This window comes from Isoptericola sp. NPDC056618, from assembly GCF_042792715.1.
GTDB classification, from domain to species: domain Bacteria; phylum Actinomycetota; class Actinomycetes; order Actinomycetales; family Cellulomonadaceae; genus Isoptericola; species Isoptericola nanjingensis.
In genome coordinates this window covers 112,387-290,661 of record NZ_JBHTVZ010000001.1, presented here as the reverse complement: position 1 = coordinate 290,661, position 178,275 = coordinate 112,387, and the positions used below count along the sequence as shown (strand labels likewise).

The 178,275-nt window shown below is 74.4% G+C and carries 179 protein-coding genes and 1 pseudogene; 102 read left to right on the top strand and 78 right to left on the bottom strand.

Annotated elements, in window-relative coordinates; all coding sequences use genetic code 11:
- Positions 1 to 145: 145 nt before the first annotated feature.
- The 3 genes from ACFQ8T_RS01380 to ACFQ8T_RS01370 are packed head-to-tail and all read left to right on the top strand — an operon-like array spanning position 146 to position 3,402.
- Positions 146 to 1,060 carry a carbohydrate ABC transporter permease gene (locus tag ACFQ8T_RS01380; protein WP_430544779.1) on the top strand — a complete coding sequence of 305 codons (915 nt, stop codon included), beginning with the start codon at positions 146 to 148 and terminating at the stop codon, positions 1,058 to 1,060.
- 12 nt (positions 1,061 to 1,072) lie between these two features.
- Positions 1,073 to 2,035, top strand: a complete 963-nt coding sequence (locus ACFQ8T_RS01375) for a carbohydrate ABC transporter permease (protein ID WP_430544778.1) — start codon at positions 1,073 to 1,075, stop codon at positions 2,033 to 2,035.
- An 11-nt stretch (positions 2,036 to 2,046) separates the two neighbouring features.
- Positions 2,047 to 3,402, top strand: a complete 1,356-nt coding sequence (locus ACFQ8T_RS01370; RefSeq protein WP_430544777.1) for an ABC transporter substrate-binding protein — start codon at positions 2,047 to 2,049, stop codon at positions 3,400 to 3,402.
- Here the strand turns inward: ACFQ8T_RS01370 and ACFQ8T_RS01365 are convergent.
- The gene (locus ACFQ8T_RS01365) at positions 3,383 to 3,808 is read right to left on the bottom strand and encodes a hypothetical protein (protein WP_430544776.1); all 426 of its coding nucleotides are present in this window, start codon (positions 3,806 to 3,808) and stop codon (positions 3,383 to 3,385) included. The genes ACFQ8T_RS01370 and ACFQ8T_RS01365 overlap by 20 nt on opposite strands.
- A 41-nt stretch (positions 3,809 to 3,849) precedes the next feature.
- Between ACFQ8T_RS01365 and ACFQ8T_RS01360 the strand changes: the two genes are divergently transcribed.
- From ACFQ8T_RS01360 to ACFQ8T_RS01350, 3 genes are read left to right on the top strand one after another with little or no spacing between them, the layout of a single operon-like run.
- Positions 3,850 to 4,842: a DUF5937 family protein gene (locus ACFQ8T_RS01360; RefSeq protein WP_430544775.1), complete on the top strand. Its 993-nt coding sequence runs from the start codon at positions 3,850 to 3,852 to the stop codon at positions 4,840 to 4,842.
- 42 nt (positions 4,843 to 4,884) lie between these two features.
- Entirely contained in the window at positions 4,885 to 6,102 is a 1,218-nt protein-coding gene (locus ACFQ8T_RS01355) for an MFS transporter (protein ID WP_430544774.1), read from the top strand.
- 59 nt (positions 6,103 to 6,161) lie between these two features.
- On the top strand, positions 6,162 to 6,503 hold the full coding sequence (locus ACFQ8T_RS01350; RefSeq protein ID WP_430544773.1) for a DUF5808 domain-containing protein: 342 nt from the start codon (positions 6,162 to 6,164) through the stop codon (positions 6,501 to 6,503).
- Between the two features lie 86 nt (positions 6,504 to 6,589).
- Here ACFQ8T_RS01350 and ACFQ8T_RS01345 read toward each other — a convergent pair whose 3' ends face one another.
- The 4 genes from ACFQ8T_RS01345 to ACFQ8T_RS01330 form a co-directional block, all read right to left on the bottom strand.
- A complete protein-coding gene (locus ACFQ8T_RS01345) occupies positions 6,590 to 7,270 on the bottom strand; it encodes a DUF6226 family protein (RefSeq protein WP_430544772.1) in 681 nt (226 codons plus the stop codon).
- On the bottom strand, positions 7,267 to 8,046 hold the full coding sequence (locus ACFQ8T_RS01340; protein ID WP_430544771.1) for a thioesterase family protein: 780 nt from the start codon (positions 8,044 to 8,046) through the stop codon (positions 7,267 to 7,269). The genes ACFQ8T_RS01345 and ACFQ8T_RS01340 overlap by 4 nt, the downstream gene beginning before the upstream one ends.
- A gap of 62 nt (positions 8,047 to 8,108) precedes the next feature.
- Positions 8,109 to 8,807: a hypothetical protein gene (locus ACFQ8T_RS01335; protein ID WP_430544770.1), complete on the bottom strand. Its 699-nt coding sequence runs from the start codon at positions 8,805 to 8,807 to the stop codon at positions 8,109 to 8,111.
- Positions 8,808 to 8,860: 53 nt separating this feature from the next.
- Entirely contained in the window at positions 8,861 to 9,748 is an 888-nt protein-coding gene (locus tag ACFQ8T_RS01330; RefSeq protein ID WP_430544769.1) for a helix-turn-helix domain-containing protein, read from the bottom strand.
- Between the two features lie 112 nt (positions 9,749 to 9,860).
- Between ACFQ8T_RS01330 and ACFQ8T_RS01325 the strand changes: the two genes are divergently transcribed.
- Together ACFQ8T_RS01325 and ACFQ8T_RS01320 are read left to right on the top strand one after the other, a co-directional pair.
- Complete coding sequence (locus ACFQ8T_RS01325; RefSeq protein WP_430544768.1) at positions 9,861 to 11,078, top strand: multidrug effflux MFS transporter; 1,218 nt, start codon at positions 9,861 to 9,863, stop codon at positions 11,076 to 11,078.
- 34 nt (positions 11,079 to 11,112) lie between these two features.
- Positions 11,113 to 12,132, top strand: a complete 1,020-nt coding sequence (locus ACFQ8T_RS01320) for a zinc-dependent alcohol dehydrogenase family protein (protein WP_430544767.1) — start codon at positions 11,113 to 11,115, stop codon at positions 12,130 to 12,132.
- A gap of 3 nt (positions 12,133 to 12,135) precedes the next feature.
- Here ACFQ8T_RS01320 and ACFQ8T_RS01315 read toward each other — a convergent pair whose 3' ends face one another.
- The 5 genes from ACFQ8T_RS01315 to ACFQ8T_RS01295 all read right to left on the bottom strand — a co-directional run bounded on the left by ACFQ8T_RS01315 (position 12,136) and on the right by ACFQ8T_RS01295 (position 15,409).
- Positions 12,136 to 12,777 carry a LysE family translocator gene (locus tag ACFQ8T_RS01315; RefSeq protein WP_430544766.1) on the bottom strand — a complete coding sequence of 214 codons (642 nt, stop codon included), beginning with the start codon at positions 12,775 to 12,777 and terminating at the stop codon, positions 12,136 to 12,138.
- A 9-nt stretch (positions 12,778 to 12,786) separates the two neighbouring features.
- The gene (locus ACFQ8T_RS01310) at positions 12,787 to 13,956 is read right to left on the bottom strand and encodes an FAD-dependent oxidoreductase (RefSeq protein ID WP_430544765.1); all 1,170 of its coding nucleotides are present in this window, start codon (positions 13,954 to 13,956) and stop codon (positions 12,787 to 12,789) included.
- Positions 13,946 to 14,182, bottom strand: a complete 237-nt coding sequence (locus tag ACFQ8T_RS01305) for a helix-turn-helix domain-containing protein (RefSeq protein WP_429762894.1) — start codon at positions 14,180 to 14,182, stop codon at positions 13,946 to 13,948. The genes ACFQ8T_RS01310 and ACFQ8T_RS01305 overlap by 11 nt, the downstream gene beginning before the upstream one ends.
- Complete coding sequence (locus ACFQ8T_RS01300; protein ID WP_430544764.1) at positions 14,182 to 14,661, bottom strand: DUF2975 domain-containing protein; 480 nt, start codon at positions 14,659 to 14,661, stop codon at positions 14,182 to 14,184. Before ACFQ8T_RS01300 ends, ACFQ8T_RS01305 begins: the two co-directional genes overlap by 1 nt.
- 82 nt (positions 14,662 to 14,743) lie before the next feature.
- The gene (locus ACFQ8T_RS01295) at positions 14,744 to 15,409 is read right to left on the bottom strand and encodes a hypothetical protein (RefSeq protein WP_430544763.1); all 666 of its coding nucleotides are present in this window, start codon (positions 15,407 to 15,409) and stop codon (positions 14,744 to 14,746) included.
- A gap of 57 nt (positions 15,410 to 15,466) precedes the next feature.
- Between ACFQ8T_RS01295 and ACFQ8T_RS01290 the strand changes: the two genes are divergently transcribed.
- Positions 15,467 to 16,714 carry a low temperature requirement protein A gene (locus ACFQ8T_RS01290; protein WP_430544762.1) on the top strand — a complete coding sequence of 416 codons (1,248 nt, stop codon included), beginning with the start codon at positions 15,467 to 15,469 and terminating at the stop codon, positions 16,712 to 16,714.
- Here the strand turns inward: ACFQ8T_RS01290 and ACFQ8T_RS01285 are convergent.
- The gene (locus tag ACFQ8T_RS01285) at positions 16,638 to 17,486 is read right to left on the bottom strand and encodes an alpha/beta hydrolase (RefSeq protein WP_430544761.1); all 849 of its coding nucleotides are present in this window, start codon (positions 17,484 to 17,486) and stop codon (positions 16,638 to 16,640) included. The two genes, ACFQ8T_RS01290 and ACFQ8T_RS01285, sit on opposite strands and share 77 nt — an antisense overlap.
- A 93-nt stretch (positions 17,487 to 17,579) precedes the next feature.
- Here ACFQ8T_RS01285 and ACFQ8T_RS01280 point away from each other — a divergent pair, with 93 nt between their 5' ends.
- Both ACFQ8T_RS01280 and ACFQ8T_RS01275 read left to right on the top strand, forming a co-directional pair.
- A complete protein-coding gene (locus tag ACFQ8T_RS01280) occupies positions 17,580 to 18,191 on the top strand; it encodes a sugar O-acetyltransferase (protein ID WP_430544760.1) in 612 nt (203 codons plus the stop codon).
- A 49-nt stretch (positions 18,192 to 18,240) separates the two neighbouring features.
- Positions 18,241 to 19,458 (top strand): MFS transporter, encoded by a 1,218-nt coding sequence (locus ACFQ8T_RS01275; RefSeq protein WP_430544759.1) that lies wholly within the window; start codon positions 18,241 to 18,243, stop codon positions 19,456 to 19,458.
- Here the strand turns inward: ACFQ8T_RS01275 and ACFQ8T_RS01270 are convergent.
- A complete protein-coding gene (locus ACFQ8T_RS01270) occupies positions 19,412 to 19,843 on the bottom strand; it encodes a VOC family protein (RefSeq protein WP_430544758.1) in 432 nt (143 codons plus the stop codon). The genes ACFQ8T_RS01275 and ACFQ8T_RS01270 overlap by 47 nt on opposite strands.
- Positions 19,844 to 19,912: 69 nt before the next feature.
- Here ACFQ8T_RS01270 and ACFQ8T_RS01265 point away from each other — a divergent pair, with 69 nt between their 5' ends.
- A complete protein-coding gene (locus tag ACFQ8T_RS01265; RefSeq protein WP_430544757.1) occupies positions 19,913 to 20,968 on the top strand; it encodes a YdcF family protein in 1,056 nt (351 codons plus the stop codon).
- A gap of 40 nt (positions 20,969 to 21,008) precedes the next feature.
- Here ACFQ8T_RS01265 and ACFQ8T_RS01260 read toward each other — a convergent pair whose 3' ends face one another.
- Positions 21,009 to 21,791, bottom strand: coding sequence for a helix-turn-helix domain-containing protein (locus ACFQ8T_RS01260; protein ID WP_430544756.1), 783 nt, complete (start codon positions 21,789 to 21,791; stop codon positions 21,009 to 21,011).
- A gap of 115 nt (positions 21,792 to 21,906) precedes the next feature.
- Between ACFQ8T_RS01260 and ACFQ8T_RS01255 the strand changes: the two genes are divergently transcribed.
- Positions 21,907 to 22,260: a nuclear transport factor 2 family protein gene (locus tag ACFQ8T_RS01255; protein ID WP_430544755.1), complete on the top strand. Its 354-nt coding sequence runs from the start codon at positions 21,907 to 21,909 to the stop codon at positions 22,258 to 22,260.
- A gap of 104 nt (positions 22,261 to 22,364) precedes the next feature.
- Here the strand turns inward: ACFQ8T_RS01255 and ACFQ8T_RS01250 are convergent, their stop codons facing one another.
- Positions 22,365 to 23,855 carry an MFS transporter gene (locus ACFQ8T_RS01250; protein WP_430544754.1) on the bottom strand — a complete coding sequence of 497 codons (1,491 nt, stop codon included), beginning with the start codon at positions 23,853 to 23,855 and terminating at the stop codon, positions 22,365 to 22,367.
- Positions 23,856 to 23,941: 86 nt separating this feature from the next.
- Here ACFQ8T_RS01250 and ACFQ8T_RS01245 point away from each other — a divergent pair, with 86 nt between their 5' ends.
- From ACFQ8T_RS01245 to glmS, 3 genes are all read left to right on the top strand, one after another.
- Positions 23,942 to 24,418, top strand: coding sequence for a MarR family winged helix-turn-helix transcriptional regulator (locus ACFQ8T_RS01245; protein WP_430544753.1), 477 nt, complete (start codon positions 23,942 to 23,944; stop codon positions 24,416 to 24,418).
- Positions 24,419 to 24,509: 91 nt separating this feature from the next.
- Positions 24,510 to 24,770 (top strand): hypothetical protein, encoded by a 261-nt coding sequence (locus ACFQ8T_RS01240; protein ID WP_430544752.1) that lies wholly within the window; start codon positions 24,510 to 24,512, stop codon positions 24,768 to 24,770.
- Between the two features lie 43 nt (positions 24,771 to 24,813).
- Positions 24,814 to 26,652, top strand: coding sequence for a glutamine--fructose-6-phosphate transaminase (isomerizing) (gene glmS / locus ACFQ8T_RS01235; protein WP_430544751.1), 1,839 nt, complete (start codon positions 24,814 to 24,816; stop codon positions 26,650 to 26,652).
- Positions 26,653 to 26,692: 40 nt separating this feature from the next.
- On the opposite strand, the gene ACFQ8T_RS01230 is transcribed toward glmS, so the two are convergent.
- The 4 genes from ACFQ8T_RS01230 to ACFQ8T_RS01215 form a co-directional block, all read right to left on the bottom strand.
- The gene (locus ACFQ8T_RS01230) at positions 26,693 to 27,109 is read right to left on the bottom strand and encodes a VOC family protein (protein WP_429762910.1); all 417 of its coding nucleotides are present in this window, start codon (positions 27,107 to 27,109) and stop codon (positions 26,693 to 26,695) included.
- A 155-nt stretch (positions 27,110 to 27,264) separates the two neighbouring features.
- Positions 27,265 to 27,858 carry a hypothetical protein gene (locus tag ACFQ8T_RS01225; RefSeq protein ID WP_430544750.1) on the bottom strand — a complete coding sequence of 198 codons (594 nt, stop codon included), beginning with the start codon at positions 27,856 to 27,858 and terminating at the stop codon, positions 27,265 to 27,267.
- A gap of 124 nt (positions 27,859 to 27,982) precedes the next feature.
- Complete coding sequence (locus ACFQ8T_RS01220; RefSeq protein WP_430544749.1) at positions 27,983 to 28,756, bottom strand: alpha/beta fold hydrolase; 774 nt, start codon at positions 28,754 to 28,756, stop codon at positions 27,983 to 27,985.
- A 2-nt stretch (positions 28,757 to 28,758) separates the two neighbouring features.
- Positions 28,759 to 30,006, bottom strand: a complete 1,248-nt coding sequence (locus ACFQ8T_RS01215) for an MFS transporter (protein WP_430544748.1) — start codon at positions 30,004 to 30,006, stop codon at positions 28,759 to 28,761.
- A 98-nt stretch (positions 30,007 to 30,104) separates the two neighbouring features.
- On the opposite strand from ACFQ8T_RS01215, the gene ACFQ8T_RS01210 reads away from it, so the two are divergent.
- Together ACFQ8T_RS01210 and ACFQ8T_RS01205 are read left to right on the top strand one after the other, a co-directional pair.
- Positions 30,105 to 30,980: a LysR substrate-binding domain-containing protein gene (locus tag ACFQ8T_RS01210; RefSeq protein ID WP_430544747.1), complete on the top strand. Its 876-nt coding sequence runs from the start codon at positions 30,105 to 30,107 to the stop codon at positions 30,978 to 30,980.
- A gap of 86 nt (positions 30,981 to 31,066) precedes the next feature.
- A complete protein-coding gene (locus tag ACFQ8T_RS01205; RefSeq protein ID WP_430544746.1) occupies positions 31,067 to 32,332 on the top strand; it encodes an MFS transporter in 1,266 nt (421 codons plus the stop codon).
- Here the strand turns inward: ACFQ8T_RS01205 and ACFQ8T_RS01200 are convergent.
- Entirely contained in the window at positions 32,301 to 32,681 is a 381-nt protein-coding gene (locus tag ACFQ8T_RS01200) for an ArsR/SmtB family transcription factor (RefSeq protein WP_430544745.1), read from the bottom strand. The two genes, ACFQ8T_RS01205 and ACFQ8T_RS01200, sit on opposite strands and share 32 nt — an antisense overlap.
- An 84-nt stretch (positions 32,682 to 32,765) precedes the next feature.
- On the opposite strand from ACFQ8T_RS01200, the gene ACFQ8T_RS01195 reads away from it, so the two are divergent.
- Positions 32,766 to 34,181 (top strand): FAD-dependent oxidoreductase, encoded by a 1,416-nt coding sequence (locus tag ACFQ8T_RS01195; RefSeq protein WP_430544744.1) that lies wholly within the window; start codon positions 32,766 to 32,768, stop codon positions 34,179 to 34,181.
- An 86-nt stretch (positions 34,182 to 34,267) separates the two neighbouring features.
- On the opposite strand, the gene ACFQ8T_RS01190 is transcribed toward ACFQ8T_RS01195, so the two are convergent.
- From ACFQ8T_RS01190 to ACFQ8T_RS01175, 4 genes are read right to left on the bottom strand one after another with little or no spacing between them, the layout of a single operon-like run.
- Positions 34,268 to 34,702, bottom strand: a complete 435-nt coding sequence (locus ACFQ8T_RS01190; RefSeq protein ID WP_430544743.1) for an arsenate reductase ArsC — start codon at positions 34,700 to 34,702, stop codon at positions 34,268 to 34,270.
- A 54-nt stretch (positions 34,703 to 34,756) separates the two neighbouring features.
- Positions 34,757 to 35,590, bottom strand: a complete 834-nt coding sequence (locus ACFQ8T_RS01185) for a hypothetical protein (protein ID WP_430544742.1) — start codon at positions 35,588 to 35,590, stop codon at positions 34,757 to 34,759.
- A 19-nt stretch (positions 35,591 to 35,609) separates the two neighbouring features.
- Positions 35,610 to 36,119, bottom strand: coding sequence for a nucleoside deaminase (locus tag ACFQ8T_RS01180; protein ID WP_430544741.1), 510 nt, complete (start codon positions 36,117 to 36,119; stop codon positions 35,610 to 35,612).
- Positions 36,120 to 36,127: 8 nt separating this feature from the next.
- Entirely contained in the window at positions 36,128 to 36,736 is a 609-nt protein-coding gene (locus ACFQ8T_RS01175) for a TetR/AcrR family transcriptional regulator (RefSeq protein ID WP_430544740.1), read from the bottom strand.
- A gap of 80 nt (positions 36,737 to 36,816) precedes the next feature.
- Between ACFQ8T_RS01175 and ACFQ8T_RS01170 the strand changes: the two genes are divergently transcribed.
- A complete protein-coding gene (locus ACFQ8T_RS01170; protein WP_430544739.1) occupies positions 36,817 to 37,335 on the top strand; it encodes a GNAT family N-acetyltransferase in 519 nt (172 codons plus the stop codon).
- 6 nt (positions 37,336 to 37,341) lie between these two features.
- Here ACFQ8T_RS01170 and nhaA read toward each other — a convergent pair whose 3' ends face one another.
- On the bottom strand, positions 37,342 to 39,165 hold the full coding sequence (gene nhaA, locus ACFQ8T_RS01165) for a Na+/H+ antiporter NhaA (protein ID WP_430544738.1): 1,824 nt from the start codon (positions 39,163 to 39,165) through the stop codon (positions 37,342 to 37,344).
- A gap of 109 nt (positions 39,166 to 39,274) precedes the next feature.
- On the bottom strand, positions 39,275 to 40,426 hold the full coding sequence (locus ACFQ8T_RS01160; RefSeq protein ID WP_430544737.1) for a CobW family GTP-binding protein: 1,152 nt from the start codon (positions 40,424 to 40,426) through the stop codon (positions 39,275 to 39,277).
- A gap of 100 nt (positions 40,427 to 40,526) precedes the next feature.
- On the opposite strand from ACFQ8T_RS01160, the gene rpmB reads away from it, so the two are divergent.
- The 11 genes from rpmB to ACFQ8T_RS01105 all read left to right on the top strand — a co-directional run bounded on the left by rpmB (position 40,527) and on the right by ACFQ8T_RS01105 (position 47,657).
- Positions 40,527 to 40,763, top strand: coding sequence for a 50S ribosomal protein L28 (rpmB, locus tag ACFQ8T_RS01155; protein ID WP_430544736.1), 237 nt, complete (start codon positions 40,527 to 40,529; stop codon positions 40,761 to 40,763).
- Complete coding sequence (rpmG, locus tag ACFQ8T_RS01150; protein ID WP_079573907.1) at positions 40,763 to 40,930, top strand: 50S ribosomal protein L33; 168 nt, start codon at positions 40,763 to 40,765, stop codon at positions 40,928 to 40,930. The genes rpmB and rpmG overlap by 1 nt, the downstream gene beginning before the upstream one ends.
- Complete coding sequence (gene rpsN, locus ACFQ8T_RS01145; protein WP_430544735.1) at positions 40,930 to 41,235, top strand: 30S ribosomal protein S14; 306 nt, start codon at positions 40,930 to 40,932, stop codon at positions 41,233 to 41,235. Before rpmG ends, rpsN begins: the two co-directional genes overlap by 1 nt.
- A 14-nt stretch (positions 41,236 to 41,249) precedes the next feature.
- Positions 41,250 to 41,528: a type B 50S ribosomal protein L31 gene (locus tag ACFQ8T_RS01140; protein WP_430544734.1), complete on the top strand. Its 279-nt coding sequence runs from the start codon at positions 41,250 to 41,252 to the stop codon at positions 41,526 to 41,528.
- Positions 41,525 to 41,647, top strand: coding sequence for a type B 50S ribosomal protein L36 (ykgO, locus tag ACFQ8T_RS01135; RefSeq protein ID WP_079573901.1), 123 nt, complete (start codon positions 41,525 to 41,527; stop codon positions 41,645 to 41,647). The genes ACFQ8T_RS01140 and ykgO overlap by 4 nt, the downstream gene beginning before the upstream one ends.
- 42 nt (positions 41,648 to 41,689) lie before the next feature.
- The gene (gene rpmF / locus ACFQ8T_RS01130; protein WP_430544733.1) at positions 41,690 to 41,857 is read left to right on the top strand and encodes a 50S ribosomal protein L32; all 168 of its coding nucleotides are present in this window, start codon (positions 41,690 to 41,692) and stop codon (positions 41,855 to 41,857) included.
- Between the two features lie 127 nt (positions 41,858 to 41,984).
- Positions 41,985 to 43,316: a glycoside hydrolase family 125 protein gene (locus tag ACFQ8T_RS01125; RefSeq protein ID WP_430544732.1), complete on the top strand. Its 1,332-nt coding sequence runs from the start codon at positions 41,985 to 41,987 to the stop codon at positions 43,314 to 43,316.
- A 160-nt stretch (positions 43,317 to 43,476) separates the two neighbouring features.
- A complete protein-coding gene (locus ACFQ8T_RS01120; RefSeq protein ID WP_429762927.1) occupies positions 43,477 to 44,304 on the top strand; it encodes a carbohydrate ABC transporter permease in 828 nt (275 codons plus the stop codon).
- Positions 44,301 to 45,260 carry a carbohydrate ABC transporter permease gene (locus tag ACFQ8T_RS01115; RefSeq protein WP_430544731.1) on the top strand — a complete coding sequence of 320 codons (960 nt, stop codon included), beginning with the start codon at positions 44,301 to 44,303 and terminating at the stop codon, positions 45,258 to 45,260. The genes ACFQ8T_RS01120 and ACFQ8T_RS01115 overlap by 4 nt, the downstream gene beginning before the upstream one ends.
- Entirely contained in the window at positions 45,244 to 46,509 is a 1,266-nt protein-coding gene (locus ACFQ8T_RS01110) for an ABC transporter substrate-binding protein (RefSeq protein WP_429762929.1), read from the top strand. Before ACFQ8T_RS01115 ends, ACFQ8T_RS01110 begins: the two co-directional genes overlap by 17 nt.
- On the top strand, positions 46,506 to 47,657 hold the full coding sequence (locus ACFQ8T_RS01105) for a glycoside hydrolase family 76 protein (protein WP_430544730.1): 1,152 nt from the start codon (positions 46,506 to 46,508) through the stop codon (positions 47,655 to 47,657). The genes ACFQ8T_RS01110 and ACFQ8T_RS01105 overlap by 4 nt, the downstream gene beginning before the upstream one ends.
- A 32-nt stretch (positions 47,658 to 47,689) precedes the next feature.
- On the opposite strand, the gene ACFQ8T_RS01100 is transcribed toward ACFQ8T_RS01105, so the two are convergent.
- Positions 47,690 to 48,799 (bottom strand): GntR family transcriptional regulator, encoded by a 1,110-nt coding sequence (locus tag ACFQ8T_RS01100; protein ID WP_430544729.1) that lies wholly within the window; start codon positions 48,797 to 48,799, stop codon positions 47,690 to 47,692.
- Between the two features lie 133 nt (positions 48,800 to 48,932).
- Between ACFQ8T_RS01100 and ACFQ8T_RS01095 the strand changes: the two genes are divergently transcribed.
- From ACFQ8T_RS01095 to ACFQ8T_RS01085, 3 genes are read left to right on the top strand one after another with little or no spacing between them, the layout of a single operon-like run.
- Positions 48,933 to 51,554 carry a family 78 glycoside hydrolase catalytic domain gene (locus ACFQ8T_RS01095; protein WP_430544728.1) on the top strand — a complete coding sequence of 874 codons (2,622 nt, stop codon included), beginning with the start codon at positions 48,933 to 48,935 and terminating at the stop codon, positions 51,552 to 51,554.
- 34 nt (positions 51,555 to 51,588) lie between these two features.
- A complete protein-coding gene (locus tag ACFQ8T_RS01090) occupies positions 51,589 to 51,900 on the top strand; it encodes a DUF1330 domain-containing protein (protein WP_430544727.1) in 312 nt (103 codons plus the stop codon).
- Positions 51,897 to 53,207: an alpha-hydroxy-acid oxidizing protein gene (locus ACFQ8T_RS01085; protein ID WP_430544726.1), complete on the top strand. Its 1,311-nt coding sequence runs from the start codon at positions 51,897 to 51,899 to the stop codon at positions 53,205 to 53,207. The genes ACFQ8T_RS01090 and ACFQ8T_RS01085 overlap by 4 nt, the downstream gene beginning before the upstream one ends.
- Before the next feature lie 18 nt (positions 53,208 to 53,225).
- On the opposite strand, the gene ACFQ8T_RS01080 is transcribed toward ACFQ8T_RS01085, so the two are convergent.
- Complete coding sequence (locus tag ACFQ8T_RS01080; protein ID WP_430544725.1) at positions 53,226 to 53,492, bottom strand: hypothetical protein; 267 nt, start codon at positions 53,490 to 53,492, stop codon at positions 53,226 to 53,228.
- A gap of 115 nt (positions 53,493 to 53,607) precedes the next feature.
- Between ACFQ8T_RS01080 and ACFQ8T_RS01075 the strand changes: the two genes are divergently transcribed.
- Entirely contained in the window at positions 53,608 to 53,805 is a 198-nt protein-coding gene (locus tag ACFQ8T_RS01075) for a hypothetical protein (protein WP_430544724.1), read from the top strand.
- A 16-nt stretch (positions 53,806 to 53,821) separates the two neighbouring features.
- Here the strand turns inward: ACFQ8T_RS01075 and ACFQ8T_RS01070 are convergent, their stop codons facing one another.
- The 3 genes from ACFQ8T_RS01070 to ACFQ8T_RS01060 all read right to left on the bottom strand — a co-directional run bounded on the left by ACFQ8T_RS01070 (position 53,822) and on the right by ACFQ8T_RS01060 (position 55,107).
- Positions 53,822 to 54,262 carry a carboxymuconolactone decarboxylase family protein gene (locus tag ACFQ8T_RS01070; protein ID WP_430544723.1) on the bottom strand — a complete coding sequence of 147 codons (441 nt, stop codon included), beginning with the start codon at positions 54,260 to 54,262 and terminating at the stop codon, positions 53,822 to 53,824.
- The gene (locus ACFQ8T_RS01065) at positions 54,259 to 54,723 is read right to left on the bottom strand and encodes a MerR family transcriptional regulator (protein WP_430544722.1); all 465 of its coding nucleotides are present in this window, start codon (positions 54,721 to 54,723) and stop codon (positions 54,259 to 54,261) included. The genes ACFQ8T_RS01070 and ACFQ8T_RS01065 overlap by 4 nt, the downstream gene beginning before the upstream one ends.
- Before the next feature lie 96 nt (positions 54,724 to 54,819).
- The gene (locus ACFQ8T_RS01060; protein WP_430544721.1) at positions 54,820 to 55,107 is read right to left on the bottom strand and encodes a UBP-type zinc finger domain-containing protein; all 288 of its coding nucleotides are present in this window, start codon (positions 55,105 to 55,107) and stop codon (positions 54,820 to 54,822) included.
- Between the two features lie 99 nt (positions 55,108 to 55,206).
- Here ACFQ8T_RS01060 and ACFQ8T_RS01055 point away from each other — a divergent pair, with 99 nt between their 5' ends.
- Complete coding sequence (locus ACFQ8T_RS01055; protein ID WP_430544720.1) at positions 55,207 to 55,962, top strand: response regulator transcription factor; 756 nt, start codon at positions 55,207 to 55,209, stop codon at positions 55,960 to 55,962.
- Here ACFQ8T_RS01055 and ACFQ8T_RS01050 read toward each other — a convergent pair.
- Positions 55,938 to 56,315, bottom strand: coding sequence for a hypothetical protein (locus ACFQ8T_RS01050; protein ID WP_430544719.1), 378 nt, complete (start codon positions 56,313 to 56,315; stop codon positions 55,938 to 55,940). The genes ACFQ8T_RS01055 and ACFQ8T_RS01050 overlap by 25 nt on opposite strands.
- A gap of 251 nt (positions 56,316 to 56,566) precedes the next feature.
- Between ACFQ8T_RS01050 and ACFQ8T_RS01045 the strand changes: the two genes are divergently transcribed.
- The 9 genes from ACFQ8T_RS01045 to ACFQ8T_RS01005 all read left to right on the top strand — a co-directional run bounded on the left by ACFQ8T_RS01045 (position 56,567) and on the right by ACFQ8T_RS01005 (position 67,873).
- Positions 56,567 to 58,279 (top strand): FAD-dependent oxidoreductase, encoded by a 1,713-nt coding sequence (locus tag ACFQ8T_RS01045; RefSeq protein ID WP_430544718.1) that lies wholly within the window; start codon positions 56,567 to 56,569, stop codon positions 58,277 to 58,279.
- Entirely contained in the window at positions 58,276 to 58,752 is a 477-nt protein-coding gene (locus ACFQ8T_RS01040; protein ID WP_430544717.1) for a nitroreductase family deazaflavin-dependent oxidoreductase, read from the top strand. Before ACFQ8T_RS01045 ends, ACFQ8T_RS01040 begins: the two co-directional genes overlap by 4 nt.
- A 42-nt stretch (positions 58,753 to 58,794) precedes the next feature.
- Positions 58,795 to 61,521, top strand: coding sequence for a cation-translocating P-type ATPase (locus ACFQ8T_RS01035; RefSeq protein ID WP_430544716.1), 2,727 nt, complete (start codon positions 58,795 to 58,797; stop codon positions 61,519 to 61,521).
- On the top strand, positions 61,518 to 62,030 hold the full coding sequence (locus ACFQ8T_RS01030) for a hypothetical protein (RefSeq protein ID WP_430544715.1): 513 nt from the start codon (positions 61,518 to 61,520) through the stop codon (positions 62,028 to 62,030). The genes ACFQ8T_RS01035 and ACFQ8T_RS01030 overlap by 4 nt, the downstream gene beginning before the upstream one ends.
- 6 nt (positions 62,031 to 62,036) lie before the next feature.
- A complete protein-coding gene (locus ACFQ8T_RS01025) occupies positions 62,037 to 63,611 on the top strand; it encodes a proton-conducting transporter membrane subunit (RefSeq protein ID WP_430544714.1) in 1,575 nt (524 codons plus the stop codon).
- 25 nt (positions 63,612 to 63,636) lie between these two features.
- Positions 63,637 to 65,088, top strand: coding sequence for a basic amino acid/polyamine antiporter (locus ACFQ8T_RS01020; RefSeq protein WP_430544713.1), 1,452 nt, complete (start codon positions 63,637 to 63,639; stop codon positions 65,086 to 65,088).
- A gap of 46 nt (positions 65,089 to 65,134) precedes the next feature.
- Positions 65,135 to 66,400 (top strand): arginine deiminase, encoded by a 1,266-nt coding sequence (locus ACFQ8T_RS01015; RefSeq protein WP_430544712.1) that lies wholly within the window; start codon positions 65,135 to 65,137, stop codon positions 66,398 to 66,400.
- 16 nt (positions 66,401 to 66,416) lie between these two features.
- The gene (locus ACFQ8T_RS01010) at positions 66,417 to 67,331 is read left to right on the top strand and encodes a cation transporter (protein ID WP_430544711.1); all 915 of its coding nucleotides are present in this window, start codon (positions 66,417 to 66,419) and stop codon (positions 67,329 to 67,331) included.
- Between the two features lie 77 nt (positions 67,332 to 67,408).
- A complete protein-coding gene (locus ACFQ8T_RS01005) occupies positions 67,409 to 67,873 on the top strand; it encodes a DUF2255 family protein (protein WP_430544710.1) in 465 nt (154 codons plus the stop codon).
- Here ACFQ8T_RS01005 and ACFQ8T_RS01000 read toward each other — a convergent pair.
- Both ACFQ8T_RS01000 and ACFQ8T_RS00995 read right to left on the bottom strand, forming a co-directional pair.
- Positions 67,870 to 68,559 carry an ABC transporter ATP-binding protein gene (locus ACFQ8T_RS01000; protein WP_430544709.1) on the bottom strand — a complete coding sequence of 230 codons (690 nt, stop codon included), beginning with the start codon at positions 68,557 to 68,559 and terminating at the stop codon, positions 67,870 to 67,872. The genes ACFQ8T_RS01005 and ACFQ8T_RS01000 overlap by 4 nt on opposite strands.
- 40 nt (positions 68,560 to 68,599) lie before the next feature.
- Complete coding sequence (locus tag ACFQ8T_RS00995) at positions 68,600 to 69,694, bottom strand: FtsX-like permease family protein (protein ID WP_430544708.1); 1,095 nt, start codon at positions 69,692 to 69,694, stop codon at positions 68,600 to 68,602.
- A 162-nt stretch (positions 69,695 to 69,856) separates the two neighbouring features.
- Here ACFQ8T_RS00995 and ACFQ8T_RS00990 point away from each other — a divergent pair, with 162 nt between their 5' ends.
- From ACFQ8T_RS00990 to ACFQ8T_RS00975, 4 genes are all read left to right on the top strand, one after another.
- The gene (locus ACFQ8T_RS00990) at positions 69,857 to 71,059 is read left to right on the top strand and encodes a sensor histidine kinase (protein WP_430544707.1); all 1,203 of its coding nucleotides are present in this window, start codon (positions 69,857 to 69,859) and stop codon (positions 71,057 to 71,059) included.
- Positions 71,056 to 71,691 (top strand): LuxR C-terminal-related transcriptional regulator, encoded by a 636-nt coding sequence (locus ACFQ8T_RS00985; protein WP_430544706.1) that lies wholly within the window; start codon positions 71,056 to 71,058, stop codon positions 71,689 to 71,691. Before ACFQ8T_RS00990 ends, ACFQ8T_RS00985 begins: the two co-directional genes overlap by 4 nt.
- A gap of 92 nt (positions 71,692 to 71,783) precedes the next feature.
- Positions 71,784 to 72,824, top strand: a complete 1,041-nt coding sequence (locus ACFQ8T_RS00980; protein WP_430544705.1) for a S66 peptidase family protein — start codon at positions 71,784 to 71,786, stop codon at positions 72,822 to 72,824.
- The gene (locus tag ACFQ8T_RS00975) at positions 72,821 to 73,477 is read left to right on the top strand and encodes a hypothetical protein (RefSeq protein ID WP_430544704.1); all 657 of its coding nucleotides are present in this window, start codon (positions 72,821 to 72,823) and stop codon (positions 73,475 to 73,477) included. The genes ACFQ8T_RS00980 and ACFQ8T_RS00975 overlap by 4 nt, the downstream gene beginning before the upstream one ends.
- Positions 73,478 to 73,489: 12 nt before the next feature.
- Here the strand turns inward: ACFQ8T_RS00975 and ACFQ8T_RS00970 are convergent, their stop codons facing one another.
- Positions 73,490 to 74,131 carry a TetR/AcrR family transcriptional regulator gene (locus ACFQ8T_RS00970; RefSeq protein ID WP_430544703.1) on the bottom strand — a complete coding sequence of 214 codons (642 nt, stop codon included), beginning with the start codon at positions 74,129 to 74,131 and terminating at the stop codon, positions 73,490 to 73,492.
- A gap of 114 nt (positions 74,132 to 74,245) precedes the next feature.
- Here ACFQ8T_RS00970 and ACFQ8T_RS00965 point away from each other — a divergent pair, with 114 nt between their 5' ends.
- The gene (locus tag ACFQ8T_RS00965; RefSeq protein ID WP_430544702.1) at positions 74,246 to 74,716 is read left to right on the top strand and encodes a hypothetical protein; all 471 of its coding nucleotides are present in this window, start codon (positions 74,246 to 74,248) and stop codon (positions 74,714 to 74,716) included.
- On the opposite strand, the gene ACFQ8T_RS00960 is transcribed toward ACFQ8T_RS00965, so the two are convergent.
- On the bottom strand, positions 74,694 to 75,476 hold the full coding sequence (locus tag ACFQ8T_RS00960; protein WP_430544701.1) for an isocitrate lyase/phosphoenolpyruvate mutase family protein: 783 nt from the start codon (positions 75,474 to 75,476) through the stop codon (positions 74,694 to 74,696). The two genes, ACFQ8T_RS00965 and ACFQ8T_RS00960, sit on opposite strands and share 23 nt — an antisense overlap.
- Positions 75,477 to 75,630: 154 nt before the next feature.
- Between ACFQ8T_RS00960 and ACFQ8T_RS00955 the strand changes: the two genes are divergently transcribed.
- From ACFQ8T_RS00955 to ACFQ8T_RS00935, 5 genes are all read left to right on the top strand, one after another.
- Positions 75,631 to 76,449 carry a hypothetical protein gene (locus ACFQ8T_RS00955; RefSeq protein ID WP_430544700.1) on the top strand — a complete coding sequence of 273 codons (819 nt, stop codon included), beginning with the start codon at positions 75,631 to 75,633 and terminating at the stop codon, positions 76,447 to 76,449.
- A complete protein-coding gene (locus ACFQ8T_RS00950; protein WP_430544699.1) occupies positions 76,446 to 77,369 on the top strand; it encodes a hypothetical protein in 924 nt (307 codons plus the stop codon). The genes ACFQ8T_RS00955 and ACFQ8T_RS00950 overlap by 4 nt, the downstream gene beginning before the upstream one ends.
- 92 nt (positions 77,370 to 77,461) lie before the next feature.
- Complete coding sequence (locus tag ACFQ8T_RS00945; RefSeq protein ID WP_430544698.1) at positions 77,462 to 77,824, top strand: YidH family protein; 363 nt, start codon at positions 77,462 to 77,464, stop codon at positions 77,822 to 77,824.
- 15 nt (positions 77,825 to 77,839) lie between these two features.
- Positions 77,840 to 78,193 (top strand): hypothetical protein, encoded by a 354-nt coding sequence (locus ACFQ8T_RS00940; protein ID WP_430544697.1) that lies wholly within the window; start codon positions 77,840 to 77,842, stop codon positions 78,191 to 78,193.
- 37 nt (positions 78,194 to 78,230) lie between these two features.
- Complete coding sequence (locus ACFQ8T_RS00935) at positions 78,231 to 78,854, top strand: Pr6Pr family membrane protein (RefSeq protein ID WP_430544696.1); 624 nt, start codon at positions 78,231 to 78,233, stop codon at positions 78,852 to 78,854.
- Here the strand turns inward: ACFQ8T_RS00935 and ACFQ8T_RS00930 are convergent.
- The 3 genes from ACFQ8T_RS00930 to ACFQ8T_RS00920 all read right to left on the bottom strand — a co-directional run bounded on the left by ACFQ8T_RS00930 (position 78,844) and on the right by ACFQ8T_RS00920 (position 83,013).
- On the bottom strand, positions 78,844 to 80,736 hold the full coding sequence (locus tag ACFQ8T_RS00930; RefSeq protein WP_430544695.1) for an alkyl/aryl-sulfatase: 1,893 nt from the start codon (positions 80,734 to 80,736) through the stop codon (positions 78,844 to 78,846). The genes ACFQ8T_RS00935 and ACFQ8T_RS00930 overlap by 11 nt on opposite strands.
- Positions 80,737 to 80,780: 44 nt before the next feature.
- Entirely contained in the window at positions 80,781 to 82,499 is a 1,719-nt protein-coding gene (locus tag ACFQ8T_RS00925; protein WP_430544694.1) for a SulP family inorganic anion transporter, read from the bottom strand.
- A gap of 85 nt (positions 82,500 to 82,584) precedes the next feature.
- On the bottom strand, positions 82,585 to 83,013 hold the full coding sequence (locus ACFQ8T_RS00920; RefSeq protein ID WP_430544693.1) for a hypothetical protein: 429 nt from the start codon (positions 83,011 to 83,013) through the stop codon (positions 82,585 to 82,587).
- A 291-nt stretch (positions 83,014 to 83,304) separates the two neighbouring features.
- Here ACFQ8T_RS00920 and ACFQ8T_RS00915 point away from each other — a divergent pair, with 291 nt between their 5' ends.
- Positions 83,305 to 91,869: a DUF5979 domain-containing protein gene (locus ACFQ8T_RS00915; RefSeq protein ID WP_430544692.1), complete on the top strand. Its 8,565-nt coding sequence runs from the start codon at positions 83,305 to 83,307 to the stop codon at positions 91,867 to 91,869.
- A 131-nt stretch (positions 91,870 to 92,000) separates the two neighbouring features.
- On the top strand, positions 92,001 to 92,276 hold the full coding sequence (locus ACFQ8T_RS00910) for a GlsB/YeaQ/YmgE family stress response membrane protein (protein WP_430544691.1): 276 nt from the start codon (positions 92,001 to 92,003) through the stop codon (positions 92,274 to 92,276).
- A 15-nt stretch (positions 92,277 to 92,291) separates the two neighbouring features.
- Here the strand turns inward: ACFQ8T_RS00910 and ACFQ8T_RS00905 are convergent, their stop codons facing one another.
- The 3 genes from ACFQ8T_RS00905 to ACFQ8T_RS00895 form a co-directional block, all read right to left on the bottom strand.
- A complete protein-coding gene (locus tag ACFQ8T_RS00905) occupies positions 92,292 to 93,383 on the bottom strand; it encodes an AI-2E family transporter (protein ID WP_430544690.1) in 1,092 nt (363 codons plus the stop codon).
- 338 nt (positions 93,384 to 93,721) lie between these two features.
- Positions 93,722 to 94,141 carry a transferase gene (locus tag ACFQ8T_RS00900; RefSeq protein WP_429762977.1) on the bottom strand — a complete coding sequence of 140 codons (420 nt, stop codon included), beginning with the start codon at positions 94,139 to 94,141 and terminating at the stop codon, positions 93,722 to 93,724.
- Between the two features lie 93 nt (positions 94,142 to 94,234).
- Positions 94,235 to 96,340: a bifunctional lysylphosphatidylglycerol flippase/synthetase MprF gene (locus ACFQ8T_RS00895; RefSeq protein WP_430544689.1), complete on the bottom strand. Its 2,106-nt coding sequence runs from the start codon at positions 96,338 to 96,340 to the stop codon at positions 94,235 to 94,237.
- A gap of 151 nt (positions 96,341 to 96,491) precedes the next feature.
- On the opposite strand from ACFQ8T_RS00895, the gene ACFQ8T_RS00890 reads away from it, so the two are divergent.
- From ACFQ8T_RS00890 to ACFQ8T_RS00880, 3 genes are all read left to right on the top strand, one after another.
- Entirely contained in the window at positions 96,492 to 97,211 is a 720-nt protein-coding gene (locus tag ACFQ8T_RS00890) for a GH25 family lysozyme (RefSeq protein WP_430544688.1), read from the top strand.
- A gap of 18 nt (positions 97,212 to 97,229) precedes the next feature.
- Positions 97,230 to 98,375, top strand: a complete 1,146-nt coding sequence (locus tag ACFQ8T_RS00885; protein ID WP_430544687.1) for a VanZ family protein — start codon at positions 97,230 to 97,232, stop codon at positions 98,373 to 98,375.
- A gap of 84 nt (positions 98,376 to 98,459) precedes the next feature.
- Positions 98,460 to 99,944: a mannitol dehydrogenase family protein gene (locus ACFQ8T_RS00880; RefSeq protein ID WP_430544686.1), complete on the top strand. Its 1,485-nt coding sequence runs from the start codon at positions 98,460 to 98,462 to the stop codon at positions 99,942 to 99,944.
- A 15-nt stretch (positions 99,945 to 99,959) separates the two neighbouring features.
- Here the strand turns inward: ACFQ8T_RS00880 and ACFQ8T_RS00875 are convergent, their stop codons facing one another.
- Entirely contained in the window at positions 99,960 to 101,015 is a 1,056-nt protein-coding gene (locus ACFQ8T_RS00875; RefSeq protein WP_430544685.1) for a YihY/virulence factor BrkB family protein, read from the bottom strand.
- Positions 101,016 to 101,095: 80 nt separating this feature from the next.
- Entirely contained in the window at positions 101,096 to 102,043 is a 948-nt protein-coding gene (locus ACFQ8T_RS00870; protein WP_430544684.1) for a sugar-binding transcriptional regulator, read from the bottom strand.
- Between the two features lie 171 nt (positions 102,044 to 102,214).
- Here ACFQ8T_RS00870 and ACFQ8T_RS00865 point away from each other — a divergent pair, with 171 nt between their 5' ends.
- The 4 genes from ACFQ8T_RS00865 (at position 102,215) to ACFQ8T_RS00850 (ending at position 107,666) form a co-directional block, all read left to right on the top strand.
- Positions 102,215 to 103,582, top strand: coding sequence for an ABC transporter substrate-binding protein (locus tag ACFQ8T_RS00865; protein ID WP_430544683.1), 1,368 nt, complete (start codon positions 102,215 to 102,217; stop codon positions 103,580 to 103,582).
- Positions 103,579 to 104,532 (top strand): carbohydrate ABC transporter permease, encoded by a 954-nt coding sequence (locus tag ACFQ8T_RS00860; protein WP_430544682.1) that lies wholly within the window; start codon positions 103,579 to 103,581, stop codon positions 104,530 to 104,532. Before ACFQ8T_RS00865 ends, ACFQ8T_RS00860 begins: the two co-directional genes overlap by 4 nt.
- A 2-nt stretch (positions 104,533 to 104,534) precedes the next feature.
- Positions 104,535 to 105,410 carry a carbohydrate ABC transporter permease gene (locus tag ACFQ8T_RS00855; RefSeq protein ID WP_430544681.1) on the top strand — a complete coding sequence of 292 codons (876 nt, stop codon included), beginning with the start codon at positions 104,535 to 104,537 and terminating at the stop codon, positions 105,408 to 105,410.
- 102 nt (positions 105,411 to 105,512) lie between these two features.
- Complete coding sequence (locus tag ACFQ8T_RS00850; RefSeq protein ID WP_430544680.1) at positions 105,513 to 107,666, top strand: catalase; 2,154 nt, start codon at positions 105,513 to 105,515, stop codon at positions 107,664 to 107,666.
- 6 nt (positions 107,667 to 107,672) lie between these two features.
- Here the strand turns inward: ACFQ8T_RS00850 and ACFQ8T_RS00845 are convergent, their stop codons facing one another.
- The gene (locus ACFQ8T_RS00845; protein ID WP_430544679.1) at positions 107,673 to 108,407 is read right to left on the bottom strand and encodes a MarR family transcriptional regulator; all 735 of its coding nucleotides are present in this window, start codon (positions 108,405 to 108,407) and stop codon (positions 107,673 to 107,675) included.
- A gap of 231 nt (positions 108,408 to 108,638) precedes the next feature.
- Here ACFQ8T_RS00845 and ACFQ8T_RS00840 point away from each other — a divergent pair, with 231 nt between their 5' ends.
- Positions 108,639 to 109,304 carry a DUF4097 family beta strand repeat-containing protein gene (locus ACFQ8T_RS00840; protein WP_430544678.1) on the top strand — a complete coding sequence of 222 codons (666 nt, stop codon included), beginning with the start codon at positions 108,639 to 108,641 and terminating at the stop codon, positions 109,302 to 109,304.
- Positions 109,305 to 109,373: 69 nt separating this feature from the next.
- Positions 109,374 to 109,868, top strand: coding sequence for a pyridoxamine 5'-phosphate oxidase family protein (locus ACFQ8T_RS00835; RefSeq protein WP_430544677.1), 495 nt, complete (start codon positions 109,374 to 109,376; stop codon positions 109,866 to 109,868).
- Positions 109,869 to 109,875: 7 nt separating this feature from the next.
- On the opposite strand, the gene ACFQ8T_RS00830 is transcribed toward ACFQ8T_RS00835, so the two are convergent.
- Positions 109,876 to 110,970 (bottom strand): RDD family protein, encoded by a 1,095-nt coding sequence (locus ACFQ8T_RS00830; RefSeq protein ID WP_430544676.1) that lies wholly within the window; start codon positions 110,968 to 110,970, stop codon positions 109,876 to 109,878.
- 59 nt (positions 110,971 to 111,029) lie between these two features.
- Complete coding sequence (locus tag ACFQ8T_RS00825; protein ID WP_430544675.1) at positions 111,030 to 112,217, bottom strand: PEP/pyruvate-binding domain-containing protein; 1,188 nt, start codon at positions 112,215 to 112,217, stop codon at positions 111,030 to 111,032.
- A 123-nt stretch (positions 112,218 to 112,340) separates the two neighbouring features.
- On the opposite strand from ACFQ8T_RS00825, the gene ACFQ8T_RS00820 reads away from it, so the two are divergent.
- Positions 112,341 to 112,760: a DNA-binding protein gene (locus tag ACFQ8T_RS00820; RefSeq protein WP_430544674.1), complete on the top strand. Its 420-nt coding sequence runs from the start codon at positions 112,341 to 112,343 to the stop codon at positions 112,758 to 112,760.
- Complete coding sequence (locus ACFQ8T_RS00815) at positions 112,757 to 113,410, top strand: transcriptional regulator (RefSeq protein WP_430544673.1); 654 nt, start codon at positions 112,757 to 112,759, stop codon at positions 113,408 to 113,410. The genes ACFQ8T_RS00820 and ACFQ8T_RS00815 overlap by 4 nt, the downstream gene beginning before the upstream one ends.
- A gap of 21 nt (positions 113,411 to 113,431) precedes the next feature.
- Here ACFQ8T_RS00815 and ACFQ8T_RS00810 read toward each other — a convergent pair whose 3' ends face one another.
- On the bottom strand, positions 113,432 to 113,752 hold the full coding sequence (locus ACFQ8T_RS00810; RefSeq protein ID WP_430544672.1) for a hypothetical protein: 321 nt from the start codon (positions 113,750 to 113,752) through the stop codon (positions 113,432 to 113,434).
- 123 nt (positions 113,753 to 113,875) lie between these two features.
- The gene (locus ACFQ8T_RS00805; RefSeq protein WP_430544671.1) at positions 113,876 to 114,322 is read right to left on the bottom strand and encodes a MarR family winged helix-turn-helix transcriptional regulator; all 447 of its coding nucleotides are present in this window, start codon (positions 114,320 to 114,322) and stop codon (positions 113,876 to 113,878) included.
- A gap of 160 nt (positions 114,323 to 114,482) precedes the next feature.
- Here ACFQ8T_RS00805 and ACFQ8T_RS00800 point away from each other — a divergent pair, with 160 nt between their 5' ends.
- The 3 genes from ACFQ8T_RS00800 to ACFQ8T_RS00790 all read left to right on the top strand — a co-directional run bounded on the left by ACFQ8T_RS00800 (position 114,483) and on the right by ACFQ8T_RS00790 (position 117,464).
- Positions 114,483 to 115,682, top strand: coding sequence for an MFS transporter (locus tag ACFQ8T_RS00800; RefSeq protein WP_430544670.1), 1,200 nt, complete (start codon positions 114,483 to 114,485; stop codon positions 115,680 to 115,682).
- Between the two features lie 44 nt (positions 115,683 to 115,726).
- On the top strand, positions 115,727 to 116,557 hold the full coding sequence (locus ACFQ8T_RS00795; protein WP_430544669.1) for an aldo/keto reductase: 831 nt from the start codon (positions 115,727 to 115,729) through the stop codon (positions 116,555 to 116,557).
- 151 nt (positions 116,558 to 116,708) lie between these two features.
- On the top strand, positions 116,709 to 117,464 hold the full coding sequence (locus ACFQ8T_RS00790) for an SDR family NAD(P)-dependent oxidoreductase (RefSeq protein ID WP_430544668.1): 756 nt from the start codon (positions 116,709 to 116,711) through the stop codon (positions 117,462 to 117,464).
- Between the two features lie 18 nt (positions 117,465 to 117,482).
- Here ACFQ8T_RS00790 and ACFQ8T_RS00785 read toward each other — a convergent pair whose 3' ends face one another.
- Both ACFQ8T_RS00785 and ACFQ8T_RS00780 read right to left on the bottom strand, forming a co-directional pair.
- Entirely contained in the window at positions 117,483 to 117,872 is a 390-nt protein-coding gene (locus ACFQ8T_RS00785; RefSeq protein WP_430544667.1) for a DMT family transporter, read from the bottom strand.
- Complete coding sequence (locus ACFQ8T_RS00780; RefSeq protein WP_430545082.1) at positions 117,869 to 118,189, bottom strand: DMT family transporter; 321 nt, start codon at positions 118,187 to 118,189, stop codon at positions 117,869 to 117,871. The genes ACFQ8T_RS00785 and ACFQ8T_RS00780 overlap by 4 nt, the downstream gene beginning before the upstream one ends.
- Positions 118,190 to 118,302: 113 nt before the next feature.
- Between ACFQ8T_RS00780 and ACFQ8T_RS00775 the strand changes: the two genes are divergently transcribed.
- Positions 118,303 to 118,869 (top strand): TetR/AcrR family transcriptional regulator, encoded by a 567-nt coding sequence (locus ACFQ8T_RS00775; protein WP_430544666.1) that lies wholly within the window; start codon positions 118,303 to 118,305, stop codon positions 118,867 to 118,869.
- A 12-nt stretch (positions 118,870 to 118,881) separates the two neighbouring features.
- Here the strand turns inward: ACFQ8T_RS00775 and ACFQ8T_RS00770 are convergent, their stop codons facing one another.
- The 4 genes from ACFQ8T_RS00770 to ACFQ8T_RS00755 all read right to left on the bottom strand — a co-directional run bounded on the left by ACFQ8T_RS00770 (position 118,882) and on the right by ACFQ8T_RS00755 (position 122,475).
- Positions 118,882 to 119,478: a TetR/AcrR family transcriptional regulator gene (locus ACFQ8T_RS00770; RefSeq protein ID WP_430544665.1), complete on the bottom strand. Its 597-nt coding sequence runs from the start codon at positions 119,476 to 119,478 to the stop codon at positions 118,882 to 118,884.
- A gap of 51 nt (positions 119,479 to 119,529) precedes the next feature.
- Positions 119,530 to 120,252 carry an ABC transporter ATP-binding protein gene (locus ACFQ8T_RS00765; protein WP_430544664.1) on the bottom strand — a complete coding sequence of 241 codons (723 nt, stop codon included), beginning with the start codon at positions 120,250 to 120,252 and terminating at the stop codon, positions 119,530 to 119,532.
- Complete coding sequence (locus tag ACFQ8T_RS00760) at positions 120,249 to 121,427, bottom strand: ABC transporter permease (protein ID WP_430544663.1); 1,179 nt, start codon at positions 121,425 to 121,427, stop codon at positions 120,249 to 120,251. The genes ACFQ8T_RS00765 and ACFQ8T_RS00760 overlap by 4 nt, the downstream gene beginning before the upstream one ends.
- Before the next feature lie 67 nt (positions 121,428 to 121,494).
- The gene (locus ACFQ8T_RS00755; RefSeq protein ID WP_430544662.1) at positions 121,495 to 122,475 is read right to left on the bottom strand and encodes a DUF5937 family protein; all 981 of its coding nucleotides are present in this window, start codon (positions 122,473 to 122,475) and stop codon (positions 121,495 to 121,497) included.
- A gap of 87 nt (positions 122,476 to 122,562) precedes the next feature.
- Here ACFQ8T_RS00755 and ACFQ8T_RS00750 point away from each other — a divergent pair, with 87 nt between their 5' ends.
- The 5 genes from ACFQ8T_RS00750 to ACFQ8T_RS00730 all read left to right on the top strand — a co-directional run bounded on the left by ACFQ8T_RS00750 (position 122,563) and on the right by ACFQ8T_RS00730 (position 128,171).
- Positions 122,563 to 123,849 (top strand): MFS transporter, encoded by a 1,287-nt coding sequence (locus tag ACFQ8T_RS00750; RefSeq protein ID WP_430544661.1) that lies wholly within the window; start codon positions 122,563 to 122,565, stop codon positions 123,847 to 123,849.
- A 129-nt stretch (positions 123,850 to 123,978) separates the two neighbouring features.
- Positions 123,979 to 124,950 (top strand): CorA family divalent cation transporter, encoded by a 972-nt coding sequence (locus ACFQ8T_RS00745; RefSeq protein ID WP_430544660.1) that lies wholly within the window; start codon positions 123,979 to 123,981, stop codon positions 124,948 to 124,950.
- A 60-nt stretch (positions 124,951 to 125,010) separates the two neighbouring features.
- Positions 125,011 to 125,760 (top strand): response regulator transcription factor, encoded by a 750-nt coding sequence (locus ACFQ8T_RS00740; protein WP_430544659.1) that lies wholly within the window; start codon positions 125,011 to 125,013, stop codon positions 125,758 to 125,760.
- A gap of 6 nt (positions 125,761 to 125,766) precedes the next feature.
- Positions 125,767 to 127,173 carry an ATP-binding protein gene (locus ACFQ8T_RS00735; RefSeq protein ID WP_430544658.1) on the top strand — a complete coding sequence of 469 codons (1,407 nt, stop codon included), beginning with the start codon at positions 125,767 to 125,769 and terminating at the stop codon, positions 127,171 to 127,173.
- Positions 127,170 to 128,171, top strand: coding sequence for a TAXI family TRAP transporter solute-binding subunit (locus ACFQ8T_RS00730; RefSeq protein WP_430544657.1), 1,002 nt, complete (start codon positions 127,170 to 127,172; stop codon positions 128,169 to 128,171). The genes ACFQ8T_RS00735 and ACFQ8T_RS00730 overlap by 4 nt, the downstream gene beginning before the upstream one ends.
- Positions 128,172 to 128,189: 18 nt before the next feature.
- Here the strand turns inward: ACFQ8T_RS00730 and galE are convergent, their stop codons facing one another.
- From galE to ACFQ8T_RS00715, 3 genes are all read right to left on the bottom strand, one after another.
- Complete coding sequence (gene galE / locus ACFQ8T_RS00725; protein ID WP_430544656.1) at positions 128,190 to 129,293, bottom strand: UDP-glucose 4-epimerase GalE; 1,104 nt, start codon at positions 129,291 to 129,293, stop codon at positions 128,190 to 128,192.
- 118 nt (positions 129,294 to 129,411) lie between these two features.
- The gene (locus tag ACFQ8T_RS00720; RefSeq protein ID WP_430544655.1) at positions 129,412 to 131,643 is read right to left on the bottom strand and encodes a HelD family protein; all 2,232 of its coding nucleotides are present in this window, start codon (positions 131,641 to 131,643) and stop codon (positions 129,412 to 129,414) included.
- Positions 131,644 to 131,735: 92 nt separating this feature from the next.
- On the bottom strand, positions 131,736 to 132,731 hold the full coding sequence (locus tag ACFQ8T_RS00715) for an arabinan endo-1,5-alpha-L-arabinosidase (protein WP_430544654.1): 996 nt from the start codon (positions 132,729 to 132,731) through the stop codon (positions 131,736 to 131,738).
- Between the two features lie 338 nt (positions 132,732 to 133,069).
- Here ACFQ8T_RS00715 and ACFQ8T_RS00710 point away from each other — a divergent pair, with 338 nt between their 5' ends.
- Entirely contained in the window at positions 133,070 to 135,178 is a 2,109-nt protein-coding gene (locus ACFQ8T_RS00710) for a heavy metal translocating P-type ATPase (RefSeq protein ID WP_430545081.1), read from the top strand.
- Between the two features lie 79 nt (positions 135,179 to 135,257).
- Here ACFQ8T_RS00710 and ACFQ8T_RS00705 read toward each other — a convergent pair whose 3' ends face one another.
- The 4 genes from ACFQ8T_RS00705 to ACFQ8T_RS00690 all read right to left on the bottom strand — a co-directional run bounded on the left by ACFQ8T_RS00705 (position 135,258) and on the right by ACFQ8T_RS00690 (position 141,220).
- Positions 135,258 to 137,876 (bottom strand): polysaccharide lyase family protein, encoded by a 2,619-nt coding sequence (locus ACFQ8T_RS00705; protein WP_430544653.1) that lies wholly within the window; start codon positions 137,874 to 137,876, stop codon positions 135,258 to 135,260.
- A gap of 67 nt (positions 137,877 to 137,943) precedes the next feature.
- Positions 137,944 to 138,354 (bottom strand): RidA family protein, encoded by a 411-nt coding sequence (locus ACFQ8T_RS00700; protein WP_430544652.1) that lies wholly within the window; start codon positions 138,352 to 138,354, stop codon positions 137,944 to 137,946.
- Positions 138,351 to 139,628 (bottom strand): MFS transporter, encoded by a 1,278-nt coding sequence (locus ACFQ8T_RS00695; RefSeq protein WP_430544651.1) that lies wholly within the window; start codon positions 139,626 to 139,628, stop codon positions 138,351 to 138,353. The genes ACFQ8T_RS00700 and ACFQ8T_RS00695 overlap by 4 nt, the downstream gene beginning before the upstream one ends.
- A 56-nt stretch (positions 139,629 to 139,684) precedes the next feature.
- Positions 139,685 to 141,220, bottom strand: coding sequence for an alpha-N-arabinofuranosidase (locus ACFQ8T_RS00690; protein ID WP_430545080.1), 1,536 nt, complete (start codon positions 141,218 to 141,220; stop codon positions 139,685 to 139,687).
- A gap of 84 nt (positions 141,221 to 141,304) precedes the next feature.
- Here ACFQ8T_RS00690 and ACFQ8T_RS00685 point away from each other — a divergent pair, with 84 nt between their 5' ends.
- On the top strand, positions 141,305 to 142,276 hold the full coding sequence (locus tag ACFQ8T_RS00685; protein ID WP_430544650.1) for an alpha/beta hydrolase: 972 nt from the start codon (positions 141,305 to 141,307) through the stop codon (positions 142,274 to 142,276).
- An 85-nt stretch (positions 142,277 to 142,361) separates the two neighbouring features.
- Positions 142,362 to 142,655: pseudogene (locus ACFQ8T_RS00680) on the top strand (DUF2127 domain-containing protein); the annotation flags it as partial.
- Here the strand turns inward: ACFQ8T_RS00680 and ACFQ8T_RS00675 are convergent.
- From ACFQ8T_RS00675 to ACFQ8T_RS00650, 6 genes are all read right to left on the bottom strand, one after another.
- Positions 142,636 to 142,926 carry a DUF1905 domain-containing protein gene (locus ACFQ8T_RS00675; RefSeq protein ID WP_430544649.1) on the bottom strand — a complete coding sequence of 97 codons (291 nt, stop codon included), beginning with the start codon at positions 142,924 to 142,926 and terminating at the stop codon, positions 142,636 to 142,638. The pseudogene ACFQ8T_RS00680 and the gene ACFQ8T_RS00675 overlap by 20 nt on opposite strands.
- Before the next feature lie 37 nt (positions 142,927 to 142,963).
- Complete coding sequence (locus tag ACFQ8T_RS00670; protein WP_430544648.1) at positions 142,964 to 144,580, bottom strand: alpha-amylase family glycosyl hydrolase; 1,617 nt, start codon at positions 144,578 to 144,580, stop codon at positions 142,964 to 142,966.
- 66 nt (positions 144,581 to 144,646) lie between these two features.
- Positions 144,647 to 145,396 (bottom strand): VIT family protein, encoded by a 750-nt coding sequence (locus ACFQ8T_RS00665; RefSeq protein ID WP_430544647.1) that lies wholly within the window; start codon positions 145,394 to 145,396, stop codon positions 144,647 to 144,649.
- A gap of 78 nt (positions 145,397 to 145,474) precedes the next feature.
- On the bottom strand, positions 145,475 to 146,392 hold the full coding sequence (locus ACFQ8T_RS00660) for a cation diffusion facilitator family transporter (protein WP_430544646.1): 918 nt from the start codon (positions 146,390 to 146,392) through the stop codon (positions 145,475 to 145,477).
- Positions 146,389 to 146,763: an ArsR/SmtB family transcription factor gene (locus ACFQ8T_RS00655; protein ID WP_430544645.1), complete on the bottom strand. Its 375-nt coding sequence runs from the start codon at positions 146,761 to 146,763 to the stop codon at positions 146,389 to 146,391. The genes ACFQ8T_RS00660 and ACFQ8T_RS00655 overlap by 4 nt, the downstream gene beginning before the upstream one ends.
- A gap of 61 nt (positions 146,764 to 146,824) precedes the next feature.
- The gene (locus ACFQ8T_RS00650) at positions 146,825 to 147,781 is read right to left on the bottom strand and encodes an oxidoreductase (RefSeq protein WP_430544644.1); all 957 of its coding nucleotides are present in this window, start codon (positions 147,779 to 147,781) and stop codon (positions 146,825 to 146,827) included.
- A gap of 96 nt (positions 147,782 to 147,877) precedes the next feature.
- On the opposite strand from ACFQ8T_RS00650, the gene ACFQ8T_RS00645 reads away from it, so the two are divergent.
- Positions 147,878 to 148,531 (top strand): DNA-binding response regulator, encoded by a 654-nt coding sequence (locus tag ACFQ8T_RS00645; protein WP_430544643.1) that lies wholly within the window; start codon positions 147,878 to 147,880, stop codon positions 148,529 to 148,531.
- A gap of 7 nt (positions 148,532 to 148,538) precedes the next feature.
- Here ACFQ8T_RS00645 and ACFQ8T_RS00640 read toward each other — a convergent pair whose 3' ends face one another.
- The 3 genes from ACFQ8T_RS00640 to ACFQ8T_RS00630 form a co-directional block, all read right to left on the bottom strand.
- Positions 148,539 to 149,120, bottom strand: coding sequence for a dihydrofolate reductase family protein (locus ACFQ8T_RS00640; protein ID WP_430544642.1), 582 nt, complete (start codon positions 149,118 to 149,120; stop codon positions 148,539 to 148,541).
- 62 nt (positions 149,121 to 149,182) lie between these two features.
- Complete coding sequence (locus ACFQ8T_RS00635; RefSeq protein ID WP_430544641.1) at positions 149,183 to 149,839, bottom strand: response regulator; 657 nt, start codon at positions 149,837 to 149,839, stop codon at positions 149,183 to 149,185.
- Between the two features lie 125 nt (positions 149,840 to 149,964).
- Positions 149,965 to 151,167: a sensor histidine kinase gene (locus ACFQ8T_RS00630; protein ID WP_430544640.1), complete on the bottom strand. Its 1,203-nt coding sequence runs from the start codon at positions 151,165 to 151,167 to the stop codon at positions 149,965 to 149,967.
- A 139-nt stretch (positions 151,168 to 151,306) separates the two neighbouring features.
- On the opposite strand from ACFQ8T_RS00630, the gene ACFQ8T_RS00625 reads away from it, so the two are divergent.
- The 15 genes from ACFQ8T_RS00625 (at position 151,307) to ACFQ8T_RS00555 (ending at position 163,148) form a co-directional block, all read left to right on the top strand.
- Entirely contained in the window at positions 151,307 to 151,747 is a 441-nt protein-coding gene (locus tag ACFQ8T_RS00625) for a hypothetical protein (RefSeq protein ID WP_430544639.1), read from the top strand.
- A complete protein-coding gene (locus ACFQ8T_RS00620) occupies positions 151,744 to 153,363 on the top strand; it encodes a multicopper oxidase family protein (protein ID WP_430544638.1) in 1,620 nt (539 codons plus the stop codon). Before ACFQ8T_RS00625 ends, ACFQ8T_RS00620 begins: the two co-directional genes overlap by 4 nt.
- Before the next feature lie 51 nt (positions 153,364 to 153,414).
- On the top strand, positions 153,415 to 153,987 hold the full coding sequence (locus ACFQ8T_RS00615) for a GNAT family N-acetyltransferase (RefSeq protein ID WP_430544637.1): 573 nt from the start codon (positions 153,415 to 153,417) through the stop codon (positions 153,985 to 153,987).
- 52 nt (positions 153,988 to 154,039) lie between these two features.
- Positions 154,040 to 154,486 carry a helix-turn-helix transcriptional regulator gene (locus ACFQ8T_RS00610; RefSeq protein WP_430544636.1) on the top strand — a complete coding sequence of 149 codons (447 nt, stop codon included), beginning with the start codon at positions 154,040 to 154,042 and terminating at the stop codon, positions 154,484 to 154,486.
- Between the two features lie 14 nt (positions 154,487 to 154,500).
- Complete coding sequence (locus ACFQ8T_RS00605) at positions 154,501 to 154,911, top strand: VOC family protein (protein ID WP_079574396.1); 411 nt, start codon at positions 154,501 to 154,503, stop codon at positions 154,909 to 154,911.
- 5 nt (positions 154,912 to 154,916) lie between these two features.
- Positions 154,917 to 155,381 carry a nitroreductase/quinone reductase family protein gene (locus ACFQ8T_RS00600; RefSeq protein ID WP_430544635.1) on the top strand — a complete coding sequence of 155 codons (465 nt, stop codon included), beginning with the start codon at positions 154,917 to 154,919 and terminating at the stop codon, positions 155,379 to 155,381.
- A 73-nt stretch (positions 155,382 to 155,454) separates the two neighbouring features.
- A complete protein-coding gene (locus ACFQ8T_RS00595) occupies positions 155,455 to 155,889 on the top strand; it encodes a YdeI/OmpD-associated family protein (protein ID WP_430544634.1) in 435 nt (144 codons plus the stop codon).
- A 27-nt stretch (positions 155,890 to 155,916) separates the two neighbouring features.
- Positions 155,917 to 156,495 carry an MOSC domain-containing protein gene (locus ACFQ8T_RS00590; protein WP_430544633.1) on the top strand — a complete coding sequence of 193 codons (579 nt, stop codon included), beginning with the start codon at positions 155,917 to 155,919 and terminating at the stop codon, positions 156,493 to 156,495.
- 52 nt (positions 156,496 to 156,547) lie between these two features.
- The gene (locus tag ACFQ8T_RS00585) at positions 156,548 to 158,950 is read left to right on the top strand and encodes an ATP-binding cassette domain-containing protein (RefSeq protein WP_430544632.1); all 2,403 of its coding nucleotides are present in this window, start codon (positions 156,548 to 156,550) and stop codon (positions 158,948 to 158,950) included.
- 22 nt (positions 158,951 to 158,972) lie between these two features.
- Positions 158,973 to 159,752, top strand: coding sequence for an SDR family NAD(P)-dependent oxidoreductase (locus ACFQ8T_RS00580; protein ID WP_430544631.1), 780 nt, complete (start codon positions 158,973 to 158,975; stop codon positions 159,750 to 159,752).
- Between the two features lie 52 nt (positions 159,753 to 159,804).
- Complete coding sequence (locus tag ACFQ8T_RS00575; RefSeq protein WP_430544630.1) at positions 159,805 to 160,089, top strand: DUF6412 domain-containing protein; 285 nt, start codon at positions 159,805 to 159,807, stop codon at positions 160,087 to 160,089.
- A 129-nt stretch (positions 160,090 to 160,218) separates the two neighbouring features.
- On the top strand, positions 160,219 to 161,001 hold the full coding sequence (locus ACFQ8T_RS00570) for a YidC/Oxa1 family membrane protein insertase (protein WP_430544629.1): 783 nt from the start codon (positions 160,219 to 160,221) through the stop codon (positions 160,999 to 161,001).
- A gap of 4 nt (positions 161,002 to 161,005) precedes the next feature.
- Positions 161,006 to 161,686, top strand: coding sequence for a helix-turn-helix domain-containing protein (locus ACFQ8T_RS00565; RefSeq protein WP_430544628.1), 681 nt, complete (start codon positions 161,006 to 161,008; stop codon positions 161,684 to 161,686).
- Positions 161,687 to 161,749: 63 nt separating this feature from the next.
- Positions 161,750 to 162,277: a VOC family protein gene (locus ACFQ8T_RS00560; RefSeq protein WP_430544627.1), complete on the top strand. Its 528-nt coding sequence runs from the start codon at positions 161,750 to 161,752 to the stop codon at positions 162,275 to 162,277.
- A 79-nt stretch (positions 162,278 to 162,356) separates the two neighbouring features.
- Complete coding sequence (locus ACFQ8T_RS00555) at positions 162,357 to 163,148, top strand: SDR family oxidoreductase (RefSeq protein ID WP_430544626.1); 792 nt, start codon at positions 162,357 to 162,359, stop codon at positions 163,146 to 163,148.
- 12 nt (positions 163,149 to 163,160) lie between these two features.
- On the opposite strand, the gene ACFQ8T_RS00550 is transcribed toward ACFQ8T_RS00555, so the two are convergent.
- Both ACFQ8T_RS00550 and ACFQ8T_RS00545 read right to left on the bottom strand, forming a co-directional pair.
- Positions 163,161 to 163,760 carry a GNAT family N-acetyltransferase gene (locus tag ACFQ8T_RS00550; protein WP_430544625.1) on the bottom strand — a complete coding sequence of 200 codons (600 nt, stop codon included), beginning with the start codon at positions 163,758 to 163,760 and terminating at the stop codon, positions 163,161 to 163,163.
- 64 nt (positions 163,761 to 163,824) lie between these two features.
- Positions 163,825 to 164,376 (bottom strand): GNAT family N-acetyltransferase, encoded by a 552-nt coding sequence (locus ACFQ8T_RS00545; protein ID WP_430544624.1) that lies wholly within the window; start codon positions 164,374 to 164,376, stop codon positions 163,825 to 163,827.
- 94 nt (positions 164,377 to 164,470) lie between these two features.
- On the opposite strand from ACFQ8T_RS00545, the gene ACFQ8T_RS00540 reads away from it, so the two are divergent.
- Entirely contained in the window at positions 164,471 to 165,619 is a 1,149-nt protein-coding gene (locus tag ACFQ8T_RS00540; protein WP_430544623.1) for a GNAT family N-acetyltransferase, read from the top strand.
- A gap of 64 nt (positions 165,620 to 165,683) precedes the next feature.
- On the opposite strand, the gene ACFQ8T_RS00535 is transcribed toward ACFQ8T_RS00540, so the two are convergent.
- From ACFQ8T_RS00535 to ACFQ8T_RS00525, 3 genes are all read right to left on the bottom strand, one after another.
- Positions 165,684 to 166,346, bottom strand: a complete 663-nt coding sequence (locus tag ACFQ8T_RS00535; RefSeq protein WP_430544622.1) for an MBL fold metallo-hydrolase — start codon at positions 166,344 to 166,346, stop codon at positions 165,684 to 165,686.
- A 19-nt stretch (positions 166,347 to 166,365) separates the two neighbouring features.
- On the bottom strand, positions 166,366 to 167,286 hold the full coding sequence (locus tag ACFQ8T_RS00530; protein ID WP_430544621.1) for an alpha/beta fold hydrolase: 921 nt from the start codon (positions 167,284 to 167,286) through the stop codon (positions 166,366 to 166,368).
- Between the two features lie 171 nt (positions 167,287 to 167,457).
- Positions 167,458 to 168,309 (bottom strand): endonuclease/exonuclease/phosphatase family protein, encoded by an 852-nt coding sequence (locus ACFQ8T_RS00525; RefSeq protein ID WP_430544620.1) that lies wholly within the window; start codon positions 168,307 to 168,309, stop codon positions 167,458 to 167,460.
- 49 nt (positions 168,310 to 168,358) lie between these two features.
- On the opposite strand from ACFQ8T_RS00525, the gene ACFQ8T_RS00520 reads away from it, so the two are divergent.
- The 3 genes from ACFQ8T_RS00520 to ACFQ8T_RS00510 all read left to right on the top strand — a co-directional run bounded on the left by ACFQ8T_RS00520 (position 168,359) and on the right by ACFQ8T_RS00510 (position 171,940).
- Entirely contained in the window at positions 168,359 to 168,937 is a 579-nt protein-coding gene (locus ACFQ8T_RS00520) for a hemerythrin domain-containing protein (protein WP_430544619.1), read from the top strand.
- A 188-nt stretch (positions 168,938 to 169,125) separates the two neighbouring features.
- On the top strand, positions 169,126 to 169,533 hold the full coding sequence (locus ACFQ8T_RS00515) for a DUF3817 domain-containing protein (protein ID WP_430544618.1): 408 nt from the start codon (positions 169,126 to 169,128) through the stop codon (positions 169,531 to 169,533).
- Positions 169,534 to 169,612: 79 nt separating this feature from the next.
- Positions 169,613 to 171,940: a 5'-nucleotidase C-terminal domain-containing protein gene (locus ACFQ8T_RS00510; protein WP_430544617.1), complete on the top strand. Its 2,328-nt coding sequence runs from the start codon at positions 169,613 to 169,615 to the stop codon at positions 171,938 to 171,940.
- Between the two features lie 88 nt (positions 171,941 to 172,028).
- On the opposite strand, the gene ACFQ8T_RS00505 is transcribed toward ACFQ8T_RS00510, so the two are convergent.
- From ACFQ8T_RS00505 to ACFQ8T_RS00495, 3 genes are all read right to left on the bottom strand, one after another.
- Positions 172,029 to 174,335, bottom strand: a complete 2,307-nt coding sequence (locus ACFQ8T_RS00505; protein WP_430544616.1) for a hypothetical protein — start codon at positions 174,333 to 174,335, stop codon at positions 172,029 to 172,031.
- Between the two features lie 149 nt (positions 174,336 to 174,484).
- Positions 174,485 to 175,429 (bottom strand): hypothetical protein, encoded by a 945-nt coding sequence (locus tag ACFQ8T_RS00500; RefSeq protein ID WP_430544615.1) that lies wholly within the window; start codon positions 175,427 to 175,429, stop codon positions 174,485 to 174,487.
- Between the two features lies 1 nt (position 175,430).
- The gene (locus ACFQ8T_RS00495; RefSeq protein ID WP_430544614.1) at positions 175,431 to 175,889 is read right to left on the bottom strand and encodes an Lrp/AsnC family transcriptional regulator; all 459 of its coding nucleotides are present in this window, start codon (positions 175,887 to 175,889) and stop codon (positions 175,431 to 175,433) included.
- A 114-nt stretch (positions 175,890 to 176,003) separates the two neighbouring features.
- Between ACFQ8T_RS00495 and ddaH the strand changes: the two genes are divergently transcribed.
- The gene (ddaH, locus tag ACFQ8T_RS00490) at positions 176,004 to 176,921 is read left to right on the top strand and encodes a dimethylargininase (RefSeq protein ID WP_430544613.1); all 918 of its coding nucleotides are present in this window, start codon (positions 176,004 to 176,006) and stop codon (positions 176,919 to 176,921) included.
- Positions 176,918 to 178,132 (top strand): ornithine cyclodeaminase, encoded by a 1,215-nt coding sequence (locus ACFQ8T_RS00485; protein WP_430544612.1) that lies wholly within the window; start codon positions 176,918 to 176,920, stop codon positions 178,130 to 178,132. The genes ddaH and ACFQ8T_RS00485 overlap by 4 nt, the downstream gene beginning before the upstream one ends.
- Positions 178,133 to 178,275: the final 143 nt, after the last annotated feature.

Below are 178,275 nucleotides of genomic sequence, written 5' to 3'. Positions count from 1 at the left end.
GGCGCGCGCCTGCCTACCCGGTTATGGGGGGGCGGCCGCGCCCACCCCTGCCCACCCCCCGCGGGGCGGGGCTGTTGCACCCCCCCGGGGCCGCACCGCACCGCACTGTCCGAGCACTGCTTGCAACGACGCAAGGAGGAACCTGATGGCTGCACCGTCCGCGCCACCCCCACCGACCGTCCGACGGTCGGGCCGCCGGGACGACACCCGGCTCGCCCTGCTCTTCATCCTGCCCGCCAGCATCGGCCTGCTGGCCTTCTACTTCTGGCCGCTGGTCCGCGGCATCTGGCTGAGCTTCACGTCGTGGGACCTGCTCAGCCCGGCCGAGTTCGTGGGCCTCGACAACTACCGCGAGATGGTCGCGGACCCGGTGTTCTGGAACGCCGTCCGCGTGACGCTGCTCTACGTGGTCATCAACATCGGGCTGCAGACGGTCGTGGCCCTGGTGATCGCCGTGCTGATGCAGCGGCTCAGCCGCTCCACGCTGCTGCGCTCGCTGGTGCTCGCCCCGTACCTCGTGTCCAACGTGGTCGCCGCCCTCGTGTTCCTGTGGATCCTCGACTTCCAGCTGGGGATCGGGAACCAGCTGCTGGAGTGGGTCGGCCTGGAGCGGATCGGGTTCTTCACCTCCGAGGCCTGGGCCATCCCCACCATCGCGGTGGTGAACGTCTGGCGGCACATGGGCTACACGGCGCTGCTGATCTTCGCGGGCCTGCAGGCCATCCCGCCCACCACGTACGAGGCGGCGCGGGTCGACGGCGCGTCGGAGGTGCGCACATTCTTCGGCATCACGCTGCCGCTGCTGCGTCCCATCCTCGGGCTCGTGCTGATCATCTCGGTGATCGGCTCGTTCCAGGTGTTCGACACCGTCGCCGTCACCACGAACGGCGGCCCGGTGGACGCCAGCCGCGTGCTGCAGCTCTACATCTACGACAAGGCGTTCGGGCAGTTCGACTTCGGCTACGCCTCCGCGCTGAGCGTGGCGATGCTGCTGATCCTGGTGGTCGTCACCTTCTTCCAGTACCGCATGACGCGGGCCGGCCAGACGGACCTGAACTAGGAGGCGGCGACCATGATCGAGACCACGACGGCACCTGCCGCACCCCCGACCGTCTCCGCGTCCGACGCGGACCGCCCCGCGCCGCCGCGTCGTCGCCGGCGGCGGCTCAGCCCCGGCCGCGTCCTGGCCTGGGCGGTGATGATCCTCGTCCTGCTCGTCACGCTGTTCCCCTTCTACTGGATGCTGCGCACCGCGCTGTCGAGCAACGGGGCCCTGTACGCCAACTCGACGTCCTTGCTCCCGGTGGACTTCAGCTGGGGCGGGTTCGAGCGCGTCTTCGGGCTGCAGTCCACCGAGGAGGCCATCGCCCAGGGCGGCTCCGGAGCCTCCATCGACTTCTGGCTCTACCTGCGCAACTCCGTGGTGGTGGCGACGGTCGTCACCGCCTGCCAGGTGTTCTTCTCCGCGATGGCCGCGTACGCGTTCTCGCGGCTGCGCTGGCGGTGGCGCAACGCCGTGTTCGGCGTCTTCCTGCTGTCGCTGATGGTGCCGGTGATCTTCACGCTGCTGCCGAACTTCGTGCTGGTCCGGGAGCTGGGGCTGATCGACACGCTGCTCGGCATCATGCTGCCCGGGCTGTTCATGACGCCGTTCGCGATCTTCTTCCTGCGGCAGTTCTTCATGAACGTCTCCACCGAGGTGGAGGAGGCCGCGCTGATCGACGGCGCCAGCAAGGTCCGGGTGTTCTTCGCGATCATCATCCCGATGTCCGTGGGGCCGATCGCGACGATCTCGATCCTCACGTACATCGGGTCGTGGAACGACTACTTCTGGCCGTTGATGGTCTCGTACACCGACGACTCGCGGGTGCTCACCGTGGCGCTGGGGAACTTCAACGCCCAGACGCCGCAGACGGGGCCGGACTGGGCGGGGCTGATGGCCGCGACCCTGGTGGCCGCGCTGCCGATGATCCTGCTGTTCGTCGTCTTCGCGAGGCGGATCGTCAACTCCATCGGCTTCAGCGGGATCAAGTGAGGAGGCGGACCATGCACCACGTACGTCGTACGACAGCGACCCTCGCCGCGGCCGTGGCCGCCGGCACCCTCGCCCTGGCGGGCTGCGCCGGGCCGGGCACCGCGGCGGCGGACGACTCCGTCGTCCTGGACTACTGGCTCTGGGACGCGAACCAGCTGCCCGCCTACCAGCGCTGCGCCGACGAGTTCGAGCGGCAGAACCCGGACCTCCAGGTGCGGGTCAGCCAGTACGGCTGGGGCGACTACTGGCGCAAGCTCACGGCCGGGTTCGTCGCGGGCGCCGGGCCGGACGTGTTCACCGACCACCTCACCCAGTACCCCGGCTTCGCGCAGCGGGGCCTGCTGCTGGACCTGAACGACCTCGACGCGACGGCCGACGTCGACTACGGCGGGTTCCAGGAGGGCCTGGCGGACCTGTGGGTGGGCCAGGAGGGCAGCCAGTACGGCATGCCCAAGGACTTCGACACCGTCGCGCTGTTCTACGACACGAGCGTGGTCACCGACGCCGGCCTGACCCCCGAGGACCTCGCGGACCTGGACTGGAACCCGGACGACGGCGGCAGCTTCGAGGAGGTGATCGCGCACCTCACCGTGGACGAGAACGGCGTCCGCGGCGACGAGGAGGGCTTCGACCCCGAGAACGTGGCCGTCTACGGCCTGGCCTCGAACGGCTCGGGCGGCATGTCCGGGCAGACGACGTGGTCCTGGCTGGCGGGCACGACCGGCTGGACGTTCACCGACAAGGACGTGTGGGGCACGGAGTACCACTTCGACGACCCGCGGGTGCAGGACACCTTGGACTGGCTCTTCGGCCTCGTCGACAAGGGCTACATGGCCCCGTACGAGGAGGTCGGCACCGAGCCGAACCCGCAGCAGGCCCTCGGCTCGGGCCGCGCGGCGCTCTCGGCGAACGGTTCCTGGATGCTCGGCACCTACGCCAACCTGGAGGGCGTGGACCTGGGGATCGCTCCCCCGCCCAGCGGACCCGTCGGGCACCCGGTGTCGATGTACAACGGCCTCGCGGACTCGATCAGCGCGCAGTCCCCGGACCCTGAGGAGGCGGCCCGGTGGGTCGAGTTCCTCGGGTCGGACGACTGCCAGCGCATCGTGGGCGAGGCCGGCGTGGTCTTCCCGGCGCGTCCGGCGGGCACGGAGGCGGCGGTCGAGGCCTTCCGCGACCGGGGCCTGGACGCCTCCGTCTTCACGGACATGGTGGAGAAGAAGCAGACCCTCTTCTTCCCCGTGACCGAGGAGTTCGGCGCGATCGACGCCCTCATGACGCCGATGATGGACGAGATCTACATCGGCGACCGGGACGCCTCCACGCTCACGGAGGTGAACGACCGGATCAACGGGCTGCTGAGATGAGGCCGCCCGGGTGGTACGACGTCGTCGCGGCAGGGTCGTGGGGCACGACGACGACCTGCTCCGCGTCCTCGTAGATCACGCGCCCGGGGTCGGCGGCGTCGACGCGGACGCAGTCGACCCCGTGCGCGTGCAGGATCGCCAGGTACGGCGGGACCCGCTCGAGGAGGTGATGGGCCGTCTCCTTGAACCACGCCGTCGCGCGCGGGTTGACGTCGACGTCGTAGACCGACGGGTCGACGTCGGTGGGGTTCGTGTAGGCCGCGTCGTACCAGTCGTTGCCGGAGCGCCAGACGGCGTGCTCCTCCGGGGTGAGGAGGCCGCCACGGCCCAGCGCGTTCGTGAGACCGAACACGCCCGTGTGGACGCCGCGCCTGCCGGGGGCCGGAGACTGGAACCTGATGACCACCGGGCCATCCCACCACGGTGCACCGACGCTACGGTGTGGCCGTGGACAGCCGCCCGCGCAGGAACGTCGTGGAGTTCCGCCTCGCGCCCGACGACGTCTCGGCGATCCGGTTCGGCGTCTCGCCCGGCCACGAGCTGGCGCACGCGGTGCGCGTGCTGGCCCAGCCGGCGTACCACCCGCTGCAGTGGGGGTGGCTCCGCGCGACGCGGGGCCGCGCCCCGGCGCGCCCCCTCGCGCTGCTGACCCTGCTGGTCGGCGCCGACGGGTACCTGCCTGACTTCCTCACCTCCACGCCCGGCTGGGACCTCGGTCCCGACGAGGAGCTCGAACGCCTGCGCGAGGCCGACCTCGACCCGCTGCGGGTCGACCTGCTCAAGCGCGTCGACCGCACCGACGGCGCGGAGCGGCGGCTGCTGCAGGCCCTCGCCGACGACCCGGCGCACGCCCGCGGCCTCGCCGTCGACGCCTGGCGGCAGGTGTGGGACGCCGTGCTCGCGCCGTCGTGGCCGCAGCTCGAGCGGATCCTGCGCGCGGACATCGGCGCCCGCTCCCGGCGTGTCACGACGCACGGTCTGGGCACGATGGTCGAGACCCTGCACGAGGCCGTGACCTGGGCGCCCGACGCCGTCCGCGTGCGGTTGCGGCTCCACGGCGAGGTGCTCGACTGCGCGGGCAGCGGCCTGGTGCTGGTGCCGTCGGTGATGGCGCCGCGCTGCTCGGTGGTCACCGAGCCGCCCGCGCAGCCGACCCTCTTCTACCCGGCGCTCGGGATCTCCGAGCGGTGGTCCGACGACGCCCCCGACACGTCCGGGGCGCTCGCGGACCTGCTCGGGGCGGGCCGGGCGGGCGTCCTGCTCGCGCTGCGCGGCCCGCTGTCCACGAGCGAGGTCGCCGCCGCGGGCGGGCTCGCCGTGTCGACGGCGTCGCACCACCTGGGGCTGCTGCGCGCCGCGCGGCTGGTCGACTCGCGCCGCGACGGCCCGCGCGTCCTGCACGAGCGCACGCCGCTGGGGGAGGCGCTGGTCGGGGGCTGATCGCCCGGCGGCGGGGCGTGGACCGCGCGATAGGTTCGCCCGATGCGTCGTCCTGCCCCTCAGCCCTCGTCGTCCGTCGCGCGCGTGCCGGGGTTCCGGCCGCTGCTGGCGATGTCGGCGCTGGGCTTCTCGGGGTACGCGCTGCTGCTGCCGGCGGCGCCGCTGTGGGCGGTGCACGGCGGCGCGAGCGAGGGCGGCGCCGGGCTCGTCAACGCGGTGCTCATGCTCGCCACCGTGCTCACGCAGACCACGGTGCCGTGGCTGCTGCGCCGGGTGGGCTGGCGGCTCACGATGACGGCGGGCGTGGTGCTGCTCGGCGCGCCGTCGTTGCTGTTCATGGCCACGGACCAGCTCGGGTGGTTGCTCGGGCTCTCGGCGGTGCGCGGCACGGGGTTCGCCGTGCTGACCGTGTGCGGGTCGAGCGCCGTGGCCGCCCTGGTGGACGGGCCGCGGCACGGCCGCGCGATCGGGCTGTACGGGCTGTCGATCGCCTTCCCGCAGCTGGTGCTGGTCCCCAGCGCCGCGTGGATCGCCGAGACGCTCGACTTCCGCGTGGTCTTCGCGCTCGGCGCGCTGCCCGTGCTCGCGGTGCCGTTCGCCGTCCTGCTCGGCCGGTGCCTCGACGCCGTCGACGACCGTGCCGCCGAGGCGGACGCCGACGCCGTGCGCGCCGGCGAGCCCGTCGACGACGGCGGACCCGGGCGCGGTCGCGTCCTGCTCGCGCTGGTCATGCCGTCGCTCGTGCTGCTCGCGGTGACGACGCCCGGCGGCGCGCTGCTGACGTTCGCACCGCAGTTCGCCGGGGGAGCGGGCGCGGCGGTGGCGGGGCTGCTCGGCTTCACGGCCGCGACGGCGCTGTCCCGCTGGGGCGTGGGCGGCCTCGCCGACCGGTTCGGCCCGCGGGTCTTCCTCGCGCCGCTGCTCGCGTTCTGCGCCGCCGGGCTGGCGGTGTGCGCGGGGGCGATCGCCCACGGCGGCCCCCGGCCGGTGCTCCTCGTGCTGGGGATGACCATGGTCGGCGTCTCCTACGGCAGCCTGCAGAACCTCACCCTGGTCGCCGCGTTCGCGGCCGTGCCCGCGCGGCAGCACAGCACCGCCAGCGCCGTGTGGAACATCGGGTTCGACGCCGGCACCGGGCTCGGCTCGCTCGTCGTCGGGTTCATCGCCGCGGGGACGTCGTTCTCCGTGGGGCTGCTCACCACCGCGGTGGTGTGCGTCGTGGCCGCCGTCGCCGTGGTGCTCACCCGACCCTCGCGCTGACGACGGCCACCTGGTGCACGATGGGTGAGGACACCGACACCCGACGAGCGGAGGCCGAGATGGGCACGAAGCAGGAGATCCAGCACAAGGCGGGCCGCGGCCGGAAGCGGGGGCCGGGGCTGTTCCAGCTGATCATGGTCGGTCTGGTCGTCGCGGCCGTCACCAAGGAGCTCCAGAAGGACAAGGAGGACCGCACCTGGCACGGCACGGTCGCCGGGTTCGTCCCCTACGAGTTCCGCGTCCCGACCGTCGAGCGCCTCCGCGAGCGCGTCTGGGACCCGGAGGGCGCGCACCTGCTGAGCCCGCACGTCTTCGGCGTGGGCTGGACGGTCAACGTCGGGCGCATCGTCGAGCTCGTGCGCCGCAGGGTCGACGGCGCCCGCGAGGACAGCCCGGCCTGACGCCCGCGGTCACCAGTCGCCGACGTCGTCCCACGACGCGCCGTACCGCCCGCCCGGTGGACGCGCTGCCGTGACGCGTCGGCCCGTCAGGCCGGGGCGTCCAGCCACGACCGGCCGACGAGCGCGGTGGACGATCGGGGGAGACGAGGGGCGCCGCCGTCGGCGAGCGAGCGGCACGCTCGCATCACGGTGCTGAAGTCCGACGGCGCTCTCGTGTCCCCCTCCATGCTGCCGCCGTCGGGGTACCAGGTGGCCTTCCAGCCCTTGCCCACCAGCAGGACGAACGGGCCGGCGACGATGCTGAGGACGCCGTCGTCGATCGTCTCCAGGAGGCCCGCCGACCCGACGTCGCAGGCGTCGCAGCCGCAGTCGGGGACGCCGTGGTCGATCCGGTGGTCGGGGTCCTGGACAGCGAGGTGGAGGAAGTCCGGTGCCTCCCCGTGCTCCGTGGAGCCGGCGTCCTGCTCCAGCAGCACGAGCGGCAGCGTGCCCGGCACGGGGGAGACGATGCGCACGCCGCGCGCGAACTCGTGCCGCTCCGTGGTGACGGGGCCGAGGCGCTCGACGACGACGCCCGGCAGCGCGCCGAGCACCTCGGTCCACGCGTGGGCGCGACCGTGCACCACCCGGTACTTGTGCAGGTCGGAGACCCGCGAGTACTCCTCGTCGCGCGGCTCCACGCCCTCGACCCGGGGCGGCGCCCAGGACGGCAGGCCGAGGCGGTCGTAGGCGTCCGCCACCCGGGCCCGCAGGACGTCGGGGCTCACGACGCGTCGAAGGCGCGGACCACGAGCCCCTGCGCGAGCGCGCCGAACGCGCCGCGCTCGTCGTGCAGCACGCTGGACGTGAGGCCGGCGCCGGTCGCGCCGAAGACGACGCTCGTGTCGAGGCCCAGCCACCCGCCCTCGGGCGCGCGGTGCAGGTGCGCCGAGAGGTCGAGGTTGGGGAAGGCGACGCGGCGGGGGTCGGCACGCACCGTCATCCCGTTCGCGAGGTCGAACAGCCCGACGGTGCGGGCGAGCGCGCTCACGTCCTCGTCCTCGACGAGCGCGTGCCCGGTGCGTACCCAGACGTGCCCGCGACCCGGCCCGGCCAGGCCGCGCCGCACCTCGATCGAGTCGACGAACCCGCCCGGCCAGTCCGCCGCCGGGTCCCACGCGGGGGTGGCGTCGGGCCCGGGCAGCGGCGCGGGTTCGCCGCCCGCGAGCGCCGTCGTGTCGCCCACGGCGGCGAGCCACGCGCGCAGGGTCACCACGGTGCGACCGGCGCAGGCCACCGACGCCTCGACCAGCTCGACGCCGCGACCGGGCCGCAGCACGCGCACGTCGGCGGTCATCTCCTCCAGGCGGTACGGCCCCCAGATGTCGAACGTCAGCCGGGTGGCGGCCAGGTCGTCGCGACCCCGCTTCTCCCGGTCCATCTCCACCAGGTGGGTGAGCAGCCCGAGCGTGGGAGCCACGTGCTGCTCGTCGGTCTTCCAGGCGCCGCCGACGTGCTCGGTCGGCTGAAACGTCGTCGCGCCGGTGCGGCGGAAGTAGGCCATGGGTGTCCGTCCTTCGTGGGGAGTGCCGGCCATCCTGCCAGGCCGCCGCGACAGGGTCCGCCTCAGCGCGCGGGCGCCGTCCCCACGAGCAGCAGGGGACGGCTGGGCAGCGGCTCCAGGCCGAAGCGCCGGTAGACCGCGGCGTGCCGGGTCGTGGCGGCGACGGTCCCCACGGTCTCGTGCGGAGCGACGACCTCGCCGACGTGGCGGGTGATGAGCGCGAGCGCGCCGACGCGCCCACGCGACGCGACGGAGTCGACCGTCCAGTCCGCCGCGCGGAACCGCGCGACGTCGGCGCGACGCTGCTCCCGCGACGCCGTCCTCAGGGCGGTGCGCTGGGCGCGGGCCACGGCGGTCCAGGTGCGGGCCGCGGCGAACGCGAGGAGCAGGACTGCCGCGGCGAACCAGCCGAGGATCACCACGGCGACGCCGACGGATGCGACGGTCGGCGCGAACGACGCCTGGCCCGCGGCCGTGCCGAGCACGGCGCCGACGACGATCGCGACCCCCACCCCGCGGGCGAACATCCCGACCGACGGCCACGCGTTCCGGCGCGTCAGGCGAACGACGACCCTGCCGTCGTGGTGCACGAACCCGTCGAGGACCACGACGATCGTCACCCACAGCGGCCACGTGACCATGGCCCCGACCCTGCGGGCCCGGCCGGGAGCGTTCGTCCAGGCCAGCGTCCATGCGACGGGGGCCAGCGCACGCCCCCGCACGGGTTCCATCGCCGGCGCCCAGACGGCGTTCATCCGCATGGCGGGACGGTATCCCGCGCCGTCGCCGTCCCCACCGCCGGGGCCGGGTGAACTCAGCCCGCCCGGCCCGCCGCCACGCCCCGGGCGTCCTCGCCGGCGCCCCACGACGCCAGCAGCCGCAGCCGCTCGGCGGAAGGCGACCCGGGCTCCGCGGTGTACACGAGCAGCACGTGGCCGGGCTCGGCGGTGATGGCGAGCTCCTCGAACGCGAGGGTCATCTCGCCGACCACGGGGTGGCGGAAGCGCTTGGTGCCGGTGCCGTGGATGCGGACGTCGTGCGCGGCCCAGAGCGTGCGGAAGGTCTCGCTGCGGGTCGACAGCTCGCCCACCAGGTCCTGGAAGGCCTTGTCGTGGGGGTTCCGGCCGGCCTCCGCGCGCATCACGCCCACGCACATCTGCGCGAACAGGTCCCAGTCAGGGTAGAAGTCGCGGGCCGCCGGGTCGAGGAACTGGAAGCGCGCGAGGTTGGGCGTGCGACCGCCGTCGCCGATGACGGGGGCGTAGAACGCGCGGCCCAGGGCGTTGGTCGCGAGCAGGTTCTGCCGCGGGTCGCGGACGAACGCGACGCCGTCGGTGATCGCCTCCAGCGCCCACTGCAGGCTCGGGCGAGGGTCCGCCGGCCGGGTGGCACGGCCGCGCGAGCGCCCCGACGTCGGGATGCCGTCGGCCGCCCGCGCGAGGTCGAGGAGGTGCGCCCGCTCGGCGTCGTCCAGGTTCAGGGCCCGCGACACGGCGTCGAGCACCGACGCGCTCGCACCCGCGATCGCGCCGCGCTCGAGCTTCGCGTAGTACTCGACGCTCACCCCGGCCAGCATCGCCACCTCGCTGCGCCGCAGGCCGGGCACCCGGCGGTTCGAGCCCCCGGGCAGCCCGGCCTCGTCGGGGGTGACCTTGGCGCGGCGCGACATGAGGAACTCGCGCACCTCGGCTCGGTTGTCCATGCCGCCAGGCTAGGCACGGCCGCCGCGCCGCGGCGGCCGTGAAGGGTGTACTGCCGGTACACGGTTCGTCAGGGACTCCCGCCGGGCGGGCGGGGGACGGACGCTGGGCGCCATGCCCGCTCCCGCCCTGCTGCTCCTCTTCACGGTCTTCGGCCCGATCTCGATGGACCTGTACCTCCCCGCGCTGCCCGCGCTCACCGCGGACCTCGGGGCGGCGACGTCGGTCGCCCAGCTCACGGTGACCGCCTGCCTCGTGGGCCTCGCCCTCGGGCAGCTGGTCGCGGGCCCGCTGTCCGACCGGTACGGGCGGCGCGGCGTCCTGCTGGTCGGCGTCGTCGCGTACGTCGTGACGTCGGCGCTGTGCGCGGTCAGCCCCACCGTGGAGCTGCTGGTCGGCGCCCGCCTCGTGCAGGGCCTCGCGGGCGGCGTGGGCATCGTCATCGCGCAGGCCGCGGGCCGCGACGTCTACGACGGCGGCGCCCTGATCCGCTTCTACGGCCGCCTCACCGTGGTCGGCGGGCTCGCGGCGATCGTCGGACCGCTGCTCGGCGGGCAGCTGAGCAGGGTCACCGACTGGCGCGGGCTCTTCGTCTTCCTCGCGGCCGCGGGCGCGGCCATCCTCGTCGCGGCGCTCGTCGCCTTCCCGGAGACGCTGCTCGCCGAGCAGCGCACCGCCGGCGGCTTCGCCCAGACGGGCCGCGACTTCCGCGTGCTGCTGTCCGACCGGGTCTTCGTCGGCGCGATCCTGCACCAGGGCTTCGTGTACGCGGCGCTGTTCGCGTACCTGTCCGGCGCGACGTTCGTGCTGCAGGGCCTCTACGGCCTGTCGCCGCAGGGGTACGCGCTCGCGTTCGGCCTCAACTCCGCCGGCTTCATGGCCTGCGGGTTCCTCGCGGGCCGGGCGGCCGAGCGCTGGAGCGTGCCCGGCACCCTCGCCGTCGGCACCGGCCTCGCGGGCCTCGGCGCGCTCGGGCTGCTGGTGTCGGGCCTGACGACGACGCCGCTGTGGGTCGTCGTCGTGTCGCTGCTGGCCCTCGCGAGCGGCGTGGCCACGACCTCCCCGCCCGCGACGACGCTCGCCCTCGCCGGCTACCCGCGGCTCGCGGGCACGGCGTCGTCCCTGCTCGGCATGGTCCGCTTCGGCTTCGGCGGCGTGGCCGCCCCGCTGGTCGGGCTCGCCGGCGCCGCGACGATCCTGCCCCTGGGGCTGGTCACCGTCGCGGCCGTCGCGCTCGCCGCCGTCGCCTTCCGCGTGCTCGCCGCGCGCAGCCGCGCCGGCCGGCCCACCGTCCTCCGTGTCGACCTCGACGCGGACCCCGTCCACTCCTGAACCACCCGAGACACCGAGAGAACGGAGCACCACCATGCGTGGAGTCGTCCTGCACGCCCCCGGCAACGTGCGCGTCATCGAGCGCGAGGACCCCCGGATCATCCAGCCCACCGACGCGATCATCCGCGTCACCGCCACCTGCATCTGCGGGTCCGACCTCTGGCCCTACCGCGGCGTCGAGGACGTCCACGACGCCGTCATGGGCCACGAGTACGTCGGCGTCGTCGAGGAGATCGGCGCCGACGTCCGGACCGTCAAGGTCGGCGACTTCGTCGTCGGCTCCTTCTGGGCGTCGGACAACACCTGCGAGATCTGCGAGTCCGGCTACCAGGCCTACTGCGTGCACCGTGTGCTCATGGGCACCCTCGGCACCCAGTCGGAGCGGGCGCGCATCCCCCTGGCGGACGGCACGCTCGTCGCGACGCCCGGCATGCCCGACGACGACCTCGTGCCGTCGCTGCTCGCCGCCTCCGACGTCCTGGGCACCGGCTGGTTCGCGGCCGTGGCCGCCGAGGCCGGCCCCGGCAAGACGGTCGCCGTCGTGGGCGACGGCGCGGTCGGGCTGCTCGGCGTCCTCGCCGCGAAGCAGCTCGGCGCCGAGCGCGTCATCGCGATGTCCCGGCACGCCGACCGCCAGGCGCTGGCCCGCCGGTTCGGCGCCACCGACATCGTCGAGGAGCGCGGGGACGCGGGCGTGGCCCGCATCAAGGAGCTGACCGGCGGGTTCGGCGCGCACTCCGTGATCGAGGCCGTCGGCACGCAGGAGTCGATGATGCAGGCCGTGCACTCGACCCGCCCGGGCGGCCACATGGGCTTCGTGGGCGTCTCCCACGACGTCGCCCTGCCCGGCGACGACATGTTCATGGCCGGCATCCACCTGCACGGCGGCCCGGCCCCCGTGCGGCGCTTCCTGCCGGAGCTCGTCCGGCTCGTCTGGGACCGGGAGATCGACCCGGGCCAGGTCTTCGACCTCACGCTGCCGCTCGAGAAGGCGGCCGAGGGCTACGCGGCCATGGACGAGCGGCGCGCCACCAAGGTGCTGCTCACCGTGTGACGGTCAGGACTTCGCCGGCGTGAGGGCCAGCACGCCGGCGAGGCCCACCATCATCCCGCCGCCGGTGCCGCGGATCGCCGCCAGGCGCCGCGGCGACCGGGCGAACCATGCGCGGGCCGTGCCGGCGAGGACCGCCCAGGTGCCGTCGAGCACCAGCGCGATCAGCGTGAACTCCAGCCCCAGCACCAGCATCTGGAGGGGCACCGCCCCGGCGTGGAAGTCGACGAACTGGGGGAGCGCGGCGACGAAGAACACGATCGTCTTGGGGTTGGTCGCCCCGACGACGAACCCCTGCCGCAGCACCGTCCACGACGACGCGGCCCGCGCCCGCGGGTCCGTCCCCACGTCGGTGCCCTCGCGCCGGTGCCGGACGGCCTGGACGCCGAGGTAGGCGAGGTAGGCGGCGCCGAGCAGCTTGAGGGTCGTGAACAGCGCGATGGACTGCGCCACGAGCGTGCCCACGCCCAGCGCCACGAGGGCGACCGGGACGAGCGCGCCCAGCTCGTTGCCCAGCACGCTCAGCAGCCCGCCGCGTCGCCCGAGCGACAGCGACCGGCCGATCACGAACAGCACGCTCGGCCCCGGGATCGCGATGAGCACGACCGAGGCGAGGGCGAAGGCGACGAGCGAGTCGACGGGCGGCATCCCCGCAATCTAGCCCCGTGCGCCCGGCGCGGCGAGGACGATCTTCCGGCTCGCTGACGAGGGGTCGGGGAACGACCCGTGCCCGAAGACGATGCGCCGGGCGGCGGCACGACCGGGCGGCGTGCGCAGCGCGGCGACGCCGGCGGCGGCGACGGCGGGCGTGCGCACCAGCGACAGGCCGCGGCGCAGGGCGAGGCGCCCCCGGAACCGGGCGCGCAGCGCGGCGCCGTCGTACCGCGCGAGCTCGCGCCGGTCGCCGGTGCGCAGGGCGCGGTCGAGGACGTCGGCCGCGTGCGCGGACAGTCGCAGGCACGGGTCGAGCCCGCCCGCGGTGAGCGGCGAGACGGCGCCCGCGGCGTCCCCCACGAGCAGGCCGCGCGGCCCCGCGATGCGGCGCAGCAGCCCGCCCACGGGGATCGGTCCGGCGCGTCGCTCGACGGCGTCGGGCACGGGCACGCCCGCGAGGCCGGGCGCCGTGGCGGCGAAGCGCCGCAGCGCGTCGCGCAGGCCGTGCGGGTACCGGTCGGGGTACCCGGCGACGCCCACGTGCGCGTGCTGCCCGTCGTCGAGCACCCAGGCGAGGTAGCCGGGCGCGAGGCGCGGGTCGAGCACGCAGTGGAAGGCCGGGACGGTGTCCGGCCGGCTGCCGCGCGGCGGCACCTCGAAGACCTCCTCGGCGCCGACCAGCAGCTCGCGGTTGCGGTCGAGGCCCAGCTCGCGCGCGACGGCGGAGCGGGCGCCGTCGGCCCCGACGACGAACGTCGCGCGCGCCTCGACGGGTCCGCCCGGGCCGTGCAGGAGGTGCACGTCGCCGCGCGAGCCGAGGTACCGGGTGCCGAGCTCGACGCGCACGCCCGCGACGGCGGCCCGCGCGGCCAGCTCCAGGTACAGCGCGGCCATGTCGCCCACGCGGAACTCGTCGTGCCTGCTGTCGAGGGTGACCGGGTCCCGGTGCGACGGCGGGTAGAGCACCATCCGCCGGACCGGTGGGCCGAGGTGCTCGGGCGGCAGGTCGAAGTCCTCCAGCGTGCGGCGCACGAAGATGCCGGTGGTGCGCACGGTGGTGTCGAGGCGGGAGCGCCGGTCCGCGAGGGCGACGTCGTGCCCGTGCCGCGCGAGCTCCGTCGCCGTCCACAGCCCGGCCAGCCCCGCCCCGACCACGAGCACGTCAGCCCGCATCGTGCGCACCCCCGTCGGGCTCGTCGTCGACCCACTCCAGCAGGTCGCCCGGCTGGCAGCCGAGCACGCGGCACATGGCCTCGAGGGTGGCGAAGCGGACGGCCTTGGCCCGCCCGTTCTTGAGGACGGCGACGTTGGCGGGCGTGAGCCCCACGCGCTCGGCGAACTCGCCGACGCTCAGCTTGCGCCGGGCGAGCTCCACGTCGAGGCGGACGACGATCGGCATCAGATCACCCCGTCGAGGTCGGTGCGCAGCTCCGTGGCCTGGCGCAGGAGCGCGCGCAGCACCACCATCAGCAGCCCCACGGCGGCGCCCACGAGCAGCACCCCGAGCAGCAGCGCGGCCAGCCCGGCCAGCCCTTCCGCGGCGACGAGCAGCGCGAACGCCACCAGCACGAGCAGCCACGCCCCGGCCACGGCCGCCACGATGCCGTTGACCCAGACCATCGCGTGGTCGGAGAAGATCCGGTCGTCGCGCACCATCGTCAGCAGCCGCCACGTGCACACGATGACCGCCTCGACGCAGGCAATGCCGACGACGGCGAGCACGAGGAGCGGCCAGCGCAGGGGAGCGAGGTCGGGGGACTCGTCGGCCATCCGTGCGAAGGCGGCGGGCAGCACGGCGACCTGGGTGGCGACGAGGGCGGCGAAGACCGCGATGAGCAGGCCGCGGAGCGGTCCGACGAGGCGCTGGGTGCGGGACATGGCGACGAGAGTGCCGTCACGACCTATCGAAAGTCAATAGGTATCGATCGCTTTGCAGCGTCTTCGCAGGATCTCCCCGCGGTCAGTCGTCGCCCTCGAACAGCCCCCCGTCGAGCAGCCAGTGGTAGCGCAGGCGCAGCGCGCGCTCGGTGCTCGCCAGGATCGTCGCGACCAGGAGCGCGACGTTGAGGCCCGCGGGCAACCGGACCGGCGAGGTGAACGTGCCGAACCGCTCGGCGACGGGCGGGACCTGCGAGATCTGCTCGACGATCTGCGGGACGCCGAGCACCAGCGCGACCGCGAGGACGACCCACGCGACCGCGCCGATCCCGCGGCTCAGGCCGGGGCGGTCGCGCTCCAGGCGGGCGCGGCGCCCCTCGGCGGAGGCGGGGTCGGGCTCGAGCTGACGCTCGCGGCCGTCGGGCGTCACGTAGTGGCAGCGGCGGAGCCCGTAGCTGCTGGTGGCCACCTGGACGACGCCGCCGGTGACCGGGAGCTCGGCGGGGAGCCTCGACGTCGCGGCGTGCAGCCCGTCGCGGTAGAGCCGGGCCCGCACGTCGCCGTCGTCGGAGTCGCCCCAGAGCCGCACGTCGACCGACCAGCGCTCGGGCACGCCGCCGTCGCCCACGAGGTCCAGGTGGAAGAGGGCCCGCGACAGCGGCTGCCACCATCGGAAGCGCTGCAGGGCGTGCCCGTCACCGGGCCTGATCCGTCGCGCGGCGCGCCGACGTCTGCGGTCCGAGAACATCCCGGGCAGCGTAGCCGGGCCGCCGACCCGTGGCCCGTCGGGCACGACGGGTGCACGATGGCTCGCGTGAGCACGCCCGAGACGCCGCCGCGGTCCCGCCTGGTACGCATGGCCGCCCGCGACCCGCAGGAGCCGGGCCGCACCGCGAGCCCGCTGGAGCTGTTCTTCGACCTGGTGTTCGTGGTCGCGGTGAGCGTCGCGTCGGTGCAGCTGCACCACGCCCTCACCGAGGGGCACGTCGGGAGCGGGCTGCTGTCGTACGGGATGGTGTTCTTCGCGATCTGGTGGGCGTGGATGAACTTCACCTGGTTCGCCACGTCGTTCGACACGGACGACTGGCTCTACCGGGTGCTGACGATCGTGCAGATGTCGGGCGTGCTCGTGCTCGCCGCGGGGATCGAGGGGGTGTTCGTCGACGGCGACTTCACCGTCGTCGTCGCCGGGTACGTCCTCATGCGCGTGGCGATGATCGCGCAGTGGCTGCGCGCCTCAGGCACGGACGGCCCCGCCCGCGCCGCGACGCGCGCCTACGCCGCGGGCATCGCCGTCGTCCAGGTCTGCTGGCTGGCGTTCCTCGCGCTGCCCCCGGGCTGGCAGGGCGCGGCGTGGGTCGTGCTCGCCGCGGCGGAGCTGGCCGTCCCGGTGGTCGCCGAGCGCCGCGGCCGCACCCCCTGGCACCCGCACCACATCACGGAGCGGTACGGCCTGTTCACCCTGATCCTGCTCGGCGAGAGCCTGCTCGCGTCGTCCAACGCGATCATCGAGGCGCTGCACGACGAGCAGGACCTCGGGTCCCTGATCTCGATCGCCGTGCTGACCGTCGTCGTGACGGCCGCGCTGTGGTGGATCTACTTCTGGCCGCCGCACCACCGCGCGCTGGGGCAGGACGCCCGGCTGTCGCGGTCGCTGCGCTACGGCTACGTGCACTACTTCGTCTTCGCCGCCGCGGGCGCGTTCTCCGCCGGCATCGAGGTGGAGATCGACGCGCTCACCGGGCACACCGCGCTGTCCGACGTCGGGGCGTCGTTCACGGTCACGATCCCCATCGCCGTGTTCGTGCTGGGCGTCTGGTGGCTCGCGATCCGCGACAACGCCGACCGCGTCGTCAACACGGTGGTCCCGGTGGGCGCGCTGCTGGTGCTGTGCGACCCGGTGATCCCGGTGCCCGTCACCCTCACCGCCGTGATCATGGTGGCGGTCGTCGTGGTGCTGGTGCTGCACCCGCCGCTCAGCGCGACGCGACCTCCGCGAGCAGGTCGGCGGCCGGGGCCGGGTGCACCAGCCATCCCAGGTGGCTCGAGCTGAGGTCGCGCACGTCGTACGGGTTGTCGGGGGTCAGCGCGTCGCCCTCGCGGATCAGCCGGTCCTGCATGGCGAGCGGCATGCTCGCGTCGTGGGTGAGCCGCACGAAGGTGCGCGGCACGCTGCCCCAGGTCGCGGCCTGCGCCCGGTCGTCCGGGGTGCCGGCGTCGAGGTTCTCGTCGGGCTGGAAGGTGTTGAGGAAGGTGCGGAACTCGTCGTCGGTGCCGTCGGCGAGGAACAGGGCCTTGAGGCTCGCGAGCACCTCCGGGTCGGCGGTGCGGAAGTTGCAGCGCAGCAGGCCGACGTCGGCCGGGCTCGCGGCGAGCGCCCCGGCGAGGGCGGCGGCGTCCACCGACGCCATCTCCGGCTCGGCGTTGTAGGCGGCCGCGTCGAGGTCCACCGGCGCCCATGCCGCCACGTACACGAGGCGGTCGACGAGGTCGGGCCGCGCGTTCGCCACCGCGGTGACGGTGGCGCCGCCGCGGCTGTGCGCGACCAGGACCACCGGCCCGTGGTGCCGCACCCGCTCCAGCACCTCGATCACGTGCGCCGCGTTGTCCGCGAGGGTCACGCCCTGGATCGCCCCGGGCGCCGTCGCGAGCCCGGCCAGGTCCTGCGGCGCCTGGTAGGCGGCGGGGAAGGTCGCCCCGAACCCGTGGCCCGGGAGGTCGACGGCGAGCGAACGGAGGCCGCGCAGCGCGAGCTCCGCCTGCAGCGGCGCGAAGGAGAACGAGTTGGCGAAAGCGCCGTGGACCAGCACGAACGTGGGAGACATGCGCCGAACCTAGCGGAGCGGGCGCGGCCCGCGAGACAGGGACATCCGCGCCCGATGCGTACGATCGTACACATCACCGGTACGCTCGTCGCCATGACCAAGGACCACTTCGCCGGCGACCCGCGCACGAACCACGAGCGGATGCTCGCGGGCGACCTGTACGTCGCGGACGACCCGGAGATCGAGCGCCGCGCCCTGCGGGCCGCGCGGCTGCAGGACGAGTACGCGCGCACGGCGCCGCACGACCCGGCGGGCGCGCGCCCGGTGCTCGAGGAGCTGCTCGGCACGCTGGGCGAGGGCGCGGTGATCCGGCCGCCGCTGTACGTCGACTACGGCGAGAACCTGCACGTCGGCCCGCGCACGTTCGTCAACTACCACCTCACCGCGCTGGACGTGGCGCCGATCGTCATCGGCGCGGACTGCCAGATCGGCCCGAACGTGCAGCTCCTCACGCCGACCCACCCGGTCGAGCCGACGCCGCGTCGCGACAAGCTCGAGGCCGCGAAGCCGATCACGCTCGGCGACAACGTCTGGCTGGGCGGCGGCGTCATCGTCTGCCCCGGCGTCACGATCGGCGACAACTCCGTGGTCGGCGCCGGCTCCGTCGTCACGCGGGACGTCCCTGCGAACGTCGTCGCCGTGGGCAACCCCGCGCGCGTGGTGCGCAGCATCGCGGAGGACGACGACGGGCGGACGGATGCCTGAGCGCGGGCACGGTCGAATCGATACGAGGATCGCGGATACGATCATCCGCATGCCCGCCCCGCTCCGCCGTCGCCTGTCGCTGTTCTCGCTGACGCTGCTCGTGGGGCTCGGCATGTCGTCGTGGATCACCCGCACGCCCGACGTCCGGGACGCGCTCGGCGCGTCGACCGCAGGGATGGGGCTGGTCCTCTTCGGCCTGTCCGTCGGCTCGATGACGGGCGTGCTGTCGGCGGGGCCGATCGTCCGCCGCCGGGGCGCCCGCCCCGTCATCCTGGTCGGTTCCCTGCTCGTGGTGGTGGGCGTCGCGGTCATCGGCTCGGCCGCGGCCGCCGGCCTCGCGGCGGGCGCGTTCGCCGGCCTGCTGCTCGTCGGGCTCGGCGGCGGGCTCGGCGAGATCGGGCTCAACATCGAGGGCGCGGCGCTCGAGGTGGACTCGGGGCGGCCTGTGCTGCCCGCGCTGCACGGCAGCTTCAGCCTCGGCACCGTCGTCGGCGCCCTCGCGGGCATCGCGCTCACGGCGCTCGACTTCCCCGTGGTGTGGCACCTGCTGGCGATGGCGGCCGTGATGGCCGCGCTCGTGGCGTGGGCGTTGCCGGGGATCCCGGCGGGCACCGGCCGCCAGGAGGCCCGGGAGGCGCGGGGGGCCGACGCCCCGGGCGAGCGCCGGCCCAACGTGTGGCGCGACGGGCGCCTGGTGCTCATCGGCGTCGTCGTGCTCGCGATGGCGTTCGCCGAGGGCGCCGCGAACGACTGGCTGCCCCTGCTCATGGTCGACGGCCACGGGATGTCGGCCACGCACGGCTCGCTGGTCTACGCGGGGTTCGCCGCGGCGATGACGGTGGGCCGGTTCGCGGGCGGGCCGGTGGTCGAGCGGTTCGGCCGCGCCGCGGTGCTGTCCGTGAGCGCGGTGTGCGCCATCGCCGGCATCCTCGCCGTCGTGTTCGCCCCGAGCCCGGTGATGGCGGGCGTCGCGGTGGCGCTGTGGGGCCTGGGCGCGTCGCTCGGGTTCCCGGTCGCGATCTCCGCGGCGGGCGACGACCCGGAGCGCGGCGCCGAGCGGGTGAGCGCCGTCGCCACGAGCGGGTACCTCGCGTTCCTGGTGGGCCCGCCGCTGCTCGGCTTCCTCGGCGAGCACCTGGGGCTGCGGCTCGCGATGCTCGCCGTCGTCGTGCTGCTCGTCGTGGCGGTCTTCGCGGCCCGCGCGGCGGCGCCCCGGCCGGTCAGCCTTCCTGAGCGGCCAGCACCGCAGCCCGCTCGGCCTCGCTGAGCAGGATGCAGAATTCGTTGCCCTCCGGGTCGGCGAGCACCACCCAGCCGCCCTGGCCGTCCGGGCGACGGAGGTCGGCCACCTGGGTGGCACCGAGCGCGAGCAGGCGCTCCACCTCCTCGGCCTGCGTGCGGTCGGTCGGCCGCAGGTCGAGGTGCCCGCGGTTCTTCACCGTCTTGGGCTCCGGCACCTCGATGAACAGCAGGCGCCCGTGGCTCTCGGCGGGCGCGGCGTGGCCGGCGGGCGGCACGATCATGCACTCCTCGTGGCCCGGCAGGTTGGGGTCGCCCGGCACGTCGACGTAGCCGAGCACCTGCTTCCACCACTCGGACTGGGCGTAGGCGTCGCGGCAGTCGAACGTCGTGTGCGAGATGCGTGAGGTCATCCCCGCATCCGACCACGACGGCGCCCCACGGTCCCGGCATTTTCGCCCGCGTCCCCCTATCCTGCGGGCGTGAGTGCCGAGGTCAACGCCACCGTCTGGTCCGTCGTCGGGTCGGCGGTGATCTGCGGCCTGTGGGTGCTCTGGCTGGTGCACTCGCTGCGGGTGGACCGCCGCCGCCTGCGCAACGGGTTCCTCGCCCTCGCCGTCGTCTACACCGGGGTGGGCCTGCTGGGTCAGCTCGTGGCGCTGGTGCCCGGCGGCACGACCGCCATGGGGCTGATCTCCTTCCTCCTGTTCGGCGTGCTCGGCCTGGGGCTCCTCGTGCTGCCGGTCTTCCTGGTGGTCAACGGGCTGACGATGGTGCGCCGCGAGCGCCGCAGCCTCGGCAACCTCCTGTCGCTGCTGGTCGGGGTGGCCATGCTGGCCGCGCCGTTCGTGGTCGCCGCCCCCGTGCTGCTGCGGGCGCCGTGGGCCGTGGGGCTGGTCGTCGGGCTGGCGATGGGCACGGCGTGGCTGGGGTTCGTCTTCCTGGGCTTCGTGACCCAGACGCTGCTGTACCGCCGGTACGCGGCACGGGTCCCCGCGCACGGCGTCATCGTGCTGGGGTCCAAGGTGGTGGGCGGACGGGTGCCGCCGCTGCTCGCGGCGCGCCTCACGGCGGGTCGGGACGCCGCGGACCGCCTGGGGTCCGCCGGCGTCCCGGTGCCGATCGTCCCGTCCGGCGGGCAGGGCGCGGACGAGGACCGCCCCGAGGGTGTCGCGATGGGGGAGTGGCTCGTCGACCGCGGCGTCCCCGCCGACCGCGTGCTCGTCGAGGACCGGGCGCGCACCACCCGCGAGAACCTCACCCTCGGCGTCGCCGTCCTGCGCGAGCACGGCACGGAGGGCCCGTACCTCCTCGCGACGAACAACTACCACGCGCCGCGCGCCGCCATGGAGGCGATGGACCTCGGCCTCGACGTGCACGCGGTGGGGGCGCCGACGGCGGGCTACTTCTTCCCCAGCGCCTACCTGCGCGAGTTCGTCGCGGTGCTGCGCCGCCGCCCCGCGGTGCACGTCGTGGCGGCGGCGGGCATCGCCCTCGTGGTGCTCCTGGTGACCGTGGTGGCGGTCGCCGGGATCTAGCGCCCGTCTCCCCGAGGGGTGGTGCGGCGCGCGGCGGGCGTCAGGGGTTCAGGAGCCGGCGGGTGCGGTCGTCGGCAGGCAGGAACGTCTCGAGGTGGAGACCGTGGAGGGTGACGTCGGAGGCGCTCTCGATCTGGCTGGCCACGCTGAACATCCGGAGCACCTCCCCGCCCGCCTCGATCTCCAGCGGGACCACCGGGTCGACCGACGGCCGGGTGGGGGGCTCACCGTCGCAGGGGTAGCCGACGACGTCTTCTCGGAGCGCGACCAGGTCCTTGTCGCCCCCGGTGCGGGCGATGCGTTGCTCGAGCTGGTGAAGCAGGTGCTTCCGCCAGGTGGGCAGGTTGCGGATGCGTGGCGCGAGTCCCTGCGGATGCAGACAGAGTCGGATCACGTTCAGCGGAGGCTCGAGCAGCCTCGGGTCGCAGCCGGCGACCAGCGCATCGACGGGTCGATTGGCATCGACCACGTCCCAACGGTCGTCGAGGAGCAGCGCCGGGTACGGCGCGTGCGCGTCCAGCAAGGACTGCAACCCGGCCATCACCGGCGCGAGCGCCTCGTCGTCGGTGGCACGGTGCGGGTACCGGGGAGCAAAGCCCCCCGCGAGCAGAAGTCGGTTCTGCTCGCCCAGGGGTACCTGCATCACCTCGGCCAGCCGGACGATCATCTCCGGGGTCGGCCGGGACCGTCCGTTCTCGATGAAGCTCACGTGCCGGGTGCTCACCTCCGCCTGGTTGGCGAGCGCGAGCTGGCTCAAGGATCGCAGCTCACGCCAGCGGCGCAGCTCGGTGCCGACCGTTGGAGCCATCACCGTCGAGGTCATGGGAGGAGCGTAGGCAGCACCCGTCGAGGGCCACCATGACCTCGGAGGTCATCGACCGGACGTCCGACGAGCGGCGAGTCTTCGGGTGCACCGTCATTCGAGAAGGGAAGACGCCATGAACGAGATCGTGACCCGCTACCTCGACACCTGGAACGCCACCGACAGGTCGGCCCGCGCCGAGCTCCTCACCAGCCACTGGGCCGAGGACTGCGCCTACGTCGACCCGCTCGCCGAGGCACAGGGCCGCGAAGCGGTCGAGACGACCATCCAGGCCGTCCAGGCTCAGTTCCCCGGGTTCGTCTTCACCCCCGTCGGCGACATCGATGCTCACCATCAGCAGGTCCGCTTCCAGTGGGGCCTCGGACCGGCCGGCGAGGAGCCCGTCGTGATCGGCTTCGACGTGCTCGTGGTCGACGCGGACCAGCGCATCCGCGACGTCCGCGGCTTCCTCGACAAGGTTCCTGCCTGACGTCGCTCGACCGGTGCCCGAGGTCGACGAAGCCTGTCACCGGAGGCCGCCACGTCACGAACCTGGCGCAGCGGCCTCCGGCGGCGTCCCCGGTGCGAGGTGGCTCAGCCCACCAGGGCGGGCTCGTCGTCGGCGTCGGGGACGGCGGCCAGGTGCCGACCCTCCCCCTGCCCGCTGCGCTGCCGCGGGATGCACAGCACGATCGCCGCGCCGACGGCCGCCGCGACGGCGCCGATGACGAAGCAGAGCTGGAACGCGCCGCCGGTGGGGATGGGCGGGGTGCCCGGCGCCAGCACCGTGGTCCGGCTCGTGAGCACGATCGCCATGACGGCGCCCGCCACGGTGGTGCCGATGGAGCGCATGAGGCTGTTCAGCCCCACGCTCGCGGCCGACTCGGCGGCCGGCACGTTGGTGAGGATGAGCGTCGGCATCGCGGCGTACCCGATCCCGACACCCGCGGACGCCACGCACGAGGCGAGCATGAGCTGCCACGGCGCGTCCATGAGGAAGACGGCGACGACGTAGCCGAGCGCGAGCACGCCCGCGCCGATCGCCATGGTGCTGCGGCCGCCGAGCCGGGTGAGCAGCCGGGACGAGACCGGCGTGAAGAGCATCATCATGAGGCCCGCCGGGGCCATCCACAGGCCCGCCTCGAGGATCGTCTGGCCCAGGCCGTAGCCGGTGGCCTCCGGCATCTCGAGGAGCTGCGGCACGACGATGGACTGCGCCATCATGCCGAACCCGATGAGGACGGCGGCGAGGTTGGTGAGCAGCACGGGACGGCGGGCGGTGGTGCGCAGGTCGACCAGCGGGTCGTCGTGGCGCAGCTCGTACCAGCCCCACAGCAGCAGGACGACGACGCCGCCCACGACCATGCCGAGGGTGCTCGCGGCGCCCCAGCCCCAGTCGTTGCCCTTGGAGACGCCGACGAGGACGCCGACGAGGCCGATCGCCAGCCCGATCGCACCGACCACGTCGAGGCGGCCGGGGTGGGCGTCGCGCACGTGCGGCACGACCGTCGCGGTGAGGGCCGTCATGACGACGGCGAGGACGACAGAGACCCAGAACAGCATGTGCCAGTCGAAGTCCTGCGCGATCCACGCGGCCAGCGGCAGGCCGAGCGCGCCGCCGACGCCGAGCGTGGCGCTGACGCCCGCGACGGCGGTGTTGCGCAGGTGCGGCGGCGCGATCTCGCGGACCATGCTGATCGCGACGGGGATGTAGCCCATCGCGACGCCCTGCAGCACCCGGCCGACCAGCACGGGGCCCACGGAGCCGGAGACGGCGCAGACCAGCGAGCCGACCACCAGCACGGCGGCCGAGACGACGAGCACCGGCTTCTTGCCGTAGAGGTCGGCGAGCCGGCCGGTCACCGGCATCGCGACGCCGCCGCCGAGCAGCGTGGCCGTGACCACCCACGACGCCGTGCTGGCCGACGTCGACAGCAGCTCGGGCAGCTCGCTCTGGATCGGGATGACGAGCGACTGCATGAGCGCCGCGCAGAGGCTGCTGAAGCAGACGACCACGACGACGGCGATGGCCCGCCGGTCGGTGCGCGGCGGCGCGTCGGGGACGGGGGACGGAGAAGAGCTCACGGCACACCTCGGGATGTGTAACTTACATAAGACCGTGTGTATGCTACCTGCATATCGACCAGCGTCAACCCTCCGAAGGGATCCCGATGCCGACCGTGACACCGTCGTCCGCGCCGTCGCCCTCGTCGTCCGACCCCGCTGAGCTGACCGACGACCGCCGGGTCGCGGGCCTGCTCTTCCGGCTCGACCTCCACCGCCGTCTCGCGGAGCACCGCAGCCCGCTCGGCACCGCCGACGGTCGCCTCCTGTGGCTGCTCTCCGACGGCCGGCCCCGCACGCTGCGGGAGATCGCCGAGGCGCTGCGGCTCGAGCAGTCCACGGTCAACCGTCAGGTCAACGGGGCGCTCGCGGCGGGGCTGCTGCGCCGGTTCACCGCGCCCGGCCGCTCGGCCCGCCTCCTCGAGCCGACCGAGGAGGGGCTCGCCCGGTTCGAGGAGGCGACCGGCCAGGCGCTCGGCGCCTACGCCGACGGTCTCGCCGTGCTCGGCGCCGACGTGGGTGCTTTCCTTGACCAGCTGGAGCGGTTCGCGGACGCCTACGGGGACGCCGTCCGGGAGGCGTGACGCGCTCGCAACCTGCGTGGCCCCATGCCAGATCCTGCCCGATTTCGGGCAGGATCTGGCATGTCGGGGCCGCGGGGCGCATGATGTCCCGGTGACCGACGCCGATCTCGTCGCCCGCATCGCGACCTCCACGGGGCTCTCCCCGGCCGAGGCGGAGCGCGTCGTCGAGGACGTCCTCGCCTGGTACCGCGAACCGGTGGAGGAGTACGTCCGGCGTCGGCACGCGTCGCTGCGCACCTACGGGCGCCGCAACGAGGAGATCTACGCGCAGATCGCCGTCGAGCTCCGCGACCGGCTGGTCGCGGCACCGGAGCTCAGCGAGCGCCAGGTCCGTCGCACCATCTACGGCTGAAGAACCTACGGCTGAACATCTACGGCTAGGAGCACCCAGACCCATGTGTGGAATCGTCGGCTACGTCGGCCCCCAGCAGGCAGCACCCGTCCTCGTCGAGGGCCTCACGCGGCTGGAGTACCGCGGCTACGACTCGGCCGGTATCGCCGTGCTCAACCCGCGCTCCAGCGCGCACCCGTCGCGCGTCGTGCGCGCCAAGGGCCGCGTGCGCGACCTCGAGGCCGCACTGCCCGCGCGCCTCGCCGGCACCGTCGGCATCGGCCACACGCGCTGGGCGACGCACGGCGAGCCGAGCGAGCGCAACGCCCACCCGCACACCTCGTTCGACGGCCGCGTGCACGTGGTGCACAACGGCATCATCGACAACTTCCACGCGCTGCGCTCGCGCCTCACCGCCGACGGCGTCGAGCTCACCTCCGACACGGACACCGAGGTCATCGCCCACCTCGTGGCGCGCGAGCTCGCGGCCGGGCTGGGCTTCGAGGACGCCGTGCGCGCCGCCGTCGCGCAGATCGACGGCACCTACGCCCTCGCGGTGACCGACGTGCAGAACCCGGACCGCGTCGTCGTCGCGCGCAACGGCTCGCCGCTGCTGCTCGGCGTCGGCGACGGCGAGATGTTCGTGGCCTCGGACGCCGCGGCGATCGTGCGCCACACCAGCCAGGTCGTGCTGCTCGACGACGGCGACTTCGCCTCCGTGACGGCCGACGGGTTCCGCACCTTCACCAACGACGAGGAGCACACGGCGCGCGACGCCGTCACGATCGACCTCACCGTCGAGGAGCTGGAGCTGGGCGGCCACGCCCACTTCATGCACAAGGAGATCCACGAGCAGCCGGAGACGGTGGAGCGGATGCTGTCCGGCCGTCTCGACGACCGGTTCGGCACCGCCAAGCTCGACGGCCTCAACCTGGACCCGCGCGAGATGCGCCGGTTCGCCCGCGTGAAGATCCTCGGCTGCGGCTCCGCGTACTACGTGGGCCAGCTCGGGGCGTCCATGATCGAGGACCTGGCGCGCATCCCGGCCGACGCCGAGCCCGCGAGCGAGTTCCGCTACCGCAACCCGATCATCGAGCCCAGTACCCTGTACGTCGTGGTCAGCCAGTCCGGCGAGACCGCCGACACCCTCTTCGCCGTCCGCGAGGTGCAGCGCAAGGGCGGCACCGTCGTCGGGCTCGTCAACGCCGTCGGGTCCTCCATCGCCCGTGAGGTGGACGGCGGCATCTACCTGCACGCCGGGCCCGAGGTGGCGGTCGCGTCGACCAAGGCGCTCACGCACATGGGCGTCGGGTTCGCGCTGCTCGCGCTGGCGCTGGGCCGCGTGCGCGACCTGTCGTTCGCGGACGGCAAGCGCATCATCGCCGGCCTGCGGGCGATCCCCGGGCAGATCGCGCAGATCCTGGGCGACGAGGAGGACCTGTCCGCCGCGGCGAAGGAGCTCTCCGAGGCGCCGAGCCTGTTCTTCATCGGCCGCGTGCGGGGCTACCCGGTGGCGCGCGAGGGCGCCCAGAAGTTCAAGGAGATCACCTACCGGCACGCCGAGGCGTACCCGACGAGCGAGCTCAAGCACGGGCCGCTCGCGCTCATCAGCCCGGAGCTGCCGACGGTCGCGATCATGCCCGCCGACGACCTGCTCGAGCGCAACATCACCGCCGCGCAGGAGATCCGCGCCCGCGGCGGCGCCGTCGTCGCGATCACGCACCCGGGCGTCGAGCTCGGCGACGCGGCGACGGCGCGCATCGAGGTGCCGCGCAACGAGGTGGAGCTCGACCCGATCCTGCTGACCATCCCCACCCAGCTGCTCGGCTACCACGCGGCCGTCGCCCTCGGCGAGGACGTGGACCGGCCGCGCAACCTGGCGAAGTCCGTCACCGTCGAGTGACCGCGGCGGCGGGGGGTGGTGCGGCTGCTCGCGGCGGAGGTCACCCGCCGACCTCGTCGAGGAGCTGTCGCACCCCCTCGCCGTCCATCAGGCCGATGACGTTGCCCGCCGGGTCGGTGAACCAGGCGCCGTCGCCGCCCTCCATGAAGCCGCGGGCGACGCCCTTCTCGTCCTGGTCGAAGCCCTCGTAGCGCTCCAGGCTCACGCCCTTCGCGACGAGGTCGTCCACCACCGGGTCGACGTCGTCCACCGCCAGGTGGAAGACGGTGAACGCCGCCGGGGTGTGGTCCTCCTTGGGGTACACGAACACCGGCGAGCTCGTGTCGAGGTGGAGCACCAGGCCCATGCCCTCGTCCAGGGTCGTGACGCGGAGCCCGAGGGTGTCCGCGTAGAAGCTGCGTGCCGCGTCGAGGTCGTCCACCGAGAAGCTGGAGAACCCGCGCCGAGTCGTGACCATCGCCGTTCCACTCCCTTGTGACCGCCGGTCCCCGGGCGTGGGGAGCCGCCACGAGGGTGCCGGACCCCTCCAGCATCCGTCCGTCGTCCCGTCCACGCCGCTGCCCGGACGACCGGGGGCGGGTGAAGTTCGGCCGGCCTGTGGCGTCGTCCCGGTCACGCCGGGTCGGGCTGGTCCTCGATCTGCACGGCCTTGAGCTCCGGGGTGAACCCGAACAGGGCGCCGTCCTTCGCGCCCACCCACCAGCCGCCGCACTGCAGGGTCGCGTCCTGCTCCTGGCCGGCGGTCCACCAGCCCGCCTCGAGCGTCGATCCGGTGCGGTAGTCGTCGGCGGTGAGGGTGTCGCGCGCGGGCTTCGCGACGAGCGGGTGGTCGGCGTCGACGGACGTGCAGTCGGTCGGCAGGGACGTCACCTCGGCCTCCATCGTGAGGATCATCTCGTCGCCGGTGGTGCGGAAGACGCCGCGGACGTCGGAGGCGTCGTCGGGCACCCAGGAGGGCAGCCCCTCGTCGGCCTTGCCGTCGGCGCCGCTGTCGTACGCGAACGCCTTGGTGTGACCGGAGCTCCGGTCCTGCAGCGCCTCCGAGATGGCGCCGCACGCCGTGGTCGTGACGGCGACGACGGAGGCGAGCGCCAGCACGCCGACGCCGCGGTAGCGGCGCACGGGCGACGTGGTGACGGTCGAGACGTCGGCGCGGTCGGCGCGGTGGGTGCTGCGGTGGTCGTGGTGGTTCTCGTGCTGCGTCATGTCCTCGACGCTACGAACGCGCAGGTGGCGGCGTCGTCGGCCTCGGAGCGGAACCTCGCGGTCGGCACGTACGACCCGGGGAGGACGCCGGGCTCAGGGCCGGCTCAGGGGTTCGCCGGAGGGATCACCCGAGGAACTCGCGCACCAGCGGCGTCGCGACGGCCTCGCCCTCGTGGAAGTACGCGTGCCGCAGGCCGGGCAGCACCTCGACGCGCGCGCCGGGGATCCGCCGCCCGAGCAGGTCCGCGTTCACCGCGGGAGCGAGCACGTCGTCCGCCCCGTGCAGCACGAGCGTGGGCGCCAGCACCCGCGGCAGGTCGTCCCACGCGTCGTGGCCGTCGCTGGCGCGCAGGTGGTCGCGCCGCGCCTGCGGAGTCATCGACGGGTCGCCCTCGACCGTCGTCGGGCCGGGGTGCGCGGCCAGCCACGCGGGCGTGTACATGAGGTCCAGCAGGGCGCGCCGGGCCGCGCGGCGGTCGGGCTGCACCATGGCGCGGCGCACCTCGAGCGAGCGCTCGACGGCGTGCGCGCCGCCCGGCGTCGTGCACCCGAGCACGAGCCGCCCGAGCCGGTGCGGATGGTCGACGGCGAACCACTGGGCGACGCGGCCGCCCATCGACGTGCCGTAGACGTCGGCGCGCTCGACGCGCAGGTCGTCGAGGACGGCGGCGACGTCGCCCGCGAGGCGCCGCGTGGTGAGCTCGCGGTCCGTGGGGCCGGACGCTCCGGTGCCGCGCCAGTCCAGGGTGATCGTGCGGCGCCCGGCGCCGAGGCTGCCGCGCACCGGGTCCCACCAGCGGTGGGAGTTCGCCTGCCCGGCCAGCAGCACGAGCGGCGGCCCGTCGCCCCGCACCTGGTAGGCGATCTCGGCGGAGTCGTCGGCGATCGCGTGCGGCACGGTCACAGCGTAGGGCGGCGGTCGAGGCGCGCGGCGACCGCGGCGGCGGTGACGGCGACGGCGGTGGTGGCGGTCGCCGTCACGACCACTCCCGCCCAGCCGGCGCCCTCCCAGACGTGCGTCGCGACCGCGCCCATCATGGCGCTGCCCACGTAGTACGCGAAGAGGTAGGCGCTCGACGCCTGCGCGGTGCCGCGCCCCTGCCGGTGCGCGCGGTCCACGGCCCAGCCGCTGACCAGGGAGTGCGCGCAGAAGAAGCCGACGGTGAGGACGCCGAGCCCGGCGACGACGGCCACGACGGAGGGCGGCACGGTCACCGCGACCCCGACGGCGAGCAGCACCAGGCCCGCCACGACGGCCGGGCCGCGCCCGCGCCGTCGGGCCAGGAGCTGCGCGACCGACGGCGTGACGATGCCGACCGGGTACGCCAGGTACACGAGCGTCACCGCGTGCCCGAGGGAGAACGGCGGCGCCTCGAGCCGGAAGGCGACCGCGTTGTACACGCCGACGAACGTGCCCATGCTCGCGAAGCCGACGGCGCACAGCAGCGCCACGACCGGGTCGCGGAAGGCCGACGCCGTCCCGGTCAGCACGCTGCCGAGCCGCAGCGGCCGCGGCGTGAACCGTGCCGAGCGGGGTACCAGCGCCCACAGGGCGACGGCGGCGAGGAGCGTCGTGACGCTCAGTACCTCGGTGGCCAGCGGCCACCCGCCGAGGGCGGCGAGCGGGCCGGGCAGGAGCCGCCCGACGGCGCCGCCTACCGCAGTACCGGCGATGTAGGCGGCGTTGGCGCGGGCGTGCGCGCCCGGGTGCATCTCCTCGCGCAGGTACGCGAGCGCGACGGCGGGCAGGCCGGCCAGCGCGACGCCGGCCAGCCCGCGTAGCACCAGCAGGCTGCCCCAGGTGGGGGCGAAGGCGCTCGCGAGCCCCAGCACGCCCGAGGCGAGCAGCGACCAGCGCATCACCTCGACCCGCCCGAACCGGTCGGCGACCGGGCCGACGGCCAGCAGTGCGACGGCCATCGCCGCGGTGGTCACCGACAGCACCTGGGCGGACGCGCCCGCCGAGACGTCGTAGTGCGCGGCGACCTGCGGCAGCAGCGGCTGCACGTAGTAGAGCAGCGAGAAGTTCGCGAGCCCGCCCGCGGCGAGCCCGAGCAGCGTGCGGCGGTACGCCCGCGACCCGGGGCGGTGGCCCGCGAGCGGGGCGGCGTCGCGCGCCGAGGCGGGCGCGGGCGGGGCGGTGGTCACCGGACCACGATGCGCCCGGCGCTTCGATGCGCCAAATGATCCGGGCGCCGGTCGTGATGCCAGAATTGCATCTGTCGGTCCGGAGGGAGGGGTGCGAGATGGACGAGCAGACCCTGCGGGTGTTCCTGTCCCTCTGCGAGACGGAGAGCACCCGCGACACGGCGGCGCTGCTGCGCGTGGACCAGTCGACGGTCTCCCGCACGCTCGCCCGCCTCGAGGCGGGGCTCGGCGTCGAGCTGTTCCGCCGGCACGGGCGCCGCATCGCGCTCAACCGTGCCGGCGTGAGCTTCCGCGGCGACGCCGCCCGCGTGCTCGACGAGATCGAGGTGGCGCGCCGGCACGTGCGCCAGGAGGCGCTCGGCGCGCGCACCGTGCGGCTCGGCTTCCTGCAGTCCGTGGCGCGGTGGCTGGTGCCGCGCGTCGTGACCGAGCTGCGTCGCGACGACCCGGACCGTCGCTTCGAGCTGCGCCAGGGCTTCGCGCAGGACCTGTTCGGCTGGCTCGACGACGACGTGCTCGACCTCGCGCTCGTCACGCCCCCGCCGCCCACCCGCACCACGAGCTGGCGGCTGCTGCACGAGCAGGTGCTGTGCGTCGCCGTCCCGCCGGGGCACCGGCTGGCCGGGCGCGCGAGCGTGGGCGTGGACGACCTGGCGGGGGAGCGGTTCGTCGCCTTCTCGCGCACCACCGAGCTGCGCGGCGTCGTCGAGGGCATGCTCGGCGCCGCCGGCGTCGAGGTGGAGGTCGCGTTCGAGTCCAGCGAGGTCGACACCATCCGCGGCCTCGTCGCCGCGGGGATGGGCGTCGCCGTGCTGCCCCGGCCCGAGCGGCCCGACGCCGCCGACCCCGTCTACGTGCCGCTGGAGCCGCGCACCACCCGGCGGCTCGGCATCGCGTGGGCCGACGGCGCTCGCCCACCGGCCGCCGTCACCGCCGTCCGACCGTCGCCGACCATGGAGCTGCGCACGTTCTGAGCCCCCGGAAGGTGCGCCACCGCATGGTCGGCGCGGGTGGGCGGCTACCCTGCCGATGGCCCGTCCGTCGACCCTGGAGGTATCCGGTGCTGCCGTCGCCCGACGAGCTGCGCACGCTGCAGCGCCGCACGCTGACCGTCGTCGTCGCGAGCCAGGTGCTCGGCGGCGCGGGGCTGGCCGCGGGCGTCACGGTCGGGGCGCTCCTCGCGCAGGAGATGCTCGGCACGGACCGCCTCGCCGGCGTGCCGACCATGCTGTTCACGCTGGGCTCGGCGCTCGCGGCGTTCCTCGTCGGGCGGATCACGCAGCGCGCGGGCCGTCGGGTGGGCCTGGGGCTGGGCTTCGCCGCGGGCGGCCTGGGCGCGGTCGGCGTGGTGGTGGCCGCGGCCCTCGGCGCCGTCCCGCTGCTGCTCGTGTCGCTGTTCGTCTACGGGGCGGGCACGTCCACCAACCTGCAGGCCCGGTACGCGGGCACCGACCTCGCCGCCCCGGACCGCCGCGCGACGGCGGCCAGCGTCGCGATGGTGTCCACCACGCTCGGGGCCGTGGCGGGGCCGAACCTCGTGGAGCCGCTCGGCGTCCTCGCGACGTCGTTCGGGCTGCCTGCGCTCGCGGGACCGTTCCTGCTCGCGGCCGTCGCCTTCCTCGCGGCCGGCGGCACGCTGTTCGCCTTCCTGCGGCCCGACCCGTTCCTCGTCGCGAAGGAGCTGGCCGGTGCCGCGGACGGCGCGGACGACGGCGCGCCGCCGGCGGGGACGGACGGGGCTCCGGACGGCGCGCGGCGCACCGTGCCGGCGGGCGTCGTCGTCGGCGCGACGGTGATGGTGCTGACGCAGATCGCGATGGTCGCGATCATGACGATGACGCCCGTGCACATGCGCGGCCACGGCCACGACCTGGGCGACGTCGGCCTCGTCATCGGCATCCACGTGGCGGCGATGTTCCTGCCGTCGCTGGTCACGGGCGTCCTGGTCGACAAGGTCGGACGGGTCCCGATGGCGGTCGCGTCGGGGGTGACGCTGCTGCTCGCGGGGATCACCGGCGCCGTCGCGCCGGGCGACTCGATGGTCCTGCTCGTGCTGTCGCTCGCGCTGCTCGGGCTCGGGTGGAACTTCGGCCTCATCGCGGGCACGGCGCTCATCGTCGACGCGACGACGCCCGCCACCCGCGCCCGCACCCAGGGCACGGTCGACGTGCTCATCGCGCTCGCCGGCGCGGGCGGGGGCGCGATGTCCGGCGTCGTGATGGCCGGGTCGGGCTACGCCACCCTGGCCCTCGGCGGCGGGGTCCTGTCGCTGCTGCTGATCCCGGTGCTGTTCCTCACGCGGAGGCCGTCGCGGGCGACAGCATGAGCGTGGAGAGGGAGCCCGCGAGGTCGGCGACGGCGCCCGGCACGGCGCGGTAGTACGCCCAGCGCCCGCGCTGCTCGCGCTCGAGCAGGCCCGCCTCGACGAGGATCTTGAGGTGGTGGCTGACGGTGGGCTGCGACAGCCCGACCGGCTCGGTGAGGTCGCAGACGCACGCCTCGTGGCCATCGTGCGCGGTGACGATCGACAGGAGCTGCACGCGCGTCGGGTCGGCGAGCGCCTTGAACGTGCGCGCGAGGTCGCGCGCCTCGGTGACGTCCACCGGGGGAGCGTCCGTGCCGCAGCAGCCGCCCTCGGTGGACACGGGCGTCAGCGGCAGGTCGATCGTCGTCATGCCTCCATCTTGCCACGCATCGAAGAATGTGGATACGTTGTCCCCGTTCAGTCATCGAAGTTCATCGATACGAGGGAGTGCGAGATGGTCGAGACGGTGCGGAGCGAGCTCCCGGTGGTCGTGATCGGCGCGGGCCCGGTGGGCCTGGCGGCGGCGGCGCACCTGCTGGAGCGCGGCCTCGAACCCCTGGTGCTGGAGGCCGGCGAGAGCGCCGGCGCTGCTGTCGCGTCGTGGGGGCACGTGCGGCTCTTCTCGCCGTGGCGGTACGACGTCGATGCCGCGGCCCGCCGCCTGCTCGAGCCGACCGGGTGGACCTCGCCCGACGCCGACGCCCTGCCGACCGGCGGCGAGCTCGTCGAGGGCTACCTGGCGCCGCTCGCCGCGACGCCCGAGATCGCGTCCCGGCTGCGCACCGGCACCCGCGTGCTGGCTGTCGCCAGGGACGGGGCGGACAAGACCCGCTCGCTCGGTCGGGAGCGCCGCGCCTATCGGGTGCGGACCGTTGACGCCGCGGGCCGCGTCGCCGACGTCCTCGCCCGCGCCGTCGTCGACGCCTCCGGCACGTTCTCGACGTCGAACCCGCTCGGCGTCAGCGGCCTGCCCGCGGCCGGCGAGGCCGACGCCGCGCCGTTCGTCACCGGGCCGCTGCCCGACGTCCTGGGGGTCGACCGCGCCCGCTTCGCCGGGCGGCACGCGCTGGTCGTCGGGATGGGCCACTCCGCGGCGAACACCCTGCTGAGCCTCGTGGAGCTGTCCGAGTCCGAGCCCGGCACGACCGTCACGTGGGCGATCCGCGGCGGGTCGGCGCGGCGCCTGTTCGGCGGCGGCACCGACGACGAGCTGCCCGCCCGCGGGCTGCTCGGCACGCGGCTGCGCGCGGCCGTCGACGCCGGCCGGCTGCGGCTGCTGACGCGGGTCTCGATCGAGCGGCTCGTCCCGGACGGCGGGTCGGTGCGGGTGCTCGGGACGGCGAAGGACGAGCCGCTGGCGCTGGACGTGCAGGCGATCGTCAACGCCACGGGCTTCCGGCCCGACCTGGACATGCTGCGTGAGGTGCGCCTCGACCTCGACCCGGTCGTCGAGGCGCCGAGCGCGCTCGCCCCGCTCGTCGACCCGAACCAGCACTCCTGCGGCACGGTGCCGCCGCACGGCGAGCAGGTGCTGCGCCACCCGGACGACGGCTTCTACCTCGTCGGCATGAAGTCGTACGGCCGAGCGCCGACGTTCCTGCTGGCCACCGGGTACGAGCAGGTGCGCTCGGTCGCCGCCGCGCTGGCCGGCGACCGCGCGGCGGCCGACGCCGTCGAGCTGGACCTGCCCGCCACCGGCGTCTGCTCCAGCGACCTGGCGCTGGAGGCCGACGGCGAGTCGTCCACAGGGTCGTGCTGCGGCAGCGGGCCGAGCGAGCCGCAGCTCGTCGAGCTCGGGGTCGGGGCTCCGGCGGGCGTCGGCTTCGCCACGGGCGTCGCCCACGGCCGCTCCGGCGACGACGAGAGCTGATCCACCGGCCTTCCAACAGGCGATCCCTCGCGTCATTCGACCGAATGACGCGAGGGATCGCTTGGTGGAAGGGTGTGTCGGACGGGTCAGTGGGCGACAGGGTCGACGCCCAGCGAGGCGAGCAGCCCGAGCACCCGGCGCCGGATCTCGTCCCGGATGGGACGCACGGCCTCGATGTCCTGGCCTGCCGGGTCGTCGAGCTCCCAGTCCTCGTACCGCGTGCCGGGGAAGATCGGGCAGGCGTCGCCGCAGCCCATCGTGATGACGACGTCGGACGCCCGGACGGCCTCCGTGGTGAGGACCTTGGGCTGCTCGGCGGTGAGGTCGATGCCGGACTCGGCCATGGCCTCGACGGCGACGGGGTTGATGCGGTCGGCGGGCATCGACCCCGCGGAGCGCACCTCGACCGCGCCGCCGGACAGGGCGCGCAGGAAGCCTGCGGCCATCTGGGAGCGGCCGGCGTTGTGCACGCAGACGAACAGGGCGGACGGCCGGGCGCGGTCGTCGGGGAGGGCGGGCATGCCCTCATATTGATCGACGTCGATGCGCGATGCAAGGGGTCGGTGCTCGACGGCTCAGGACTCCGGCTCCACCGGCCCGTCCTCACCCACGACCGCCTCGCCGCAGCTGGTCTCCTGCGCCGTGACGACGACGGGGTCGTCAGGCCCGGCGTCGTCCGCGACGGTCGCCTCGTCGCCGTTCGACGCGTTCAGCGCGGCGTCGTCCAGGTCCACGAAGGTGCGGGTGACGGTGAACGAGCTGCCCTCGGCGGACGTCGCGTTCAGGCCCGCGAGGTGCAGCGCGCCGTCGACCGCGGTGCACCCGACGCCCGTGCCCTGGCCGGTGAAGCCCTTGTCGAACGTGTAGGGCGCGCCGGCGAGGTTCTGCGTCGCGGCGAGGTCGCAGTCGGCGGCGGAGAAGAGCAGCACCTCGCGGCCCGTGTCGACGAGGGCGATCGGGGCGGTGCTGTCCCCGGCCGCCACGACGTTGACGACGGCGGACGCGCGCTGCGGGCTCGCCGAGTCGATCGCGGCCGAGAACGTGGCGCCTGACGCCGTCGTGATCCCGAACCGGCGCTCGGCGCCGCCGGTGAGCCACGCGGTGTCGGGCTCGCCGTCGCCGTCCACGTCGACGACCTCGTGCGTGTCCGCGCCCTCCGGGGTGCCGTCGTCGGTCTCGGCGCAGCCCGCGGCGCCCGTCGTCGTGGGCGAGGAGGACGGGTCGGGGGAGGCGTCCTCCGTCGCGGTCGCGGTCGCGGTGGGCGACGGCGACGCGGCGGTCGCGCCGTCGCTGCCGCCGTCCCGCACGGCCAGCCAGACGACGACGGCGGCCACCAGGACGACGGCGAGCACGATCACTCGCCAGGTCCAGGGGCTGCGGCTCGGGGTGGGCTCGGGGGTGTCGGTCATGGTCCCCAGGCAAACACCGTCAGGCGGGGTCGCGCACGCCGTGCAGTCGGGCGTGCAGGCCGCGCACCTCGTCGGCGAGGGCTGGGGCGGGCCCGCGGGTGGGGACGCCGGGCGCGACGGCGCCCACCGGCAGTGGGGTCACGGGGCCGGGCGCGACGCCCCACTCCTGCAGCCACGCGGTGAGCTGCGCGGTGCTCGAGGCGTAGACGATGGGGCCGAGGCCCACCCAGGCGTGCGCCGCGCTGCACATCGCGCAGTGCTCGCCCGACGTGTACGCGGTGGCGCCCGCCCGCTCCTCGGGGGTGAGGTGCGCGGCCGCCCAGCGGGCGATCTCGAGCTCGGGGTGGCGGGTCTGGTCGCCGTCCTTCACGCGGTTGCGGTCCTCGAACACGACGGCGCCGGCTGCGTCGACCAGCAGCGAGCCGAACGGCTCGTCCCCGTCGTCGAGCGCCTCGCGCGCGAGGTCCACGCACCGGCGCAGGTACGGCAGGTCGGCGTCGGTCGTCGCGGACGGCTCCTGGTATCCCATGCGGTCCATCATGCCCCGTCGCGGGCGGGACCGACCGGCCGTGCTGAGGCGTCGTCGAGCAGCGCCAGCTGGGCCCGGACGGCGGCGTCGACGCGCGCGACGTCGTCGGTGGCGAGCAGGTCGAGCAGGGCGCCGCGCAACAGGGCGAGGACCGCCGTGCGGCGGCGGGCGCCGGCCTCCGACTCTCGCTCGCCCGCAGGCTGGTGGGCGGCGAGCAGGGCGAGCCAGTCGTCCACCGTGCCGCGGGCGAAGCCGTGCCACGGCCCGTCGTCGGCTCCGAGGGATCGCGTGTAGGACTCGGCCCACAGCCGCAGCAGGGGGCGGTGCTCCGGGTCCGCCAGCCATTCCCACACGTGCCGGCCCGCGTCGGCGAGGCCCCGCTCGTCGGCCCGGTGGTCCAGGAGCGCGGTCTCGTCCTCGCGGGCCCGGGCGAGCACGGCCCGGACCAGGCCCTCCTTGCTGCCGAACAGCAGGATCAGCACCCGCGGGCTCGACCCGACCGCGGCCGCGAGGGGGCGCAGCGAGAGGTCCGTCAGCCCGTGCTCGAGCGCGTAGCGGTACGCGGCCTCGAGCAGCTCGGTGCGGCGGGGGGAGGGGGGTGGTGCCTGCCGCGTCATGGGAGCTACCCTAGCGGACGAGTGAAACAGTCGTTTCAGTCGGCGGCCGGGGGGTCGCCGACCCGACGGAAGGAGGGGCCATGACCGGGACAGCCGTCCGGCACGCCGTCGTCGTCCGGCCCGCGGACCGGCCGGGGGACCTCGGGTGGATCGTGCAGGCCCACGGCGAGGTGTACCACCGCCAGTTCGGGTGGGACGCGGAGTTCGAGGCGCTCGTGGCCCGGATCGTGGCCGACTACGCGGGCGCGCACGACCCGGCGCGCGAGGCCGCGTGGATCGCGGAGGTGGACGGTCGCCGCGCCGGCTCCATCCTCCTCGTCGCCGACGAGGAGGAGCGCGTCGCGCGCCTGCGCATCCTGCTCGTGGTTCCGGAGGCGCGCGGCCACGGGGTCGGCGGGCGCCTCGTCGAGGAGTGCCTGCGCTTCGCCCGGGAGGCCGGCTACCAGCGGGTCGTGCTGTGGACCAACGACGTGCTCGCCTCCGCCCGGCACCTGTACCAGGCGGCCGGGTTCGCGCTGGTCGACGAGCGGCCGCACCACAGCTTCGGGCACGACCTCGTCGGCCAGACCTGGGCGCTCGACCTCACCCGACCCGCCTGACCCGCCTCACGACCGGCGGCGCAGCGCCGGGTCGTCCTCGTTCGCCTCGAGCGCCGCGATGAGCGTGCGCGCGTCGTGGGGGCCGCGGTGCCGGACGCCGTCGAGGAAGAACGTCGGCGTGCCGCGGGCGCCGGACGCCGCGGCGCTCGCCTCGTCCGCGCGGACCCGGGCGTGCAGGGCCTCGTCCGTCAGGTCGGCGTCGAACCGCTCGAGGTCCAGGTCGAGCGTGGCGGCGTAGCCGCGCAGGTCGTCCGGCTCCAGCCGGGACTGGTGGGCGAACAGCGCGTCGTGCATCTCCCAGAACCGGCCCTGCCGGTGCGCGGCCTCGGCGGCGACGGCCGCGAGGTAGGCGTGCGGGTGCACGTCCCGCAGCGGGAGGTGCCGCACGACGTACCGCACGCGGTCGCCGAAGTGCTCGCGCAGCTCGGCCCCCATCCCGGTCGCGCGGGCGCAGAACGGGCACTCGAAGTCGAGGTACTCGACGACCGTGTGCGCGGCGTCGACGTCGCCCTTCGCGTGGTCGCGGTCGGGGTCGACGGCGGGGGACAGCGTGACCGGCAGGTCCGCGCTCGCCTCGCCGTACCGCACGCGGGCGACGGTGAAGATCGTCCACCCCAGCAGGGTGGACAGCACCATCGCGATGAGGATGCCGACCGTCGCGGCCTGCCCCGCGGGCGTGCCGTCGAACGCGAGGTCCACCACCAGCAGCGACACGGTGAAGCCGATGCCGGACAGGGCCGCGCCGCCGAGCACGCTGCCCGGGCCCACGCCGTCGGGCAGCCTCCCGAGCCCGGCGCGGACCGCGCCCCATGTGCCGAGGCCGATCCCCACGAGCTTGCCCACGACCAGGCCCGCCACGACCCCCCACGTGATCACCGACCCGAGCGCCGCGCCCAGCGCGCCGCCGCGGAGGTCGATCCCCGCGTTGGCCAGCGCGAACAGCGGCACGACGACGAGCGAGACGGGCCCGCGGAGGACGTCGTGGAGGCGGTGGTTGACCGAGATGGACCGGGCGAGCCCGACGCGGGCGTTGCGCGCCACGCTGGCGCTGGGCGACTGCCAGTAGTCGCGGAACAGGCTCTTGGCCTGCAGCACGTCGTCGCGCCGGGTGGCGACGGCGGGCACGAGCAGCCCGGCGAGCATGCCCGCGATCGAGGGGTGCACGCCCGCCTGCACGGTCGCGCCCCACAGCACCACGACGACGAGCACGTACGGCGAGCTGCGCCACTCGCGCATCCGGCCCAGCAGCCACAGCACGGCGAGCGCGGCGACGGCGACGAGGAGCGGCGCGAGGCGGACCTCCTCGGAGTAGACGACGCCGATGATGCCGACGGCGAGGAAGTCGTCCACCACGGACAGCGTGAGCAGGAAGACGCGCAGCTGGCTCGACATCGCGGGCCCGACCAGCGCGAGCACGCCCAGCAGGAACGCCGTGTCGGTGCCGACGACGACGCCCCAGCCGTGCGGGTCGGCGTGGCCGGCGACGGCGAGGAAGACGAGCGCGGGCACGATCACCCCGAGCGTGCCCGCCACGAGCGGCACGAGGCGCGAGCTGCGCTGCCGCAGCGACCCGATCGCCAGCTCCTGGCGCACCTCGAGGCCGACGACGAAGAAGAACAGCACCATGAGGCCGTCGTTGACCCAGTGGTGCAGGTCCATGTCGAAGCGCAGGTCGCCGACGTCGACGTGGATCGGCAGCTCCCACAGGTGCTCGTACCAGCCGGACAGCGGCGAGTTGGCCCACACGAGCGCCAGCAGCGTCACGCCCACGAGCAGCAGCGCGGCCCCGGACTCGGTGCGCAGCCGTTCGGCGAGCGCGCGTGCGGCCATGCGGGTGCCTCCCGTCCGTCGTGGGTGCGGGTCCGCGAGGAGCCTATGACGGCCCCGGGCTCCGGTCGCAGGGGGACCGGCACGTGGCCCGCGCGGGAAGGAACAGCGCTCAGGCGGTCCGTGTTCCCAGCCAGGGCGCCAGGACGTCCTCGCGACCGAGCCAGCGCAGCCCGCCGTCCGCCACCTCGGCGCCGGTGGCCAGGGCCTCGCCGAAGGCGTCGAGGATGCGGTCGTGCACCTCGCGGGCGTCGCGCGGCTCGCCCGCCCCGACCACGAGGATGCGCGTGACGGGCGGGTGCCCGGCCGCGACCTCGTCCCAGGTGCCGAGGTCCGCGACGCACAGGGCGCCGCCCGCGCCGTCCCACAGGCACGCGGAGTCGGGCCGGTTCGGCACGTGGAAGACGCCGCGGCTGCGCACCGGCCCGGTGCCGAGGTCCTCGACGTGCGCCAGCAGCCGCTCCGGGTGGAAGGGGCGGTCGCTGCGCAGCAGCAGGCTCCAGCTCCGGTCGCGCGGGTCCTTGGCGCGCCGGCGGGCGCCGCGTGCGCCGAGCGGGTGGGCGCGGCGCTCGGCCGCGGCGGGGGCGTGCGATCGGACGGAGAGCGCGACGGGGTCGAGGTCGTGCAGGCCCTCGACGCGGTGGCTGTCGACGGCGCGCAGCCGGTCGACGAGGCCGCCTCCCGTGGCCGAGGCGCCGGTCGTGACGACCACGTCCACCTGCTCGAGCTGCGCGGCCAGCGCCTCGCCGACGGGCCGCTGGTCGTCGTCGGTGAGCGCGAGCCCGCGCTCGTCGACCAGGTCGTCGCCGAGGAGGTCGGCCTCCAGGGCGTCGAGGTCGACGACGCCGACCGTCGCGGCGAGCCGGAGGGCCTCGAGCGCCCCGCCCGGCTGGGCCTGCGCCGCCAGGGCGCGCGCCACGGGCAGCGGCTCGGCGGTGACGGGCAGGGCGAGCACGAGGTGGGCCCAGCGACCGTCGTCGGCGAGACGGGCGAGGGCCGGCACGGCGTCCTCGCGCACGCTGCACGACACGCACGCGTGCTCGAGCGCCACCGTCTCGTCCTCCAGGACGCCGGTCGCGTCGACGACGACGCGGCGCAGCGCGCCGTCGTCCGGGAGCAGGTCGTGGCGCACCACGACGACGTCGGGAGCCCCCAGGGTCAGGCTGGCGGCGGCGGCGTCGCGCAGCACGGGGTCGACGGCGACGAGCACGCTCAGCGCCGGTGCGGCGGGCGTGGCGGGCGCGTGCGGGCGGTCGGGAATCACGAGCACCTCCGGTGGGTTGGGGATGACGGTACTTGAGAACAGTTCTCAAGTCTGTCACTGTAGCGCCCTGATGAGAACCGTTCTCACAACGGAGGTATCGATGTCCGCCCGCTGCCAGGTGCTCGGCACGGTCCCGGGGTTCGGCCACGCGATCTCGCACTCGCACGTGCGGACGAAGCGCCGCTGGGACCCGAACGTCCAGAAGAAGCGCTACTGGGTGCCCTCGCTCGGCCGCACCGTCACGCTGCGGGTGAGCGCCCGGGGCATCAAGACCATCGACCGCGACGGCATCGAGGTCGTGGTCGCCAGGATCCAGGCACGAGGAGAGAAGGTCTGATGGCCACCCGCACCGACCTGCGCCCGATCGTCAAGCTCCGCTCGACGGCGGGCACGGGCTTCACGTACGTCACCCGCAAGAACCGCCGCAACGACCCCGACCGCGTCGTGCTGCGCAAGTACGACCCCGTCGTGCGCCGGCACGTCGACTTCCGCGAGGAGCGCTGATGGCCAAGACGTCCAAGATCGCCGCCGACGCGCGGCGCCGCGACGTCGTCGAGCGGTACGCCGCCCGGCGGGCCGAGCTCAAGCGCGTCGTCGCGTCGCCGTCGTCCACGGCGGAGGAGCGGGCCACGGCCGTCATGGAGCTGCAGCGCCAGCCCCGCGACGCGAGCCGCACCCGCCTGCGCCACCGCGACGTCGTCGACGGCCGCCCCCGCGGCTACCTGCGCCGCTTCGGGCTGTCCCGCATCCGCCTGCGCCAGCTGGCGCTGCGGGGCGAGCTGCCCGGCGTCACCAAGTCCAGCTGGTGAGAGGAGACACCACCATGAAGCAGAGCATCCACCCCACCTACGGCCCCGTCGTCTTCCGCGACACCAGCGCCGGCACCGCGTTCCTCACGCGCTCCACGCTGGCGGGGGACGCCGCCTCCGGGCCCGGCCGCCCCGCCCGCACGATCGAGTGGGAGGACGGGAACACCTACCCCGTGGTCGACGTCGAGATCTCGGCCGCCAGCCACCCGTTCTGGACCGGGGCCGCGCGCGTCGTCGACACCGCCGGCCGCGTCGAGAAGTTCCGCCGCCGCTACGGGCAGGGTGCCCGATGAAGGTCCGCGCCTCGTTGCGGTCGCTGAAGCGCCTGCCGGGCGCCAAGGTCGTCCGCCGCCGCGGCAGGACGTTCGTCATCAACAAGCAGAACCCCCGGTTCAAGGCCCGCCAGGGCTGAACCGGGGGTTCTCCCCAGACCGACCTGACGAGAGGAGCGGCCGTGGCCGTCCCCAAGCGCAAGACCTCCCGCTCCCGCACCCGCAGCCGCCGGGCCCGGTGGAAGGCCGAGCCGCCGGTGCTCGTCCCCGTGGTCGTGGCCGGCCGCACGGTGCAGGTCCCGCCCCGGCTCCTGCGGGCGGTGCGGCGAGGAGACGTGGACCCGGGCTGACGGGGCCGGGACGCGAGGCGAGCCCGCGGCGCGACGCGCCGCGGGTTTCGTCGTGCCCGCTCTGGTCACCCGCCGTCGTCGCTGGTATGTTCCGCCTATTCGATATATCCAAACGATGGAGTGCGTGGTGACGGACCAGGGTGGCCCCCCGATGCTCGACGAGCGCGTGCTGCGCGAGGTGACCGACCGCGTCGCCGCGGCGTTCGACGTCCCGACGGCCGCCGTCTTCGCCGAGGCGATGCGGCGCACCCTGCGCGACGCCGTCGTGCTCGAGCCCGACGGCACCGCCTTCGTGCTCACCGGCGACATCCCGGCGATGTGGCTGCGCGACTGCGCGGCACAGATGCGCCCGTACCTCGCCCTGCTCGACGTCGACCCGGGGATCGGCGACGTCGTCGCGGCCCTGGTCCGGCGCCAGAGCACCCAGATCCTGCACGACCCGTACGCCAACGCCTTCAACCGGACGCCGGACGGCGCCGGGCACCAGGCCGACCGCACGGCGATGACGCCCGGCGTCTGGGAGCGCAAGTACGAGGTCGACTCGCTCGCGTTCCCCCTCCAGCTCGCGCACCAGCTGTGGCTCGCCACCGGGCGCACGGACCACCTCGACGACACGTTCCGCAAGGCCGCGGAGCTCGTCGTCGCCACGCTCCGGACCGAGCAGGACCACGACGCGCGGTCCGACTACCGGTTCGAGCGCGACGACTGCCCGCCGACCGACACGCTCGTCCGCGACGGCCAGGGGTCGCCCGTCGCCGTCACCGGCATGACCTGGAGCGCGTTCCGCCCCAGCGACGACGCGTGCGTCCACCACTACAACGTGCCCGGCAACCTGTTCGCCGCCGCGTCGCTGCGCGACCTCGCGGAGCTCGCCCTCGGCCCCGTCGCCGACCCGGGCCTGGCCGCGCGGGCCGAGGAGCTCGCCGCCGAGCTCGATGCCGCCACCCGCCGGCACGGCGTCGTGGACCACCCCGAGCACGGGCGGATCTTCGCCTACGAGGTGGACGGCCTCGGCCACCGGCTGCTCATGGACGACTCGAACATGCCGAGCCTGCTCTCCCTGCCGCTCACCGGCGGCGTCGCGCTCGACGACCCGCTCTACGTCGCGACGCGCCGGTTCGCCCTCAGCGACGACAACCCCACCTACGTGCGCGGCACGACCGGTGACGGTCTCGGCAGCCCGCACACGCCGCCGCGCTACGTCTGGCCCATCTCGGCCGCCGTCCGGGGCCTGACCTCGACGGACCCGGCGGAGAAGCGCGCTCTCGTCGCGTCGATGCTCGCGGCCAACGCGGCACGCGGGCGGATGTGCGAGTCGTACCACGTGGACCGCCCCGAGGAGTTCACCAGGGAGTGGTTCAGCTGGGCGGACTCGATGTTCTGCGAGCTCGTGCTCGACGTCGTCGGGTACCACGTCCCCGGGGCACCCGGGGCGGAAGTGTTCAGGCACGACGCGTAGGCGGACGTGCGGATCGGCGAAGGAGGCGATCTGAACCATGACGGTGACGACGGCGGCGACGGCGCCGCCGGGCAGGACTGCGGAGTCCGCGCCCCCGGCCCTGGCACCACGCAGACCCTCACGGCAGTGGAGGATCCAGGAGAGGTGGGCGTGGCTCTTCGTGGCCCTCCCGATCGCCCTGTTCGCGATCTTCGTGGTCATCCCGGCGGGCATGGCGCTCGTCATGAGCTTCACGAGCTATTCGGTCATCGGCGACTCGGGCTGGGTGGGTCTCGACAACTACCGCCGGCTCTTCCTCGACCCGTACTTCTTCATCGCCCTGCGGAACACGGCGTACTACACGGTGCTGTTCGTGCCGCTCGGGATCGTGGTCGCGCTGGCGACGGCCCTGCTGCTGCACCGCAACGTGCGGGTCTCGACGCTCTTCCGGACCTTCTTCTACGTCCCCGTGGTCTCGTCGACGGTGGCGACCGCGACGATCTGGCTGTGGCTGCTCAACCCGCAGTTCGGCATGGTCAACGTCGCGCTCGGCTGGTTCGGCATCGACGGCCCGGCCTGGCTGTACGACTCGAACTGGGCGATGCCGGCGATCGTCATCATGAGCGTCTGGGCCGGCTTCGGCACCAACATGATGATCTACCTCGGCGGCCTGCAGGGGATCCCGCCGCAGCTCTACGAGGCCGCCCGCATCGACGGGGCGGGCTGGTGGCAGCAGCTGCGCTACGTCGTCATGCCGAGCCTGTCGCGCACCACGTTCCTCGTCTCGACCCTCCTGGTGATCGGCGCGTTCCAGGTGTTCGACCAGGCCTACGTGCTCACCAAGGGCGGCCCGGGCAACTCGACGATCACGCTCGTCTACTACATCTACACGCAGGGCTTCGGGAACCTCGAGATGGGCTACGCGTCGGCGATCTCGTTCGTGCTCTTCGCGATCATCGCGATCTTCGCGGTCATCAACGCCCGCGTCACGGGGAGGGACAACACATGAGCGCGCAGACCGCACCCGGCCTGTCCGTCGCGGCCACCGCCGCCCTTGCCGACGGGGCCTCCCGGCCGGCCGTGCTGCACACCAAGCACCGGACCCCGGCGCAGCGCGTGGGCGCCGTCGCCTGGTGGATCGCCGTCGTCGCGGTGGCGGTCCTCACCGTCTTCCCCCTGTTCTGGACGCTGGTCACGTCGCTCAAGCCGGCCGGCGACATCCTGTCCGGGGCGCTGGACCTGATCCCGCGCACCGTCACGCTCGAGAACTACGACCGCGTGATCACCGAGGTGCCGTTCGGCCGCTACTTCGCGAACTCCATGCTGCTCGCCGTCGCCGGGGTCGTGCTGAACCTGTTCTTCGGCTCCCTCGCCGGGTACGCGTTCGCCAAGCTGAAGTTCCGCGGCAAGCGGGCGCTCTTCGTCACCCTGCTGGGGTCGCTCATGGTGCCCGGCATCGTGACGATGGTGCCGTCGTTCCTGGTGCTGCGCGCCATCCCGTTCGCCGGCGGCAACAACGTCGTCGGGCAGGGCGGCGTCGGCCTGCTCAACACCTGGTGGGCGATCATCCTGCCCGGGGCCGCCGGGGCGTTCGCCGTGTTCTTCATGCGGCAGTTCTTCTCCTCGATCCCGGACGAGCTGGGCGAGGCCGCGCGGATCGACGGCGCGTCCGAGTTCCGCATCTTCGCGCAGGTCTACCTGCCGCTCGCCAAGGCGGGCGCCGCCGTGCTCGCGATCCTCACGTTCCAGGCGGGCTGGAACTCCTTCATGTGGCCGCTGATCGTCCTCAACGTCCAGGAGATGTGGACGGTGCAGGTGGGGCTGGCGTCGTTCGTCACCGACTACGCCACCGACTACGGCCCGCTCATGGCCGGGACCGTGATCACCAGCCTGCCGGTGCTGCTGCTGTTCGTCTTCGCCCAGCGCTACATCATCGAGGGGGTCTCCCATGTCAACGCCCGTTAGCCGCCGCGCGATCCTGCGGGCGCTCGGCCTGGGTGCCGGTGCCGCCGTCCTGTCCTCCTGCGCGGCGCCGAACCAGCCCCGCTACACGGACGCGGGCGCCCGTCGCCTGACCATGTGGGGCAGCTGGGCGGGCGACCAGGCCGCGCAGATCACGACGCAGCTCGACGCGTTCAACGCGGCGCAGTCCGAGTACGAGTTCCGGTACGTGCCGCAGGGCGTGCTCGAGGAGAAGATGCTCACCGGCATCGCCTCGGGCAACGTGCCCGACCTGGTGCTGTGGGACCGGTGGCAGACGGCCAAGTACGGCCGCCGCGGTGCGCTGCAGGCGATCGACTCGTGGGCCGCGCGCGACGGCGTGGACCTGGGGTCCTTCTACGCGGAGTCGGTGCGGGAGATGAGCGTCGGCGACGAGACCTTCGGCCTGCCGCTCATCGTCGACACGCGGGCGCTCTTCTACAACAAGGCGCACCTCGACGAGGCCGGCATCCGCCCGCCGACGACGTGGGCGGAGCTGGCCGACGCCGCCGAGGCGCTGACGGTCCGCGAGGGCGGGCGGCTCACGCGGGCGGGCTTCGAGATCCAGGACGTCGGGCTGTTCAGCATGTGGCTCAAGCAGGCGGGCGGCGAGCTCCTCGACCCGACGGAGCGCCACACGGCGTTCGACTCCCCGCAGGGCCTCGAGGTCCTCGACTTCTGGGACGAGCTGCTGCACGAGCGGCGGGTGTACGAGCTGGGCTTCTCCGACGGCATCGACGCCTTCGCCCAGGGTGCGGTGTCGATCAAGTACGACGGGCCCTGGAACCTCCCCACCTGGGACGCCGTCGACGGCCTCGAGTACGGCGTCGTCCCGGCCGTCGTGGGGCCGCGGGGCGACTCCGGCGCCTCCATGGGCGGCTTCGGCCTCGTCGTCCCCGCCGACGCACCCTGCCCCGAGGGTGCGTGGGAGCTCATGAAGTGGTGGGCGGCGGACCAGGAGAACAGCCTCGCGTTCGCCGAGATCAGCAAGAACATCCCGGCGAACGTCGAGGCGTCGCGACGCGCGGTGGGCACGGTCGACGACCGCTTCGCCCCGATGGTCGAGACCATCGAGGTGGCCTCCGTCCGCCCGCCCGTGCCCGGGTACTCGGACGTCGAGACCCTCGCCCTCATCCCCGCCCTGCAGGAGGTGATGTCGGGATCCCTGGACGGTCCCGCCGCCCTCGCCGACGCCGCCGCGCAGGGCGACCGCATCCTGGAGGCCAACCGATGACGACCACGACCCCCGACGCCGCTCGCGTGCAGACCTGGGCGGGGCGCGCCGACGTCGCGCAGCACAGCGTCGACCTGCTCTACGGGGCCGCCGCGCCGCAGCTGCTGCACAACGGGCATCCCGAGCCCGCCGACGCCACGTTCAACTACTGGTGGCTGGCGCACGTCGTCGACTGCCGGCTCGACGCCTTCGCCCGGACCGGCGACGGCGCGTGGCTCGACGCGGCGCGTGCGACCGCGGCGAACATCCGCGAGCGCAACGGCGGCAGCCTGTTCAACGACTACTTCGACGACATGCTCTGGTACGCCCTCGCCCTGCTGCGGCTGGCCGAGGCGACGCCGGACGACGGCGAGCGCGCGGCCGTCGAGGCGGACGTCGTCGCGCTGTGGGAGCACGTGGTGTCGCTCGGGTGGAACGACGTCCACGGGCCGTCGTTGTCGTGGCGCAAGCAGCAGCCCGACTACAAGAACACCCCGGCCAACGGACCCTTGGCGATCCTCGGCGCGCGGCTGGCACGACGCACCGGCGACGGCGCCTTCCTCGACCGTGCGCTGCGCACGGTGGCATGGCTCGAGGAGCACCTGGTCGGGCCGGACGGGTTCGTCGAGGACGGGCTCGGCCGCGAGGGCGGCACGGACGTGGACACGCACTGGCGCTTCACCTACAACCAGGGCTTGTACATCGGCGCCTGCGTCGAGATGTACAGGTCCACGGGGGACGCCGGCTGGCTGGACACGGCCGAGCGGACGGCCCTCACGTCGGTGCGCGAGCTCGCCACGGGCGGCGTCTTCCGCCGCGAGGGCGACCTGGTCGACGACGACGTGCCCGACACGGCGGGCGGCGACGTCGGCCTGTTCAAGGGCGTCTGGTACCGGTACGCGGCGCTGCTGCTCGAGGAGCGGTCCGTCCCCGCGGTCGAGGACCTGGTGCGCACCAGCACCGACGCCCTGTGGGAGCACGGTCTGGTGCCGTACGGCGGCGCGCGCCCGGCGGACGGGGCGCCGATGGCCGCGGTGGAGAGCCTGCGGCACGCGGGCGTGGTGCTGCGGCCGGGGGACGACTGGACCCGGCCGGCACCGACCCAGGTGGGGTACTCGACCGTGCTGAGCGCCGTGATGGCGCTCGAGGTCCGGGCGGCGCTGGGATGACGGGCAGCGCGCGGCCCGAGCCGGGCCGCGCGCTACCGGGCCGGTGCCGGTCCCGTCGACCCGCCCGCGAGGATCTTCACGGGCACGGTGTCCTGCGAGACGTCGCCCCGCTCGGCGAGCTGCCGCTCGAGCAGCTCGAAGGCGCGTGCCCCGAGCGCGTGCTGGTCCTGCTCCACGTGGGTGAGGGGGATCGCCGCGTCCACGTACTCCGGCGGGGCGTCGAAGCAGATCACCGAGAGGTCGTCCGGCACGGCGCGGCCCAGCCGCTGCGCGGCCTGCAGCACGAGGCGCGCGGAGTGGTACTCCGTGACCACGCACGCGGTGAGGTCCGGGTGGGCCTCGAGGAACCCGACCAGGCCGTCGACGTCGTCCTCGGGCGTGACGTCCGAGCCCGGCACCACGGACCGGACGCCGGAGTACACCTGGGACTCCTCGAGGCGTACCTGGTGCGCGGCGTGCGCGGCCACCACGCCGCGCCGCCGCTCGTCGAGCGTCGACACGGCGTTCGGGGACTGGACCAGCGCGATCCGGGTGTGCCCGAGCTCGAACAGGTACTCCGCCGCCAGCCGTCCGCCGGTGACGTTGTCGGAGGTCACGGTGCTGACGGGCACGCCCGTCAGGGTGCGGTCGACGATGACGAGGGGGAAGCCGCGGCCGACGAGCGCCGCGACGCTCTGCGGGATGGCCTGCGACGACGTGGGCAGCAGCACCAGCCCGTCGAGGCCGCGGTCGAGCTGCTCCTCGATGAGGCGCTCCTCCAGCTCGGGGTCGCCGCGCGACATCCCCACCACGACGTGGGCCCGCTCGCTGGACGCGTCGAGGAGCCCTCCGAGCAGGTGCGACCCGAAGGCGTCGTCGAACCCCGGGACGACGTAGCCGACCAACGGCAGGCGGCTCCCCCCGTCCGTGCGCGCGCCGACGGCGGGCGTCGTGGAGACGACGATCGTGCCGATGCGCGGGCGCCGGGTCACGAAGCCCTCGTCCCGCAGCATGTCCAGCGCGCGCTTGATCGTGATCGCGCTGACCGAGAACTCCTCGACGAGCTCCGCCTGCGCCGGCAGCCGGTCCCCGACGGCGAGGTCGCCGCCGACGATGCGTGCCCGCAGCGCCTCGTGCACCTGGGCGTACAGCGCCTCGGTCAAGCTCGCTCCCGTCCTCGGACCGTATGAACAGTCGAATGAATATGATCTCTGCTCCTGGACCATTGTGGGGCACCCCGTGTCCAGGACGCTCGAAGATCCCGACGGCGGGTCCGTCCCGCGAGGAGGCGCGACGATGCGCATCGAACGGCTCGTGGCCGAGCACGGCGCCCCGGAGGTGGGGATCGGCACCGCCGCCCCGCGGTTGTCCTGGACGTGGACCGGGGGCGGGGTGCAGCGCGCGTACGAGGTGCGGCTGCGCACCGCCGACGGCGCCGCGACGGAGCGGCGGGAGACGGGGCCCGAGCAGGTGCTCGTGCCCTGGCCGTTCCGCGACCTGCGCTCGCGCGAACGGGTCGAGGTCCAGGTGCGGGTCGAGTCCGACGACGGGTGGTCGCCCTGGAGCGAGCCTCTCGCCATCGAGGCCGGGCTGCTGAGACCGGCGGACGTCGAGGCGCGGTTCGTCAGCCCCCGGCACGTCGGGGGGCTGGACGGCGGCGCCGTGGTGCTGGCCCGCGACCTGGAGGTCGCCGGCCCGGTGGCGTCCGCGCGCCTGTACGTCACCGCGCACGGGGTCTACGACGCGTGGATCGGCGGGCGTCGCGTGGGCGACCACCACCTCGACCCGGGCTGGACGGCCTACGGCGCGCGGCTGCGCTACCAGACCTTCGACGTCACGGAGCACCTGCGCGCGCCCGGGGCGGACCGCCTCGCGGTCGGGCTCGGGAACGGCTGGTACCGGGGCCGGCTGACGTGGACCCACCAGCGCGACTCCTACGGCGAACGGCTGGCGCTGCTCGCCCAGCTGGAGATCACGCTCGAGGACGGTCGTCGGCAGACGGTGGTCACCGACGAGCGGTGGCGTGCCGGGACGACGGGGGTGCTCGCCGACGACCTGTACGACGGCCAGGCGACCGACCTGCGTCTGCCCCTCGCGCCGGAAGCCGTCGCCGACGGCCCGGTCGACGTGCTCGACGCCGGCCCCGCCACCGATCCCGGGCGGCTGGTCGCGCCGACGGGACCGCCGGTGCGCGAGGTCGCGGCCGTCCCCGCGCGGGAGGTCCGCACCTCGCCGAGCGGCCGGCAGATCATCGACTTCGGCCAGAACGTGGTCGGGTGGGTGCGCCTGCGCGTCGCGGGGGAGCGGGACGGCACGGTCACGGTGCGGCACGCGGAGGTGCTCGAGGACGGCGAGCTGGGCGTGCGGCCGCTCCGCGGGGCACGGGCCACGGACACCTTCGTGCTCGCCGGCGGCGGGCAGGTCCTGGAGCCGCGGTACACGTTCCACGGGTTCCGGTACGCGGAGGTCACGGGCGCCGAGGTGCGCGCCGAGGACGCCCAGGCCGTGGTCGTGAGCTCCGACCTGCGGCGCACAGGGTGGTTCGAGTGCTCGGAGCCGGACGTGAACCGTCTGCACGAGAACGTGGTGTGGGGCATGCGCGGCAACTTCCTCGACGTGCCCACGGACTGCCCGCAGCGGGACGAGCGCCTGGGCTGGACGGGCGACATCCAGGTGTTCGCACCGACGGCGAGCTTCCTCTTCGACGTGGGCGGGTTCCTCGGCTCCTGGCTGCAGGACCTCGCCGTGGAGCAGCAGCCCGACGGCGGCGTGCCGTACGTGGTGCCCGACGTCGTGCGCGAGCTGCGCGGACCCGGACCGGACGGCGGGGAGCACACGCCGGCCGCCGGCTGGGCGGACGCGGCCGTGCACGTGCCGTGGACCCTGTACGAGCGCTACGGCGACGTCGGCGTGCTGGAGCGCCAGTACGGCTCGATGCGCGCCTGGGTGGACAAGGCCCGCGCGTTGGCGGGCGACTCCCTGCTGTGGGACACCGGCTTCCAGTTCGGCGACTGGCTGGACCCGGACGCGCCCCCGGACGACTCGGCGGCCGTCAAGGCCGACCCGGCCGTCGTCGCCACGGCCTATCTGGCGCGCAGCGCCGAGCTGCTGGCACGGACGGCGGAGGTGCTCGGGCACGAGGACGACGCCCGGCGCTATGCGCGGTTGTCGGCCGACGTGGCGGACGCGTTCCGCGCGGCCTACGTGGGCGCGGACGGCACGGTGCGCAGCGACTGCCAGACGGTGTACGCCTTGGCGCTCGTGTGGGACCTGCTGTCCACGGACGCGCAACGCCAGGGGGCCGGGGACCGGCTCGCCGTGCTGGTGCGTGAGGCAGGTTTCCACGTCAGCACGGGGTTCCTGGGCACGCCGGTGATCCTGGACGCCCTGTGCCGGGCGGGACACCCCGAGCTCGCTCACGCGATGCTGCTGACCCGCACCCGTCCGTCGTGGCTCTACCCGGTGGGGATGGGTGCGACGACGGTCTGGGAGCGATGGGACTCGCTGCTGCCCGACGGCTCGATCCACCCGAGCGCGATGACGTCGTTCAACCACTACGCCTACGGCGCCGTCGCCGACTGGCTGCACCGCTCGGTCGCCGGCCTCGCGCCCGCGGCGCCCGGCTACCGGGAGATCCTGGTGCGCCCGCTGGTGACGGGGCAGCTGCGGCGTGCGTCCGCCCGGCTGGACAGCCCGTACGGTCCGATCGAGGTGTCGTGGCACCTCGACGACGAGCGGTTCGAGCTCGACCTCGAGGTGCCTCCGGGGGTCACCGCCCACCTGGACCTGCCGCTCGACGGACCGACCCGCACGGTCGGCCCGGGCGCGCACCACGCGGCGGGCCGGTGGGTGCCCGTGGGGCGCCCGCTCGCCGGCGGGACGCCCGGCGGGTCGCCCGCGCGGACCGCCCGGGACTGACAGGATCGGCGGACGACGAGAGAGAAGGTGGACGATGGCGATCACCCTGTGCGTGCTGCTGTGGGCGGCCGACGGCGAGGCCCCGGCGCTGGCGGACTACGAGACCGAGGTGCTGGCGCTGGTGCCGCGGCACGGAGGACGGGTGCTGCACCGCGTGACGAACGTGGCGCACACCGACGACGCGGCGCACGGCGCCGTCCAGCCCACCGAGGTGCAGCTCATCGAGATGCCCGACGAGGAGGCGCTCGCGGCCTTCATGGCCGACCCGGACCGCGAGGCCCGGCTGGACGTGCGCGACCGGGCGATCGCGCGGACCGAGATCCTGCGCGTGCGACCCGTCGGATGAGCGCACCCGGCGCGGGGCTGGCCCGGCAGTCCGCGATCTATCGCGCGGGCGTGCTGGGCCGGCGGCCCCGGGTCCCGACCGGCGCCGCGGCCCTGGAGCGGGCCGCCCGGCGTGCCAGCAGCGCGCGCGCCTGGGCGTACGTCGCCGGGGGCGCGGGCGAGGGCCGCACGATGCGGCGCAACCGGGAGGCGTTCGACCGGTGGGCGGTCGTGCCGCGGATGGCGGCCGGCGCCGTCGAGCGCGACCTGTCGGTCGAGCTGTTCGGCGCCCGGCACGCGAGCCCGCTGCTGCTCGCGCCCGTGGGCGCGGCGGCCCTCCTGGGCGCCGGCGCCGACCTCGCCATCGCGCGCGCGGCCGCCGCCACGGGCGTGCCCTTCGTGCTGTCCAACCAGGCGTGCCGTCCCATGGAGGCCTGCGCGGCCGAGATGGGCGACGCGGCCCGCTGGTTCCAGCTCTACTGGAGCACGGACGAGGACCTCGTCGACTCGCTGATCGCCCGGGCCGAGGCCGCGGGCGCGGGCGCGCTCGTCGTCACGCTCGACACGACGGTGCTGGGCTGGCGCCCGCAGGACCTCGACCTCGGCTCGCTGCCGTTCGCCCGGGGCCTCGGGATCGCGCAGTACACGAGCGACCCGCGCTTCGGCGAGCTGGTGCGCGCGCGGGTCGCGCGGGCGGCGGCGTCCGGGGCGCGCGACGCCGTGCAGGTCACCGCGGGCGCCGTGCGCTCGCTCCTCGCGATGACGCGCGCCTACCCAGGGCGGTTCCGCGACAACCTGCGCTCGCCCGAGCCGCGCGCCGCCGTCGAGACGTTCCTCGACGTGTACTCGAACCCCGGCCTGTCGTGGGAGCACCTGGCCACCCTGCGCGACCGCACCCGGCTGCCGGTCGTGCTCAAGGGGATCCTGCATCCCGACGACGCGCGCCGGGCCCTCGACCTCGGCGTCGACGGGATCGTCGTCTCCAACCACGGGGGACGGCAGGTGGACAACGCCGTCGCGTCGCTGGACGCGCTCGTGGCCGTGCGCGACGCCGTCGGGCCCGGCCCGACCGTGCTGCTCGACAGCGGGGTGCGGACCGGGGCCGACGTGCTGGTCGCGCTCGCCCTGGGGGCCGACGCCGTCCTGCTCGGGCGGCCGTACCTCTACGGGTACGCCGTGGCCGGGCAGGCCGGCGTCGAGGAGGTGATCCGCAACGTGCTCGCGGAGCTGGACCTCACGATGGCGCTCACCGGCGCGCACGACGTCGCGGCGATCACGCGGGACTTCGTGGTCCCGCCAGGCCGGCTCCAGCCGCCGCAGGGGGCGTGAGTCGTCCGGGGTGCGCGGTCATCGCGGCGCCGCCGGCATCGCGTCCTGGTCGCCGAAGACGATGTCGACGAGTCGCTGGAGAGCGGCCTGGAAGGCAGCACCGAGAGACTGGTCGGCGTCGTCCACGTCGTTGATCCCCGCGGTGAGGGTGGCCCCCACCGGCCTCGGAGCGAGGCGAGCCGACGCGCCATCCTGGACGCGAGCCTGGACCTGTGCGGGAAGCACGGGTACGGCGCGGTGACGGTCGAGGTGATCGCCGCGCGCGGGCGTCAGCAAGAAGACCATCGACCGCTGGTGGCCCTCCAAGGGCGCCGTCGTCCTCGAGGCGCTGGACGACGCGGCCAACCCGTCCGCCGACTTCCCCTGCACCGACGACCTGCGGACCGACCTCGTCGAGCAGATGGAGGGCCTGCTGCGCGGGCTGCTGGCCGATGACGCCGCCCAGCTTCACGCCGATGCCGACCTCGACCTGGTGATCGAGCTGTTGTACGGGCCCGTCCACAACCGGCTGCTGCTCCACCAGGGCGAGCTGCAGACCACGGACGAGCTCCGAACGCTCGTCGACCACGTCCTCCGGTCCGCTGCACCGTCGTCCTGAATCCGGCGGCCCGCGTTCACGACGGCCCGGCCGGGGTGGTCACCTCTCGCTCGGCGAAGACCTCACGGGCCACCAAGGTCGCGTTCAGGGCGCGGGGGAAGCCGCAGTAGACGGCGGCGTGCAGGAGCGCCTCCGTGATCTCCTCGGGCCGCAGGCCGACGTTGAGCGCGGCGCCGATGTGGACCTTCAGCTGGGGTTCGCACCCCCCGAGCGCGGTGAGCACACCCAGGGTGACGAGCTGACGGCTCCGGGGATCGAGGTCGGGGCGGTCGTAGAGGTCTCCGAACGCGAAGGCTGCGACATGATGGCCCAGTGCGGGGCTGATGTCGGCGAGGGAGTCGATGACCGCCTCGCCCTGATGGCCGTCGATCTGCGACAGGACGGCCTGGCCGTGCCGGCGCCGGGCAAGGTTCTCGGGGCTGTCGATGTCGTGCTGCGGAGCTGGAGCGCTCGTCATGGTCGGGGTGCCTTTCGATACGTCGCGATCTTGTACTCGGTCGCCGCCAGCGCGAGCTGCAGCTGGGCGATCTGGGAGCGCAGCGTGTCGCGGTGCTCCAGGAGCACCTCCCTGCGCTCGGCCTCCGTGCACTCCCCGGCGTCGGCGAGCTCGACGTAGCGGCGCAGGTCGCTGATCGGCATGCCCGAGGTGCGCATGCGCGTCAGGAAGACCAGCCGGCGGACGGCGGGGTCGTCGTACCTGCGGTGTCCGGCCGGGTCACGCGCGACGCGGATCAGGCCGATGCGCTCGTCATGGCGCAGGGTGTGGGGATTGACCCCGAGGTGGGCGGCCGTCGTCGCGATGTCCCACTCCGTCGCGTCGTCGTCGCGCGCCAGCTCGCGCAGCGCCTCGACCGAGACCCCGCCGGGCGGGTCGACGGCCAGGCGAAGGGCGTCCCTGAGGGCTTCGTCTCTCGGCATGACCGCCACGGTAGAAGTGTGAGCGCGCTCCCAGGCAAGGCCGTGCGCCTGACGGCGGTCCGGTCACAGGCCGGGAGGCCGGACGCGGCGCCCGGGTCAGGCGGTCGCGGGCATGTCCCGGCCCGAGATGAGGAGGTCCTCGGGGAAGCAGTAGCCCCAGTGCTCGCCGGGCTCGAGGGACCGCATCACCGGGTGGTCGGTGGCGTGGAAGTGTGCCGTCGCGTGCTTCGCCGGCGACGAGTCGCAGCACCCGACGTGCCCGCACTCCAGGCAGGCCCGCAGGTGCACCCAGGTGCCGCCGGCGGCCACGCACTCGGGGCACGTGTCGAGCGCCTCGGGCGCGACGGGGACGATCCGGTCCAGGTGCGTGCACGTGCTCGTCATGATCACTCCCTCGCCGGCGGCTCCGGACACCGCCCTCGGCGAGTCTAGGGACGCGTCACGTGCGCTGCGTCCTGGACGACGTCCCGCTAGCGTGTCGTCATGCTGGCCGGACCCCACCCCTCGAGCGGCGACGCCTACGAGCGCACCGCCGTCGTCGTGGAGGACGACCCTGACGTCCGCGACCTGCTCGACGCGGTGCTGACGCAGGCGGGTTTCGTCACGCGCACCGCGTCGTCGGGCCGCGAGGGCGTGGAGCTGGTGCGCAGCTTCGACCCGCTCGTCACGACTCTCGACCTGGGGCTCCCCGACATCGACGGCTTCGAGGTGTGCCGCCGGATCCGCGCGGTGTCCGACACGTACGTCGTGATGCTGACGGCCCGCACGGACGAGATCGACGCGCTCATGGGGCTGGACGCCGGCGCCGACGACTACCAGACCAAGCCGTTCCGCCCCCGGGAGCTGCGGGCCAGGATCGAGGCGATGCTCCGCCGCCCTCGCCGGGAGGCGCCGCTGGCGGCCCCGGCGACCGCCGTCCCGTCCGTCGACGGGCTCGTCGTGAACGTGGCGGCGCGCACCGTCGGCGTCGACGGCGCGGAGGTGCACCTCACGCGCAGCGAGTTCGACCTCCTCGCCGCGCTCGCGGGCGCCCCGGGGCGCGCGATCCCCAAGGACGACCTGGTCCGGGTGCTGTGGGCCGGCGAGTACGACACCGGCACCCTGGTCACGGACCAGGACCGGCGCAGCGTGGAGGTGCACCTGACCAACCTGCGCCGCAAGCTCGGCGACGACGCGGCGTCGCCCCGCTGGATCCGCACGGTGCGCGGTGTGGGCTACAGGTTCGACCACCCCTCCTGAGCGAGGGCGCTCGCGACGAGGATCGCGGCGGTCCGGGCCTCGTCGGTGATCCGGTCGGTGTGCCGCCGTGCGCCGTCCACCCCGTCCTCCTCGAGGGCGTCGAGCCCCTGCGACGCGGCGTCCGCGAGCCGGTCCATCCCGAGCATGTCCGCCGTGCAGGCGAGCGTCAGGAGCACGTCGCGGGCGCCGTCGGCGTCGGTCCGCGCGAGGGCTCCCAGGAGCGCGCCGGTGCGGTGCGGCAGGAGGCCGGCCCAGGAGCCCGCGAAGCCGGCGACCGCGGCCCGGTCGCCGTCGAGGTCGTCGACGAGAGACTGCCATGCGGCCGCCGTGCCCGGGGGCAGGGCGGGCGTCATCGGGGCTCGCCGAGGTGTTCCTCCCGGAGCACCACGCGCCTCGCCGGCCGCGGGACCCGCCCGCGCGCCCAGGGGGGAGTGCGCGCGGCGGCCCCGAGGGGACCGGTCGACGAGGCGGACATGGTGCTCCGGGAGGTGATCAGGGGCTGAACGGACTCGATCCTGCGCTGCGGACCTCGGGGCGACCTCCGCGGCAGGACAGGATCGCCTCAAGATCTGCTCAGGGTTGCGGTGCCGCCTACCCTGACCGCATGCCCGAGCGTCCGGAAGCGCGTCCCGTGATCCTGCTCGTCGCCGACGCGCACGCGTCGCAGGTGGAGCAGGAGTTCCGCGCCCGGTACGACCGCGACTACGCGGTCGAGCTCGTGCGCACCGCCGACGCCGCGCTCGACCGGCTGCGCGACCTGGTGGCCGCGCGGGAGCCGGTCGCGATGATCGCGGCGGAGCGGCGGCTGCCGGACGCCGCAGGGGTCGAGCTGCTGCACCAGGTGCCGGCGGTCGTCTCGACGGCGCGACGGGTGGCGCTGATCTCCGGCGACGAGTACGCCGACGCCCTGGACGAGATGCGGGCCGCGCTGCTGCGCCGCGACATGGACACGTTCGTCGGCATCCCGCGCGGGGCCCGCGACGAGGAGTTCCACACCGCGCTGGTCGAGCTGCTGTCGGAGTGGGGCTGGTCGGTGGCCCGCCCCACCGTGACGTCCACGGAGATCGTCGCGGAGGCGGGCGACCGCGACGCGGCCGCGGTCCGCGACCTGCTCGAGCGGCTCGGCGTCCCGAACCGCGTGCTCGCGCCCGACGACGTCGCGGCGCGCGAGATCCTCGCGGAGGCCGGCCCGGGCGCCGTCCTGCCCGTGGTGCGCACGTTCGCCGGGCGGGTACTGTCCGGCGCGACGGCGTCGGCGGTCGCCGAGGCGATGTACGGCGGCTACGACTCGATCCCGCCGGGCGAGATCGCCGACGTCGCTGTCGTCGGCGCGGGCCCGGCGGGGCTCGCGGCCGCCGTGTACGCGGCGTCCGAGGGCCTGTCGACCGTGGTGCTGGAGCGCGACGCCATCGGCGGCCAGGCCGGGTCAAGCTCGATGATCCGCAACTACCTCGGCTTCCCGCGCGGCATCTCTGGGATGCGTCTGGCGCTGCGCTCACGCATCCAGGCGGGGCGGTTCGGCGCCCGCTTCTACACCGGTCGCGCCGTGGCGCGGATCGAGCCCGGACCGGCGGACGAGCCGGAGCACCACCACGTCCACGTCGACGGCGCGCAGCTGTGCGCCCGGACGGTCGTGCTCGCGACGGGCGTCTCGTACCGGCGCCTGGGCGTGCCCGGGGTCGACGACCTCGTCGGCGCGGGTGTGCACTACGGCGCCGCGAGCTCGATGGCGCGCGAGATGACGGACCGGGACGTCGTCGTGGTGGGCGGCGGCAACTCCGCCGGCCAGGCCGCCGTGCACCTGGCGAAGTTCGCCGGCTCCGTGACGATCCTCGTGCGCCGCGGGAGCATCGCCGAGACCATGTCCGACTACCTGGTGCGCGAGATCGCGGCGACGCCCACCATCGCCGTCCGCCCGCGCTCGGTGATCACGGACGGCGGCGGCGACGGGCGCCTGCAGTGGCTGGTCACCGAGGACCTGGACACCGGCGAGCGGTCGAAGACGCACGCCGACGGCCTGTTCTGCCTGCTCGGCGCGGAGCCGGACTGCGGCTGGCTCCCCGACGGCCTCGCGCGCGACGAGCACGGCTTCGTCCTCACCGGCCGCGACGTGCCGCAGGAGCGCTGGGTGGACGGCCGCCCGCCCGCCAGCCTGGAGACGACGCTGCGCGGCGTGTTCGCCGTCGGCGACGTGCGCGCCGGCTCGATGAAGCGCGTGGCGTCGGCCAGCGGCGAGGGCGCGTCCGTGCTGCCGCTGGTGCACACGCACCTCGCCTGGCTGCGGGCGCAGGAGTTCGGGGGAGGGAGCCCGGCATGACCGACGGTCCTCACCAGGGCGGCCCGCAGGAGCCGCGCACCTTCACACGCAGCCGCGCCCGCGACATCGGCGACGCGGTGACCAGCGTGTTCGTGCGGCTCGGGCTCGTCCCGGGCACGTCCCTGCTGACCACCCGGGGTCGGCGTTCCGGGCTGCCCCGCACCCACCCCGCGACCCTCGTCACGCTCGACGGGCGACGCTGGCTGGTGGCCCCGTACGGCGTCGTGTCGTGGGTGCACAACGTCCGCGCGGACCCGCGGGTGCTGGTGCGCCGGGGGCTCTCGCGGCACGTCTTCGTGGTGCGGGCGGCGTCGGCCCAGGAGGCCGGGCCGGTGCTGCGGCAGTACGTCCGCCGGTCCCGGCCCACGCGGCCGTACTTCGCCGCGACCGTCGACTCCCCGGTGGAGGCCTTCGTCGCCGAGGCGGACCGGCACCCGGTGTTCGAGCTGGTGCCGTACGACACGGGTCGCTGACCCGCCGCGCGGCACGGGACGAACCGCGGTCGAATGGGCGGCATGGGATCTGCGCAGGACGTCGCCACGGAAGCGACCCCCTGGTCACGACCGCCCGCCGAGGTGCTCGCCGCGCTGCGCACGGACGACGGCGGGCTGAGCGCCGCGGACGCGAGGCAGCGGCTCGCGGAGGTCGGCCCCAACCGGCTGCCGCCGCCGGAGAAGGACCCGCTGTGGAAGCGGATCCTGGTGCACTTCGACGACGTGCTCATCTACATCCTGCTGGTCTCCGCGGTGCTCAAGGCGATCCTCGGCGACTGGGTCGACTTCACCGTGATCCTGCTGGTCGCGGTGGTGAACGCGGCGATCGGCTTCATCCAGGAGGGGCGGGCCGAGAGCGCGCTGAACGGCATCCGGCAGATGCTGTCCGTGCACGCCGAGGCCCGCCGCGACGGCGCCTGGGCGAAGATCGCCGCCGACGACGTCGTCCCCGGCGACGTGGTGCGCGTGCGCTCCGGCGACCGGGTGCCCGCCGACGTGCGGCTGCTCCAGGCCACGAACCTGCGCGTCGAGGAGTCGGCGCTCACGGGGGAGTCGGTCGCGGCGAGCAAGCGGGTCGACGCCGTGGATCCCGACGCCGGGGTGGGCGACCGGACCAGCATGCTGTTCTCCGGCACGCTCGTCGCCGCGGGCCAGGGCGTCGGGGTGGTCACCGCCACCGGCGAGCGCACCGAGATCGGCCGCATCCAGACGATGATCTCCGAGGTCACGAGCCTGGAGACGCCGCTGACCAAGCAGCTCGACCGGTTCGGCAAGCTGCTCGCGGTGCTCATCCTCGGCATGGCCGTGGTGATGGTCGTCATCGGCCGCGTGGTGCACGACTTCTCCGTGCCGGAGCTGGTCTCCGCGTCCATCGGCTTCGCCGTCGCCGCCGTCCCCGAGGGCCTGCCCGCCCTGGTGACGATCACCCTGGCGCTCGGCGTGCAGCAGATGGCCCGCCGCCGGGCCATCACGCGCAAGCTGCCCGCCGTGGAGACGCTCGGCTCCGTCACGACGATCTGCTCGGACAAGACGGGCACGCTGACCAAGAACGAGATGACGGCGCGCCTGGTGCGCACCGCCGGCGGCGAGACGGACGTCGAGGGCGCGGGCTACGCACCGCTCCCGGCTCGCCCGGAGCTGCTCGACCGCCCGGACGTGGCCGGCGTCGTCGCCGCGATGATGCTGTGCAACGACGCGCGCGTCGTGCCGGGGGAGCCGGGCGGGCAGGGGGAGGACTGGCGGCTGGTCGGCGAGCCGACGGAGGGCGCGCTGCGCAGCCTCGGCATGAAGGCCGGGTTCGACACCGCGGGCTGGTCGCGGCGGGACCTGGTGCCGTTCGAGTCCGAGAACAAGTACATGGCCACCCTCGACCGTGCGCCCGACGGCGCGGAGGTCGTGCACGTCAAGGGCGCGCCCGACCGGGTGCTGGACCGCTGCACCACCCAGACCGCGCCGGACGGCACCGCGCAGCCGATCGACCGCGCCTTCTGGGAGGCGCAGATCGACGAGATCGGCGGCCGCGGCCTGCGGGTGCTCGCGGCGGCCCGCCGTCACGTCGACGCGCCCGCGGTACCGTCCACGCCGCTCGCCGACGCCCTCACCGGTCTCGAGCTGTGCGGGCTGGTCGGCATCGTCGACCCGCCGCGCCCGGAGGCGATCGACGCCATCGCCCAGTGCCGCGACGCCGGCATCGCGGTCACGATGATCACCGGCGACCACGCCGGCACCGCCGTGGCGATCGGCCGCGAGATGGGCATCGTCCACGACGAGGTCGGCCCGGACGGCACGGGCCCCGCCGTCCTTACCGGCGCGGAGCTGGAGGCGATGAGCACCGAGCAGCTGCGCGGCGTCGTGCAGGACGTGCACGTGTACGCCCGCACGAGCCCGGAGCACAAGATCCGCATCGTGTCGGCACTGCAGGCGCACGGCGAGGTGGTCGCGATGACGGGCGACGGCGTCAACGACGCCCCCGCGCTCACGCAGGCCGACGTCGGCGTCGCGATGGGCATCAAGGGCACGGAGGCCACGAAGGACGCGGCCGAGGTGGTGCTCGCCGACGACAACTTCGCGACCATCGAGCGGGCCGTGGAGGAGGGGCGGCGGATCTACGACAACATCCGCAAGTCCGTGCTCTTCCTGCTGCCCACCAACGGCGCGCAGTCGCTCGTCATCCTCGTGGCCGTGCTGTTCGGCCTGGTCCTGCCGCTCGCGCCCGTGCAGGTGCTGTGGATCAACATGATCACGGCCGTGACGCTGTCCCTCGGGCTCGCGTACGAGAAGGCCGAGCCGGACGTGATGTCACGGCCGCCGCGCGACCCGAAGGCGTCGATCCTCGACGCCGCGTTCGTGCGGCGCATCCTGATCGTGTCCCTGCTCATCGGCGGCGCCACGCTGTTCGTCTTCTACGCCGAGCGGGCGCAGGGCGCGCCGCTCGCCGAGGCGCAGACCACCGCCGTGACGATGCTGGCGCTGGGGCAGCTCGCCTACCTGTTCAACTGCCGCTTCCTGGACCGGTCGAGCCTCACCGTGGACGTGCTGCGCGGCAACCGGGTCATCTGGCTCTCCGCCGTCGCGCTGATCGCCCTGCAGTGCGTGTTCGTGTACACCCCGTTCATGCACGACTGGTTCGACGCCGCCCCCATCGGCCTCGAGGAGTGGGGCAAGACGCTCGGCCTGGCCGTCGTCGTCTTCCTGCTCGTCGAGGTGGTCAAGGCCGTGGGCCGTGCACGCGCTGGGCACGACAGGTGAGCGAAAGTCGTCGCGACCAGCTCACGCCGGACCAGCGAGCGGACCGCCTCAAGGAGCGCGTGTACGTCACGTTCGCGGCGCTGGCCGTGGTGCTGGCGCTCCGGGGCCACGTCGAGGGCCTCACGCCCGGCCGGGCCGCGACCACGCTGGTCATCACCGTCGGCGGCACGCTCCTCGCCGTCTTCCTCGCCGACCTCGTGTCGCACGTCGTCGTGCACAACCACCTCCCGACGCGCGCCGAGAGCCGCCACATGGTGGGCGTGGTCTCCAGCGCCGGCGGCGTCGTCGTGCTGCCGCTCGTGTTCCTGGGGGTGGCCGCGGGCGGGGTGTGGACGACGGCGGGCGCGCTCACCGCCTCGACCTACGCGCTCGTCGCGAGCCTCGGCCTCGTCGGGTACGTGGCCGTGCGGCGCGCGGCGATCCCCATGTGGCAGAAGTGGCTCCTCCTGCTCGCCGAGGTGGTGCTCGGGGTCGTGGTCGTGGCCCTCGAGGTGCTCGCGCACGGGTAGGTGGAGATGACCTGGCTGCTGCTCGTCGCGCTCGCGGTGCCCGCGGCGGCGGCCGCCGCGCTCCTGGTCCACGCGTCGCGAGGCCCGGACGCGGGCCCGGACGCCCTGGTCCGGGCCGCGCCGCTCGCCCTCGTCCCGGTCGTGGTGGTGGACCTGCTCGGCCCGGTCGGCGGCCTGGTGCTGCGGCTGGACCTCGTGGGGCGGCCGCTGCTCCTGTTCGTCGGGGTGCTGTACGCCGCCGCCCTCGCCCTCACCGCGCGGTCAGCCGACGCGCGGACCGCGTCGCGCAGCGGGCTGCTGCTCGTCGCGTTCGTCGGCACCGCGACGGTGCTCGTCGCCGCCGACGCGGTGACGTTCCTCGCCGGGTGCGTCGTGACGACGGTCGCCGCGCACCGGCTGATCCTGCACCCGCGCACGGCGACGGCGCGGCGCGCGGGCCGGCTCTACCTCGCGCTCGCGGCGGCGAGCGACGTCGTCCTCGCCGTCGCCGTGGTGCTGGTGGTCGCGGCCGGCGGGCTCCGTCTGGCCGACGCCCCTGCGGCCGTCGCCGCCGCCCCCGCCGGCGGCGTGATCGTCGGGCTGCTCCTGCTGGCGTTCGGCATCAAGGCGGCCACCTTCCCGCTGCACGGGTGGCTGCCGATCGACGAGGCGGCGGCGTCGGTGCCGGTCGGTGCCGTGCTGAGCGGCACGGTCGTCAAGGTCGGGCTGGTGGGCTGGCTCCGGTTCCTCCCGCTGGGGCACGAGGCGATGCCGGGCTGGGGCACCGCGCTCGTCGTGGCGGCGCTGGTCGGGGCGTTCGGCGTGCTCGTGCCGGGCGTCCTCACCGACGACCCGGAGGTCTCCCTCGCGTACAGCACGGTGGGGCAGATGGGGTTCCTCGCCATGGTCGTCGGGGTCGCGCTCGGGGCCCCCGACCTGGCCGAGGCGTGCATGCTGACCGCCGTCGTCTACGCGGTGCACCACGGCATGGCCAAGGGCGGGCTGATCATGGCGGTCGAGGTCTGGGAGCGGTACGGCGCCGGGCGCGCCCGCGCGGTCGTGCTCGGCGGGGCGTTCGTGCTCGCGCTCGCGATCACCGGCGCGCCGCTCGGCAGCGGCGCCGTCGCCAAGTACGCCGCCAAGCGCGCGGTGGGGGAGGCGCCGTTCCTCGTCGACGTCACGGCGGTCCTCCCGTTCGTCGGGACGGTCTCGACCCTGCTGCTCGTCCGCGCCCTCGTGCTGCTGCGGGCGTCGGGCCACGCCGGCACGTCCGCGCCGGACGCCGGGCTCTGGTCCTGGGTCGCGCTCGCCGTCGGCGGCACGATCGGCACCTGGGTGCTGGCGGGCCTGTGGCTGCCGCCCGAGAAGGTGCCCGGCCTCGACGCCGTGACGGTGTGGACCGCCGCCTGGCCGATCCTGCTCGGGCTGGTCTTCGCGGGAGCCGTCGTCGGCGCCGCGCGGGCCGGCGTCCTGCCCTCCTGGACGCGCACCCTGCGCGTCCCCGCGGGAGACCTCCTGAACGCCGTCGCGCGCACGGTCGATCGCACCGCCGACGCGCGGACCAGGCCCGACGGTGGAACGATCGGCCGCAGCACCCGATAGGTCCGATCCCGGGAGGGCACGACACATGGCGCACCAGGACACCGCGACGACGACGGGTGGTGCGACCACGAAGGTGTCGCTGCTGACGCTCACCGCGATGGTCGTCGGGTCGATGGTGGGGGCCGGGGTGTTCTCGCTGCCGCGCCGGTTCGCGCAGGAGACGGGCGTCATGGGCGCCCTCATCGCGTGGGTCGTCGCGGGCGCGGGCATGCTCATGCTGGCGTTCGTCTTCCAGCGGCTCGCGATGCGCAAGCCCGACCTCGACGCCGGCGTCTACGCCTACGCGAAGGCGGGCTTCGGGGAGTACACGGGCTTCTTCGCGGCCGCCGGCTACTGGGCCAGCGCGTGCGTCGGGAACGTCACCTACTGGGTGCTCATCATGTCGACGCTCGGCCAGTGGATCCCCGCCCTCGGCGCGGGGGACACGGTGCTCGCGCTCGCCCTGTCCACCGGCGGCCTGTGGCTGTTCTTCCTGCTGGTGCGGCGCGGCATCAAGGAGGCGACGGCGATCAACCGGATCGTCACCGTCGCCAAGGTCATCCCCATCATCGTCTTCGTGCTCCTGGCGCTGTTCGTCTTCGACCCCAGCGCGTTCGCGGAGAACTGGGGCGGCGCCGACTACGCGGGCTCCCTGTTCGACCAGGTGCGCGGAACCATGCTGGTGACGGTCTTCGTGTTCCTCGGCGTCGAGGGGGCGAGCGTCTACTCCCGGCACGCGCGCCGGCGCGAGGACGTCGGCCGGGCCACGATCCTCGGCTTCGTGAGCGTGTTCGCGATCTTCGCGTCGGTGACGATCGTGTCGTACGGCATCATGCCGATGGCCGAGATCGCGGAGCTGCGGCAGCCGTCGATGGCGGGGGTGCTCGAGGCCGCGGTCGGCGAGTGGGGCAGCGTCTTCGTCGGCGTCGGCCTCATCATCTCCGTGCTCGGGGCGTACCTGGCGTGGACGCTCATGGCGGCGGAGGTGCTGTTCGTCGCCGCCAAGGACCGCGACATGCCGCGCTTCCTCACGCGGTCGACCGACCGCGACGTGCCCGTCAACGCCCTGCTGCTGAGCACGTCGCTGTCGCAGGTCGTGCTGATCCTCACGTACTTCTCCGAGGACGCGTTCGACTTCGCGCTCGACATGACCGCCGTCATGACGCTCATCCCGTTCCTGCTCGCCGCGCTCTACGCGGTGAAGCTGCGCGCCACGCGCGAGACCTACGACGGCGCGCCGCCGTCGACCCTGCGCGGAGACCTCGTCATCACGGTCCTGGCGACCGTCTACACGGCCTTCCTGGTCTTCGCGGCCGGTCTGAGCCTCGTGCTGGTGTCGTTCCTCTTCTACGCGCCCGCGACGATCCTGTTCGTCATGACGCGGCGCGAGCAGGGTCGCAGGGTCTTCGCCCCCGCTGAGCTGGTGCTGTTCGTCGTCGTGGCCGCGATCGCCGTCCTGGCGGTGATCGGCCTCGCCGCCGGCTGGATCTCGATCTGACCGTCACCGACCTCACCGTCCGTCGTCCGACCGAAAGGTTCTCCCCATGACCACCGCACCGTCCGCGCAGCCCACCGCCCCCGCCCACGGCGTCCACTCGGAGGTCGGCCGGCTGCGCAAGGTGCTGGTCTGCTCGCCCGGGCTCGCCCACGAGCGGCTCACCCCCACGAACTCCGACGACCTGCTGTTCGACGACGTCATGTGGGTCGAGTCCGCGCAGCGCGACCACCTGGACTTCGTCAACAAGCTCACCAACCGGGGCGTCGAGGTGGTCGAGCTGCACGACCTGCTGGCGCAGACGATGGCGATCCCGCAGGCGCGGGACTGGCTGCTGGACCGCAAGGTGGTACCGAACCGGGTGGGTCTCGGCCTGGTGGAGGGCACGCGGGCGTACCTCGAGTCGCTCACCGACCGGGAGCTGTCGCGCTTCCTCATCGGGGGGCTGTCGACGCACGACCTGCCCGCCGACTTCCGCAGCGACTACGTGAACCTGGCCCGCGAGTCCACCGGCACCCCCGAGTACCTGCTGCCGCCGCTGCCCAACACCCTGTACACGCGCGACACGACCTGCTGGATCTACGGCGGGCTCACGCTCAACCCGCTGTACTGGCCGGCGCGCAAGGACGAGACGCTGCTGATGAAGGCGATCTACTCCTTCCACCCGGAGTACGTCGGCTCGCGCGTGTGGTGGGGCGACCCGGAGCAGGACTGGGCGCAGGCCACGATCGAGGGCGGCGACGTCATGCCCGTCGGCAACGGCACCGTGCTGGTGGGCATGAGCGAGCGGACGTCGCGGCAGGGCATCACCCAGTTCGCCAAGGCGCTGTTCGAGGGCGGCGAGGTCGAGCAGGTCGTCGTCGCGGGGATGCCGCGCCTGCGCGCCGCGATGCACCTGGACACCGTGTTCACGTTCGCCGACCGCGACCTCGTCACCGTCCACCCGACGATCGTCGACGGCATCCACGCGTTCACCCTGCGGCCCTCCGACACGGCGCTCGGCGTCGAGGTCACGGACGAGGGAGACACGCCGTTCGTCGACGTCGTCGCCCGGTCGCTCGGGCTGCCGAAGCTGCGCGTCGTCGAGACCGCGGGCGACGTGTACGCCTCCGAGCGTCAGCAGTGGGACTCCGGCAACAACGCCGTCGCGCTGGAGCCCGGCGTGGTCTTCACCTACGACCGCAACACCCTGACCAACGCCGCGCTGCGCCGTGCCGGCGTCGAGGTCATCACCATCGTCGGCGCGGAGCTCGGGCGGGGGCGCGGGGGCGGGCACTGCATGACCTGCCCGATCTCGCGGGACCCGCTGGACTGAGCGCGCCGGGGCCGACGTGGACGAGGGGCCGGACCGCCACCGGGACACCGACCGCAGGGTGCTGGTGTGGTCGCTCGGTGCCTCGGCCGCCCTCGGCACGACGGGGCTGGTCTGGGGGCTGCTCGCCGGCGCCGACGTGATCGTCTTCGACGGCGTCTACACGCTGGCGAGCATCGCCCTGTCGGCGGGGTCGCTGCTGGCCTCGCGGGCGGCGAGCGCCGAGCCCACTCGCCAGTTCCCGTACGGGCTCTCCGCAGCGGTGCCGTTGGCGGTCGTCGTCCAGGGCGCCGCGCTGGCCGCCACCCTGCTCTACGCGGTCGTCGCGGCCGTGCAGACGGTCATCGCGGGTGGTTCGGGCGCGACCCAGGTCACGCTCCTGGTCTACGGCACGGTGTCGGCGCTCCTGGGCTGGCTGGTCGTGCGGCTGCTCGGCCGGCTCGGGGTCGGCACCGACCTGGCGGTCGCCGAGGTGGTCGGCTGGCGTGCCGGTGCGGTCCTCAGCGTCGTGGTCGCGGTCGGCGGCGGCGTGGGGCTGCTGATGGAGCGTGCTGGCCTGGACACCGCGGCGGACTACGTCGACCCCGTCCTCGTGCTGGTCGCGGTCGCCGTCGTGTCGCCGATGCCGGTGCGGCTCGTGCGGGACGGCATGGTCGAGCTGCTCGAGGGCACGCCGGCGCCGGAGGTCGTCGCGCACCTGCGCGGGATCGTCGACGACGTCCAGCGGGAGTTCGGCCTCCCCGCGCCGACGGTGCGCGCCACCAAGCTCGGCCGACGACTGTACGTCGACGTCGTGTTCGTCGTGCCGCACGGTGACTGGGACGTCGACGCCGAGGACGACGTCCGACGGTCCGCCGTCGGCAGGCTGCGGAGGATGCCCTTCGACGTCTGGGCGAACGTCGAGCTGACCGCCGACGCAGACCTGGTCCCCTGAGGGCCCACGCGTCACGACGGCTGCCGGACTGGAGGGCTGCCGGAATAGTGGTGGCCCAGGTCACTGTTCGACCCGTCGTGACCCTCCTGACGCGCGCCGCCGCCTTCCTCCACGAGCTCGACGTCCTCGAGGCCCTCGAGGCCGCGACCGCCGTGCAGGTGGTCCTCGCGCGCGAACCCGGCCGGCCGTGGCGCGGCTGGGTGGTGCAGCTGGGTCAAGACCTGTACGTGCGCGCCGCGCCGGGCGCGGCCCGCGGCACCGCCGGCCGTGCGCACCTGCAGGTCGACGGCACCCGCCAGCCGGTGGTGCTCGCGGAGGTGGCCCCGGAGCTGCACGGGTTGCTCGACGACGCCTACCTGGCGAAGTACGGCCGGTGTGCGCCGGAGAAGGTCGGCGCCGTCACGTCCGACGTCGCCGCCGCCGGCACGTTCCGCGTGCGGCTCCGGCGCGCGACCTGGGGCGAGCGGATCGCCGAGGCCGTCGACGCCGGACGCCTCGCCCGGCGCGCGCGGCGTGCGCCGGAGCCCTGCCCGAGCTGCTAGGCCGGCTCGGCGACCCGTTCGAGGCGGGCGTCGAGCATCCGCTCGGTGGCGTCGACGGTGGCGAGGGTCGACGCGTCGTGCGACACCAGCAGGGTGGCCGCGACCAGCTCGCGGGCCAGGCCCGTGATCAGCTCGACCACCCGGGTGCCCCGCTCGTGGTCCAGGGCCGATGTCGGCTCGTCGACCAGCAGCACCTCCGGCCGCCCGACGAGGGCGCGCGCGATCGCGACGCGCTGCCGCTGCCCGCCCGACAGCTGCGCGGGTCGCTTGCCCGCGTGGTCGGCCACGCCGACGGCGTCCAGCAGCTCCAGCGCGCGGGCGCGCACGCTCGCCGGCCGACGTCCGCGCAGGTGCGCGTGCAGCTCCAGCTGCTCCAGCGCGGTGAGGGAGCCCAGCAGCTGCGGCGACTGGAACACCATCCCGATGCGGTCGAGGCGGGCCCGGGTCGCGTCCGCGACGCTCGTGGTGGGCGTGGAGACGACGTCGTCGCCGATGCGGACGGCGCCGCGGGTGGGGTTGGTCAGCCCGGCGGCCACGGCCAGCAGGCTGGACTTGCCCGCGCCGGACGGGCCGAGCAGCGCGGTCGTCGTGCCGGCAGGGACGGTGAGGTCGACGTCGTCCACGGCGGTGAGGGTGCCGTCGCCGTCGGGGTAGACGAGGGTGATGCGGTCGAGGTGCAGGTCCATCGGGGTCCTCCTGTGCGGTCGGTGCTGGGTGCGAGCGGTGTCAGCGCGCCGCGAGCGCGGCGTGCGGGTCGATGCGGGTGATGCGCGCGATCGAGACGGCGGCGCCCGCCAGGCCGAGCAGCACCAGGGCGGCGGCCGGGACCAGCGTCGTCGCGGCGGTCACGACCACCGGGACGACGTCCGGCAGCAGCGCCGCCCCCGCGACCGTGAGACCGGTGCCCACCGCCACGCCGCCGACCAGCAGCACCGCCGCCTGCCCGAGCGCGTCGCGCAACAGGTAGCGGGTCGAGGCCCCGAGCGCCTTGAGCACCGCGACGTCGCCCGAGCGGCCGATCGTCCAGACGGTGAAGAACGCGCCCACCACCAGCGCGGAGATGACCAGCAGGAACGCCTGCATGGTCGACAGCGACGTGTTCTCGCCGGCGAACGACGCCACCGCCGAGCGCGCGTCCGAGGTCGTGACCGTCGTCGTGCCGAGCGTGGCGTCCGCGTCGGCCAGGGCGGCGTCGACCGTGCCGTCCGCCGTGGTGAGCGCGACGACGGTCGCGACGTCGTCGTCGCCGGTCGCGCCGCGCGCGCCGACCGCCTGCCAGTCGTCGAGCGTGGTCCACACGACCGGGGTGTGCGAGAACGACTCGTCGGCGTCGACCGTGGTCGCGACCGTGAGGTCGGCGCCGCCGAGCGTGACGGTGTCGCCGGCGCCCGCGCCGAGCGCGTCGGCCGCCCCGGGCGTGAGCACCACCGTGCCGGGGTCGACGTCGACCCCGCCCGGCACGAGGCCCGAGCCGTCCGTCACGCCCAGCGCCGTGACGGACGCCGTCGTGCTGTCCGAGCCGGCGCGCGCCGTCGCGAGGCCCAGCGGCTCGGCCGACTCCACGCCGGGCACGTCGGCCCAGCCCTCCCACTGCTCGCTCGTCACGCGGGACGCCGTGAACTCGGGGGAGTCGCCGGCGGCGGGCATCGAGAACGCGAGGTGGTCGGCGGGCAGGTCGGTGACCGCCGACGTCGACTCGCGGGCCAGGCCCGCCGTCAGGGACGCGAGGAACGTGACCAGGAAGGTGATCAGCACGATCACCACGGACATGAGGACGAAACGGCCGCGAGCGTGGCGCAGGTCGCGCAGGGCGACGAACACGGGAGGACCTCCGGGGTCGAGGGGACGGGGTTGACTCCAGCCTCCGTGGCACGCTGCCCGCGATCATCGGGACCCGGGGTGATCCTGCGGCGTCGAAGGGTGGCCTCCGCGCTCCACCTTTCGGACGATGCGCCGGCGCGTCGCGCGGCTACCGTGGATCGGGTGATCCACCGCCCCCCGCCGTCGGCGACGCGCGCCCTGATCCTGGGGCTCGACGTCCTGCTCGCGGCGCTGGCCGTGGTCGCCGTCGTCCAGGCCCCGGCCGGGCGGACGTGGCCGTCCGTCGTGGTGGCCGTGGTGCTCGTCGCCGTGTACGTCGCGGGGCGCCGGGTGGTGCGCGTGCACGACCGGTCCGTCGACACCCCGCGCGGCGCGTGGTGGCCGGACTCCGCGTGGATCGCCGCCCTCGTGGTCCCGTGGGTGGTGCTGCTGTGGCTCTCGCCCGCCGCCCTCTGGCTCGCGTTCCCGCTGATGATCCTGCAGATGCACGTGCTCGGGCCGCACCGCGGCGTCGTCGCCGTGGGTGTCACGACGGCGCTCGCCGTCGCCGAGGGGCTGCTGGTGCAGGCCGACGCCGACGACCCGTGGACCGGGTTCGTGCTCGGCCCCGTGCTGGGCGCCGCCGTCGCCGTGGGCGTCGTGCTCGGGATCGAGGCGTTCGTCCGCGAGTCACAGACCCGGCAGCGGACCGTCGAGGAGCTCACCGCGGTGCGCCAGCACCTCGCGCAGGCCGAGCGGGACCGGGCCGTCACCGACGAGCGCGCCCGCCTCGCGCGGGACATCCACGACACCCTGGCCCAGTCGCTGTCCGCCATCGAGCTGCTCCTGCGGGCCGCCGAGGACGCCGTCGGCACCGACGACGAGAGGGCCCGCGACCTCGTCGGCCAGGCGCGCGGCGCCGCCCGCGACAGCCTCGCCGAGGCGCGCCGCGTCGTGCAGGACCTCACGCCGCCCGACCTCGACCGCACCACCCTCGTCGCCGCGCTGCGCCGCGTGGCCGCGCGGCAGCCGCTGGACGTGTCCGTGCGCACCGCCGGCGACGTCCGGCCCCTGCCCGTGCCCGTCGAGACGGCGCTGCTGCGCGTCGCCCAGTCCGCGCTCGCCAACGTGGCGCAGCACTCGGGTGCGGGTCGTGCCCGGCTCACGCTCACCTACGAGCGGGACACCGTCACCCTCGACGTCGTGGACGACGGTCGCGGCTTCGACCCGGAGGCCGTCGCGGGCGCCGCGGGGGCCCCCGGTCGCGGCTTCGGGCTGCCGTCCGTCCGGTCGCGGGCGCGCGAGCTGGGTGGCACGGTCGCGCTCGAGACCTCGCCGGGCGCGGGCACGGCCCTGGCGGTCACGCTGCCGGTGGAGGTGCCATGATCGACGTCGTGCTCGCGGACGACCACCCCGTGGTGCGCGCCGGGCTGCGGGCCGTGGTGGACGGGCAGCCGGACATGCGCGTGGTGCACGAGACCGGCACCGCCGAGGACCTCCTCGCCTGGCTCGACGACGGCGGGCGGGCCGACGTCGTCCTGCTCGACCTGCGGTTCGGCGACGCCGGCCCGGGCCGGACCCGGCTCGGCGGCGCCGAGGCGACCGGCACCGTGGTCCACCGGCACGCGACGCCCGTGCTCGTCGTCACCACCTACGGCACGGACGCCGACATCCTCGCCGCCGTGGAGGCGGGGGCCACCGGCTACCTGCTCAAGGACGCGCCCACGGAGGAGCTGGCCCGCGCCATCCGCTCCGCCGCCGCCGGCGAGGTCACCCTCGGGGCCGACGTGCAGCGCCGGCTCCTCGGCCGCATGCGGTCGCCGGGCGAGACGCTCAGCGCTCGCGAGCTCGAGGTGCTGCGCCTCGTCACGGCCGGCCGGTCCAACGACGCCATCGCGCGCGAGCTCTTCGTCTCCGTCGCCACCGTGAAGTCCCACCTGGCGCACATCAACACCAAGCTGGGCACCCAGTCGCGCACCGAGGCCGCCGCCGTCGCCCGCGAGCGCGGGATGCTCTGACGGCGCGCGCCGCGGGCGACCGAGTACCGCCCGGCGGCGCCGACCGCGGATTCCCGTTGCCCGGCGTACCCCGGCTCGGGCAGAGTCCGGCCATGACGATCCGCTACCCGCGCCCCCTCCGTCCCGGCGACACGATCGGCGTCACCGCGCCGTCGGCCGGCGTCGTCCCCGCCCTCCAGGAGCGGCTGCTGCACGCCGCCGACGTCGTGCGCGCGAAGGGCTACGACGTGCGCCTCGGCGAGACGCCCACGGGCGAGGGGATCGTCAGCGCGCCGGCGGAGGTGCGCGCGGCCGAGGTCACCGCGATGCTCACGGACCCGGCGGTGCGCGCCGTCGTGCCGCCGTGGGGCGGGGAGCTGGCGACGGACCTGCTGGGCCGCCTCGACTGGGACGCCCTCGGCGCGGACCCGACGTGGCTGGTCGGGTTCTCGGACGTCTCGACCCTCATGCTGCCGCTGACGCTGCGCACCGGCGTCGCGACGCTGCACGGTCAGAACCTCATGGACACCCCCTACGACGTGCCGGAGGGCATCGTCGGCTGGTGGGACGTCGCCGCGTCGGCGCAGGACGGCGGGGCGCTGGTGCAGCGCTCGCCGCGCCGGTTCCGCTCGTCGGGCTGGGACGACTACGAGCACGAGCCCGAGGTGTCGACGTGGACGCTCGACGCCGCCGGCTCCTGGCGGCGGCTCGACGGCGAGGACCCGGCCGCGCCGGTCGACGTCCGGGGGCGGCTGATCGGCGGCTGCCTGGAGACCGTCTCGCTGCTCGCGGGCACGCCGTACGGCGACGTGGCGCGGTTCGCGGCGGAGCACGCGCCGGAGGGCCTGGTCGTGTACCTCGACATCCTCGAGTGGGAGGCGCTCGAGGTCGGCCGGGCCCTGTGGGCGATGCGGCACGCGGGCTGGTTCGACGCCGCGCACGCGGTGCTGGTGAGCCGCACGCACGCGCCGGACTCGGACGGGTTCACCCAGCACGACGCCGTCCGGGACGCACTGGGCGACCTGGGGATCCCGCTGCTCGCGGACGTCGAGTGCGGGCACGTGCCGCCGTACCTCGCGCTGGTCAACGGCGCGCTCGCGCGCGTGCAGCACGGGCCCGAGGCGTCCGTGATCACGCAGAGGCTGGTGCCGTGACCCTCGCGCTGCTCGGCGACCACCGCGACCACCCCAGCCACCGGGAGCTCGACGCCCTCGTGCCGCGCCTCGCGGACGAGCTCGGCGTGGAGGCCGTGTGGGTGCCGACGGACGCCCCGTTCGACGTCGCGGACCACGACGGGGTGTGGCTCGTCCCCGGCTCCCCGTACGCCGACGAGGCGGCCGTGCTGCGCGCGATCACCGCGGCCCGGGAGGGCGGCACCCCGTTCCTCGGGACGTGCGCGGGGATGCAGTACGCGGTCGTGGAGCTGGTGCGGAACGTGCTCGGCGCCCCGGCGAGCCACGCGGAGTCCGACGGCGACGCGGACGACAACGTCGTGGCGGCGCTCGCGTGCTCGCTGTACGGCGAGGAGCGTCTCGTGACGCCGGTACCCGGCACGCGGTTCGCCTCGTGGGTGGGCGAGCCGTTCGTCGGGATGCACTACTGCGGGTACGCGCCGACGCCGGAGGCGGTCGAGGCGCTGGAGGCGGCGGGCGTCGTCGTCGGGGCGGTCGCGGACGACGCCGGGGCGGAGGTGCTGGAGCTCACGGGGCACCCGTTCTTCGTGGTCAGCCTCTTCCAGCCGCACATCGGCGCGTCGGCCGGGCGCCCGATCCACCCGCTGGTGCGGGCGTTCGCCGCAGCGCTCTGAGGCGGCCGGCGGTCAGGCGGTGCCCGGTGCCGCCGCCTGCTGGGCCAGGCCGGCGAGGACGGCGTCGAGCATCCGGTCGAGCTCGGCGGCGGACCCGAAGTCGGCCCACCGCGGCACGAGGGCGGCCATCGTCGGGTGGGTCCGGGCGTCGAACGCCGGGACGGCGGCCGGCCCCTCGGTCGTGCGCGCCAGGAGGTGTCCGTTGAGGAAGCCGAACAGCACCATCGGCGCGTCGGCGACGACGCGGTCCGGCAGCCCCGCGCGGCGCATCGCGGCGACGAGCGACTCGAGCGCCGAGATCGCGGCCGGCGACGTCTGCGCGCGCGTGGCGAGCAGCGGGAACACGTGCGGGTGCCGGAACGCCAGGTCGCGGTAGGCGTGCGCGAGGTCGCGCGCGACGCCCTGCCAGTCCCCGTCGCCGTCGTCGGCGCCGCCGGGGGCGATCTCGCCGAGCACCGCCTCGGAGACGGCGTCGAGCAGCGCGGCCTTGCCCTTGACGTGGTGGTAGATCGACATGGGGTCGACGCCGAGCTCGTCCGCGAGCCGGCGGACGCCGAAGCGCTCCAGGCCGTCCCGGTCGACGAGGGTGACGGCCGCGGCGGCGATCCGTGCCCGGTCGAGCCCCGCCGAGGTGCCGCGTGCGCGTCCGGCCATCGCCCGTCTCCGTTCCCTTGCGAAACCTACGACGTAGAACATAGCCTGCCAGAACCGACCTACACCGTAGGTTTTGATTCGCGCCCGGACGGCGCGCCGGACGGAAGGACTCCGATGACGACCACCCCGCAGGAGCGCCGGGCGCTCGCGGCGATGTCCGTGGGCCTCGGGCTCACCGTGCTCGTGACGATCGTGCCGTTCCTCGACGGCGCCACCCACCTGCTCGCCGACCACGTGCGGGCCGGCTACCCCTCCTACGACGCGGCACAGGTGAGCGCCGCCGTCACGACCTACCAGTACCTGCTGGCCGGCGTCGGCGTGCTCGGCGTGGCCGCCTGGCTGTGGACGATCCGCGTCGTGCGCCGGGGGCGGCGGTGGGCCCGGGGCGCGGCTGCGGCGACGCTCGCGCTCGCCGTGCTCGTGGCGCTCTCCGCGCTGTTCACGCGCGACACCTCCGGCGACGTCGGCCTCGCCCCGGCGCTGGGCTGGGCCGGGCTGCTCCCGTGCGCGGCCGGCGCGATCGCGGTCGTCCTGCTGTGGCGGGTGCCGCGCCGCGGCGCCGTCAGGGGAACGCCCGCGGCATGACCTCGCGCGCCGGGCCCGTGCGGTCGAGGAATCCGACCCCGCCGGCCTGGAGCTCGCGGGCGGCGTCGACCAGCGCGGACAGGGCGTTCCAGGCGAACGTGCCGCCGACGGAGATCCGCGCGACCCCGGCGTCGGCGAGCTCGGCGGGCGAGGGACCGCCCGCGACGAGCAGCGCGTTGACGGGCCGGTCGACCTCGCGGCAGACGGTCGCGACGGTGGCCGCGTCGCGCAGCCCCGGCGCGTACAGCACGTCGGCGCCGGCCTCCTGGTAGGCCTGCAGCCGCCCGATCGTGTCGGCGAGGTCGTCCCGCCCGTACAGGTGGTTCTCGCAGCGGGCCGTGAGCACCAGCTCGCCGGCGGCCTCGGCCGCGGCGGCGACGCGCTCGACGGCGAGGCCGCGGTCGTAGACGGGCCCGTCGTCCCGGCCGGTGGCGTCCTCGACGGAGGCGCCGGCCACGCCGGTGTCGCGGGCGTCCGCGACGGTGCGGGCGACGTCGGCGGGGGAGTCGGCGAAGCCGTTCTCCAGGTCCGCGTTCACGGGGACGTCGACGGCGGCCGCGAGGGCGGCGGCGTGCGCGAGCGCCTCGTCCCGGGTGACGGCGCCGTCGGGCCGGCCGAGCGTCGCGGCGAACCCGCTGCTCGTCGTCGCGACGGCGGCGAAGCCGAGGGCTGCGAGGATCCGCGCGGACCCGGCGTCCCACGCGTTCGGCAGCAGGAGCGGGTCGCCGGGGCGGTGCAGGGCGAGGAAGTCTGCGCGCATGCCGGGCACGCTACCGACGAGCGCCGACACGGCGGCGAGGTCGGGGGCGGTATCAGCGCAGATCGGTCGCTCTCTCCACGGGTAGGACGACGCGCGGCACCGCGCGGAGTCCTCTGACCGCGACGACGCGGCCCGGTACTTCCGGGAGGGCGACATGAGACGAGGCCTGGGCGCTCTGGCAGTCCTGCTGGTCCTGGCGACGACCGCGTGCGGGGACGGCGGAGAGCCGGCCGGCGCCGACGCCGGCGGCACGGGGCCGACCGCGACGACGTCCGAGGACGTGCGGCCCGGCGACGAGGGCGACGGTGGCAGCACGGACGGCGGCGACGAGAACGACGCGGGCGAGGACCTCGAGGACCCGCTGCCGCAGGCGGGCGGCAAGGCTCAGGCCGACCTCCCTGGCCTCCTCATGGGTGGCGAGGACTTCACGCTCGTCGGCGACGCGTGGTGCGGTCTCGCCTCGATCCAGTCGGACACGCTGCCGGACGGCCTGACGGTGACGATCACCGGCGTGACGGTGCAGACCGAGGGCGCGGCTGTGGTGGGCACGGACTGCGGGACGCCGTCGTGCCGCGGCGCGGTGCTCGACGCCGGCGGCCTCTCGTGCTGGGTCGCGGTGCGGCCTCCCGATCCCGGGACGGAGCTGGTCGACGTCTCGTTCGCCGCGAGCGCGACGTGCCGTACCCAGCAGCAGTGCGACGAGTTCACGGAGGCGACGACGCTCTACAGCGTCTGGTCGATGTGCCATCCGCCCGGTGACGTCGGGTACGACTGCGACGCGGCGACCGCCGAGACCTCCGAGGCGCCGACGGACGAACCGGGCGAGACGGAGACCGAGGAGTCGAGCGAGACGCCGGGGAGCGACGTGACCGGTACGCCGGAGGAGGTCACGCAGGAACCGGCCGACGGGCCCGTCGACGAGCCCGCCGACGAGCTCACGGACGAGCCCACCGGGGAACAGGTCCTGCCGTGACCCAGCAGCCGTCACCACCGGCGCACGAACCGAGCGTCCTGGCGCGCGTCTGGTCGGTGCTGGGCACGGTGGTCGCCCCGGCGACGTTCGTCACGGCGATCCTCTTCTACTTCGGCTACGTCTCGACCCGTGCGCAGTACCTGTACTTCGGTGTCGACGTCGACCTGCTCGGCTACAGCACGCAGGAGTTCGTCATGCGCAGCCCGCAGCCTCTCCTCGTGCCGATGCTCGCGGTGCTGCTCGTGGGGGCCGGGCTGGTGCTCGCGGACGCGGCGCTGCGGCGGCGGCTCACCGGTGCGGCGACGCCGACGGCGCACCGGTGGACGCTCGCGCTGACGGTCGGCGGCTCCGTCGTGCTGGCGGTCGGCGTGGCCCTGGTCGTGGCCTACGCCCCGCTGGCCGGGTGGGCCCCGTACCCGCTGGTGACACCGCTCGTGATCGGCGTCGGGTCGGCGGGCCTCGCGTACGGCCTCACCTGGTCCCACCGGCGGGCCGCGGCGTCCCACGTCGCCGGTGCCGAGGGCGCACGCGGGCCGACGACGGCCTCCGACCCCGCCCGCACCGCCGTCCTGCTGCTGGTCCTCACGGTGGTCGCCGCGCTCTTCTGGGCCACGGGCACGGTGGCCGAGTGGACGGGACGCGGCCAGGCCAAGTCGCTCGCCCGTGACCTGGGCAGCCTGCCCGCCGTCGTCGTCGACACCCCGCAGCGGCTGGAGGTGGGCGACCCGGCCGTGGCGGAGGAGGACCTGGCGGACGGGGACGGCCAATACCGGTACCGCTACCGCGGCCTGCGGCTCCTGGTCGAGGGCGGCGACTCCCTCTTCCTCGTCCCCGAGCGGTGGTCGCCGCACGGGTCGACGCTGGTCGTGCCGCTCGACGACGTCCGCGTGAAGCTGAGGTTCGTCAACGACCCGCCTTGAGCGCTCCCGCGCCCTCTGCGGGAGGATGTGCGGGAGCACCCGCGGTAGCGCCCGTCGAGGTGCGCCGGCAGAGACCAAGGAGGCACGTCGACGTGAGCCGCGAACGCTTCCCCCGGTGGGTGTACGAGAGGGGCACGGAGCCCGACCCGCGGTTCTCGCTGGCCAACGAGCGCACCATCCTCGCGTGGCTGCGCACCTCCCTCGGCCTCATCGCCGGCGGGACGGCGCTCGAGGCGCTGAACCTGCCCATGGAGCCGCACCTGCGCCTCACGTCCGCGATCGTGCTGCTCGTGGCGGGCGCCGTCGTGCCGGTCGCGGCGGCGGTCGAGTGGGCCCGCTCGGAGCGGGCCATGCGGGAGCACGGCCCGCTGCCGGGCGCGATCACCGGGTTCGTGCTGGTCGTGACCATCACCGTCGTGGGCATCCTCGTGCTGCTCGCCCTGCTGCTGCACTGATCGGCCCGCACCGACATGACCGACCGCCCCGACCCGCCGCTCGTCGGGCCCGAGCGCGACCGTGGCCTCCAGGTCGAGCGCACCGCGCTGGCCTGGCGCCGCACGCTGCTCTCCTTCACCGCGGCGTGCGCGGTGGCGTGGCAGACGCTGCCGGGCGTCGACGGCGAGATGTCGTTCCTGCTGGCCGCGGCCGTCGGGCTGGTGCTCACGCCCCCGCTGTGGTGGTTCGCCAAGCGGCACGCCCGCCACACCCACCGGCACCTCGACACGGCCGAGCCGCGCCTCCGCCACGGCCGGCGGATCGTGCTCATGTGCGCGGGCACGGCCCTGCTCGGCCTCGCCGGGCTGGTGGCGGTCGTCGTCTTCTGACGGCGGGCGAGCGCGTGGGGTCTGCTTCACTACCGCCATGTTCGTGCTCGTGGGCCTGTTCCGGCTCTTCGTCGTCGCGCTCGGTCTCGTCGGCACGCGCGCCATCTGGCGCGACGGCGACGTGGAGGGCTTCGTCTACTTCACCAACCTCACCAGCTTCCTGGCGGTGGCGGTCTTCGGCTGGGCCGCCGTCACGACGCTGCGACGCCGCGAGCCGCCACCGGTCGGGGCGAAGGGGCTGGTGACCCTCGCGGCCGCCATCACCGGGCTGGTCGCGTGGCTCGTCCTCGCCCCGGAGGACCCGGACGCCCCCGCCGTGTTCCTCGGGCTCACGGACGGGCAGGTCGAGCACCGGGCCCTGCCGATCGCCGTCGCGCTCGACTTCCTGCTGCTCGACCCGCACCGTCGCGCCCGCCTGCGCGACGCGGGCCTGTGGATGCTGTTCCCGGTGCTGTACTTCGGCGCGATCCTGCTGCGCGGGCAGCTCAGCCCGGGCAGCGAGTACCCCTACGGGTTCATCGACCTGGATGCCCTCGGGTGGGGCGGGCTGGGGCTCAACCTGGTGCTGTACGGCGGCGCGTTCTACGCCCTCGGGCTGCTCGTCGTCGCCGTCGACCGGGTGCTCCCCGCCCGCCCCCTCCTCGGCGGCGTCAGGGCGTGACGATGGCGAAGTCCGGGTCGCCGGGGTCGAGGACGGCGGTGAGGCGGGCGAGCACGCCCGCGTCGCCGCCGACCTGGATGCCGGCCTCGGCGAGCCCGTCGGGCGTCACGCCGCCCAGGGCGAGCGCGGGCAGCGCGCGGGTCGTCGTGGTGAGCGTGAGGTCGGCGTCGCCCGCCTGGGCGGCGGCGCTGTAGGTGAGCACGCCGTTGCGGAGCCACAGCCGGTAGCGCTCGCCGGAGTCGGTGAGCACGACGTCGATGGTGAGCTTCTCGTCCCAGGCGCGCGGCCCGTCCACCTGGATGGCGATGGCGTCGAACAGCATGGCCGGGGTGAGCGCGGCGATGATGTCAGGTGCGGCGGTCGCCGTCGGGGTGCCGAAGTTGCCGTCGCGCAGCTCGGTGGAGCCCGACAGGTAGACCGAGCGCCACGTACCGTTCTCTGCGCCGTAGCCGAGCTGCTCGAACGTGTCGGCGAGCAGCTCCTTCGCCCCGGCGTGTCCGGGCTCGGCGAACACGACGTGGGTCAGCACCTCGGCGACCCAACGGAAGTCCCCGGCGTCGAACGACGCGCGAGCCTTCTCCACGACGGCGTCCGCGCCGCCCATGAACTCCACGTACCGCTTGCCCTGCTCCACCGGCGGGTGCTGCCACAGGTGCGCGGGGTTGCCGTCGTACCAGCCCATGTACCGCTGGTAGATCGCCTTGATGTTGTGGCTCACCGAGCCGTAGTACCCGCGGGCGTGCCAGGCGTTCTCCAGGGCCGGCGGCAGCTGCAGCTGCTCGGCGATCTCGGAGCCGACGAAGCCCTTGTTCAGCAGCCGCAGCGTCTGGTCGTGCAGGTACGCGTACAGGTCGCGCTGCAGCGCCAGGTACTCGACGATCCGCGCGTTGCCCCAGGTGGGCCAGTGGTGCGAGGCGAACGCGGTCTCGACCTCGCCGCCGAACAGGTCGATCGTCTCGGTGAGGTAGTTGGCCCAGGCGTGCGGGTCGCGCACGACGGCGCCGCGCAGCGTCAGGAGGTTGTGCAGCGTGTGGGTCGCGTCCTCGGCGGCGCACAGGGCGTGGTGGTCCGGGAAGTACACGAGGAACTCGGCCGGGGCCTCGGTGCCGGGCGCCATCTGGAACACCATGCGCACGCCGTCGACCGTCTCCTCCTGGCCCGTGTGCGTGATGTCGAGGGTCGGCGCGATGAGGGAGACGGTGCCGGTGGACGTCGTCTGGCCGAGGCCCGCACCGACCTGAGCCTGCGGCCCACGGGCCAGGGCGGCGCCGTACATGTAGCCCGCGCGGCGGGCCATCGCGGTGCCGGCGTAGACGTTCTCGGCGACAGCGTGCTCGGTGAACTCGGCGGGTGCGAGCACGGGCACGCGGCCGGCATCGACGTCCTCCTGCGTGGTGACGCCCTTGACGCCGCCGAAGTGGTCGACGTGGCAGTGGGTGTAGATGATCCCGGTGACGGGGCGGTCGCCGCGGTGCTCGCGGTACAGGGCGAGGGCCGCGGCGGCGGTCTCGGTGGCGATCAGCGGGTCGAGGACGATGACGCCCGTCTCACCCTCGATGAACGTCACGTTCGAGAGATCGAAGCCGCGCACCTGGTAGATGCCCTCGACCACCTCGAACAGGCCCTGCTCCGCGACCAGCTGCGACTGCCGCCAGAGGCTCGGGTTCACGGTGTCCGGCGCGTCGCCGGTGAGGAAGTCGTAGGTGTCGTTGTCCCAGACGACGTCGCCCGCGTCGTTCGTGATCGCGTTCGGCGTCCGCCGGCCGATCAGGCCGCGCGTCGCGTCCTCGAAGTCCTGCCGGTCGGCGAAGGGAAGACTGTCCAGCAGAGCCTGCTGCTGGGCGACGATCGTGGGCGTGGCTGGCTTCGGTGTGCTCGGCATGGCGCCAGGCTGGCACCGGATCGCCCCCGGCGCGCGGTGAGGGCTCAAACGCCGGTGGACGGGCGGCCGGCGCGCTCGGCACGACGACGCTCCGCGAGCGCGTAGGCCTCGCGTACGGATCCGAGCAGCACGTCGGTCTGCGGGACGACGGCGTCCTGGAGCCGCGTCGAGACGCCGCCGGTGGCGAACCGGCGCGCCAGCTCCTCGGGGACGCCGCAGACGACGACGTCGACGCCGTGCTCGTGCCAGCGGTCCAGCAGCCGGTCGAGCGACTTGAGGAACGTGGTCGACGGGATGCCCGCGGAGCCGCGCAGCGAGATGACGAGGGCGGCGTCCTGGGTGTGCGCCGTGTGCGGCCACTCCTCCTCGAGGCGGTTCACCTCGGCGAAGAAGCCGGTGCCGACGTAGTGGAGCACGGTGGTGCGGCCCGACGGCAGGACGGTGGGGGCGTCGTCGACGCGGAAGCCGCCGTCGTCCGTGGGGACGAGCTGCACCAGCCTGCCGCGCTTGGCCGCCTGCACGGCGAACAGCACGATCGACAGGCCCGCCCCGAGGAAGATGGCCTGCTGCAGCGGCAGCTGCGTGGTGGCCGCGAACGTCACGACCAGCGCCGCCGCGGACAGCCACGACGTGCGGAAGACGAGCACGATGTCGGCCCACCGTCCGACGATGAGCTCGCCGCCGATGACGAGCAGCAGGCCCCCGATGACCGCCATCGGGATCTCGCCGGCCAGCGGGCCGAGCAGCAGCACCAGCACGATGAGCCACACGCCCGCGAAGATCCCGGCCCAGCGCGTCTGCGCGCCGCCGCTGGTCGCGACGCCGGTGCGCGACAGCGAGCCGCCGGTGGGCAGCGCGCCGAAGAACCCGCCCGCCACATTGGCGAGGCCCTGCGCCGTGAAGTCCTTCGAGACGTCGGTGCGCGAGCCGTCCGGGTTGGGCACCGCCGCGCCGATCCCCGCCGCCTGCGCGAGCGCGATCAGCGCGATGGCGAGCCCGCCGGACACGAGTTCCGGCATCGCGCCGAGGTCCGGCAGCGTGAACGGCGGCAGCGAGCGGGGGATGGCGGCGATGTCGCTCACCCGCTCCACGTCGGTGCCCAGCAGCGCGACGACCAGGGTGACGACGACGAGCGAGACGAGCGTCGCCGTCTTGCGCAGCGGCTTCACGAGCTGGAGCCCCGCCCACACGGCCACCGTCGCGACGGCGACGAGGACGGTCGCGCCGTCCCACTCCCCGACGTGCAGCACGCCCTCGACCAGCTTGCCCACCGTGTTGTGCGCCTCGGGCGTGTAGCCGGTGGCGTCCTTGACCACGCCGGCCACGATCTGCACGGCGATGCCCGCCGTGAAGCCGGTCATCACCGCCGTCGACACGAACGACATCACCGAGCCGAGCCTGAGCACCCCCAGCAGCAGCATCCACAGCCCGACCATCACGGTCAGCGCGGCGACGGAGCCCAGGTCGCCGGGGTCGAGGCCCGCGCCCGTGAGGATGCTCTGCGCCGACAGCGCGATCGCGCTCGTGAGCGTGGTGACCATGAGGACCGTGCGGCTGAAGATCGAGCCGATCACCGTGGGCACCGCGCCCGACCACAGGCCCATCGGCGCGGAGAACCCGCCGACCGTCGCGTACGCCATGCCCTCGGGGATGGAGAACAGGCCCGTCACGAAGCCGGAGACGACGTCGCGGGGGGTGGGCTTGGCGAGCTTCCGGGCCTTCCCGGTCTGGGGGGCCGCCGTCGCGTCGCTCGCCTCGCTCACTGGGTGCCCTCCTCGGGTGGCCGCCGATGCACCAAGCACCCTGCCCCACCAGGGGGGACGCCGCGACTGCAGCGTGCGCAGAACCTCAGCTGCAGTCCAGGTCCTGGCCCACGGACGCCGTGGCGTCGACGACGCCCTGCGCCTCGTCCTTGAGGGAGTCGGCCGCCTGGGCGAGGGTGGCGTCGTCGTCGACCTGACCGAACGCGGTCACGAGCGAGTCCCAGGCCTGCTCGACGTCGTCCGTGCGGTCGTCGGACACCTCGGCCAGGCTCTCGTGCAGCGTGCGCTGAGCGTCCTCGGCCTGGTCGCGCGCCGCCTGCACGTCCTCGACGGAGGCGTCCGGGCTCAGCGTGCTCGCGAGGTTCCGCAGGGCGTCCGTGTAGGCGGAGAGGTCCTGGCAGACCTGCGCCGTGTCGTCGCCCATCGCGTCCGTGCTGGACTCGCCGCACCCCGCCAGCAGCAGCGCCGTCGCGCCCAGCACCGCGTACCCCTGTCGTGTCCTCGCCCGGTCCATGGTCGACTCCTTCGTCGCGCTCCGACGCTCTCACCTCGACTGTCGCCGTCCCGCTCCGCGCTCGCGAGCGCACCGGCGGAGGAGAGATATCGGGGCGTTCCCGACCATCCGGATGAACCGTCGTTGGGCGAGCCAAGTCGCCCGATGTCTGACACCTTCGGAATGGTGCTCGCGCACAGCGTCGCGCGCGGGCGGTTTGCACCGATGTGTGGAGGGGCACTGATGGTGGACGGTCGTAGGGCTGCAGGGGAACGTCGGCGTCGACAGGCGCGGCTGCGCGCGCGGAGCCGGGTGCGCCGCGGCGCCTCCGTCCTGGGCGCCGTCGCGCTCGCGCTGGCTGGGGTGATCGTGCCCGCGACCACGGCATCGGCGGCGTCGTGGCAGGTGCAGAAGCTCGAGACGAGCACCGGTCCGTACCAGCCCGGGCAGACCGTCACCTGGGTCGTGACCGTCTCCTGTTCCGACCCGAACCAGGACCCGTGCACCCCCACGACGATGACGGACCCGCTGCCGGACTACGTCCAGCTCGTCAGTGCCTCCATCCAGAGTGCGGGAACCGGGACTGTCAACCCCCAGCTCGACGCCGACACCGCCTCCAACACCGTCACCTACACGGCCGACAGCGTGAACAACGGGCAGCAGTCGCAGATCCTCATCACCGCGGAGATCACCGACGACATCCCGTACAGCATGGACGGGCAGCCGATCACCAACACCGCGACGGTGGACTCGGACAACTCCGAGCCCGCCACGGGGTCCGACGACATCATCCCCGAGGTGCCCCTGGACCTCGACTCCGAGACCACGAAGAGCATCGAGCCGGACGGTGCGATCGCGAGCCCCGGCACCGCGGCGACGATGACGATCGGCAGCACCAACACGTCGAACGACCCGGTGGACTCCCTGGTCATCGTCGAGCCCACGGCCGGCACGGACCCGAACCCGTTCACCTACCTGGGCTTCACCGGGTGGGGCGACGTCGCCTGGCCCGAGGGGGCGACGTCGGCGGACGTGACCTTCACCTGCGCCGACGGGTCCACGCCGACGGAGACCTCGACCGACGTCGACACCCTGCCCGACCCGCCGGCCGGCTGCGTGGTGGAGGGCTTCACGGTCGAGTTCACCGGCGACATCGCGATCGGCGCCTCCGCTTCCATCCCGATCGAGGTGGAGCAGACCGATGCGGTCACGGAGCTCACGGACCCGACCACGATCACCAACACGACGTCGTCGAACGTGGTTCACGGCGACGACGAGTCCGACCCGACGACCGCGAGCGACACCTACGTCATCACGCCGCCGAACAATGCGGTCACGCCCACCAAGACGTTCAGCCCTGCCGTGGTGAGCGCTGGTGACCCGGCCACCGTGACGATCGGCGCGACGAACGACGGCGACCCGACCACGGAGCTGTCCATCACCGAGCCCTCCCCGGGCACCGACAGCCCGTTCGAGGGCGACGACCCGCTGACGTTCACCGGCTGGGGCACGGCCGACGACCCGGGCGTGGTGCAGTGGCCGAGCGACGCCACCGCGGCGAGCGTCACCTACACCTGCGTCGACGGGTCCACGCCGACGCTCGACGCCGAGGCGGTGGACACGCTGCCGGACCCGCCGGCCGGCTGCGACGTCGTCGGGTTCACCGTCGAGTTCACCGGGGACATCGTGACGGGCGCCGAGGCGTCGCTGCCGTTCCAGGTGGACACCGACCCGGACCAGGACGAGGAGAACGTCTTCCACCCGAACGAGATCACCGCGAACATCCCCAACGCCTCCGGCACGGCGGAGGACACGCTGGAGACGCTGACCGACCGGCTCGCGACTGACACGACCAAGTCGATCTCGCCGTCCACCATCCCGGCGCTGCCGGGCCAGACGGTCGTGGTCGGGCTGCCGACGCAGCTGCTGCCGTTCGGCGAGGACGGCTCCACCACCAACGCGGACCAGATCGTCGTCCAGGACCCGACCGACACGGACGCCCCGGGCGCGTTCTGGGACAACTTCACTGCGACGTCGGTCCGGTCCACCGACGTGCCCGCGGGCACCGAGCTGACGATCAACTACTGGGACGGCACCGAGTGGGTGGAGGCCCCGGACTGCGGCAGCCCGGTGCAGGGCGCCGCGACGGTCAACTGCGACCTGCCCGACGACGCCCAGGGCGTGCAGTTCGTCTACGACGACACGACGGGCAACGGCATCCCGCCGGGCACGAGCGTGTCCCCGAACTTCGTCGCCTCGTACATCGGCCCGGAGGACGCCGACGACCCGATCGAGAACTGCGGCGCCTCGAGCGCGTCGTCGGGCTCGGTCGCGCCGACCGAGCCGGCCGAAGGATGCGACACCGTCGACCCGTTCCCGGTGCCGACGGACCCGGGCGACCTGGACTTCATCGAGAAGTCGTTCCTGGCGCCCGAGGGGCAGACCGGCACGCCGTACACGCTGCGCGCCCGCACGCAGGACGAGATCACCGCGCAGATCACCTGGTCGACCAACGGGTTCGAGGGCGTGGACCCCATGGTGATCAGCGACATCGCCGACCCGGTCGCGGCGGACGACCCGGCGATCGCCGGCTCGTTCTACGACGCGTTCAACCTGGTGTCGGTCCCGGCCATCGACGGTTCCGTCGACCCGCTGCTCCAGTACGACCAGATCGAGAGCGTCGAGCTGTTCGTCGACGGAGCCTGGGTCGAGGCCTCGGGCGACCCGTGCCCGGACGCGTGCGACGGGACGTTCCCGGGCTACACCCTGACGGCCGAGGAGCAGGAGGGTGCGACGTCGGTGCGGCTCACCTACACCGAGTCGCCGTCTCGTGCGGAGTTCCCGGCCGACCCGACGGTCCCCGCCGCGGGGTCCGGTGTGGCGCGCTCGACGCAGGCCGACGGGCGGCACCTCGATCTCACGTTCCAGCTCCGCGACGACCGTCGCAGCGGCGGCCCGGCGCTCGGCCGTGACCAGGGGGAGATCTACAACAACCCCGACGACCCGGGTCTCGTCACCGACACCGCGCGCGGCACGGCGACGTTCCAGGGCACGGAGCGCACCGACACCGACGACGACGACGTGCTGATCATCGACCAGCCGATCAACGTCGGGATCGACAAGCAGTGGACCGGTGGCCCCCTGTCGGTCCCGCCCGAGGGCACGCCGTACGAAGACTTCCCGACGACGAACGTGACCGTCACCGCATCGAACAACTCGGTGGCGCGCGTGGATCAGCTACGCATCGCGGAGCCGTCGTCCGCCAACAACGACCTCGTCGTCGAGCCCGACGTCTCGCCCGGCACCAGCCCCTTCGACGCCTTCACGCTGACGGACATCATCGATGTCGTGCCGCCCGACGGGACCGAGACGACGACGGTCTCGTTGACCACCGTGGACGGCACCGTCACCGACTACTCCGAGGCGGAGGCGGAGGCGCTCACCGCCGACGTCCTCGCCGACGTGATCGGCGTGGAGGTCACGTTCGACGGGCGCATCGCGTCGACCGAGTCGGGGAACAACGAGGGCGTGCTGGACATGACCCTCAAGCTGCGTGAGTTCGACCGGTACACCGGCGACCGCATCACGGTGGACCACGACCCGAACCCGGTGCCGAACAGCGCGGGCGCGGAGGTCTCCGACCCGGGCGGCACCACGGACCAGGCGCCGCAGGCCTGGGACACCGCGGAGACCGAGCTCCAGGACGCCGAGATCTCGATGGTGCAGACCAAGTCCTTCACCCCGGGCACGGTCGTGGAGCCAGGTTCGGACGCCGAGCCGAACCCGACGTCGGTGCTCGAGATCACCGGCCAGCCCACGGGACCGTCGCGCGCGGTCGAGATGACCCTCACCGACATGGATGGCAGCTTCTGGAACCAGTACGACTTCGTCGACTTCGCCGACACGACCTTCACGGGACCGATCAACCAGGTGCAGGTCGACGCCTGCACCGGCGGCACGTACGACGAGGCGAGCGACACCTTCGACGGCTGCACGTGGACCGACGGCGTCCCGTCGTCGTCGTTCGGGCTGCCCGCCGGAGTGGCCGCGGCGGACGTCGTGGGCCTGCGGTTCACGTTCACCAAGGCGGACGGCACGATCTGGGAGAACCCGGCGAACCCCGTCCAGCGGGTGCACCTCACCGTTCAGGTCCGTGACACGCTCCGCTCCGACCCCGGCACGCCGGTGCCGACGGACCTGACCGGGAACGACCCCGCCCCGGGCGAGGAGGCGGCGGGCGTCGCCACGAACGACGTGACCTCCACGGTCACGGGCGCGGACCTCGTCTTCAACCCGGACGACCCGGAGAACCCGATCCCGGTGTCCGCCGACGCGGACGCGCAGGCGACGATCAACTACGAGCACGCCGAGAACGGCGTGAAGATCGTCAAGGACTTCGACACGGACATCACGGGTGGCACGAAGCCGCCGAACACGGTCTTCCCCATGAACATCACCGTGACGAACGTCGGGAACCGCCCGATCTACGACCCGGTGATCATCGACGACCCGATGCCCGCGGACGCCGACGGGCCGCAGCTGCGGCTCGCGGACGTCGACGAGCCGTTCAGCTATGCGCTGACCGAGCCCACGACGGCGCCGCCCGGCCAGCCCAACGGGCCCCAGATGCCCAGCGACCCGGACGCGGTGACCGTGGACCAGGACGGCAACATCGCCGGCCTGACCTGGACGTTCCCCGAGGGCACGGTGCTCGAGGTGGGTCAGGTGTACACCATCACCGTGCAGGTCGAGTTCCGGACGACCCTCGCCGCGAACACGGTGGTCGAGAACACGGCGGGCGTCACCGGCGACCGTCCGTGGGACGTCTGCCAGGCGCAGTCCGGTAGCGACGGGACCACTATCGACGGTCGCGTCAACGAGGACACGGGGGCGTGCGAGGCGGACTCCGACGTGACGCCGATCCCGTCCGGCGTCCTCGCCGAGTCGAAGTACGTCAAGGCGACCGACGACGAGTACCCGCTCGGCATCATGGTCGATCCGGACCAGCCGGGGAGCGTCACCCCGGAGGACTGCGCGCCGGTCGAGCCCTCCGGCGACCCGGAGTTCTACGCCTACCCGTGCACCCCGATCATCCCGCCGGGGCACGATGAGACCTGGCGCATCCGGGTGGACAACGTGGGCAACCTGCCCATGGACAAGGTCGTGATCTACGACCGCCTGCCCACCCCCGGCGACACCGCGTCCGACCCGACCAGCAGCTCGGCCCGCGGCTCGCAGTGGACGCCGATCCTCGACCCGAACTTCCCGCCCGAGGTGGTCGACGCCCCGGCCGGCAGCACCACGGCGTTCTACTACACGACCGTCGACGACTACTGCGCGGACGACCTGAGCGACCCGCTGAACGAGCCGACCTGCTCCGACGACCCCGCGACCGGCGGGTGGGCCCCGCTGACCGCGGACACGGGCGACGAGACGTACGCGCAGATCACCGCGCTCAAGGCGGTCATCACCATGGCGGACGGGAACCTGTTCCAGCCGGGCAGCTCGCTCGCGCTGCAGGGCACGACGACCACCCCGCCCGAGGTGCCGGCAGCAGGCGACCGGTCGATCGCGTTCAACTCAGCCGCGACCTCCGGGGTCGTGGTGGCCCCGGGGGGCACCCGGCTCAACTCGCTGTCGACCGAGGGCACGAAGGTCGGCGTCGCCACGGCGAGCGGCCCGCTCGAGGTGAACAAGCTGGTCACGGGTGACGGTGCCCAGTACGCGCCGGACTCGTTCGAGCTGAACGTGCAGTGCACGTCCGGCGTGGGCACCTGGGTGGAGGAGGAGCTCGACCCGATACCCATCACCGTCGTCCCGGGCACGCCGACAGTCGTGCCGGACCTCCCGTACGGCGCCGAGTGCACCATCACCGAGGACGCGGAGGCCGGGCAGAGCGAGCTCATCGTCGGCACGGTGACGATCGACAGCGAGGACCCGGAGAACCCGACCACCATCACGGCGATCAACCGCTACGACCTGTCGAGCATCGTCATCGACAAGGAGGTCGTCAGCGACGCCGTGGACCAGGACGGCGAGCCGATCGTGTTCGGGCCGTTCGACGGCACGGTCGAGTGCACGTTCCTCGGCGAGCCGGTGTACGCCGACGGCTACGGCCCGGACGACCCGATGACGTTCGAGCTGAACGACGGCGACTCCGTCGAGTTCGACGGCCTTCCGGTCGGGTCCGAGTGCACGGTGACGGAGACGGGGGCGGGCAACGCGTCGTCCACGACCATCACGGTGCAGCACGGCCCGCTGGGCGAGCCCGAGGTCACGGACGGCACGTCGGCGGATCTCACGCTCGCCGGCGACATCGTGGGCCAGCCGCGCAACGCGGTGACGTTGACGAACACCTTCGACGTCGGCTCGCTGCAGCTGCTCAAGGAGGTCACGGGCGACGGTGCCGACTTCGCCACCGGGCCCTACACGTTCGACGTCGTCTGCACGTTCGACGGCGACGGCGAGGGGGGAGCGGACCCGCAGACCGTGTACGACGGCTCCGTGAGCCTCGGCGGGGACGACCCGCTCGAGGCGACGATCGACAACCTGCCGGTCGGAGCCGAGTGCGTCGTGACGGAGACCGACGACGGCGGCGCCACGTCGACCGCCATCGACCCGGAGACGGTCGTGATCGGCGGGGACGACGGCACCGAGGACCCGGTCCAGGTGACGGCGACCAACACGTTCGACGTCGGATCGGTCGTGGTGGACAAGATGGTCGACGGCGACGGCGCGCAATATGGCACGGGGCCGTATGAGGTGACCCTCGCCTGCACGTTCCAGGGCGAGGAGATCGACATTCCGGGCGGCGCCACGCGGGAGTTCACGCCGGGTGACCCGGCCACCTTCGCCGGGCTGCCGATCGGTGCGGAGTGCACGGTGACCGAGTCGGACGACGGCGGTGCGACGTCGGTCGCGATCGACCCGGAGAACGTCACGGTCGGCGGGGACGACGGCACGGAGAGCGAGGTGGGCGTCACCGTGACGAACACCTACGACCTCGGGTCGCTGCAGGTGGAGAAGGACCTGGCCGGGCTGGGGGCGCTGTACGGTCCCGGGCCGTTCGAGGTCGAGCTCGCCTGCACCTTCCAGGGCGAGGACATCGAGATCCCCGGGGGCGCGACCCGCACGATCGACGGCGGGGAGACGATCACCTACGACGACCTCCCGGTCGGCGCGGAGTGCACCGTCACCGAGACGGACGCCTTCGGGGCCAGCTCGGTCACGATGGACCCGCCCGGCGAGGACGACGCGACCAGCGGGACGGTCGTCGTCGGAGGGGACGACGAGGACCCGGCTCTCGTCACCGTGACGAACACGTTCCTCACGTCGCCGGTGATCGTCCGCAAGGCGGTCGACGGCGACGGCGCCGGGTTCGCCCCGCCGATGCCGGACTACCCGCCGTTCCCCGGGCTCCCGGACCCGCTGCCCACCACGCCCGAGGAGCTCCTGGCGGCGCTCCAGGACGTCCAGGAGTGGCTGGCCCAGGTGCCGTTCGGCGAGTTCCCCTACCAGGTGTCGATGGCGTGCACGACGAGCGAGGGCGAGGAGGTCACGATCCCGGGCGGCGAGACCCGCCGGTTCGGGCCGGGCTTCCCGGGCCTGTACTTCGGGATCCCCGACGGCGCGACCTGCACCGTGACGGAGACCGACGAGGGCGGCGCCACCTCCGTGGACGTCGCGCCCGACTCGGTCATCGTGGACGGCACCCAGCCGATCACGGAGCCGGTCGAGGTCACGGTCACCAACACCTACGACGTCGGCGAGTTCACCGTCGAGAAGGCGGTGGACGGCGACGGCGCCGAGGCGTACGGCGACGGGCCGTTCGAGGTGACCGCGGTGTGCACCTTCGAGGGCAACGACATCGAGGTCCCGGGTGGTGCCACGCGCGCCGTGTCGCCGGACGAGCCGGCGGTCTACTCCGGCCTGCCGGTGGGCGCCGAGTGCCTCGTCAGCGAGTCCGCCGACGGCGGTGCGACGTCGTCGACGATCACCACCGCCGTCGAGGACGGCGACCCGGGCGAGGTCGTCGTGCCTGCGTCCGACGCCGAGCAGGTCTCGCTGCTGCTGACCAACACCTTCGACCTCGGCGAGCTCACGGTCGACAAGGTGGTGGACGGCGACGGGGCGGAGGCCTGGGGGACCGGCCCGTTCGAGGTCGCGCTGGCCTGCACGTTCGACGGCGACGAGATCGAGATCCCTGGCGGCGCGACACAGACGCTCACGGGCGGCGAATCGGTGACGTACACCGACCTCCCGGTCGGCGCGGAGTGCGTCGTGACGGAGACGGGCCCTGCAGGCGCCACGTCCACCACGGTCTCGACGACCGTCGAGGACGGCGACCCGGGCCAGCTCGTGGTGCCGGCCGCGGACGCCGACCCGGCGGTGGTCACGGTGACCAACACGTTCGACGTGGGGTCGGTCGTCGTGGAGAAGGTGGTCGACTTCGAGGGCGACGCGTACGACGTCGGGCCGTTCGAGGTGACCCTCGCCTGCACGTTCCAGGGCGAGGACATCGAGATCCCGGACGGCGCGGCGCGCGAGATCGCGGCGGGCGACACCGTCACCTACGACGGGCTTCCGATCGGCGCGGAGTGCGTCGTGACGGAGACGGACGACGGCGGTGCTGCGTCGTCCACGGTCTCGGCCGTGGGCGACGGGGACCCGGGCGCGGTGACGATCGCGGCCGACCCGGCGTCGATCACGGTGACGAACACGTTCGACGCCGTCCCGCCGCCGAGCGACGACGGCGACACCGGGGGCGGCTGGCTGCCCACGACGGGCGCGGACATCGCCCTGTGGGTCGGCCTCGCCGTCCTGCTGATCGTGGCCGGCGTGATCGCCGTCGGGGTCCGGCGCCGACAGCAGCACTGACCGCGCGCACGACGGCGCCGACCCTGGTCACGGGGCCGGTGCCGTCGGCGTTCGGGGGGCGAGCAGAAGGTGTCCGCCGTAGGTTCGTGGTGGGCGCGACCTGCGCCGCCGTCGAGGAGGGGAGCACGACCGTGACCGCCACCGGCATCATCACCGCGATCATCATCGGCGCCATCATCGGTGCCTTGGGCCGGCTGTTCGTCCGGGGGAAGCAGAACATCTCGATCCTCGTGACGATCCTCATCGGGATCGTCGCCGCCCTGCTGGGCACGTGGATCGCGAGCCTGTTCGACGTCAGCGACACCGGCGGCATCGACTGGATCGAGCTCCTGTTCCAGATCGTGCTGGCCGCGATCGGCGTCTCGATCGTCGCCGGGATGGGCGGCCGCCGGAAGAACGTGACCTGATCCTGTCCGGGCTGCTCAGCCCGTCGTCGCGTCGCCCGCACGGCCGTCGTCCGCGTCGTCCGTGCGGGCGCGCGCATGTCCGAGGACGTCCCGCACGATGACGGTCACGGGCGCGGACAGCATCGCCCCCAGGAGGCCGGCGAGCACGGCGCCCACGATCGTGGAACCGAGGTTGACGATCGGGTGCAGCCGCAGCTGGTCGGAGGACAGCTTGGTGAGCATCAGCGTCTGCACGACGTTCTGCACCACGAGGATGACGGCGAGCAGGATCAGCGCCGACGTCGGGCCCTGCGATCCCAGGGCGATGAGCACGGCGAACGCGCCGGAGAAGATCGCCCCGAGATACGGGATGTACGAGGTCACGAAGGTGACGAGCGCGATCGAGAACGCCAGCGGCACGTCGAGCAGGATCGCGCCGAGGCCGATGAGCACCGCGGTGACGAGGCTCGACGTCGTGAGCGCGCCGAAGTAGCGGCGCAGCGTGGCGGTGGCCTCGTCGACGACGACGCGGCCGGGCGTGCCGCGGACGGACGAGTGGCGCGCGGCGAACTCCTCGATACGGGGCCAGTCCGTCATCACGTAGAAGAGGAAGAAGACCGCGACGAAGGTGCCGACGACGAACGCCGCGGCGCTGGAGAACACGCTCCCGAACAGGCTGGCGACGCCGCCGGCCAGGGAGCTCGTCGTCTCGCTCAGGTCGACGCCGGACAGGTCGAGCGTCGTGCCCGCGAGCTGCTGCTGGAGGGTGTCGAGGCCGCTGCCCAACCGGTCGGTGATCTCCGCCGACTGGTCGACGACGCCGTCGGCCGTGACCCAGACGGCGACCCCGAGGACCGCGCCCAGCGCGACAAGCACGGCGAGGGAGCCGAGGCCGCGCCGCAGCCCCAGCCGCTCCAGGCGGTCGACCAGGGGGTGCAGCAGCACGCCGAGCACGGCGGCGACGACGAGGGGGACGGCGAGCCCGCTGATCGCCGACACGGCGGCGTAGACCACGACCGCGGCGGCGGCGACGCCGACCACCGCCCACCCGATCCGGCCGAGCCGCAGCACGCCGTCGCCGGGGTGCCGCGTGGTCGCCGGGGCGGGCACGGGGTCCTGGTGGGGCACGGTTCTCCTCGGGTCGGTCCCGAGCATCATCCCGCGCGGGCGCCGTCGTGCCACCGGGACGCGAACGGGCCGGCCGTCGGGGGACGGCCGGCCCGCTCGCGAACGGTCTATCGCTTACGCGCCTTGACGGTGGTCTCGGCAGTTCTCTCGCGCTTCTGCGCCCGCTTCTCCTTGAGGGAGAGCGCCGGCTGCTTCTTCGAGTTCTTGGCCACGGGAGTTCACCTCCACTCGCCTCCAGACGGGACGATGAACCGGCCACCATAGCAACGTCCCGCCGGGGCCGGGCGAGGCCGGTCGGCGGGACGTCGAAGGTGTCGTGGGAGGCGCGGGGGCGCAGGTCAGGCGGCCGTGCCGAAGTCCTTCCGGCGGCGTTCGCCGTGCGCCGTCTCGCCGTCGGGGACGATCGCGTCGGGCGGCACGACGACGCCGGACGGGACGCGGCTGTCGGTACCGAGGCGGGTGCCGGAGCCGACCCGGGCGTCGTCGCCGACGACGCCGCGGACGCCGACGTGCACGTTCTCGTCGACGCGGGCTCCGCGCCCGACGACGGCGTCGACGTCGACCCAGCTGAACCGGCCCACCTTGGCGTGCGCGCCCACACGAGCGCCGGCCTCGACGTACGCGCCGGGCCTGATGGTGGCGTCGGGGTGGACGCTCGCGTGCGGCGAGACGAAGCCTTCGCCGTTGTCGTGCCGGAGGTACCGGGTGAACTTCCCCGGCTCGTGCTCGACCTCGACCTTTCGGGGGATGCGTCGCAAGAGTGCTCCTCATGGTACGGGTGAATCTTGTGACATAACGCGCAAGCGGCGTCTGGTGTTCCCGGCAGCCGGGCGACGCCGGGTGTCGCGGCCTCAGCGGCGGGACGACCTGGCCGCCGCGACGAGCTCGCGCGCGCGCACGTCGGGCAGGTAGCACCGCACGAGCGCGAGACCGACGAGGGGAAGGGTCGCGGGCTCCGTCACGACGAGGTAGAGCGGGACGTTCCGCGGCTGGAACTTCATCTTGAAGCGGTGCAGGGACTCGAACCCGTAGAGCGGCTCGAGCCGTGCCGCGAGACGGTCGAGCACCGCGTCGACGCCGCCGGGGGAGGGCTCGTCGCTGTGCGCCAGCGGGCTGCCGGACAGCGAGGCCTCCAGGGCGCCCTCGTCGCGGAACTCCGTGAGCGCGGACGCGATGAGCAGCTCCATCGTGTAGCGGAACGAGTCGGGCGCGCGCCGCATGACGTCCAGCGTCCACCCCACCACCTCGCCGCCGGGCGCGTGCACCGGCAGCCAGCTCGTCACGCCGTGCACCCGGCCGTCGTCGTCGACGGCGAGGCCCACGCGCACCTCCGGGTCGAGGGCCTCGCGGACCCCGCCCAGCGTGAAGGCCATCTCCGGGAGGTCGCTGTCGCCGAGCCACGACTCGGAGATGGCCTGCACCTGCGCGAGGACCTCGGGGGGTTCCTCGGCCAGCCGCACCAGGCGGTGTCCCACGCCCTGCTTCGCGGCCTGGTTGAGCGCGGTCCGCACGTCCTGCCACTTCTTGCCCCGGAACTCGAGGCCCGGCAGGTCGATCACGGCCTCCTGGGCCACGGGAACGAGGGTCCACGCGCGCGCCCGTGCGATCGCGGCGACCTCCTCGCTCGCGGAGAAGAAGCACGACCCGGCCCCTGCTGCCGACGCCGCCCCGACGAAGGCGTCCACCAGCTCCGCGCGGCCCTCGGGACCGTCGCCCACCGGGTCCGTGAGCACGACGGCGACCCCGGCGTGCGCCTGGTAGGCGACGTACCCGTCCTGGTCGTCGGGCACCCAGCGGTGGCTGCCGTCCCAGGTAGTCATCCAGGCCAGACGTTGACCCGCCCCCAGCCGCCGGAGCGTGGCCCGGGCGCCGTCCTGGTCGAGGTGGGTCGCCTCCGACGGGCGTGCCTTCCGTCGGGCGCGGAACGACGTCCGGCGCACGACGAGCAGCGCCAGCGCGCCGGCGTCCAGCAGGAGCATGAGCACGTACAGCGGCAGCTCGCCGCGCTCGAACGCTGCGGCGGCTACCACGAGGAGCGCCTCCGAGACGACCCCGAGCACGGTGAGCACCAGTGCGACGCGCCACCACGCGCGTCGGCCCCGCAGCAGCCCCACGGCCAGCACCAGGTCGACCGTCACGGCGATGATGCCCGTGGGCCAGTCGTCGCCGGTCGTGGCGCCGAGCGGCCCGGCCGCGGAACCGGCCGCGAAGCTCGTGAGCACCACGAGCAGGGCGGAGATCGCGAAGTACCCTGCCGCCGTCGCCCGGTCCCGCTGCACGCGCCCTGCGCGCGTCCGGGCGCCGAGCCGCGGGCCCAGCACGGGGCGCGCGACGACGAGTCCCGCCACCCAGCCGACGACGTGCTCGACGTCGGCGATCCCGCCCCAGGCCACGAGGGCGACGAGCACGTAGATCGCGACGAGGGCGCTCAGCCGGAACCGCCACGGCGGCGCCAGGCTCAGCGCCGTCACCGTGACCGCGCCGACGACCCCCGCGCTGAAGCCGACGTCGAGCACCTGGGCCAGGCGTTCCGCCCAGTCCCAGCCCGTGCGGGCGAGGAGGGCGAGGCTGCCCGCCGTGCCGACGACGCCGACGAGCTGGCAGGTCACCGCCGTGACGACCGCGCGCCGGGTCCCGAGGCGGAGCTCCGTCCAGCCGACGAGCAGCAGGAAGACCCCGGCGACCGCCACGTACTCCCACGGTTCGAGGGCGAACAGCGAGCCCGTGACGGGCGTCCACCACCGTCCGTCGGCGAACGCCGGTGCGCCGAACGCGACGACGTCGAACCACGGGTGGTCCTCGAACGGCGACCACAGGGCGCCGGTGACGACGCCGAGCACGAGCATCAGCGCGACGACCCCGAGCGTGAACGGGACACGCCGCGCCGTGCGCAGCAGCCCCGGTGTCGTGGAGGCGGTCGGGGGTGGTGCCGCTGCCTCGGCGGTGGCCTCGGTCACGTGACTCCTCACCTCGGATGAGGGCATCATTCCGCGGCGGGCGCCGTGGCGCGCGTCGTCCGGCCCGCCCGGAGGTGGCCCGGGACCGGTGCGATCGGGGATCATCAGCGGGATGAGCGGCGAGCGGGCAGGACGAGGTCGACGTCGGCGCGTGCTGGCAGTCGCGGCCGGGGCCGTCGTCGTGCTGCTGGGCGTCCTGGCGCTGCTGGTGTGGAACGGCGTGCTCTGGCCCAACCGCCTGGCCGCCGACCGGTACGCCGTGCGCGGCGTCGACGTGTCCGCCTACCAGGGCGAGATCGACTGGCCCGTCCTCGCGGACCAGGACCTCGACTTCGCGTTCATCAAGGCCACCGAGGGCTCCGCCCACGAGGACGAGCGGTTCGCGGCGAGCTGGCAGGGCGCCCGCGCGACCGACCTGCTCGTCGGCGCCTATCACTTCCTCTCCTTCGAGAGCCCCGGCGCCGACCAGGCGGCGCACATGATCGACGTCGTGCCCGCCGAGAGCGGCACCCTGCCGCCCGTCGTCGACGTCGAGTACTACGGCGACTTCGCGGCCGACCCGCCGACGGTCGACGAGCTCCGGGGCATCCTCGACCCGATGCTCGACGCGCTCGAGGAGCACTACGGCGTGCCCCCGATCCTCTACACGACGCAGCAGATCCGGACGGACTACCTGGGCGACGACTACGACCGGTACCCGCTGTGGATCCGGTCCGTCGCCTCCACCCCCGACCTGCCGCGCCGCGACTGGGAGTTCTGGCAGTACTCCGACCGCGACACCCTCCCCGGCTACGCCGGCGAGGAGGAGCACATCGACATGAACGTGTTCAACGGCACGATCGGCGACCTGAGCGCGCTGACCCAGCCGTAGCCGCATACCGTCGGCGGCGTGATCGATCGATGGACATGGCCGGCCGTGGTGGGCGTCGGCTTCGGGGTGCTGGTCTTCCTCGGGGTGCTGATCCCCGTGCTGCTGGTGCAGCAGCGGAGGTACGGGCGGCTCGACGCGCGGCGGGTGCTCGGCGCCGCGGCGCTCGCGGTGTACGTCGTGACGCTGCTCGCGTACACGCTGCTGCCGCTGCCGTCGGGGGACCTGGCCGCGTGGTGCGCGGCGCACGGGGTGCCCGGGGCGGAGCTGGTGCCGCTGCACTCGCTGGACGACGTCCGCCGGGACACGGCGGGCCTCGGGCTGCTGGCCACGCTGCGCAGCGCCGCGGTGCTGCAGGTGGCGTTCAACGTGCTGCTCTTCGTGCCGTGGGGCGTGCTGGCGCGGCGATACCTCGGGTGGGGCGTGGCCGCGTCCACCCTGAGCGCGCTGGTCGCGTCGGTCGCGATCGAGACCGTGCAGTACACGGGCATCCTCGGCATCGTCCCGTGCTCGTACCGCGTCGCCGACGTCGACGACGTCCTCACCAACACGCTCGGCGGCCTCCTGGGCGCGCTCGTCGCGCCCGTGGTGCTGCGCTGGATGCCGCAGGCGCGCGAGCTCGCCGCCGCGCGCCTGGAGCCGCGGCCGGTGACGTTCTGGCGCCGCGTCCTGGGGATGGTCACCGACCTGCTCGCCGCGTCCGCGCTGGGGGCGGCGCTGCAGCTCGCCTACCGGGTGGCGATGCTGGCGACCGGGCGGGACGTCCCCTCGGCGACGACGTGGCCCGACGTGCTGCTCGGCACGGTGGCGCCCGCCGTCGTGGTCTTCCTCCTGCCGCCGTGGTTCGGCTCGGGCGCGTCGCTGGGGCAGCGCGCGGTGTGGCTGGAGCCGCGCTGGCCCGACGGCGCCGGGGCGCTGCGGCGCGGCCCGCTCGCGCGGCGCCTCGCCCGCGGGTACCTCCTGCTCGGCCTGTACGGGGCGCTCGGGATCGTGGAGGCGGTGCCGCCCGGCGACGCGTCGAACGCGTGGGCCGGGGCGCTGCAGAACGTGGTGGCGCTCGCGGCCCTGGTCGGCGTCGTCGCGACCCACGACCGGCGCGGCCTCGCCTGCGTCCTCACGGGCGCGCGGATGGTCGACGCGCGGACGGGGGCGCACCGACCGCGGTGACGGCACGTCTCGCTCATCTGTGACGATCATGACGCTCGTTTGCTACGTTGGTCCTTCCCGTACCCGACGGAGCAAGGACGCACCATGACCGCACTCAGCGCAGAGACCGTGTCGTCGCTGGCAGGCGGCGACCTGCCGCTCGCCGTCCCCCAGTACGACCGCACCAGCCTGCGCGCCGGCATCGTGCACCTGGGCGTCGGCGGGTTCCACCGTGCGCACCAGGCGATGTACCTGGACCGGCTGATGAACGCCGGCGAGGCGCACGACTGGGCGATCTGCGGCGTCGGCGTGCTGCCCCACGACGCCCGGATGCGCGACGCGCTCGCCGCGCAGGACGGCCTGTACACGCTGGTGCTCAAGCACCCCGACGGCACGCTCGAGGGCCGTGTCATCGGCTCGATCGTGGACTTCCTGCTCGCGCCGGACGACCCGGAGGCGGTGCTGGAGAGGATGGCGTCGCCGGAGATCCGGATCGTGTCGCTGACCGTCACGGAGGGCGGCTACAACGTCAACCCGGTGACGGGCGAGTTCGACGCCGACGACCCGGCCGTGCGTGCGGACCTGGAGCCCGGCTCCGTGCCCGCCACGACGTTCGGGCTGGTCACGGAGGCGCTGCGCCGCCGCCGGGACCGCGGCGTCCCGCCGTTCACGGTGCAGAGCTGCGACAACATCCAGGGCAACGGCGACGTCGCGCACCGCATGTTCGCCGCGTTCGCGCGGCTCAAGGACCCGGAGCTCGCCGGGTGGATCGAGGAGCACGTCCCGTTCCCCAACTCGATGGTCGACCGCATCACGCCCGTCACCACGGACGACGACCGCGCCATGGTGGCCGAGCGGTTCGGGGTCGACGACGCGTGGCCGGTCGTGGCGGAGCCGTTCACGCAGTGGGTGGTCGAGGACCGGTTCGCCGCCGGCCGGCCGGCGTGGGAGGACGTCGGCGCGCAGCTCGTCGACGACGTCGAGCCGTACGAGCTGATGAAGCTGCGCCTGCTCAACGCCAGCCACCAGGCCCTGTGCTACCTCGGCTACCTGGCCGGCTACCGGTACGCGCACGAGGTCTGCGCCGACGAGACGTTCGTGCGCTTCCTGCGCGACTACATGGCCCGCGAGGGCGCCCCGACGCTGCTGCCCGTGCCGGGGGTGGACCTCGAGGAGTACCAGGACACGCTGATCGAGCGGTTCGCCAACCCGCACGTGCGCGACACGCTCGCCCGCCTGTGCGCCGAGTCCTCCGACCGCATCCCGAAGTGGCTCGTCCCGGTGATCCGGGCGAACCTCGCCTCCGGCGGCGAGGTGCACCGGTCCGCGGCCGTCGTCGCCGCCTGGGCGCGGTACGACGAGGCCGTGGACGAGCAGGGCGAGCCCATCGCGATCGTCGACCGCCTCGCGGACCGGCTCAAGGCCGCCGCCGCACGGAACCACGACGACCCGCTCGCCTTCGTCCGCGACGAGGAGCTGTTCGGCGACCTGGCCACCGAGCCGCGCTTCGTCGAGGCGTACACGGCCGCGCTGGACTCGCTGCACACGCTCGGCGCCCGGGCGACGGTCGAGCGCCTCGTCGCGGGCTGAGCCCGGCGGCGGCCGTCAGTCCGTCGTGCGGTCGTGGGCCGCAGCCTCCCGGATCTTGCGGGCCTCGGCGACGGCGTCGCGCCGCTTGCCGGCCTTCTTGTCGCTGGCCCTGGTGTCGCGGGGCGGGAGCTGGAGGGTCTCCTCCGCCGCGATCCCGCCCTGCAGCTGCCGGCTGCGCTCCAGCTCCGCGTCCAGCTCCGCGCCGAAGAGGAGCGCCAGGTTGGTGATCCACAACCACAGGAGGAACACGATGACGGTGCCGAGCATCCCGTAGGACCCGTAGCTGCCGAAGTTCGCCACGTAGAAGCCGAACGCTGCCGAGGCGATCGCCCACGCCACGATCGCGACCAGGGCGCCGACGCTGATCCAGCGGAACTTCGGCTGCTTCACGTTCGGTGTCAGGTGGTACAGGAGCGCGACCACGACCACGACGAGCAGGACCGCGACGGGCCACTTGGCGATGTTCCACACCGTGAGCGCGACGTCGCCCAGGCCGATCGCGGCACCGACGGACCTCGCGACCGGGCCCGACAGCACCAGGCTCGCCACGATCACCGCGGCGAGCACCACGACGACGAGGGTCACCAGCAGCAGCAGCGGGCGGAGCTTCCAGATCGGGCGCCCCTCCTCGACCTCGTACACCCGGTTCATCGCCCGCCCGAACGCCGTCACGTACCCGGAAGCCGACCAGAGGGCGATGACGAGGCCGACGATCAGGGCGAGGCCCGCACCGGTGGAACCGACCAGCCGCTCCACCAGCGGCTGGACGATGTCGAGCGTCTCCTTGGGCAGGAAGTCGCCCAGCGTCGTCAGGATCGAGTCGAGCGCCGCCTCGGCGTCGCCGACGAAGCCGAGCAGCGAGACCAGGGCCAGCAGGGCGGGGGCCGCAGCCAGGACGGCGTAGTACGTCAGCCCCGCGGCCAGGTCGGTGCACTCGTCGTCCATGAACTCCCGCACGGTCCCCTTGAAGGCCAGCTTCCACGACGGCTTCTTGAGGTCCGGCGGCGACTCGGGCTTGCGGGGGTCGTCGGGAGCCGGCTCGGTGCCGTGCTGCTCGTGCGTGTCGGTCACGGGACCTCCTCGGGCGCGGCGGCGGTTCCGCCAGGGTCACCACCAGGCTCGATGCGTCCGCGAATGCCCGCAATCGGACGTCACGCGCCCGCGGCGTCCAGCAGCTCCTCGAGCGCGCCCGCGGCGGCGTCGTCGCACACGACGGTGGTGGCGATGCCGCCCGCGACGGCGGCGCGCAGGCCGGGCGCGGCCTCGCGCCCGTAGCCGGCGGTGACGACCTCGGGGGTGCGCACCAGCTGGTCGAAGGTCACGCCCACCACGCGGGCGTCGAGCGGCGTGACGACGCGGCGGCCCTCGGCGTCGAAGAGCCGCCCCGAGCACTCGGCGACGGTCCCCGCGGCGGTGGCGGCACGCCGCTCGTCACCCGTGACCTGCGGGAACACGGTGGAACCGGTGGCGGTCCACGCGCCGATCGCGACGACGGCGACGTCGAGGTCGTCGGCGCGGTCGAGCGCGGCGGCGACCTCGGGCTGCCGGCGCATGCCGGCGGCCGTGCCGGGGTCGGCCACGAGCAGCGGCGACCAGACCGGCCAGGTGCGCACGCCCGGCATCCGGCGGAAGCCCTGGATCATGTCGAGCGAGTCTCCCGACCCGTCCACCGGCAGCGCGCCGACCAGCTGCACGACGTCGCACGCGGGCAGGGGATCGAGGTGGCGCACCGCGATCTCGATCGTGCGGGACCAGGAGACGCCGAGGGTCGCGCCCTCGCGCACGTGCGCGGAGACGACGCCGGCGAGAGCGCGGGCGACCGACTTGCGCGTCGCCCCGGGGGTGCCGGCCGCGCCGGCGATCACGACCTCGCGCGCGCCGAGGCGCTCGGCCAGGCGCCGGGCGCGGCCTGCGTCCAGGTGCGCGGGGGGCGAGATCTCGATCCGTACGACGCCGCTCTCGCGCGCCTCGGCGAGCAGCCGGGCCACCTGGAAGCGGGAGATGCCGCGGGCGGACGCGATGTCCACCTTGGAGCGGTTGTCGAGGTAGTAGTCGCGGCTGACCTCCACGAGGAGGCGGGCGTGCTCGGCGTCGGTCACGGGATCATCCTCCTCGCTCGTCCGGCCGCCGCGCCACTCTGAGCGCTCGGGCCTTGCTCAGCTGAGCATCACCTACTACTGTCCAGACAGATGAGCGCAGCGCCGCATCTCATCTGTGCGCGCCGGGGCTCGTCGAGACACACCGACCGGACCGACGACGTGAGGACAGCGATGTCCCGACCACGAACCCGGAGGCTCGCCGCCGCGGGCGGCGCCGCCGTCCTCGGGCTCTCCCTGGCCGCCTGTGCGGGGGCGGGCGCCGTCGGCGGGGGAGACGGCGAGCAGATCGTCGTCGCGATCGTCTCGAACCCGCAGATGCAGGACGCGATCTCGCTCCAGGACGAGTTCCGCAAGGAGCACCCCGGCATCGACGTGCGCTTCGTGACCCTGCCGGAGAACGAGGCCCGGGCCAAGATCACCGCGTCCGTCGCCACCGGCGGCGGGGAGTTCGACGTCGTGATGATCTCCAACTACGAGACGCCGATGTGGGCCGAGAACGGCTGGATCGAGAACCTCCAGCCGTACGCCGACGCCACCGAGGGGTACGACCCGGACGACTTCGTGCCCAGCGTGCGGGAGGCGCTGTCGGTGGACGGCGACCTCTACTCGGTGCCGTTCTACGGCGAGTCGTCGTTCCTCGCCTACCGCAAGGACCTCTTCCAGCAGGCCGGCCTCACCATGCCGGACCGCCCCACCTGGGACGACGTCCGCGAGCTGGCCGCCGAGCTGAACGACCCGTCGCAGGACTTCGCGGGCATCTGCCTGCGCGGCCTGGCCGGGTGGGGCGAGGTCATGGCTCCCATGACGACCGTGCTGAACACCTATGGCGGGCAGTGGTTCGACGAGGGCTGGAACGCCCGCCTCGACTCGCCCGAGGTGCGTGAGGCCGTCGAGACGTACGTCGACACCGTGCAGCAGTACGGGCAGCCGGGCGCCGCGACCTCCGGCTTCGGCGACTGCCTCACCCGGTTCGCGCAGGGGCAGGCGGCCATGTGGTACGACGCGACCTCGATGGTCTCCTCGGTCGAGGACCCGGCGTCGTCGACCGTGGCCGGCAAGACCGGCTACGTGCCCGCGCCCGTGAGCGACACCGACGCGGCGGGCTGGCTGTACTCCTGGTCGCTCGCGATCCCGTCCACCAGCGAGCACAAGGACGCCGCCTGGGACTTCGTCTCCTGGATGACCGACAAGGACTACATCAAGCTCGTCGGCGAGCGGCTCTCCTGGGAACGGGTGCCGCCCGGCAGCCGGCTGTCCACCTACGAGCTCCCGCAGTACGCGGAGGTCTCGGAGGCGTACGCCGACGCGACCCTCACCGCGATGAGCGAGGCCACGCAGGAGAAGACGATGGTGGCGCCCGTGCCCTACCCGGGCATCCAGTTCGTCGGCATCCCCGAGTTCCAGGACCTCGGTACCCGCGTGGGCCAGCAGATGTCCGCCGCCATCGCCGGCCAGAAGTCCGTGGCGGACGCGCTGGAGCAGTCGCAGCAGTACGCCGACACGGTCGCCGAGACGTACCGCAAGGAGAACGAGCGATGACCGCCGTCACCACGCAGGCCGGGAACCTGCGGCGCGCGCAGGCCCAGCGCGCCGCCCGCGCGGACAAGCACCAGTTCTCCCGAGCCGAGCGGTGGCGCCGACGCGGCCCGCTGCTGCCGGCGCTGATCTTCACGATCGTCGTCACGCAGATCCCGTTCCTCGTGACGATCTGGTACTCGCTGCACTCGCGGAACCTGCTGCGCCCCGACTCCGACCTCTTCGTCGGGCTCTCGAACTATCTCGACATCGCGCGCGACTCGGTGTTCCGCCAGACGGCGCTCAACTCGGTGGTCATCACCCTCGGCTGCGTGCTGGTCGCGATGGTGCTGGGCATCGTGCTCGCGATCCTGCTCGACCGGCCTTTCCGCGGCCGGGGCGTGGCGCGCACGCTGCTCATCACGCCGTTCCTCATCATGCCCGTGGCCAGCTCGGTGCTGTGGTCGATGGCGATGCTCAACCCGACGTACGGGCTGTTCAACTGGACGCTCGGGCTGGTGGGCATCGACCCCGTCGACTGGACCTCGACGTACCCGATCGTCGCGATCCTCATGGCCCTGGTGTGGCAGTGGACGCCGTTCATGATGCTGCTCGTGCTCGCCGGGCTGCAGGCCCAGCCGAAGGACGTGCTCGAGGCCGCCGCGATGGACGGCGCCGGCTGGTGGCGCACCTTCGGGTCGATCACCCTCCCGCAGCTGCGCCGGTACATCGAGCTGGGCGTGCTGCTCGGGATCATCTACGTGGTCAACACGTTCGACCAGATCTACCTCATGACCGCCGGCGGCCCCGGGACGGCCAGCGCCAACCTGCCGTTCTACATCTACCAGCGCGCCTTCCTCGGCTTCGACGTCGGGCAGGCCGCCGCGATGGGCGTCGTCGTCGTCATCGCCACGATCATCGTCGCCTCCGCCGCGCTGCGGCTCATCTTCCGCAGCTTCGACGTCAAGGAGTGAGCATGACCGCCACCGAAACGGCCCCGCGCACGCCTGTCGCTCCGCCCCCGGCCGCGCGCCGCTCAGGCCGGAGCAGCGTCGCCGGGGGGCTGCTCACCACGCTCACCTGGATCCTCGCGCTCGGGTTCTTCTTCCCCGTCCTGTGGATGGCGATGACGGCGTTCAAGCAGGAGAACCAGGCGTCGTCCGACCCGCCCACGTGGTTCTTCACGCCGACGCTCGACCAGTTCCAGGCGGTGATCGGGGAGTCCGGGACGTACGTCGCGAACTCGGCGATCGCCACCGGCGTCTCGACCGTCCTCGTGCTGCTGCTCGGCATCCCCGCCGCGTACGCGCTGTCGATCCGGCCGGTGGAGAAGGTCAGCGACGTGCTGTTCTTCTTCATCTCCACCAAGATGCTGCCGGTCGTGGCCGTCATCGTGCCGATCTACGTCATCGCCGGGCAGCTCAAGGTGCTCGACAACGTCTGGACCCTCGTCGTGCTCTACACGGCGATGAACCTGCCGATCGCGGTGTGGATGATGCGGTCGTTCTTCCAGGAGATCCCGGCGGAGGTGCTCGAGGCCGCCGCCGTCGACGGCGCGGGGCTGATGAAGACGCTGCGGTCCGTGCTGATCCCGATGGTCGCGCCCGGCATCGCCGCGACGGCGCTCATCTGCGTGATCTTCGCGTGGAACGAGTTCTTCTTCGCGCTCAACCTCACCGCGTCGCGCGCCGCCACCGTGCCGATCTTCATCGTCTCGACGATGACGAGCGAGGGCCTGTTCCTCGCGCGGCTCTGCGCCGCCGCGCTGCTGGCGTCGCTGCCGGTGATCCTGGCCGGGTGGATCGCGCAGAAGCAGCTGGTGCGCGGCCTGTCGATGGGCGCCATCAAGTAGGGGCGGCACCGCTGCTGCGAGCAACGGAGGCCTGCCAGAGGGTGGGGAGCGCCGGCCCGGCACGGGCGCGACCGTGCTCCCGATCCTGCGGAGGAGACCCTCATGACCGCGAACCGCCCCTCGAACGATGCGGACCAGCCCGTCCCCGGCGGCGTCGTGCCGGGCGCCCCGACGCCCCGCACCGCGGCCCCGGACCGACGCGGCCCGACCGGCTGCCCGTTCCACCCGGGCGGCGAGCCCGACGACCGCCCCGACCCTCGCGCGCAGGCGGGGGACCGGCTGACGACGGCGCAGGGCCTGCGCGTCGACGACACCGACCACTCGCTCACGGCGGGTCCGCGCGGCCCGCTGCTCATGGAGGACCACCACTTCCGCGAGAAGATCACGCACTTCGACCACGAGCGGATCCCGGAGCGGGTGGTGCACGCCCGGGGAGCCGGCGCGCACGGGACCTTCCGCGCCTACGGCAACGCGGCGAGCGTCACCCGGGCGGCGTTCCTCGCGGAGGCGGACCGGGAGACCGACGTCTTCGTCCGCTTCTCGACCGTGCTCGGGTCCCGTGGGTCGGCCGACACCGTCCGCGACGTGCGCGGCTTCGCGACGAAGTTCTACACCGCGGAGGGCGTCTTCGACCTGGTGGGCAACAACTTCCCCGTGTTCTTCATCCAGGACGCCGTGAAGTTCCCCGACATCATCCATGCCGGCAAGCCGCACCCGGACCGTGAGATCCCGCAGGCGCAGAGTGCGCACGACACCTTCTGGGACTTCATCTCGTCGCACACCGAGTCGACCCACATGGCGATGTGGGCGATGTCCGACCGGGCGATCCCGCGCAGCTACCGCACGATGGAGGGCTTCGGCGTCCACACGTTCCGCCTCCAGGCCGCCGACGGCTCGACGTCGCTGGTGAAGTTCCACTGGAAGCCCCTGCTGGGCGTGCACTCGCTGGTGTGGGAGGAGGCCCAGATCGCCCAGGGCGCCGACCCGGACTTCCACCGCCGCGACCTGGCGGACGCGATCGACGCCGGGGCGTTCCCGCAGTGGGAGCTGGGGCTCCAGGTCATGCCCGACACCCCCGACGAGACGTTCGAGGGGATCGACCTCCTGGACCCCACGAAGATCGTGCCGGAGGAGCTGTGCCCCGTGCAGCGCGTCGGCGTCATGACGCTGCACGCCAACCCCACGAACTACTTCGCCGAGACCGAGCAGGTGGCGTTCCACGTGGACCACCTGGTGCCGGGCATCCACGTCACCAACGACCCGCTGATGCAGGGGCGTCTCTTCTCCTACCTGGACACCCAGCTGACCCGGCTCGGCGGGCCCAACTTCGCGCAGCTGCCGATCAACCGACCGCACGCCCCGGTGAACGACATGCTCCGCGACGGCATGCACCAGACGGCCGTGCACTCCGGCGTCGTCGCCTACAAACCGAACGCGATCGACGACGACCGGCCCGTGGCGTCGCCCGAGGACGGCTTCGTCACCGTCCCCACGCCCGTCGAGGGCGTGAAGGTCCGGGAGAACCCGGTGTCGTTCGCCGACCACTTCACCCAGGCGCGGCTGTTCTGGCTGTCGCTCACGCCCGTCGAGCAGGCGCACGAGGTCGAGGCGTACACGTTCGAGCTCGGCAAGTGCGCCTCCGACGGGATCCGCGAGCGCATGCTGGCCAGCCTCGCCCGGGTCGACGGCGACCTGGCCTCCCGCGTGGCGGTGGGCCTCGGGCTCGAGGCGCCGGCGGCCGAGCTGCCCGAGGGTGTCGAGCCGTCACCCGCCCTGTCGCAGGTGCCGAGCGAGCCCGGCCGCGTCGACGGCAGGGTGGTCGGCGTGGTCGTGGCCGACGGCGGCGACCTCGGGGTGGTGGGCGCGCTGCGGTCGGCTCTCGGCGCGGAGGGTGTCGTCGTCCGGGTGGTCGCCGTGCACGGCGGTGAGGTGGTCTCGGGGGCGGAGCGGGAGACCGTGGAGCGGACCCTGCTGACGACCCGGTCCATCGAGTACGACGCGGTGGTGGTGGCCGACGGCACGGCGGGTACGCCCGCGGGAACCGACCCGCGGACCGTCGTCCTGCTGCAGGAGGCGTTCCGCCACGGCAAGGCGATCGCGGCGCTCGGGACCGGCCGCGAGGTGCTGGTGGCCGCGGGGGTGCCGGAGGGCGCGCCAGGGGTCACGCTCGCCGACGCCGGGGCGGAGGTGGCGCCCACGCTGCGCGAGGCGCTCGGGCTGCACCGGGCCTGGGACCGGCTCGCGACTCTCGCGTGAGCCCGGTCAGCGCGCCGCCGAGCCCTCGGTGTCGCGCGGGGGGCTCGTGTGGAGCAGGTCGCGCGCCTGCTCGGCCGCGCGCGTGATGCTGTCGGCGACGAAGTCGATGAAGCGCGCCATGTTCTCCAGGCGCGCGCCCGCGGCCGAGTCGCGGCCCAGGACGTCGACCCCCTGCCGGGCGGTGGCGGCGAGCGCGGCGTTGGAGCGCGCGGCGGCGATCATCGACTGGTACCAGGCGTCGCCGTCGGCGGCGTAGCGCTCGCGGCGGCCGTCCTCGCGCTCGCGGCGGATCAGCCCCAGGTTCTCCAGCAGCGCGACCGCCTTGGACACCGACGCCGGGCTCACCTGCAGCCTCTCGACCAGCTCCGCCGCGGTGAGGCTGCCCGAGTCCGCCACGTACAGCCGCGTGAGCACGGCGGAGGCCATGCGGGGGAGGCCGGACTGCATGAGCAGCGTCGTGAACGTCTCCTCGTACGCCCGCAGGGCCGCGTCGTCGGGCGCGGCCCCCGAGCCGGACGGCGCGCGCGGCGTAGCGGGGCGACGACGGTGCGCGCGCTGCTGGGTGGCGCGCTGCGCGAGGTCGGCGCGGTAGCCGCCGGGGCCGCCGTTGCGCATCACCTCGCGCGTGACGGTCGACGTCGGGCGGTCGAGCCGGCGGGCGATCTCGGCGTACGCGAGGTCGTCGGCGAGGCCCAGCGCGATCTGCTGGCGCTCCTGGGCGGTGAGCCGGCCTCCCGGCATGGCGTCCTCCTGGGTCGGGGCGGGTGCCACGTTACGTTCACTTCGAGTCAGGTGCAACGAGTTCAGGCGGCACGGTTGCGTTGATGTTCGGGTCTGATGCAACGATATATGCATCGTGACCTGCAGCGACACATTTCTGGTGCAACATTGCTCTTGCTGGATTCGCGAACGCAACGTAGCGTTTCCCGTGTCAGAAAGTCACCGCACCGACCATCGCAGGAGCTGAGAACGATGCAGAACTTCGCCACCCCCGCCCCCGTCTCCGCCGTCGTCGACGTCCCGGCCGGGCGCCTCACCTTCGTCGCCGCCGACCGGTCCGACACCACGGTCGAGGTGCGGCCCGCCGACGCCTCGAAGCGCCGCGACGTCGAGGCCGCCGAGCAGACCACCGTCGCGTACACCGACGGCGTCCTGCGCGTCGCGGCGCCCGACGGGCACCGGGCCTTCGGGCCCTCCGGGTCGGTCGAGGTCACGGTCCAGCTGCCCGCAGGGTCCGCGGTCGAGGTCACCGCGGCGAGCGCCCCGCTGCGCGGCGTCGGGCGCCTCGGCGCCGTCGTCGTCGAGACCGCGCACGGCGACGTCAAGATCGACGAGGCGGCGAGCGCCCGCCTCTCCACGCAGGCCGGCGACATCACCGTCGGCCGGCTCACCGGCCCCGGCACGCTGAGCACCGCCAAGGGCGACCTCCGCGTGGAGGAGGCCGTGCAGGGTGCGCTCGACCTGAGCACGCAGGCCGGCGACGTGACGGTGGGCGTCGCGTCCGGCGTCACCGCGTCGCTCGACGCGGGCACGACGCTGGGCCGCATCCACGACGCGATCACGAACAGCGGCGGCGACGTCCAGGTCGCGATCCGCGCCACCACCACGATGGGCGACGTGTCGGCGCACAGCCGCTGAGCCGATCCGACGCAGATCCCGGACCCGCCGGGCCGACGAGTACCGTCGGCCCGGCGGGTCTGTCCTGTCATGACCCCCACCGGAACCCTCGACGCCCGCTTCAGCGAGGCCACCGCGCCCACCCCCTGGCCGGAGGTCGAGGCCGCGCTGACGGCCGCGACCCTCTACCGGCTCGTCACCGTCCGGGCGGACGGCCGCCCGCACGTCACACCGCTCGTCGGGCTGTGGACCGACGACGGCTTCGTCTTCTGCACCGGCCCGGGCGAGCAGAAGGCCCACAACCTCGCGCACAGCCCGCACGTGGCCGTGACGATCGGGTCCCCGGAGTGGGACTCCGGGCTCGACGTCGTCGTGGAGGGCGTCGTCGTCCGCGCGACCGGCGAGCCGGAGCTCCGCCGGCTCGCCGACGGCTTCCGCGCCAAGTACGGCGACGCCTGGGACTTCGAGAACGACGACGAGTCCTTCGACCCGCACGGCCAGCGCGCGCTCGTCTACCGCGTCGTGGTCGACAAGGTGCTCGCGTTCGCCAAGTCGCCGCACGGGCAGACGAGGTTCCGCCCCTGACGTCGCGTCACGTCGCCAGGTCGGGGTCCAGCGGGAGGGTGAGCGCCGTGCCGCACTCGCCGACCCCGTCGAGGACGGTGGCGGCCCACCCGTCGGCGAGCTCGTCGTGCGTCACGAGGGTCTTGGACCGGAGCGTCGTGGGCGGGCCGTCCGCCGCGTCCTGCGCCGCCACCGGCCAGGCTCCGTCGGCCCAGCCCGCGTCGCCGTCGTCGGGGGCGGTCGTGGCGGGCTCGTCGCCGGCGGCGCGGGCCTCGAGCGTGGGGGTGCCGGTAGGCCGCGTCGGCCAGTCCGCGGGCACGGTCCACCGCGCGCCGAGGCGCCACGTCGTCGTCCCGTTGCGGTGGATGCCCAGCCGTGACTCCCAGCTCTCCGTGCGTTGCGCGACGATCGTCGCCGACGCCGACACGTCGGCGCTCTCGTCCGTGAGCTGGCAGGACCCGACGACCACGGGCCCCTCGGACCGGGCGCCCGAACCGGCCAGCAGGCTCATCCCGGCGGCGGGCACGCACAGCACGAACGCGACGACGCCGGTGACGGGGCGCGGCCAGCGCAGCCAGGACGCGGGCCGGTCGCGGGAGGCCCGTAGCCGCGCGACGAGCGGGTGCGGGGACGGCGCCGTGGTGCAGACGGCGACGGTGCCGAGCAGCGAGTCGGCGAAGGTACGGCCGTCCTTCCGGAACGCCGAGCGCAGGTAGCCGATCAGCAGGATGGCGTCGAGCACGTGCGCGAACCAGCGCAGCACGGTGCCGGGCAGCCCGATCGGCCGGCCGCTGCGGTCGTCGACCACCGCGACGTGGGCCACCCGCTTGCCCGGCGTCATGCCCGTGTACGCCTGGAGGATCCCGAGCGCGAGCAGCGCTCCCGCCGTCCAGGCCGCGCCGCCCGCCCCGCCGGGCCTGCCCAGGCCCGGGAGCGCGGCGAGAGTCGGCGCGGCGCCCGTCGCGAGGAAGGCCACCGCCGCCACGAGCGCGGAGTCGAGGAGCGTGGCCAGCACCCGCAGGCCCCACGCCGCCGGCGGCGCCGTCGTGAACGGGTCGAGGGCGTGCTCGACGGGCCGGTCCCGCCCCGGCAGCGCGTCGCGGCGGGACGCCGTCGTGGTCATGGTCGGATGCTTCCACGAGCGGGCGGGGCCGTCCATGGACCGTCCAGCCCGTGTCCAGGTCAGGCGGTCGCGACCGTGCCCGCGTCGCCGTCGACCGTCACCGTCCCGGCGTCGTGCAGGACGGCGGTCGCGGCGGGCGCGCCGAGCACGGCAGGCAACCGCAGCTCGCGCGCGACGATCGCCGCGTGCGACAGCAGCCCGCCCGTCTCGGTGACGACGGCGGCGACCACGCCGAACAGCGGCGTCCACGCGGGGTCGGTCTCGCGGCACACCAGGACCTCGCCGGGCCGGACGGCGCCGAAGTCGTCCGGCCCGCGCACCACCCGCGCCGGCCCGCTCGCCCGGCCGCCGCTCGCCCCCGTGCCCGCGAGCCGCACGCCGTCGCTGTGAGCGGGCGACGGGGTCCGTTCTGCCCTCGGACCGGGGCCAGACGCCCGCTCCCGACCGCCGGCGGGGAGGGCGGCCGTGACCGGGCGGGCCTGGAGGAGCCAGACGGTGCCGGCGTCGTCCACCGCCCACTCGACGTCCTGCGGCCCGCCGCACAGGTCCGCGACCCGGTGCCCGAGCGCGGCGAGGCGCAGCACGATGTCGTCGTCGAGGCAGGGGCGGTCGCGGTCCGACGGCGGGACGTCGCGGGTGGTCGTCCCGGCGGGGGAACGGTCGACGCGGGTGCGCTTGCTCCCCGTACGACGCTCGACGACGCGGCCGTCCGCGACGGTCCACCGGTCGGGGTCGACGGCGCCCTGCGCCACGCTCTCGCCCAGCCCCCACGAGGCCTCGACGACCGTGCGCCCGTCGCCCGTGAACAGCACGCCCGCGGCGCACGCGTCGACCAGCCGCTGCACGACGACCGCGACGTCGGCGGCGGAGGGAGCGCGAGCGGGGGTGCCGGACGTCGCCGCCCGGTAGGCCGTGGCCCGCGGCCCGGTGGACGACGCCCGACAGGCCGCGACGGCCTCGACGACGGCGTCCGTGCCGGACACGCCGAGCAGGGTGTCGTACTGCCCGGCCGCGGACGCGCGCGGGCCGTCCTCGTCCGTCGCAGACGACCGCACGGCCACGGCCGAGCGCCGCCCGAGCACGTCGAGCGCTCCGTCGACGGCGGCGCGGAGGTCGACATGGTCGAGGGAGGCCGGGAGGACGAAGCCGTCCGGCACCGGCAGCCCGGCCCGCCGCAACCCGCCGAGCCCGGTCGCCTTGGCACCGTGCTCCGACGTCGCCCGCTCGAGCGCAACGACTGCCCGCACGCCGCACCTCCGTCCCCGCAGGTCGCTCTCCGAGATGCCGTCGACGGCCGCCAGGGACGGACGTCACGGCGGCAGCATCAACGGATCGTTGACAATAGTTCGTTGATGGTGCACGGTCGCGGGATGGAACGCAAGCCACTCCCGGACGACCACGCGCACGACCAGGGGGCCGCCGCCGGCGAGGCCCGCGCCCGCCGCGTGCTGCTCGACCTGGGCGGCGACGCGCTCGCGCCGCGCCCCTGGCAGCCGGCGCCCGTGCCGCCGTCGGCGACGGACCTCGTGCGGCACTACCTGTGGCGGTCCGCGCGCGGGGAGCTCACGTCCGAGCAGGACGCCGCCGGGGCGCTCGCCGCCCTCGCGCTCGTGCCCGGGGCGAGGGCCGAGGCGGAGCAGCTCGAGACCGCCGCGCTGTTCACCGCGCGCGCCGCCGGGCACACCTGGGGCCGGATGGCGTCTGCGCTGGGCCTCGGCTCCCCGCAGGCGGTGCAGCAGCGGCTCGACCGGCTCGTCGCGAGGTCCGCGGGAGCGGGGGAGGCGCCGTGAGCCGCGCGTCCGAGCCCGAGCTGCTCGTGCTCCATGCCGTCCGCGTGCGCGGCACGGCGGACGACGCGGCCGTCGCCGAACGGTCGGGGCTCGCCGTGGACGACGCCCGCGAGCACCTGCTCGACCTCGAGGCGCACGGCCACGTGGCCTGGGCGGAGTTCGCCGGCACCGGCGGCTGGTCCCTCACCGAGCGCGGGCGGACCGAGGACGAGCGCCGGCTCGCCGCCGAGCTGGCCGCCGACGCGTCGGGACGCGCCGCCGCCGTCGTGCGCGAGGCGGTCACCGCGTTCGCCCCGCTGAACGCGCGGCTGCTGAAGGCGTGCACCGACTGGCAGCTGCGGCCCTCGGACGGCGGACGGCTCGACGTCAACGACCACCGGGACGCGTCGTGGGACGGCCGGGTGCTCGACGAGCTGGGCGCCGTCGTCGACGGGGTACGCCCGGTTCTCGCCGAGCTCACCGGCGAGCTCGCCCGGTACGCGGGCTACGACGTGCGGCTCGACGACGCCCTGGCGGCGGCGCGGGCCGGCGACGGCGCGCGCGTGGCGGGGGTCGGCGCGGCCTCCGTCCACGGGGCGTGGATGGAGCTGCACGAGGACCTGCTCGCCACGGCGGGGATCCCGCGCGGCGCGGTCGAGCCGCGTCCCTGAGGGGCAGGTCCCGCGCTCGGCTCAGCGCTCGGACGCGGCGCCCAGCGCGGCGAGGACCCGGTCGCGGAGGAGCTCGTACTGCTCCCGGTGGTAGCGGGGCGCGTCCGGCGGCCTGACGACCACCGTGCCGCCGACGACCGTCTCCTCGGGGCGGAACTGGTCCGCCGTGAGGTCGACGTCCGTGCCGTCCGGCAGCCGGTTCCAGTAGTGGTGGCCGATCTGCGCCCCGTCGACGTGGACCTCGGCGAGGACCAGGTCGCCGCCGAGGACGTCCTGGACGACCAGGGCGGTCATGCCGCACTGGTCGCGCGAGGGGCGCTCGGGGGTCCACTCGGCGCTCATGTGCGGGTAGCAGGTGTCGGGGCCCAGGCGGCGAGGAAGTGTTCACGGAGCTCGTCCACGGTGATCGGCATCCCCGCAGCGTGGCACCGGGCGCCGACACGCCCGGGGGCGCCGTCGCCGCCGTCAGACCGCGGCGACCTCGTGCAGCGACGACGCGAGCGGCGCGATCTCCGGGATGTCCTCGGCGCGCGTGAGCGCCTCCTCGAGCGCGCGGTCGTGCGTGGGCCGGGCCTGCTTCAGCAGGGCGCGGCCGGCGGGCGTGAGCTCGGTGTAGATGCCGCGGCGGTCGTCGGCGCACAGGATGCGCGTGAGCAGGCCGCGGTCCTCGAGGCGGGTGACGAGGCGCGTCGTGGCGCTGCTGGAGAGCGCGGCGGCGCGCGCGAGCTGCTGCATGCGCATGTGCCAGCCGTCCTGACGGCTGAGCGCGTCGAGCACGGTGAACTCCACGACGGAGAGCTGGTGCTCCTTCTGCAGCGCTCGTTCCAGGTCCGTCTCGATCAGCCCGTGCAGCGCGGCGAGCGTGCGCCAGCCGCGCGCGCGGATCTCGACGGCGTCGTCGGCGATTCCCATGTCGGCCTCCTCGCGGGCCTCGTCGTCGGGCCCGGTGTCCCGTCGCCCGGGTCACAGCATAGCGCCTTGCGCCGATATAGCGCGTGTGCAACTATCTAGAACGTTGCGCGTGCAACTACTGCGTACGCAACGTTCCCCTCTCCCGACCCTGGAGGCCTCGATGCCTGCCGCGCTGTACGCCCTTGCCCTCGGGGGCTTCGGCATCGGACTCACCGAGTTCGTCATCATGGGCCTGCTTCCGGAGGTGGCCGCCGACTTCGGCGTCACCGAGCCGGTGGCCGGCTACCTCATCTCCGGCTACGCCCTGTCCGTCGCCGTCGGAGCCATCGCCATGACGGCGACGCTGTCCCGCGTGCCGCGCAAGCGGGCGCTCCTGCTGCTCATGGTCCTGTTCATCGTCGGCAACCTGCTGTGCGCCGTCGCCCCCACCTACGGCATGACGATGGTCGGCCGGGTCGTCGCGGCGCTGTGCCACGGCGCGTTCTTCGGGATCGGCGCGGTCGTCGCGGCCGACCTGGTCCCGGCGAACCGACGCGCGGCCGCCATCTCGATCATGTTCGCGGGCCTCACCGTCGCGAACGTCGCGGGGGTGCCGCTCGGCACGTTCCTCGGCCAGGCGGCGGGCTGGCGCGCCACGTTCTGGGCCGTCACCGCCGTGGGCGTGCTCGGCCTGGTCGGCATCGCCGTGCTCGTGCCGCGCACCGCGCACCGCTCCACCGGCTCCGTGCTCTCGGAGTTCCGCATCTTCCGCGGCCGCCAGGTCTGGCTGTCGATGGCGGTCACCGTGCTCGGCTACGGCGGCATGTTCGGCGCCTTCAGCTACATCGCGTTCACGCTCACCGGGGTGAGCGGGTTCAGCAGCGCCGCCGTCCCGTGGCTGCTCGTCGTGTTCGGCGTCGGCACGGTCACGGGCAACGTGCTGGGCGGCCGCGCCGCCGACCGGAACCTCGTCAAGGCGCTCGTCACCGTCATCGCGGTGCTGGCCGTCGTCCTCGTCCTCTTCGCCCTCACCGCGCAGAGCAAGGCTGCGACCGTCGTCGGCCTGCTGCTCATGGGCGGCTTCGGCTTCGCGACCGTGCCCGCGCTGCAGACCCGCATCATGCGGTACACCGACGCCGCGCCGACGCTCGGTTCCGGCGCCAACATCGCCGCGTTCAACGTCGGCAACGCGTTCGGCGCCTGGGCGGCGGGCCTCGCCCTCGCCGCCGGGGCGGGCTACACGTCGCCCCTGTGGGTCGGCGCGGCCGTCACGGTCGCCGGGCTCGGCGTCCTGCTGGTCGCCGTCCGCACCCGCGGCGGCGAGCTCGCCCGCCCCCGCGCCGCCGAGCGTGAGCGCGAGCTCGCGCCGACCGCCGTCTGACATCCCCAGAACCTCAGCACCGCACCACCGGAAGGACCCATCTCATGACCGCGAACGTCCCCACCGTCTCCCTCGCCGACGGCAACGCCATGCCCCAGCTCGGCTTCGGCGTCTTCCAGGTGCCCGACGCCGAGACCACGGCGGCGGTGAGCGCCGCGCTCGACGCGGGCTACCGCAGCATCGACACGGCCGCCGTCTACGGGAACGAGCGCGGCGTGGGCCGCGCCCTGGCGGAGTCGGGCGTCGCCCGCGACGACCTGTTCGTCACCACCAAGCTGTGGATCGACCGGCTGGGCCGCGCCGCCGCCCGCGAGGGCCTCGAGCAGAGCCTCGAGAAGCTCGGCCTCGACCGCGTGGACCTGTACCTCATCCACTGGCCGACCCCCGCCACGGACGACTACCTCGACGCCTGGCAGGGCCTGGAGGACCTGCGCGCCGCCGGCCTCGCGACGTCGATCGGCGTGTCCAACTTCCTGCCCGAGCACCTCGACCGCGTCGCCGCCCTCGGCGGCAGCACCCCGGTCGTGAACCAGGTGGAGCTGCATCCCGCGCTGCAGAACCGCGACACCGTCGCGGCGAACGCCCGCCACGGTGCGGTGACCGAGGCGTGGAGCCCGCTGGCACAGGGTGCCGTGCTGGGCGACGCGCCCGTCGTCGACGCCGCCCGTGCGCACGGTGTCACGCCCGCCCAGGTGGTGCTGCGCTGGCACCTGCAGCAGGGCCGCGTCGTCATCCCCAAGTCGGTGACGCCCGCGCGCATCGCCGCGAATCTCGACGTCTTCGGCTTCGACCTCACGGACGCCGAGCTCGCCGCCATCGACGGGCTGGAGCGCGACGGCCGCACCGGCCCGCACCCGGCGTCGTTCAACGGCTGACCTCCGGCGCGCGCCCCCCAGGGCGTTGTGGGTGGGATCGTGGCCCTGTCCTGGAACGAGACAGGGCCACGATCCCACCCACGACGCTGTCCGAGGCGGGTGGGTGGGCGCCTACGCTGGGCTGGCACCCCGACCGTCCTGAGGAGGACCCATGCCGAGCAGCGCCCGCGTCGCCGTCGTCACCGGAGCCAGCTGCGGGATCGGCGCCGCCAGCGCGCGCGCCCTCGCGGCGGCGGGCTTCCACGTCGTCCTGGGCGCTCGCCGGATGGACCGGCTCGAGCAGGTGGCCGCCGAGACCGGCGGCACCGCGCTGCCGCTCGACGTCACGGACGACGCGTCCGTCGCGGCGTTCGCCGCGGCCGTCGAGGAGAAGCTCGGGCGCTGCGACCTGCTCGTCAACAACGCCGGCGGCGCGCTGGGGACGGAGTCGGTGGCGGACGCCGACCTCGCCGACTGGCAGCGCATGTACGACATCAACGTGCTCGGTACGGTGCGCGTCACCCAGGCCCTCCTGCCGAGCCTGATCGCCAGCGGCGACGGCCAGGTCATCACCATCGGCTCCATCGCCGGCCGCGAGCCCTACAAGGGCGGCGCCGGCTACAACGCCGCGAAGCACGCCGAGGCCGCGCTCACCCGCGTGCTGCGCCTCGAGCTGCTCGGCCAGCCGGTGCGGGTCAGCGAGATCGACCCGGGCATGGTGCACACCGACTTCTCGCTGGTCCGCTTCAAGGGCGACCAGGAGAAGGCCGACGCCGTCTACGCCGGCGTCGAGCCGCTCACGGCCGAGGACGTCGCCGAGACGGTGGCGTGGATCGCCACCCGCCCGGCGCACGTCAACGTCGACCAGGTGCTGCTCATGCCGCGCGACCAGGCGGCGGCGCAGGTCGTGCACCGCCGCGAGGTCTGACGACTCGGCCGCGACTCCTCAGTCGTCCGACCCGCCGCGGGCGTGCGCGCCGTCGCCGACCACCTTGAGGCCGATGGCGCAGCCGATGATGCCGACGAGGAACAGGGCCTTGAGGAGCGACGCCGTCTCCGCGCCCGTGACCATCGCCCAGGCGACGGTGAGCGCGGCGCCGACGCCGGTCCAGATGGCGTAGGCCGTGCCGATGGGGATGTGCTTCGCGGCGTAGCCCAGGCCGAGCATGCTCAGCGACAGCGCGACGACGAAGACGATCGTGTCGGCCGGCACCGTGAAGCCGCGGCTGGCGTGCAGGGCGGTGGCCCAGACCGCCTCGAGGACGGCGCTGGCCACCAGCACCACCCAGGCCACGGTGGTCACGTTCTTCCTCGCGTCCACGTTCTCGGCGCTCATGTAAAGCTCACCACCTTCAGTCCGACGACCGACCCGACCAGGCCGACCAGCAGCAGCGCCCGCGCGACGGTCAGCCGCTCGTCGCCGCGGACGATGGCGACCAGCACGGTGAGGACCGCGCCGATGCCCACCCACACCGCGTAGGCCGTGCCCACCTCGATGGTGAGCATCGCGTGCGCGAGGCCCCACATGCTCAGGGCCAGCCCGACGACGAACAGCACGGTCGGCACCGGTCGCCTGAAGCCGCGCGACGCGGCCAGCGCGGTCGCCCACACCGCCTCCATCACGCCGGCGGCGATGAGGATCAGCCAGTCCACGGCTCTCACTTCCCTTCTGTCGTGCACTGTCGGGGATCTGCTTTGAAACGTTGTCGCACGATCGTGCGAAGACAGTTCTAGCACACTTCGCACGACTGTGCGAACATGGCCCCGTGCCCCAGAAGCTCGACCGTGACGAACGCCGCCGCCAGGTGTCCGAGGCCGCGTGGCGGGTCCTCGTGCGCGACGGTCTCGAGGCCCTGTCCGTGCGCAACGTGGCCGCGGAGGCCGGCCTGCCGCAGAGCTCGCTGCGCTACACGTTCCCCACCGTGGCCAGCGTGCGCGAGCGCGCCGTGGCGCTCGTCCTGGAGCGGCTCCGGGAGCGCGTCGCCGCCGTCGACGTCGACGGCGCGGGCTGGTCGCGGGCCGTGCTCGCCCAGCTCCTGCCGCTGGACGCCGAGCGGCGCACCGAGATGGAGGTGTACCTCGCGCTCGGCACCGCGGCCATGACCGACCCCGCCCTGCGCGACGGCCACCGTGCGTCGCAGGACGCCATCCGCGACGTGTGCGCCCGCGCGCTGGCCGCCCTCACCGGGCGCGCGCCGTCCGGCGTCGAGGTGCGCGAGCTGCACGCGCTCGTCGACGGCCTCGCGCTGCACGTCGTGCGGCAGGAGCCGGACGACGACGCCGCGTGGGCGCTCGACGTGCTCGACGCGCACCTGGAGCGCGTCGCGGGGTGACGGTCGGGGTGCTCAGTCCGTGCCGTCGTCGGCCCTGTGCCGGGCGACGAACGGCCCCAGGAGGTCCTCGGTGCTGGCCCAGACCTCGTCGAGGGGCGCGCCGGACTCGAGCATCCTCGAGCCCGCGTTGACCACGGCGTTGACGAGCTCTGCGGTCCGCTCCGGCTGTGCCACGCCCAGCGCGTGCAGCGTGTCGACCAGCGGCCTCAGGAGCTCACCGTGCATCGCCCTCATCCCCTCGGCCACGGCGGGAGCGGGTCCCGCGCCGGCGAGCGCGGTGGCGAGGGCGTGCTCGCCCTCGGCGACGAGCTCGAGGTTCGTCCGCGCGTAGGCGAGCACCCGGCCCGCGTCGTCGTCGGCGTCGTCCATGGCTCTCGCGACCGTCGCCGCCCACCGGGGGAAGACGTCCTCCACCATGGCGCGCAGGAGGTCGTCGGCGGAGCGGAAGTACTGGTAGATGCTGGGGCGGGCCAGCCCGGAGCGCTCGGCGAGCGCCGCGAACGTGGGCGGGCGGCCGGTCTCGGCGAGGATCGCGCGCGCGGCGTCGAGGAGCGCCCGCTGCTGTGCCGCGCGGTGCTCGGCGACGGTGGGGGCGCTGATGCGCGGCACGGGCACTCCTCCTCGCGGGTGCCCCGGGCCCGCGGGCCCGGGGCGTGACGGTCAGTCGACCAGTCTCCCATCCTCCATCCGCACCACCCGGTCGCAGTGCTCCAGGACGTCGTGGTCGTGGGTGACCATCACCGTCGCGACGCCGTGGTCGTGCGTCTCGGCCGCGAGCAGCTCGACGACGTCGTGGCTCCGCGCGCGGTCGAGCGCCGCGGTCGGCTCGTCCACGAGCAGGAGAGCCGGGGCCGTCACCAGCGCACGGGCGATCCCGACGCGCTGGCGCTCGCCGCCGGACAGCTCGTGCGGCCGGCGGCCGGCCTTGTGCGCCATGCCGACCTGCTCCAGGAGCTCGAGCGGCGACCGCGCGGACCCCGCGACCTTGCGCCCGGTGGCGTGCAGGGCGAAGCGGAGCTGGTCGACCGCCGTGAGCGCGGGCAGGAGGTTGCCCGACTGGAACACGAAGCCGATCCGCTCGCGCCTCAGGCGGGCCTGACGGGAGGGGGAGAACGCGCCGACGTCCACGCCGTCCACCAGGACGGTGCCGGAGTCCGGCCGGGTCAGCGCCCCGGCGACCGCGAGCAGGCTCGACTTCCCCGCGCCGGACGGGCCGACGACGGCGAGCAGCTCGCCCGCCGGGACGGCGAGGTCGACGTGGTCGAGCGCGGTGACGGTGGCGTCGCCGTCGCCGAGGGTGAGCGTGACGTCGATCAGCCGGAGGCCGTCGCCCGCGGCGGAGCGCCGCCCGGTGGTCGTGGTGGTGGGGGCGGGCTGGGTCATCGCTGTCCTCCGAGGGCGGTGAGCGGGTCGACACGGGCGATGCGGCCGACGGCGGCGGCCGCGCCGAGGAGCCCGAGCACGATCAGCAGCGCGGCGGCGGCCGCCACCGGCACGGGCTCGAGCGAGAACGGCATTGGGGTGGACGTCAGCAGCGCGCCGAACCCGACCCCGACGCCCACGCCCACCGCGGTCGAGCCGACGAGGACGGCCGCCGCCTGCCCCAGGGCGTCGCGGACCAGGTAGGCGGTGCGGGCCCCCATGGCGCGGGCCACGGCGATCTCGTGCCGGCGCTGGATGGTCCACACCGTGAAGAACGCGCCGACCACGAGGGCGGAGATGGCGAAGAGGAACGTCTGGATGAGGTCGAGGGTGAGGGTCTCGGCCGCGTACCCCGGCGACCCCTCGAACGAGTCCTCGAGGGGCACCGCGGCCGTGCCCGTGCCGGTGCCGGCGGCCGCGAGGTCGAGGTCGGCCCCGTCGAACTCCTTCAGCGCGACGGCGGTCGCCTCGTCGTAGGCGTCGGGGCGCACGTCGTCGGCGGGCCCGGCGCCGGCGTGGATCTCCTGCCAGGTGGTGAGGGGGACGTACGCGACGTCCACGTGCCCGTAGGTGTGCTGGCCGTCCAGGACGCCGACGATCCTCAGCTCGGTGCCGAGTCGGTCGACCGTCACGGTGTCGCCGACGCCGAGCCCGAGGTCGGTCACGGTCTCGCTGACGACGATCCCGTCGCGCTGCCCGAGCCCGGCGCCCTGCGCGACGAGGTCGGGGGAGGGGGCGAGGAAAGAGTCGGGCTCGACGCCGAAGAGGGCTAGGTCGACCGCCTCGCCGTCGGGGCCCTCCGCGTTGACGAGCTGGTTCCCGAACAGCGCGGCGTCGGCCACGCCGTCCTGCTGTGCCCATCGGTCCGCCTGGTCCCGCTCCACCGTGCTGCGGGAGAACGCGGAGTCGACGGGGGTGCCCTCGTCGAAGGCGAACGCCGTCACGGGCAGCTTCTTCAGCCCGGAGACGCCGTCGTTCACGAGCCCCGAGGAGAGCCCCGAGAGGATGACGACGAGGATCGCGACGAGGGCGACGACACCTCCCATCAGGCCGAACCGTGCCCGCGCGAACAGCAGCTCGCGCCACGCCAGAAACATCGTGCTCCCTTCCGCGCCGACACGAGTTGCCGACGTCATGTCGGAAACGATACCAACGCGGTGTCGGGAAACTGTCGCGTGCCGGGGGATCGGGCTGTGTAGGGGGTCACCGGGCCTCGCGGCCGCCTCCGACCAGCGCGTCGCCCACCTCGGAGCGCAGGTACAGCACGGACCGGCCGGAGCGGGCGGAGGTCAACAGGCCGGCGTCGCGCAGCACGCGCAGGTGCTGGTTGACGGCGCTGGTCGTGACGTCGAGGCGGCGGGCGAGCTCGGTGGAGGACGCCGGCTGCTCCAGGGCCGTGAGGAGCCCGGCCCGCGCGCGGCCCAGGACCGCGACGAGGGCGTCACCCGCCACGTGCCGCTCCGCCTGCCAGAGCGTGCCGGTGCCGCGCGCGCCGTACATGATCATCGGCGGCTCCTCCGGTGAGATCGGGGCCGACGCCGCGCGGGTGAACAGGGTGGGCACGAGCGTGAGCCCTGCGCCGGTGGTGGAGCGGCGGTGCTCCCCGCTGAGCGTCCCGAGGCGGACGCTCACCACGCCGTCGGCGAACGAGACCCGCGGGGAGAGGTCGGCGAACATCGCGCCCGCCCCGCGCGCCGAGATCACGGTGCCGCGGTGCACGACGTCCGCCTGCAGCACGGCGCGCATCCGCGGCCAGACGGGCGCGAAGCAGGCGTCCCAGTAGCCGGTGAGCGCGTCGAGCATCCGGCGCCGCACGCGGGGGAGCGGGCCGCGCAGCGGGGTGGGCAGGCCGCCCGGGTGCACCGCGACGAGGCCGTGCATCACCACCGCGTCGTCGACGGCGGCCACGCCGGCGAGCTCGTCGTCGAGCCGGGTGAGCGGGCTGCCCGGGCGCGGCGTGAGGAAGTCGGGGGTCCACATCACCTCGTTGGTCAGCGCGAGCAGCATCTCGCCGTCGAGCGTGGGCCGGGCCTCCTGCAGGCGGCGCAGCCACGGCAGGTGCACGGGGAAGCGGCCGGGGTCGCGCCACGCGCGCAGCGACAGCACCAGCTCGTTCAGCGGGGAGACGGCGAAGCGGACGTCGGCGAGGTCCATGCCGGCCAGCTCGTAGTGCATCCACCCCATCAGCGACTCCGTCCCATCGTGTGAGCATAGATGTAGTGCAGCGCTACATCCGTTCCGGGTGCGGGCCCACGGGTCCCTACTGGTGCCGTGATCCAGACCCTCCTGCCGCGGGATCCCGTGGCGCGCGCCCTCACCGTCTCGACCATGGCGTTCGCCGCGTCGACGGGGATCTTCTACACCGTCTCCGTCCTGTACTTCACGCGCGTGGTCGGGCTGCCCGCGACCACCGTCGGGCTCGGCCTCGGCATCGCCGGCGGCGCGGGCGTGCTCGGGTCCTACCTCGCCGGGCGCTGGTCGGACCGGCGCGGCGCGCACCGCGTGCAGGTGTGGGGCCTGCTCGCGCAGGCGCTGGCGCTGGCGGCGTACTCGTTCACCTCCGACGCGGTGAGCTTCACCGCCGTCGCCGTCGTCGTCAGCGCGGGGCGCGGGGTGCAGTCCACCGCCCGGCAGGCGCTGCTGGCCCGGTGGTTCACCGGTCCCGAGCGCGTCGACGTCCGCGCCCGGCTGCGCGTCGTGACCAACGTCCTCATCGGGCTCGGCACGCTGGCCGCCGCCGTCGCGCTACTGGTGGACACCGCGGCGGCCTACCGCACCGCGATGGTCGCGACGGCGGTGCTGCTGCTCGGCGCCGTCGTGCCGCTCGTCCGGCTGCCGCGCCGGGTGCCCGAGCTGGCCGTGCGGATGCTCGCCGACGCGCCCGTCGCGGACACCCCGGACGCCGCCGCGGCCGACGCCGCGCACCCGGCCGCGCCCGGGGTGCACCCGCTGCGCGACCGCACGTACGTCGCCAGCGCCGTGCTCAACGCCGTCGTGGCCATGCAGTTCGGCGTCATGACCGTCGGCGTGCCGCTGTGGGTCGCGACCACCGACGCCCCGACCGCCGTCGTGTCCGCGCTGCTGGTGGTCAACACGGCGCTGGTGGCCCTGCTGCAGGTCCGCGCGTCCCGCGGCACGCACGAGGTGCGGGCGGCAGGCCGGGCCGTGCGTCGCGGCACCCTCCTGCTGGCCGGCGCCTGCGTGCTGTACGCCGCGGCCGGGCACGGCAGCCTCGTCGCCGCGACCGCGCTGCTGCTGCTCGCCGCCGTCGCGCACTCGCTCGGCGAGGTGCTGTCCGAGGCCGGCGGGTGGGGCATGGCGTTCGAGCTCGCCGACCCGCGCCGCGCCGGCGCCTACCAGGGCCTGTCGCAGACCGGCTACGCGCTCGCCGGGATGGTCGCGCCGGTCGTCGTCACCGCGCTGCCCATCCGGTTCGGCACGCCCGGCTGGCTCGCGCTGGGCGCGCTCTTCGTCGCCGCCGGCGTCGGCGCGGCGTGGGTCGCGCGGCGGGCGGCGGACGCCCGGCCGGTGGACGACGTCGTCTCCGCCGCCGTCTGACGCTCGGGGCGGCAGCTTGCGCTCACGGCGGCAGTTCGAACTGCCGCCGTGAGCACGAACTGCCGCCGGGACGCGTCCCCGGGCGGTGCCCGGCGCGCCCTTCGGCACGGTTCGTCCGAGAATGCGGGTGTGACGGACGAGGGGACGACGACGCGCGAGTGGTTCGTCGGGACGCACGGTGCTCCGGCGACGACCGCGGACGGCGACCACCCGGCACGCTGGCTGCACGTCACGGACAAGGAGTCGTTCCTCGCCGCGGCGGCGGAGATCGATCCCGCGCTGCGGGAGCGGCTGGCGCAGGTGCATGTCGTCGCGCGGGACGTGTCGAAGCGGCCGGCGGCCGCGGTGCGCTGGCTCGACGACGACTGGGTGGCGGTGCTGACCCCCACGGTCTGGTTCACGGAGGACGACCGGCAGGTGCACACCGGCGAGCTGGGTGTGCTCGCCGGCCCGGACGCGGTGCTGACGTTCGAGGCGGGCGGCGCGGGCGTGCGCGAGCACGCGATGGACCGCCTGCGCGGGCCGGGCCCCACGCACGGGTCCGGCGCGCAGCGGGTGGCGCTCGCCGTCGTGCTGGGCCTGGTGGGCGTCGCGTCGGAGGTGGAGGTGGCGCTCGGGGACGCCGTCGCCGACACCGAGCGCGTCGTCTTCGACCGCACGACGGACGACCCGGTGCAGCGCCTCTACGACCTCAAGCGGGAGATCACGGAGGCGCGGCGGGCGCTGCTGCCGGTGTCCGCGGAGCTGCCCGAGCTCACCACCGACGAGCGCCGCGTCGTCGCCGATCGGCGCACGCTGGAACGGGTGGCGTCGACGGTCGAGCGCATCGACCGGCACCTCGACGCCCACGACGACCTGCTCTCCGACATGCTCCAGGTGCATCTGTCGCAGGTGTCGGTGCGGCAGAACGAGGACATGCGCAAGATCTCGGCGTGGGCGGCGATCCTCGTGTACCCCACGGTGATCGCGGGGATCTACGGCATGAACTTCAGCCACATGCCCGAGCTGCACTGGCTGCTCGGCTACCCGTTCGCGCTGCTCCTCATGGCGGTCGGCTGCGTGGTGCTCTACCGCGTCTTCCGCCGTGTGGGCTGGCTCTGAGCCCGGAGCGACGCTCCGCTACCCTGGCGCCCTCCAAGCGCCCGACGGAGGGACGGTCCCGTGCAGCTGCTCGTGGTCGAGGACGACGACCATGTCGCCGGCGCGCTCGTGTCCGTGCTCGGACGGCACGGCTACGAGGTGGTCCGCGCGCGCGACGGCGCGTCCGCGCTGCGCGAGCTGAGTCCTCGCACCGACATGGTGCTGCTCGACCTGTCCCTGCCCGACATCGACGGCTTCGAGGTCTGCCGCCGCATCCGCCGCGTCTCGGACACCCCGATCATCATGGTCACCGCGCGCACCCGGCTCGACGCGCGCATCCGCGGGCTCGAGCTCGGCGCGGACGACTACGTCACCAAGCCCTACGACGTGCGCGAGGTGCTCGCCCGCATCGACGCCGTCATGCGCCGGGGCCGCGGCCGGGAGTGGGACGGCGCCCGCGCGGACGCCGCGGACGCGCGCGTGCGCGTCCGCGGCCTGGTGGTGGACCTCGCTCGGCGCGAGGTGCGGCGCACGGCCGGCGCCGTGGGCGACCGGGTGGGTGACGCGGTGGGCACCGTCGTCGAGCTGACCCGCAAGGAGTACGACCTGCTCGCGCTGCTGGTGCGCCAGCGGGGCTCGGTGCTCACGCGCGAGCGGATCCTGCGCGACGTGTGGGGCTCCAGCTGGAAGGGCCTGGGCCGCACGCTCGAGGTGCACGTCGCGTCGCTGCGCCGCAAGCTCGGCGAGCCCGACGTCGTGGAGACGGTGCGCGGCGTGGGCTACCGGGTGGCGGTGCCCGACGGCGGCAGGCCCACGGGCGCGGGGGCGTAGACGTCGATGCGGACCCGCCTGGCGATCATCCTGTTCGTGCCCTGCGTGCTGGTGCTGGCGCTGCTCGGCAGCGCGTACGCGGGCAACGTCGCGCGGGCGAACCAGCAGGAGGTCTACCTGGACCGGCTCGCGGACGCGGGCTACCTGGTCATCACCGCCCGGCAGTCGCTGACTGCGGACGACCCGGCGATCGTCGAGGGCGACCTCGACCGCTACCGCGAGGTCTACGGGGTCGAGGCCGCCGTCGTCGACCAGTCGGGCGTCACGTGGGCCACGAACGGGCTCGACCCGCAGGAGGTGGACGAGCGGCAGGCGGCCCTCGCGGGCCGCCGCGGCGAGGCAGACCTCAGCTCGCTGCCGTGGAAGGCCGACCGGGTGGTGGTGGCCGAGCCCGTGTACGACGGCGGCGACCTGGTGGGCGCCGTCGTCACCGTGTCCGACGCGGACGAGGTCTCCCGCAGCATCTGGTCGAGCTGGGGCATCCTCGTCGCGGCGGGGCTGGTCATGTGCGTGCTCGCCGTCGTCATCGCGCACCGCACCGCGGGCTGGGTGCTGCGGCCGGTGCGCGCCGTCGACACCGCGATGGGCGAGATCGGCCGCGGGCGGCTCGACGCACGCATCCCGCCGTCGACCGGACCGCCCGAGCTGCGCGCGGTCATCACCCGGTTCAACGCGATGGCCGCTCAGGTGGAGCACTCCATGCACCGCCAGCAGGAGTTCGTCTCGAACGCGTCCCACGAGCTGCGGAACCCTCTCAACGCGCTGATGCTGCGCGTCGAGGACCTGGCGCTGTCCACGCCGTCCGAGCACGCCACCGAGGTGGCGCACGTGCGCGCCGAGGCGGTCCGCATGGCGCACATCCTCGACGCCCTGCTGCTCCTGGCCGACGACGCGAACCTGGCCGGGGGCGCCCACCGGCTGGACGTCGCCGAGCTCGTCGCGCGGCGCGTGGACAGCTGGCGCCTGCTCGCCGTCGGGCGCGAGCTGACGTTCGCCGACCATGGCGACGGCGCGTGGGCCGAGCTGAACCCGATCGTGCTCGAGTGCGCGTTCGACGCCGTCCTGGACAACGCGGTGAAGTTCTCGCCCGACGGCGGCCGCGTCGACGTCTCGGTGACGGCGCCCGTCCGCCCGGGCGGCGCCGTCGAGGTGGTGGTGCGTGACCACGGCGCGGGCGTCCCGCCCGAGGAGCTGGACCGCCTCGCGGAGCGGTTCTGGCGCTCGCCCGGCCACAGCACCGTGCGCGGCTCCGGGCTGGGCCTCGCCATCGCGTCCGAGCTGCTCGCCACGGGCGGCGGCGGGCTGCACCTGGGCCTGCCGGACGGCGGCGGCCTCGAGGTGCGGCTGCGCGTGCCCGCGCTGGCTGCGGTCGACGGCGCGCCCGTCGACCCCGCGGCGGAGGTGACGTCGTGAGGGCGCGGCCGACCGCGGGGCGATCGCGGGCGGCTCGCCTCGCGACGCTGCTGGTCACGGCGCTGGTGGCGCTGCCGGTGCTCGCCGCGTGCGTGGGCGACGAGGGCACCGGCGACCCGTGGGACGGGCAGCGCCCCGACGCGCTCACCGTGGCGACCGGCGGCTCCACGGGCATCTACCACGCCTACGGGACGGCGCTCGCGCAGGTGGTCGAGGACCGCTACGACGTGCCGGTCCTGGTCGACGAGTCCGGGGGGTCGGTGGAGAACCTCGACAGCCTCGACGCCGGCACGGCGCAGGTGGCGTTCAGCGCCGCCGACGCCGCGCGGGACGCCGTCGCGGGCGAGGGCGAGTTCGACGAGCCGCTCGAGGTGCGCGCCCTGGCCCGCGTCTACGACGACTTCCTCCACCTCGTCGTGCCGGCGGGCTCCCGGGTCCGCACCATCGACGACCTGCGGGGCAGGCGCGTCTCGCTCGGCGCGCCGCAGTCCGGCACGGCCCTCATCGCCCACCGGCTGCTCATGGCGGCCGACGTGCCCGCTGCGGACCTCACCGACGTGAGCCTCGGGCTCGACGGCTCGATCGAGGCGCTGCGCGCGGGCGAGATCGACGCGTTCTTCTGGTCCGGCGGGCTGCGCACCCCGGGCCTGACGGCGCTCGCCGACGACGTCCCGGTGCGGCTCGTGCCCCTGGGCGACCTGGTCGAGGAGGTGCGGTCCCGGTACGGCAGCGGCTACCGGCACGGCATCGTGCCCGAGGGCATGTACGGGTCGTCGCGGGTGGTCGAGACGCTGGCGGTGCCGAACTTCCTCATGGTCCGTGCCGACATGCCCGACGCCGAGGCCCGCACCCTGGTGTCCACCCTGTTCGACGCGCGGGGTCAGATCGCGGAGCAGGTGCCGTCGGCGGCGAACCTCGACCGGGTGCGGGCGATCTTCACCGACCCGGTCGAGCTGCACCCCGGCGCGCTGCGGTACTACCGCGACACGAAGGACTGACGGTCCCGCGGCGCCCGGCTACCAGGCCGCGGCGGCAGGCACGGCGGAGACGAGCCGCAGGCGGTGGCCCACGCCGCCGCGCCACGGGGCGGACGGCGCGAGGGACGTCGGGTACCCGGTGGGGTTGCGCTGGTGCCAGCGCCACAGGTCGAGGCAGATGTCCTCGATGCCGCGGGTGGCGCTCCAGCCGAGCTCGGCCTCCGCGCGGGCGGGGTCGGCGTACGACACGGAGACGTCGCCCTCCCGGCGGGCGGCGACGCGGTACGGCACGGTGCGGCCGGTCGCGGTCTCGAACGCGCGGACCAGCTCGAGCACGCTGGTGGGGCGGCCGCTGCCGAGGTTCCACGTGGACAGCTGCTCCTCGGCGTCACCGAGGGCCGCCAGGGCCGCGACGTGCCCGGCCGCCAGGTCGTCCACGTGCACGTAGTCGCGCATGGCCGTGCCGTCGGGGGTCGGGTGGTCGACGCCGTGCACCTCGAGCCCGTCGCGCAGCCCGGCGGCGGCCTCCGCGACGGCGGTGAGCAGGCTCGCGGACGCCCCCGTCCGGTCGGGCCCGAGGGATCCCGAGGAGTGCGCGCCCGCCGCCGAGAAGTGCCGCACGACGCCCACCCGCAGGGCGGGGCCGGCGTCGGCGACGACGTCGCGCAGGATCTGCTCGTTCATCGCGTGGCTGCGGCCCACCGGTCCGGTGGGGGCGAGCGGCGCGTCCTCGGCGTGCGGCAGGTCGCGACCCTCGCCGTACACGGCCGCCGACGACGACACGACGAGGCGGTCGACGCCGTACCAGGCCATGCAGCGCAGCAGCGTGAAGGTGGTGCCGAGATTGGTCTCGTAGCTGTCCAGCGGGCGGACGCCGCGGGCGCTGGGGCTCTTGATGCCCGCGAGGTGCAGCACGGCGTCGAAGCGCTCGGCGTCGAAGAGCCGCTCGAGGGCGTCGATGTCCGCCCCGTCGAAGACGTGCACCGGCACGGGCCGGCCCGCCAGGACCTCCACCCGCTCCAGCGCCGCCGGGGCGCCGCGGGAGAAGTCGTCCACCACGACGACGTCGTGCCCGGCCCCGAGCAGCCGGAGCACCGTGTGAGACCCGACGTACCCGGCGCCTCCGGTCACCAGGACGCGCATGGGGTTCCTCGCTTCACAGCTCACGGCGGTTGATGTCGCGTCGTCATCTTGGTGGCCTGCATCGCCCGCCCGCAGGCGATTTGAGGAAGGTCAGAGGGTGCGAACCGTCACTCGACCGTCAGGCGACCGGCACCTGCGCGAGCTCCTGCGTGCACCGGGTGAGCGCCACGTAGAGCCCGTTCCAGCCCCGCGGCTCGGCCGCGATGCCGTCCGGGTCGACCACGACGGCGGCGTCCCACTCGAGGCCCTTGGCGTCCGTCGCGGACAGCGCGGGCACGCCCTCCGGCAGTACCGCGCGGAGCGTGGCCAGCCGGGAGGCGGGGGCGACGACGCCGACCGTGCCACCCTCGTAGCGCCCCCTCATCCCGGTGACGGCGTCGGCGACGACGCCCGGCCACGTGCGCTCGTCGGCGTCGGCCCACCAGGGCGCGACCGGCGCGGACCGGACGGCGCGGGGCGGGGCGTTGCGGCTGCCGGCCCGCCGCAGCACCGGGACGGTGAGCTCCATGACCTCGCGCGGCGTGCGGTAGCAGATGGTGAGGTCGGCCCGACGCCACCGGTCGCCGAGGGCGTCGCCGACGGCCTCGCCCCAGTCGGTCTGGCGGTGCGCGGACGACGCCTGGTCGATGTCGCCGACGGCGGTGACGGACCGGGTGGGGCAGCGGCGCACCACCATGTGCCACTGCATGCCGGACAGCTCCTGCGCCTCGTCCACCACCACGTGCCCGTACGTCCAGTCCCGGCGGGCGGCGGCCCGCGCGGCGACGAAGACGTCGTGGTCGCCGTCGGAACCGTCGTCGGACCCGTCGTCGGGCCCGGCGGCGGCGCCGTCGCGCGGGTCGCCGAGCAGGTCGGCGAGGGCGTCGAGGAGCGGGACGTCGCTGCTCGCCCAGCCGTCCGCGCCACCCGCAGGTTCGGCGACGACGCGCGCGACCTCCGCGGCCGTGAGGTCGGGGGCGTGCGCGGACAGCAGGTCCCGGTCGTGCAGCAGGCGGGCGAGCTCGGCGGCCGGGTCGCGCCGCGGCCACCACGCCTCGAGCGTCGCGGCGACGCCCCGGTCGGCGGCGACCCGCGCGTGCAGCGCCTCGAGGTCGGCCTCGGACAGCACGCCGTCGACGTCGGAGCCCGTCGCGCCGGTGGGCAGGGCCCGGTCGTCGGCGGCGGCGAGCCGGGCGTCGAGCTGGCCCAGCACGTCCTCGAAGCCCTCCTCGGCGCGGGCGAGCAGCTCGGCCTGGCGGTCGGCGACGGCGTCGACCAGGAGGTCGTGCACGCGCTCGGTCACCCGGTCGCGCGCCTGGTGGTACGAGCCGGCGCCCACCGCGCCGCGGCGCGCGGCGGCCACCTGGGCCGCGGGCAGCACGTACTCCTCGCCGTCGAGCGCGAGGGCGAGCGGGCCGTCGTCCGGCTCGAGCGACGCGACGAACCGGCGCAGGGTCGGCAGCCACGACGACCGGCCCTTGAGCTCCGCGACGTCGCGCCCCTCGGTGCGCGCGGGCCGCACGCCCGGCACGAGCGTGTCGCAGGTGGCGGAGACGACCGCCGTCTCCCCGAGCGCCGGCAGCACCTGGGCGATGTAGTCGAGGAAGCGCGTCGACGGGCCCAGCACGAGCACGCCGCGCGCCGCCAGGTGCGGCTGCGCGAACAGGAGGTAGGCGACGCGGTGCAACGCCACGACCGTCTTGCCGGTTCCCGGGCCGCCCTGCACCACCAGCGGGGTGCGGGCGTCCGCGCGCACGACGTCGTCCTGCTCCCGCTGCAGGGTGGCGACGGCGGTGCCCATCCGGCCGGTGCGCCGCTCGTCCAGCGCGGCGAGCAGCGCCCCCTCGCCGACGAGGCCCGAGTCGTCGAGCCCGCCGTCGAGCGGCTCGTCGTCGACGCCGACGACCTCCGGCCCGCGGGTGCGCACGTGCCGCCGCCGGCGCACTCCCTGCGGGTCCACCGGCGTCGCCGTGTAGAACGGGCGGGCGACGGCGGCGCGCCAGTCCACGACCAGCGGCTCGTCGTCCTCGGTGGCGCCGGGCAGCCCGACGCGGCCGAGCCGGCGCACCGATCCGTCGTCGCCGTCGAGCCGGCCGAAGACCAGGCCGTGGTCCGCCGCCCGCAGCTCCGCGCGCCGGCTCCGCAGCCGCGCGATCCGCGCGCGGGCCGCCGCGTCCTCGGGACGCGCGGTGGTGAGCGTGCGCTCCAGGTCGTCGAGCACCGCGGCGCGTCGTGACCACGCGGCGTCGAGGGCGGCCTGCTCCCCGTCGATCGCGCTCGCGAGGACCGCGCTGGTGACCACGTCGTCGGCGGTGCCGGAGGTCGTGTCGGACGAGGTGGCGGCGGTGTGCGGGGTGGCGGGCTGGGGCACGGGACCTCTTTCGTACGGTGTACGGGCCCTGCCCCAACGCGCCACCTCCCGCGATTGTTCCCGGCCCCCGCTCGCCGCTACGGTCCGCGCGCTCAGTAGACGTACGGCCAGCCGGCGTCGTCGTAGCCGAGCAGGTTGATGCCGAGGAACGACGCGCCCGAGTCGGCGTAGTAGTGGTACATCAGCACGTCGGCGTCGACGTCGGAGAAGACGGTCTGGTGTCCTGGCCCGTGGATCGAGCCGTGCCCGGCGAGCACCTGCGTGCCGCCGCCCTCCGTCATGGGGACGCCGGCACGGTCGACGTACGGACCGGTGACCGACGTCGAGCGCCCGACCATGACGCGGTAGGTGGAGTCGGCGCCCTGGCAGCACGCGTCGAACGACACGTAGAGGTAGTAGTGGCCCCCGCGCCGGTGGATGGTGGGTGCCTCGATCGCGCCGCCCCCACGCCCGGCGATCGAGTGGAACGCGGTGCCCGAGCGCAGGCCCGACGTCGGGTCGAGGCGGATCATCTTGATGCCCGACCAGAACGATCCGAAGCTCAGCCACCACCGGCCGTCGGCGTCGACGACGAGCGCGGGGTCGATGGCGTTGAAGTCGTCGGAGGTGCGCGACTCCACGACCGTGCCGCGGTGCGTCCAGGTACCCGGGTCGCCGGTGGGGCTGGTGGCCAGGAAGATCGCCGACCGGTTCACGCCGAACGACGACGCCGAGTACCAGAGGTAGTACTGGCCGTTCGCGTACGCGATCTCCGGCGCCCACAGGTGGGTGCTGCCGCCGGTGTACGCGTCGGCCCAGGGCGTGCCGCCCGGGAACGCGGCGCCGACCTCGGTCCAGCGCGTGCGGTCGGTGGACGTCTTGAGGCGGACGCCCTCGCCGGTGCCGGCGACGAGGTAGGTGCCGTCGGGCTTCCGCACGACGTCGGGATCGTGCACCCCGGTGTCGCCGGTGACGACGCCGGGGCCGGGGTAGTCGGCGGCGCCGGCGGGGGCGGTCGTGACGACGGCGGGGCCGACCACCAGCGCGGCCGCGGTCACGGCGGTGGTCGCGCCGGCGACGAGTCTGGTCCAGGCGGTGCGGGCGTTCATGGTGCTCCTCTTCGTCGAGGTCTCTCAGTGAGCGTTCGCGTGCCCGGGGAATGTTTCCATCGTTGTAGAAGAGGCGCAAGGGTGTTGCCCCAGGTCCGCGGCGCGGCGACGACTCGGCAGGGATCGCGGAATACCGGAGAGGGGTATATGGTTGGCGGCAGCGGAGATACCCCATGGGGGTATGAATCGAGATCGCGAACCCGTCCGTCCGAGGCAAGGATCGAGCTGTGGACCACTCTCACGACCAGCACACGGGGCACCGGCGCCCCGACGCCGCGCGCGTCCTGGAGAACGACCACCACGCGCACGAGGGTCACGACGCGCACGCCGGTCACGACATGACCGCGCACGACGCGCACGCCGGTCACGACCCGCACGCCGGCCACGACATGTCGGGACACGACATGGGCGGTCACGGCGGTCACGGCGGCCACGCGGGCCACGGTGATCACGTGGGCCAGTTCCGCCGCCTGTTCTGGATCATGCTGGCGCTGGCGGTGCCGACCGTCGTGCTGTCGCCGATGTTCGCGATGGTGCTCGGGTACGAGCTCCCCGACGCGGCGTGGGTCGACTGGGTCTCGCCGGTGCTCGGCACGGTGATCTACGCGTGGGGCGGCCGGCCGTTCCTCACGGGCGCGGTGTCGGAGCTCCAGGCCCGCAAGCCCGGGATGATGCTGCTCATCGGCCTGGCGATCACGGTCGCGTTCGTCGCGTCGCTCGGCGCCAGCCTCGGCGTGCTCGACCACCAGCTCGACTTCTGGTGGGAGCTCGCGCTCCTGGTCGTCATCATGCTGCTGGGCCACTGGATCGAGATGCGGTCCCTGGCGCAGACCACGTCCGCGCTCGACTCGCTGGCGGCGCTGCTGCCGGACGAGGCGGAGCGCCTCGAGCAGGGCACGGCGGGCGAGCGGGTCGTCACGGTGCCGCCGGCGGACCTGCGCGTGGGCGACGTCGTCCTCGTCCGGCCCGGCGGCAGCGTGCCCGCCGACGGCCGGGTGGTCGACGGCCGCGCGGAGATGGACGAGTCGATGGTCACCGGCGAGTCGCGCACGGTGGGCCGCACGGTGGGCGACGCCGTCACCGCCGGCACGGTCGCGACCGACTCCGGCCTGCGCGTCGAGGTCACCGCGACCGGCGACGACACCGCGCTCGCCGGCATCCAGCGCCTGGTCGCCGAGGCGCAGGCCTCGTCGTCGCGGGCCCAGCGGCTCGCCGACCGCGCGGCGGGGTGGCTCTTCTGGTTCGCGCTCGGCGCCGCCGTCGTCACCGCGATCGCCTGGACGGCGTTCGGGCTGCCGGACGACGCCGTGATCCGCACCATCACGGTGCTGGTCATCGCCTGCCCCCACGCGCTGGGCCTGGCCATCCCGCTGGTCGTCTCGATCGCCACCGAGCGAGCCGCCCGCGGCGGCGTCCTCATCAAGGACCGCCTGGCGCTCGAGAGCATGCGCTCCGTGGACGCCGTCCTCTTCGACAAGACCGGCACCCTCACCAAGGGCGAGCCGACGGTCGCGGAGGTCGCGACGGTGGCGGGGACGAGCGCGGGCCTGGACGAGGACGCCGTGCTGGCGCTGGCGGCCGCCGCCGAGGCGGACAGCGAGCACCCGCTGGCCCGGGCGATCGTCCGGGCGGCCGAGGCCCGCGGCCTCGACGTCCCGCGCGCGACGGACTTCTCGTCGTCGCCCGCCGTCGGCGTCGTCGCGACGGTCGACGGGCACGAGGTGCGCGTGGGCGGCCCCCGGCTGCTCGAGGAGCAGCGGGTCGACGAGGTGGCGCAGGCCGAGGCGTGGCGGGGGGACGGCGCGATCATCCTGCACGTGCTGCGCGACGGCGTCGTCGTCGGCGGGCTGAAGCTCGCGGACGAGGTGCGGCCGGAGTCCGCCGAGGCGGTCGAGGCGCTGCACCGGCTGGGCGTGCAGGTCGTGATGATCACGGGCGACGCCGAGGAGGTGGCGCGGTCCGTGGCCGACGAGCTCGGCGTCGACCGGTTCTTCGCGGGCGTGCGCCCGGAGGACAAGTCGGCGCGCGTGGCGGGGCTGCAGGCCGAGGGCCACAGGGTCGCGATGGTCGGCGACGGCGTCAACGACGCCCCCGCGCTCGCGCAGGCGGACGTCGGCATCGCGATCGGCGCCGGCACGGACGTCGCGATCGCGTCGGCGGGCGTCATCCTCGCCAGCGACGACCCCCGGTCGGTGCTGTCCGTGATCGAGCTCTCGCGGACCGGCTACCGCAAGATGAAGCAGAACCTCTGGTGGGCGGCGGGCTACAACCTGCTGTCCGTGCCGCTGGCGGCGGGCGTGCTCGCCCCGGTCGGGTTCGTGCTCCCGATGTCCGTCGGCGCGCTGCTGATGTCGCTGTCCACCGTGGTGGTGGCGCTCAACGCGCAGCTGCTGCGGCGGCTGGACCTGCAGCCCGACGTCGTGACCCGCGACGTCCTCGGACGCTGACGGCGGGCCCGACACCGGTCCTCCGGTGCGAGATCGGTCGACGCCCCGACCGACCTCGCACCGGAGGACCGAGCTCGGCTCAGCCGATCTCGAGCCGGATGGCGTCGTAGGCCGCCTCGTTCCACAGGTGCTCGGCGCCGGCGTTGATCTGCAGCGTGATCTCGTTGCCGGCCGGCTTCAGCAGGCCCGCGTCGAAGGCGATCTCGCGGGTGTGGTTCCGCCCGCCGCGCGCGCTGCGGTACGTGGCGCCCTTCGCGTCCTCGGGCCCGAAGGTCCAGACGAACGGCTCCCCGTTGACCGTGATCGTGAGGTTGCTGTTCTCCGGCGGCACCGGCAGCGCGGAGCCCATGGCCCACGCCGCCAGCGCGATCGTCAGGGTGGCCTGCGCGCCCGCCGCCGGCGCGCGGTCGAGGTCGAACAGGATGCGCCACGGGCTCTCCTGCCGGGTGACGTGCAGCCGGTACGTCGTCGCCCCGCCGTCGCCGTCGCTCACCACGAGCTCGAGGACGGTGCGCTGCGCGTGCAGGGGCACGGCGAGCCCCTCCTCCGGCACGACGTCGCCCCCGATCGTCACCTGCGCGCCGCCGCGGCCCGCGGCCCGGACGACGACCGACTCCTGGTCCCAGGGCAGGTCGACGGCGAAGTCGGAGCGGAAGGTGCTGAAGCCCGGCACCAGGTCCGCGCCGTCGACCTCGAGGCCCGCGAGCACGGGGAGGGCGGCGTCCGCCGCGAGGATCTCGACGGCGTTGAGGCGCCCGTCGCCGCCGGCGAGGAGGTCGAGGCGGCCCCCGGTGACGGTCACCGTCGCGGTGTGCACGGCGTACTCGCCCCGGCCCGAGTCCAGGGCGACGGGCTCGCCGCCGCCGAACGAGACCCGGGTCTTGTTGGCCGCGATGTCGTCGCCGGAGAGCACGGTGACCTCGTACTCGCCGTCGGGCAGGTCCACCGCGAAGGTGTAGCCGGACCCCACGACGAAGTCGCGCTGCAGGTCCCCGTCCGACCCGCGGTCGCGGGAGTCGACCGCCCGGTCGAGGCCGAAGCCCGCCCCGGCGGAGTACAGCGTGTTCTGCGCGACCCGCTGGTACCCGGCGGCGACGGGGCTGGACGCGGTGCCGAAGTCGAACAGCCGGACGCCGTCGGCGTCCTCGGGGAGGACCGTGCCCTCCGGCGCCTGCACCGGGTACGACCGCTGGTACTGGATGTAGTTCCAGTCCTTCGCCGTGCTCGTGCCGACCCTGTACGTGACGCCGTCGGGGAAGTCGTCGTGGAACGACTCGAACAGGCCGTAGCGCCGGAACTCCCGGCCGTGGCGGAACTCCCGGGAGTCGCGGGTGGGGGTGCCGAGCTGGAACACCGTGCGACCGTGGCTCGTAGGCTCCCACAGCATGCGACCGAGCGTGACCTCCTGGCCGGCGCCCACCTGGACGTCGTCGATCACGTACTCGCCCCACAGGCCGCCGCCGTAGACGGTGAGGCGGTAGGTGCCGGGGCGCACGTGGTCGAGGACGAACCGGCCGCCCTCGGCGACGTCCGCCCAGTAGTTGTGGCCCAGCACGGAGTCCTGCATGGGCGTGCCGTTGTCCGACAGGACGACGACGGCGCCCTCCAGGTTCGGCGTGCCGGGGACCCGCACCGTGCCGCGCACGCGGGAGCGCTTCGCGGTGGGAGTCCAGCCCTCGATCGCGAGCCGGTCGTAGAATTCGGCGTGCGCCTCGAAGCGCGCCTGGCGGGCGGCGTCGCGGCGCAGGGCGCGCGGGTCGTCGCCCTTGTTGAGGTACACGAAGTACGGCCCGTACGTCTTCTGCCACGCCTGACCGGCGGCGACGCGCACCGGTGGCGCGCCGTAGTGGGTGGCCTGCGGCTCCACGAGCAGCACGGGGGTGTCGCCGGTCTGGTGCAGGATCAGGTCCTGGCGCACCGGACCGCCGCTGAACCCCTCGAGGTTCGGCAGGGCGGCCCACATGCCGTAGCCGCTGCCGTACAGCCCGTGCAGGCTGTGGTCCTTCATGGACACGGCCCAGTCGTACTTCGTGTAGTAGCGGCGGGGATAGGCGGAGCCGGTGCCCTCGAGGTCGTAGGTCGCGTCCATCACCATCTCGGCGCGTGAGATCTCGCCGCCGGTGGGCATGCGGGCGGCGGCCTCGCGCCACCGGACGGCGTCGGCGTCGTCCTCGACCGAGGCGTGCGTGAAGACGCCGCCGGCCGTGTAGAAGACGTACCGGTGCTGGTCGGTGCGGAAGCCGTGCAACGCCGCCGGGTGGTCGTAGCTGTACGCGAGGTGGATGCCGGCCTCGCCGGAGCGCACGACGTGGTGCCGCACCAGCCAGCACGGCATGTCGCCGGACGGGCTGTGGTGGTACGCGACGTCGACGAAGTCCTGCTCGACCCGGACGGTGAGGTGGTTGTCCGCCGGCGGGAGCGGAAGCCCCCCGCCCTCGCGGACGGTGTTCATGTCGTAGTTCCCGCGGCCGACCAGGTTCACGCCGTCGTAGACGAGCGAGGTGGTCCGACCATTCGACTTGTCGACGGTGAGGCGGACGAGGCCGTTGTCCACGACGACGTGCGTGTCCGTCTCGACGACCTCAGGCGGTCCCGAGGCGGCGGCGCGTGGGGCTTGTACCCACGGCAGCAGGGCTGTTGCGGTGATCCCGGCCAGCTTCCCGAACGTGCGCCGCGTCATTGCGGCCGATGTGGTCATGCCACGGGAAATTAGCACGATTCAATCGCCGATTGGAAGGATTCATTAGACGACTGGAGTGTCGAGCTCAGTCCGCGGGCGGGAGGGCGGCGGTCAGGTCCACCTCCACGAGCTGGCCGGGGAACCCCAGCTGGGCCACCCCGAGCAGCGTGCTGGCGCTGGTGAAGGCGGGGGCCAGGGGCGAGGCGAGCAGTCGCCGCCAGGTCGCCGCCAGGTCCGCGCGGTCGTCGCTGCGGACGTAGACGACGGACCGCACGACGTCGTCGGGCGCGGCGCCCGCGCCGTCGAGCGCGAGGAGCGCGTTGGCGACGACCTGGTCGACCTGGGCCGCCAGGTCGTCGGTCCCGACCAGGCGACCGTCGGCGTCGAGCGGGCACTGCCCCGCCAGGTATGCCGTCCGCCGTGCCTCCACGATCGTGACGTGGTGGTAGCCCGGAGTCACGTGCAGGCCTGCGGGGTCGAGGCGCGTGATCGTCATGGCCCGAGTGTCACGGCCTCCGGCGTCGTGGTCGACGGATTTCGTGGTCCGCCGCGACGGAGGACCACGAGGTTGAGCGCGGCCGCGGCGAGCAGCACGACGGCGGTGGCGACGAAGACGGCGCGCAGGCCGGCCTGCGCGGCGACCAGGCCGCCGAGCACCGGCCCCGCCACCTGCCCCACGTACTGCGCGGAGACGCCGAGCCCGAGCACGCGGCCGACGGCGTCCGGCGGGGCGAGGTGGCGCACGGCCGCGGTGATCGACGGCAGCAGACCGCCGAGGCTCAGGCCCAGCAGCACGCGCAGCACGCCGAGCTGCCAGACGTTCGACACGAGCGCCTGCGCGAGGGCCAGCACGCCCGCCGCCGCGAGGCAGGCGATCACCACGCGTGTGTGGCCGACGCGGTCCGCGAGCCGGCCCACCCGCGGCGCCGCGACGACGCTGCCCACGGCGGTCAGCGCGACGAGGATCCCCGCGACGCCGGCGGCGTGGGAGAGCTGGCCCAGGTCCTCGACGTAGACGGTGACGATCGGCTCGATCGACATCGTCGAGAACAGCAGCAGGCTCGACGTCGCCAGCAGCGCGACGACGGCGCCCGGGCGCTGCACCTGCGACCACACGCCGTGACGGCGGGTGGTGACCCGGGGCGGACGCGGCCCGGCCGGCGGCTCGCGGAGCAGGAACGTCGTGGCGAGGAACGCCACGAAGATCACCGCCCCGCACACGACGAACGTCGGCCGGATGCCCACCCAGGCGGGCACGAACCCGCCCACCAGCGGCCCGACGACGTTGCCCGCCAGGATGCCCGACGACAGCACCCCGAGCGCCCACGCGCTGCGGTCCTTCGGCGTCTGCGCGACGACGAGGATCGTGGCGCCGGAGGAGTAGCCGCCGAGCAGGCCCACCAGCAGCCGCACCGCGACGAGCTGCTCGACGCTCTGCACGAACCCGAGCAGCGTCATCGCGACCGCCATGCCCAGGCTGGCGCGCACCAGCATGGACTTGCGGCCGAACCGGTCGCCGAGCATCCCCCACAGCGGTGCGGTGAGCGCCGCCGTGAGGAACGTGGCCCCGTACGCGACGCCCGACCAGCGCACGACCGCGGCCGGGTCGTCCACGCCGAGCTGCCGCACGTACTCCGGCAGGAACGGCACCAGCAGCGTCATCGCGACGAGCGTGGTGAACGACCCGACCGTGCCGACGGCAAGGTTGCGCCGCCAGTGCCGCTGCTCGGGGTCGGCGACGGCGGGGTCCTCGACGTCAGGGCTGGTCATGCCTCAAGGTCTACACCCGATGTCCGTTCCGTGGGACCATTCGTCTCGTATCGTGGCTACACGGTCACGGTGAGCCGCACCGTCGCGAAGGCCGCGGGCGGCAGCTCGACGGTGAGGACGCCACCCTCGAGCCGGACGCCGTCGAGCGGGCGCGGGGCTACGACGTCAGGTGCGTCGAAGGTGTTGTGCGCGGCGGGGTCGTCGGCGGCGAGCACGGTGGCGACGGGGTCGCTCACCGCGTGCCCGCGCAGGTCGATCCGCACGGTGGCCGGGGCGTCCGGGTCGAGGTTGGTCAGCGACACCAGCGCCGCGCCGTCCTTCGTGGACGCCGACGCCGAGACGGTCCCGACGGCCGTGCCGTCGACGTCGTGCGTGGCCCGAGGCGACCGCTCGCGCACCGGCAGGCTCGCGGCGTCGTGGTGGCCCGCGCTCATCGCGAAGGCGTGGAACGTGGGCGTCTTGATCATCGTGGCGCCGTCCGTGAGCAGCATGGACTGCAGCACGTTCACCGTCTGCGCGATGTTCGCGAGGCGCAGCCGGCGGGCGTGGTCGTGGAAGGCGTCGAAGTGCACCGACGCGACGAGGGCGTCGCGCATCGCGTTCTGCTGGTACAGGAAGCCGGGGTTGGTGTCCTTCTCGACGTTCCACCAGGTGCCCCACTCGTCGAGCGCCAGACCGAGCCTGGCCTCGGGGTCGTAGGCGTCCATCACGGCCGAGTGCCCGGCGATGATGCGGCGCACGTCGAGCGCCTTGCGCATCGTGGCCCAGTACTCGTCGCGCGTGAACTCGGTGGCGGCGCCCTTGTCCCCCCACGTCCCGGCGAACGTGTAGAAGTGGAACGACACCATCTGCCACAGGTCGCGCGGCTCCGCGTCGCCGAGCTTCGCGACCTGCTGCATGAGGGTCTCGGTCCACGCGTAGTCGTCGTCCGACGCACCCGCCGCGACCCGCACCAGCGTGTTGCCGCCGTGGTCGCGCGCGTACGTCGCGTGCTGCCGCGCGAGCGACGCGAACTGGTCGGCGCGCAGGTTGCCGCCGCAGCCCCACGGCTCGTTGCCGATGCCGAAGAACGACACGCCCCACGGCTCGTCACGACCGTGCTCGCGGCGCAGGCGCGCCATCGGCGAGTCGTCGCCGCGGGTCAGGTACTCCACCCAGTCCGCGGTCTCCTGCACGGTGCCGGAGCCGACGTTCCCCGAGATGTACGGGGCCGTGCCGAGCAGGTCGCACAGCGCCATGAACTCGTGCGTGCCGAAGGAGTTGTCCTCCACGACGTCGCCCCAGTGGGTGTTGACGATGCGGGGACGGTCGGCTGCCGGGCCGACGCCGTCGCGCCAGTGGTACGTGTCGGCGAAGCAGCCGCCCGGCCAGCGCAGGTTCGGGATGGCCAGCTCGCGCAGCGCCTCGACGACGTCGGTGCGGATGCCGCCGACGTTCGGGATGTCGGAGTCCTCGCCCACCCAGAAGCCCTCGTAGATGCACCGGCCGAGGTGCTCGGCGAAGTGCCCGTACAGGTGGCGGCTGATCGTAGGGCCGGGGACGTCGAGGTCGACGACGGCGTCGAGGGCGAGGTCGGGCGTGGTCGTGGACAGGTCGTTCACGGGGGAATCCTCCAACGTTGCAGGTGGCGGTCAGACGATACCTGCGGAGCACCGCGCGGATGCCAGACTCCTCACGTGCCGAACACCCCGGATCCCGCCCCCGCACCGGCGCTCGTCCCCACCTGGCTGCGTGCCGCGACGCTCGCCGTCGCGGCCGCCGCCGTCCTCGTCGTCGCCTGGGGGTGCGCGACGGCGTGGGGGGCGGTGGTGCACGGCCACCCCGCGTACGCGGTGCTGCTGGCGCTGACGCTGGCGGGGGCGGCCGTCGCGGGGGTGCGGGCGCTGCGCGGCCGGCCCGCGCGGCCGGGGTGGCGGCGCGCGCTGCGGGTGGCGCTGCTCGTCCTCGCAGCGGCGTGGGTCGTGCTGGTCGCGTGGCTGCGCCCGTTCGGCGCGGTCGAGCCGGCGCTCTCGGCGATGCGCTCGGACGACGCGGTGACGGTCACGGAGGGCGCCACGCGGTACGTGCTGACCCCTGTCGACGGCGGAGACGGGACGGCGGTGCTCTTCCAGCCCGGGGCGCGGGTCGACGCCCGCGCGTACGCGGCGGTGCTGCGGCCGCTGGCCGAGGCGGGGCACACCGTCGTCGTGGCGAAGCAGCCGCTCGGGATCGCTTTCCTCGCCACGGGCGCGCTCGACGACGCCCGCGCGGCGGTGGCCGCGGACCGCTGGGTGGTGGGCGGCCACTCGCTGGGCGGCACCGTCGCGGCCATGGCGGCGGACGCCGCGGACGACGACGCCGAGGCACCCGCGGCCGGGCTGCTGCTGTTCGCCTCCTACCCGGCGGGCGACCTGAGCGGCACGCTGACCGCCGCCGTCGCGTCCGTCTCCGGCAGCGAGGACGGGCTCGCCACCCCGGCGAAGATCGACGCCTCGCGCGCCGACCTGCCCGCCGACGCCGCGTTCACCGTCGTCGAGGGCGCGGTGCACGCGTACTTCGGCGACTACGGCCCGCAGCCCGGCGACGGCACCCCGACGATCACGCACGACGACGCCCGCGCGCAGATCTCGGGCGCCGCCGTCGCGTTCGTCGACGGCCTCGCGCGATAGCCGCTCCCGCGGCTGCGGTACTACCTCGGCGAACCGGGTACTACCTCGGCGAGATCGGTACTACCTCGCGGGTCGACGGGCGGCCGGGCTGTTCCTGGTGCTGCACCGCGTGGTCAAGGTGACGATCGTCGGCGCGCTGGTGGCCGGGTCGCGACGGGTCTACCCGTGGGCGGTCGGCGCGCTCGGGGTCTTCCTCGTGGTCCAGCTGGTGCAGACGGTCGTCTCGCCCGGGCTCGGCGTCGCGCTGCTCGCCGCGCTCGACGCCCTGATCCTGTGGTTGACGGGGCACGAGTGGCGCCGGGGCCGCTCGTTCCGCGACGCGTGGCGCAGCGTGCTCCACGGGTGGTTCCCCGGGCGGGTCACACCCCGTCCAGGGTGAGGTGCACGACCACCTCGTCGCCGTCGTCCACGCCCTCGGGCCGGCGCACGGAGTCCTTGAGCGGCACGAGGTAGCCGCCGTCCTTGGGGAACAGCGACGTGGTGAACGACGTCGCGCCGAGGCGACCGGTCACGGGGATGACGCCCCAGCCGTACGTGACCAGCGCCGCGACCGCGGCGATACGCTCCGCCTCGGCGTCGGGGACGGCCACGTAGTAGTACGGCGCGGGACCGCGCCACTGGAACACCTCGCCGCGCACCTCGAGCTCCATGCGCCCAGGCTGCCGCGAGACCCTGACACGGGCGAGCTCACGCGAGGTCGAGGACGGCGTAGCCGTGCCCGTCGAGGCGCACGACGTCGCCCTCCCGGCTGAGCCCGCGCGTCTCGACCTCGCGGGCACCGGCCGCCCCGGGCACCGCGATCGACACGGCCGCGCGGCCCGGGTTGAGCACGACGGCGAGCGAGCCGCCCCGCGTGTAGGCGAACGGGTAACCGGTGGCCAGCACGTCGACGTCGGCGGCGGCGTCCAACCGCGGGTCCGAGGTGCGCAGGTGCGCCAGGCGGCGCACGAGATGCAGCAGCGAGCCCTCGTCGTCGAGCTGGGCGGCCACGGTGGGCCGGTCCGGGTCCGGGTCCTGCGGCAGGTAGCGCGACTCCGCCACGTCCGGTCCGAGCCGGCCGGGCGGCACGTCGCCCCACTGCATCGGGGTGCGCGAGCCCGCGCGGTCGTAGGTCGGGTTGAGCCGCGAGCCCTCGAGCGTCGGGGTGTCGGGGACGAACCGCATCCCGATCTCGTCGCCGTAGTAGATCGACGGCATGGACGGCCAGGTGAGCGTGAGGACCAGCGCCGCGCGTGCCTGCTCGGCGTCCCGCGCCCCGGCCACGAGCCGCGTGAAGTCGTGGTTCGACGTCGGCAGGCCGGTGAGCCCGCCGCGCCCGGACGCGGCGATCGCGCCGGTCGCCTCCTCCCAGGCGCGGACGAAGGTGCCGGCGTCGCCCTGGGCCTCGGCGTCGGCCCAGCTCGGTACCTCGCCCCACGACGGCTGCACCGTGCCCGCGCCGTTGTTCCACAGGGAGCGGAGCGGCAGGCCGTCGTCGTCGCCCCCGAACTGGAGGAAGAAGTCGGCATGGAAGCCGGACGGGACGGAGACGCGCGGGTCGCCCCACTCGCTGATCAGCACGCGGCCGGGGTAGGTGGCGTCGAGCCAGGCGCGGTTCTCGCGCCACAGGCGGCCGGTCTCGACCAGGCCCGGGTCGTCCTTGACGAGCGACGCCGCCATGTCGACACGGAACCCCGCGACGCCGAGGTCGAACCAGTGCGCCATGATCTCGCGCAGCGCGGCGCGGTTCGCCCGCGGGCCCGCGGCGTCGACCGGGCTGCGCCACGGCTGGGCGGGGTCGGGCCGCGCGAACCCGAAGTTCAGCGCCGGCTGCACCGGGAAGAAGTTCGGCAGGTAGAACCCGCCGCGCCGGCCCGGGCCGGGCTCGAAGCCGTCGACGGGGACGTCGCTCCACACGTACCGGTCGTCGCCGGGGTCGTCCGCCGACGCGGCGAACCAGGGGTGCTGGTCGGAGGTGTGGCCGGCCACGAGATCGAGCAGCACGGCGATGCCGCGGCGCCCGGCCTCTTCGGTGAGCTCCGCCAGGTCGTCGTTGGTGCCGTAGCGCGGCGCGATCGTCATGAAGTCCGCGACGTCGTACCCGGCGTCGGCGAACGGGGACACGAAGCACGGGTCGAGCCACACCGCGCCCACGCCCAGCCAGCGCAGGTAGTCGAGACGCGCCGTGATCCCGGCGAGGTCGCCGATCCCGTCGCCGTTCCCGTCGGCGAAGCTCTGCGGGTACAGCTGGTACAGGACGGTGCGCCCGAGGCGCGGGGCGAGGTCGACGGCAGCGTGCGGGGACGTGGGGGAGTGGGTCGGCACCGAGGCTCCTGTGGATCGGGATCGGATCGGGATCTGGATCGGGTTCGGACGGGACAGCAGGCGGGGTCAGACGACGCCGGTCGTGCCGAGCAACGACCCGAGGGCGAAGGTGACGCCGAGGGCCAGCGCGCCGCCGACGACGACGCGCGCGACGGACCGGGTGCGCGACGACCCACCGATCCAGGCGGCGATCGACCCGGCCGCGCCGAGGGCGGCGAGCACGACGACGAACGTGCCGGCGACCTTCCACGGCTCGGGGATGAACAGCACGGCCAGCATCGGCAGCACGCCGCCGCACAGGAACGCGAGCAGCGACGCCCAGGCGGCGTGCCACGGGCTGACGACGTCGTCGGGGTCGATGTTCAGCTCGGCGGACAGGTGGGCGCCGAGAGCGTCGTGGTGCGTGAGCTCGGTCGCGACCTGCCGCGCCGTGCCCTCGCTGAGGCCCTGCTGGCGGTAGAGGCCGACGAGCTCGTCGAACTCCTCGTCCGGCATGGTGGCGAGCTCGTGCTTCTCCTTGGCGATGAGCGCCTTCTCGCTGTCCGACTGGCTGGACACCGAGACGTACTCGCCGAGCGCCATCGAGATCGCGCCGCCCACCAGGGCCGCGAGCCCCGCCGTGAGGACGGGCGCCCGCTCCGGCGTCGCGCCGGCGACGCCCACGACGACGGCGGCCACGGAGACGATGCCGTCGTTGGCGCCGAGCACGCCCGCCCGCAGCCAGTTCAGCCGCTGGGCGAGGCCGCCCGCGTGCGGCTCGCCTGGGTGCGGTTCGCCGGAGTGGGCGGTCGGGGTGGTGTCGGGGCGGCTGGACATGTGCCCAGCACAGCACCTGGCCGGCGGTCGAGCCTGTCGAAACCCGGGGCGAGGTCTCGACAGGCTCGAACGGCGACGTCAGGCGTGCGTGGGGTGCTCGTGCTCCGGATGGGTCTCCGGCTCGACCTGGAACGTGGAGTGCTCCACCGCGACGTCGAAGTGGGTGGCCACGCACTCCTGCAGCTCGTCGAGGATGCGCCCGGCGTGCCCGTCGGTGAAGCAGCCGGAGTCGACGACGACGTGCGCCGACAGGATCGGCAGGCCCGTGGCGATGAGGGAGGCGTGCACGTCGTGCACGTCGCGCACGTGGTCCACCTCCAGCAGGTGGGCGCGCACCTCGTCGAGGTCCAGCCCGGGCGGGGTGGACTCCAGCAGCACCGACCCCGCGGCCCGCAGGAGCTTCACCGCGCGCGGCAGGATGAGCGCCCCGATGAGGAGCGCGGCGACGGCGTCGGCCCGCTGCCAGCCGGTGGTGGCGATGACGATCGCGGCGACGATGACCCCCACCGACCCCAGCGCGTCGTTGATCACCTCGAGGAAAGCGGCCCGCAGGTTGAGGTTGGCGTCGCGGCGGCTCGCCAGGACCGCCATCGAGGCGAGGTTGCCGACCAGCCCGATGACGCCGAAGACGACCAGCTGCGTGGACGGGATCTCCGGCGGTTCGGCGAGCCGCAGCACCGCCTCCACCAGCACGTACACGCCGACGACGAGCAGCACGGCCGCCTGCGCCAGCGCGGCGAGCACCTCGGCCCGCCGGTAGCCCCAGGTGCGCTGCGGCGACGCGGGCCGCAGGGAGAGGTGCGCGGCGAACAGGGCCAGCGCGAGGCCCCCGGCGTCGGTGAGCATGTGGGCCGTGTCGACCAGCAGCGCGAGGCTGCCGGTGAGGAGCGCCCCCACGGCCTGGGCGACGAGGATCGTGGCGGTGATGCCGAACGCGATCGCCAGCCGGCCCCGGTGGTCGGCGGCGCCGTGCGCGTGGTCGTGGTCGTGGCTCACGCGGCGTCCTCGGAGCCGGCGCGCCCGTGGGGCGCGCCCGGCGTCGCGCACGTGCAGTCCGGGCCGCAGCAGTCCGGGTCGACGACGAGCGCCAGCCGCAGCATGTCGCCGAGCGCGTGCGCGAGGTGCGGGTCGGACAGCCGGTACTCGGTGCGGCGCCCGTCCTGGCGGCCCACGACCAGGCCGCAGCCGCGCAGGCATGCGAGCTGGTTGCTCATCACCTGCTTGGAGACGCCGAGCGTGGCGGCCAGGTCGGACGGGTAGGCGGGGGCGTCGCGCAGCGCGAGCAGGATGCGCGCGCGGGTGCCGTCCGACAGCGCGTGCCCGAGCCGAGCCAGCGCGGCGGTGTGCGTGAGCGTCACGGTCTCCATGGGCGCGACGGTACATGTTCTCGTGTACTGATGCCAGGCTGTCGGCAGTCACGGGTGGGGGTCAGGCGGCTGCCGGGGCGATCGCATCGAGGACGGCGCGGTCGTCGTCGGTCAGCCGGATCGCCGCGGCGGCGACGTTCTGCTCCAGGTGCGTGACGTCGCCCGTGCCGGGGATGGCGAGCACGTGCGGCCCGCGGTGCAGGGTCCACGCCAGCCGTACCTGGGCCGGCGTCACGCCGTGACCCGCGGCGACGGCGGCTACCGCCTCCGCCCCCGTCTCGTCCGGGGTGTTGCTGCCCGGCACGGCCCCGGGGACCGCGGCACCCATGGAGAAGAACGGCACGAACGCGATGCCGAGCTCGCCGCACCGCGCGAGCAGCCCGTCGTCGGAGCGGTCGGTGAGGCCGTAGCGGTTCTGCACGCAGACGACCGGGACCACGGCCCGCGCCTCCTCGAGCTGTGCCACCGAGACGTTGGACAGCCCGACGTGGCGCAGGAGCCCGGCGTCGCGCAGCTCGGTCAGCGCGCCCACATGCTCGGCGACCGACCCGTCGGCGGCGCCCAGGCCGGTGCCCCAGCGCAGGTTGACGACGTCCAGCTGGTCCAGGCCGAGCTGCCGGATGTTCTCCTCGACCTGCCCCCGGAGCTGGTCGGGCCGTGCGTACGGCTCGAACTCGAAGACGCCGTCGCGGGGACGGCTGGGGCCCACCTTGGTGGTGATCACGAGGTCGTCGGCGTAGGGCTGGAGGGCCGTGCTGATCAGCTCGTTCGCGGAGCGCCGGGGGACGAAGTAGAAGGCCGCGGTGTCGATGTGGTTCACCCCGAGCTCGACGGCGCGGCGCAGCACGGAGATCGCCTCGCGGCGGTCCCGGGGCACCTCGTCCCACGGCATGCCGGTGGTCCGCATCGCGCCGAAGCCGAGCCGGTTCACGGTGCGGTCGCCGAGCTGCCAGGTGCCGGCGGCTGCGGCGGCCGGAGCGGTCGGAGGGGTCGCGAGGGGAGCGGTGTTCGTCGTCATGTCGCCAGCCTGCGCCGCCGTCGACCGGCCCCCGCCGGGATGGCAGCTTGTTGCCAGGCGCCGCAGCTTCCTGGCAGGGGGAGCAGAATCGATGCCATGCAGACCGGTGAAGCCGTGACGGTCGTGCGCGGCGAGGAGGAGCTCCTCGCGCGGACGGCGCACCTGTTCGCGAGCGCGACCGACGTCGCTTGTGCGGCCAACGACCTGTTCACCTGGCAGGAGGCGCACGCCGCGGCGCCCTCGCCGTTGTGCCCTGCCCGGACCCCGGAGACGCGCATCCGCAAGGTCTACCGCTCGGGGATGCTGCTCGACCCCGTGGCCGCCCGCCGGCTGGAGACGATCCGCGACCGCAACGGCGCGCAGATCCGCATCACCGCCGACGAGATCAACGAGACGATCATCCTGGACCGCCGGCTCGCGATCCTCGCGGGCGACATGCGCGCCGGACGACGCAGCTACAGCGTCGTCACCCAGCCCGAGGTGGTGCAGGGCGTGGTCTCGCTGTTCGACGTGGCCTGGAGGTCGGCCACCGACCTCGCGGCCTACGACGCCCGGATCGCCGAGATCCGGCAGCTCGCGCCGCAGGTGCTCGACCTGCTCGGGCAGGGGGTCAAGGACGAGACCGCGGCCCGGTCCCTCGGCCTCGGGGTGCGCACCTACCGCCGCCGCGTCGCCGAGCTGCTGGCCGCGCTCGGCGCCACGTCGAGGTTCCAGGCGGGCGTGCGGGCGCGGGAGCTGGGCCTGGTCTGAGCCGTCGTCAGGCGTGCCGCGTCGGCACGTAGACGAGCTCCTGCGTGCGGCCGTCGAGCGTGCGCGTCTCCACGAGCTCGAGGTCGAAGTCCGCGGCGCCGCGGAACAGCGGGTCGACGCCGGTCTGCCCGGTGATCACCGGGAACAGCGTCACGCGCAGCTCGTCGACCAGGCCCGCGGCCATCAGCGCGCGGTTCAGCGACAGGCTGCCGTGCGACCGCAGCGGCACGGGCGACTCCTGCTTGAGCCGGCCGACGACCTCGACCGCGTCGCCGGCGGCGACGGTCGCGCCGCCCGGCCAGTCGAGGGGTTCGCGCAGGGTGCTCGACACGACGGTCGCGGGGGTGCGGACCATGCGGGTGACCCACGGGTCGTGCACGTCGGAGCCAGGGGTGCCCGCGGCGAGCATCTGGACGAACGCCCGGTACGTGGTGGCGCCGAGGACCATCCGCTGCTCGGTGTCGAACAGGTGGAGCCGGTGCTCGAGCAGCTCGGGGCCCTGCTTGCCCCAGTAGCCGGTCCAGTCGCCGTGCGCGGCGCCGAACCCGTCCAGGCTGGAGAAGACGTCGAACGTGTAGGTCGTGGCCATGGTCAGCTCCTCGGTCGGCGGGCCGCCTCAGTTCTTGAACATGACTGTACGACTTCGACGCGCTACCCGCCCGGGCGCACCAGACCCGTCTCGTAGGCGAGCACGACGAGCGCGGCACGGTCACGGGCGTCCAGCCGCGTGAGCAGCCGGCTCACGTAGGTGCGCGCGGTGGCCGGGCTGAGGTACAGGTCGCGGGCGATCTCGTCGTTGGTGAGCCCGCGCCCCACCAGGGTGAGCACCTCGCGCTCGCGCTCGGTGAGGCCGGCGACCGCGGCGTCGTCGAGCCGGCGCGGCGCGTCGGCGACGGCACGCATCGCCGCGGCCGTGACGGCGGGGGACAGCAGCGAGTCGCCGGCGGCCACGGTGCGGATCGCGGCGCGCAGGTCGCCGGGGGACACGTCCTTGAGCAGGTAGCCGGCCGCGCCCGCGCGGATGGCCTCGACCACGTGCTCGTCCTCGTCGAACGTGGTGAGGACGAGCACGCGGACGGCGCGCAGCTCCGGGTCCGCGACGATCGCCCGCGTCGCCTCGATGCCGTCCAGGCCCGGCATCCGCACGTCCATCAGCACGACGTCGGGCCGCAGCTCGCGCACCCGCGCCAGGCCGGCGCGGCCGTCGGCCGCCTCGCCGACGACCGTGATGTCGCCGTCGAGCTCCGCCAGCGGCCGCAGCCCCGCGCGCACCAGCTCCTGGTCGTCGACCAGCACCACCCGGATCATGGCTCCAGTCTGGCCGGTCGGCCCGTCGGGTCGGCAGTTCGCGCTCGGCGCGGCAGCTCGAGCTGCCGCGCCGAGGACGAAGTGCCGCGCCGAGCACGGGCTGCCGCGTCGACGGGGGCCCTGCCTCAGCGGGGGAGCGTCGCCGGGAGGTCCGCGACGACGGCGAACCCGCCGCCGGGCGCGTCGCCCGCGGTGAGCGTGCCGCCCAGCAGGCTCGCGCGCTCGCGCATCCCCGCGAGGCCGGCGCCCGCCCCGACGCCGGCGCCCGCCCCGACGCCGGCGCCCGCCCCGACGCCGGCGGCCGACCCGCGGCCGTCGTCGGTCACGCTCAGGCGCAGCCGCCCGTCGTCGACGGCCGCCTCGACCCGCACGTGCCGGGCGTCCGCGTGCCGCAGCACGTTGGTCAGCGCCTCCTGGGCGATGCGGTAGGCGGCGGCGTCGATCGCGTCGCTCAGCGCGCCCGGCGCGACGGCGTCGACCACCTCGACGTCGACGCCGGCCGCCCGCACCGGCGCGACGAGGCCGTCGAGGCCGGTCAGGCCGAGGGCGCCGCGAGGCGCGGCGTCGGGCGCGGGCTCGCGCAGCACCTTCACCGTGGCCCGCAGCTCGTCGAGGGTGCCCGACGCCGCCTCCCGGACCCGGGCGAGGGCGTCGTGCGCGGCGTCGTCGTCCCGCCCGACCGCCTCGTCGGCGACGCCGGCGTGCAGCGCGACGACCGACAGGTGATGGCCGACGGTGTCGTGCAGGTCGCGGGCGATCCGCAGCCGCTCGGCCTGGAGCCGCTCCTGCGCGGCGTGCGCCTCCTGCTCCGCCGTGAGCTCGCGGACCAGGGCGGCGCGCTCACGGGCCTCCCGCGCCAGCCGGACGGCGACGCCGAGGGCGACCGCCGCCGCCGTCAGCGCGACGTTGGTGACCAGGTCGTAGGCCGTGAGCGCGACGCTCGGGTCGACGTCGTCGCCGGTCATGCGGAACCAGGTGGCGACCGCGACCAGCACGGCGCCGGTGCCCGCCGCCCAGCCGGTGCGCCCCCGCTCCGCCGCCGCGTACAGGGCGGCGACCGCGGGCAGCACCATGCCGATCGGCGCGAAGCCGAGGGCGTAGTAGGCGCACACCCCGAGGAACGTGAGCACGAGCATCGTGCGCGGGGCGACGCGGCGCAGCAGCACCAGCGCGCCGAACCCCGCCGCGAACAGGTACGCCGCCGCACCGGCGTCGCCCTGGCCCGACGGGTCGGCTGCGATGACGACCGCGACGACGAGCGTCGACGCCAGCACCAGGACGACGTCGGTCACCCACGGGCTCGGCGGCGCCGTCGCGGACGAGGTCATGCCCGTCAGGCTAGGCGCCAACCGCCTGTTCGGCGGCGGGAGGTCGGGGTCGGGTCAGGGTCGGTGTCGCCCCGGGGCGACAGCAGGAGACGCTCGCGGGCCGATGTGTCGCCCCGGCCTCGGCGGGGAGGGTCGGGGCATGACCTCGAACCAGCCTTCTCCCCAGCCCCTTCCACAGCCCCTGACGCCGCCCCCGGCGCCCGCCCGCGCCGGCATCTCCTGGCCGCTCGTCGCCGGGCTCGCGTCGATGGCGCTGCTCTGGCCGCTCACCGGGCTCACCGGGATCGGCGGTGCGGGTGCGCCGCGGGCGCTGGCCGTCGTCGCGCTCACCGCCGTCGTGTGGATCGGCGTCGTCGGATTCGGGCGTGTGCCCCGACCCGTGCTCACCCTGACGATGACGGGCCTCGCGTCCGGCGTCGTCGGGCTGCTCGTCTCGACGCTGGTCGGCGGCGTCGGCCTGGGCGGCGAGGGCGCGGCCGCCTGGACGGCGCTCCCGGCGCTCGCGATGGACGCCGGCTGGGGCGCGCTCGCCGGCCTCGTCGCGCTCGGCGTCCAGAAGGCCCGCGGCGGCGCCCGATGACGACGCGCCCGACACCGGCACGACGACCGACGCGCCGCGCGGTGCTGCGCGCGACGGCGCTCGCCGCCGTCGTCCCGCTCCTGGCCGCCGGGTGCGGCGCGATCCCCGGCTCGGTGACGTCCGTCGACGAGCCGGGGTTCGACCGCGCGCTGCCGATCCCGCCGCTCGCGGAGTCGGAGGTGGTGGACGGCGTGCGCACCTTCCGCCTCACCGCGCAGGAGGGCACGACCGAGCTGCTGCCCGGCACCCGGACCCCGACGTGGGGCTACGACGGCCCGTACCTCGGCCCGACGCTGCGGGCGGAGCGGGGCGAGCAGGTCGCCGTCGAGGTGACCAACGACCTCCCCGAGACCACCAGCGTGCACTGGCACGGGATGCACCTGCCCGCGGCGATGGACGGCGGACCGCACCAGGCGGTCGAGCCGGGTGCCACGTGGCGGCCGACGTGGACGATCGACCAGCCCGCCGCGACCCTCTGGTACCACCCGCACCCGCACGGCGAGACCGAGAAGCACGTCTACCGCGGCCTCGCGGGGCTCTTCCTGCTCGACGACGACGCGTCGCGCGCCGCCGACCTGCCGCGGGAGTACGGCGTCGACGACGTCCCGGTGGTCGTGCAGGACAAGGTGATCGGCGACGACGGCCGCCTCGTGCTGAAGGACGACGGCGGCGAGCCGGGCACGCTCGGCAGCACGGTCGTGACGAACGGGGTCGCCGGCGCGTACCAGCGCGTCACGACCGAGCGGGTGCGGCTGCGGCTGCTCAACGGGTCGACGGCGCGCACGTACGCCCTGGGCTTCGCCGACCGGCGGATGGACCTCGTCGCCACCGACGGCGGGCTGCTGGAGGCGCCCGTCCGTCTGGACCACGTGCGCCTCGCGCCGGGGGAGCGGGCGGAGGTGGTGGTCGCGATGCGGCCGGGCGAGACGACGCGGCTGCACTCGTCCGAGGCCGACCTGGGTGGCGTCGCGGCGCCGTTCGCGATGGGCGGCAACGACGCGTTCGACGTGCTGGAGCTGCGCGCGGCGGACGAGCTCGCGCCGTCGCCGGAGCCGTCGTGGGGGCGCTCGGGGCACGCGGCCGAGGACGCGCTGCACGAGGAGGACGCGACCGTGACCCGCACGTTCGACCTCGACGAGCGCACGATCAACGGCGAGCGCATGGACGCCGGCCGCATCGACGAGGTCGCGACGGTCGGCAGCACCGAGGTGTGGGAGGTGCGCAACACCATCCCGATGCCGCACAGCTTCCACGTGCACGACGTGCAGTTCCGGGTCCTCACGATCGACGGCGAGGCCCCGCCGCCCCGGCTCGCCGGCCCGAAGGACACCGTCTACCTGGAGCCGCGCCGCACCTACCGGCTGCTGATGCGGTTCGAGGACTACACGGACGACGTGCTGCCGTACATGTACCACTGCCACATGCTGCTGCACGAGGACGAGGGGATGATGGGCCAGCTCCTCGTCGTCGAACCGGGGTCGGGCGCGCGGCCCGGGCCGTCGGAGGCACTGTCGCGGCGCGACGGCGGCCACGACGGCGGCCACGACGCCTCCGGTCCCGTGGTGGGTGACGGGTACGGCCCGCGCCGGTCCGCTGTCGGGCACCAGCACGGCTGACCTGCGCGAACGGGCTGGCGCGCCCGACGACGACGGTGCCAGGATCGCCGGGTGCCCACCCTGCTGCCCGTGACGTTCGCGCCCTTCACCGACCCCGAGCAGCCGGTGCTCGACGTGCCCGCCGCGGGCGCGCGCCTGCGCCCCTGGCGCCCGGAGGACGCCCCGGCGGTGCGCGAGGTGTACGCCGACGAGGCGATCCAGCGGTGGCACGTGCGCGTCCTGGAGTCGGACGACGAGGCGCGCGAGGTGGTCGACGGCTGGCGTGCGGGCTGGGCCGACGGGCGCGAGTCGAGCTGGGCGGTGGCGGACGCCGCCGACGACGCCGTCGTGCTCGGGCGCATGGTCGTCAAGACGTTCGACCCGCACGGCGTGGGGGTCGTCGCGTACTGGACGGCCCCGGCGGCGCGGGGCCGGGGGGTGGCGCCGGCCGCGCTCGACGTCGCCGCCGCGTGGGCGTTCGACGCCGGCTTCCACCGCCTCGAGCTGGTGCACTCCACGGTCAACGCGCCGTCGTGCCGCGTCGCCGAGAAGGCGGGGTTCGAGGCCGAGGGCGTGCTGCGGCAGTCCGTGCGGCACCTCGACGGCTGGCACGACATGCACGTGCACGCCCGGGTGGCCGGCTGACGCCCGCCGTGGACGTCGCGCGGGCGTCGGCGGGCCGTGGAAGCATCGCACCGTGACCAGCAACGACGCCGACCGGCTGCGTGACCTCGCGCTGCTGCGGCGGGTGCGCGACCGGATGGACCGGGAGTTCGCGCAGCCGCTGGACGTGGAGGCCCTGGCCCGCGGCGTGCACATGTCGGCGGGGCACCTGAGCCGGCAGTTCAAGGCCGCGTTCGGGGAGTCGCCGTACAGCTACCTCATGACGCGCCGCATCGAGCGGGCGATGACGCTGCTGCGCCGGGGCGACCTGAGCGTCACGGAGGTGTGCTTCGAGGTGGGGTCGTCGTCGCTCGGCACGTTCAGCACCCGGTTCACGGAGCTGGTGGGGATGTCGCCCAGCGAGTACGCGCGGCGGGCCCGGTCGTCCGCGGCGGGGGAGCTGCCGTCGTGCGTCACGAAGCAGGCCACCCGACCGGTCAGGAATCGAGAAGCGCCGGCCGTGGACCTCCACCTAGCGTGAATTCCATGAGCGACATCGACATCACCATCCACACGACCTTCCTCCCGCACACCGACCCGGAGGCCTCCCTCGGCTTCTTCCGTGACCTGCTCGGTTTCGAGCTGGTCCAGGACGTCGGCCAGGGCGACATGCGCTGGCTGACCTTCGTCTCGCCGGCGCAGCCCGAGACCCGCCTCGTCCTCACCCCGCCCGCCGCCGACCCCGGCGTCACCGAGGACGAGCGCCGCACCATCCGCGAGCTCATGGCCAAGGGCAGCTACCAGTCGATCATCCTCGGCACGAAGGACCTGGACGGCGTCTTCGCCAAGCTCCAGGCCGCCGACGCCGAGGTGGTCTCCGAGCCCACCGAGCAGCCGTGGGGCGTGCGCGACTGCGCCTTCCGCGACCCCGCGGGCAATATGGTCCGCATCGACCAGGTCGGGTGAGCGTCGTGACCCAGCAGACGACGAAGCGCCCGAAGGGCACGCCCGGACGGCTGTCCCTGTGGATCCAGCGGCAGGCCAACGCCAGCACCGCGAAGAAGATCCGCCGCAAGGGCGGGCAGATGATGGGCATGGACCTGCTGGTGCTGCACACCGTCGGCCGCCGCACGGGCGAGGCGCGGGAGAACCCGCTGGCCTGGTTCGACGACGGCGCGGGCGGCCGGCTCGTGGTCGCGTCGGGCGGCGGCACCCGGCATCCCGGCTGGTTCACGAACCTCGTCGCGCACCCGGAGCAGGTCGCGGTCGAGCTGCACGGGTCCGGCACCACGCCGGTGACGGCGCACGTGCTCGACGACGCCGAGCGCGCCCGGGTGTGGCCGGCGATCGCCGCGGCCGCGCCGACCATCGACAAGCACCAGAGCAAGAGCGACCGGCAGTACCCGGTCGTCCGCCTCGTCCCGGACGGCGCCTGACGTGTGCGTCCCCGGGTTCCCGCGCCTCACCCGGACGACCGCCGTCCACGCCGACGGCAGCGAAGGAGTGGTCATGAGGTTCCGTGCGATCGTCGAGCCGGCCTCGACGATGAAGGGCCTCGAGGTGCCGCCGGAGGTCGTCGAGGCCCTCGGCGGCGGCGCCCGGCCGCCGGTGACGATCACCGTGAACGGCCACACGTGGCGCAGCCGGGTCGCGATCATGCGGGGCCGGCACCTGCTGGGGCTGAGCCGGGCGAACCGGGAGGCCGCGGGCCTCGAGGTCGGCGCCGAGGTGGAGGTCGAGCTGGTGCTCGACACCGAGCCGCGGGTCGTCGTCGAGCCCGACGACCTCGCCCGCGCGCTCGACGCCGACCCCGTCGCCCGTACGGCGTACGATGCCCTTCCGCCGGGCCGCCGTCGCCGCCTCGTGCTCGACGTCGACGGGGCCAAGCAGGCCTCGACACGCGCCCGCCGTATCGACAAGGCTCTTGCCGAGCTGCGCGGCTGAGCCGCCGCACCGACCGAAGGAGCGCAGGTGACCGTCGCGGACCCGTCGACCCCCACCCCGTCCGGCACGACGGCGAGCGTCGTCGCGGTGCACGCGAGCGCCGTCCACGGCTTCAGCAAGCCGGCCCTCGACGAGGTGGTCCTCGTCGAGGGTGTGGGGGTCGAGGGCGACGCGCACGCCGGGGTCACCGTGCAGCACCGCAGCAGGGTCGCCGCGGACCCGTCGCAGCCGAACCTGCGCCAGGTGCACCTCATCCACGGCGAGCTCTTCGACCGGCTCGGCGCCGCCGGCCACGACGTGGCGCCGGGGGACCTGGGGGAGAACGTCACCACCCGCGGGATCGACCTGCTGGCGCTGCCGGTGGGCACCCGGCTGACGATCGGCGACGCCGTCGTGACCGTCACCGGCCTGCGCAACCCCTGCCAGCAGATCAACGACTTCCGGCCGGGACTGCTCAAGCAGCTGCTGCGCCGCGGGGACGACGGCGAGGTGGAGCGGCTCGCCGGGGTCATGGGCATCGTCTCGCGGGGCGGCTCGGTCCGGCCCGGGGACGCGGTCGAGGTCGAGCTGCCGGCGCCGCCCCACCTGCCCCTCACCCGCGTGTGAGCCTGTCCGCCCCCACCGGCGTCCCCGCCACCACGATCGAAGGAGCACCGCCGTGACCGCCACCGAGTCCCGCGCCGGGTCCCCCGCCGCGACGTCGTCGCACGCCGCCGACGCGCACGACGTCATCCGCGTGCAGGGCGCACGCGAGAACAACCTGCGCGACGTGGACGTCGAGATCCCCAAGCGCCGCCTCTCCGTGTTCACGGGGGTGTCGGGCTCGGGCAAGAGCTCGCTGGTGTTCGCGACGATCGCCGCCGAGTCGCGGCGCCTCATCGACGAGACGTACTCGACGTTCGTGCAGGGCTTCATGCCGTCGCTGCCGCGCCCGGACGTGGACGTCCTGGAGGGCATCACCACCGCGATCCTCGTGGACCAGGAGCGGATGGGCGCCAACGTGCGGTCCACGGTCGGCACCGTCACCGACGCGAACGCGATGCTGCGCAACCTGTTCAGCCGCGTCGGCGAGCCGTACGTCGGCCCGCCGACGGCGTTCTCGTTCAACATCCCGACGTCGACGGCGAGCGGCGTGTTCAGCACCGGCAAGGCCGGGGGCGAGGTCGAGAAGAAGGTCGTGCGCAACCAGGTGTACCTGGGCGGCATGTGCCCCGAGTGCGAGGGCCGTGGCACGGTCTCCGACCTCGACCTGTCCGTCATCGTCGACGAGTCGCTGTCCCTGCGCGACGGCGCGATCCTCGTGCCCGGCTACAAGGCCGACGGCTGGATGGTGAAGGGCTTCTCGGAGTCGGGGTTCGTCGACGGCGACAAGCCGGTGCGCGACTACACGGAGGCCGAGCGGCACGACTTCCTCTACCGGGAGAAGGGCAAGGTCAAGGCCCTCGGGATGAACATGACCTACCAGGGCCTCATCCCCAAGCTGCGCGAGTCGATGTTCAGCAAGGCGCCCGAGTCGCTGCAGCCGCACCTCCGGGCGTTCGTGGAGCGGGCCGCGGTGTTCGTGCCCTGCCCGCAGTGCGACGGCACCCGGCTCAACGAGTCCGCCCGGTCGGCGAAGGTCAACGGCGCCGGCATCGCGGACGTGTGCCGGATGCAGATCACCGACGCCGCCGAGTGGGCGCGCGGGATCGACGAACCCGGCGTCGCGCCGCTGGTCGGCGCCCTGCTGCACCTGTTCGACAAGTTCGTCGAGATCGGGCTGGGCTACCTGTCGCTGGAGCGGCCGGCGGGCACCCTGTCGGGCGGCGAGGCGCAGCGCACCAAGATGATCCGCCACCTCGGGTCCGCGCTCACCGACGTCACGTACGTCTTCGACGAGCCGACCGTCGGCCTGCACCCGCACGACATCGAGCGGATGAACGGCCTGCTCCTGGAGCTGCGGGACAAGGGCAACACCGTGCTCGTCGTCGAGCACAAGCCGGAGGCGATCGCGATCGCCGACCACGTGATCGATCTCGGCCCCGGCGCCGGGACCGACGGCGGGACCATCTGCTTCGAGGGCACGCTGGAGGGGCTGCGCGCGAGCGGCACCCTCACCGGCCGCCACCTGGACGACCGCGTCACCGTCAAGGAGTCCGTCCGGGAGCCGTCCGGGGCGCTCGAGATCCGCGGCGCCTCCCAGAACAACCTGCGCGACGTCGACGTCGACGTCCCGACCGGCGTCCTCACTGTCGTCACGGGCGTCGCGGGCTCCGGCAAGAGCTCCCTCATCCACGGCAACCTCGCCGGTCGCGAGGGCGTCGTCGTCGTCGACCAGGGCGCGATCAAGGGCTCGCGCCGCTCCAACCCGGCCACCTACACCGGGCTGCTGGAGCCGATCCGCAAGGCGTTCGCGAAGGCGAACGGCGTGAAGCCGGCCCTGTTCAGCGCGAACTCCGAGGGCGCGTGCCCCACCTGCAAGGGCAACGGCCGCATCTACACGGAGCTCGGCTTCATGGAGACGGTCGAGACGCCGTGCGAGGACTGCGGTGGCAGGCGGTTCATGGCGTCGGTGCTGGAGTACACGCTCGGGGGCAAGGACATCGCCGAGATCTTCGACCTGTCGGTCGCGCAGGCGCACGCCTTCTTCCGCGAGGGCGAGGCGAAGATCCCGGCGGCGCACAAGATCCTCGCCCACCTGGAGGACGTCGGGCTCGGCTACGTGAAGCTCGGCCAGCCCCTCAACACCCTGTCCGGCGGCGAGCGGCAGCGGCTCAAGCTCGCCATGCACATGGGCGAGAAGGGCGGCACGTACATCCTCGACGAGCCCACCACCGGTCTGCACCTGGCCGACGTGGCGAACCTGCTGGGCCTGCTGGACCGGCTCGTGGACGCCGGCAAGACGGTGATCGTCATCGAGCACCACCAGGCCGTCATGGCGCACGCCGACTGGATCATCGACCTCGGGCCGGGCGCCGGGCACGACGGCGGCACGGTCGTCTTCGAGGGCACGCCCGCCGACCTCGTGGCCGCCCGCTCCACCGTGACCGGCGAGCACCTCGCGGACTACGTCGGCGCCTGATGCGGGACGGCGGGAGGGAGCGATGAACCGCTTCGAGGGGCGCGTCGCGTTCGTGACGGGGGCCGCCCACGGCATCGGTGCGGCCGTCGTCCGGCGGCTCTCCGCCGAGGGCGCGGCCGTGGTGCTGGCCGACGTCGACACGGCGGCGGCCGAAGAGACGGTGGCCGCCCTGGCGACCGTCGCGCGCGAGCGCGCGCTCGTCGTGCCCTGCGACCTCACCGACCGGGCGTCGGTCGAGGCGGCGATGGAGTCCGCCGTCGCCCGGCACGGCCGCCTCGACGCGGTGGTCAACGTCGCGGGCGGGGCGCTGCCGCACCCGGACCAGCTCGACGGCGGCACCGACGACGACTGGGCGGCCACCGTGGACCTCAACCTCGCGGGGCCCGCGCGCGTGGTCCGCGCCGCCGCGCCGCACCTGGCCCGGCCGGGCGGCGCCGTCGTGCTGGTCGGGTCGGTCAACGGGCTCGCGGCGTTCGGCGGCGACGCCTACTCCGCCGCGAAGGCCGGGCTGGTCGTGCTGGCCAAGAACCTCGCCGTCCGGCTCGGGCGGGACGGCGTGCGCGTCAACGTCGTCGCGCCCGGCACCGTCCGCACCCGCGTCTGGGACGACCAGGGCGGCCCCGACCGCCTCGCCCCGATGTACCCGCTGGGCCGCGTCGGAGAGCCGGAGGACATCGCCGCCGCCGTCGCGTTCCTCGCGTCCGACGACGCCGCGTGGATCACCGGGGTGACGCTGCCCGTGGAGGGCGGCGTGCTCGCCGGGCCGCTCGCCGCGTTCGCCCGCCTCGCCGACGGGACCTGAGCGGTCCGGGATATCGTGACGAGACGGCCCGACGAGCACGGAGGGGGACGGCATGGGTGAGGCCCTGCTCGTGCTGGCGCGCGACGTGTCGTCGTCGCTCGCCGTCCTGCTCGGCACGCCGACACTGACGACCCTGCTCCTCCTGGTCGGCGCCGCCGGCCTCGCCGCGATGGCACTGAGCTTCGTGGCGCGCGCGACGGCGGTCGGGCCGCGCCTGCTGCCCGTGACCGAACGGGTCCTGCGGCGCGACGACGAGCTCCCGCCCCTCGTCGCCCAGAGCGATCCCCACGCGCCCGGCCGCCCGCGGCCGCGAGCTCCCGGCGTCCTCGCCGGCTGAGCACCCCTCGGGCCCTGCCCTGACCGTCCGCGCCCCGGACGGCACGACGTCGCGCGCTGCGCGGCGGACCCCGCGCGCCCGCGGGGTGCTCGGCGAACGCGCACCCGACCGTTCGACCGAGGACACCCCATGGATCTCTTCGCCCTGCCCCCTGTCGCCGCCGTGCTCGGCGGCGCGTACCACGCCCTGATGAGCCTGACCCACCTGCTCGAACCTGCCTTCGGTGTCGCCGCCGCGGCGGCCGCCGTCGTCGCCGTGACCCTCGCCGTCCGCGCCGCACTGATCCCCGTCGGCGTCTCGCAGGCGCGGGCCGAGCGCACCCGGGTGCGGCTCGCGCCCCGCATCGCCGAGCTGCAGCGCCGGCACCGCAGGGACCCCGAGGCGCTGCAGCGCGCCACGATGCAGCTCTACGCCGACGAGGGCACCACGCCCCTGGCGGGCTGCCTGCCGATGCTGATGCAGGCCCCGGTGGTCGGGGCCGTCTACGCGGTGTTCGTGCACGCGGAGATCGCCGGCGGCGCCAACGCCCTGCTCGGCCACACGCTGTTCGGCGTGCCGCTCGGCACGAGCCTCGCCGGGGTGCTCTCCGGCGGGGCGCCGGGCGTCGCGGCGGTCGTCGTGCTCAGCGGGCTCGTGCTCGCCGTGGCGCTCGTCGGCGAGCTGTCACGGCGCGCCGCGCTGCCCGGCGGGCCGCTGGCCGTCCCCTCGGTCACCCCGCCGGCCGGGGCCCCGGGGGTACAGCGCGCCCTCGGTGCGCTGCAGTTCGTCACCGCCGCCGTCGCGTGCGTCGTCCCGCTCGCCGCGGGGCTGTACCTCCTGGTGACGGTGGTGTGGACCCTGGTCCAGAGAGTCCTGCTGCGCCGGCGCTTCCCGCTCCAGCCCGAGGGCGGCGTACGACCGGCGCTACCGTGACGCCATGTGGTTCGAGCGGCCGGGTTCGACCCCCGCGGTGCGCACGGTGTGGCGCGCGACCGTGGAGGAGCAGGGGGAGTACCTCGTGGCGGGCTCGGAGTATTGGGGCATCTCCTTCATCCGTCGCGCCGACGGGAGCCTCGGCGGCGAGCTCGACGGGCCGAGCCTGAGCGCCCGCAGCACGACCAGCGTCGTGGGGGAGAGCTACTGGGGCGTGGAGCTGGCGCCGTTCGTGGTGGTCACGGGCCTCGACAAGCAGCCGGTGCTCGGGGCCACCGTCGACCTGCCGGTGCGCTCCGGGCAGGTGCGGCTCGGGGAGCGGTGGACGACACTGCCGGCCTTCGACGAGCTCGAGGACTGGGTGGACGAGATGGTGCGTCTCGGCCCGCTGGGCGTGGACGACGGCGTGCGCGCGGCGCTCGACGGTCAGCGGGACGGCGCGTCGCCGCGCACCTGGCAGCGCCGCTACCGGCGCACGGTCGGGCTGACGGCGGGGCAGGTGGAGCAGGTCAGACGGGCCGAGCGGGCCTACGCCCTCCTGCAGGGCGGTGTCGCGCCGGCGGAGGCGGCGGCGCGGGCCGGGTTCGCCGACCAGGCGCACCTGACCCGCAGCCTGCGCCTCATCCGTGGGCGGACCCCGGCGGCGGTGCTCGCGGCCGCCGCCCGCCGACGGCCCGCCCGGTGACGTTCTCGTTCAAGACCGGCCCCCGGCCGGCGCGGTGTGATGGCGGGGACGAAAGGAGCCACCATGGCCGTCCCCCCAGGATTCTCGACGATCAACCCGTTCATCATCAGCCGCGACGTCGAGAACCTCATCCTCTTCCTCGTCGACGTGTTCGACGGCGTCGAGCATCCCGACGCGCGGACCGTCGACCGCGACGGGCTGCTGCTGCACGCCGAGCTCCAGATCGGCGGCACCACCGTCATGTTCGGCGAGCGCAAGCCCGGCTGGCCGTTCACCCCCTCCCTGCTGCAGGTCTACGTCGACGACGTGGACACGGTGCTCCAGCGGGCGCGAGCCGGTGGCGCGGACGTCGTGACGGAGCCCACCGCGTTCTTCGGCGAGGTCTTCGCCCGCTTCGTCGACCCCTGGAACAACCTGTGGTGGGTGTACTCCACCCCGCAGGACGACGCCGCGGGCGAGTGGGCGGAGGCCGGCGACGGTGCCGAGGGCGAGGCCGAGAGCGACGTCGAGTGGGAGCCGACGCCGGAGCTGACCTACATCCGCGACACCCTCGTCGCCACCCTGCCCCGTCTGCAGGACCCCGTCGCCTGAGCCGCGGTCACGTCCTCGCCCGCCGCCCCGTCGGGAGTGCAGGACGCGCCGACGGGGCGCGCCGACGGAGGAGGACGGCATGGCACGCATCCTGGTCACCGGCGGTACGGGACATCTCGGCAGGCTGGTGGTGCCGCGCCTGGTACGCACCGGCGCACAGGTGCGGGTGCTCAGCCGCAGCCCGCACGCGGACGGGGACGGCGTGCGGTACGTCGTCGGGGACTGGTCGACGGGCGAGGGCCTGGCGCAGGCCGTGGGCGACGCGGACGTCGTCGTCCACCTCGCCGGCGACCAGCTGCACAACGAGGAGACGGCGCGGGCGCTGGTCCGGGCGATCCGCGACGCGGGCAGCGAGCCGCACCTGGTGAACGTCTCCGTGGTGGGCGCGGAGAAGGTGCCGGTGAGGTCGGGGTTCGACCGTCGCGCTCTCGGGTACATGGAGAGCAAGCTCGCCCAGGAGCGCGTGCTGGAGGAGTCCGGGATCCCGTGGAGCAACCTGCGCGCCACGCAGTTCCACGAGCTGGTGCTCATCGCCGCCCAGGCCCTCGCGAAGCTGCCGGTCGTGCCCACGCCGTCCGGCTGGCGGGCGCAGCCGATCGCGGGGGACGAGGTCGCGGCACGGCTGGTCGAGCTCGCCCTCGACGACCCGCAGGGGCGGGTGCCCGACGTCGCCGGGCCCGAGATCCACACGTTCCGCGGCATGGTCCGCGACTACCTCGACGCGGTGGGGTCGCACCGCCCGACGATGCCGGTGCGCGTGCCGGGCGCGGCGTCGCGGGCCTATGCGGCGGGCGGCAACCTCGCGCCCGACCGCGCCGTCGGCAAGCAGACGTGGGCCGAGTTCCTCGCGGAGCACGTCGCGCGGCGCTGAGCCACGACGAGGTCAGAGGTCGACGCGCATCACCGCGCGGCGCGCCGTCGGGCGGCTCACCTCGCGGAACCCGGCGGCCTCGAACACCGACGCCACCCCGACGTAGAGCTCGCCCCACGAGTCGCTGTACCCGGGCTCGACGACCATCGGGTAGCCCTCGACGGCGCGTGCCCCGCGGGAGCGGGCGTGCTCGACGGCGGCGGCGGTGAGAGCCGCGCTCACCCCGCGGCGGCGGTACCCGGCGCGGGTGACGAAGCAGACCACGGCCCACACGCCGTCGTCGTCCTTGTCCTCCTCCCGCCCCGACCAGGGCACACGTGCCGTGCGCAGCCGGGGGTACGCGGTGCGGGGTTCGACGGCGCACCAGCCGGCGGGCTCGCCGTCGAGCCAGGCGACCAGCCCGCTGGTGGTCGGGGCGTCCGGCTCGCCGCAGTGCGTGTCGCGGCGCAGCGCGGCCGCCCGCTCCTCGCGGGCGGTCTCGCGCCAGTCGGACGACGGCGTCTGGAACCACCGGCACTGGCAGCGCGCCCCCTCGCCGCGCGGGCCGAGCACGGTCTGCAGGTCGTCCCACGTCGCCTCGTTCGCCGGCCGGACCACGATGTCGGACGTCATCGCCCCATCGTGCCCGGCCGCCCGGCTGCTCTCCACAGGTGTCGACCGTCCCGGAGAACCGGGGTCAGGCCGCGCGGTCACCCTTGAGCACGCCGTAGACGAGGGTGTCTGTCCACTCGCCCTTGGACCACCAGTCCTGACGCAGGTGCCCCTCGCGCCGCATGCCGACGCGCTCGCACAGGCGGGCGGACGGCTCGTTGCGGGCGTCGAGCTGCGCGACGACGCGGTGCATGCGGTAGAAGCCGAACGCCAGGTCGAGGACGGCGCGCACCGCCTCGGTCGCGAAGCCCTGGCCCGTGAACTCGGGGTGGAAGACCCAGCCGATCTCCCCGCGGGAGACGGTGTCGCCCGTCGTCCACAGGGCGACGTCCCCGACGACCTGGCCGTCGTGCTCCACGATCAGCGCGAGGGCGGAGCCGGGCTCGTCGATGCGGGTGCGCGCGAGCCGCTTCGCGAGCTGCGCCTCGGCGACGTCCGGCGTCCACGGCTCCTCGAGCAGGTAGCGCGCCACCTCCGGGTCGGCGTAATAGGCGAGCAGGGGCTCGAGGTCCTCCGCGCGGTGCGCGCGCAGGACCAGTCGGCCCGTGGTCACCGGCAGCGGGGTCTCGGTCGTCACGGTCAGGCACCCTACGCGCCGGGGCGGGCGAACCGCGACGTCGGACCTCGAAATGTGCGTGACGCGGACCCCCGGTGCGGCGCACCGTGGAGGCATGAGCACCTCCGCGGCCACACCGACGTGGCGCCTGGTCGAACCGCCCCGCGCCGACCGGCTCGACGCCCCCGAGGCCTGGGCGTACCACGGCGTCGCGGCGCTGGAGCGGGCCGTGGGGCTGGCCGACCTGGGGCACGACGACCTCGCGCCCCGGGGCGTCGACCTGCTGGTCGGCGACCGCCACCAGGAGCACGCGCGCCACCACCGGCTCGTCGCGCTGGACGGCGAGGCCGAGGACGGCTCGCCGCGCGTCGTCGGGCACGGCGTGCTCGTCCTGCCCGTCTCCGACAACCGGCACCTCGCCGTCGTGCGGATCGCGGTGCTGCCCTCCCACCGCGGGCGGGGGATCGGGTCGGCGATCGCGGACCGGCTGCGCCGGGTCGCGCTCACCGAGTGCCGCACCACCGTGTTCGCGGAGGTCGAGCTCGCCGTCGAGCCGCCCGCCGACGCCCCCGACGCGCTCGCGCCCCGGGAGGGCCCGGGCCACGTGTCCGCCGCCCTGCCCGGCATGCGGTTCGCCCGCCGGGCAGGGCTGGGGCTGGAGATCGTGGCGCGGCGGTCCGTCCTCGCCGTCCCGCTGCCCGACGACGTCGTCGACCGGTTCGTGGCGGACGCCGCGGCCCGCGCCGGCGACGCCTACCGGCTGCACACCTGGCAGGACCCCGCGCCCGAGCGGTGGGTCGACCAGCTCGCGGCGCTGGAGCACAGCCTGTCCGAGGACGAGCCCAACGGCGGCCTCGCGCTCGAGGCCGAGCGGTGGGACGGCGCGCGCATCCGCCTGGAGGAGGCGAAGCGGGCCGAGATCGGCGGGACCGGGCTCGTCACGGTGGCCGAGCACGTCGCCACCGGCACCCTGGCGGGGATGACGCTGCTCGCGTGGGACGAGGACCGCCCCGAGCTCACCGAGCAGGACAGCACCGTGGTGCTGGCCGGGCACCGTGGCCACCGGCTCGGCATGCTCCTCAAGGCGGTGAACCTGCGCGAGCACACGCGCCTGCGCCCCGCCGCGCGCCGGATCTCGACGTGGAACAACGAGACGAACGGCCCGATGCTGGCGATCAACGTGGCCCTGGGGTTCCGGCCCGCGGGCGGCTCGGCGGAGCTGCAGGCGCCGCTCGCCGACGTCGTGCCCCTCAGCCGGGGCTGACCTTCGAGCAAGCGATCCGCCGGGCCCACGACACGGATGGCGCGACGGATCGCTTGCTCGAAGGTCAGGGAAGGGGGATCTCGAGGGGCTCGCCGGGGGCCAGGCGGCGGTACCCGGCGCCCCCGAGCCCGCCCGCGACGCGGTCGACCAGCGCCAGGCCGGCGTCGTTGAGGATCGCGTCGTGGATCGGCACGGCGACGCGCGGCGCCACCAGGCGCACGTAGTCGATCGCCTCCGCGAGCTTGAGCCACGGCGCCGCGACCGGCAGGGCGAGCACGTCGACCCGGACGCCCTCGGGGGCGGGGGTGAACGAGTCGCCCGGGTGCAGCACCGTGCCGTCGACGAGGAACGCGACGTTGGCCGGCGGGGTCATGTCCGGGTGGATGGTCGCGTGCACGTGCCCGAGGGCCTGCACCGCGAACCCCGCCGCGTCGAAGGAGTCCCCGCCGTCGACGGCGTGCAGCCGCTCGGCGGGTGCGCCGGCCTCGGTGAGCTGCTCGACGACGGCGGCCGGGGCCCACAGCGCGGGCCCGCCGTCGGCGGCCGACGCGGCCGCCACACGGGGCACGTCCACGTGGTCGACGTGCTCGTGGGTGACGAGCACGGCGTCGGCGCCGTCGAGGATGCGCGGGTCCGTGAACGTCCCGGGGTCGATGACGAGGACGCGCCCGTCGCGCTCCAGGCGGACGCCGGCGTGGCCCCAGGTGGTGAGGGTGAGGGAGGACATGGCGCCCATCCTGGACCCGCTACCTGGGGGCGCGCTCGACGGTGGGCCCGGAGGTGTGCTCGAGCAGGGCAGGGAGGAGCACGTCCCACGACGACGGCGGCGCGACCTGGTGGCCGACGCCGTCGAGCACCAGCAGCCGCGCCCCGGGGATCTCCGCGGCCAGCGCGGCGCCGTGACCGGGGAACAGCGGGTCCTCGCGGCCGTGCACGACGAGCGTCGGCACGGTGAGGTCCGCCAGGGTGCCCTCGAACGGGGCCCCGGGGTCCGCGGCGAAGTGGTTCGTCCCGGCGGTGGCGTCGATCGAGCGCTCGACGGCGCGGGTCGCGAGGGCGCGGGTGCGCGACTCGTCGAAGTCGCCCCGGCCGGTGAGCGCGCGGTCGTCGGCGACGACGGCCTCGATCAGCGCGTCCGCGTCGCCGGGGTCGGGGGAGGGGCCGTCCCACAGGCCCGCGAGCTCGGGGGCGGACGGGGGGAGCGCGGCGTCGTCCGGCCCGGCGAACGCGCGCGTCGTGGACATCAGCGTGGCCGAGGCGACCCGGTCGGGGCGCTCCAGCGCGAGCTCCTGGACCATCGCGGCGCCCGCCGAGAGGCCCACGAGGTGCGCCCGCACGACGCCCAGGTCGTCGAGCACCCGCAGCGCGTCCTCGGTGAGGTCGCGGCTCGTGTAGTCGGGGGCGCCGGGCGGGCAGGTGACGGAGCGGCCCGTGTCGCGGTGGTCGTACCGGACGACGCGGCGCCCGCCCGCGGCCAGCGCGGCGCAGAGGTCCGCCGGCCACCAGTCCATCGACGACGCCACGCCGCCGAGCAGCAGGATCGTCGGGTCGGCGGGGTCCCCGACGGCCTGGTAGCACAGCGGGGCCGCGCCGTCGGTGAAGAGCTCCGGGCCGAGGGCTTCACCGTCCGCGGGCCCGACGGACGAGGGGTCAGGAGGTCGCGTCATGAAGGAGGGACGAGGCAGCCCGGCCGGACTCATCGCTCGACGGCGTCGGACCTTCCCGGTCGAGTCCCACCCGCCGACCGTCGAGCGCGGCACTCGAGGCTCACCGCGGCAGTTCGAGCTGCCGCGCCGAGCTGAAGGTGCCGCGCCGAGCGCTCGGCCATCGCCGAGTGCTCAGGCGGCCGTCAGGCGCAGCAGCGCCTGGACCGGGGTGTGGTCGCTGGGCCAGCGGCCGTCCTGCCGCCAGGTGCTGGTCGCCGCGGCGCGCACCTCGACGCCGGGGGAGGTGAGGATCCAGTCGATGCGCTCGCCGCCCGGCACCGGCTCGCCGTAGTCGGGGAACGTGCCGACGTCGGGGGTGAGCCGTCGGTCGGCGACCACCCAGGCGTCGTGCAGGCCGCCGTCGGTGACGAGCACGTCGTAGGGCGCGGACCGCTCGGCGGGCGCGTTGCAGTCGGCGGTGAAGACGGCGGGGAGCCCGGACCCGGTGACGAGGTCGCGCACCACCTCGGCGCTGCGCACGCGGGCGGGCTCCGACTCGTGGTCGAAGTGCGAGTTCACGTGCACGAGATCGGCGCCCGTGCGCTCGTCGCGGAACCGGGCCCACGTGACGACGCGCGGGTAGACGTGGTCCCACGTCGAGCCCGCCAGCCGGGGCGTGTCGGACAGCCAGAACTGGTCCCACCACAGCAGCGACAGCCGACGGGCGTCGTAGACGATCGCGGAGTGCTCCCCGGCGGCGCCACCCTCGCGGCCGTGCCCCACCGACCGGTAGTCGTCGCCCAGTGCGTCGGTGACGGTCGTGAGCTGCGCGAAGTGCGCCTCCTGGACGCCGAGCAGCGTCGGCCGCTCCCGCGCCAGCAGCCGGCCGACGAGGGGCGCCCGGTCCGGCCAGTGGTCCGGGCTGCCGGGGAGCGTGTCGTCGATGGCGCAGCGGACGTTGAGGCTCATCACGTGCAGCAGGTCGGCGTCGGGCGCGCCGACCAGCGGGGCGTCGTCGGGCGCGGCGGGGAGGGTGTCGGGCACGGCCGCCACCGTACCCGGGCACCCGCCCGCTGCTAGGTTCGGGCGCATCGTGACCGACCCCTCCCGAGACGCCGCCCCGCCCGCCGCCCGCCCCGACACCGACGCCGACGCCGACGCCGACATCGACACCGACACTGCTCGACTCGTCGCCTGGGGCCAGGAGCTGCGCTCCGTCCACGCCCGGCTCCGCGACGCCCTCGAGGTCGCGCGCGAGGCCGTCGACTCCGCCGGCGACGCCGCGCCTGCCCCGTCCGACGGCGCCGACCCGCGCCGCCTGCTCGGCCTCTACTGGCACGGCTTCTGCCAGGCGCTCGAGGGCCACCACCGCGGCGAGGACGCCACCGTCTTCACCGCCCTGCTCGACCTGCGCCCGGACCTCGCGGGAGTCGTCGCCGAGCTGCAGCGCGACCATCGGCTGCTCGACCACCTGCTCGGCGAGCTGGCCCGCGCGGTCGACGCCGGCGCGGACGCCGCCGCGCTCGACCGGCACCTGGACGGCATCGACGCCGTCATGGAGACGCACTTCCGGTACGAGGAGAAGCGGCTGATCGCCGTGCTCGACGAGCCGGCCCTCGCCGTCGCCCTGGCCGGGACCGACCGGCGCGCCGCCCTGGGTCCCCTCGCCTGAGCCGTGCGCGACCGGCCCGCGCGCTCGCGGCGGCAGCTCGCGCTCGTGGCGGCAGCTCGGACTGCCGCGCCGAGCCGGAAGTGCCGCGCCGAACGGTGCCGACGGGCTGTCACCTCGTCGGGCGGGACGACGGCGCACGTCGGGCAGACTGGGCGCACCGCCGTCCCGCACCGCCCGAGAGGTCCGCCATGCCCGCCACGCCCGTGTCCCCCCGTCCGCCGCTGTCCGTCGTCGGCCGCGTCTTCGCCGTCGTCGCCGTGATCGAGGCGTTCACCTGGGCGGGCCTGCTGGTCGGGATGTTCCTCAAGTACGTCACGGAGACGACGGAGGCGGGCGTCTGGCTGTTCGGCCGCCTGCACGGCGCGGCGTTCGTGGCGTACGTGGTGGTGGCGCTGGTGGCGGCGGTGAAGCTCCGCTGGGGCTGGTTCCGCGCGCTGGTGGCGCTCGCGGCCGCCGTCCCGCCCCTGACGACGCTGCTCGCCGAGTGGTGGCTGCGCCGCACGGGCCACCTGAGCGAGCCGGCGGCGCCGTCGTCGGCAGTGTCGTCAGAGAAGTCCGTCGAGACCCGGCTCGACGACGAGACGACGGTTTCCTGATCGTTACCCCGCCCGCCACGCCGGCGTCGCCCGGCGCCGCTACGGTGCCCCTGATATCTCCTCACCTCAGGGAGCACTCATGTCCTTCGTCCGTCCCCTCGCACGCCGGCGGACCGCCGGCGTCGCGTGCGTGACCCTCGCCTTCGCGGGGATCGCCACCGCCGGCGCCGCGTCCGCCAGCGCCGACCCGATCGTCGACGTCCAGATCCTCGCCACCAACGACTTCCACGGCCGCATCCAGGCGAACGGCACCGAGGCCGGCGCCGCGGTGCTGGCCGGGGCGGTGCAGCAGCTGCGCGCCGAGAACCCGAACACCGTGTTCGCGGCCGCGGGCGACCTCATCGGCGCGTCCACGTTCGAGTCGTTCATCCAGCACGACAAGCCCACGATCGACGCCCTCAACGCCGCGGGCCTCGACGTGTCGGCGGTCGGCAACCACGAGCTCGACCAGGGCTACGACGACCTCCTGAACCGCGTCATGGCGCCCTTCGACGCCGAGACGAACCCGTACGGCGGCGCGCAGTGGCAGTACGTGGCCGCGAACCTCAAGATGAAGGCGACCGGCGACGACGCCGTCCCCGCCACGTGGATCAAGGACTTCGGCGACGTGCAGGTGGGCTTCGTCGGGGCCGTCACGGAGGAGCTGCCCGCCCTCGTCAGCCCCGCGGGCATCGCGGACCTCGAGGTGCGCGGCATCGTCGACTCGGTGAACGAGGAGACCGACGAGCTCAAGGCCGAGGGTGCCGACCTCGTCGTCATGCTGGTGCACGAGGGCGCGAAGTCCACGGACTGCGCCGCGATGCCGACGGCGGACGACGCGTTCGCCGAGATCGTCAACGACGTCAGCCCCGACGTGGACGCCATCGTCTCCGGGCACACGCACCTCGCGTACGACTGCGCGTTCCCCGTGGACGAGTGGGCGGGGAAGGCCGTGACGGAGCGCCCGGTCGTCTCCGCCGGCCAGTACGGCTACAACCTCAACCAGCTCACGTACTCGGTGGACGCCGCGACGGGCGAGCCGGTCGGCGTCGAGACGGGGATCCTGCCGCTGGCGGGCCAGTACCCGGCCGACCCGGCCGTCACGTCGATCGTGTCGGACGCCGTCGCGGAGGCTGACGTGCTCGGCGCCGAGCCGCTGGGCCAGATCGGCGGGGCGTTCAACCGCGCCAAGCTGTCCTCCGGCGCGGAGAACCGCGGCGGGGAGTCCACGCTGGGCAACCTCGTCGCCGAGGTGCAGCGCTGGGCCACGGAGGCCCCCGAGTCGGGCGCGGCGCAGATCGCGTTCATGAACCCGGGCGGCCTGCGGGACGACATGGTCGGCAGCGGCACGGACGCCTTCCCGCGCACGCTCACGTACAAGCAGGCGGCGGCGGTGCAGCCGTTCGCCAACACGCTCGTGAACATGGACCTCACGGGCGAGCAGATCAAGACGGTCCTCGAGCAGCAGTGGCAGCGCGACAAGGACGGCAACGTGCCGTCGCGGCCGTTCCTGCGGCTCGGCGTCTCCGAGGGCTTCACGTCCACCTTCGACGCGAACCGGCCCGAGGGCGACCGCATCACCGGCATGTGGCTGGACGGCGAGCCGATCGACCCGGCGGCGTCGTACTCCGTCACGGTGAACTCGTTCCTCGCGTCGGGCGGCGACAACTTCCGCGCCTTCGCGGACGGCGCCAACGCCCGCGACACGGGCAAGGCCGACCTCGCGGCGTTCGTCGACTACATGGCGACGCACGCCGCAGGAGAGCCGCTCGCCGTCGACCCGGGCCAGCGCGCCGTCGGCGTCTCGTTCCCGGCCGACGCCCCCGAGGCGTACGAGCCCGGTGCGACCGTCGCGTTCGACGTCTCCTCCTGGTCGATGTCGGCGCCCGGCGACGTCACCGACCCGGAGCTCACGGTGTCCCTCGGCGACCAGGTGCTCGGCACCGCCGCCGTGGACAGCACCGCGGGCACCGAGCCGTACGACACGATCGGCACCGCGTCGGTCGCCGTCGAGCTGCCCGCCGACGCCCCGTCCGGCGCCGCGACGCTCACCCTGTCCGGCGCGGCGACCGGCACCGAGGTCACCGTGCCGATCGAGGTGGCGGAGCCGGCGAAGGCCACGCCGACCCTCACGGTCGACGCGCCGAAGACCGCCGTCGCCTGGTTCCAGCCGGTGCGCCTCGCGGTGTCGGTCGAGACGCCGGACGGCACGCCCACCGGCAAGGTCACCGCGACGGTCGACGGCAAGAAGGTCGACACCGCCACGCTGAACAAGAAGGGCGACGCGCGCCTGTGGGCGGGGCCGTTCAAGTCCGGCACCGTCGAGGTGGAGGTCCGCTACTCCGGCGACGACACCACCGAGGCCGCCACGACGACCACCACCATCCGGGTGAAGAGCCTGTGGGAGGTCATCTTCGGCGGTCTGTGACGGGGTGCCCCGACACGTCGCGCATGAACCGCCCGGCCCGATGCTCCCCTGAGCATCGGGCCGGGCCGTTCGGTGTGTCGATGCGCCGTCAGGCGCGACGGCGCAGGTGCAGCACCAGGGCCGCCACCCCGCCCAGGAGGCCGAGCACCAGCAGCATCCCGCCTGCGAGCGCCGCCGGGTCCGCCGGGCTGGACTCCATCTCGGTGCGCATCGTGGTGGTGCCGTCCGCGAGCTCGACCGTCCCGGCCGCCAGCTCGCCGGCGCCGGAAGCCAGCTCCGCGCTGCCGTCGGAGAGCTCCGTGGCGCCCGACAGGAGCCGTCCCGCCCCGGCGGAGAGCTCGCCGGAGCCCGTGGCGAGCTCCGTCGCGCCGTCGTCGAGACGCTCGCTGCCCTTGCGCAGCCGCTCGGCGCCCGCCGCGGCGTCGGTGGCGCCGGTCGCGAGCTCGTCCAGGCCGTCCTGAAGACGGCCGGCGCCCGCCTCCGCGTCGTCGAGCCCGGTCGCCAGACGCCACGCGCCCGCCTCCGCGTCGCCCAGCTTGGTGGAGAGACGCGTGCTGCCGGCGGCGACGTCGACGGCACCAGCCGCGAGGGCGGGCGTCTTGCCCGCGAGCTCGGCCGCACCCGTCGCCACCTGGTCCGTCCCTGCCGCAACCCGCAGCGAGCCCGCGGCCAGCGCATCGGCACCCACGGCGAGCTCCGCCGTCCCGGTGGCCAGGGAGCGTGCGCCGGTGTCTGCTGCCGCGACGCCGGCCGCGAGCGCTGCCGTCTTCTCGGCGATGGTCGCGTTGCCGGCCGAGACCCGCTGTGCACCGTCGTTCAGCGTGACGCTCTTGCCGGCGAGGTTCTTCATCCCCGCGTCGAGGTCGACGGAGCCGGCCGCGACCTTGCTCGCACCGGTGGCGGCAGCGCTGGCGCCTGCCTGGAGCCGCTTGCCACCGGCGAGGACGGCCGAGACGCCGTCGCTGACCCTGGCGGTACCGTCCGCGAGGCTGGCGGAACCGGCAGAGAGCCTCGTCGCTCCGGAGAGGAGGCCCTCCTTCTCGTCGTTCAGCCCCGCGTCGAGGAGCTGGGCGCCGTCGCGGAGGCTCGCCGCTCCAGCACCGAGCTTGTCCAGGGACCCGGCAAGCGTCGTCGCGCCGTCACGGCTCTGCGTGACACCGTCAGCGACCCCAGAGGCACCCGCCGCGACCTTCTCCGCCTGAGCGGCAAGGGCCTCGAGCCGTGCACGGGCGTCGGGGTCGGCGGTGGCAGAGGCGAGCTCCGTGAGCTGCCGGGCGATCCCGGACGTCCCGGCCGCGACGTTCGAGGCGCCTGCCTGAGCAGCCTTCAGGCCCTCGACCAGCTTCGCGCCGCCGGCCGCGGCCTCGTCGGTGCCAGCCGCGAGCCTCGTCGCGCCCGCGGCCGTGGTCGATGCACCGGCGGCGGCCTTCTGGGTGCCGGCGACCAGCGCCTCGGCGCCCGACGCCAGGGCGGCAGCTCCGTCGGAGGCGTCCTTCGCTCCCGCCTCCAGCTTGGGGCCGCCGTCCATGATCGAGTTCAGTCCCTCCGAGAGGCTGGCGACCCCGTCGGAGACTGCGGCCGCGCCGGTCGTGAGATCACCGGAGCCCTCGGCGAGCGCGCCACTGCCGTCGACGAGTGCCTTCGTGCCGTCGGCGACCGAGCTGGCCCCCGCCGCGAGCGGCTCCGCGCCGTCGGCGATGGCGCTCGAGCCGGTCGCAAGCTGCGTGGTGCCCGAGGCCAACGAGTCGGCGCCATTGGCCGCGACCTGGTTGCCGTCGCGCAGGGCGAACGCCCCGCCCGCCACGATGAGGGCGCCGTCGGCGGTCTGGCCGGACCCCGTTGCCAGCCTGCCCGCCCCGGCGTCGGCACGGGCGGCGCCGTCGGCAACCTTCTCTGCGCCCGCGGCGAGGGTGGCGCTGCCGTCGTGGAGCTGCGACGTGCCGTCAGCGAGCTCACTGCTACCGGCGCGGAGCCGCATCGTGCCGTCGTGCAGCTCGACGATGCCCTCGGAGGCGCGGGTCGCCCCGGGGCTCAGGCGGTCGTTGAGCCCCTCGGACAGCTCGGCGGCGCCGGTGGTGAGCTGGGCCGTCCCGGCCGTGAGGTCGTCGGTCCCGTCGACGAGGCGGGCGGTGCCGTCGGACAGGTCGGACGTGCCGTCGGCGAGGGTGCCGGCACCCTCGGCGAGGCGGCCGCTGCCGTCGGACAGGTCGGCGGCTCCGTCGCGCACGGCGGTGGCGCCCGCGTCCAGGCGGGTGGCGCCGTCGGCGACCTTGCCGTCGAGCAGGACGAGCACCACGAGCGCGACGAGGGCCGCGAGCGCGAGCGCCGCGATGGCGGTGACCGTGGACGCGGCGTGGCCGCGGGGTCGGCGGGGTACGGGGGCGGTCGGGTTCATCGGGCCTCACTCCGGTCCGCGTCGTCGTCGACGCAGGCGTCCGCACGGCTCGGGGCCGTGGCCCGTCGTCGTCGACGGGTCTTGGGGGAGACTACTGAGGTTGCCTCAATAAGGGGAAGATGCGGGTGGATTTCACCCGCTCGACTGGCTCAGCCCCAGTCGCAGACGTCGTGCACGAGGCCGTAGACGGCGGCGCGCTGCTCGTCGGTCATCGGCACGTAGATCACCGGCTGCGGCGCGCCGTCGACCTCGGCGTGCACGGGCAGGAACGTGCCGCGCTTGTCCTCCGCCACGACGTGCGGGTCGCAGCGCGCGGGCACGACGTCGAGCACGACCGCGCCGTCCGTCTGACCGGCCAGGTCGTCGCCCGTCCAGGCGGTGCCGGCGGCAGGGGAGAGCAGCGTCGTGCCGGAGACCTCGACGAGCCGTGCGTCGGGACCGCCGGGGACCGGCTCGACGGCGAGCGTGATGCGGCCGCCGGGCGCGTCGCCGTCGGGCGTGGGGACGTCCGCGGCGCGCACGTCGGTGACGCGCAGCGTGACCCCCGACGCGACGAGCCGCTCGGCGCACGCCTCCGCGTGCACGGCGGCGAGCCGGGCCAACGGGTCGGTGACGTCCACCTCGACGGTGGTCCCCGCGGGCGTGCTCCCCGGGGAGGCCTCGCCCGCCGCCAGGCGCACCGTCGCCGTCGCGACCGGCGTCGTCTGCGCGTCCGCGCCCGACCGGGCCGCGGGGGCGTCGGCGTCGCAGTCGACCTCCCCCAGCCGCAGCCGCACGTCGCGCCCGGCGTCGGGCGCGAGGATGCGCGCGCGTGTCGGCCCGTCGGGGGCGCTCGGGCCGTAGCCCGGCGCGTCGAGGGTGCCGCCGAGCAGCGTCACCGCCTGGTCGGAGCCGTTGACGACGTGCAGCGTGGCCCGGCGGTCGGCGTACTGGGTGCGGTCCTGCCGCAGCTCGGCGCTCAGGCCCTGCGCGACGCCGCTCGGCAGCGGCGCGGCGTCGTCGCCCGGCGAGGTGCAGGCCGTCGCCGCGACGACGATGCCGAGACCCACGACGAGCCCGACGGCGAGCCCGACGCGGGCACGGCGGACCCGCACGTCACGCCCCCTCCGCCGACGACGAGCGCGCGGGGCGGTCGATGACGCGCGTCATGACCAGCGACGTGCGCGTCTTGTCCACGCGCGCGCTGCCGCGGATGGCCTCGACGGTGCGCTCCACGTCGGCCATGTTCCCGGCCATGATCTGCACCATCGCGTCGGCCTCGCCGGTCACGGTGTCGACCCGCACGATCTCGGGGATGGTCGCCAGGTCGCGGCGCAGCGTGGCCGGGGAGACGTTGCCGCGGCAGAACAGCTCCACGTAGGCCTCGACGCCCCAGCCGAGCTCCTCCGGCGCCACCCGCACCGTGAACCCGGTGATCTCGCCGCGCGCCAGCATCACGTCCACCCGCCGCTTCACCGCGGGCGCGGACAGCCCCACGTCGGCGCCGATGTCGGCGTAGGTCGCGCGCCCGTCGCGCAGCAGGTGGCCGACGATCCTGCGGTTCACCGCGTCCATGTCGCCACCATGCCCGAATTCTTCAGCCGCCGCGCACGATCCGTCACGTCGGCGCCCCGAACGCGCAACGGATCGTGCGTCGGGCGCAACGTCCGCGGCCCTAGCGTCCCGGTCATGACGGCCCTCACCACGCCGACGACGACGTCGGCCACGGTTCCCCAGCCCGCGAGCGCGGAGCGCACGGCGACCCCGCGCCGCTTCCTCATGTGCCCGCCCACCTACTTCGACGTGGTCTACGAGATCAACCCGTGGATGGACCTCGGCGTGCCGGTCGATACCGGCCGGGCGCTCGCGCAGTGGGAGCACCTGCGCGCCACCTACGAGGCCCACGGCCACCACGTCGAGGTGATCGACCCCGTGCCCGGCCTGCCCGACATGGTCTACGCCGCGAACGGCGGCGTGGTGCTCGGCGGCCGCGCGCTGGCCGCCCGGTTCACCTACCCGGAGCGGCGGCCCGAGGGGATCGCGTACGAGAAGTGGTTCGCCGGCGCGGGCGACGGCGTCGTCAGCCTCGGCCAGGCGGCCGAGCAGAACGAGGGCGAGGGCGACCTGCTGCTCGTCGGCGACGTCATGCTCGCCGGCACCGGCTTCCGCACCTCCCGCGCCGCGCACGCCGAGGTCGCCGAGCTGCTCGGCGTCGAGGTCGTGACCCTCGAGCTCGTCGACCCCCGCTACTACCACCTCGACACGGCGCTCGCGGTGCTCGACGGCGGCCCGTCGCCGCTGGTCGCGTACCTGCCGGAGGCCTTCAGCCCGGCCTCGCAGGCCGTGCTCGCCGAGCGCTACCCGGACGCCGTCGTCGCCACCCCCGAGGACGCCGCCGTCCTCGGGCTCAACGCCGTCTCCGACGGGCTGCACGTGTTCCTCACCGACCGCGCCACCGGCATGCACGCCCGCCTGCGCGAGCGCGGCTTCGAGCCCGTCGGGGTCGACCTGTCCGAGCTGCTCAAGGGCGGCGGCTCCGTGAAGTGCTGCACCCTCGAGCTGCGTCCCGCCGTCGCCGCTCCCCTGAGCCAGGAGGCCCGCGCATGACCACGTCCACCAGCAGGCCCACCAGCAGGGTCCCGTTCCTCGACGTCGCGTCCATGGCGCGCTGGGTGGCTCACCGCGGCCCGGAGGCCCTCATCGGGCACCTCGTCGACGCCCTGGAGATCGACTTCGCCCGCTGGCCCGACCTGGACAAGCGCCCCCGCATCGCGTCGCACTCGCGCGACGGCGTCATCGAGCTCATGCCGACGTCCGACGACGTCACCTACGGCTTCAAGTTCGTCAACGGGCACCCCCGCAACCCCGCGCGCGGCTTCCAGACGGTCACCGCTTTCGGCGTGCTCGCCGACGTACCCAACGGCTACCCCACGTTCCTCGCCGAGATGACGCTGCTCACCGCGCTGCGCACCGCAGCGACGTCGGCGCTCGCCGCCCGCTACCTGGCGCGCTCCGGCTCGCGCACCCTCGCGCTGATCGGTGCGGGCTCGCAGTCGGAGTTCCAGGCCCTGGGGATGCGTGCGGCGCTCGGCATCACGCACCTGCGCGTCTGGGACACCGACACCGGCGCGCGGGCGAAGCTCGCCCGGCACGCGCGCGCCCTCGGCTTCGAGGTGCACGAGGCGAGCAGCGGGGAGGACGCCGTCACCGGCGCCGACGTGATCACCACCTGCACGGCGGACAAGGCGAACGCGACGGTGCTCACGCACGACATGGTGTTCCGCCTCGCCCACCCGGGCGTGCACGTCAACGCCATCGGCGGCGACTGCCCCGGCAAGACCGAGCTCGACCCGGCGATCCTGCGCGACGCCGAGGTGTTCGTCGAGTACGAGCCGCAGACCCGCGTCGAGGGCGAGATCCAGCAGACGCCGGACCTCGTCGTCACCGAGCTGTGGGAGGTCGTGGCCGGGCGCCGCGACGGGCGCTGCGGCGCCCCCGCCACGGCGGGGCCGGGGGAGACGTTCGCGCGGCACGCGGGCGACCGGCACACCCCGGACGACACCACCGTGACGGTCTTCGACTCCGTCGGGTTCGCCGTCGAGGACTGGGCCGCGCTGCGGTTCGTGCGCGACGACGTCCCCGACGCCCTGCTGCAGCACCTGGACCTCGTCGCCGAGCCGGAGGACCCGAAGGACCTCTACTCGCTGGTGCTCGCGGCCGAGGACGACGACCGTGCCGACGCCCGCCGCGCGCTGGACCGGCTCATGGGGCTGGCCGGGCGCGGCCACGTCGAGGCGCTCGCGACCGCGCGGTCCTGACCTGCGCCGTCGCACCGACCCCGGCCGTGGGGGGCCCCCCCCCCCCGGGGGCGCCCCCCCCCGCCGCGGCCCCCCGCGCGCGCCCGCGGGGCGGGGGCGCCGCCCGGGGGGGGGGCCGGGGGGGGGGGGGGGGGGAATGAAGC

Excerpts from the sequence above, each read along its gene's own strand:
- ACFQ8T_RS01380 (WP_430544779.1), top strand. The coding sequence starts at position 146 with ATGGCTGCACCGTCCGCGCCACCCCCACCGACCGTCCGACGGTCGGGC.
- ACFQ8T_RS01375 (WP_430544778.1), top strand. The coding sequence starts at position 1,073 with ATGATCGAGACCACGACGGCACCTGCCGCACCCCCGACCGTCTCCGCG.
- ACFQ8T_RS01370 (WP_430544777.1), top strand. The coding sequence starts at position 2,047 with ATGCACCACGTACGTCGTACGACAGCGACCCTCGCCGCGGCCGTGGCC.
- ACFQ8T_RS01355 (WP_430544774.1), top strand. The coding sequence starts at position 4,885 with ATGCGTCGTCCTGCCCCTCAGCCCTCGTCGTCCGTCGCGCGCGTGCCG.
- ACFQ8T_RS01350 (WP_430544773.1), top strand. The coding sequence starts at position 6,162 with ATGGGCACGAAGCAGGAGATCCAGCACAAGGCGGGCCGCGGCCGGAAG.
- ACFQ8T_RS01340 (WP_430544771.1), bottom strand. The coding sequence starts at position 8,046 with ATGGCCTACTTCCGCCGCACCGGCGCGACGACGTTTCAGCCGACCGAG.
- ACFQ8T_RS01335 (WP_430544770.1), bottom strand. The coding sequence starts at position 8,807 with ATGCGGATGAACGCCGTCTGGGCGCCGGCGATGGAACCCGTGCGGGGG.
- ACFQ8T_RS01330 (WP_430544769.1), bottom strand. The coding sequence starts at position 9,748 with ATGGACAACCGAGCCGAGGTGCGCGAGTTCCTCATGTCGCGCCGCGCC.
- ACFQ8T_RS01325 (WP_430544768.1), top strand. The coding sequence starts at position 9,861 with ATGCCCGCTCCCGCCCTGCTGCTCCTCTTCACGGTCTTCGGCCCGATC.
- ACFQ8T_RS01320 (WP_430544767.1), top strand. The coding sequence starts at position 11,113 with ATGCGTGGAGTCGTCCTGCACGCCCCCGGCAACGTGCGCGTCATCGAG.
- ACFQ8T_RS01315 (WP_430544766.1), bottom strand. The coding sequence starts at position 12,777 with ATGCCGCCCGTCGACTCGCTCGTCGCCTTCGCCCTCGCCTCGGTCGTG.
- ACFQ8T_RS01310 (WP_430544765.1), bottom strand. The coding sequence starts at position 13,956 with ATGCGGGCTGACGTGCTCGTGGTCGGGGCGGGGCTGGCCGGGCTGTGG.
- ACFQ8T_RS01305 (WP_429762894.1), bottom strand. The coding sequence starts at position 14,182 with ATGCCGATCGTCGTCCGCCTCGACGTGGAGCTCGCCCGGCGCAAGCTG.
- ACFQ8T_RS01300 (WP_430544764.1), bottom strand. The coding sequence starts at position 14,661 with ATGTCCCGCACCCAGCGCCTCGTCGGACCGCTCCGCGGCCTGCTCATC.
- ACFQ8T_RS01295 (WP_430544763.1), bottom strand. The coding sequence starts at position 15,409 with ATGTTCTCGGACCGCAGACGTCGGCGCGCCGCGCGACGGATCAGGCCC.
- ACFQ8T_RS01290 (WP_430544762.1), top strand. The coding sequence starts at position 15,467 with ATGGCTCGCGTGAGCACGCCCGAGACGCCGCCGCGGTCCCGCCTGGTA.
- ACFQ8T_RS01285 (WP_430544761.1), bottom strand. The coding sequence starts at position 17,486 with ATGTCTCCCACGTTCGTGCTGGTCCACGGCGCTTTCGCCAACTCGTTC.
- ACFQ8T_RS01280 (WP_430544760.1), top strand. The coding sequence starts at position 17,580 with ATGACCAAGGACCACTTCGCCGGCGACCCGCGCACGAACCACGAGCGG.
- ACFQ8T_RS01275 (WP_430544759.1), top strand. The coding sequence starts at position 18,241 with ATGCCCGCCCCGCTCCGCCGTCGCCTGTCGCTGTTCTCGCTGACGCTG.
- ACFQ8T_RS01270 (WP_430544758.1), bottom strand. The coding sequence starts at position 19,843 with ATGACCTCACGCATCTCGCACACGACGTTCGACTGCCGCGACGCCTAC.
- ACFQ8T_RS01260 (WP_430544756.1), bottom strand. The coding sequence starts at position 21,791 with ATGACCTCGACGGTGATGGCTCCAACGGTCGGCACCGAGCTGCGCCGC.
- ACFQ8T_RS01255 (WP_430544755.1), top strand. The coding sequence starts at position 21,907 with ATGAACGAGATCGTGACCCGCTACCTCGACACCTGGAACGCCACCGAC.
- ACFQ8T_RS01245 (WP_430544753.1), top strand. The coding sequence starts at position 23,942 with ATGCCGACCGTGACACCGTCGTCCGCGCCGTCGCCCTCGTCGTCCGAC.
- glmS (WP_430544751.1), top strand. The coding sequence starts at position 24,814 with ATGTGTGGAATCGTCGGCTACGTCGGCCCCCAGCAGGCAGCACCCGTC.
- ACFQ8T_RS01230 (WP_429762910.1), bottom strand. The coding sequence starts at position 27,109 with ATGGTCACGACTCGGCGCGGGTTCTCCAGCTTCTCGGTGGACGACCTC.
- ACFQ8T_RS01225 (WP_430544750.1), bottom strand. The coding sequence starts at position 27,858 with ATGACGCAGCACGAGAACCACCACGACCACCGCAGCACCCACCGCGCC.
- ACFQ8T_RS01210 (WP_430544747.1), top strand. The coding sequence starts at position 30,105 with ATGGACGAGCAGACCCTGCGGGTGTTCCTGTCCCTCTGCGAGACGGAG.
- ACFQ8T_RS01200 (WP_430544745.1), bottom strand. The coding sequence starts at position 32,681 with ATGACGACGATCGACCTGCCGCTGACGCCCGTGTCCACCGAGGGCGGC.
- ACFQ8T_RS01195 (WP_430544744.1), top strand. The coding sequence starts at position 32,766 with ATGGTCGAGACGGTGCGGAGCGAGCTCCCGGTGGTCGTGATCGGCGCG.
- ACFQ8T_RS01190 (WP_430544743.1), bottom strand. The coding sequence starts at position 34,702 with ATGCCCGCCCTCCCCGACGACCGCGCCCGGCCGTCCGCCCTGTTCGTC.
- ACFQ8T_RS01185 (WP_430544742.1), bottom strand. The coding sequence starts at position 35,590 with ATGACCGACACCCCCGAGCCCACCCCGAGCCGCAGCCCCTGGACCTGG.
- ACFQ8T_RS01180 (WP_430544741.1), bottom strand. The coding sequence starts at position 36,119 with ATGGGATACCAGGAGCCGTCCGCGACGACCGACGCCGACCTGCCGTAC.
- ACFQ8T_RS01175 (WP_430544740.1), bottom strand. The coding sequence starts at position 36,736 with ATGACGCGGCAGGCACCACCCCCCTCCCCCCGCCGCACCGAGCTGCTC.
- ACFQ8T_RS01170 (WP_430544739.1), top strand. The coding sequence starts at position 36,817 with ATGACCGGGACAGCCGTCCGGCACGCCGTCGTCGTCCGGCCCGCGGAC.
- nhaA (WP_430544738.1), bottom strand. The coding sequence starts at position 39,165 with ATGGCCGCACGCGCGCTCGCCGAACGGCTGCGCACCGAGTCCGGGGCC.
- rpmB (WP_430544736.1), top strand. The coding sequence starts at position 40,527 with ATGTCCGCCCGCTGCCAGGTGCTCGGCACGGTCCCGGGGTTCGGCCAC.
- rpmG (WP_079573907.1), top strand. The coding sequence starts at position 40,763 with ATGGCCACCCGCACCGACCTGCGCCCGATCGTCAAGCTCCGCTCGACG.
- rpsN (WP_430544735.1), top strand. The coding sequence starts at position 40,930 with ATGGCCAAGACGTCCAAGATCGCCGCCGACGCGCGGCGCCGCGACGTC.
- ACFQ8T_RS01140 (WP_430544734.1), top strand. The coding sequence starts at position 41,250 with ATGAAGCAGAGCATCCACCCCACCTACGGCCCCGTCGTCTTCCGCGAC.
- ykgO (WP_079573901.1), top strand. The coding sequence starts at position 41,525 with ATGAAGGTCCGCGCCTCGTTGCGGTCGCTGAAGCGCCTGCCGGGCGCC.
- ACFQ8T_RS01115 (WP_430544731.1), top strand. The coding sequence starts at position 44,301 with ATGAGCGCGCAGACCGCACCCGGCCTGTCCGTCGCGGCCACCGCCGCC.
- ACFQ8T_RS01110 (WP_429762929.1), top strand. The coding sequence starts at position 45,244 with ATGTCAACGCCCGTTAGCCGCCGCGCGATCCTGCGGGCGCTCGGCCTG.
- ACFQ8T_RS01105 (WP_430544730.1), top strand. The coding sequence starts at position 46,506 with ATGACGACCACGACCCCCGACGCCGCTCGCGTGCAGACCTGGGCGGGG.
- ACFQ8T_RS01095 (WP_430544728.1), top strand. The coding sequence starts at position 48,933 with ATGCGCATCGAACGGCTCGTGGCCGAGCACGGCGCCCCGGAGGTGGGG.
- ACFQ8T_RS01090 (WP_430544727.1), top strand. The coding sequence starts at position 51,589 with ATGGCGATCACCCTGTGCGTGCTGCTGTGGGCGGCCGACGGCGAGGCC.
- ACFQ8T_RS01085 (WP_430544726.1), top strand. The coding sequence starts at position 51,897 with ATGAGCGCACCCGGCGCGGGGCTGGCCCGGCAGTCCGCGATCTATCGC.
- ACFQ8T_RS01080 (WP_430544725.1), bottom strand. The coding sequence starts at position 53,492 with ATGGTCTTCTTGCTGACGCCCGCGCGCGGCGATCACCTCGACCGTCAC.
- ACFQ8T_RS01075 (WP_430544724.1), top strand. The coding sequence starts at position 53,608 with ATGGAGGGCCTGCTGCGCGGGCTGCTGGCCGATGACGCCGCCCAGCTT.
- ACFQ8T_RS01070 (WP_430544723.1), bottom strand. The coding sequence starts at position 54,262 with ATGACGAGCGCTCCAGCTCCGCAGCACGACATCGACAGCCCCGAGAAC.
- ACFQ8T_RS01065 (WP_430544722.1), bottom strand. The coding sequence starts at position 54,723 with ATGCCGAGAGACGAAGCCCTCAGGGACGCCCTTCGCCTGGCCGTCGAC.
- ACFQ8T_RS01060 (WP_430544721.1), bottom strand. The coding sequence starts at position 55,107 with ATGACGAGCACGTGCACGCACCTGGACCGGATCGTCCCCGTCGCGCCC.
- ACFQ8T_RS01055 (WP_430544720.1), top strand. The coding sequence starts at position 55,207 with ATGCTGGCCGGACCCCACCCCTCGAGCGGCGACGCCTACGAGCGCACC.
- ACFQ8T_RS01050 (WP_430544719.1), bottom strand. The coding sequence starts at position 56,315 with ATGACGCCCGCCCTGCCCCCGGGCACGGCGGCCGCATGGCAGTCTCTC.
- ACFQ8T_RS01045 (WP_430544718.1), top strand. The coding sequence starts at position 56,567 with ATGCCCGAGCGTCCGGAAGCGCGTCCCGTGATCCTGCTCGTCGCCGAC.
- ACFQ8T_RS01040 (WP_430544717.1), top strand. The coding sequence starts at position 58,276 with ATGACCGACGGTCCTCACCAGGGCGGCCCGCAGGAGCCGCGCACCTTC.
- ACFQ8T_RS01035 (WP_430544716.1), top strand. The coding sequence starts at position 58,795 with ATGGGATCTGCGCAGGACGTCGCCACGGAAGCGACCCCCTGGTCACGA.
- ACFQ8T_RS01025 (WP_430544714.1), top strand. The coding sequence starts at position 62,037 with ATGACCTGGCTGCTGCTCGTCGCGCTCGCGGTGCCCGCGGCGGCGGCC.
- ACFQ8T_RS01020 (WP_430544713.1), top strand. The coding sequence starts at position 63,637 with ATGGCGCACCAGGACACCGCGACGACGACGGGTGGTGCGACCACGAAG.
- ACFQ8T_RS01015 (WP_430544712.1), top strand. The coding sequence starts at position 65,135 with ATGACCACCGCACCGTCCGCGCAGCCCACCGCCCCCGCCCACGGCGTC.
- ACFQ8T_RS01000 (WP_430544709.1), bottom strand. The coding sequence starts at position 68,559 with ATGGACCTGCACCTCGACCGCATCACCCTCGTCTACCCCGACGGCGAC.
- ACFQ8T_RS00985 (WP_430544706.1), top strand. The coding sequence starts at position 71,056 with ATGATCGACGTCGTGCTCGCGGACGACCACCCCGTGGTGCGCGCCGGG.
- ACFQ8T_RS00980 (WP_430544705.1), top strand. The coding sequence starts at position 71,784 with ATGACGATCCGCTACCCGCGCCCCCTCCGTCCCGGCGACACGATCGGC.
- ACFQ8T_RS00970 (WP_430544703.1), bottom strand. The coding sequence starts at position 74,131 with ATGGCCGGACGCGCACGCGGCACCTCGGCGGGGCTCGACCGGGCACGG.
- ACFQ8T_RS00965 (WP_430544702.1), top strand. The coding sequence starts at position 74,246 with ATGACGACCACCCCGCAGGAGCGCCGGGCGCTCGCGGCGATGTCCGTG.
- ACFQ8T_RS00960 (WP_430544701.1), bottom strand. The coding sequence starts at position 75,476 with ATGCGCGCAGACTTCCTCGCCCTGCACCGCCCCGGCGACCCGCTCCTG.
- ACFQ8T_RS00955 (WP_430544700.1), top strand. The coding sequence starts at position 75,631 with ATGAGACGAGGCCTGGGCGCTCTGGCAGTCCTGCTGGTCCTGGCGACG.
- ACFQ8T_RS00940 (WP_430544697.1), top strand. The coding sequence starts at position 77,840 with ATGACCGACCGCCCCGACCCGCCGCTCGTCGGGCCCGAGCGCGACCGT.
- ACFQ8T_RS00935 (WP_430544696.1), top strand. The coding sequence starts at position 78,231 with ATGTTCGTGCTCGTGGGCCTGTTCCGGCTCTTCGTCGTCGCGCTCGGT.
- ACFQ8T_RS00930 (WP_430544695.1), bottom strand. The coding sequence starts at position 80,736 with ATGCCGAGCACACCGAAGCCAGCCACGCCCACGATCGTCGCCCAGCAG.
- ACFQ8T_RS00920 (WP_430544693.1), bottom strand. The coding sequence starts at position 83,013 with ATGGACCGGGCGAGGACACGACAGGGGTACGCGGTGCTGGGCGCGACG.
- ACFQ8T_RS00880 (WP_430544686.1), top strand. The coding sequence starts at position 98,460 with ATGACCGCACTCAGCGCAGAGACCGTGTCGTCGCTGGCAGGCGGCGAC.
- ACFQ8T_RS00865 (WP_430544683.1), top strand. The coding sequence starts at position 102,215 with ATGTCCCGACCACGAACCCGGAGGCTCGCCGCCGCGGGCGGCGCCGCC.
- ACFQ8T_RS00860 (WP_430544682.1), top strand. The coding sequence starts at position 103,579 with ATGACCGCCGTCACCACGCAGGCCGGGAACCTGCGGCGCGCGCAGGCC.
- ACFQ8T_RS00855 (WP_430544681.1), top strand. The coding sequence starts at position 104,535 with ATGACCGCCACCGAAACGGCCCCGCGCACGCCTGTCGCTCCGCCCCCG.
- ACFQ8T_RS00850 (WP_430544680.1), top strand. The coding sequence starts at position 105,513 with ATGACCGCGAACCGCCCCTCGAACGATGCGGACCAGCCCGTCCCCGGC.
- ACFQ8T_RS00845 (WP_430544679.1), bottom strand. The coding sequence starts at position 108,407 with ATGCCGGGAGGCCGGCTCACCGCCCAGGAGCGCCAGCAGATCGCGCTG.
- ACFQ8T_RS00840 (WP_430544678.1), top strand. The coding sequence starts at position 108,639 with ATGCAGAACTTCGCCACCCCCGCCCCCGTCTCCGCCGTCGTCGACGTC.
- ACFQ8T_RS00835 (WP_430544677.1), top strand. The coding sequence starts at position 109,374 with ATGACCCCCACCGGAACCCTCGACGCCCGCTTCAGCGAGGCCACCGCG.
- ACFQ8T_RS00830 (WP_430544676.1), bottom strand. The coding sequence starts at position 110,970 with ATGACCACGACGGCGTCCCGCCGCGACGCGCTGCCGGGGCGGGACCGG.
- ACFQ8T_RS00820 (WP_430544674.1), top strand. The coding sequence starts at position 112,341 with ATGGAACGCAAGCCACTCCCGGACGACCACGCGCACGACCAGGGGGCC.
- ACFQ8T_RS00810 (WP_430544672.1), bottom strand. The coding sequence starts at position 113,752 with ATGAGCGCCGAGTGGACCCCCGAGCGCCCCTCGCGCGACCAGTGCGGC.
- ACFQ8T_RS00805 (WP_430544671.1), bottom strand. The coding sequence starts at position 114,322 with ATGGGAATCGCCGACGACGCCGTCGAGATCCGCGCGCGCGGCTGGCGC.
- ACFQ8T_RS00800 (WP_430544670.1), top strand. The coding sequence starts at position 114,483 with ATGCCTGCCGCGCTGTACGCCCTTGCCCTCGGGGGCTTCGGCATCGGA.
- ACFQ8T_RS00795 (WP_430544669.1), top strand. The coding sequence starts at position 115,727 with ATGACCGCGAACGTCCCCACCGTCTCCCTCGCCGACGGCAACGCCATG.
- ACFQ8T_RS00790 (WP_430544668.1), top strand. The coding sequence starts at position 116,709 with ATGCCGAGCAGCGCCCGCGTCGCCGTCGTCACCGGAGCCAGCTGCGGG.
- ACFQ8T_RS00785 (WP_430544667.1), bottom strand. The coding sequence starts at position 117,872 with ATGAGCGCCGAGAACGTGGACGCGAGGAAGAACGTGACCACCGTGGCC.
- ACFQ8T_RS00765 (WP_430544664.1), bottom strand. The coding sequence starts at position 120,252 with ATGACCCAGCCCGCCCCCACCACCACGACCACCGGGCGGCGCTCCGCC.
- ACFQ8T_RS00760 (WP_430544663.1), bottom strand. The coding sequence starts at position 121,427 with ATGACGTCGGCAACTCGTGTCGGCGCGGAAGGGAGCACGATGTTTCTG.
- ACFQ8T_RS00755 (WP_430544662.1), bottom strand. The coding sequence starts at position 122,475 with ATGGGGTGGATGCACTACGAGCTGGCCGGCATGGACCTCGCCGACGTC.
- ACFQ8T_RS00735 (WP_430544658.1), top strand. The coding sequence starts at position 125,767 with ATGCGGACCCGCCTGGCGATCATCCTGTTCGTGCCCTGCGTGCTGGTG.
- galE (WP_430544656.1), bottom strand. The coding sequence starts at position 129,293 with ATGCGCGTCCTGGTGACCGGAGGCGCCGGGTACGTCGGGTCTCACACG.
- ACFQ8T_RS00715 (WP_430544654.1), bottom strand. The coding sequence starts at position 132,731 with ATGAACGCCCGCACCGCCTGGACCAGACTCGTCGCCGGCGCGACCACC.
- ACFQ8T_RS00710 (WP_430545081.1), top strand. The coding sequence starts at position 133,070 with ATGACCGCGCACGACGCGCACGCCGGTCACGACCCGCACGCCGGCCAC.
- ACFQ8T_RS00705 (WP_430544653.1), bottom strand. The coding sequence starts at position 137,876 with ATGACCACATCGGCCGCAATGACGCGGCGCACGTTCGGGAAGCTGGCC.
- ACFQ8T_RS00700 (WP_430544652.1), bottom strand. The coding sequence starts at position 138,354 with ATGACGATCACGCGCCTCGACCCCGCAGGCCTGCACGTGACTCCGGGC.
- ACFQ8T_RS00695 (WP_430544651.1), bottom strand. The coding sequence starts at position 139,628 with ATGACCAGCCCTGACGTCGAGGACCCCGCCGTCGCCGACCCCGAGCAG.
- ACFQ8T_RS00675 (WP_430544649.1), bottom strand. The coding sequence starts at position 142,926 with ATGGAGCTCGAGGTGCGCGGCGAGGTGTTCCAGTGGCGCGGTCCCGCG.
- ACFQ8T_RS00665 (WP_430544647.1), bottom strand. The coding sequence starts at position 145,396 with ATGTCCAGCCGCCCCGACACCACCCCGACCGCCCACTCCGGCGAACCG.
- ACFQ8T_RS00655 (WP_430544645.1), bottom strand. The coding sequence starts at position 146,763 with ATGGAGACCGTGACGCTCACGCACACCGCCGCGCTGGCTCGGCTCGGG.
- ACFQ8T_RS00650 (WP_430544644.1), bottom strand. The coding sequence starts at position 147,781 with ATGACGACGAACACCGCTCCCCTCGCGACCCCTCCGACCGCTCCGGCC.
- ACFQ8T_RS00645 (WP_430544643.1), top strand. The coding sequence starts at position 147,878 with ATGCAGACCGGTGAAGCCGTGACGGTCGTGCGCGGCGAGGAGGAGCTC.
- ACFQ8T_RS00640 (WP_430544642.1), bottom strand. The coding sequence starts at position 149,120 with ATGGCCACGACCTACACGTTCGACGTCTTCTCCAGCCTGGACGGGTTC.
- ACFQ8T_RS00635 (WP_430544641.1), bottom strand. The coding sequence starts at position 149,839 with ATGATCCGGGTGGTGCTGGTCGACGACCAGGAGCTGGTGCGCGCGGGG.
- ACFQ8T_RS00630 (WP_430544640.1), bottom strand. The coding sequence starts at position 151,167 with ATGACCTCGTCCGCGACGGCGCCGCCGAGCCCGTGGGTGACCGACGTC.
- ACFQ8T_RS00625 (WP_430544639.1), top strand. The coding sequence starts at position 151,307 with ATGACCTCGAACCAGCCTTCTCCCCAGCCCCTTCCACAGCCCCTGACG.
- ACFQ8T_RS00620 (WP_430544638.1), top strand. The coding sequence starts at position 151,744 with ATGACGACGCGCCCGACACCGGCACGACGACCGACGCGCCGCGCGGTG.
- ACFQ8T_RS00595 (WP_430544634.1), top strand. The coding sequence starts at position 155,455 with ATGAGGTTCCGTGCGATCGTCGAGCCGGCCTCGACGATGAAGGGCCTC.
- ACFQ8T_RS00580 (WP_430544631.1), top strand. The coding sequence starts at position 158,973 with ATGAACCGCTTCGAGGGGCGCGTCGCGTTCGTGACGGGGGCCGCCCAC.
- ACFQ8T_RS00575 (WP_430544630.1), top strand. The coding sequence starts at position 159,805 with ATGGGTGAGGCCCTGCTCGTGCTGGCGCGCGACGTGTCGTCGTCGCTC.
- ACFQ8T_RS00570 (WP_430544629.1), top strand. The coding sequence starts at position 160,219 with ATGGATCTCTTCGCCCTGCCCCCTGTCGCCGCCGTGCTCGGCGGCGCG.
- ACFQ8T_RS00565 (WP_430544628.1), top strand. The coding sequence starts at position 161,006 with ATGTGGTTCGAGCGGCCGGGTTCGACCCCCGCGGTGCGCACGGTGTGG.
- ACFQ8T_RS00560 (WP_430544627.1), top strand. The coding sequence starts at position 161,750 with ATGGCCGTCCCCCCAGGATTCTCGACGATCAACCCGTTCATCATCAGC.
- ACFQ8T_RS00555 (WP_430544626.1), top strand. The coding sequence starts at position 162,357 with ATGGCACGCATCCTGGTCACCGGCGGTACGGGACATCTCGGCAGGCTG.
- ACFQ8T_RS00550 (WP_430544625.1), bottom strand. The coding sequence starts at position 163,760 with ATGACGTCCGACATCGTGGTCCGGCCGGCGAACGAGGCGACGTGGGAC.
- ACFQ8T_RS00540 (WP_430544623.1), top strand. The coding sequence starts at position 164,471 with ATGAGCACCTCCGCGGCCACACCGACGTGGCGCCTGGTCGAACCGCCC.
- ACFQ8T_RS00535 (WP_430544622.1), bottom strand. The coding sequence starts at position 166,346 with ATGTCCTCCCTCACCCTCACCACCTGGGGCCACGCCGGCGTCCGCCTG.
- ACFQ8T_RS00530 (WP_430544621.1), bottom strand. The coding sequence starts at position 167,286 with ATGACGCGACCTCCTGACCCCTCGTCCGTCGGGCCCGCGGACGGTGAA.
- ACFQ8T_RS00515 (WP_430544618.1), top strand. The coding sequence starts at position 169,126 with ATGCCCGCCACGCCCGTGTCCCCCCGTCCGCCGCTGTCCGTCGTCGGC.
- ACFQ8T_RS00510 (WP_430544617.1), top strand. The coding sequence starts at position 169,613 with ATGTCCTTCGTCCGTCCCCTCGCACGCCGGCGGACCGCCGGCGTCGCG.
- ACFQ8T_RS00505 (WP_430544616.1), bottom strand. The coding sequence starts at position 174,335 with ATGAACCCGACCGCCCCCGTACCCCGCCGACCCCGCGGCCACGCCGCG.
- ACFQ8T_RS00495 (WP_430544614.1), bottom strand. The coding sequence starts at position 175,889 with ATGGACGCGGTGAACCGCAGGATCGTCGGCCACCTGCTGCGCGACGGG.
- ddaH (WP_430544613.1), top strand. The coding sequence starts at position 176,004 with ATGACGGCCCTCACCACGCCGACGACGACGTCGGCCACGGTTCCCCAG.
- ACFQ8T_RS00485 (WP_430544612.1), top strand. The coding sequence starts at position 176,918 with ATGACCACGTCCACCAGCAGGCCCACCAGCAGGGTCCCGTTCCTCGAC.